The 227,828-nt window shown below is 69.8% G+C and carries 184 protein-coding genes, 2 pseudogenes and 1 riboswitch (2 of these 187 only partly in view); of the genes and pseudogenes, 91 read left to right on the plus strand and 95 right to left on the minus strand.

Features of this window, described 5'->3' with window-relative positions; genetic code table 11:
- A protein-coding gene (locus tag J5226_RS05140; RefSeq protein WP_215838787.1) for a catalase family peroxidase crosses the window boundary here: on the minus strand, positions 1 to 705 show its 5' portion. Its footprint begins 372 nt before the window's first position; only the first 705 of its 1,077 coding nucleotides appear in the window; it begins with the start codon at positions 703 to 705; its stop codon lies off the left edge, out of view.
- Between the two features lie 135 nt (positions 706 to 840).
- Between J5226_RS05140 and J5226_RS05145 the strand changes: the two genes are divergently transcribed.
- Complete coding sequence (locus J5226_RS05145) at positions 841 to 1,356, plus strand: sigma-70 family RNA polymerase sigma factor (protein WP_215838788.1); 516 nt, start codon at positions 841 to 843, stop codon at positions 1,354 to 1,356.
- 46 nt (positions 1,357 to 1,402) lie between these two features.
- Positions 1,403 to 2,170 (plus strand): anti-sigma factor, encoded by a 768-nt coding sequence (locus J5226_RS05150; protein ID WP_215838789.1) that lies wholly within the window; start codon positions 1,403 to 1,405, stop codon positions 2,168 to 2,170.
- Positions 2,171 to 2,300: 130 nt separating this feature from the next.
- Here J5226_RS05150 and J5226_RS05155 read toward each other — a convergent pair whose 3' ends face one another.
- Both J5226_RS05155 and J5226_RS05160 read right to left on the minus strand, forming a co-directional pair.
- A complete protein-coding gene (locus tag J5226_RS05155) occupies positions 2,301 to 2,537 on the minus strand; it encodes a hypothetical protein (protein ID WP_215838790.1) in 237 nt (78 codons plus the stop codon).
- A 153-nt stretch (positions 2,538 to 2,690) separates the two neighbouring features.
- Positions 2,691 to 6,383: an indolepyruvate ferredoxin oxidoreductase family protein gene (locus J5226_RS05160; protein ID WP_215838791.1), complete on the minus strand. Its 3,693-nt coding sequence runs from the start codon at positions 6,381 to 6,383 to the stop codon at positions 2,691 to 2,693.
- A gap of 273 nt (positions 6,384 to 6,656) precedes the next feature.
- Between J5226_RS05160 and J5226_RS05165 the strand changes: the two genes are divergently transcribed.
- Both J5226_RS05165 and J5226_RS05170 read left to right on the plus strand, forming a co-directional pair.
- Positions 6,657 to 7,319 (plus strand): hypothetical protein, encoded by a 663-nt coding sequence (locus J5226_RS05165; RefSeq protein ID WP_215838792.1) that lies wholly within the window; start codon positions 6,657 to 6,659, stop codon positions 7,317 to 7,319.
- Between the two features lie 167 nt (positions 7,320 to 7,486).
- On the plus strand, positions 7,487 to 7,918 hold the full coding sequence (locus J5226_RS05170; RefSeq protein WP_215838793.1) for a hypothetical protein: 432 nt from the start codon (positions 7,487 to 7,489) through the stop codon (positions 7,916 to 7,918).
- A 13-nt stretch (positions 7,919 to 7,931) separates the two neighbouring features.
- On the opposite strand, the gene nagA is transcribed toward J5226_RS05170, so the two are convergent.
- Genes nagA through J5226_RS05185 form a run of 3 tightly spaced genes read right to left on the minus strand, consistent with a single transcriptional unit; the run spans position 7,932 to position 10,869 of the window.
- Positions 7,932 to 9,065 carry an N-acetylglucosamine-6-phosphate deacetylase gene (gene nagA, locus J5226_RS05175; protein ID WP_215838794.1) on the minus strand — a complete coding sequence of 378 codons (1,134 nt, stop codon included), beginning with the start codon at positions 9,063 to 9,065 and terminating at the stop codon, positions 7,932 to 7,934.
- A gap of 5 nt (positions 9,066 to 9,070) precedes the next feature.
- On the minus strand, positions 9,071 to 10,081 hold the full coding sequence (locus J5226_RS05180; RefSeq protein ID WP_215840322.1) for an SIS domain-containing protein: 1,011 nt from the start codon (positions 10,079 to 10,081) through the stop codon (positions 9,071 to 9,073).
- A gap of 35 nt (positions 10,082 to 10,116) precedes the next feature.
- Positions 10,117 to 10,869 (minus strand): GntR family transcriptional regulator, encoded by a 753-nt coding sequence (locus J5226_RS05185; protein ID WP_057949624.1) that lies wholly within the window; start codon positions 10,867 to 10,869, stop codon positions 10,117 to 10,119.
- Between the two features lie 158 nt (positions 10,870 to 11,027).
- Between J5226_RS05185 and zwf the strand changes: the two genes are divergently transcribed.
- From zwf to eda, 5 genes are all read left to right on the plus strand, one after another.
- Positions 11,028 to 12,545, plus strand: coding sequence for a glucose-6-phosphate dehydrogenase (zwf, locus tag J5226_RS05190; protein WP_215838795.1), 1,518 nt, complete (start codon positions 11,028 to 11,030; stop codon positions 12,543 to 12,545).
- Complete coding sequence (pgl, locus tag J5226_RS05195; protein ID WP_255323000.1) at positions 12,529 to 13,284, plus strand: 6-phosphogluconolactonase; 756 nt, start codon at positions 12,529 to 12,531, stop codon at positions 13,282 to 13,284. The genes zwf and pgl overlap by 17 nt, the downstream gene beginning before the upstream one ends.
- Before the next feature lie 272 nt (positions 13,285 to 13,556).
- On the plus strand, positions 13,557 to 15,389 hold the full coding sequence (gene edd / locus J5226_RS05200; protein ID WP_215838796.1) for a phosphogluconate dehydratase: 1,833 nt from the start codon (positions 13,557 to 13,559) through the stop codon (positions 15,387 to 15,389).
- 183 nt (positions 15,390 to 15,572) lie between these two features.
- Positions 15,573 to 16,253 (plus strand): HAD family hydrolase, encoded by a 681-nt coding sequence (locus J5226_RS05205; RefSeq protein WP_215838797.1) that lies wholly within the window; start codon positions 15,573 to 15,575, stop codon positions 16,251 to 16,253.
- Between the two features lie 25 nt (positions 16,254 to 16,278).
- Entirely contained in the window at positions 16,279 to 16,923 is a 645-nt protein-coding gene (gene eda / locus J5226_RS05210; protein ID WP_215838798.1) for a bifunctional 4-hydroxy-2-oxoglutarate aldolase/2-dehydro-3-deoxy-phosphogluconate aldolase, read from the plus strand.
- Between the two features lie 548 nt (positions 16,924 to 17,471).
- Here eda and J5226_RS05215 read toward each other — a convergent pair.
- The 7 genes from J5226_RS05215 to J5226_RS05245 form a co-directional block, all read right to left on the minus strand.
- Positions 17,472 to 18,518 (minus strand): LacI family DNA-binding transcriptional regulator, encoded by a 1,047-nt coding sequence (locus J5226_RS05215; RefSeq protein ID WP_215838799.1) that lies wholly within the window; start codon positions 18,516 to 18,518, stop codon positions 17,472 to 17,474.
- A gap of 70 nt (positions 18,519 to 18,588) precedes the next feature.
- On the minus strand, positions 18,589 to 18,948 hold the full coding sequence (locus J5226_RS05220; RefSeq protein ID WP_255323084.1) for a hotdog fold thioesterase: 360 nt from the start codon (positions 18,946 to 18,948) through the stop codon (positions 18,589 to 18,591).
- A 339-nt stretch (positions 18,949 to 19,287) separates the two neighbouring features.
- On the minus strand, positions 19,288 to 19,476 hold the full coding sequence (locus J5226_RS05225) for a hypothetical protein (protein WP_215838801.1): 189 nt from the start codon (positions 19,474 to 19,476) through the stop codon (positions 19,288 to 19,290).
- A gap of 903 nt (positions 19,477 to 20,379) precedes the next feature.
- The gene (locus J5226_RS05230; protein ID WP_215838802.1) at positions 20,380 to 22,356 is read right to left on the minus strand and encodes a phospholipase D family protein; all 1,977 of its coding nucleotides are present in this window, start codon (positions 22,354 to 22,356) and stop codon (positions 20,380 to 20,382) included.
- A 45-nt stretch (positions 22,357 to 22,401) separates the two neighbouring features.
- Complete coding sequence (locus J5226_RS05235; RefSeq protein WP_215838803.1) at positions 22,402 to 23,145, minus strand: YceI family protein; 744 nt, start codon at positions 23,143 to 23,145, stop codon at positions 22,402 to 22,404.
- Complete coding sequence (locus tag J5226_RS05240) at positions 23,142 to 23,618, minus strand: histidine phosphatase family protein (protein ID WP_215838804.1); 477 nt, start codon at positions 23,616 to 23,618, stop codon at positions 23,142 to 23,144. The genes J5226_RS05235 and J5226_RS05240 overlap by 4 nt, the downstream gene beginning before the upstream one ends.
- A gap of 193 nt (positions 23,619 to 23,811) precedes the next feature.
- On the minus strand, positions 23,812 to 24,441 hold the full coding sequence (locus J5226_RS05245) for a ParA family protein (RefSeq protein ID WP_215838805.1): 630 nt from the start codon (positions 24,439 to 24,441) through the stop codon (positions 23,812 to 23,814).
- A gap of 279 nt (positions 24,442 to 24,720) precedes the next feature.
- Between J5226_RS05245 and J5226_RS05250 the strand changes: the two genes are divergently transcribed.
- Positions 24,721 to 26,637, plus strand: a complete 1,917-nt coding sequence (locus J5226_RS05250; RefSeq protein ID WP_215838806.1) for a Calx-beta domain-containing protein — start codon at positions 24,721 to 24,723, stop codon at positions 26,635 to 26,637.
- A 57-nt stretch (positions 26,638 to 26,694) separates the two neighbouring features.
- Here the strand turns inward: J5226_RS05250 and J5226_RS05255 are convergent, their stop codons facing one another.
- Positions 26,695 to 27,681, minus strand: coding sequence for a hypothetical protein (locus tag J5226_RS05255; RefSeq protein WP_215838807.1), 987 nt, complete (start codon positions 27,679 to 27,681; stop codon positions 26,695 to 26,697).
- A 263-nt stretch (positions 27,682 to 27,944) separates the two neighbouring features.
- On the minus strand, positions 27,945 to 28,853 hold the full coding sequence (locus J5226_RS05260; RefSeq protein WP_215840324.1) for an AEC family transporter: 909 nt from the start codon (positions 28,851 to 28,853) through the stop codon (positions 27,945 to 27,947).
- A gap of 303 nt (positions 28,854 to 29,156) precedes the next feature.
- On the opposite strand from J5226_RS05260, the gene J5226_RS05265 reads away from it, so the two are divergent.
- Positions 29,157 to 30,641 (plus strand): AAA family ATPase, encoded by a 1,485-nt coding sequence (locus J5226_RS05265; protein ID WP_215838808.1) that lies wholly within the window; start codon positions 29,157 to 29,159, stop codon positions 30,639 to 30,641.
- Positions 30,642 to 30,687: 46 nt separating this feature from the next.
- Here the strand turns inward: J5226_RS05265 and J5226_RS05270 are convergent, their stop codons facing one another.
- Together J5226_RS05270 and J5226_RS05275 are read right to left on the minus strand one after the other, a co-directional pair.
- Positions 30,688 to 31,047 carry an STY0301 family protein gene (locus tag J5226_RS05270; protein ID WP_215838809.1) on the minus strand — a complete coding sequence of 120 codons (360 nt, stop codon included), beginning with the start codon at positions 31,045 to 31,047 and terminating at the stop codon, positions 30,688 to 30,690.
- An 83-nt stretch (positions 31,048 to 31,130) separates the two neighbouring features.
- A complete protein-coding gene (locus J5226_RS05275) occupies positions 31,131 to 31,754 on the minus strand; it encodes a TetR/AcrR family transcriptional regulator C-terminal domain-containing protein (protein ID WP_215838810.1) in 624 nt (207 codons plus the stop codon).
- Positions 31,755 to 31,844: 90 nt separating this feature from the next.
- Between J5226_RS05275 and J5226_RS05280 the strand changes: the two genes are divergently transcribed.
- Positions 31,845 to 33,164: a TCR/Tet family MFS transporter gene (locus tag J5226_RS05280; RefSeq protein ID WP_215838811.1), complete on the plus strand. Its 1,320-nt coding sequence runs from the start codon at positions 31,845 to 31,847 to the stop codon at positions 33,162 to 33,164.
- Here the strand turns inward: J5226_RS05280 and J5226_RS05285 are convergent.
- The 3 genes from J5226_RS05285 to ggt all read right to left on the minus strand — a co-directional run bounded on the left by J5226_RS05285 (position 33,161) and on the right by ggt (position 36,779).
- Positions 33,161 to 33,508, minus strand: a complete 348-nt coding sequence (locus J5226_RS05285; protein WP_255323002.1) for a gamma-glutamylcyclotransferase family protein — start codon at positions 33,506 to 33,508, stop codon at positions 33,161 to 33,163. The genes J5226_RS05280 and J5226_RS05285 overlap by 4 nt on opposite strands.
- A 98-nt stretch (positions 33,509 to 33,606) precedes the next feature.
- Positions 33,607 to 34,560 carry a hypothetical protein gene (locus tag J5226_RS05290; RefSeq protein WP_255323003.1) on the minus strand — a complete coding sequence of 318 codons (954 nt, stop codon included), beginning with the start codon at positions 34,558 to 34,560 and terminating at the stop codon, positions 33,607 to 33,609.
- 15 nt (positions 34,561 to 34,575) lie between these two features.
- A riboswitch (S-adenosyl-L-homocysteine riboswitch) is annotated at positions 34,576 to 34,653 on the minus strand.
- Positions 34,654 to 35,036: 383 nt separating this feature from the next.
- The gene (gene ggt / locus J5226_RS05295; RefSeq protein WP_215838812.1) at positions 35,037 to 36,779 is read right to left on the minus strand and encodes a gamma-glutamyltransferase; all 1,743 of its coding nucleotides are present in this window, start codon (positions 36,777 to 36,779) and stop codon (positions 35,037 to 35,039) included.
- A 124-nt stretch (positions 36,780 to 36,903) separates the two neighbouring features.
- Here ggt and J5226_RS05300 point away from each other — a divergent pair, with 124 nt between their 5' ends.
- Positions 36,904 to 37,806: an ankyrin repeat domain-containing protein gene (locus J5226_RS05300; protein WP_215838813.1), complete on the plus strand. Its 903-nt coding sequence runs from the start codon at positions 36,904 to 36,906 to the stop codon at positions 37,804 to 37,806.
- 871 nt (positions 37,807 to 38,677) lie between these two features.
- Here J5226_RS05300 and J5226_RS05305 read toward each other — a convergent pair.
- From J5226_RS05305 to J5226_RS05330, 6 genes are all read right to left on the minus strand, one after another.
- Positions 38,678 to 41,539, minus strand: a complete 2,862-nt coding sequence (locus J5226_RS05305) for an ATP-binding protein (protein ID WP_215838814.1) — start codon at positions 41,537 to 41,539, stop codon at positions 38,678 to 38,680.
- A 7-nt stretch (positions 41,540 to 41,546) separates the two neighbouring features.
- A complete protein-coding gene (locus J5226_RS05310) occupies positions 41,547 to 42,773 on the minus strand; it encodes an EAL domain-containing response regulator (RefSeq protein ID WP_215838815.1) in 1,227 nt (408 codons plus the stop codon).
- A gap of 208 nt (positions 42,774 to 42,981) precedes the next feature.
- Positions 42,982 to 43,620 (minus strand): tetratricopeptide repeat protein, encoded by a 639-nt coding sequence (locus J5226_RS05315; RefSeq protein ID WP_215838816.1) that lies wholly within the window; start codon positions 43,618 to 43,620, stop codon positions 42,982 to 42,984.
- A 279-nt stretch (positions 43,621 to 43,899) separates the two neighbouring features.
- On the minus strand, positions 43,900 to 46,308 hold the full coding sequence (locus J5226_RS05320) for a family 20 glycosylhydrolase (protein ID WP_215838817.1): 2,409 nt from the start codon (positions 46,306 to 46,308) through the stop codon (positions 43,900 to 43,902).
- Positions 46,309 to 46,433: 125 nt separating this feature from the next.
- Positions 46,434 to 49,052 carry a TonB-dependent receptor gene (locus J5226_RS05325; protein ID WP_215838818.1) on the minus strand — a complete coding sequence of 873 codons (2,619 nt, stop codon included), beginning with the start codon at positions 49,050 to 49,052 and terminating at the stop codon, positions 46,434 to 46,436.
- A 282-nt stretch (positions 49,053 to 49,334) separates the two neighbouring features.
- A complete protein-coding gene (locus J5226_RS05330; protein ID WP_215838819.1) occupies positions 49,335 to 50,387 on the minus strand; it encodes a glucokinase in 1,053 nt (350 codons plus the stop codon).
- Between the two features lie 428 nt (positions 50,388 to 50,815).
- Here J5226_RS05330 and J5226_RS05335 point away from each other — a divergent pair, with 428 nt between their 5' ends.
- The 7 genes from J5226_RS05335 to J5226_RS05365 all read left to right on the plus strand — a co-directional run bounded on the left by J5226_RS05335 (position 50,816) and on the right by J5226_RS05365 (position 58,408).
- Positions 50,816 to 52,150, plus strand: a complete 1,335-nt coding sequence (locus tag J5226_RS05335) for a sugar MFS transporter (protein WP_215838820.1) — start codon at positions 50,816 to 50,818, stop codon at positions 52,148 to 52,150.
- A gap of 168 nt (positions 52,151 to 52,318) precedes the next feature.
- The gene (locus J5226_RS05340; RefSeq protein WP_215838821.1) at positions 52,319 to 53,125 is read left to right on the plus strand and encodes a lysophospholipid acyltransferase family protein; all 807 of its coding nucleotides are present in this window, start codon (positions 52,319 to 52,321) and stop codon (positions 53,123 to 53,125) included.
- Positions 53,126 to 53,135: 10 nt separating this feature from the next.
- Positions 53,136 to 54,125 (plus strand): alpha/beta fold hydrolase, encoded by a 990-nt coding sequence (locus tag J5226_RS05345; RefSeq protein WP_215840327.1) that lies wholly within the window; start codon positions 53,136 to 53,138, stop codon positions 54,123 to 54,125.
- A 112-nt stretch (positions 54,126 to 54,237) separates the two neighbouring features.
- Positions 54,238 to 56,310, plus strand: coding sequence for a tetratricopeptide repeat protein (locus tag J5226_RS05350; RefSeq protein WP_215838822.1), 2,073 nt, complete (start codon positions 54,238 to 54,240; stop codon positions 56,308 to 56,310).
- 138 nt (positions 56,311 to 56,448) lie between these two features.
- A complete protein-coding gene (locus J5226_RS05355) occupies positions 56,449 to 57,075 on the plus strand; it encodes a YbhB/YbcL family Raf kinase inhibitor-like protein (RefSeq protein WP_215838823.1) in 627 nt (208 codons plus the stop codon).
- Positions 57,072 to 57,845, plus strand: a complete 774-nt coding sequence (locus tag J5226_RS05360; RefSeq protein WP_215838824.1) for an SDR family oxidoreductase — start codon at positions 57,072 to 57,074, stop codon at positions 57,843 to 57,845. The genes J5226_RS05355 and J5226_RS05360 overlap by 4 nt, the downstream gene beginning before the upstream one ends.
- 59 nt (positions 57,846 to 57,904) lie before the next feature.
- Positions 57,905 to 58,408, plus strand: coding sequence for an RDD family protein (locus J5226_RS05365; RefSeq protein WP_215838825.1), 504 nt, complete (start codon positions 57,905 to 57,907; stop codon positions 58,406 to 58,408).
- A gap of 64 nt (positions 58,409 to 58,472) precedes the next feature.
- Here the strand turns inward: J5226_RS05365 and J5226_RS05370 are convergent, their stop codons facing one another.
- The 4 genes from J5226_RS05370 to J5226_RS05385 form a co-directional block, all read right to left on the minus strand.
- Positions 58,473 to 59,339, minus strand: a complete 867-nt coding sequence (locus tag J5226_RS05370; protein ID WP_215838826.1) for an META and DUF4377 domain-containing protein — start codon at positions 59,337 to 59,339, stop codon at positions 58,473 to 58,475.
- 94 nt (positions 59,340 to 59,433) lie between these two features.
- On the minus strand, positions 59,434 to 60,429 hold the full coding sequence (locus tag J5226_RS05375) for an META domain-containing protein (protein ID WP_215838827.1): 996 nt from the start codon (positions 60,427 to 60,429) through the stop codon (positions 59,434 to 59,436).
- Positions 60,430 to 60,561: 132 nt separating this feature from the next.
- Entirely contained in the window at positions 60,562 to 61,074 is a 513-nt protein-coding gene (locus tag J5226_RS05380; RefSeq protein ID WP_215838828.1) for a DUF2750 domain-containing protein, read from the minus strand.
- A 10-nt stretch (positions 61,075 to 61,084) separates the two neighbouring features.
- Entirely contained in the window at positions 61,085 to 61,891 is an 807-nt protein-coding gene (locus J5226_RS05385) for an undecaprenyl-diphosphate phosphatase (protein ID WP_215838829.1), read from the minus strand.
- Between the two features lie 279 nt (positions 61,892 to 62,170).
- Here J5226_RS05385 and glnA point away from each other — a divergent pair, with 279 nt between their 5' ends.
- From glnA to J5226_RS05420, 7 genes are all read left to right on the plus strand, one after another.
- Positions 62,171 to 63,580: a type I glutamate--ammonia ligase gene (gene glnA, locus J5226_RS05390; RefSeq protein WP_215838830.1), complete on the plus strand. Its 1,410-nt coding sequence runs from the start codon at positions 62,171 to 62,173 to the stop codon at positions 63,578 to 63,580.
- 132 nt (positions 63,581 to 63,712) lie between these two features.
- Positions 63,713 to 64,168, plus strand: a complete 456-nt coding sequence (locus J5226_RS05395; RefSeq protein ID WP_215838831.1) for a GNAT family N-acetyltransferase — start codon at positions 63,713 to 63,715, stop codon at positions 64,166 to 64,168.
- Between the two features lie 223 nt (positions 64,169 to 64,391).
- Positions 64,392 to 65,231, plus strand: a complete 840-nt coding sequence (locus tag J5226_RS05400; RefSeq protein WP_215838832.1) for a TorF family putative porin — start codon at positions 64,392 to 64,394, stop codon at positions 65,229 to 65,231.
- 36 nt (positions 65,232 to 65,267) lie between these two features.
- Entirely contained in the window at positions 65,268 to 65,606 is a 339-nt protein-coding gene (locus tag J5226_RS05405; protein ID WP_215838833.1) for a P-II family nitrogen regulator, read from the plus strand.
- A 76-nt stretch (positions 65,607 to 65,682) separates the two neighbouring features.
- The gene (locus tag J5226_RS05410) at positions 65,683 to 67,011 is read left to right on the plus strand and encodes an ammonium transporter (RefSeq protein ID WP_215840328.1); all 1,329 of its coding nucleotides are present in this window, start codon (positions 65,683 to 65,685) and stop codon (positions 67,009 to 67,011) included.
- Positions 67,012 to 67,596: 585 nt separating this feature from the next.
- Complete coding sequence (locus J5226_RS05415; RefSeq protein WP_215838834.1) at positions 67,597 to 70,269, plus strand: TonB-dependent receptor; 2,673 nt, start codon at positions 67,597 to 67,599, stop codon at positions 70,267 to 70,269.
- 289 nt (positions 70,270 to 70,558) lie between these two features.
- Positions 70,559 to 72,124: a sodium/solute symporter gene (locus J5226_RS05420; protein WP_215838835.1), complete on the plus strand. Its 1,566-nt coding sequence runs from the start codon at positions 70,559 to 70,561 to the stop codon at positions 72,122 to 72,124.
- Positions 72,125 to 72,171: 47 nt separating this feature from the next.
- On the opposite strand, the gene J5226_RS05425 is transcribed toward J5226_RS05420, so the two are convergent.
- Positions 72,172 to 73,260 carry a LacI family DNA-binding transcriptional regulator gene (locus tag J5226_RS05425; protein ID WP_345778197.1) on the minus strand — a complete coding sequence of 363 codons (1,089 nt, stop codon included), beginning with the start codon at positions 73,258 to 73,260 and terminating at the stop codon, positions 72,172 to 72,174.
- A 71-nt stretch (positions 73,261 to 73,331) separates the two neighbouring features.
- On the opposite strand from J5226_RS05425, the gene J5226_RS05430 reads away from it, so the two are divergent.
- Positions 73,332 to 75,923 carry a glycoside hydrolase family 3 protein gene (locus tag J5226_RS05430; RefSeq protein ID WP_215838836.1) on the plus strand — a complete coding sequence of 864 codons (2,592 nt, stop codon included), beginning with the start codon at positions 73,332 to 73,334 and terminating at the stop codon, positions 75,921 to 75,923.
- Between the two features lie 392 nt (positions 75,924 to 76,315).
- On the plus strand, positions 76,316 to 76,912 hold the full coding sequence (locus J5226_RS05435; RefSeq protein WP_215838837.1) for a response regulator transcription factor: 597 nt from the start codon (positions 76,316 to 76,318) through the stop codon (positions 76,910 to 76,912).
- Positions 76,913 to 77,106: 194 nt separating this feature from the next.
- On the opposite strand, the gene J5226_RS05440 is transcribed toward J5226_RS05435, so the two are convergent.
- The 4 genes from J5226_RS05440 to J5226_RS05455 form a co-directional block, all read right to left on the minus strand.
- The gene (locus J5226_RS05440; RefSeq protein ID WP_215838838.1) at positions 77,107 to 77,559 is read right to left on the minus strand and encodes a copper chaperone PCu(A)C; all 453 of its coding nucleotides are present in this window, start codon (positions 77,557 to 77,559) and stop codon (positions 77,107 to 77,109) included.
- Between the two features lie 8 nt (positions 77,560 to 77,567).
- The gene (locus J5226_RS05445) at positions 77,568 to 78,176 is read right to left on the minus strand and encodes an SCO family protein (RefSeq protein ID WP_215838839.1); all 609 of its coding nucleotides are present in this window, start codon (positions 78,174 to 78,176) and stop codon (positions 77,568 to 77,570) included.
- Positions 78,177 to 78,505: 329 nt separating this feature from the next.
- A complete protein-coding gene (locus J5226_RS05450) occupies positions 78,506 to 79,186 on the minus strand; it encodes a hypothetical protein (RefSeq protein ID WP_215838840.1) in 681 nt (226 codons plus the stop codon).
- 212 nt (positions 79,187 to 79,398) lie between these two features.
- Complete coding sequence (locus J5226_RS05455; RefSeq protein ID WP_215838841.1) at positions 79,399 to 79,716, minus strand: hypothetical protein; 318 nt, start codon at positions 79,714 to 79,716, stop codon at positions 79,399 to 79,401.
- 214 nt (positions 79,717 to 79,930) lie between these two features.
- On the opposite strand from J5226_RS05455, the gene sctU reads away from it, so the two are divergent.
- Positions 79,931 to 81,040 carry a type III secretion system export apparatus subunit SctU gene (gene sctU / locus J5226_RS05460; RefSeq protein ID WP_215838842.1) on the plus strand — a complete coding sequence of 370 codons (1,110 nt, stop codon included), beginning with the start codon at positions 79,931 to 79,933 and terminating at the stop codon, positions 81,038 to 81,040.
- A 217-nt stretch (positions 81,041 to 81,257) separates the two neighbouring features.
- Here the strand turns inward: sctU and sctT are convergent, their stop codons facing one another.
- From sctT to J5226_RS05495, 7 genes and pseudogenes are all read right to left on the minus strand, one after another.
- Positions 81,258 to 82,052: a type III secretion system export apparatus subunit SctT gene (gene sctT / locus J5226_RS05465; protein WP_215838843.1), complete on the minus strand. Its 795-nt coding sequence runs from the start codon at positions 82,050 to 82,052 to the stop codon at positions 81,258 to 81,260.
- 13 nt (positions 82,053 to 82,065) lie between these two features.
- Positions 82,066 to 82,332, minus strand: a complete 267-nt coding sequence (gene sctS, locus J5226_RS05470; protein WP_074871139.1) for a type III secretion system export apparatus subunit SctS — start codon at positions 82,330 to 82,332, stop codon at positions 82,066 to 82,068.
- A gap of 144 nt (positions 82,333 to 82,476) precedes the next feature.
- Positions 82,477 to 82,875 carry a hypothetical protein gene (locus J5226_RS05475; RefSeq protein WP_215840330.1) on the minus strand — a complete coding sequence of 133 codons (399 nt, stop codon included), beginning with the start codon at positions 82,873 to 82,875 and terminating at the stop codon, positions 82,477 to 82,479.
- A 270-nt stretch (positions 82,876 to 83,145) separates the two neighbouring features.
- Positions 83,146 to 83,409: pseudogene (locus J5226_RS05480) on the minus strand (hypothetical protein); the annotation flags it as partial.
- Between the two features lie 3 nt (positions 83,410 to 83,412).
- On the minus strand, positions 83,413 to 84,528 hold the full coding sequence (gene sctQ, locus J5226_RS05485; protein WP_215838844.1) for a type III secretion system cytoplasmic ring protein SctQ: 1,116 nt from the start codon (positions 84,526 to 84,528) through the stop codon (positions 83,413 to 83,415).
- Positions 84,521 to 85,126, minus strand: a complete 606-nt coding sequence (locus tag J5226_RS25330) for a response regulator (protein WP_255323004.1) — start codon at positions 85,124 to 85,126, stop codon at positions 84,521 to 84,523. The genes sctQ and J5226_RS25330 overlap by 8 nt, the downstream gene beginning before the upstream one ends.
- A 163-nt stretch (positions 85,127 to 85,289) precedes the next feature.
- On the minus strand, positions 85,290 to 86,360 hold the full coding sequence (locus J5226_RS05495) for an ATP-binding protein (RefSeq protein WP_215838845.1): 1,071 nt from the start codon (positions 86,358 to 86,360) through the stop codon (positions 85,290 to 85,292).
- A gap of 103 nt (positions 86,361 to 86,463) precedes the next feature.
- Here J5226_RS05495 and J5226_RS05500 point away from each other — a divergent pair, with 103 nt between their 5' ends.
- From J5226_RS05500 to J5226_RS05565, 14 genes are all read left to right on the plus strand, one after another.
- Positions 86,464 to 87,045 (plus strand): flagellar biosynthetic protein FliO, encoded by a 582-nt coding sequence (locus tag J5226_RS05500; RefSeq protein ID WP_215838846.1) that lies wholly within the window; start codon positions 86,464 to 86,466, stop codon positions 87,043 to 87,045.
- Between the two features lie 399 nt (positions 87,046 to 87,444).
- Positions 87,445 to 89,508: a type III secretion system export apparatus subunit SctV gene (sctV, locus tag J5226_RS05505; RefSeq protein WP_215838847.1), complete on the plus strand. Its 2,064-nt coding sequence runs from the start codon at positions 87,445 to 87,447 to the stop codon at positions 89,506 to 89,508.
- Between the two features lie 133 nt (positions 89,509 to 89,641).
- Positions 89,642 to 91,120, plus strand: coding sequence for an FHA domain-containing protein (locus J5226_RS05510; protein WP_215838848.1), 1,479 nt, complete (start codon positions 89,642 to 89,644; stop codon positions 91,118 to 91,120).
- 184 nt (positions 91,121 to 91,304) lie between these two features.
- Positions 91,305 to 91,703: a hypothetical protein gene (locus J5226_RS05515; protein ID WP_215838849.1), complete on the plus strand. Its 399-nt coding sequence runs from the start codon at positions 91,305 to 91,307 to the stop codon at positions 91,701 to 91,703.
- A gap of 158 nt (positions 91,704 to 91,861) precedes the next feature.
- The gene (locus J5226_RS05520; RefSeq protein WP_215838850.1) at positions 91,862 to 92,287 is read left to right on the plus strand and encodes a hypothetical protein; all 426 of its coding nucleotides are present in this window, start codon (positions 91,862 to 91,864) and stop codon (positions 92,285 to 92,287) included.
- Positions 92,288 to 92,317: 30 nt separating this feature from the next.
- Complete coding sequence (sctJ, locus tag J5226_RS05525) at positions 92,318 to 93,118, plus strand: type III secretion inner membrane ring lipoprotein SctJ (RefSeq protein ID WP_215838851.1); 801 nt, start codon at positions 92,318 to 92,320, stop codon at positions 93,116 to 93,118.
- Positions 93,115 to 93,762, plus strand: a complete 648-nt coding sequence (locus J5226_RS05530) for a hypothetical protein (protein WP_215838852.1) — start codon at positions 93,115 to 93,117, stop codon at positions 93,760 to 93,762. Before sctJ ends, J5226_RS05530 begins: the two co-directional genes overlap by 4 nt.
- Before the next feature lie 37 nt (positions 93,763 to 93,799).
- On the plus strand, positions 93,800 to 94,525 hold the full coding sequence (locus J5226_RS05535) for a FliH/SctL family protein (RefSeq protein ID WP_215838853.1): 726 nt from the start codon (positions 93,800 to 93,802) through the stop codon (positions 94,523 to 94,525).
- Positions 94,526 to 94,568: 43 nt separating this feature from the next.
- The gene (locus tag J5226_RS05540) at positions 94,569 to 95,921 is read left to right on the plus strand and encodes a FliI/YscN family ATPase (protein ID WP_215838854.1); all 1,353 of its coding nucleotides are present in this window, start codon (positions 94,569 to 94,571) and stop codon (positions 95,919 to 95,921) included.
- Positions 95,918 to 96,421, plus strand: a complete 504-nt coding sequence (locus J5226_RS05545) for a hypothetical protein (protein ID WP_215838855.1) — start codon at positions 95,918 to 95,920, stop codon at positions 96,419 to 96,421. The genes J5226_RS05540 and J5226_RS05545 overlap by 4 nt, the downstream gene beginning before the upstream one ends.
- A gap of 22 nt (positions 96,422 to 96,443) precedes the next feature.
- Positions 96,444 to 97,238, plus strand: a complete 795-nt coding sequence (locus J5226_RS05550) for a hypothetical protein (protein WP_215838856.1) — start codon at positions 96,444 to 96,446, stop codon at positions 97,236 to 97,238.
- A gap of 48 nt (positions 97,239 to 97,286) precedes the next feature.
- Positions 97,287 to 97,757 carry a hypothetical protein gene (locus tag J5226_RS05555; protein WP_215838857.1) on the plus strand — a complete coding sequence of 157 codons (471 nt, stop codon included), beginning with the start codon at positions 97,287 to 97,289 and terminating at the stop codon, positions 97,755 to 97,757.
- Positions 97,758 to 97,990: 233 nt separating this feature from the next.
- On the plus strand, positions 97,991 to 98,302 hold the full coding sequence (locus J5226_RS05560; protein ID WP_215838858.1) for an EscF/YscF/HrpA family type III secretion system needle major subunit: 312 nt from the start codon (positions 97,991 to 97,993) through the stop codon (positions 98,300 to 98,302).
- Positions 98,303 to 98,388: 86 nt separating this feature from the next.
- A complete protein-coding gene (locus tag J5226_RS05565; RefSeq protein ID WP_215838859.1) occupies positions 98,389 to 99,138 on the plus strand; it encodes a DUF6683 family protein in 750 nt (249 codons plus the stop codon).
- Positions 99,139 to 99,234: 96 nt separating this feature from the next.
- Here the strand turns inward: J5226_RS05565 and J5226_RS05570 are convergent, their stop codons facing one another.
- Positions 99,235 to 100,539 carry a hypothetical protein gene (locus J5226_RS05570; protein WP_215838860.1) on the minus strand — a complete coding sequence of 435 codons (1,305 nt, stop codon included), beginning with the start codon at positions 100,537 to 100,539 and terminating at the stop codon, positions 99,235 to 99,237.
- A 397-nt stretch (positions 100,540 to 100,936) separates the two neighbouring features.
- Between J5226_RS05570 and J5226_RS05575 the strand changes: the two genes are divergently transcribed.
- Complete coding sequence (locus J5226_RS05575) at positions 100,937 to 102,046, plus strand: acyltransferase (RefSeq protein WP_215838861.1); 1,110 nt, start codon at positions 100,937 to 100,939, stop codon at positions 102,044 to 102,046.
- Here the strand turns inward: J5226_RS05575 and J5226_RS05580 are convergent.
- Positions 102,043 to 103,287, minus strand: coding sequence for an MFS transporter (locus J5226_RS05580; protein ID WP_215838862.1), 1,245 nt, complete (start codon positions 103,285 to 103,287; stop codon positions 102,043 to 102,045). The two genes, J5226_RS05575 and J5226_RS05580, sit on opposite strands and share 4 nt — an antisense overlap.
- 405 nt (positions 103,288 to 103,692) lie before the next feature.
- Between J5226_RS05580 and J5226_RS05585 the strand changes: the two genes are divergently transcribed.
- Complete coding sequence (locus J5226_RS05585; protein ID WP_215838863.1) at positions 103,693 to 103,917, plus strand: hypothetical protein; 225 nt, start codon at positions 103,693 to 103,695, stop codon at positions 103,915 to 103,917.
- A gap of 7 nt (positions 103,918 to 103,924) precedes the next feature.
- Here J5226_RS05585 and J5226_RS05590 read toward each other — a convergent pair whose 3' ends face one another.
- The gene (locus tag J5226_RS05590) at positions 103,925 to 105,043 is read right to left on the minus strand and encodes a glycosyltransferase family 1 protein (protein ID WP_215838864.1); all 1,119 of its coding nucleotides are present in this window, start codon (positions 105,041 to 105,043) and stop codon (positions 103,925 to 103,927) included.
- A 359-nt stretch (positions 105,044 to 105,402) separates the two neighbouring features.
- Here J5226_RS05590 and J5226_RS05595 point away from each other — a divergent pair, with 359 nt between their 5' ends.
- The 4 genes from J5226_RS05595 to J5226_RS05610 all read left to right on the plus strand — a co-directional run bounded on the left by J5226_RS05595 (position 105,403) and on the right by J5226_RS05610 (position 110,808).
- On the plus strand, positions 105,403 to 105,759 hold the full coding sequence (locus J5226_RS05595) for a metalloregulator ArsR/SmtB family transcription factor (protein ID WP_215838865.1): 357 nt from the start codon (positions 105,403 to 105,405) through the stop codon (positions 105,757 to 105,759).
- 47 nt (positions 105,760 to 105,806) lie between these two features.
- Complete coding sequence (locus tag J5226_RS05600) at positions 105,807 to 106,025, plus strand: hypothetical protein (RefSeq protein WP_215838866.1); 219 nt, start codon at positions 105,807 to 105,809, stop codon at positions 106,023 to 106,025.
- Between the two features lie 1,056 nt (positions 106,026 to 107,081).
- Entirely contained in the window at positions 107,082 to 109,859 is a 2,778-nt protein-coding gene (locus tag J5226_RS05605) for a TonB-dependent receptor (RefSeq protein WP_215838867.1), read from the plus strand.
- A 280-nt stretch (positions 109,860 to 110,139) separates the two neighbouring features.
- Entirely contained in the window at positions 110,140 to 110,808 is a 669-nt protein-coding gene (locus J5226_RS05610) for a response regulator transcription factor (protein WP_207522243.1), read from the plus strand.
- Positions 110,809 to 110,913: 105 nt separating this feature from the next.
- Here J5226_RS05610 and J5226_RS05615 read toward each other — a convergent pair whose 3' ends face one another.
- From J5226_RS05615 to J5226_RS05625, 3 genes are read right to left on the minus strand one after another with little or no spacing between them, the layout of a single operon-like run.
- Positions 110,914 to 111,264 (minus strand): hypothetical protein, encoded by a 351-nt coding sequence (locus J5226_RS05615; protein ID WP_215838868.1) that lies wholly within the window; start codon positions 111,262 to 111,264, stop codon positions 110,914 to 110,916.
- Positions 111,261 to 111,965, minus strand: a complete 705-nt coding sequence (locus J5226_RS05620) for a hypothetical protein (RefSeq protein ID WP_215838869.1) — start codon at positions 111,963 to 111,965, stop codon at positions 111,261 to 111,263. The genes J5226_RS05615 and J5226_RS05620 overlap by 4 nt, the downstream gene beginning before the upstream one ends.
- The gene (locus tag J5226_RS05625) at positions 111,962 to 112,825 is read right to left on the minus strand and encodes a DUF2167 domain-containing protein (protein WP_215838870.1); all 864 of its coding nucleotides are present in this window, start codon (positions 112,823 to 112,825) and stop codon (positions 111,962 to 111,964) included. The genes J5226_RS05620 and J5226_RS05625 overlap by 4 nt, the downstream gene beginning before the upstream one ends.
- A gap of 474 nt (positions 112,826 to 113,299) precedes the next feature.
- Here J5226_RS05625 and J5226_RS05630 point away from each other — a divergent pair, with 474 nt between their 5' ends.
- Entirely contained in the window at positions 113,300 to 113,992 is a 693-nt protein-coding gene (locus J5226_RS05630; RefSeq protein ID WP_215838871.1) for a DUF1080 domain-containing protein, read from the plus strand.
- Positions 113,993 to 114,004: 12 nt separating this feature from the next.
- On the opposite strand, the gene J5226_RS05635 is transcribed toward J5226_RS05630, so the two are convergent.
- Entirely contained in the window at positions 114,005 to 117,481 is a 3,477-nt protein-coding gene (locus J5226_RS05635; protein ID WP_215838872.1) for a PAS domain-containing hybrid sensor histidine kinase/response regulator, read from the minus strand.
- A gap of 824 nt (positions 117,482 to 118,305) precedes the next feature.
- Between J5226_RS05635 and J5226_RS05640 the strand changes: the two genes are divergently transcribed.
- Positions 118,306 to 119,538, plus strand: a complete 1,233-nt coding sequence (locus J5226_RS05640; protein ID WP_215838873.1) for a serine protease — start codon at positions 118,306 to 118,308, stop codon at positions 119,536 to 119,538.
- A gap of 510 nt (positions 119,539 to 120,048) precedes the next feature.
- Here the strand turns inward: J5226_RS05640 and rpmG are convergent.
- Together rpmG and rpmB are read right to left on the minus strand one after the other, a co-directional pair.
- A complete protein-coding gene (gene rpmG, locus J5226_RS05645) occupies positions 120,049 to 120,213 on the minus strand; it encodes a 50S ribosomal protein L33 (protein ID WP_057945843.1) in 165 nt (54 codons plus the stop codon).
- 12 nt (positions 120,214 to 120,225) lie between these two features.
- Entirely contained in the window at positions 120,226 to 120,462 is a 237-nt protein-coding gene (gene rpmB, locus J5226_RS05650; protein WP_057945844.1) for a 50S ribosomal protein L28, read from the minus strand.
- 269 nt (positions 120,463 to 120,731) lie between these two features.
- Between rpmB and J5226_RS05655 the strand changes: the two genes are divergently transcribed.
- Positions 120,732 to 121,130, plus strand: a complete 399-nt coding sequence (locus J5226_RS05655; protein ID WP_215838874.1) for a GFA family protein — start codon at positions 120,732 to 120,734, stop codon at positions 121,128 to 121,130.
- Positions 121,131 to 121,143: 13 nt separating this feature from the next.
- Here J5226_RS05655 and J5226_RS05660 read toward each other — a convergent pair whose 3' ends face one another.
- The 9 genes from J5226_RS05660 to J5226_RS05700 form a co-directional block, all read right to left on the minus strand.
- The gene (locus J5226_RS05660; protein WP_215838875.1) at positions 121,144 to 121,479 is read right to left on the minus strand and encodes a lipid-A-disaccharide synthase N-terminal domain-containing protein; all 336 of its coding nucleotides are present in this window, start codon (positions 121,477 to 121,479) and stop codon (positions 121,144 to 121,146) included.
- Between the two features lie 8 nt (positions 121,480 to 121,487).
- Positions 121,488 to 122,213 (minus strand): glycosyltransferase family 2 protein, encoded by a 726-nt coding sequence (locus tag J5226_RS05665; protein WP_215838876.1) that lies wholly within the window; start codon positions 122,211 to 122,213, stop codon positions 121,488 to 121,490.
- 270 nt (positions 122,214 to 122,483) lie between these two features.
- Positions 122,484 to 123,449, minus strand: a complete 966-nt coding sequence (locus J5226_RS05670) for an NAD-dependent epimerase/dehydratase family protein (RefSeq protein ID WP_215838877.1) — start codon at positions 123,447 to 123,449, stop codon at positions 122,484 to 122,486.
- A gap of 105 nt (positions 123,450 to 123,554) precedes the next feature.
- Complete coding sequence (locus J5226_RS05675; RefSeq protein WP_215838878.1) at positions 123,555 to 123,980, minus strand: hypothetical protein; 426 nt, start codon at positions 123,978 to 123,980, stop codon at positions 123,555 to 123,557.
- 262 nt (positions 123,981 to 124,242) lie between these two features.
- Positions 124,243 to 124,692: a DUF4279 domain-containing protein gene (locus tag J5226_RS05680; protein WP_215838879.1), complete on the minus strand. Its 450-nt coding sequence runs from the start codon at positions 124,690 to 124,692 to the stop codon at positions 124,243 to 124,245.
- Positions 124,693 to 124,705: 13 nt separating this feature from the next.
- Positions 124,706 to 125,623: a ParB/RepB/Spo0J family partition protein gene (locus J5226_RS05685; protein ID WP_215838880.1), complete on the minus strand. Its 918-nt coding sequence runs from the start codon at positions 125,621 to 125,623 to the stop codon at positions 124,706 to 124,708.
- Complete coding sequence (locus tag J5226_RS05690) at positions 125,620 to 126,438, minus strand: AAA family ATPase (RefSeq protein WP_215838881.1); 819 nt, start codon at positions 126,436 to 126,438, stop codon at positions 125,620 to 125,622. Before J5226_RS05690 ends, J5226_RS05685 begins: the two co-directional genes overlap by 4 nt.
- 270 nt (positions 126,439 to 126,708) lie before the next feature.
- Complete coding sequence (rsmG, locus tag J5226_RS05695; RefSeq protein ID WP_215838882.1) at positions 126,709 to 127,374, minus strand: 16S rRNA (guanine(527)-N(7))-methyltransferase RsmG; 666 nt, start codon at positions 127,372 to 127,374, stop codon at positions 126,709 to 126,711.
- A gap of 137 nt (positions 127,375 to 127,511) precedes the next feature.
- Positions 127,512 to 128,096 (minus strand): 4'-phosphopantetheinyl transferase superfamily protein, encoded by a 585-nt coding sequence (locus tag J5226_RS05700; protein ID WP_215838883.1) that lies wholly within the window; start codon positions 128,094 to 128,096, stop codon positions 127,512 to 127,514.
- A 207-nt stretch (positions 128,097 to 128,303) separates the two neighbouring features.
- On the opposite strand from J5226_RS05700, the gene J5226_RS05705 reads away from it, so the two are divergent.
- Complete coding sequence (locus tag J5226_RS05705; RefSeq protein ID WP_215838884.1) at positions 128,304 to 129,692, plus strand: AMP-binding protein; 1,389 nt, start codon at positions 128,304 to 128,306, stop codon at positions 129,690 to 129,692.
- A 531-nt stretch (positions 129,693 to 130,223) separates the two neighbouring features.
- Complete coding sequence (locus J5226_RS05710; RefSeq protein WP_215838885.1) at positions 130,224 to 130,499, plus strand: GlsB/YeaQ/YmgE family stress response membrane protein; 276 nt, start codon at positions 130,224 to 130,226, stop codon at positions 130,497 to 130,499.
- Positions 130,500 to 130,568: 69 nt separating this feature from the next.
- Here J5226_RS05710 and xth read toward each other — a convergent pair whose 3' ends face one another.
- The 5 genes from xth to J5226_RS05735 all read right to left on the minus strand — a co-directional run bounded on the left by xth (position 130,569) and on the right by J5226_RS05735 (position 136,701).
- A complete protein-coding gene (gene xth, locus J5226_RS05715) occupies positions 130,569 to 131,336 on the minus strand; it encodes an exodeoxyribonuclease III (RefSeq protein ID WP_215838886.1) in 768 nt (255 codons plus the stop codon).
- A 52-nt stretch (positions 131,337 to 131,388) separates the two neighbouring features.
- Positions 131,389 to 132,744, minus strand: a complete 1,356-nt coding sequence (locus tag J5226_RS05720; protein WP_215838887.1) for a hypothetical protein — start codon at positions 132,742 to 132,744, stop codon at positions 131,389 to 131,391.
- 74 nt (positions 132,745 to 132,818) lie between these two features.
- Positions 132,819 to 134,111, minus strand: a complete 1,293-nt coding sequence (locus J5226_RS05725; protein WP_215838888.1) for a hypothetical protein — start codon at positions 134,109 to 134,111, stop codon at positions 132,819 to 132,821.
- 123 nt (positions 134,112 to 134,234) lie between these two features.
- Complete coding sequence (locus J5226_RS05730) at positions 134,235 to 135,662, minus strand: coniferyl aldehyde dehydrogenase (RefSeq protein ID WP_215838889.1); 1,428 nt, start codon at positions 135,660 to 135,662, stop codon at positions 134,235 to 134,237.
- Positions 135,663 to 135,756: 94 nt separating this feature from the next.
- Positions 135,757 to 136,701: a hypothetical protein gene (locus J5226_RS05735; protein WP_215838890.1), complete on the minus strand. Its 945-nt coding sequence runs from the start codon at positions 136,699 to 136,701 to the stop codon at positions 135,757 to 135,759.
- Between the two features lie 148 nt (positions 136,702 to 136,849).
- Here J5226_RS05735 and J5226_RS05740 point away from each other — a divergent pair, with 148 nt between their 5' ends.
- The 8 genes from J5226_RS05740 to J5226_RS05775 all read left to right on the plus strand — a co-directional run bounded on the left by J5226_RS05740 (position 136,850) and on the right by J5226_RS05775 (position 144,978).
- Entirely contained in the window at positions 136,850 to 137,392 is a 543-nt protein-coding gene (locus tag J5226_RS05740) for a gamma carbonic anhydrase family protein (protein WP_215838891.1), read from the plus strand.
- Positions 137,393 to 137,487: 95 nt separating this feature from the next.
- Positions 137,488 to 137,994 (plus strand): RDD family protein, encoded by a 507-nt coding sequence (locus J5226_RS05745; RefSeq protein ID WP_215838892.1) that lies wholly within the window; start codon positions 137,488 to 137,490, stop codon positions 137,992 to 137,994.
- Positions 137,994 to 138,677, plus strand: a complete 684-nt coding sequence (locus tag J5226_RS05750) for an RDD family protein (protein ID WP_215838893.1) — start codon at positions 137,994 to 137,996, stop codon at positions 138,675 to 138,677. Before J5226_RS05745 ends, J5226_RS05750 begins: the two co-directional genes overlap by 1 nt.
- A complete protein-coding gene (locus tag J5226_RS05755; protein WP_215838894.1) occupies positions 138,674 to 139,687 on the plus strand; it encodes a stage II sporulation protein M in 1,014 nt (337 codons plus the stop codon). Before J5226_RS05750 ends, J5226_RS05755 begins: the two co-directional genes overlap by 4 nt.
- On the plus strand, positions 139,684 to 141,396 hold the full coding sequence (locus tag J5226_RS05760; protein WP_215838895.1) for a DUF4129 domain-containing protein: 1,713 nt from the start codon (positions 139,684 to 139,686) through the stop codon (positions 141,394 to 141,396). The genes J5226_RS05755 and J5226_RS05760 overlap by 4 nt, the downstream gene beginning before the upstream one ends.
- Positions 141,393 to 142,610 carry a DUF4350 domain-containing protein gene (locus J5226_RS05765; protein WP_215838896.1) on the plus strand — a complete coding sequence of 406 codons (1,218 nt, stop codon included), beginning with the start codon at positions 141,393 to 141,395 and terminating at the stop codon, positions 142,608 to 142,610. Before J5226_RS05760 ends, J5226_RS05765 begins: the two co-directional genes overlap by 4 nt.
- Entirely contained in the window at positions 142,607 to 143,596 is a 990-nt protein-coding gene (locus J5226_RS05770; RefSeq protein WP_215838897.1) for a MoxR family ATPase, read from the plus strand. Before J5226_RS05765 ends, J5226_RS05770 begins: the two co-directional genes overlap by 4 nt.
- The gene (locus J5226_RS05775; RefSeq protein ID WP_215838898.1) at positions 143,593 to 144,978 is read left to right on the plus strand and encodes a DUF58 domain-containing protein; all 1,386 of its coding nucleotides are present in this window, start codon (positions 143,593 to 143,595) and stop codon (positions 144,976 to 144,978) included. The genes J5226_RS05770 and J5226_RS05775 overlap by 4 nt, the downstream gene beginning before the upstream one ends.
- Before the next feature lie 100 nt (positions 144,979 to 145,078).
- Here J5226_RS05775 and J5226_RS05780 read toward each other — a convergent pair whose 3' ends face one another.
- Positions 145,079 to 145,558: a tRNA (cytidine(34)-2'-O)-methyltransferase gene (locus tag J5226_RS05780; protein WP_215838899.1), complete on the minus strand. Its 480-nt coding sequence runs from the start codon at positions 145,556 to 145,558 to the stop codon at positions 145,079 to 145,081.
- 161 nt (positions 145,559 to 145,719) lie between these two features.
- On the opposite strand from J5226_RS05780, the gene J5226_RS05785 reads away from it, so the two are divergent.
- The 10 genes and pseudogenes from J5226_RS05785 to J5226_RS05830 all read left to right on the plus strand — a co-directional run bounded on the left by J5226_RS05785 (position 145,720) and on the right by J5226_RS05830 (position 161,535).
- Positions 145,720 to 148,593, plus strand: coding sequence for a pitrilysin family protein (locus J5226_RS05785; RefSeq protein WP_215840332.1), 2,874 nt, complete (start codon positions 145,720 to 145,722; stop codon positions 148,591 to 148,593).
- Between the two features lie 179 nt (positions 148,594 to 148,772).
- A pseudogene (locus J5226_RS05790) lies at positions 148,773 to 149,075 on the plus strand (DUF4156 domain-containing protein); the annotation flags it as partial.
- A 271-nt stretch (positions 149,076 to 149,346) separates the two neighbouring features.
- The gene (locus J5226_RS05795) at positions 149,347 to 150,369 is read left to right on the plus strand and encodes a 3-oxoacyl-ACP synthase III (protein WP_215838901.1); all 1,023 of its coding nucleotides are present in this window, start codon (positions 149,347 to 149,349) and stop codon (positions 150,367 to 150,369) included.
- Between the two features lie 354 nt (positions 150,370 to 150,723).
- Positions 150,724 to 150,969 (plus strand): hypothetical protein, encoded by a 246-nt coding sequence (locus tag J5226_RS05800; protein WP_215838902.1) that lies wholly within the window; start codon positions 150,724 to 150,726, stop codon positions 150,967 to 150,969.
- A gap of 187 nt (positions 150,970 to 151,156) precedes the next feature.
- Complete coding sequence (locus J5226_RS05805) at positions 151,157 to 151,780, plus strand: YjfI family protein (protein ID WP_215838903.1); 624 nt, start codon at positions 151,157 to 151,159, stop codon at positions 151,778 to 151,780.
- Positions 151,780 to 152,487 (plus strand): PspA/IM30 family protein, encoded by a 708-nt coding sequence (locus J5226_RS05810; RefSeq protein ID WP_215838904.1) that lies wholly within the window; start codon positions 151,780 to 151,782, stop codon positions 152,485 to 152,487. The genes J5226_RS05805 and J5226_RS05810 overlap by 1 nt, the downstream gene beginning before the upstream one ends.
- Before the next feature lie 89 nt (positions 152,488 to 152,576).
- Positions 152,577 to 153,260, plus strand: a complete 684-nt coding sequence (locus J5226_RS05815; RefSeq protein ID WP_215838905.1) for a hypothetical protein — start codon at positions 152,577 to 152,579, stop codon at positions 153,258 to 153,260.
- A 73-nt stretch (positions 153,261 to 153,333) separates the two neighbouring features.
- Positions 153,334 to 155,376: a flotillin family protein gene (locus tag J5226_RS05820; RefSeq protein ID WP_255323007.1), complete on the plus strand. Its 2,043-nt coding sequence runs from the start codon at positions 153,334 to 153,336 to the stop codon at positions 155,374 to 155,376.
- A gap of 100 nt (positions 155,377 to 155,476) precedes the next feature.
- Positions 155,477 to 160,837, plus strand: a complete 5,361-nt coding sequence (locus J5226_RS05825; RefSeq protein WP_215838907.1) for a DNA repair ATPase — start codon at positions 155,477 to 155,479, stop codon at positions 160,835 to 160,837.
- The gene (locus J5226_RS05830) at positions 160,834 to 161,535 is read left to right on the plus strand and encodes a phospholipase D-like domain-containing protein (RefSeq protein ID WP_215838908.1); all 702 of its coding nucleotides are present in this window, start codon (positions 160,834 to 160,836) and stop codon (positions 161,533 to 161,535) included. The genes J5226_RS05825 and J5226_RS05830 overlap by 4 nt, the downstream gene beginning before the upstream one ends.
- A 206-nt stretch (positions 161,536 to 161,741) precedes the next feature.
- Here the strand turns inward: J5226_RS05830 and J5226_RS05835 are convergent, their stop codons facing one another.
- From J5226_RS05835 to J5226_RS05875, 9 genes are all read right to left on the minus strand, one after another.
- The gene (locus J5226_RS05835; RefSeq protein WP_215838909.1) at positions 161,742 to 162,938 is read right to left on the minus strand and encodes a CoA transferase; all 1,197 of its coding nucleotides are present in this window, start codon (positions 162,936 to 162,938) and stop codon (positions 161,742 to 161,744) included.
- Positions 162,939 to 163,037: 99 nt separating this feature from the next.
- Entirely contained in the window at positions 163,038 to 164,942 is a 1,905-nt protein-coding gene (locus J5226_RS05840; RefSeq protein ID WP_255323008.1) for a beta-L-arabinofuranosidase domain-containing protein, read from the minus strand.
- 4 nt (positions 164,943 to 164,946) lie between these two features.
- Positions 164,947 to 167,139, minus strand: a complete 2,193-nt coding sequence (locus tag J5226_RS05845) for an SUMF1/EgtB/PvdO family nonheme iron enzyme (RefSeq protein WP_215838910.1) — start codon at positions 167,137 to 167,139, stop codon at positions 164,947 to 164,949.
- Positions 167,140 to 167,178: 39 nt separating this feature from the next.
- On the minus strand, positions 167,179 to 168,138 hold the full coding sequence (locus J5226_RS05850) for a ribokinase (protein ID WP_215838911.1): 960 nt from the start codon (positions 168,136 to 168,138) through the stop codon (positions 167,179 to 167,181).
- On the minus strand, positions 168,135 to 169,337 hold the full coding sequence (locus J5226_RS05855; RefSeq protein WP_215838912.1) for a serine hydrolase domain-containing protein: 1,203 nt from the start codon (positions 169,335 to 169,337) through the stop codon (positions 168,135 to 168,137). Before J5226_RS05855 ends, J5226_RS05850 begins: the two co-directional genes overlap by 4 nt.
- Positions 169,338 to 169,597: 260 nt before the next feature.
- The gene (locus tag J5226_RS05860) at positions 169,598 to 171,889 is read right to left on the minus strand and encodes a TonB-dependent receptor (RefSeq protein ID WP_215838913.1); all 2,292 of its coding nucleotides are present in this window, start codon (positions 171,887 to 171,889) and stop codon (positions 169,598 to 169,600) included.
- 372 nt (positions 171,890 to 172,261) lie between these two features.
- Positions 172,262 to 173,155: a LysR family transcriptional regulator gene (locus tag J5226_RS05865; protein ID WP_215838914.1), complete on the minus strand. Its 894-nt coding sequence runs from the start codon at positions 173,153 to 173,155 to the stop codon at positions 172,262 to 172,264.
- A gap of 185 nt (positions 173,156 to 173,340) precedes the next feature.
- Positions 173,341 to 175,872 (minus strand): sodium/solute symporter, encoded by a 2,532-nt coding sequence (locus J5226_RS05870; RefSeq protein ID WP_215838915.1) that lies wholly within the window; start codon positions 175,870 to 175,872, stop codon positions 173,341 to 173,343.
- Positions 175,873 to 175,943: 71 nt separating this feature from the next.
- Positions 175,944 to 176,798: a CoA ester lyase gene (locus J5226_RS05875; protein ID WP_215838916.1), complete on the minus strand. Its 855-nt coding sequence runs from the start codon at positions 176,796 to 176,798 to the stop codon at positions 175,944 to 175,946.
- A gap of 472 nt (positions 176,799 to 177,270) precedes the next feature.
- On the opposite strand from J5226_RS05875, the gene J5226_RS05880 reads away from it, so the two are divergent.
- The 5 genes from J5226_RS05880 to ubiB all read left to right on the plus strand — a co-directional run bounded on the left by J5226_RS05880 (position 177,271) and on the right by ubiB (position 184,051).
- Positions 177,271 to 178,173, plus strand: coding sequence for an alpha/beta fold hydrolase (locus J5226_RS05880; protein WP_215838917.1), 903 nt, complete (start codon positions 177,271 to 177,273; stop codon positions 178,171 to 178,173).
- A gap of 9 nt (positions 178,174 to 178,182) precedes the next feature.
- Entirely contained in the window at positions 178,183 to 179,847 is a 1,665-nt protein-coding gene (oleC, locus tag J5226_RS05885; RefSeq protein ID WP_215838918.1) for an olefin beta-lactone synthetase, read from the plus strand.
- 149 nt (positions 179,848 to 179,996) lie between these two features.
- Positions 179,997 to 180,995 (plus strand): 2-alkyl-3-oxoalkanoate reductase, encoded by a 999-nt coding sequence (oleD, locus tag J5226_RS05890; RefSeq protein ID WP_215840334.1) that lies wholly within the window; start codon positions 179,997 to 179,999, stop codon positions 180,993 to 180,995.
- A 705-nt stretch (positions 180,996 to 181,700) separates the two neighbouring features.
- Complete coding sequence (locus tag J5226_RS05895) at positions 181,701 to 182,360, plus strand: SCP2 sterol-binding domain-containing protein (protein WP_215838919.1); 660 nt, start codon at positions 181,701 to 181,703, stop codon at positions 182,358 to 182,360.
- Positions 182,357 to 184,051: a ubiquinone biosynthesis regulatory protein kinase UbiB gene (gene ubiB / locus J5226_RS05900; RefSeq protein ID WP_215838920.1), complete on the plus strand. Its 1,695-nt coding sequence runs from the start codon at positions 182,357 to 182,359 to the stop codon at positions 184,049 to 184,051. The genes J5226_RS05895 and ubiB overlap by 4 nt, the downstream gene beginning before the upstream one ends.
- A 528-nt stretch (positions 184,052 to 184,579) precedes the next feature.
- On the opposite strand, the gene J5226_RS05905 is transcribed toward ubiB, so the two are convergent.
- On the minus strand, positions 184,580 to 187,357 hold the full coding sequence (locus tag J5226_RS05905; RefSeq protein ID WP_215838921.1) for a pitrilysin family protein: 2,778 nt from the start codon (positions 187,355 to 187,357) through the stop codon (positions 184,580 to 184,582).
- A 103-nt stretch (positions 187,358 to 187,460) separates the two neighbouring features.
- Between J5226_RS05905 and J5226_RS05910 the strand changes: the two genes are divergently transcribed.
- Positions 187,461 to 188,198: a pseudouridine synthase gene (locus J5226_RS05910; RefSeq protein ID WP_255323009.1), complete on the plus strand. Its 738-nt coding sequence runs from the start codon at positions 187,461 to 187,463 to the stop codon at positions 188,196 to 188,198.
- Positions 188,199 to 188,313: 115 nt separating this feature from the next.
- On the opposite strand, the gene J5226_RS05915 is transcribed toward J5226_RS05910, so the two are convergent.
- Positions 188,314 to 189,078, minus strand: coding sequence for a hypothetical protein (locus J5226_RS05915; RefSeq protein WP_215838923.1), 765 nt, complete (start codon positions 189,076 to 189,078; stop codon positions 188,314 to 188,316).
- Between the two features lie 207 nt (positions 189,079 to 189,285).
- Between J5226_RS05915 and arfB the strand changes: the two genes are divergently transcribed.
- Together arfB and J5226_RS05925 are read left to right on the plus strand one after the other, a co-directional pair.
- Positions 189,286 to 189,690, plus strand: a complete 405-nt coding sequence (arfB, locus tag J5226_RS05920; protein WP_215838924.1) for an alternative ribosome rescue aminoacyl-tRNA hydrolase ArfB — start codon at positions 189,286 to 189,288, stop codon at positions 189,688 to 189,690.
- A 22-nt stretch (positions 189,691 to 189,712) separates the two neighbouring features.
- Positions 189,713 to 190,393: a 1-acyl-sn-glycerol-3-phosphate acyltransferase gene (locus tag J5226_RS05925; RefSeq protein ID WP_215838925.1), complete on the plus strand. Its 681-nt coding sequence runs from the start codon at positions 189,713 to 189,715 to the stop codon at positions 190,391 to 190,393.
- Positions 190,394 to 190,756: 363 nt separating this feature from the next.
- Here the strand turns inward: J5226_RS05925 and J5226_RS05930 are convergent, their stop codons facing one another.
- Positions 190,757 to 191,476, minus strand: a complete 720-nt coding sequence (locus J5226_RS05930; protein ID WP_215838926.1) for a GntR family transcriptional regulator — start codon at positions 191,474 to 191,476, stop codon at positions 190,757 to 190,759.
- A gap of 667 nt (positions 191,477 to 192,143) precedes the next feature.
- Here J5226_RS05930 and J5226_RS05935 point away from each other — a divergent pair.
- Positions 192,144 to 194,807 carry a collagenase gene (locus J5226_RS05935; RefSeq protein WP_215838927.1) on the plus strand — a complete coding sequence of 888 codons (2,664 nt, stop codon included), beginning with the start codon at positions 192,144 to 192,146 and terminating at the stop codon, positions 194,805 to 194,807.
- A gap of 207 nt (positions 194,808 to 195,014) precedes the next feature.
- Here J5226_RS05935 and J5226_RS05940 read toward each other — a convergent pair whose 3' ends face one another.
- The gene (locus J5226_RS05940) at positions 195,015 to 195,983 is read right to left on the minus strand and encodes a LysR family transcriptional regulator (protein WP_215838928.1); all 969 of its coding nucleotides are present in this window, start codon (positions 195,981 to 195,983) and stop codon (positions 195,015 to 195,017) included.
- 145 nt (positions 195,984 to 196,128) lie between these two features.
- Here J5226_RS05940 and aceB point away from each other — a divergent pair, with 145 nt between their 5' ends.
- Together aceB and aceA are read left to right on the plus strand one after the other, a co-directional pair.
- A complete protein-coding gene (aceB, locus tag J5226_RS05945) occupies positions 196,129 to 197,751 on the plus strand; it encodes a malate synthase A (protein WP_215840335.1) in 1,623 nt (540 codons plus the stop codon).
- A gap of 160 nt (positions 197,752 to 197,911) precedes the next feature.
- Positions 197,912 to 199,213 (plus strand): isocitrate lyase, encoded by a 1,302-nt coding sequence (gene aceA, locus J5226_RS05950; RefSeq protein ID WP_215838929.1) that lies wholly within the window; start codon positions 197,912 to 197,914, stop codon positions 199,211 to 199,213.
- Between the two features lie 53 nt (positions 199,214 to 199,266).
- Here aceA and J5226_RS05955 read toward each other — a convergent pair whose 3' ends face one another.
- On the minus strand, positions 199,267 to 200,313 hold the full coding sequence (locus J5226_RS05955; protein ID WP_215838930.1) for a PDDEXK nuclease domain-containing protein: 1,047 nt from the start codon (positions 200,311 to 200,313) through the stop codon (positions 199,267 to 199,269).
- Positions 200,314 to 200,423: 110 nt separating this feature from the next.
- Entirely contained in the window at positions 200,424 to 202,508 is a 2,085-nt protein-coding gene (locus J5226_RS05960) for a S9 family peptidase (protein WP_215838931.1), read from the minus strand.
- A 400-nt stretch (positions 202,509 to 202,908) separates the two neighbouring features.
- Here J5226_RS05960 and J5226_RS05965 point away from each other — a divergent pair, with 400 nt between their 5' ends.
- A complete protein-coding gene (locus J5226_RS05965; RefSeq protein WP_255323088.1) occupies positions 202,909 to 203,877 on the plus strand; it encodes a GGDEF domain-containing protein in 969 nt (322 codons plus the stop codon).
- Between the two features lie 23 nt (positions 203,878 to 203,900).
- Positions 203,901 to 206,519, plus strand: coding sequence for a putative peptide modification system cyclase (locus tag J5226_RS05970; RefSeq protein ID WP_215838933.1), 2,619 nt, complete (start codon positions 203,901 to 203,903; stop codon positions 206,517 to 206,519).
- On the opposite strand, the gene J5226_RS05975 is transcribed toward J5226_RS05970, so the two are convergent.
- The gene (locus tag J5226_RS05975; protein ID WP_215838934.1) at positions 206,471 to 206,788 is read right to left on the minus strand and encodes an NHLP-related RiPP peptide; all 318 of its coding nucleotides are present in this window, start codon (positions 206,786 to 206,788) and stop codon (positions 206,471 to 206,473) included. The two genes, J5226_RS05970 and J5226_RS05975, sit on opposite strands and share 49 nt — an antisense overlap.
- A 268-nt stretch (positions 206,789 to 207,056) precedes the next feature.
- On the opposite strand from J5226_RS05975, the gene J5226_RS05980 reads away from it, so the two are divergent.
- Together J5226_RS05980 and J5226_RS05985 are read left to right on the plus strand one after the other, a co-directional pair.
- Positions 207,057 to 208,226 (plus strand): putative peptide maturation dehydrogenase, encoded by a 1,170-nt coding sequence (locus J5226_RS05980; RefSeq protein WP_215838935.1) that lies wholly within the window; start codon positions 207,057 to 207,059, stop codon positions 208,224 to 208,226.
- 99 nt (positions 208,227 to 208,325) lie between these two features.
- Positions 208,326 to 209,408: a nitronate monooxygenase gene (locus J5226_RS05985; RefSeq protein ID WP_215838936.1), complete on the plus strand. Its 1,083-nt coding sequence runs from the start codon at positions 208,326 to 208,328 to the stop codon at positions 209,406 to 209,408.
- A 180-nt stretch (positions 209,409 to 209,588) separates the two neighbouring features.
- On the opposite strand, the gene J5226_RS05990 is transcribed toward J5226_RS05985, so the two are convergent.
- From J5226_RS05990 to J5226_RS06015, 6 genes are all read right to left on the minus strand, one after another.
- The gene (locus tag J5226_RS05990; RefSeq protein WP_215838937.1) at positions 209,589 to 210,602 is read right to left on the minus strand and encodes an alpha/beta hydrolase; all 1,014 of its coding nucleotides are present in this window, start codon (positions 210,600 to 210,602) and stop codon (positions 209,589 to 209,591) included.
- A 237-nt stretch (positions 210,603 to 210,839) separates the two neighbouring features.
- The gene (locus J5226_RS05995) at positions 210,840 to 210,995 is read right to left on the minus strand and encodes a hypothetical protein (RefSeq protein ID WP_215838938.1); all 156 of its coding nucleotides are present in this window, start codon (positions 210,993 to 210,995) and stop codon (positions 210,840 to 210,842) included.
- 303 nt (positions 210,996 to 211,298) lie between these two features.
- A complete protein-coding gene (locus J5226_RS06000) occupies positions 211,299 to 212,129 on the minus strand; it encodes an AraC family transcriptional regulator (protein ID WP_215838939.1) in 831 nt (276 codons plus the stop codon).
- 219 nt (positions 212,130 to 212,348) lie between these two features.
- A complete protein-coding gene (locus tag J5226_RS06005; RefSeq protein ID WP_215838940.1) occupies positions 212,349 to 212,723 on the minus strand; it encodes a hypothetical protein in 375 nt (124 codons plus the stop codon).
- A gap of 108 nt (positions 212,724 to 212,831) precedes the next feature.
- Complete coding sequence (locus tag J5226_RS06010) at positions 212,832 to 214,358, minus strand: YifB family Mg chelatase-like AAA ATPase (protein ID WP_215838941.1); 1,527 nt, start codon at positions 214,356 to 214,358, stop codon at positions 212,832 to 212,834.
- Positions 214,359 to 214,368: 10 nt separating this feature from the next.
- The gene (locus J5226_RS06015; protein ID WP_215838942.1) at positions 214,369 to 214,635 is read right to left on the minus strand and encodes an accessory factor UbiK family protein; all 267 of its coding nucleotides are present in this window, start codon (positions 214,633 to 214,635) and stop codon (positions 214,369 to 214,371) included.
- 352 nt (positions 214,636 to 214,987) lie between these two features.
- Here J5226_RS06015 and J5226_RS06020 point away from each other — a divergent pair, with 352 nt between their 5' ends.
- On the plus strand, positions 214,988 to 215,326 hold the full coding sequence (locus tag J5226_RS06020; RefSeq protein WP_031371341.1) for a P-II family nitrogen regulator: 339 nt from the start codon (positions 214,988 to 214,990) through the stop codon (positions 215,324 to 215,326).
- A gap of 47 nt (positions 215,327 to 215,373) precedes the next feature.
- Here the strand turns inward: J5226_RS06020 and J5226_RS06025 are convergent, their stop codons facing one another.
- From J5226_RS06025 to J5226_RS06055, 7 genes are all read right to left on the minus strand, one after another.
- Positions 215,374 to 216,624 (minus strand): ABC transporter permease, encoded by a 1,251-nt coding sequence (locus J5226_RS06025; RefSeq protein WP_215838943.1) that lies wholly within the window; start codon positions 216,622 to 216,624, stop codon positions 215,374 to 215,376.
- A 38-nt stretch (positions 216,625 to 216,662) separates the two neighbouring features.
- A complete protein-coding gene (locus J5226_RS06030) occupies positions 216,663 to 217,973 on the minus strand; it encodes an ABC transporter permease (protein WP_215838944.1) in 1,311 nt (436 codons plus the stop codon).
- A 10-nt stretch (positions 217,974 to 217,983) separates the two neighbouring features.
- Positions 217,984 to 218,739 (minus strand): ABC transporter ATP-binding protein, encoded by a 756-nt coding sequence (locus tag J5226_RS06035; protein ID WP_215838945.1) that lies wholly within the window; start codon positions 218,737 to 218,739, stop codon positions 217,984 to 217,986.
- 71 nt (positions 218,740 to 218,810) lie between these two features.
- On the minus strand, positions 218,811 to 220,100 hold the full coding sequence (locus tag J5226_RS06040) for an efflux RND transporter periplasmic adaptor subunit (RefSeq protein WP_215838946.1): 1,290 nt from the start codon (positions 220,098 to 220,100) through the stop codon (positions 218,811 to 218,813).
- A gap of 174 nt (positions 220,101 to 220,274) precedes the next feature.
- Positions 220,275 to 220,529, minus strand: a complete 255-nt coding sequence (locus tag J5226_RS06045) for a hypothetical protein (protein ID WP_215838947.1) — start codon at positions 220,527 to 220,529, stop codon at positions 220,275 to 220,277.
- A 381-nt stretch (positions 220,530 to 220,910) separates the two neighbouring features.
- Positions 220,911 to 223,700, minus strand: coding sequence for a protein kinase (locus J5226_RS06050; RefSeq protein ID WP_215838948.1), 2,790 nt, complete (start codon positions 223,698 to 223,700; stop codon positions 220,911 to 220,913).
- Positions 223,697 to 224,263 carry an ECF-type sigma factor gene (locus J5226_RS06055; protein ID WP_215838949.1) on the minus strand — a complete coding sequence of 189 codons (567 nt, stop codon included), beginning with the start codon at positions 224,261 to 224,263 and terminating at the stop codon, positions 223,697 to 223,699. The genes J5226_RS06050 and J5226_RS06055 overlap by 4 nt, the downstream gene beginning before the upstream one ends.
- A gap of 528 nt (positions 224,264 to 224,791) precedes the next feature.
- On the opposite strand from J5226_RS06055, the gene J5226_RS06060 reads away from it, so the two are divergent.
- Both J5226_RS06060 and lanKC read left to right on the plus strand, forming a co-directional pair.
- A complete protein-coding gene (locus tag J5226_RS06060) occupies positions 224,792 to 224,950 on the plus strand; it encodes a hypothetical protein (RefSeq protein WP_215838950.1) in 159 nt (52 codons plus the stop codon).
- Positions 224,951 to 225,161: 211 nt separating this feature from the next.
- On the plus strand, positions 225,162 to 227,828 hold the 5' portion of the coding sequence (lanKC, locus tag J5226_RS06065; protein WP_215838951.1) for a class III lanthionine synthetase LanKC. The gene runs 66 nt beyond the window's last position; 2,667 of the gene's 2,733 nt are visible here — the first part of the coding sequence; its start codon is at positions 225,162 to 225,164; the stop codon falls past the right edge of the window.

Below are 227,828 nucleotides of genomic sequence, written 5' to 3' on the forward strand. Positions count from 1 at the left end.
CGCGGCGGCCGCGCCGTTGTCGGGTTCGACCCGCCAGCGCACTGCGTGGCGCGCGCCGTCGGCGCCGACGAAATAGAACGCGTTGAGGCCGTAGTAACTGTCGGTCGCGTAACTGGCCGAGGGTTTGCGCTCCTTGGCCCAGGCGCGGAACGCGGCGGTTTCCGGGTGCGCGTCGAAAAACGCCTTCTGCTTGGCCGGATCGGGCTTGCCGGTGGCCGGGTCCGGCGCGGTGGCGCGCAATTGCTCGAAGAACGCCTGCGGCGTGGCGACCGGGAACACCGGCATGTTGTTCATGCCGGTGCGCCATTGCTGGCCGTCGGGTTGGGTCAGGCGCAGGGCGAAGCTGCGGATCGGCACGCCGCCGTCGGGCGCGTACGGATTGCCGCCGGGCAGGGCGAAGCGGCCGACCAGCGGCGTGCTCGCGCCCGCGGCGAACAAGCCCGCGCGCGAGTAGGGCGCGGCCGCGCCGTTGCTGTCGAAGCGGCCGATGACGCACACGCCCTTGGCGTGGTTGCGGCGATAGCCCGGGTGCAGGCCGCCGTTGGTTTGCAGCTGATCGACCAGCCGCGTCGGCGTCAGCCGCTGCGGATCCAGATAACCGGCGACATAAGCGAAGGCGCCGGCGAGGCCGCCGACCGCGAGCGCGATCAGCGCCCAGCGGGCGAGCGGGACAGGCGGGCGGGGCGGGGCGAGGGGCTCGTTCATGGCCTTGGGCGTGGTGGGATACGCTGGTACGACGCGCGGCGGCGCGGCTTATTCCCTGAACATCGCGTTGCGGCGGCGCGGGAATAAACTGCCCGCGGCGGCGTCCCACCGGACGAACCCCTGCGAACCGCGCCCATGTCCCCGCACGAACTCGATCAAGCGCTGCGCGAACAACTGCCCTCGCTGCGGCGTTTCGCCCGCTGGCTGGCGCGCGATCCGCACGCGGCCGACGATCTGGTCCAGAGCGCGCTCGAACGCGCCCTGGCCGGCTGGCACCAGCGCCGCGACGAGGCGGCGCTGCGGCCGTGGCTGTTTTCCATCGTCTACCGCCAGTTCCTCGACGGCCAGCGCCGCGCCCAGCGCTACGCCGGGCTGCTCGCGCGCATCGGCCTGGGCGCGCCGGACAGCGAGCCCTCGGCCGAGCGCGAGTTCATCGCGCGCTCGACGCTGGAAGCCTTGCAGCAGTTGCCGGTGGAGCAGCGCAGCCTGCTGCTGTGGGTATCGGTCGAAGGATTGAGCTATCAAGAAGTGGCCGAGATTCTCGAGATCCCCATCGGCACGGTGATGTCGCGGCTGTCGCGCGCGCGGCAGGCGCTGCGCCGGCTCAGCGAGGGCGAGACCGCGACCCCGCCGCTGAGGTTGCTCAAATGAGCGCCGCGTTCCGCCACCGTCCGCCGTTTTCGTTCGCGAGTGCCCCATGAATCAGCCGCCGATCCAACCGCCCGACGAACACGACCTGCACGCTTACATCGACGGCCGCCTGGACCCGTCGCGGCGCGCCGAAGTCGAGGCTTGGCTGGCGCGCCAGCCCGAGCGGCTGGCCGAATTGCAGGCGTGGCAGCGCGACGCCCAGCAACTGCGCGCCGCGCTCGCCGGCGCCGCGCCGGCGCCGGAGCCCGCGCTCGACCCCGCGCGACTGCGCGCCGGCCTGCGCCGCCGCCGCGACGCGCGCTACGCGGTCGCCGCCGCTGTGCTGCTGAGCCTCGGCCTGGGCGCGGTCGGCGGTTGGCAGGCGCGCGAATGGAGCCGCCCGTCCGCGCCGATGCTCGCCGGCATCGCGCCGATGGCCGACGCCATCGCCGCGCACCGCCTGTTCGCCGCGCGCCACGACCTGCGCAGCGACATCGCCGGCGGCGACGTGCAATCGTGGCTCGACGCGAATTTCCGCGCACCCATGCGCCTGCCCGACCTCAGCGGCGCGGGCTACCGCCCGGTCGGCGCGCGCGCGCTCGCCACCGACCAAGGCCCCGCGGCGCTGGTGATGTACCAGGACGCAGCCGGCGCGGCGATCAGCTTCTACATCCGCCCGCCGGGACCGCGCCATCACATGCTGCCGCGCGGCGACCGCCGCGACGGCGCCTTGCTGGCGCAGTACTGGTCGCGCGGGGACTACAACTACGCGATGGTGAGCGCGGGCGACGATGCCAGCGCGCAGGTGGTGCGGCGGGCGTTGTCGGCGATTTGAAGCGGCCCTGGCAGGAGCTTCATTCGCGGCGCTTTCGTCTCGCGCGATCGGACTCGGCTACCGGGCCGAACCGCCTCGGCGCCGAAGCCGCTGCAGCGAGAGCCGCTCCCGCAAGAATCGGCGCCATCGCTCAAAGCCGAATGCCGTAACGTTCGCGCAACCGCGCCATCGCCTCGGCGTAATCGAGCGACTTCAGTTCCCGCGCCGCCTCCAGATGCTCGGCGCAGAACCATTCGCACCCATGCGGATGCCCGGCCACGCCCGTCGGCAGCGGCCGGTAGTCGGCGAAGGCGACCAGATCGGCGCCTTCGGGCGCGCGTTCGCCGCGCATGTCGCGGCCGCACAAGTGGCACAGGGGCGGTTTCATCGCCGATAGCTCGCCGGGATCGAACCCGCAGTGTCCGCCCGCGCGGCGCATCGCGGCAAGCGCACAAAAACGAACGCCCCGCGGGTGCGGGGCGTTCGCTGCGGCGGCGGCGCCGCGATCTGAAACGGAAAACCTTTGCCCGAAGGCCCGGCCTTACGCTGCCTGCACGATCCGCAACGGATTGCGGAATTCCTTCAGCAGCTCCGCCTCGCGTTCCTTGGCCTTGTGCAGGTGGTCTTCCTTGACGTGGCCGTAGCCGCGGATGTGCTCGGGGATGCTGGCGATTTCCGCGGCCAGATCGACGTTGCCGCCGTCGAGCGCGTCGAGCAGGCCGCCGACGGTCTGCTCGTATTCGCCGATCAGGCGCCGCTCCATCTTGCGCTCCTCGGTGCGGCCGAAGATGTCGAAGGCGCCGCCGCGCAGCTTGCGCAGCTTGGCCATCCACTTGAACGCGGTGAACACCCAGGGGCCGAATTCCTGTTTGATCAGGCGGCCCTGCGCGTCCTTTTTCGCCAGCAGCGGCGGGGCGAGGTGGAACTTGAGCTTGTAGTCGCCGTCGAACTGCTGCTCCAGGCGGCGCTGGAATTCGCCGCTGGTATACAGGCGCGCGACTTCGTACTCGTCCTTATAGGCCATGAGCTTGAAGAAGTAGCGCGCCACCGCCTCGGCCAGATCGGTCGAGCCCGGCGCCTTCTTCTGCTCGGCCTCGCGCACCTTGGCGACGAAGTCGGAGTAGCGCTTGGCGTAGGCGGCGTCCTGGTAGTCGGTGAGGAAGGCGACGCGGCGCGCGATCAGTTCGTCGAGCGAACGCGACAGGCGCAGGTCGTCGAGCGGCAGGAAGGCGACGTTGTCGCCGTCGGCCTTGGCCGGCACATGGCGCAGTTCGTCTTCGTTGCGGGTCGCGCGCGGCGCCGAGGTCGCGCCCCATTCGGTACCTTCCCACTCGCCCGGCTTGAGGTGCGGCAGATCGCGCGGGGTCGCTTCGGCGGCGGTCGGCACCTTGCGGGTGACGCCGGCGGCTTCGGCCACGGCGCGCGGATCGATCGCGGCTAGACGGCCCCAGGCGAACGCGGTCTTGTTCATCTCGATCGCCGCGCCGTTGAGTTCGATCGCGCGCATCAGCGCGTCGAACGCGATCGGCACCAGCGCGCGCTGCCAGGCGTAGCCGAGGATGAACAAGTTGGCGGCGATGGCGTCGCCGAGCAGGGCGGTGGCGAGCTGGGTCGCATCGACCAGATGCGGGTCCTGGTCGCCGAGCGCGAGCTTGATCGCCGCGACGATGTCGGTGGCCGGGAACTGCATGTCCGGACGGGTGGTGAAGGTGCCCGGCATCGCTTCGTAGCTGTTGAGCACGACTTGGCTGCGGCCGGCGCGGATCTTCGACAGCGCCCAGTAGTCGTTGACCACGACCATGTCGCAGCCCAGCACCAGGTCGGCCTCGCCGGCGGCGATGCGCACGGCGTGGATGTCGTCCGGGGTCTTGGCGATGCGGATGTGGGTGGTGACCGCGCCGCCCTTCTGGGCGAGGCCGGTCTGGTCGAGCACGGTCGCGCCCTTGCCTTCCAGATGCCCGGCCATGCCGAGCAGCGCGCCGATGGTGACCACGCCGGTGCCGCCGACGCCGGTGATGAGGATGTTCCAGGGCTGATCGAGCGCCGGCAGCTGCGGCATCGGCAGATCGGCGAGGCGATCCTTGGCCGAGGAGCCCTTCTTCTTCTTCAAGCCGCCGCCTTCGACGGTGACGAAGCTCGGGCAGAAGCCGTTGACGCAGGAGTAGTCCTTGTTGCAGTTGGACTGATCGATCTCGCGCTTGCGCCCGAACTCGGTTTCCTTCGGCAGCACCGACACGCAGAACGACTTCTTGCCGCAGTCGCCGCAGCCTTCGCAGACCAGCGAATTGACCATCACGCGCTTTTGCGGATCGACCATCTTGCCGCGCTTGCGGCGGCGGCGCTTTTCGGTCGCGCAGGTCTGGTCGTAGATCAGCACGCTGACGCCCTTGACCGTGCGCAGGCGCTTTTGGATCGCGTCGAGTTCCTTGCGGTCGTGGAATTCGACGTCGCTCGGGAACAGCTCGCGGCGGTTCCACTTGGCGATGTCGTCCGACAGCAGAATGATCGTGTGCACGCCCTCGGAGCGCACCTGATGGGCGATCTGCGGCACCGACAACTGGCCGTCCACCGGCTGGCCGCCGGTCATCGCCACCGCGTCGTTGTAGAGGATCTTGTAGGTGATGTTGACGCCGGCCGCGACCGACTGGCGGATCGCCAGCGAACCGCTGTGGAAATAGGTGCCGTCGCCGAGGTTCTGGAACACGTGCTCGGTTTCGGTGAAACCGGCTTGGCCGCACCAGGTCACGCCTTCGCCGCCCATCTGGGTGAAGGTGTTGGTGTCGCGGTCCATCCAGGTGACCATGTAATGGCAACCGATGCCGCCGAGCGCGCGCGAGCCTTCCGGCACCACGGTCGAAGTGTTGTGCGGGCAGCCCGAGCAGTAGTGCGGCACGCGCGGGAACGCGGCGCGCGGCAGCGCGAGTTCGCTTTCCTTCTCTTCCATCCAGCGCAGCACGTTCTGCATCTGCTCGCTGTCGTGGAAGCGCTGGATGCGGCGCGCGATCACCCCGGCGATGCGCGCAGGCGTCAGCTCGCCGGTGGACGGCAGGATCCATTCGCCGTTCTCGTCGTACTTGCCGACGATCGACGGGCGGCGGCCGCCGTCCCAGTTGTACATCGATTCCTTCATCTGGCTTTCGATGAAGGCGTGCTTCTCCTCGACCACCAGGATGTCGTCCAGGCCGCGCGCGAACGCGCGCAGGCCGACCGGTTCCAGCGGCCAGGTCATGCCGACCTTGTACACGCGGATGCCCAGATCCGCGCAGGCGCGCGCGTCCAGGCCCAGGTATTCCAGCGCCTGCAGAACGTCGAGGTAGCTCTTGCCGGTGGTGATGATGCCCAAGCGCGCGTTCGGCGAATCGACCACGATGCGGTCGATCTTGTTGGCCCGCGCGAACGCCTGCGCGGCCTTGACCGCGTACTGGTGCAGGCGCATTTCCTGATCCATCGGCGGATCGGGCCAGCGGATGTTGAGCCCGCCGGCCGGCATGACGAAGTCGTCGGGCGCGACGATCTGCAGCGCCAGCGGATTGACGTCGACCGAGGCCGAGGACTCGACGGTTTCGGCGATGGTCTTGAAGCCGACCCAGCGGCCGGTGTAGCGCGACATCGCCCAGCCGATCAGGCCCATGTCGAGGATGTCCTGCACGCCGGCCGGGTTGAGGATCGGCATCATCGCGCTGGTGAACTCGCCTTCCGAGCCGTGCGGCAGGGTCGAGGAGCGGCAGGCGTGGTCGTCGGCGGCCAGCGCCAGCACGCCGCCGTGCTTGCTGGTGCCGGCGGCGTTGGCGTGCTTGAACACGTCGCCGGTGCGGTCCACGCCCGGACCCTTGCCGTACCACATGCCGTAGACGCCCTCGACCTTGGCGCCGGGGAACAGGTTGGTCTGCTGCGTGCCCCAGACCATGGTCGCGCCGAGGTCTTCGTTGAGGCCCGGGGTGAACTTCACCCCCGCGGCTTCCAGATGCTTGCGCGCGCGCCACAGCTCCAGATCGAACCCGCCCAGCGGCGAACCGCGGTAGCCGGAGATGAAGCCGGCGGTGTTCAAGCCCGCGGCCTGATCGCGCAGGCGCTGCATCAGCGGCAAGCGCACCAGCGCTTGCACGCCGGACAGATAGATGCGGCCTTCCTGGCGGGTGTACTTGTGCTCGAGGGTGTAGTCCGGATCGAGCACGGAGTTGGTGAGTTCCGTGTTCGCCGAGGACGGCGAGCTGAGTTCTGCGGTGCTGGTCATGGGCGGGCTCTCGCGGCGTTGCCGCGGATGGGCTGGCGGGGGCGTTGCGGCGGTCGTCCGTGCGGTCCGGTGTGGCGCGCCGGGAGCCGAGCAAAGACTCGGAATTATAGCCTGTGTGCGGAATCGGGCCGCCAGACGGGCTGGGCGTGCCATTCGTATACCGATATGCGGAGCGGGCGGTGCCTTGCGGGACGCGCAGAATGAACAGGGCGCGGCGAATGCGACCGCGGCCGCGGAATTCGGCATGGGCCGAGCCAGAACAAGGACGTAGACATGGCGGCGGACGAACTCAAGCGGAATCTCGCGGCCGAGCGGCGCAGGGCCGAGGCGCTCGCGCTGAGGAAGCGGGCCGAGCGGCTGGCGTCGCGCGATCCGCGCGCGGCGTGGGAGATCGCGCGCGCGATCGGCGAGCCGTGGTACCGGGTGCAGGCCTTGTGCGCGGTGGCCGAGCAGTGGCCCGATGCCGGCCGCCGCGCCGGTTTGCTCGATGAGGCGCTGCGGATCGCCGACGGATTGGACGAGATCAACCGTCGCGTCGTCTTGTCGGCGCGGCCGCTGCGCACGATGGCCCAGACCCAGCCGGATATCGCCGCCGCGCATATCGCGCGCTTGTTGAAGATCGCCGCCGCCGAGCCGCACCGATTGCGGCGCGCGCATGCGTTGAAAGCGCTGCTCGCGGCGACGAGCGCGCATGCCTCGTTGCGCGCGCCGGTGGCGGATGCGTTGATCGCGACCCTGCTCGAAGGACGCGGCGACCGCATCGATTGGTTGATCCGCTTGACCATGGCGACGATCGAGCGGGATCGGCCGGAGCGCGTCGCGGCGTTGTTGGCGCATCACGGCGAAGGGCGTCGCAAGCGCCGTTTTCTCGAGCGTCGGCGGCTCGACGACGAAGCCCGGAAGCCCGTCGTCGCCGACACGGCGCCGTCGCGATAACGCCGACATCGCTCGCGCGGCCACGCCGTGCGCGCGACGCCGCAACGCGCATCCGCGCAAGAACGATGAATCGCCATGAACCCGCCGCGCGCGCAGCCGCGCACGCCGCGCGAATGCCGCTACATTCGTGGAGCCGGCGACGATCCGGCGCAAAGAGAATCAGGACCATGCCCCGCTTTCCCATCGCCCTCGCGCTGACGCTCGCGTTGTCGGCGCCGGCCTTCGCGCAAGCGCCCGCGGCCAAGGCCGCGCCGAAACCCGCCGCGCCGGCCGCCTCCAAGATCGCGCCTGCGAACGCCGTGTCGCCGGCGCTGCAACCGCCGCCGCCGGAGCCCGCACATCCGCAAGACGCGCTCTACCGCCGCAGCCCCGCGGCCGCGCGCTTGGCCGAGTCGGGCGAATCGTCGTTCGAGCTGCAGCAACCGCAACCGCTGATGCGTTGGAGCGAACCCAACGAAACCGACCGCGGGATGCACGACAGCCGCCGCGACCGCTGCGCGCATTCGATCAAACAGATGCGCCAGGCGAACGCGAGCGACAGCGCGCAGCGCGAAGGCCAGGCGCGCCGCGATTGCCAGGGCGTGCGCCTGGGCGGTTGATGCGGCGGCGCGCTCAGCGCGCGCCGGCGATCCAGCTGTCGCGCACGAGCAAATCGTCGTCCAACGCGACCAGATCGGCGCGATAACCGGGCAGGATCTTGCCGAGCTCCTCGCCCAGGCCGAGGAACTGCGCGGGATACGTCGAGGCCATGCGGCAGGCTTCATCGAGCGGCAGTCCCAGGCGCCGCACGGTGTTGCGCACCGCGCCGGCCATGTCCAGCGCCGAGCCGGCGAGGGTGCCGCTGGCGGTGGTGCACTTGCCGTCGCGGCAGGTCATGGTTTCGCCGTACAGCACGAAATCTTCATTGACGCCGCCGACCGGCGGCATCGCGTCGGTGACCAGCAGGATCTTGCCGCGCGGCTTGGCCGCGATGGCGATGCGCAGGGACGCGTCGTGCACGTGTTCGCCGTCGACGATCACGCCGCACCACGAATCGGGATCGTCGAGGCAGGCGCCGACGCCGCCGGGTTCGCGGCTGCCGAGCGGGGTCATCGCGTTGAACAAGTGGGTGACGCCGCTGACGCCGTTGGCGAAGGCCGAACGCAGGCGCTCGTAGTCGGCGGCGGTGTGGCCGGCGCTGAGCAGCACGCCGCGCGCGGCCAGCGCGCGCAGGGTGGCGTCGTCGAAGCGCTCCGGCGCCAGGGTCAGGATGGTCTTGCCGTTGTCGAGCGAGGCGATGCGGTCGAGTTCGTCTTCGCCCGGGGTATGGAACTTGTCCGGGTTGTGCACGCCCTTGCGCGCCGGCGCCAGGTACGGGCCTTCCAGATGGATGCCGAGGATGCCGGGCACGCCCGCGGCGATGGCCTCGCGCACCGCCGCGATCGCGCGCAGCATCACCTCGACGTCGTCGCTGATCAACGTCGGCATCATCCCGGTGGTGCCGAACTTGCGGTGCGCCTGCGCGATGGTGCGCAGGCCGTCGACCGTGGGAACGTCGTTGAACAGCACGTCGCCGCCGCCGTTGACCTGGGTGTCGATGAAGCCGGGCGCGAGGTAGCGCCCTTGCAGATCGATCACCTGCGCGTTGGCCGGCGCGGGCCCCGGCAGCACGGCGACGATGTAGCCGTCCTCGACGATCACGCTGAGGTCGGACTCGAAGCCGCGCTCGCTGAGCACGCGGCCGTTGACGAAGGCGGTGGCGGTCATGGCGCTCAGACGGTCTCGGTGACTTTGTTGAGATGCGGCGGCACGTCGGGATTCAAGCCGCGCGCGGCCGACAGCGCGTTGGCCGCCTTGTAGAAGCTGGCCACGGTCAGCAGCGGGGTCATCGCCGGATGCAGCGAGCGCGCCAGCGGCAGCGCATCGCCGCCGTGGACGCCCGGCGCCGCCAGCCACACCGGCGCGCCGCGCTGGCGGAACTCGCGCGCCACCGCCACGGTGCCGTCGCCGGTGCCGTCGTCCTGGGCGAAGGCCAGCACCGGGAAGCCCGGGCCGACGATGGCCATCGGGCCGTGCTTCACTTCCGCGCTGCTGAAGGCCTCGGCGTGCAGGCCGCAGGTTTCCTTGAACTTCAGCGCCGCTTCCTGGGCCGCGCCGAGGCCGAGCCCGCGGCCGATCACGAACAGGTTGTGCGCCTCGCGCAGGCCGTCCACCAGCGGCGACCAATCCTGCGCGAACGCCTCGCGCAGCGCGCCGGGCAGCGCGTGCACGGCGTCGAAGAGTTTGGCGTCGCTGCTCCAGCGCGCGGTCAGCTGCAGCATCGCGGCGAGCGAACACAGATAGCTCTTGGTCGCGGCGACGCTCTTTTCCGGGCCGGCGTGCAGCAGCAGCACGGTGTCGGCGACCTGCGCCAGCGGCGAATCGGCGACGTTGACCAAGGCCAGCACGTGCGCGCCGGCTTGCTTGGCGATTTCGGCGTTGCGCACCAGGTCGGGGCTCTTGCCCGACTGCGACACCGCCACGAACAGCGAATCTTCCAGCTTGGGCTGGACCGCGTAGACCGAGCCCACCGACGGCGAGGCCGAAGCGGTGACCAAGCCCAGCTGCGTCTCGAACAGGTATTTGCCGTAGGTCGCGGCGTGGTCCGAACTGCCGCGCGCGCAGGTGACGATGAAGCGCGGCGGCTGCGCGCGCAGGCGTTCGGCCAGTTCGTCGACGATGTCGGCGTTGGCGGCGAACTGGCGGGCGACCGCGTCGCCGGCTTCCTGCGCTTCGGCGTACATGCGGGTGGTGGTCGGGTCGAGCAGGGTGTCGGCGCTCACGGGGTGGGTTCGCTCTGGAGTTCGGCGACGAAGTCGTAGGCGTCGCCGCGGTAGAAGGATCGGGTGAACTCGACGACGCGGCCGTCGTCGAGGAAGGTGCGGCGTTCGATGAACAATCCGGGCGCGCCTTCGGGCAGGTTCATCAGGCGCGCCTGCTCGGCGTCGAAGGCGATCGCGCGCAACCGCTGCAGCGCGCGGGTGGGGCGGATGCCGAGCTTGGCGAAGGCTTCGTAGAGCGAGTTTTCGACGAGATCCGGATCGCCGATGACGGCGGCCGGCACCACGGTGCGTTCCAGCGCCAGCGCCACGCCGTCGGCGGTGCGCAGGCGGTAGTAGCGGATCACCGCCGCGCCGGGCGAGAGGTTCAGCGCCATCGCTTCCTCCGGCGTGACCTCGCCGAGGCCGCGTTCGAGGAAGGTCGAGCGCGGATCGAGCCCGCGCGCGCGCAGGTCGTCGGTGAAGCTGGTCAGGCGCGAGAACGATTTGACGATGCGCTCGGCGACGAAGGTGCCGGCGCCCTGGCGCTGCACCAGCAGGCCGTCGCCGACCAGGCCGGCGATGGCCTTGCGCACGGTCACCCGCGACAGGTCCAGCAGCTTGCCCAGCTCGCGTTCGCCCGGCAGCGCCTGCCCGGCGGTGAGTTCGCCGTTCTCGATGGCGTGCTGGAGGGTGCGGCGCAGGTGTTGATAAGCCGGCGCGCGGCGCGCGTCGGACTGGCGGCGGAATTCGCTTTGCAGATAGTCCTGCATGAGGGAAAAGATACCAGTGGCAGACCATTGGCGGCAACAAAGGTCTGCTAAATATGTTTAAGCCATTGATTTATGGTTGTTTTGCGAAGGTGGTATCTTACTGGTATCTTTGCTGGTATGGTTTCACCGAGACCAGTCGAGACCCCGCCGGACCGTCCATGAGCGTCTATTCCGTGCCTTCCCCCTCGCAACCCCCGCATTTGGCGCCGCTGGCGCCGTTCGATCTGGTGATCTTCGGCGGCACCGGCGATCTGGCCCTGCGCAAGCTGCTGCCGGCGCTGTTCCACCGCTACGCCGATGGCCAGATCGTCGCCGGCGCGCGCATCGTCGGCATCGCCCGCGACGAGCGCAGCGACGAGGCCTACCGCGGCAAGGTGCGCGAGGCGCTGCTCGACTTCGCCGGCGAACAGGCCCGCCAGACCGACGTGCTCGACGGCTTCCTGGCGCTGCTGTCCTACCGCCGCCTGGACCTGAGTTCCGACAGCGGCTGGCCCGAATTCGCCGCCGAGTTCGACGACGCCGAGCGCGTGCGGGTGTTCTACCTCGCGGTCGGCCCCGACCTGTTCGGCGTGGTCGCCGACCGCCTGCAATCGCACGGGCTGGTCAATCCGAAGACCCGCGTGGTGGTGGAAAAGCCGCTGGGCAAGGACGGCGTCAGCGCCGATGCGATCAACGACGCGCTGGCGCGGGTGTTCAACGAAACCCAGATCTTCCGCATCGACCATTACCTCGGCAAGGAAACGGTGCAGAATCTGACCGCGCTGCGTTTCAGCAACGCGCTGTTCGAACCGCTGTGGAAGGCCGAGCACATCGATCACGTGCAGATCACCGTGGCCGAGACCGTCGGCGTGGAATCGCGCGCGCCGTACTACGACAAGTCCGGCGCGCTGCGCGACATGGTCCAGAACCATTTGCTGCAGCTGCTGTGTCTGGTGGCGATGGAGCCGCCGTCGTCGCTGGCCGCCGACGCGATCCGCGACGAGAAGCTCAAGGTGCTGCGCGCGCTGCGTCCGATCGAGAACGGCAACGCCGCCCAGTTCACCGTGCGCGGCCAGTACAAGGCCGGCGCCGTGGAAGGCCGCGCGGTGCCGGGCTACGCGCAGGAGCTGGGCGCGCAATCGCTGACCGAAACCTTCGTCGCGCTCAAGGCCGAAGTGAAGAACTGGCGCTGGGCCGGGGTGCCGTTCTACCTGCGCACCGGCAAGCGCCTGGCCGAGCGCGTGTCGGAGATCGTGGTGACCTTCCGCCAGGTGCCGCATTCGATCTTCGAAGGCCTGACCGAACAGGACCCGTCCAGCCGCCTGCAGCCGAACAAGCTGGTGCTGCGCCTGCAGCCCGACGAAGGCGTGAAGCTGTGGCTGATGAACAAGGTGCCCGGCCCCGGCGGCCTGCGCCTGCGCCACGTGCCGCTGGACATGAGTTTCGCCGCCGCGTTCGGCGGGCGTCAGGCCGACGCTTACGAGCGTTTGCTGATGGACGTGGTGCGCGGCAATCCGATGTTGTTCATGCGCCGCGACGAAGTCGACGCGGCATGGAAGTGGATCGACCCGATCCGCGCGGCCTGGGCCGCGAGCGCGGAAGCGCCGCGCCCGTACACCGCCGGCAGTTGGGGACCGAGCGCCGCGGTGGCGCTGATCGAACGCGATGGGAGGACGTGGCATGAAGATGCAGGCTGAGCGATTGACCGTGATCGAACCCTTGCCGCTGCCCTTGCACGAAAAACTGTTCGACGACAGCGAACAGCTGGCGTCGGCGCTGGCGCGTCAGGTCGCCGCCGATCTGCGCGCGGCCTTGGCGCGCCACGGCGAGGCGAGCCTCGCGCTGTCGGGCGGCAACACGCCCAAGCGTTTCTTCCAGCAACTCTCGCAACAGACCTTGGATTGGGCGCGGGTGACCGTGCTGCCGATCGACGAGCGCTGGGTGCCGGGCGATCATCCGCGCTCCAACGAACGCCTGCTGCGCGAGAACCTGTTCCAGCACAACGCCGCCGCCGCGCGCTTCCTGCCGCTGTACCGTCCGGTGGACACGCCGGAAATGGCGCTGATGCCGGTGCTGACCAAGATCGCCAACGAAGGCTTGCCGCTGGACGTGGCGGTGCTGGGCATGGGCGAGGACGGCCACACCGCGTCGCTGTTTCCCGACCTCGGCCACGACAACCCGGCGCTGCGCGAGATCGGCTTGCAGCCGCGCGGCCGCGCGCCGGTGATGTCGGTGCGCACCGCGGCGATGCCCGAGCCGCGCATGACCTTGACGCTCAGCGCGATCTTCACCGCGCCGGCGCTGTATCTGCACATCGAAGGCGAGAAGAAGCTCGCGCTGCTGCAAGCCGCGCAGCGCGACCCGCGTTCGACCTTGCCGATCCGCGCGGCGCTGGCCGGCGCGCCGAACGTGCCGACCTTGTATTGGAGTCCGTAACCCGCACTTTTTATTGGAGCCCGCTTTCTTTGGGTTCCGCAGACAGCCAAGCCCTGACTCCCTCCCCTCCCAGTTAAGGCTTTTGCTGTCGCCCCCTCTCGCAGGGGGCCGCGTCCGCACCGCGGGCGCGGGGGGATTTGCTTTTGCCGGTGCTTCTTAGGAAGGTGTAGGAAGAGCAAATCCCCCCTCTCTCCCTTTTTTCGCGAAGGGAGCCGCATTCCAGATTCACGGCCAGGCGCCGATGCCGGCGCCCCGCATCGACCAAGGTTCACGTGAAGACCCAACTGCATCCTGTCGTCGCGCAAGTCACCCAACGCATCGTCGAACGCAGCCGCGCGCGCCGCGCCGCTTACCTCGCCCGCATCGAGGCGGCGTGCGGCAGCGGTCCGCACCGCCGGCGTTTGTCGTGCGGCAATCTCGCCCACGGTTTCGCCGCCTGCAGCGTCGGCGACAAGCAAGCGCTGCGCAGCGGCGCGGCGCCGAACCTGGGCATCGTCACCTCGTTCAACGACATGCTTTCCGCGCATCAGCCGCTGGAGCGCTTTCCCGACCTGATCAAGGCCGCCGCGCGCGAGGCCGGCGCGACCGCGCAGGTCGCCGGCTGCGTGCCAGCGATGTGCGACGGCGTCACCCAGGGCCGCGAAGGCATGGAGTTGTCGCTGTTCTCGCGCGACGTGATCGCGATGTCGACCGCGGTGTCGCTGTCGCACGACATGTTCGACGCCGCGCTGTACCTGGGCGTGTGCGACAAGATCGTGCCGGGCCTGCTGATCGGCGCGCTGCACTTCGGCCACCTGCCGGGCATCTTCGTGCCGGCCGGGCCGATGACCTCGGGCCTGCCCAACGACGAAAAATCGCGCGTGCGCCAGCGCTACGCCACCGGCGAGGCGAGCCGCGACGAACTGCTCGAAGCCGAGGCGCGCAGCTACCACGGCCCGGGCACCTGCACTTTCTACGGCACCGCCAACTCCAATCAGATGTTGATGGAGATGATGGGCCTGCATTTGCCGGGTTCCAGCTTCGTCCACCCGAACACGCCGCTGCGCGACGCGCTGACCGCGCTGGCCGCGCGCCGCGCCGCGCAGATCACCGCGCTGGGCGAGGACTATCGGCCGATCGGCCGGATCGTCGACGAGCGCGCCATCGTCAACGGCGTGATCGGCCTGCACGTCACCGGCGGTTCGACCAATCACCTGCTGCATCTGGTGGCGATGGCCGCCGCCGCCGGTATCGAGCTGCGCCTGGAGGATTTCGATGCGCTGTCCGCGGCGGTGCCGCTGCTGGCGCGCGTGTATCCCAACGGCAGCGCCGACGTGAACCACTTCCACGCTGCCGGCGGGCTCGCGTTCCTGATCGGCGAATTGCTCGATCACGGCCTGCTGCACGGCGATGTCGAAACTGTCGCCGGCCACGGCCTGGATCGCTATCGCGTCGAAGCGCGGCTGGGCGAGGACGGCGAAGTGCAGTACGTGCCGGCCACGCGCGAGAGCTGCGACACCGCGGTGCTGCGCCCGGTGGCCGAGCCGTTCCGCGCCGACGGCGGCCTGCGCGTGCTCAACGGCAATCTCGGCATCGCCGCGATCAAGGTGTCGGCGGTGCCGGAGGATCGCTGGACGGTGGAGGCGCCGTGCCGCGTGTTCACCGAACAATACGAAGTGAAGCAGGCGTTCGAGCGCGGCGAACTGGATCGCGACGTGATCGTGGTCGTGCGCTTCCAAGGGCCGCGCGCGAACGGCATGCCCGAGTTGCACCAGCTCACGCCGACGCTGAGCGTGCTGCAAAAACGCGGACACCGCGTCGCGCTGGTCACCGACGGCCGCATGTCCGGCGCGTCCGGGCAGGTGCCGGCGGCGATCCACATCACCCCCGAGGCGATGGCCGGCGGGCCGCTGGCCAAGCTGCGCGACGGCGACGTGCTGCGGCTGGACGCGGTGGCCGGAACGCTGAGCGTGATCGAGCCGGCCGATTGGGCGGCGCGCGAGAACGCGACGGCCGATCTGTCTTCGCACCACGTCGGCTTCGGCCGCGAACTGTTCGCCGCGTTCCGCGACGCGGCCGCGCCGGCGGATCGGGGCGCGGGCGTGTTCGGGCCGGTGCCGTTGTGAGATCGGCGGCTCGGTCGCCGTCGTCCGCGTCCGGATCGACGCGGTTCGCGCGAAAGCGCGTACCCGAAGCGCCGCCGCGAACTCGCTGAAGCGTTCGTGCCCGCGGCCTCGCGCAACGGCGAGGCCGCACGCAAACCCGCCATTCCCCTCATTCCCCGTTCCCCTCATTCCCAGGAACGCCCCATGCCCGCCCCCATCCGCACCACCTTCCTGTTCGACCTCGACGGCACGCTGGTCGACAGCGTCTATCAGCACGTGCTGGCCTGGAAGCAAGCGCTCGACGCCGACGGCATCCCGCTGTCGGTGTGGCGCATCCATCGTAAGATCGGCATGAGCGGCGGGCTGTTCACCAACATCCTGTTGCGCGAGACCGGCATCGACATCACTCCCGAGCGCGTGGAGCGTCTGCACAAGCTGCACGCGCAGGCTTACGCCGCGCAGGCCACGCAGATCCGTCCGCTGCCGGGCGCGGTGGAACTGCTCGCGTACCTGACCGAGAACCAGATTCCCTGGGCCATCGCCACCAGCGGCCGCATGGAAACCGCGCGCCACAACCTCGTCGCGCTCGGCGTGGACCCCGAGCGCAACGTGGTGATCACCCGCGACATGGTGCGTTACGCCAAGCCCGATCCCGACCTGTTCCTCGCCGCCGCCGACAAGCTCGGCGCCGACATCGAGCATTCGGTGGTGGTCGGCGACAGCATCTGGGACCTGCTCGCCGCGCGCCGCGCCCGCGCGCTCGGCGTCGGCCTGCTGTCCGGCGGCTACGGCCAGGACGAACTCGAACGCGCCGGCGGTTTCCGCGTCTACGAAGACCCGGCCGACCTGCTCAAGCACATCGACGAAGTCGCCGCGCGCGCCTGACCCGCTTTCGACTAGGAACGAACCCATGACTGCGATGCAGGATCTGCAAAAGCGCGTCGGCGCGGTGCTGGCGCTGGCGCCGGTGGTGCCGGTGCTGGTGATCGACGATCTCGCCCACGCCGTGCCGTTGGCGCGCGCGCTGGTGGCCGGCGGCTTGCCGGCGATCGAGGTGACCTTGCGCACGCCCGTCGCGCTCGACGCGGTGCGCGCGATCGCCGCCGAAGTCGAAGGCGCCGCGGTCGGCGTCGGCAGCGTGCGCCGGCCGCAGGATTTCATCGACGCCTTGAAGGCCGGCGCGACTTTCGCGGTGTCGCCGGGCAGTTCGCCGGGCCTGATCGCCGCGGCGCGCGACATCGACCTGCCGTGGCTGCCGGGCGCGGCGACCGCGTCGGAAGCGATGGCGCTGCTGGAACAGGGCTACACCCAGCTCAAATTCTTCCCCGCCGAATCCATCGGCGGCGCGCCCGCGCTGAAATCGCTGGCCGGCCCGCTGCCGGAACTGCGCTTCTGCGCCACCGGCGGCATCGGCGCGAACAACGCGCGCGATTACCTGTCGCTGGCGAACGTGCCGTGCGTCGGCGGCTCGTGGGTGGCGCCGGCGGCGGCGGTGAAGGCGGGCGATTGGGCCCAGGTCGAAGCCTTGGCGCGCGCCGCGGCGGCGTTGACCTGAGCGGCCGTTCTGCGGCGGAAACTCAACCGAAGCCGCGGTAGGAGCTGCGTAAGCTGCGACCGCGACAGCTGGCCTGCAGCGAAAGTTTCGTCGCGAGCGGGATCGTCCGCGGTCGCGGCTCACGCCGCTCCTACAGCCGGAAGCGAAACGGCCGAAGCCTGTTGTAGGAGCGGCGCAAGCCGCGACCGCGCCAACGCAACTACGCCGAATGCTTCACCGCAGTCGCAGTTTCCCGGTCGCGACTCGCGTCGCTCCTACAGTCGGAAGCGAAACGGTCGAAGCCTCTTGTAGGAGCGGCGCAAGCCGCGATCGCGCCAACGCAACTACGTTGAATGCTTCACCGCAGTCGCGGTTTCCCGGTCGCGACTCGCGTCGCTCCTACAGTCGGAAGCGAAACGGTCGAAGCCCCTTGTAGGAGCGGCGCAAGCCGCGACCGCGTCAACGTAGCTGCGCCGGATGCGTCCCCGCAGTCGCGTTTTTCCATGTCGCGATTCGCACCGTTAACGCAGGCCGATCCCGCCCCGAGCGAACACCGACCGACGCTCGAATCAAGCGCCGCCCAGCGGCCGCGGCGGCGCCGTCGAGCCGCGCACCACCAAAATCGGACTGAACCCTTCGTTCGCCGGCGCCTCCACCGGCGTATCGCTCTCGCGCCGCAACTCGGCGATCAGGCGGTACGCGGCGTGCCGCGCGATTTCCTCGGTCGCTTGCCGCGCGGTGGTCAGCGTCGGCCAGGATTGCTTGGAGAACGGGCTGTCCTCGAACCCGGCGATCGACAGGTCGTAGGGCACGTGCATGCCCGAGGACTTCGCCGCCGCGAGCACGCCGGCGGCGATTTCGTCGTTGCTGCCGAAGATCGCGGTCGGGCGGTCGGGCAGGGCGAACAAGCGCCGCGCGCCGCGGAAGCCGTCGTCGAAGGAGTAGTCGCCAGGCAGCACGAGGTTCTCGTCCTCGCCGATGCCGTAGTCGTTCAGCGCCTGGGCGTAGCCCTTGTAGCGCTCCCAACTGGAACGGTGCGATTTGCCGCCCCACAGGAAGCCGATGCGCTGGTGGCCGAGCTGGATCAGGTGTTCGGTGATGTCGTAGGCGGCGTCGCGGTCGTCCACCCACACGCAGGGCGCGCCGTCTTGCGGGTCTTCGGCGGCGGAGACGATGCGCACCAGCTTGATGCCGTGGGCGAGCAGTTCGCTGACCAGTTCCATGCGCTCGGACATCGGCGGCGCCAGCACCAATCCGGCGAGGCGCGCGCCCTGGACCAGATCGATCAGGTCGGCGGCGAGCAGCGGCGAGGACGAATCGCAGGGATGGATCTGCAGGCCGTAGCCGGTCTCGCGGCAGGCGGCGAGCACGCCGTTCTGCACGCTGATGATGTAGTACGGGTTCGGGTTGTCGTAGACCACGCCCAGCGCATACGGCTGAGCGCTGCGCAGGCTGCGCGCGGACGGGTCGGGACGGTATTCGAGTTCGGCGATGGCTTCGTGCACCCGCGCGCGGGTGCGGGCGCGCACGCCGGACTCGTCGTTGATGACCCGCGAGACGGTCTTCAGCGAGACCTGGGCGAGTTCGGCGACATCTTTGATGGTGGGTCGGCGCACGGGACCTCGGCGGTGGGCGCGGTGCGGGCGCGAATTCCGCGCCACGCGAATCGCTAGCCTACTCGCCGGCTCAGACCTTGGGTACCACGGCCAGGGTCAAACGCGAGATGCAGGCCAAGCGGCCGGCCTCGTCCTCGATGCGGATCTCCCAGACCTGGGTGCTGGCGCCGACGTGGATCGGCCGGGCGGTGCCGGTGACGGTGCCGCTGCGCACGCCGCGCACGTGGTTGGCGTTGATCTCGATGCCGACGCAGACCTTGCCGTCCGGGCAGCACAGGTTGCCGGCGCTGCTGCCCAGGGTTTCGGCCAACAGCACCGAGGCGCCGCCGTGGAGCAGGCCGTAGGGCTGGTGGGTGCGCGCGTCGACCGGCATGGTGCCGCGCACGTAATCGGGGCCGATCTCGGTGAAGACGATGCCGAGCGGCTCCATCGCGGTGTTGCGCGAGAGCCGGTTGAGGTCGTCGACGGTGGTGGCGCCGCGGAAAAGCGGCTTGGCGGCGGGGGCCGCGGGGCTGGTCGGGTCGGATGCGCTCATCGGGAAACGATAGCGGCGGGACGGCGACCGGACCAGCCGGGACGTGTCGGCTTGCGCCGGGGACCACTCGGGTGCGGGTGCAGCGGCCTTGCCTGGAACCTGATGGCTGGGAGCGGGAAGTCCGGAAAAGAGGCCGGACCGGCGCGGGGCTCGAATTTGGGAAAAGGGAGCGTTAGCGCGCCGATCCGGACCAGGGAAGCGTGGACGACCGACCCATGGACGCGGCGTCCGCGATCAGGCGAAGCGGAAGCGCGGCTGGACCCAGTTGCTGGCGTAGCTGCGGTTGCTGGCGTAGCCGCTGGAGTTGCCGTAGCCGACGCCGAAGTCGCGCTGGCGGTGGACGTGGCGGACCGGGGCGTTGGCGGCCGGGGTCTTGGCGGTCGGGTGGGTGGTGGTGGCGGTGCGGACGGTGGAGGCGTTCATGGTCGGGTCCTTTCTGTCTGTCTTGGGGTGGTAGTGCTTCGGTGTGTTGGTAAAGTACAACACCTGGGCGGAAGTGGCTATGTGCTGGAAGTCATATGCCTCTTTGGTCATGCCCCGGCGGGTCTTTGGGGCTGGCCGGCGGGGCTGCATCGACCGGGTTCGTGGATAGAGATGAGCCGGGGGCCGTGGGGGTTGCCATGACTGATGACCTAGACGGCGTGGGCGGGGTGGGTGTGACCGGAGGCGCGGCGGCAGGTCGTGGTGCGGGGCTCGGGGTAGGAGCGGCGTGAGCCGCGATGGCGGGTTCCGGCGCGGTGAGGGTTTCGCGGTGGCGGTATTGGCGCGGTCGCAGCTTGCGCAGCTCCTACAGGGGCTTCGGCGGGTTTCGTATCCGGCTGTAGGAGCTGCGCGAGCTGCGACCGCGATAACGCAGCGACGACGAACCTCGCGGTTCGTCGCCGGCTCGCGGCTTTCGTGTGCGGACGCCGACGAATCGCAACGCGCGTGGCAGGTTGTGTTGCGGTTGCGGCCGCGCGGTCGCGGCTTACGCCGCTCCTACACGCGCGGCGAAACGAAGCGGTGGCTTCGTGAGCCGCGATGGCGGTTCGGGCGCGAAGGGCTTCGCCGTAGCGGTATTGGCGCGGTCGCAGCTTGCGCAGCTCCTACAGGGAGGGGCTGCGGCGGGTTTCGTATCCGGCTGTAGGAGCTGCGTAAGCTGCGACCGCGATAACGCAACGACGACGAACCTCGCGATTCGTCGCCGGCTCGCGGCTTTCGTCTGTGGACGCCGACGAATCGCAACGCCGCGCGGCGCGATGCCTCGCGGTTGCGACCCCGCGATCGCGGCTTACGCCGCGCCCACGCGCGCGGCCAACCGAAGCGGCGGCTCAGAGCATCGTGGGCTTAGAGAATCGGCGCCAACCCCGCGCCGAACGCGGTGAACATCCGCGTCGTCAGGCTCTTCACGCCCAGGTTCACTTCGGGGAAATCGCCGACGGGTTTGTAGCAGGCGCGAAAGCCCGGGTCGGTGCGGTACAGCGGCGAGGGACAATCCGGGCCGGGCACGAATTCGTAGCTGGTCGCGTAGCGCACCGGCCACAGGTCGAAGATCGGCAGGTGTTCGGAGATCTTGGCGATCGAGTATTCCAGCCCCGAGAAGATCGGCGGCTTGTCGCGGCGCGCGATCACCCACGAGTTCTCCGGCGCGATGTCGCGGCGGATGCTCGCGGCCAGCGCCTGGGCGAAGGCGGGGTCGTCGATCACCACCGCGCTCTCGGTGTTGTAGTGGTCGCCGCGCGGGTCGAAGTTGTGGGTGCCGATCACGCCGATGCGTTCGTCGATCACCATCGACTTGGCGTGCATGCCGATGCGCACGCCGGCGCGCTTGAGCGGCACCGGTTCGTTGGTGCGGCGACGCGCGTAGCGCATCGCCGCGTATTCTTGGGTCAGCGGCTGGCGGTAGCGCTGGCGGTACAGCACGCTGCTGCGGTCGGGCTCGTCGCGGCGGCGCCGCGATTCGGCCAATCCGGCGCCGTCGATCTCGCCGGGCTCGGCGCGGCCTTCGGGTTCGGCCAGACCGCGCAGGCCCAGGTCGGGCAGATCGGCGCCGGTGGCGGCGATGTCGATCGGCGCGTCGGCCGGGAACGGCTTGTACTCGTAGATGTTGAAGCCGAACTCGCGCAGGTAGCGGCGCTTGTACTTGTACGACAGCGCGTAGGCGATGAAGGCGTCGGTGGCGGCGAGGCTGTTGGTGGAGACGATCACCCGCGGCCGGTCGGGGCGCGCGTGCAAGGTGCGGAACAGGTCCTGCGCCGACTTGGACAGCACCAGATACGGCGTTTGCAGCATCACCTCGTCGCGCGCGTTGGCGATCAGGTTGCGCAGCGAGTCCGAGGCCAGGGCGTTGGTTTCCGCGTCCTCGCGGTGCTTGTCCGGGGTGTCGGAGATGTAGCGCACCGCGCCGACCGGGATCGCGTGGTCGACCAGCCGCTCGCGCACCTGCGCTTCGTCGTCGGCGGCCTCGCGCATGGCTTGCGCGCGTTGCGGACGCTCGAACCGGCTCGGCGGCAGCGCCGGCACGCCGTCGTCGATGATGCGCTGGCCGACGTCGGCCAAGCGCTCGACCGGGACGCTGCGGCGGTCGCTCCAGAACACCTGGAAATCGGTGCCCATCACCTGCGCGACCGGGCCGGCGACGATCACGTCGCGGTCGCGGAAGTTGTACTGGTCGTCCCAGTCGTAATAGTCGTCTTGGTAATTGCGCCCGCCGGAAATGCCGACCTGTCCGTCGGCGAGCAGCAGCTTGGTGTGCATGCGCTGGTTGAGCCGGCGCCAGCAGCAGGCCGCGGCCAGCGCGTACTGCGGGTAGGTGATGCGGGCGCGGTGCAGCACCGGGTTGTACAGCTTGATCTCGAAATCGACGTGGGCGCCGGCCAGCGCGGCGAGCGTGTCGATGTGGCGCATCGCCGCGAGCTGATCGATCAGCAGGCGCACGCGCACGCCGCGCCGCGCGGCGGCGAGCAATTCGTCCAGCACCAGCCGCGCGGCGTCGTCTTCCTCGAAGATGTAGGTCTGCAGGTCCAGGGTGTGGCGCGCGCTGCGGATCAGGTTGATCCGCGCCATCAGCGCGTCGGGGCCGCGGTCGAGGATGATCGCGTAGTGGCGCGGCTGCTCCGGCGCGGATTCGGCCAGCGCCTTGCGGCCCAGGTCGTACAGCGGCGAGGGCCGGGCGCAGGCGTGCTCGCCTTGGCAATCGATCTGGGTCGAGCGCGCGGCGGCGGCGATCGCGCTGGCGCGGTCGCGCTGGGCCGGGCTCAGCGACGCGCAAGCCGACAGGGACAGGGCGAGCAGGGCCGCGAGGCCGCGCAACACGGGGTTCAACGGTACAGCTCCTTGGCGTCGCGGCCGGGCGGCCGCGGCGGTGGGTCAGCGCTCCGGCCGGGCCGGAACCGTCTCGGGGGGCCGCGGCGGCGGAGTCCGCGGCGGGGGAGGCTTATTTTGCGTGGAAATCAGCCGTACTTGCATGGTGAAACGCACCCGATCGCCCAGCGCGAACTGCCATCCGTCCAGGGCGTAGTCGTCGCGGCTGACGCTGCCGTGGGCGATGGCGTCGCAGTCCTCGCCCGGGCGCGCGCACGCGGCCGGGCTCAGGACGAAGGTTTCCATGCGGCTGATCCCGTGCAGGGTCAGGCGCCCGCGCAGCGCGCCGCCGGTGCGGACCAGATCGGCCGGGTGCGGTTCGGACAGGAATTCGATGAAGGGGTAGCGCTCGGCGGCGAAGAACCGGTCGCCGCGGGCGAGCCGGGTGTAGCGCTCGGACTCGGCGACCGTCACCGCGCCGGTGGCCAGACGGATGCGGACCTGATGGCGGCCGTCGGCGAGCACGCTGACTTCGCCGTCGTAGCGCGGGAACTGGCCTTCGACCTTCTGGCCCCAACGGGTGCGCAGCTCGAAGCTGAAACGGGTGTGCAGCGGATCGAAAACGGTCTGGCTCACCACCCGCGGGCCCGGCGCGGGCGCGGGCGCGGCCGGCGGCGCGGGGAAGACGCCCAGCGCCGGAGCCAGCCCCGGCGCCGGCGGCAACTGCGCGCCGGCGCTGCCGGCCAGCAGCAGCCACGCCCAAGGCAGCGCCGTCGCCGCGCCGCGGCTGCGCCGCGGCGACGCAGTCACGGCCACCAAAACGCGCTGAGCTGGGCCGAGCCCGGTTCCAAAGCCGCGCCGGGGGCGAAGCTGAGCACGGCGATGCCCGCCGGCGGCATGCCGCGATAGTCGCCGGACTGGCCGCTGTGCAGCAGCGCGGCCAGCCGTTCCAGGCCCGGGTTGTGGCCGACCAGCATCAGCCGCTCCGCCTCCGGGTGGGTATCGGCCAGGGTGATCAGCGTGCCCGGGGTGGCCTCGTACACCGACGGCTCGATGCGCTGTTCGACATAGCCGATCGCGCCGAGCACGGCTTCCAGGGTTTCGCGCGTGCGCCGCGAGGGCGAACACAGCACGCAGTCGGGGACGAGTTTGTTTTGCGCCAGCCAGCGGCCGGCGGCTTCGGCTTCGGCCAGCCCCTCGGCGGAGAGCGGGCGGTCGAGGTCGGCCTGACCGTTGGCGGCGGGTTCGGCGTGGGCGTGACGGAGCAGGATCAGTTCGCGCATGAGGCCTTGACGGATCGTGTGGATGGGGGGAGTTGCTTGCGCGAACGCAGGGCGGGTCAGGGTAGCGGGTGCGGCGGCGGGTGTGGGTGAATGGGCTGGGAGATAGCGGACTAGGCGATGGCGGATAGGAGTGAGGAGATAGAGAAAGCGGCTTTCGCTATCTCCTAACTCCTATCCGCCATCTCCTGCTCCCTTATTTCTTCAGCCACTTCAACAACGGCGCCCAATCCGCCTGATGCTCGCGGATCTGTTGCGAGTGGTAGTCGAACAGGCTCTTGCCCAGCGCGGTCATGACCACGTAGGCCTGACTGTCGCGGATCTGGCCGACCACGGGGTAGGGCCATTCGCTGAGCAGGTCCAGCGCCTGCTGCGAGGCGTTGGTCCAGGGCTTGAGCTTGTTGCCGACCAGGCCCACGCGCAGCTGGCCGCGGCGCACCCGCGGGTGCTGGGCCAGGGTGTCGAGGAAGGGGACGGTGGCTTCGATGTCCAGGGTCGAGGGCTGGACCGGGACGATCACCGCGTCGGCGACGTCGAGGAAGGATTCCAGATCCTCGGCCATGGCCCCGGCCGGGGCGTCGACCACCGCGCGCTGGGCGTCCTCGGGCAGGTGCTTGCGCCAGGCCTTCTTGCGCGTGCCGTCCAGCGGCAGCACCGCGCTTTCCAGGACCGAGCGGCGTTGCGCCCAGCGGGTCGAGGAACCCTGCGGATCGGCGTCGATCAAGGCCGTGCGCAAGCCTTCCAGCGCCGACTGCGCGGCGAGGTGGGTCGCGATCGTGGTCTTGCCGACACCACCCTTGGAACTGGCCACCAGCACGGTCTTCATGCGAGCTCCCTCCGGATCGGAACCCCAGCGTACACCGGCCTCGTGCAGCGGGTCATCACGTGGCGGCGCGGCGTGCGCGGCGGGGGGCCGGACCCGGGCCGGGCGTGCGGTCCGCCGGCGGGCGATGGGCGGCCGTGTCTGTGCCGGGCATGTGTTACTTGGAGTTTCGGCACGTTTTTGCGTAAGCAGAAAAGCTAAAAAAACTCTCTTTATGTGTCTTGCATCCGGCTACCGCGGCGATGGGGTCCGGTAGGCCAGAGTTCCTTGGGGGGGCATCGCATGCAGTCCGATCACGATCCGGCGGCGGCCGGACCGGCGCGGCGGTACGCGCCGCCGCTGTTGGCCGCGGCGCTCGCCGCCGCCAGCTTCGCCGCGCCGGCGCAGGTCCAGCGCACCTTCGTCAACCTGGGGTTCGAAGCCCCGAACATGGTCACCGCGGCCTGCGTGGGCTTCTACGTCGGTCCGCAACAGGTCACCGGCTGGAACACCACCGAGACCAACCAGACCGCCGGCGGCTGCGGCGTCACCCCCAACCCGACTAGCGGCCCGGTGCTGGAGCTGTGGAACAACGGCGCCCTGGGCGTGCTCGCGCGCACCGGCAAGCAGCACGCCGAGCTCAATGCCTTCACCGCTTCGCGCGTGTTCCAGAACGTGTGCATGACCAACGGCGAGGTCATCAACTGGCGCCTGAGCCACCGCGGCCGCGACTCGGCCACGGTGCCGGACGTGATGGACTTCGGCATCAACGCCAGCGGCAGCACCAGCTCGGCGATCACCACCCCGGTCGCGCGCATCGGCACCACCAACAACGGCACCGACCGGATCAACGTCGGCGGCTCGCCGTCCTTCGCCAGCCTGGGCACGCTGACCATCGGCGGCACCGTCAACGGCTGGCGCGATTACAGCGGCACCTTCACCTATTCGGGCACCAGCGGCGTGCAGCAGCTCGGCTTCGCCGCGGTCAGCAGCGCGCTGGGCAACATCTCCTCGGGCAACTTCCTCGACGAGATCCAGGTCACCCTGACCCCGTACCTGGAATTCGATCCGACCACCTACACCGTGCGCGAAGGCACCCCCGGCACCTTGCCGCAGTTGCGCGTGATCGGCACCGTGCCGGCCGGCGGCATCACCGTGCCGATCCAGATCACCGGCGGCACCGCCACGGTCGGCAGCGACTACACCGTCGACAACGGCACTTCGACCCAGGTCAACGTGGTCATCCCGGCCGGCACCTACGACAACCAGACCTTCCCGATCCCGATCACGATCGTCGACGACAACGTCATCGAGGACAACGAGACGGTGACCTTCACCGTGCAGCCGGCCCCGGGTTCCTACACCCTGAGCTCGACCTCGACCTGCACCGCGGCGGCGCAGGTCAACGCGACCATGACCATCCTCGACAACGACGTCGATCTGGCCACGACCAAGACCGTCGGCAACGCGACCCCGACGCCGGGCGGCAACACCCAGTTCACCGTCGATTTCTTCAACAACACCTCGCGCCCGACGGTCGCCGACACCACCGCCCACGACGCTTCGGTGAACCTCGCCGACGCGGTGCCGACCGGGCTGACCTTCACGTCCTGGACCTGCGCCGCCAGCGGCGGCGCGACCTGCCCGGCGGGCAGCGGCAGCGGCGCCATCGGCGGCATCGCGACCCTGCCGGCCGGCGCCGCGGGCAGCGCGGGCGGACGGCTGACCTACACGATCACCGCGACCCTGGGCGCCGGCCAATGCGCGGCCATCGCCAACACCGCGACGATCTCGGCGCGCGCGCCGGTGGCCGAGGGCGCCTCGGCGCAGAGCGGCTTCAACACGCCGGCGCCCGGCGGCAACGCCAACAACAGCGCCAGCGCGTCGGTGGACGCGGTGTGCGCCGCCTTGTCGCTGCGCAAATCCGACAACGCGACCAGCTACACGCCCGGCACCTCGGGCACCTACGTGCTGACCGCGTGCAACGCCGGGCCCGACGCGGCCAACGGCGCGACCATCGCCGACACCTTGCCCAACGGCGTGCGCCTGTCGGGCGCGTGGTCGTGCGCCGGCAACGGCCCGGTGCCGGGCACCTGCCCGGCCGGCGGCGGCGCGATCGGCGACAGCAGCGTCAGCGTCGCCGGCGTGAACCTGCCGAACAACGCTTGCGTGGCGGTGAGCGTGCCGGTGACCTTCAGCGCGAATCCGGCGGATTACTGACGGCGGCGGTTCGGGCGGACGCTCGCGCGGGCGTTTCGCTGGCGACGCCCGGCGCGCTCAGGGCGTCGCGGCCGGCGGGTCGATGGTGAGGCGGGGCGGTCCGCTGGCGTCGGCGTCGTTCGGGCCGGTCGCCTCGTCCGGCCAACCCGGCGGCGGTCGGCCTTGGCCGCGCCGGTCCAGTTCGGCCTGCAGCACCGAGGCTTGGCCGCGTTCGCGGAAGGCCAGGATCAGCGCCGGCGAAGACAGCGCCGCGTTCGCGCGCAGCCACTGCCAGCGCCGCTGGCGTTCGTGCCAGCGCGCGGCGTCGGGGCCGCCGCGCGTGAGCAGCAGCATCAGCACCGTGCCGGTTTCGCGCGAGACCAGCGAATCGCTGTCGGCCATCCGGCTCAGCGCCGCGAGGCAGGGCGCGCGCGACGGCGCGTCCGGCGCCAGGGCGCGATCGGCCGAACACGCGGCGACGAGGGTATGGAACTGCGGCTTCTGCCGCGGGTCGGCGAGCAGCGCCAGCGACGCGTCGATCACCGTGGCGGCCGGCAGCGCGGCGTCCGCGCCTAGCATCCGGCGCAATCCGGCTTCGGCCGCCGGGTTCGGCGCGGGCAGGGACGCGGCGCGCAACGCGCGCAGCGTTTCGCGGCCGATGGCCTGCAAATGGTCGTCGTGGCGCGGCGCGTTCGCGGCCCGCGCCAGCAGCGCCTGCGTGTCGGCCGCCTCCGGCCGGGTGCGGCGGTCGGCGGGCCAGTCCATCGCCAGCAGCCAGACCGCCGCGTTGTCGGGTTCGAGCCGTTGCGCCCGCGCCAGCGGCGCTTGCGCGTCGCACAGGTAGGCCTCCAGGCAATCCAGCGCCTGCATCCACGCCACCAGCGCCTGCCGGCCGGGCAGATCGGCGGCGCTCACGAACGCGGCGCGGCGCGCGTTCGCGTCGGCGTCGACGCCGGCGTCGGGACGGTTGTCCGGCACCGGCCGCAGCAGCGGCAGCAGCAGGGCGAGGTCGAATCGATCGCTGGCGCCGCCGCGCGCGCTCAACGCATCGGTGTGGGCGCGCAACGCCCGGCGAACCTCTTTGTCCAGCCACTCGTTCGCGGCGGTTTGCGCGGCGGCGTCGGAAACGGGCGCCGGCGCGGAAGCGGGCGTGGCGGCGATGCGCGGCGGACTGGGCGCAGCAGACGCCGTCGATGCCGCGGGCGCGGCGGTTTGCCCGCAGCCGCTAAGCGCGGCCGCCAGCGTCAACATCCAGGTCAGGCGGACCGCGGCCGGGCGCGGCCGCAACGCAGCGGCGTGGGTCATCGGATCGGGCGAGGCGAAAGCGGTCAGGCTAACCCGACCGCCGCCCACAGCGGCAGCGTCGCCAGCGACAACAGCAAGCCGTAGCCCACCATCGCCGCCGCCAGCCGCGGCGCCAGCCCGTGGGCGATGGCCAGCGCGCCGGCGGTGACCATCGGCGGCATCGCCGATTCCAGCACCGTGGTGCGCGCCATTTCGCCGTGCAGGCCGAGCAGCGGCACCAGCGCCCAGGCCAGGGCCGGCATCAGCGCCAGCTTGAGGGTCAGGCCGGCGGCCAGCGGTTTGAGTTCCTCGCGCGGCAGCGCCAGCTTCACCGACAGGCCGATGGTCAGCATCGCCAGCGGCAGCAGCGCGTCGGACAGGCGTTGCAGGCCGCCGGCGATCCAGCTCGGCGGCTGCGCGGGCATGACCGTGAAGCCGACGATCAGCGCCCACAGCGGCGGAAATCGCAGCACCCGGCGCAGCATGTCGGCCGCGCTCGGGCGGGTGTCGCCGCCGTAGCGCGCCAGCACCCACAGGCCGAAGGTGGACAGGATCAGGAACGCGCCGAACTGGTCGTAGACCACGGCATAGGGCAGGGCGTGTTCGCCGATCAGCGCGCGGGTCAGCGGGTAGCCGAGGAAGCTGGTGTTGCCCAGGGCCACGGTCAGCAGCAACACCGCGTGCTCGTCGCGGCGCAGCGTCAGCGCGCGCGCCAGCAGGCCGACCAGCGCGACGGTCGCCGCCAGCAGCAGCCACGGCACCGCGGCTACGCCGAGCAGGGCCGGTTCCAGGTGCAGGCGCGGCGCATAGCGCAGCACCGCCGCGGGCAGGCAGACGTAGAGCACGACCAGGTTGAGCACCTGGGCGGCGTTGTCGGGCAGGGCGCGCAGGCGCTGGAACGCATAGCCCAGCACCAGCATCGCCAGGACCAGGGCGAAGGCGTCGAAGGCCATGGGGCGCGGCTCGGCGGCGGTGACGGCCATGGTCGCGGCTGGCGGCCGCGGGCTCAAGACGGCTTTCGGCTTAGGCGGCGGGGTGAGCCGCCGAGGGCGCGCTTTGCGTGTGGCGGGATCGAGACGGGAAACGAGCGAAGAGGAGTGAGTAGACGCCGCGGCCCTACCGCTTTTACTCGCTCCTCACGCCTCTGCGCTCGTTCCTGACTCTAGATCCGCGCTCCGAACACGGCCGCAGCGCTCAAGCCGAGCCCATCCGCCGCGCCCGCCGTATCATGCCCCTTCCACGGAAGACCCCGGCCCATGAGCGACCTGCAAGACCTCACCGCGCTGATCCGCGCCAACACCCCGTTGATCGTGATCGAGACCCGCGACGAAACCCGCGTGGTCGAGCTGTTCCGGCAGGCGCTGATGAACGTCTGGCGCGCGCTGTACCGCTGGTCGATCACCGAAGGCCTGCGCCGGATCGACTTGGATCGCGAGGACGAGGCCGACGTGCCCCCCGACATCTCCACCACGCTGCAGGCGATCCGCCACGCCGACCAGCGCGGCATCTATCTGCTGTTCGACGCCCATCCCTACCTCGGCTACGCCGGCACCCAGCGCCTGCTGCGCGAGATCGCCCAGCGCCGCGAGTGCGAGCCGCACGTGCTGGTGCTGATCGGCCACAAGCAGGAACTGCCGCCGGACCTGGACGCGCTGGCGGTGCGCTTCACCCCGCGCCTGCCCGACGCCAACGCCTTGCTGAAACTGGTGCGCGAGGAAGCGGAAAACTACGCGCGCGAAAACGGCGGCCGCCGGGTCGAGGCCGACGGCGAAGCGGTCAAGCAGATCGTGCGCAACCTGCAAGGCATCGACCCGGTCGACGCGCGCCGCATCGCGCGCCATTTGATCTTCCGCGACGGCGCGCTCAACGCCGACGACCTGCCCGAGCTGGCCAAGCTCAAGTTCGAGCTGCTCAACCGCTCCGGCCACCTGCATTACGAATACGACAGCGCGCGCATGACCGAGGTGGCCGGCGCGCGCCGGCTCAAGCGCTGGGTCGAACAGCGCCGCGCGGTGTTCACCGGCGCCGAACCGCCGCCCGGCCTCGATCCGCCCAAGGGCTTGCTGCTGCTGGGCGTGCAGGGCTGCGGCAAATCGATGATCGCCAAGGCGGTCGCCGCCGGTTTCGGCGTGCCGCTGGTGCGGCTGGACTTCGGCACCTTGTACGACAAGTTCCACGGCGAAACCGAAAAGAACCTGCGCGCCGCGCTGGCCTCGGCCGAGCAGCTGGCGCCGGCGGTGCTGTGGATCGACGAGATCGAAAAAGGCCTGGCCGACAGCGGCGACACCGACGGCGGCGTGTCGCGCCGCGTGCTCGGCTATCTGCTGACCTGGATGGCCGAGCGCCGCTCGAAACTGTTTCTGGTCGCCACCGCCAACCAGATCGACGCGCTGCCGCCGGAGCTGCTGCGCAAGGGCCGCTTCGACGAAATCTTCTTCGTCGATCTGCCGGCGGCGGACGTGCGCGAGGAATTGTTCGCGATCCACCTGCGCCGGCGTTCGCTCGATCCGGCCGGGTTCGACTTGCCCGCGCTCGCCGCGGCCAGCGACGGCTTTTCCGGCGCCGAGATCGAACAGGCCATCGTCGCGGCGATGTACGCCGCGCACGCCGCCGGCACCGCGCTCTCGGATTTCCAGGTGCGCGCCGAACTCAAGCAGACCCGGCCGCTGTCGGTGGTGATGGGCGAGCAGGTGACCCAGCTGCGCGAGTGGGCGCGCGGGCGGACGGTGTCGGCGGACTGAGCGCGGTGCGCGCGCGGCGCCGCGCGATGGTCGTTCGCGCCGCTGCTCAGTTCGAGCAATCGAACGAGGCGCCCGAACCGCGCGGAACGAACAGGCACGACTTCACCTTGCCGAGATGGCGCGCGAGCACGATCCCCGAATCCTGGTAGCGGCATTCGACCCAGACGTCGGCCTCGCCGGGGCGCCATTCGGTCCATTCCTGGCCACGCTTGATGCCGTCCACGATCTTCAGCTGCGCCGGCGGGCCGTCGTAGACCCAAACACGGGCCAGATGGCGCCGTCCCAGGCTGACCTCGACGCTCCACTGCGGCGGCACCGGCTTGGCCAGGCTCTGTTGATCCAGGATCGACGGCGGACAGCCGGCGAACTGCAGCGCGGTGGCGAGCACGGCGGCATAGACGGACATGCGTTGATCCCGGTCGTGGTGGCAATCCCCGCGCCCAATCTAGCGCAGTCGCCGGCGCGCGCGCCCGACCGGCCCGGCGCCGCTCAGCCGGCGCGCCGCGCCATCATCGCCTCGAACCCGGCGATCAACGCGCGCAAACCGTACTCGTAATCCGCGTCGACATCGTTCTGGCTCAGCACCGTCTGCGCCTGCGCCATCAGCGGATAACGCTGCGGGTCCGGCGCCAGCGGCGCTTGCCCCGGGCCGCGGCCGGCTTCGGTCGCGGCTTGTTCCTCCAGCAGCCAGCCGATCGTGTAGTAGCTCAGCGAAATCAGCGCGCGCAGGGCGTCGGCCGGGGTGAAGCCGGCGGCGACCAGATAGGCCATCTCGGTTTCGCCCTCGCCGAACTCGGCGGTCTGCGGGCGGGTGCCGATGTGCACGCGGGCGCCGTCGCGGTGCGCGCGCAGGCAGCGGCGGAAGGCGTGGGCCTGGGCGGCCATCCACTCGCGCCAGTCGGGGTAGTCGGCGTGATCGGCCGGCTGCTGCTCGGCCAGCATCGCCTCGGCCAGGGCGTCGAGCAGTTCGCGCTTGTTCTTGAAGTGCCAGTACAGGCTGGGCTGCTGCACGCCCAGTTCCTGGGCCAGACGGCGCGTGGTCAGGCCGTCCATGCCGACCTCGTCGAGCAGTTTCAGGGCGGCGGCGACCACGGTCTCGCGCTGCAATTTCATCGGGTCGGTCCTCCAGGCGGCCGGGGGCTTGTTCCCCTATCGGCGATAGATTAGCATTCGCGGCGAATCTATCACTGATAGGGAATTGCCATGCGCACCCCGACCTCCTCCTCCGCGCCGGCCGAATCCGCCGCCGCCCCGGCTCCCCCGCCGGCCGCGCCCCCGCTCCCGTCCGGCGCCCGCTTCGCCCTGATCCTGATCCTGGCCACGGTCGTGCTCGACGCCATCGGCATCGGCCTGATCGCCCCGGTCATGCCGCAGTTGCTCGACGCCTTCGGCCTGCAGAACAACCTCGCCCTGCACGCCGGCGCGCTGACCGCGCTGTACGCGCTGATGCAGTTCGTCTGCGCGCCCGCGCTGGGCGCGCTCAGCGACCGCTTCGGCCGCCGCCCGGTGCTGCTGTGCTCGCTGTTCGGCAGCTCGCTGGACTACCTGCTGATGGCCTGCGCGCCGTGGCTGTCGCTGCTGTACCTGGGCCGCGCCATCGCCGGCATCAGCGGCGCCAGCGGTTCGGTGGCCGGCGCCTACATCGCCGACATCTCCGACGAATCCCAGCGCGCGCGCCGTTACGGCTGGCTCGGCGCGGCGTTCGGCCTGGGCTTGGTCGCCGGCCCGGTGATCGGCGGCGTGCTCGGCGCGATGTGGCTGCGCGCGCCGTTCGTGGCCGCGGCCGCGCTGGCGCTGTTGAACTTCGCTTTGGCGTGGCTGGCGCTGCCCGAGCCGCCGCGCGCCCGCGACGCCGCCCCGGCGCGCGCGCCCTCGCTGCGCGAGCTGGCGCCGTGGCATTCGCTGCGCGAGCTGAGCCGCCTGCCGGATCTGGCGCCGCTGCTGTGGCTGTATCTGGCGATGCAGCTGGCCGGGCAGGTGCCGGGCACGCTGTGGGCGATCTACGGCCACGACCGTTTCGGCTGGAACCCGACCGCGGTCGGCCTGTCGCTGGCCGCGTTCGGCGTCATCCACTCGCTGTTCCAGGCCTTCGCCACCGGCCGCATCAGCGAACGTTTCGGCCCGGCCAAGACCTTGCTCGGCGGGGTGATTTCCGACGTGCTCGGCTATCTGGCCTTCGCCTTCGCCCGCAGCGTCGCCACGCTGGCGCCGGGCTTGTTGCTCGCCGCCGGCGGCGGCATCGGCGGGCCGGCCTTGCTGGCGATGTCGAGCGAACGCACCGACGAAGCCCGCCAAGGCGCGCTGCAAGGCGTGCTCGCCAGCCTCGCCAGTCTCGCCGCGGTGATCGGCCCGCTGCTGTTCGGCGCGGTCTACGTCGCCGGCGCCGGCCATTGGGACGGCTGGGTGTGGGTGATCGGCGCGGCGCTGTACCTGCCGTGCGTGCCGGCGCTGCGCGCCTTGCTGCGCGGCCCGCGCGCGGCGGCCGGCGGCGACGAATCCGCCGACGCGGCGGCGGCCGGTTAAGCCTTCACGTACACCCAGGCGCGGCCGCCCGAGGCCAGCATGGCCTCGACGCGGCGGTAGTCGTCGACTTCGTACGCGTCGGCGCGCGCCAGTTCCTCGGCGCTGATCGCGAACACCGTGCCGGCGACGCGGTCGGCGTCGTCGCCGCTGGGCTCGACGATGGGGTGATGGGTTTCGCCGCTGGTGGCGACGACCTGCGGGTCTTCGATCTTCACCATCGCGCGGCGGAAGCCGACCAAGGCGTCGGCTTCGCCGTGCAGCAAGCGGCCGAAGGTGGCCTGCTGCACGGCCGGCAATTGCAGGGTGCCGTAGGAAAACAAACGTTGATCGTGGGCGGCGCTCATGGCGATGTCGTCGTCGGTGCGTGAACCGGAACGCTAAGCGGCGCCGGCCGCGCGCGCAATCGCCGCGCGCGGCCGACGACGGTGCGGTGCGCGGCCGTTCAGGCCGCGGCGGTCTCGCGCAACGCCGACCAACGCTGCGCCAGCTGCGCGGCGAACAAGCGCGCGGCCGGCGGGTGCGCGGCCAGATGCAGGAACGGTTCGATGAACTCCAGCTCCATCAGCTGGAACTCGCCCTCGACCACCACGCCGTCCACGCGCACATACGCATGATCGCGATAGCCCAGCGCCGCCACCGCGTCGAGCGCGCGCCGCGCCGAGGCCAACAGCGGCGCGGGCGGCTCGGTGACCGCCGCCGTGCCGCCGTAGTAGGTCTGCACGCGGTAATCGTCCTGCGCCGGCTTCTTCAGCACGGCATGGCTGTAGAGGCCGCCGAAGAACAGCAGCGACCACTCGCCTTCCTCGACCACTTGCGGCACGAACGGCTGGATCAGGTAATCCAGCTCGCGCGGCAATCGCGCCACGGCTTGAGCGAAGGCCTCGTCGCCGATGCGCCCGCGCACCGTGTTCCAGGCGCCGCCGCTGACGCTGGGCTTGACCACCACCTCGCCCTGCAACGGCGCCAGCGCGGCGTCGAGCTCGCCGCCGCGCGCGTGCACGGTCGGAATGATCGCCACGCCTTGCGCGGCGAGTTCGAGCAAATAGCGCTTGTCGCTGTTCCACACCAGCAGCGGCAGCGGATTGGCGATCGGGCGACGCAGCGCCTCGATGCGCTGATACCACTGCAGGAACTCGGTGTAGCGTTCGAAGTAATCCCAGGTGCTGCGCACCAGCAGCGCATCGTGCGCGGCCCAATCCACCGCCGGATCGCTCCAGATGCGGGCGTGGACGTGGATGCCGTGCGCGCGCAACGCGGCGATCAGGCCGGCGTCGTCTTCGTGCGGTTCGGGTTGGACGTCGGAGACGACCAGGGCGAGCGAGAGCGGGGGATCGAAGCGCGCGAAGCCCGGCGCGTGCGGATCGGTGACGAACGAGTGCGGATCGGAAACAGGCATGACGCCTCCAGGATGATCGGGAGGGCGCCCTTGCTCGGCATCGCGGCCCGAGCGTGGCGGAGCGTCGGCCCCGTCGCAGCACCCCTCGGATCCGGACGCGCGGCGCCGTGTCGGCGTTCGCGCAGTGGATGCATCGCGTCGCGATGCCGGCGCAGTGTTCGCTGCGATGCGGCGGGCTGTCAACGCGGAATTCGCGCGTGGGGCGAAATAGCGAAACCTTCGCGGGGTCGGTTGGGGGCGCGCGAAAATTTTTCGCGGTGCGGTGCGGTGCGGTGCGGTGCGGTGCGGTGCGGTGCGGCGGTAGGCGGGGTTCGTCGTTGTTAGGAGTTCGCGGTCGCAGCTTGCGCAGCTCCTACAGGGGGCGAGTGTAGGAGCTGCGTGAGCTGCGACCGCGACATCGCGGCTACGACGCGACTTTCGTCGTAGCCGCGCCCCCGCGATCGCGGCTTACGCCGCTCCTACCTGCGAGGCGGCGCTCAATACCCCGCCGCCTGCCCGTCTTTGCGCGACTCGCTCGCGCCGATGTAGCCGCCGTTCGGATTGACCATGATCGCCTGATACCCGCCGTACGGCCCCAGCGCGAAGCGCACGCTGTGCCCGCGCCGCACCAGTTCGCGCACGGTCTCGTAGGAGAAGCCGGTTTCCAGATCGAGTTCGCCGCCGTCGCTCATCGCCACCATCTGCCCGGCCGGTTCGGTCGAGCCGTCGTGCTGGATGCGCGGCGCGTCGCCGGCTTCCTGCAGGTTCATGCCGAAGTCGATCAGATTCATGACGATCTGGGCGTGGCCCTGCGGCTGCATCGCGCCGCCCATCACCCCGAACGACAGCCACGGCTTGCCGTCCTTGGTCACGAACGCGGGAATGATGGTGTGGAACGGCCGCTTGCCGGGCGCGAACGAGTTCGGGTGGCCTTCCTTGAGCACGAACTGCTCGCCGCGGTCCTGGAAGATGAAGCCCAGCCCCGGCGGCGCCATGCCGCTGCCCATGCCGCGGTAGTTGGACTGGATCAGCGACACCATCATGCCGTCGGCATCGGCCACGGTCATGTAAATGGTGTCGCCCTGGTCGAGCTGCGCGGGCGTCGCCGGCTGCGCTTCCTTGAGCACCTTGTCCAGCGAGATCTGCTTGCGCCGTTGCGCGGCGTAGTCCTTGGAGATCAGCTTGGCGACCGGCGAGCGCTTTTCGAACGCCGGATCGGCGTACCAGCGCGCTCGGTCGGCGAAGGCGAGCTTCTTGGCCTCGGCGAACAGGTGCACGTGCTCGACGCTGCCGAAGCCGTACGACTTCAGGTCGTAGCCTTCGAGAATATTGAGGATCTGCAGCGCGGCGATGCCTTGCCCGTTCGGCGGCAGTTCCCAGACATCGTAGCCGCGGTAATTGCTGCTGACCGGCTCGACCCACTCGCCGTGGTGCGCGGCCATGTCCTCGTAGCTCAGATAGCCGCCGTTGGCCTTGAAGTAAGCGCCGACGGTGCGGGCGATGTCGCCCTTGTAGAACGCGTCGCGCCCGCCCTGGGCGATCTGTTCGAGGGTGTGGGCGAGGTTGGGGTTCTTCCACATCTCGCCGGTGCGCGGTGCGCGGCCGTCGATGGTGAACTGTTCCTTGAAGCCCGGCCACTTCGACAGGCGCGGCACCGAGGCGTTCCAGTAGTACGCGATCACCTCGTGCACCGGATGGCCTTCGCGCGCGTAGCGGATCGCCGGCGCGAGGTTCTCGGCCATCGGCTTGCGGCCGAAGCGCTCGTGCAGCGCGAACCAGCCGTCGACGGCGCCGGGCACGGTCACCGGCAGCGGGCCGTGCGGCGGGATTTCCTTGAGCCCGCGCTTTTGGAATTCGGCCAGGCTCAGCGACTGGGGCGAGCGGCCGGAGCCGTTGTAGCCGTAGAGCTTCTTGGTTTTCGGATCCCACACGATCGCGAACAGATCGCCGCCGACGCCGTTGCCGGTCGGCTCCATCAGCCCGAGCGCGGCGTTGGCGGCGATGGCCGCGTCGACCGCGCTGCCGCCGGCCTTCATCACGTCCAGCGCGATCTGCGTGGTCAGCGGATGCGAGGTCGCGGCCATCGCGTGCGGCGCGTACACCTCGCTGCGGGTGGCGAAGGTCTTGCCGCCGATGCGGTCGGCGGCGTGCGCGGCCGGCGCGAGGGCGAAGGCGCACGCCAGCGCCAGCGGCGCGAGCAGCGACGCCGCGCGGCGCCGGGCGGTGATCGAAGAAGGCATGACGGAACTCCCCAGGACAGCGTCCGACGATAGCGCAGGCCGGCGCGGAACTGAGTAGGCCGAAAGTCGAGCGCGGCCGTTCGCGGCCGGCTGAACGCGCGTATTTCGCAGGACGAGCGGCGCGATGCGGCTGCGCAACATGGAATCGCCCGAAGCGGCAACGGGGCGCGGCGGCGCGAACCCCGCCGCCGATACCGGCGCGGCGCCGCCGTCGCGGGTTAGGATCGGGCCTTCCCACCGCAGCGAGGCGGAGGCGCGCATGCACCACCACCACCGGCATAGCATCGCGGCGCGCGGCTTCGCCGCCGTCCTCGGCCTGTGGCTGTGCGCCGCGGCCGCGTTCGCCCAACCCGGAGTGCGAGCCATGCGCGCGAGCCAGGCGTTTTCCTCACCGGCCGCCGCAGGTTTGGCGCAGGCCGCGGCCGACGGCGACGCCGCGCGGGTGCGCGCGCTGGTGGCCGCCGGCGCGGACCCGAACGCGCGCGGCGAGCGCGGCATCACCGTGCTGCAATGGGCGCTGTATCAGCGCAGCGTGGACGGCCTGCGCGCGCTGCTCGCCGCCGGCGCCGATCCGGCGCGGGGCGCCGACGATGGCACGACGGTATTGCAGTTGGCGGCGATGGCCGACGATCCGAAGTATCTGCGCGCGTTGCTCGAGGCCAAGGTCGATCCGAATCTGCCCAACACCGTGACCGGCGCGAACGCGCTGGCGGCGGCGCTGACGGCCGAGCGGGCGGACCATTTCGCCGCCTTGCTCGCCGCCGGCGCCGATCCCGGGCATGCCGACCGCGTGGGGAATACGCCGTTGCACGTGGCGGCGAAGATCAACGAATTCGGGCATGCCCTGGCCTTGCTGCGGGCGGGGGCGGACCCGAAGGCGCGCAATGCGCAGGGGGCGACGTTTCAGCGCTACATGTTCATGAGTCCGGATCGGTTGCTCAATGCGAAGACGCGGGCGGAGCGGGGGGCGGTGGCGGATTGGTTGGGGGAGCGGGGGATTGGGTTGGAGAACGCGGCGGGGAAGTGAGGTTCTGCCGTTGCTGTTGCTGTTGTTCGCGCTCTGCTTTCTCTAGCTTTGCTCTGGTTTTTGACCGGACGCATCCCCACCCGAGGCCCACGTTCCGCAGCCCCGGAGGGCGCGCGCATGGATGCGCGCGCGCGCCATGGGTCAGGATGACCCTTATGGCGCGGCCCCGCGCCCGGTGCTGGACCTAGTGGCTCTTGATTCGAAAACAGGGAAAGCGCCTTTCTTTGGTTACTTTCTTTGGTAAGACAAAGAAAGTAACTCGGCCGCTTGCGGACGAAAGCTTTAAGCGTTTGATCTTCGCTTGTCGTCGTGCGCCTCTTACCAGAGAAAGCGAAAGCAACATCAAAATGGATTCCGGCTTTCGCCGGAATGACGGTGGGTGGGGTGCTCCGCCACGTGCGAGAAACGCAGCTCGCACTCCGTCATTCCGGCGAAAGCCGGAATCCATTTTGACTTTGCCGTTGGTTTTGCCTTCAACGCAGCAACGAGTGACGACAAGCCACAATCCAGAGCGTTCCGTCCGCAAGCGGCCGGGTCACTTTCTTTGTCTTGCCAAAGAAAGTAACCAAAGAAAGGCGCTTTCCCTGTTTTCGAATCAAGAGCCACTAGGGCTCGACGTTGCGCGGGGCTGCGCCATAAGGGGCATCCTGCCCCATGGCGCACGTGCGCATCCATGCGCGCGCCCTCCGGGGCTGCGGGACGTGGGCTTTGCTTGGGGATGCGTCAAAGCGAACTACAACGGCAACGGCAATAGCAACGGCAAAATGGATTCCTGCTTTCGCAGGAATGACGGGGAAGGGTTTGTAGGGGGAGGGTTTTGAGGGGAAGGTTGGGTTGGGGAGGATTGGGGAAAGGGTAAGGCGCGCCTCGATCAAGCACGCAACCTGCGCAACCGCTGCAACGCCGCCTCGGCATCCCCCAACAACGGCGCCGCCAACCCCCACTCCCGCGCCCGCGCCGCCCGCTCCAGCGCCTGCGCCGCTTCGCCCAATTCCTGCGCGCCGATCAACAAGGCCGCGCCCTTGAGCCGATGCGCGTGCCGCGACAACGCGACCGCGTCTTGCGCCTCGGCCGCCGCGCGCAAACCGTCGAAGTCTTCGTCGGCGGCGGCCAGGAACTCGGCCAGCACCGCGTCGGCATCGCCGCCGCCGCTGTCGGCCAGCAGCGAATGCAGCACGTCCAGGTCGAGCACGCGGCCCAGGTCGGTGCCGGGCGCCAGCGCCGAATCGGTGGCGCTTTCGCCGGACGCGGACGGCGGCAGCCAACGCCGCAGCGCGGCCGCGAGTTTCGCCGCGGCCACCGGTTTGACCAGACAATCGTCCATGCCCGCGGCGTACGACGCATCGGCTTCGTCTTTCAGCGCCGAGGCGGTCAGCGCCACGATCGGCGTGCGCCGCGCGTCGCCCTCGCCGATGCCGGCCTGCGCTTGTTCGGCGCGGATCGCCCGCGCCAGCGCGTAGCCGTCCACGCCGGGCATGCGCAGGTCGGTCAGCACCAACGCGTAGCGGCCGCTGCGCCAGCGCTGCAGGCCGGCTTCGCCGCCGTCGGCGGTTTCGCAGGCGTAGCCGGCCAAGGCCAATTGCCGCGCGATCACCAGGCGATTGGTGGGATGGTCGTCGACCAACAACACCAAGCGCCCTTCGCGCGCGGCGCGCTCCGGGTCCGGCGGCGCGGCGGCGAGCACGGCCGCGTCGGTGTCGGCGGCGGCGGGGGGCGCAGGCGCGCGCGGCAGGCTCACGCGCAGGCGCAAGGTAGTGCCGGCGCCGGGTTCGCTGCGCAGGTCGATCTCGCCGCCCATCAGTTCGGCCAAGCGCCGGCAGATCGCCAGACCCAGGCCGGTGCCGCCGTAGCGCCGCGCGGTGTCGGCGTCGGCTTGTTGGAACGGTTGGAACAGCAGGCGTTGCTGCTCGGCGTCGATGCCGATGCCGGTGTCGCTCACGCGCAGGCACAGGCGGTCGCGCGGCGCGTCCTCGCCCGCGAGCGGCGGTTCGCTGCCCTCGAATTCCAAGGCGGCTTCGATCGCGCCGCGCTCGGTGAACTTGACCGCGTTGGACAGGAAGTTGCCGAGGATCTGCCGCAGCCGCAGCGCATCGGCGCGATAGGCCGCGGCCACGCGCGCATCGACTTCGCAGTTCAGCGCCACCCCGCGCGCGCCGGCCGCGCCGAGGAAGCCCGCGCTGGTGGCGCGCACCAGCGCGGCCAGATCCACCGGCGCCGGCGCCAGTTCCAGCCGGCCGGCTTCGATCTTCGAGAAATCCAGGATGTCGCCGATGATCTGCAGCAGCGATTGCGAGGACTGCTGGATCACCTCCAGCGCCTGCCGCTGCTCGCCGTCCAGGCGCGAATGCGCGAGCACTTCGATCATGCCGGTGACGCCGATCATCGGCGTGCGGATCTCGTGGCTCATCGCCGCCAGGAACGAGGACTTGGCGCGGCTGGCGTCCTGCGCGCGCGCCTCGCTGGCGCGCAGTTCGCGTTCCAGGCGCTTGAGCGCGCTGAGGTCGGCGGCGATCACCAGCAAACCGGTCGCCTCGTCGTCGCCGCCGCCGGTGGCCGACACCGCGACCAGCGCCGGCACCCAGGTGCCGTTGCGATGGCGCAGCCGGGTTTCGCGCGGCGCGGCCTGGGCGCGCGCGAGTTCGCGCAGCGCGGTCCAGTCGGCCGGCACCGGGCGGCCCAGGCGCGTGCTCAGTTCGGTCGCCAGCGCTTGCAGGGCGCGGGTTTCGAACACCGCGTGCAAGCGCTCGCGGCCGACCGCGTCGGCTTCGCGCAGGCCGAGCAAGCGCTCGGCGAACGGGTTGATGAGGGTGAAGCGGCCGTCCGCGTCGACCGCCATCACCGCGGTCTGCGCCGAATCCAGCAGCGAGGCCTGGAAGCGCTCGCGCCGTTCCAGTTCGGCGCGGGTGCGTTCGTTGCGGATCAGCTGGCCGGTGAGTTCGGTCTCGAAGCCGAGCACGTCGCGGCGCATGTCCAGGAAGGTCTGCATGACCGCGCCGAGTTCGCCCTGAGGCAGTTCGCCCGGGTCGGCGGTGTAGTCGTGATCGCGCATGCGCCGCGCCAGCCAGGTGAGCTGGTCGACGCCGCGCGACGCGTTGCGCAGCACCCGCCGGCCGACCAGCGCGGCCAGCACCAGCGCCAGCAGCGACACCCCGATGCGCAGCGCGCTGACCCGTTCGCTGCGCACGATGTCGGCGCGCACCACCGCGTCGGCCTGGATCAGTTCCAGGTCGGAGAGTTTCTGCATGCGCTGGGTCAGCGGATCGATCGCCGGATACAAACGCGTGTCGGCGAAGCGGCCGAGCCCGCGCAGGTCGCGCCGGGTCAGGATCGCGCGCAGTTCCAGCGCGGCGGCGTCGGCGGTGCGGCGGGCCAATGCGGCGTCGTTGAGCTGTTGCTGTTCGCGCGGCGAATGCGGCAGCGCGTCGAGTTCGCGCCAGGCCGCGTCGATGCGCGCGCGGGCGCGGTCGACCCGGTCCACGCCCTCGTCCCAGCCGACCAAGTCGTTGCGCACGCGGAAGGTGGTGTCGACCACGTCCAGGCCGTAGGCGTCGGAGACGGTCTTGATCAGGCGCAGGCCGCGCAGCGAATCGTCCTGCAGCGACTGCAGCGCGCCGCGCGCGCGGTGCTGTTCGATCTCGTCGATCAGCAGCACGCTGGAGCCGGCGGCCAGGAACAGCGCGAACAGGCCCCAGAGCTGGCGGCGGACGCTGTAGCGGTCGAGCCAGGCGAACATCGGCGGCTCAGTGTTCGGGGCGGCGCCAGCGGCCGAGCGCGGCGCGCAGCTCGGCGCCGGGCACGGCCTCGCCGATCAGCCGGCCTTGCGCCACCGCGCAGCCCAGCTCGGCCAGCATCTGCCAGTCCTCGACCGTCTCCACGCCCTCGGCCACCGCGTCCAGGCCGAGCTTGCGCGCCAGGTCCAGGCTGGCCTCCACCACCGCGCGCTTGCGCGGCCGCTGGCTGGCGCCGGCGACGAATTCTTGATCGATCTTCAGTTCGGTGAACGGCACCTGCGAGAGTTGCGACAGCGACGACCAACCGGTGCCGAAGTCGTCGATGGACAGGCCGAAGCCCTTGAGCCGCAGCCGCGCCAACACCGCCAAGCCGCGTGCGGCGTCGGCCATCAGCGAGCTTTCGGTGAGCTCCAGCACCACTTCGCTGGCGGCTACGCCGGCCTCGCGCACGATGCGCTGGTAGCGGTCGGCGGCGCCGGCGTCGTCGAGGGTGGAGGCGGAGACGTTGACCGACAGCTTCAGGCGCAAACCTTCGCGATCCCAGCCGCGTTTGTAGCGGCAGGCCTGGGCGAGCATGCGTTCGGTGAGTTCGTCGAGCAGGTCCTGGTCTTCCAGCAGCGGCACGAAATGTTGCGGCAGGATCACCCGGCCGTCGTCGCGGCGCCAGCGGGCCAGCGCTTCCACGCCGATGGCGCGGCCGTTGCTTAGTTCCACTTGCAACTGAAACCACGGCTCGATGCGGCCGGTTTCCAGGGCGATGCGCGCGTCGTCGGGGGTGATTTGCAGCGCGGCTTGGGGTTCTTCGTCGGCCTTGGTTTGGCGCAGGGAAGTCAGGGCGTCGGCTAGTTTGGCTTTGGTCAGCGGTTTGGCCAGCGCCTCGAGCACGCGCAGGCCGCAGGCGCGGGCCATGGTTTGCACGGTGTGCAGCAAGGCCGGGTCGAGCGCGCTGACCACGAGCACGGCGCGGGCCAGACGCTGCCGGGCGAGGCGGTCGATGAATTCGATGCCGTCCATGCCAGGCATGTCCAGATCGACCAGGACCAGATCGACTTCGGCCGGATCGTCGGCATCGGGCGCCGACTCGAGCGCCAGACGGTTCAGCAGATCCAGGGCGCTGGCGCCGTCGGCGGCTTCGTGCAGATTGGCGACGCCCAGTTCGCCCAGCAGGCGCAGCGCCATGCGGCGCTGGAAGCCGTGGTCTTCGACCACCAGGACGCTGAGTGTCGACTTCGACATCCGATCCCCGGCTGCGTGCGCAGCGACAGACCGGTCCCGGGAGGCAGCAGACTCGGCCGCGAACGGCCGACTGTAGCCGTGTAGGGGAGTCAACGGGAAGCGTGGCGACGAACGGTCGCGGGCGCCTGCGACGCGCGTCGCGAGCGCTGAGTGATGCGGGTTGGCGCGGGCGCGCGAACGCAAGCGTCCGCGCGCCGGAGCTTGCGTTTTACGGCCAGGCCGGCGGATTGGCCGCCCAAGCCTTGTGCACTTCGGCCAGGGTGGCGCGGTCGGCGTCGCGCCAGGCCGGCAGCAGCTCGGCGTAACGCGAGGCGTCGCGCCATTGGTCGGGTTCGGTGCGCACCGCGGCGGCGTACCACTGCAGCGCCTCGTCCTTGCGGCCGAGCGACCACAGCAGCACCGCGTAGGTCGGCGGCATCCAGCCGGCGTTGACGCTGCGCGCGCTGTGCAGGGTGGCGAACACCTTCAGCGCTTCGTCGGTGGCGCCGGCGTGGTAGAGATCCCAACCGTAATTCCAGTTGATCGCGCGCCAGAAGCTGCTGCCGCTGTCGATCTCGCGCAGGGCGCGGGCGTAGAGCTGGCGGCCCAGGTCGTTGCGGCCGGCTTCCATCGCCAGATGCGCCAGCTGCGCGGCTTCGGTCGGCGCGTGCGCCTTGCGTTCCAGGATCTTGGCCAGACGGTCCATCGCCGCCTCGCCGGTTTCGCGCACGACGACGACCGGCTTGGCGGTCTGCGCGTCGGCGTCGAAGTAGAACTCGTTGGGCTTGGGCAGGCTTTGCGCAGCGGCCGAACCGGAAGCCAGCGCCGCGGCGAGCGCCGTGGCCAACAGCAAATTGCGGATGAGCATGTACGTGAATCCCCCCTTTGGGCCGCACATGCTACCGCCCAATGCGCGGATCCATGAACATCGGCACATATTTTTCTTTCCAAAACGTGGCGAAGAGCATGACTGCGTGCGTCGGGAATGCAGTAACGCCACGTCCGACACGTCCGTGTCACAGAGGTCTGCGCCGGCGGCGGCGTTCGGCCGCTCCCGGGCGCGAGCCCTGCGCGGCCGGGCCGGCGGCGCCCGGGGCGAGCCCCGGCGGGCCGGCCCGCCGCCGCGCGGAGCGGCCCGTCCGGCCGGTTATGGCGCCGGCTGCAGTCTGACCCGGTCCAGCGCCCACAGCGGATCGTGTGTGCCGCTGGCGAACACGAAACACAGATCGTGCGTGCCCGAGAGCTTAGGCAGCGGCGCCTCCAGCACGGTCAGTCCGTCGCGGCCCTGGGCCGGCCGCAGCGGCAGGCGCGCGATCGGCGCGCTCTTGCAGTCGTCCAGGCGCACTTCCAGCGCCGCATCGGGCTCGGCCTCGCGGGTCACGATCTTGTCCGTGTCGTGCCAGAGCTGGAAGTTGTACGGCACCTGCCCGACCGTCGCGATCAGCGCGGCCACGCCGTCGAGCTTGGCGCCGGTGTAGATCCAACACGGGTCGATCAGGTTCACGGTCAGCGCAGCGCGGGCGCCGTCGCGGCTTCCGTCGCGCGCGGCGTCGTCTTCCAGGCGCAGGTTGTAGCCCTCGCGGCAGGCCTTGAGCGCGGCGCTGCCGCGTTCGCTCAGATCGGCGGCGGCCTTCGCCTGCAAGCGCCGCGGCGCCGACAGCGCGCGGCCGTCGAAGAAGGTGGTGGCGACCACCTCGAGCGGGAACGCCGCCTGGAACGGTTGTGCGTACACCGGCGAGGACGCGTCGGGCGCGCCGCCGTCGGTGCGGTAGCGGATCTCGCCGAAGCCGGTTTGACTGGACAGCGCGACCCGCGCGCCGCCGGCGTCGGGTTCGGCCTGGATGTCCACGGCGTAGGCGACATCGCTGAAGCCGATCTTCTGGCCGCGGTAACGCGCCAGCTGCGGCGCCAGCCGGCGCTGGAAATCGTTCCAGTCGCGGCCCTGCGCCGGCGACCACACCACTTCGGCCAGCGCGTCCAGGCGCGGATGCAGCGCCTGCTGCACCAGCTCGAAGGTGCGCTTGTGCTCGACCCACAGATTGCCCTGCGCGCCGATCACATGCTGGGCCTGCGCCGCGTCCATGCCGGGCGGGGTCATCGGGAATTCGTAGAACGCGCGCAAGGTGCTGACCGGATAGCGGCCGCTGGGTTCGTCGTCGCGGTCGCTTTGCGCGTAGTCCAGATACAGCTTGCGGTCGGGCGCGAGGATCACGTCGTGGCCCTGACGCGCGGCTTGCAGCGCGCCTTCGTCGCCGCGCCAGGACATCACCGTCGCGCTCGGCGGCAACTTGCCGCCTTCCAGGATTTCGTCCCAGCCGACCAGCACCCGGCCGTGCGTCTGCAGGTGCTCGCCGATGCGGCCGACGAACCAGCTCTGCAGCGCCGCCTCGTCCTTCAGGCCCAGCGCCTTGAGCTTGGCCTGCACCTTCGGCGAGGCCTGCCACTGGTCCTTGGCCGCTTCGTCGCCGCCGATGTGGATGTACTTCGACGGGAACAGCTCGACCACTTCGTCGAGGACGCCGGTGAGGAAGACGAAGGTTTCGTCCTGCGGATTGAACAAATAAGTGTGCACGCCCCAATCCGGCGAGACCTTCGGCGCTTGCTTGAGCACGTCGCCGACGCCGAGCGCCGGATACGCGGCGATGGCCGCCTGCGCATGGCCGGGCATTTCGATTTCCGGCACGACATCGATATGGCGCGCGGCCGCGTAGGCGACCACGTCGCGGATCTGATCCTGGGTGTAGTAACCGCAATACTGTTCGGGCTGGCCCTGCGCGTCGCGGCCGTTGGCGCCGGCGCGGATGCGGCAGCCGCCGACTTCGGTCAGGCGCGGGTAGCGCTTGATCTCCACGCGCCAGCCCTGATCGTCGGTGAGATGCCAGTGGAAGGTGTTGAGCTTGAGCTGGGCCATCTGGTCGAGCACCGACTTGACCTCGTCGACGCTGCGGAAATGCCGCGCGACATCGAGCATCAAGCCGCGCCACGGATACGCCGGCGCGTCCTCGATGCGCTGCGCCGGAATGTTCGCCGCGCCTTGCCGGCCGTCGGCGGTGGCCAGCTGCCACAGGCTGACCGCGCCGTAGAACAGGCCGGCTTCGCCGCGCGCGCTGATCTTGGCGCCGTCGTTGCCGATGTCGAGCACGTAGGCTTCATCGCCGATCGGCAGCTTCGGGTCCAGCGCCAGCTCGACCGCGCCCTTCGTCGCGCCGTTCTTGTCCTGCACCTTCGGCGCGAATCCGCGTAGCGCCAGCACGCGCTGGGCGAAGAACTCGCCGACGCGGCGCGCGCCGGGCTGATCGGCGGCGACCACCACCGCGGTCTGCGGGCCGAACGCGAACGCGCCGGTGCCGGCGACGGTCTTGGCCGGACGCGGCAGCACCGCGCTGGCGTAGGCGGCGGCGGGCTGCGCGGCGCCGGCTTGGGTCGCGGGCGCGGCCGGCGCGCCCGGCGGCGCGGCGCGTTCGCACGCGCTCAGGGCCAGCGCCATCGCGCAGGCGAGGCCGGCGTGGACGAAGGCGGAACGGACGGGCGGGGCGATGCGGTGGCGAGTGTTCATCGCGGACGGACTCCAGGCAAGGCGGTCGGCCGCGCGCGCCTGTCGGCGCGGCGGCGCAAAAAAACAAACCCGGCATGCGAATGCCGGGTTTGTCGGGTGGAACGTTCGATCGCGGTGCGGGCCGATCAGAACTTGAAGCGGAACGAAGCCATGAAGCGGCGCCCGGTGTGGAAGCGCTGAGCGATCAGCTCTTCGCGGCCGAGGTACTGCTTGTACTCGGAGTCGAGCAGGTTCATGCCTTCCAGGGCCACGGTCAGGCGGTCGTCGAAGGTCCAGCTCACGCTCGCGCCGAGTTCGGCGTAGTCGTCCACGCTTGCCGGCGGCGCGCCGGCCACGTAGCCGCCGGCGAGGTAGTCGCTGCGCCAGTTGTAGCTGATGCGCGCCGACAGCGGGCCCTTCTCGTAGTACGGGCTGATCGCCACCGCATCGCGCGACTGGTACGGCAGATCGGTGCCGTTGGCGCCTTCGCCGTCGGCGTAGGTGTAGTTCGCGGTCAGACCGAAGCCGGTGTCGCCGAACGGCTGCTGGTAGCTGACGGTGAAGCCCTTGACCTTGCCCTTACCGGCGTTGACCGGACGCAGGATGCTGTAGTTGCAGAACCCGTCGGTGGTGCAGCCGTTGGTGCCGACGATGCGCGACTGGTAGAACGCCGGCGCGGTGGTCGCGTTGGAGTTGAACTGACGCTCGATCGCCGCTTCGCTGGTGATGTAGTTGTCGATGTCCTTGTAGAACACCGACGCCGCCAGCACCGATTGTTCGGCGAAGTACCACTCGGCCGACAGGCTGTAGTTGGTCGACTCGTAGGCGTCGAGGTTGGAGCTGCCGCCGCTGCCGGTGAAGGTGCTGTCGTTGAGGAAGGTGTTGCCGACCAGCTGGTTGTACGGCGCCCAGGCCACGACCTTGGCCGCGCCGAAGCGCAGCAGGACGTCGGCGCCGGTGTCGTAGACCACGTTCAACGACGGCAGCACGAAGTCTTCCTTCTTCGAGCTGCGCACGCGCTTGGAGTCCAGATCGGTCAGGGTCGGGGTGCCGCCGTAGGCGAAGCCCTCGCCGTCGGTCTTGGACTCGACGTAACGCACGCCGATGTTGCCGCGCCAGCCGCCGGTCGCGAAGTCCGCCTGGACGTACGCGGCGGTGTTGGTCTGCTCGATGTTGAAGGTGTTGTTGAGGAAGCTGGCCGGATCCGGCGTCAGCGCGCCGCGGTAGCGGTTGACGTAGTCGATGACGTTCTGGCGGCCGACCTGGACGTGGCGGCCCGAACCGGCGTTGAGATCGCGCAGACTGACCGGGTTGACCGTGCCGACCGTGGTCAGGTTGGCGACCGGCAGGCCGACGAACACGTTCTGGCGATAGTCTTCCTCATGCTTGCCGCGCCGCGCGCCGAAGCTGAGGTTGTTGAACACGCTGTCGAAGCGGACGTTGAAATCCACCTGACCGTAGGTGTCCTTGGTCTGGGTGTCGATGACGCCGTAGTTGCCCATGAAGCCGTCGCCCGCCCAGTTGGCCGGGTTGCCGGCCGCGGCCGGGTTGTCGAAGGTCAGGCCGCGCTTGAGATCCCAGCTGTAGCCGCCGGTGTAGACCGGTTCGATGAACCACTGCTCCAGCGAGTTTTCCGACTTGCTGTGGCCGATCTGGCCCGACACGCCCCACTTGTCGGTCTGGTACTTGCCGGTCAGGTCGATGCCCTTGGTCTCGGGCTCGGACACGCGCACGTTGTTGTCGTAGAACACCGGATTGGCGTTGCTGTGGCCGCTGGTGGCGACGCCGCCGCTGGTGTTGAGACGGTCCACCGCGCCCGGACGCTGGGTCAGGAAGTTGTAGAACGACTGGTTGTAGTTGTCGAAGCTCTCGCGGATGAACAAGCCGCTGAGGTTGAACTCCAGCTCGTGGGTCGGCTTGAACTGCAGGTTGAGGTTGGCGCTGTTGCGTTCGCGGGTCTGCTGGAACCACGCGGCGTTGACGAAGTTCGGCACGTCGATGCCGGCGGCCGCGCCGGTCTGGTTCGGGAAGGTGTTGGCCTTCACGTAGCCGAACACTTCCGTGCCCTGGCGGTCGACGGTTTCTTCGTAGTGCTGCGCGGCGAAGTTGACGCCGAAGGTTTCCTCGGCGTTCTTCCAGCTGTACATGAACGAGCCGCTGGGACGGGTGTCGCCGCCCTGGTCGTTGTAGTTGAAGCTCAGCGAGCCGGCGATGGAGTTGGCGTCCATGTCCAGCGGCTTGCGCGTGTGCATCAGCACGGTGCCGCCGAGGCTGCCTTCGGTCAGGCGCGCTTCGGAGGACTTGATGATCTCCAAGCGGCCGAGGATTTCCGGCGCCAGCAGGGTGTAGTCGAAGCCGCGGTTGGGCTGCTCGCCGTACAGCCAGATCGACTGCGCCACCGGGTGGCCGTCGAGGAAGCTGAGGTTGAGGCTGGGGTCGGTGCCGTCGATGCTGACGCGCTCGCCCTGGCCGAACCGGCGGTCGAGCACCACGCCGGGAATCTGCGACATGGCTTCGGCGACGTTGGTGTTGGCGAACTTGCCGATGTCCTCGGCGGTGATCGCCTCCGACACGGTCACGTTGGCCCGCTTGGTGTCGAGCGACTTCTCCAGGCTGGCGCGGATGCCGGTGACCACGACCGCGTCGAGGTCTTTGGCTTGCGCACCGGCCGCGGCCGGTGCCGCGTCCTGTGCCATCGCCGCGCCGGCAGCCATGCTGAGTGCCACGACGATACTGGCGGACAAAAGGGTCTTGCGCGCTTTCATTACTGTTCCTCCCTCGGGCGGTGATGGCTCGGCGATCGTCCGTTGCGGTTCGTCGCGGAGTCCGGTTGTGTTTTTTTTGATGCGGTGCCGCGGCGCGGCGGCCGCGATGCGGCCGTGCGCGGGTATTGCCGTTCCCAATGCCGCCCGCGCGAGCGCGGGCTTGCTTCGATACAGGTGTTGCCGACTTCGATGCGCGGCCGCGAGCGTGCTTCGGCCTTGCGCCTGACGCGGGTGCTGCCTGCGCCGCGCGGCGCCTGCGCGCCGCGCGACGGTGATCGCCGGTTACGGGGTGTTGCGGAGCGCGGCGTCGGCGTCGCGGCGCGGCTCCTGACGGCTGTGTTCCAGGTACCAACTGGCCGCGCCGATCACGCCCAGGCGCTCGTTTTCGATCAAGCGCACGGGCACGCCTTCGAGCACCGGACGCATCACGCCCTTGTCGAGCATGCGCGCGTGGAACGGGCTGTCGGGCACGAAGTCCTTGAGCTGCGGCAGGATGCCGCCGGCGATGAACACCGACTTGGCGCCGCTGATCACCACCAGATCGCCGATCACGCTGCCGAGCAGGGCGCAGAAGGTCAGCACCGCTTCGCGCGCGATCGCCTCGCCGCGGCGCGCGGCCTCGGTGATCGCGGCCGGCGCGCGCAGCGACGGTTCGGCGCCCGACAGCGTGCACAGCGAGTCGTACAGATTCACCAGCCCGGGGCCGGAGACGAAATGTTCGGTCTTGACGTGGGTGTGGCCGCGCTGCTGGACCAAACGCAGCATGTCCACTTCGCGCGCGTTGCCCGGCGCGAACGCGGTGTGGCCGGCTTCGGTCGGCAGCACCACGGTGCCGCGGCCGTTGGGAATGCGGATCGCCGCGCCCAAACCGGTGCCCGGGCCGATCACCAGGGTCGGGCCCGGCGCGGCGTCGCGCACGCCCGGGGTGAGCAGGGTCGAGTCGTCCGGCGCCATGCACTGGGCGGCGTTGGCGTTGGCCTGGAAATCGTTGATGAACAACACTTCGCGCAGGCCCAGCTCGCGGCGCAGTTCCGACAGCGAGATCGGCCAGGGCAGGTTGGAATTGACCACGCGGTCTTCCAGCACCACGCCGGCGCAGGCGATCACCACGCGCTCGACGCCGACGCCGTTGCCGGCGATGAATTCGGCCAGGATCGGCGCCAGGCTCGGGTAATCGGCGCACACGTACTTGCGGTGGGCGAGCACGGCGACGGTGTCGCCGCCCTGGCCCGGACGCACCAGCCCGACCCGGGTGTGGGTGCCGCCGACGTCGGCGGCGATGAAGGTACCGGCGTCGGCCGGCGCGGCCGTGTTCGGCCGCGGCGCCGCGCTCATGCGCGCACCCGCGTCCGCGGTCCGCGAGCGCTCATGCGGCGCGTGCGCCCGTGTTGCGGCGGCTGCGCCCGCGATTGCCCGGTTTCCTTCGACCCGTCCCACTGCATGCGCCCTCCACGGCTGCCTTTGAGCGTTCCCCTTGGCGGCGCCGAGACTGCACCCGCTTTGACAACGTTGTCAACAAGACTCCGCAAAACCGTCATCGCCGGGCGCAAACCGTGTCCCCGGGCGCGCTTTTCTTGATGCGGCGCAACATGCCGGCGCGCGCCGGAGATCACGTTCTGGCGCGGGTTTCGGCCGATTCGGGCGGTCCCGGTTGGCAGGACGCGCACACTTGTGACAACGTTGGGCCGACGCTTGTCGTGCCGGTCAACCGGGGCATGCGAACGCGGCGGGCGTCTCCCGCCTGCCCTGGGAGGGGATGTCTCATGTCCAGTTCTACCGTCAGCGCGCCCAATGCCAGCGCGCCGCCGCGCTATCTCATGTCGATCGGGATCATCGGCGCGCTGTTTTTCGTGTTCGGCTTCGTCACCTGGCTCAACGGCCCGCTGATCGGCTTCGCCCAGCTCGCCTTCGACCTCGACGAGGTCGGCGCCTTCCTGGTGCCGATGGCGTTCTATCTCTCGTACTTCTTCCTCGCCCTGCCGGCGTCCTCGATCCTGCGCTTCACCGGGATGAAGCGCGGCATGGCCCTGGGCCTGATGGTGATGGCCATCGGCGCGGCGGTGTTCGGCGAATTCACCACCCAGCGCTGGTACCCGGGCGCGCTCGGCGGCCTGTTCGTGATCGGCGCGGGCCTGGCGGTGCTGCAGACCGCGGTCAATCCCTACATCAGCATCCTCGGCCCGATCGACGGTGCGGCCCAGCGCATCGCGGTGATGGGCATCTGCAACAAGATCGCCGGCATCCTCGCGCCGATCGTGCTCGGCACCCTGGTGCTGCACGGCATGGGCGACCTCGCCGAGCAGGTCAAGGGCGCGGACGCGGCGACCAAGGAGCAACTGCTGAACCAGTTCGCGTCCAGCATCCACGGCCCGTATCTGCTGATGGCCGGCATCCTCGCCGTGCTCGCGGTGGGCGTGCTGTTCTCGCCGCTGCCGGAACTGCGCGGCGAAGAGGTCAACAAGAGCGGCGCCGAAAACGGCGGCGCCAGCCGCAGCCTGTTCGGCTATCCGCACCTGTGGCTCGGCGCGCTGTGCATCTTCGTCTACGTCGGCGTGGAAGTGATGGCGGGCGACGCCATCGGCACCTACGGCCACAGCTTCGGCCTGCCGCTGGACAAGACCAAGTTCTTCACCTCCTTCACCCTCGGCGGGATGTTGCTCGGCTACATCGTCGGCCTGATCGTGATTCCGCGCTTCATCTCGCAGGAGCGCTATCTGTCGTGGTCGGCGGTGCTGGGCGTGGCGCTGAGCATCGGCGCGTTCGCCACCCACGGTTTCGTCTCGGTGCTGTTCGTCGCCGCGCTCGGCTTCGCCAACGCGATGATGTGGCCGGCGATCTTCCCGCTCGGCATCCGCGGCCTGGGCCGCCACACCGAAACCGGCTCGGCGATCATGGTCATGGGCATCGCCGGCGGCGCGGTGGTGCCGCAGCTGTACGCGGTGCTCAAGCAGCACTTCGATTTCCAGGCGGTGTTCCTGGCGCTGATGGTGCCGTGCTACCTGTACATCCTGTTCTTCGCCAAGGTCGGGCATAAGGTCGGCCAGCGCGAGCGCAACGGCGCGGGCGCCGGTGCGGCGCCGGTGGCCGAGGCCAACTGAACCGCGGGCTTCGGCCTCGCCGGGAGGGCTCGCGGGCCCTCCCGGCGTTTCAAACGCTCCGCGCAGTCTCGGTCGAAAATTGACCGCCTCCGCCGCGCCGCCCGCCGGACGCGGCGTTCCGCGAAATGGCGCTGGCCGCTGCGGCGGCGCTTCGGTATCGTGCACGCAATGAATGCGCCGCCTCCCCACGCCGGCGCGGTCGCGCCCACCGGGGCGTCGGCCGCGCGTGCGCTGCGTTACCTGATCCGTACGCCCTTGCTGCTGTGGCATGTGTTCGTCCACCTGCCGCTGGTGCTGCTGCTGATCACCCTGCCCACCGCCCGCATCCCCTGGGGCGAGGAAACCCTGGAACACCGCGCGATCCGCGCCTGGTCGGCCGGATTGATGCGCGTGTTCGGCTTCCGCCTGCGCCGGATCGGCACGCCGCTGGCGGGCGCGACCTTGTTCGTCGCCAATCACGTCAGCTGGGTCGATATCGAGATCCTGCACAGCCAACGCATGATGGGCTTCGTCGCCAAGCGCGAAATCGCCGGTTGGCCGGTGGTCGGCTGGCTCGCCGCGCGCGGCCACACCATCTTCCATTCGCGCGGCAGCACCGAATCGCTCGGCGGCGTGCTGCACGAAATGCTTTCGCGCCTGCGCGCGGGCCGCTCGGTCGGCGTGTTCCCCGAAGGCGGCACCCGCGGCGGCCGCGAGATCGGCCCGTTCCACGCCCGCATCTTCACGGCCGCGGTCGAAGCCGGCGTGCCGGTGCAGCCGGTGGCGCTGCGCTACGGCGAGCGCGGCGACGCCCAGCGCGTGGTCGCCTTCCAGGACCGCGAGAGCTTCTTCGCCAATTTCCTGCGCCTGCTCGGCGAGCCCGGGCGGCTGGCCGAAGTGCATTTCCTCACCCCGATCGGCCCGGGCGAGGCCGACGGCCGCCGCCGCATCGCCGAATTGGCGCGGCAGCGCATCCTCGAGGCGATGGCGAGCTGAGGCGGCGATGCTGACCGCGTCCGACTACGCGCCGCCGCGCTGGCTGCGCAACGCCCATCTCCAGTCGGTGCTCGGTTCCAGCCCGCTGCGCCGGCGCACCGCCGAGCAGCGCTTGAACGCCGCCGGCGCGCGCACCGAAGTGCATCTGCTGGAAACCGCCAGCGGCGTGCGTCTGCAAGGCCTGCATAGCGCGGTTCCCGGCGCGCCCCCGCACGGACTGGTGCTGCTGCTGCACGGCTGGGAAGGCAGCGCCGAATCCAACTACATGCGGCTGACCGCGGCGCGCCTGCTCGCCCGCGGCTTCGACGTGTTCCGGCTCAATTTCCGCGACCACGGCGACACCCATCACCTCAACGAAGGCCTGTTCCACTCCAACCGGCTGGAGGAAGTGGTGCAGGCCGCGCAGGAAGTGGCGCGGCGTTTTCCGCTGCGGCCGCTGTCGGTGGCCGGCTATTCGCTCGGCGGCAACTTCGCCCTGCGGCTGGCGCTGCGCGCGTCGCAGGTCGGATTGCCGCTGGCGCACGCCGCGGCGGTGTGCCCGGTGCTGGACCCGGCGCGGACCATGGATGCGATGGAAAGCGGCCTGCCGATGTACCTGTGGTACTTCGAGCGCAAATGGCGCGATTCGCTGGCGCGCAAGCGCGAGCTGTTTCCGGCCGTGCACGATTTCGACGACCGCACGCTCGGCCTGCGCATGCGCCCGCTGACCCAGTGGATGGTCGAGCGGCACACCGACTTCGGCACCCTCGACCGCTATTTCGAGGGATATTCCATCGCCGGCGAGCGGCTGTCGCGGCTGCAGGTGCCGGTCAGCATCCTGATGGCCGCCGACGACCCGGTGATCCCGCTGGCCGGCTTCCGCGAGCTGCGCCTGCCGCCGCATTCGCGCCTGGAAGTGGCGCCCTGGGGCGGGCACTGCGGGTTCCTGGAAAACGCCAGCCTCGACGGCTTCGCCGAGCGCTGGATCGCCGACCGGATGGCCGCGCTGGCGGCCGGCTGAGGCGGGCGGGCGAGGGCCCGCGCCGCGCGCCGAACCGCCGGGATCGGCAAAAAGGCGCAAAACCGCGCGCGCCCCTACAATCCCCCCTCTTATCCAGCGCGAAGCACGTCACATGTACGAACCCACCCTCGACGCCCTGCGCCGCGGCGACACGGCTCAGGCGCTCGTCAGCGCCGAGCAGCTCGTCGGCGAGCAGCCCAACGACGCCAACGCGCACCGCCTGCACGCCGCCGCGCTGCGCCTGGACGGCCAGCGCGACGCCGCCGTGGCCGCGCTCGACCGCGCCATCGGTCTGGCGCCCGAGGACGCGCAACTGCACCTGGAACGCGCCGGCGCGTTGCTCGACGGCCGCCAGCTCGACGAGGCGCAGGCCGCGCTGGCCCAGGCGATCGGGCTGGATCCGAACCAGTTCCCCGCCTACATCATCAAGGCCCAGCTGGCGCTGCTGCACGGCGATCTCGACGAAGCCGAGCGGCTGGCCCGCACCGCCGCGCGCATCGCCCCCGACCATCCGCGCGTGGCCGCGGTGGTGGGCACGCTGGCGCTGCGCCGCGGCGACCCCGACCGCGCCCTGGCGGTGCTGAGCCAGGCCGGCGCGGTCGCCCCGGACGACCCGCAAGTGCTGCACGCGCTGGGCTTCGCCTATCTGGCCAAGGACCACATGGCCTTCGCCGAGCAGTGCTTCCAGCGCCTGTCCGAACTCAATCCCGAACAACCCACGCTGCAGCTGCTGCTGGCCGAACTGCAGCGCCGCCAGTCGCGCTTCGTCGAAGCCGCCGACCGCATCGCGCCGCTGGCCGAGCGCGAAGGCGCCGACTTCGGCGTGCGCCGCTGGGCCGGCGAGCTGGAACTCGACGCCGGCCGCAACGACCGCGCCCTGGGCTTCCTGCGCAGCGCCTTCGCCGAACACCCGGCCGACCTGCGCACGCTCGACGCGAGCATGGAAGCCTGGCGCCGCAACGACGCCTTCGACGAAGCCGTGCAGTCGCTGGAAACCGCGCTCGCCCGGCACCCGGACGCGCCGCAGCTGTGGCGCGCGCGCGTGGCGCTGGAGCCGTTCGCGTCCGAGTCGGCGCTGGCGGTGATCGCGCGCTGGCGCGAGGCCATGCCCGAGAGCCTGAGCGCGCTGGAAGCGCGCGCCGCCGTGCACGACCACCTCGGCGAATCCGAGCAGGCCGTGGCCCTGGCCGAGCGCATCGCCGAACTTAGCCCGGGCGACACCCAGGCCGAGATGCGCATCGTGCAGAGCCTGATCGAACGCGACCCCGACGCCGCCGCCGAGCGCATCGAGCGCCTGATCGGCATGGCCCAGGATCCGACGGTCAAGCGCGAACTGCGGCAGATGCTCGGCCGCACGCTCGACGTCGCCGGCCAGCCCGAAGCCGCCGCCGCGACCTGGGCCGAGCTGCACGCCGAAGTGATCGAGCAGCGCTTGCCGCTGAACCCGATCAGCCCGCGCACCGGCGGCGAGTGGCCGCCGCTGGCGCAGGCGCCGGAAGGCAGCCGCGGCATCCTGCTGCTGTGGGGCGCGCCGGGTTCGCAGATCGAACGCATCGGTCAGGTGCTGGGTTTGGCCGGCGCGCCGCTGCTGTTCGACCGCTTCGGTCCGCAGCCGCCGACCGATCCGATGCAGCGCTACGGCACGGTCGACGAATTGCTCAGCGGCAGCCTCGATCCCGCGTTCCTGGTCAAGCTCTACCGCGCCGCGCTGACCGCGCGCGGCGTCGGCGACGCGCCGGTGTACGACTGGCTGCTGTGGTGGGACAACGCGCTGCTGCGCGCGCTGCGTCCGTACCTGCCGGAAGCCTTCCTGCTGCTGTCGATCCGCGACCCGCGCGACATGCTGCTGGACTGGCTCGCCTTCGGCAGCCCGACCCCGTACCGCCTAAGCTCGCCGGAAGAGGGCGCGCGCTGGCTGGCGCGCAGCCTGGAGCAGGTCGCCGACCTGCACGAAGGCAATCTGTTCCCGCATCGCTTGGTCAAGCTGGACGAAGTCGGCGAACACCCGGCGGCGATCGCCCAAGTGCTGGCCGACACGCTGCGGATCAATCTGCAGCTGCCCAAGGACATCGACGTCAGCGACCGCTTGGCCGACGGCCGTTGGCGCGATTACCTCGGCCCGCTCGGCGAGGCCTTCGCCGTGCTCGGCCCGGTCGCGCGCCGGCTCGGTTATCCCGAGCGCTGAGGCGCGCGCACCGCGCCGCCGCCGCCGATGCGGCGGCGGTCGCGGTCGCGGTCATGCGCCGATGCGATCATGGGCGTTGGCGCGATGCCGCCGGCCGCGAGGCCGCACCGCGCACCCGATTCGAACCAGGAGCTCGCCATGCAGATCCGCAGCAACAGCTTCCAGCACCGCCAGCGCTTGCCGGCCGAATTCGCCGCCGGCCAGCCCACCGCCGACGGTTTCGGCTTCGCCGCCAACCGCAATCCGCATCTGGCCTGGGACGAGGTTCCCGCCGGCACGCGTTCGTTCGTGTTGATCTGCATCGACCCGGACGTGCCGACCGTGGCCGAGATGGTCGGCCGCGACGACGTGCAGATTCCCGAGCACCAAGTGCGCGGCGATTTCATCCACTGGGTCATGGCCGACATTCCCGCCGACGTGCGCGAGATCGCCGCCGGCAGCTGCAGCGACGGCGTGGTCGCGCACGGCAAGCGCGATCCGGCCGGCCCGCGCGGCGCGCGCCAGGGCTTGAACGATTACACCGGCTGGTTCGCTTCCGACCCGGACATGGCCGGCGACTGGTACGGCTACGACGGCGCGTTCCCGCCGCCGAACGATCTGCGCCTGCATCGCTATTTCTTCCGCATCTTCGCCCTCGACGTCGAACGTTTGCCGCTGGACGCGCGCTTCACCGCCGCCGATGCGCTCAACGCCATGCACGGGCATGTGTTGGGGCAGGCCTCGATCTACGCGACCTATTCGCTCAACCCGGCGGTGAAGGGGTGAGCAGCGCGGCCGGCGCGCGCGTCGCGCTGATCAGCGGCGCCAGCCGCGGCATCGGTGCGGCGATCGCGCGCGAGCTGTCGGCGGCCGGCTTGAGCGTGGCGTTGGTGGCGCGTTCGGGCGAGGCCTTGGACGCGCTCGCCGCGCAGCTGCCCGGCCCCGCGCTGGCGCTGCCGGCCGACTTGTCCGAACCCGACGCCGCCGCGCGCGCGGTGGCCGCGACGCGCGAGCGCTTCGGCCGTCTCGACGTGCTGGTCAACAACGCCGGCGCGACCCCGCGCGGCGATTTTCTCGGCTTTTCCGACGCCGATTGGGACGCCGGCTTCGCCCTGAAATTCTTCGGCGCGGTGCGGCTGTGCCGCGCGGCGTGGCCGCTGCTGGCCGACAACGCCGGCGCCATCGTCAACATCGCCGGCATCGGCGGGCGCACCGGCAGCGCCGAGTTCGCCATCGGCGGCGCGGTCAACGCCGCATTGTCGAACCTGACCAAAGCGCTGGCCGACCGCGGCGTGCGCGACGGCGTGCGGGTCAACGCGGTCAATCCCAGTTCCATCGCCACCGAACGCACCCAGGTCCGCATCGACGCGCTCGCGCGCGAGCGCGGGCTCGACCCGGCCGAGGCCGCGGCCGAACTCGCGCGCAAGCTCGGCGTGGCTCGTTTCGGCGCGCCGGAGGAAGTCGCGCGCGTGGTCGCGTTCCTCGTCTCCGACGCGGCCAGCTACATGCAAGGCGCCATCGTCGATGTCGACGGCGGCCAGACCCGCACGCTGTAGGCGCGCATCCGCCGCGCCCGCCGTTTCGCGGGCCCGGCGACCACTTACCGAACTTCGATATGAACGACCTCAACGATTCCCACGACCTGCCGCGGACCCAACACCGCGCCGAACGCATCGCCGCGCTGGTGCCCGCCAGCCGCGCGCAGCGGCTGGCCAACCTGCTGATCGACAGCGCGATCTGCGCCGCGGCCGTGCTCGGCGGCATCACCGTCTATGCGGCGGTCGATCCCGAGGTGCTCAAGGTGCTGCAGCCCGCCTCGCCGGACACGCCGTGGAATCCGCGCATGTCGCTGATCATGCTGCTGGTGCAGTTCGCCTACTACGTGCCGATGGAAGGCATCTTCGGCGTCACCCTCGGCAAGCTGGTCACCAGCACCCGCACGGTCGACGAAGAAGGCCGCCCGCCGAGCTGGACGCAAGTGCTCGCGCGCACCGCGCTGCGGCAGATTCCGTTCGAGCCGATCTCGATCCTGTTCGGCGATCCCGCGCGCGCGCGGGCTTGGCACGACCGTTTTTCCAAGACGCTGGTGGTGCGTACCGCATCGCCGATGAAGCGCTGAGCGCATAAAGCGACGGGCCCGGCCGCTTGCGCGACCGGGCCCGCTGCGAACCTCGCGGCGCGGCTTACTTGCCCTTCGGCTTCGACGCCTGCACCGATTCGCTCTCGACCACCATGTCGAGCACGTAGGCCACCGACGATGCGTCGGCCGGCGGGTTCTTGATGTCGAACTTCTTCACCCGCACCACGTTGCGGATGCCGGCTTCGTGGGTGTAGCCCTCGATGTCTTGATACAGGAACTGCCACTCGCCTTCCGGCTTCACCACCACGCCGTTGGCGTCGTACTTGCGTTCGCGCGCCCACAGGCACTGGTGGTTCGGCATCAGCGGGTGCGGGCAGTCGCGCAGCTGCGAATCCACTTCCAGGAACACGGTCGCGCCCGGACCGCCGTAGCGGGTTTCCGCGGTCGGCTCGCCGCTCAGCGCGAGCTTGGCGCCGCTGGCGGTGGTCAGCAGCAGGCGCGGCGCCGGCGCTTCGCCTTCGATGGCGAAGCCGGCGTTGCCCTTGAGCTGTTCGCTGATCGCGGTGTCCATCTGCATCAGGCGCTGGTCTTGGCAGGCCATCAGCGTGGTTTGGAATTCGCCGATCTCGATGCGGTCGCCGGCGAGCTTGAAGCCCGCGCCGATGTGGTTGCAGCCGCCGGACACGCCGAGCTTGTCGCCGTTGAAGCTCAGCTTCAGGCCGTACTTGCCTTCGCGCTGCAGCAGCGCGATGGGCTTGCCGGCGGCGTCGGTGGCGGTGTCGAGATTCCAGGTGTAGCCGCGCAGATCGACGCTGGCGGCCGGCGCCGGATCGGCCTTGACCGCGGCCGGCGCGGCGCCGTCGGCGGGTTTGGCGGCGGTGGCGTCGGGCGAGGTGGAGGGCGCGGCGCAGGCGGCGAGCAGGACGGTCGACAGCGCGGCGGCGAGAACGAGGTGGCGTTGGATTTTCATGGGGCGCAATGATCCGGGTTGAGTCGCGAAAACCAGATGAACGCGGCCCCGTGCGCAACGGGGTTTTGCGCGTTCAGCCGCGGGTCGGGCGCGCTCAGCGGTTTTCGTGCACCGCTTTCGCGGACGCGGTCTTGCCTGGATCCCGCGTATCCGGCGCATGCGCCGGCGCGCTCGGCGCGACCGCGCCGGCGAGGGGGATCGTGCGCTGCACGAGATAGGTACCGCGGCGCATCGGATGCGAGCCCGGCGGCGGCGCGTAGTAATCCAACACCAACGCCTCGTGCGTGCCGGGCCGATGGCGGTAATCGCGGATCGCGTCGGCGAAGCGGTACCAGTCCGAGACCGGGCGCAGTTGCGCGTCGGTGCTCAGACGGCGCACCCACAGGCAGCGCGGTTCGCCGAAAACGTCGTCGCAGTTGCGTTCGTCCGGCGCGATCTCCAACACCAGCGGCAGCGCCCGCGCGCCCCATACCGCGTCGGTGGTCTGCAGCACGAAGCGCGAGCCGTCGCTGCTGGTCAGGCGCAGGCGCTGGCGTACGCCCTCGCCGTCGAGGGCGAAGCGGAACGGCGGCGACAGGTGGACGCGCGCCGGAGTCGCGGCGCCGGAGGCGCGCGCGTCCAGACAGCCGACCGTCGTTTGCGCGGTGTCGGGCGCTTCGATCCGGTCGCCGTCGATGCGGTAGGCGCCGAACATATCGCCGCATTGGCCGGTGATGCTCAAGCGCTTGTTCGGGCCGAACTGCAAATAGATCTGCAGGTGTCGGTCGGGTTGCAGTTCCGGAATCGGCCGGTCGTCGGGGCCGGTCGCGGTCAGCACCTGCCAGCGATAGCCCTCCAGGCCCTGGTTGGCGGCCGGCGCGGCCGGCAGCGGCGGCGCCGGCGGCTGCAACGGTTTAGCCGGCATCGGCGGCGGTGGCGGCAGGGTCGCCGCGGCGGGCGGCGTCTCGCCGGGTTGCGCGGTCGCGGCCGATTGCGTGCCGCTTTCGGCCGCGGCGCAAGCGAGCAGGACGCTGCCGGCCGCGGCGCACGTCAGCGCGCGCAGCAGGGGGCGGCCGGAGCCGCGAGGGATACGGCGGACTAAGTCGAGCATGAGGGCCGGCGCAATAGGGACAGCGCACAGCGTGCAGCCATCCCGTCGCGCAGACATGCGTGCGATCACATTATCGAAGCTTCGTACAAGCGGCCGCGGTATCCGGCGTCCCGCCCGGAGCGCGGACGCCGCTCACTTCTCCGGCTTGGCGAACTTCTGCGCCAGCGCGCGCTGCGCCTGGGCGAGGTCGAGCTTCGCCGGCGCGCCGTCGTCGTCGTCGGACTCGCCCGGCAACGCCACGCCGCCGGCATCGTCGGCGATCACTGCATCGAGGTGCTCAAGCAACTGCGCCGGCGCCACCACCGCGCATTGCATGCCGGTGTCGGGAAACACGCCGACGCCGACGCCGTCCGCGCTCATCGCCGCGGCCGCGCGTTCGCGCCACGTAGCGAGTTCGCGCATCGCCGGCGCGTAGCCCGCGAGCTTGGGCGCCTGCGCCAGCGCGGCGCGCGCGGTCGCCGCCGACGGCCACGCCGGCAGCAATTCCTGGCCGTCCTCGTCGAACAAGGTCAGCAAGTAGTCGCCGGATTCGGCGACCCAGAAGCGGCCCTCGCGCGCCACCGCGGCCACGAAGGCGGCGTAGCGCTCCGGCGAGGACAGCGCTTGGTCGTCGAGCAGTTCCTGTTCCCAGTGCGGATCGGTCATGGCGGTGTCCTCAGGCGCCGCTCGGCATCAGCAGCAACAGCGCGGCGCCGAACGCGACGCGGTAGATCGCGAACGCGGTGAAGCGGTGGCTCTGGATGTAGCGCAGCAGCCATTTGACCGCGATGAAGGCGGTCACCGCCGAGGCGACGAAGGCCACGCCGAGCGCGCTCCAGTCCTCCTGCGCCGCGGCCGGGGTGCCGACCACGCCGAGCAGCTCGTAGGCGCTGGCGGCGAACATGGTCGGGATGCCGACCAGGAACGCGAACTCGGTCGCCGCCGCGCGCGAAGTGGTGCCGGCCAGCAAGGCGACGAAGATCGTCGCCGCCGAGCGCGAGGTGCCCGGAAACACGCCGGCCACGACCTGGGCGATGCCGACCAGGGCCGCGACCGTCCAGGTGATCTCGCTGCGTTCGCCGAGCGCGGCCGCGCGCTTGGCGGCGAAGTGTTCGGCCGCGACCATCCACACGCCGCCCAGCACCAGCGCCCAAGCGATCGGGGTGACGTGGTCGGGCAGGGTGAAGCCGGCCTTCTTGACCACGATCCCGAGCACCGCGGTGATGCCGAAGGCGAGGCCGAGCTTGAGCAGGTAATCCAGGTTGTCGCGCTGAGTGAAGCCCAGCGCCAGTCCCCACAAGCGCTTCCAGTAGATCGCCACCACCGCGAGGATCGCGCCGGCCTGGATCGAGATGTTGAACAAGTCCGAGCGCGCGCCGAGCCAGTGCTGGGCGATCAGCAAGTGGCCGGTGCTGGAGATCGGGAGGAATTCGGTGATGCCTTCGATGATGCCGAGGAGGAGGGCGGCTAGGAGGTCAGTCATGCTTGGGGGGTGAAGGGAATGAGGGGAATGAGGGGAGCGGGGAATGGATGGAGCGGGGCGGCGGGCAGGATAGCCGATGCGGCGTTGCACTAAATTGGTGCGTGGTAGCGGTTTTCTGATTCTTTTTGGTGCCTTGTGGGGCTGGGACGATCTGGGGTGACTGAATAATCAAGGGTTTAGGATCGGATTTGTGTTGGCACGCCCCTTGCTTTCTCTACAACGTCACCGCGTTCCCGCCATTCCCCGCTCCCCTCATTCCCTTCATTCCCGGATCCAACCATGTCCCTCGAACACGTCGAAAAGCTCATCAAGGACCACAAGGTCGAATTCGTCGATCTGCGCTTCACCGACATGCGTGGCGTGCAGCATCACGTGACCTTCCCCAAGTCGATCGTCGAGCCGAGCCTGTTCGAGGACGGCAAGATGTTCGACGGTTCCTCGATCAGCGGCTGGAAGGGCATCAACGAGTCGGACATGATCCTGCTGCCCGACGCCTCGACCGCGTTCCTGGATCCGTTCACCGCCGATCCGACCGTCGTGCTGACCTGCGACATCCTCGACCCGGCCACCATGCAGGCCTACTCGCGCGACCCGCGCGGCGTGGCCAAGCGCGCCGAGGCCTACCTCAAGTCCAGCGGCGTCGCCGATCAGGCCTTCTTCGGCCCTGAACCCGAGTTCTTCATCTTCGACTCGGTGCGTTACGCCAACGACATGGGCCACACCTTCTTCCACATCGATTCGGAAGAAGCCGCGTGGAACTCGGGCCGCGAATACGAAGGCGGCAACAGCGGCTACCGTCCGGGCGTGAAGGGCGGCTACTTCCCGGTCGCGCCGCTCGACTCGCTGCACGACATCCGCGCCGAGATGTGCAAGACGCTGGAACAGGTCGGCATCGAAGTCGAAGTGCACCACCACGAAGTCGCCAACGCCGGCCAGTGCGAGATCGGCACCAAGTTCAACTCGCTGGTCGCCAAGGCCGACGAGCTGTTGACGATGAAGTACATCATCAAGAACGTCGCCCACCGCAACGGCAAGACCGCGACCTTCATGCCCAAGCCGATCGTCGGCGACAACGGCAGCGGCATGCACGTGCACCAGTCCTTCGCCAAGGGCGGCGTCAACCTGTTCTCCGGCGACGGCTATGGCGGCCTGTCGCAGATGGCGCTGTGGTACATCGGCGGCGTGTTCAAGCACGCGCGCGCCATCAACGCCTTCACCAACTCGGGCACCAACAGCTACAAGCGCCTGGTGCCGGGCTTCGAGGCGCCGGTGATGCTGGCCTACTCGGCCCGCAACCGCTCGGCGAGCTGCCGCATTCCGTACGTCGCCAACCCGAAGGCGCGCCGCATCGAAATGCGCTTTCCCGACCCGATCCAGTCGGGCTACCTGACCTTCGCCGCGCTGATGATGGCCGGCCTGGACGGCATCAAGAACCAGATCGACCCGGGCGCGCCGAGCGACAAGGATCTCTACGACCTGCCGCCGGAAGAAGAGAAGGGCATCCCGACCGTGTGCCACTCGCTCGATCAGGCCCTGGAAGCGCTGGACAAGGACCGCGACTTCCTCAAGGCCGGCGGCGTGTTCACCGACGACTTCATCGACAGCTACATCGCGCTGAAGATGCAGGAAGTGACCAAGTTCCGCGCGGCGACGCATCCGCTGGAATATCAGATGTACTACGCCGTCTAACGCGGCGCCCGCAGCGCGGCCGAACCCGCGGCCGCGCTGCAATCGACAACGATCGTATCCCCAGGGCGGCGGCCTCGCGCCGGCGCCCGCGGGCCTTGCTTTGGGTTTTTCCACGAAGGAGCGCGGCGACCGATGCAGATCCGAGCCGGCCAACTCGACCGTCCCGAGGTGATCGCGTTGCTGCGCGAACACCTGCAAGGCATGGCCGAACTGTCGCCGCCGGAGAGCATCCACGCGCTCGACCTCGACCGCCTCAAGCATCCGGACATTAGCTTCTGGAGCGCGTGGGACGGCGACGACCTGCTCGGCTGCGGCGCGCTCAAGCGGCTCGACGCCGGCCACGGCGAAATCAAATCGATGCGCACCGCCGATGCGCATCGCCGCCGCGGCGTGGCCGCGGCGATGCTCGAACACCTGCTCGAAGAAGCCGCGCGGCGCGAGTACCGGCGATTGAGCCTGGAAACCGGCTCGATGGAAGGATTCGAGCCGGCGCGCAGGTTGTACGCGCGTTACGGCTTCGACTACTGCGGGCCATTCGCCGATTATCGCGACGACCCCAACAGCGTGTTCATGAGCAAGGCGTTGTAACCCGCACGGCCCGAAGCGAACGCTTCGGGCCGCGTTCGTTTTAGCGGTTCGCTTTTTCGATCACCACCAATCAGGAGGACGCGCACGACGGGCCCAACCCGCCGCAGGGCGGCTTGTTTCCGAAAAAAGCGCAGGGGCGACAACGAAGCGCCCCGCGACCGCGACACGTACCGAGCACGAACCAATGACCGGGGAGGGGCCACCGTTATGAGGAGCCTGCGTCATGTCGTCTCACACCAGCGAAACCACCACCGATGCCGTCGCCACCACGGCGTCCCGCGTCAGGACGACGCCCGCACACGCTCCGATCCACGTCCAAGCGCTGCGCCGCGCCGCGCTCGCCTGCGCGCTCGCCTGCGCGGCGTCGCCGGCCTTCGCCGGCACGTCGGGCTCGGTCGCGCTGACCACGGACTATCTGTTCCGCGGCGTGTCCCAGACCAACCAGAAACCGGCGCTGCAGGCCGGCATCGAGTACGCGCACGACAGCGGCTTCTACGTCGGCGCCTGGGGCAGCAACGTCAGTTGGCTGTCGGATACGGTCGTCGTCGGCGACGACATCTCCAACAGCCTGGAGCTCGACGGTTACGTGGGCTATCGCGGCAAGGCCGGGGAGCTCTTCTCCTACGACGTCGGCGCGCTGACCTACTACTACCCGGGCGACTATCCCTCGGGCTTCAACAGCCCCAACACGACGGAGATCTACCTCGGCGGCACGCTCGCGCCGAGCGAGACGGTGTCGATCGGGCTCAAGTACTCCTACGCCGTCACCGATCTGTTCGGCTACGCCGATTCCGACGGCTCGGGTTATCTCGACGCCAGCCTCAACTGGACCTTCCAGCCGGGCTGGACGCTGAACCTGCACGGCGGCAAGCAGTGGATCGAGAACAACAAAGCCTACGAGTACACCGACTGGAAGCTCGGCGTGACCAAGAGCTTCGACAACGGCTTTTCGGTCGCCGCCGCCTACAGCGACACCGATGCCGAGAAATCGCTCTACACCAACGCGCACGACAACTTCTTGGCCGATAGCGCCTTCACCCTGACCGTCAGCAAGTCGTTCTGACGCCGCGCCAGCACACTCACACTCAGGAGCCGCGAGATGAAACTGATCGTTGCGATCATCCGCCCGTTCAAGCTCGACGAAGTGCGCGAAGCGCTCACCGAAGTCGGCGTATCGGGAATCACCGTCACCGAAGTCAAAGGCTTCGGCCGACAAAAGGGCCACACCGAGTTGTATCGCGGCGCCGAGTACGTCGTGGATTTCCTGCCCAAGCTCAAGGTCGAATGCGCCGTCCCCGACGGCCTGCTCGACGCCGTCTTGGAGGCGATCCAGAACGCCGCGCGCACCGGCAAGGTGGGCGACGGAAAAATCATCGTCCTGCCGGTGGAGAACACGGTGCGCATCCGCACCGGCGAACTCGACGACGACGCCCTCTGACCCCGGCCTGCGAGAAATCCTCATGAAGTACGCGACGACGTTCGATTCCCGCTCGCGCGAGCGGATGTGCAAGACGATGTGGGCCGCGCTGCCGCTGGCGGCGCTGCTGGCCTTCGCTCCGGCCCACGCGCAAGACGCGGCGGCGGCCGCCGAGGCGGTAAAACCGGTGGTCGACAAGGGCGATGTGGCCTGGATGCTGACCTCGACCTTGCTGGTGTTGTTGATGACCGTGCCCGGCCTCGCGCTGTTCTACGGCGGGCTGGTGCGCTCGAAGAACGTGCTGTCGGTGCTGATGCAAGTGCTGGCGGTGTTCTCGCTGATCGTGCTGCTGTGGGTGACCTACGGCTATTCGCTGGCCTTCGCCGGCGGCAACGCCTTCATCGGCAGCTTCGACAAGCTGTTCCTCAAGGGCGTGAACAAGGAATCGCTGGCGGCCACCTTCAGCGCCGGCGTGTCCCTGCCCGAGTACGTGTTCGTGGCGTTCCAGTCGACCTTCGCCGGCATCACCGGCGCGCTGATCGTCGGCGCCTTCGCCGAACGCATCAAGTTCGCCGCGGTGCTGCTGTTCGCGGCGATCTGGTTCACCTTCGCGTACCTGCCGATCGCGCACATGGTCTGGTACGGGCCGGACGGTTTCTTGTTCGCCAAGGGCGCGATCGACTTCGCCGGCGGCACGGTGGTGCACATCAACGCCGGCATCGCCGGTCTGGTCGGCGCCTACTTCGTCGGCAAGCGCGTGGGCTACGGACGCGAAGCGCTGAAGCCGCACAACGTCACCTTCACCATGATCGGCGCGTCGCTGCTGTGGGTGGGCTGGTTCGGCTTCAACGCCGGTTCCAACCTGGAAGCCACGGCGGGCGCGGCGCTGGCCTTCCTCAACACCTTGCTCGCCACCGCGGCGGCGGCGTTGGCGTGGAGCCTGGTGGAGAAGATCGTCAAGGGCAAATCGTCGATGCTCGGCGGCGCTTCGGGCGTAGTCGCGGGTTTGGTCGCGATCACCCCGGCCTGCGGCACGGTCGGCCCGTTCGGCGCCATCGCCATCGGCGCGATCGCCGGCGCGGCCTGCGTGTGGGGCGTGCACGGGCTCAAGCGCCTGCTGCGCGCGGACGACGCGCTCGACGTGTTCGGCGTGCACGGCCTCGGCGGCATCATCGGCGCGCTGTTGACCGGCGTGTTCAGCGCGCCCGCGCTCGGCGGTTTCGGCCTCGGCGCGGGCAACGACAGCATCGCCGCGCAGGTCGGCGTGCAGGCGCTGAGCGTGGGCATCACCGTGGTCTGGTCGGGTGTGGTGTCGGTGGTCGCCTTCGTCATCGTCAAGGCCGTGGTCGGCCTGCGCGTGGCCGAGGAAGCCGAACGCGAAGGCCTGGACATCACCACGCACGGCGAATCGGCGTACGAAAGCTGAGTCGAACGCCCCTCTCCCGACTGGGAGAGGGGCCGGTATCCGCGTGTAGGAGCGGCGTGAGCCGCGACCACGACACCTCGCTTACGACGCAACCCGATAGAACGCGATCGCGGCTCGCGCCGCTCCTACAGTCGCTGCGACGGGACGATGCAGTTGTGTGCACACCATCGCAACGCGCGAGCGCAGAACCCGCGCCGCACCCGCGCAACCCGCGTGATGCGCTGCGCAATCCACGAACGTATACGTTTCAGCGCCGCCGCCCTTGCGCGCGCGCCGCAGGCACGACTTTGGTCTAAGCCCTCATCGCATCGCGTCGCGATGAAAACGCTTACCGTCCGCCAACGCGTGATCCGCATCACGCAAGCGCCGCACGCCTGTCCTGTCCCGCGCAGTCGACGATTTCCGCTGAAATCGTGCTGCATCGCCGCATACTGTCCGCTTTGTTGACAGCGCTGTCATGACCGGGCTAAAAGCTCCGCGCATCTTTCGGCCGGCTCCGTCGCAGGGGGCGTCCGCGCCGCGCTCGCCACAAAACACCACGACAACACGACCGGCTCGCGCCGGCCCCGGGGAGGGGATGTTCCGATGAACGTGCGTAACCGTTGTTCGCGTTTGAGCCTTGCGATCTTCGCCGCGCTGCTCGCCGGCCACGCCGCCGCGCAAGAGGCCGCGCCCGCCGCGGCGGACGATGCGCGCGCCGCCGCGTCGTCGAAACAAGCCACCGATTTGGATTCGGTGATCGTCACCGTCGAGCGCCGCGCGCAGAGCCTGCAGAAGTACGCCGGCACCGCGCAGGCGCTGTCGCAGGACGATCTGCGCGGGCTCGGCATCAACAACGAACTGCGCCAGATCCAGGTGGCCGTGCCCGGCTTGAGCATCGCCAATCAGGAAGGCGCCACCGAGGTCTTCATCCGCGGCGTCGGTTCGTCGAACAATACCGAACTCGGCGATCCCGGCGCGGCGCCGCACATCAACGGCGCCTACATCCCGCGTCCGCGCGGCCTGGGCGGCATGTTCTTCGATCTGGAACGGGTCGAGATCAACAAGGGCCCGCAAGGCACGCTGCGCGGCCGCAACGCGCTGGCCGGCACGCTCAACATCGTGACCAAGAAGCCCGAGCTGGGCGGAGCATTCAGCGGCTACGTGCAGGGCGAAGTCGGCAACCGCGATCAGAAGGGCTACGAGACCGCGCTGAACTTCCCGCTCGGCGAATACGCCGCGCTGCGCTTCTCGGGCTATCACGTCGAGAAGGAAGCCGGCTTCAAGAACGTCGGCCTGTGGCAGCACCTCAAGCCCGCCGGCATCCAGGACGACAGCGCCGGCCGCTTGTCGTTCCTGTACGAACCCGACGAGAAGCTGCAAGTGTTCGCGATGCTCGACGTCGGCCGCGAGCTCGGCACCGGCTATCCGGGTGCGGGCGTGTTCCGCGCCGCGCAGGCCGGGTTCAAGCCGGAGGACATCGACCTGCGCTCGGTGGTCTATCGCGGCGTACAGGGCAAGGTCGACAACAAGCTGTGGGGCTTCCAGGGCCAGGTGCGCTACGACTTCGGCAACGTCAATCTGGAGTACAGCGGCAGCTATCGCGACGTCGATTACTTCCAGATCAACGCCGCCGCCGACGGCAACAGCTGGCCGGGCCGCGACCTGCGCGCGCGTCCGGCCGGCGAGCCGGCGACCTGGGGCGGCGTGGACTACGACAACTTCGGCACCAACTACCTGCAAGCGCGTTCGCAATCGCAAACCCACGAACTGCGCTTGTCCTCCGACGACGACGCGCGCTTCCGCTGGACCACCGGCGGCTTCTACTTCCACGAAAAGCAACAGGTCGGTTTCTTCGCCCTAGCCGACAAGGGCGCGTTCTACTCGGGCACCGAATTCACCATGCCCGACGTCGACGGTCGCTCGTGGGCGGCCTACGGCGACGGCACCTTCGACGTCAACGAACGCTTCCGGGTCAAGGGCGGCCTGCGCTACACCGAGGAACGCAAGTCGCGCGACGGCATCGGCGGCAACTGGACCATTGGCCTGGGCGGCGACGGCGGCGTGTTCCAGACCCGCCTGGGCACCGAAGGCTTCATGCCGACCTTGCTCGACCGGCCGAGCTTCGACGTCACCGGCCTCACCAGCAACGCCGATCTCGCCCGCTTCCTCTTGCAAGGCATCCTGCGCGCCGGCGCGCGCGACACCATGCAGCAGCAACTGGCGGGCATCGTCGACGGCAGCCGTCCGAACGGCACCTGCGTCGACCGCCCCGACACCGGCGGCAACACCGTGAACTGCCCGGCCAACGGCCAGCACAGCTTCGTGGTGCTGGGCGTGCCGTCGCCCCAGCACGGCTCCAGCGCGTTCGAGTTCACCGACTGGCGCCTGGGCTTCGAGTACGACCTGTCGCCGCGCAACCTGCTCTACGCGACGGTCTCCACCGGCCACAAGGCCGGCGGCTTCAACGACAGCTTCGACGTCAACGTGATTCCGGAAACCTACAAGCCGGAGAAGCTGACCGCGTTCGAGATCGGCTCGAAGAATTCGTTCGAATTCCTCGGCCGCACCTCGACCTTCAACATCAGCGGTTTCTACTACGACTACGACGATCAGGTGTTCCAGGACCTGAGCGTGATCGCGTTCAATCCCGATGGCGAGGCCACCGGCTTCGCTTTGGTCAACCGCAACGTCGGCAAGTCCGAGCTGTACGGCGTGGAAGCCGAGGGCCGGTTCCGCTTCGGCGCGGGCTTCACCCTGGATCTCAACGCGCTGTACCTGCACACCAAGATCAAGCAGGGCGTCGTCGCCGACGTGCGCAGCCAGGACTTCGGCAACGGCGGCATCACCTCGCAGATCGATCTGTCCGGCAACGAGTTGCCGCTGTCGTCGAAGTACACCTTCAACGCGCGCTTGCAGCAGGCCTTCGACGTGCCGGGCGGTACCTTCGACTGGCAGATCCTCGCCGCGTACCGCTCTTCGTTCTTCCTGACCCAGTACAACGACCGGCCGGTGACGTTCCTGCGCGACACCGCCGGCACCGTGGATCGCGTCGAGGATTCGGCCACGGCCGGCTTCCCGGACCGTCAGGACGGCTTCACCCAGATCAACGCCGGCGCCGGCTACACCACATCGAACGGTGCGTGGCGCTTCGAGTTGTGGGGCGCGAACCTGACCAACAAGGACATCTCGCAGAAGGCCTTGGTGGGTTCGGGCGTGAACACGCGCTTCCTCAACGACGCGCGCAGCTACGGCGTGCGCGTGCGTTGGAATTTCTGATGGCGGAGGTCCGGCGGCCGCGGTCATCGCGATCCGCGGCGCTATCGGCCATGACTGTGCGGCGTCCCTGCCTCGCTGCTTCGTCCCGCGCGTGTCCCCACGGCGCGCGGGCGGAGCGGCGGGGTGTCGTCGGATCCGCCGATGCGGCGCCGCCGCATTTTTCCGGCCCCGCGCCCCTGCGCCACCCCATTGCAATCGAATTCTTGCGCGAAACCCGCACCGAACCGTGGCCAGTCCGATCCGCCGCGGGTAGAACGGACGCCACCGCGCTGCGCATCCACGGTCCCGCATGAAACTTTCCTTGCTCGACACCGCCATCGTCCTGGCCTATCTCGCCGGCGTGTTCGTCCTCGCCCAATGGGTCTCGCGCGAGAAGGGCGGGCACGAGAAAACCGCCAAGGATTACTTCCTCGCCAGCAAGGCGTTGCCGTGGTGGGCCATCGGCGCCTCGCTGATCGCCGCCAATATCTCCGCCGAACAGATCATCGGCATGTCCGGCTCCGGTTATGCGCTGGGTTTGGCCATCGCCTCCTACGAATGGATGGCGGCGGCGACGCTGCTGGTGGTCGGCAAGTTCTTCTTGCCGGTGTTCCTGCGCAACGGCATCCACACCATGCCGCAGTTCCTGGAGGAGCGTTACGGCAACCGCATCCGCACGCTGATGGCGGTGTTCTGGCTCGGCTTGTACGTGTTCGTCAATCTGACGTCGATCGTCTGGCTCGGCTCGATCGCGGTGGCGCAGGTGACCGGCATGGACCAGATGCTGGCGTTGACCTTGCTGGGCGCGTTCGCGCTGGCGTATCAGCTCTACGGTGGGCTCAAAGCGGTCGCGCTGACCGACATCGTGCAAGTCACCTTGCTGGTGCTCGGCGGCTTGTTGGTCGCGGGACTGACGCTGAGCAAGATCGGCGACGGCGCGGGCATCCTCGCCGGCTTCGACAAACTGATGGCCGCGCATCCCGAACATTTCCACATGATCCTGCCCAAGGACAGCCCGCACTACGACAAGTTGCCGGGCCTGGGCGTGCTGCTCGGCGGCCTGTGGATCGCGCATCTGAGCTACTGGGGCTTCAACCAGTACATCATCCAGCGCGCGCTCGCCGCCAAGGATCTCAACGAAGCGCAGAAGGGCATCGTGTTCGCCGCCGCGCTGAAGATCGTGCTGCCGGTGATCGTGGTGCTGCCGGGCATCGCCGCGGTGGTGCTGTCGCCGGGGCTGGAGCGCTCGGACGATGCGTATCCGGCGATGATGGCCCTGCTGCCGCCCGGCGTGCTCGGCCTGGTGTTCGCGGCGCTGGTCGCGGCGATCGTTGCGTCGTTGGCGTCGAAGATCAATTCGGTGGCGACGATCTTCACCCTGGATTTCTACGCCAAGCGCCGCACCGATGCGAGCGAGCGCCAGCTGGTGCGGGTCGGCCGCATCGCCGCGGCGGTGGCGATCTTCATCGCCATCCTGACCGCGCGGCCGTTGCTCGGCGGCTTCGATCAGGGCTTCCAGTACATCCAGGAATACACCGGCTTCTTCACCCCGGGGATCGTGGTGATCTTTCTGTTCGGCCTGTTCTGGAAGCGCGCCAACGAGGCCGGCGCGCTCGCCGCCGCGGGCGGCTCGATCGCGTTCTCGCTGCTGTTCAAGTACGCGGTGTGGACCGACATGTCCTTCGTCAACCGCATCGGCGTGACGTTCGTGCTGTCGGCGGCGCTGATGGCCGCGGTGTCGCTGGCGACTGCGCCGCCGGCCGCGCGCGACCGCATCCGCCACGACGGCGTCAGCTACGCCACCGCGCCGGCGTGGAACGTCGCGGCGCTGGCGGTGCTGGCGATCCTGATCGCGCTGTACGCCGCGTTCTGGTGACGGCGCCGGCGCGAGCGACGGTTCGTCCTCGCGCCGCCGCGCGCGCCTCAGCGCTTGCGCGCGCGCGGCTTGCCGACCGCGCCGGTCGACTTGCGCAGCTGCAGTTCGTACGGCGCCAGAATCAGTTGGCCGGCGTCGGGCGCCTTGATCCGCTTGAACAGCTCGTGCGTGGCCAGCCGGCCCATCTCACGGGTGGGTTGGCGCACCGTGGTCAGCGGCGGATAGATCTGGCGCGACAGCGGCGTGTCGTCGAAGCCGCACACCGATACGTCGCCGGGAATCGACAAGCCCATTTCGCTGGCGGTGCGGATGGTACCGGCGGCCATGTCGTCGTTGGCGGCGAAGATCGCGGTCGGCGGATCGTCCATCAACAGCAGCCGCTGCGCGCAGATCGCGCCGGTGTCGTAGTGGAAATCGCCTTCGGCCACCAACCGCGGATCGAACTCGATGCCGGCCGCTTTGAGCCCGTCGCGATAGCCGTTCATGCGCCACTGGCTCGCGCCGTGTTCGGCATGGCCGGTGATGTGGGCGATGCGGCGGTGGCCGAGCGAGACCAGATGCGCCATCAACTCGCGCACCGCGCGTTCTTCGTCCAACACCACGCCGATGCGCTCGCCGCGCAGCTTGGGCGAGATGTTGGCGTAGGGGATGCGCAGCTGGCCGAGCCGCTTCATCAGGCCGGGATGATCGGTCAGCGGCGGCGTCAGCACCAAACCGTCGGCGCGCGAGCGCTGCACGATTTCGTCGACGTGCGCCACCAGCTTCTTGTCGGTGAAGTTCACCGGCGCCAGCATCAGGTTGTAGTGCTGGCTGTTGCAGGCGTCGAGCATGCCGGCCTGCACTTCCATCAGATAATTGCTGGACGGATTGTCGTACAGCAGCGCGACCAGGAACGAACGCTGCCCCGCGAGGCTGCGCGCCGACGGATTCGGCCGGTACTGCAGCTTGCGCGCGGCGGCCTCCACGCGCTTGCGCGTGTCTTCGCTGACGTTGGGTTCTTGGTTGAGCACGCGCGAAACGGTCTTCATCGACACGCCCGCCGCCTCCGCCACATCTTCGATGCGCACCCGCATGACCGGTCTGTTTCCTTGCTGCGTGTAGGCCGCATTCTGCCAGAACGCGCGGGCGGAACTCATCTGTTTTCGCGGCGTTTCGGCCGAACCGGCCGATGCGGCGCCCTTATCTTCCTCGCCTCCAGGAGCGACCCATGAACGCCGCCTCCCACCCGCCCCGGCGCGCCGCCGCTGTCTCGATCCAAATCGCCGCGCCGCGACCGCGGCGCTTGGCCTGGGCCTTGTTGCTGGCCTTGGCGCCGGCGTGGCCGGTCATCGCGCAGGCGCCGGACGCGAGCGTGCATCCGGCGCAATGGCCCGCGCTGAAACCGCCGATCCCGCGCGACGCGAAGCTTGAGGCGCGCATCCAGGCGCTGCTGGCGAAGATGAGCGTGGAGGAGAAGGTCGGCCAGATCGTGCAGGCCGACATCAACAGCGCCACGCCCGAGGACGTGCGCAAGTACCACATCGGCTCGGTGCTGGCCGGCGGCAACTCCGAGCCCGGCGGCGTGTCCGAACCGGGCGGCAACTACGCCGCGCCGCCGAAGGAATGGCTGGAGATCGCCGACAAGTTCTATGCCGCCTCGATGGACGGCGGCGACGGCAAGGTCGCGATTCCGATCATGTTCGGCATCGACGCGGTGCACGGCCACAACAATCTGATCGGCGCGACCTTGTTCCCGCACAACATCGGCTTGGGCGCGATGCGCAATCCCGCGCTGATCCGCCGCATCGGCGCGGCCACCGCGGCCGAGGTGCGCAGCACCGGCATGGAGTGGACGTTCGCGCCGACTTTGACCGTGCCGCGCGACGACCGTTGGGGTCGCACCTACGAAGGCTACTCGGAAGATCCCAGGTTGGTAGCGAGCTACGCCGCGGCGGCGATCGAAGGCCTGCAGGGCAAGCTCGGCAGCAAGGAATTTCTCGACGGGTCGCACGTGATCGCTTCGGCCAAGCATTTCCTCGCCGACGGCGGCACTTTCGAAGGGCGCGATCAAGGCGACGCCAAGATCGGCGAGCGGGAATTGCGCGAGATCCACGGGGCCGGCTATCCGCCCGCGTTGAAGGCCGGCGCGCAAACGGTGATGGCTTCGTTCTCGAGTTGGAACGGCGCCAAGATGCACGGCAACCACGCATTGTTGACCGACGTGCTCAAGGGGCGCATGGGCTTCGACGGTTTCGTCGTCGGCGATTGGAACGCGCACGGGCAGTTGCCCGGTTGCGCCAACGACAACTGCGCGGCAGCGTTCAACGCCGGCGTGGACATGCTGATGGCGCCGGACAGTTGGCGCGGCTATTACGACAACGCGCTCAAGCAAGTCAAAAGCGGCGAGATCGCCATGGCCCGGCTCGACGATGCGGTGACGCGGATCTTGCGGGTGAAGCTGCGCCTGGGTTTGTTCGAGGCGGGTTTGCCGTCGAAGCGGCCGCTCGGCGGCAAGTTCGAGCTGCTCGGCAGCCCCGAGCATCGCGCCATCGCGCGGCAGGCGGTGCGCGAGTCGCTGGTGCTGTTGAAGAACGACAGCGGCGTGCTGCCGATCGCGCCGAAGTCGCGGGTGCTGGTGTTCGGCGACGGCGCCGACAACGTCGCCAAGCAATCCGGCGGCTGGACTTTGAACTGGCAGGGCACCGGGCTCAAACCCTCGGATTTCCCGCATGCGCAATCGATCTGGGCCGGCCTGCGCGAGCAGATCGAAGCCGCGGGCGGGCGCGCCGAGTTGTCGGTGGACGGCAAGTACGCGGACAAGCCCGACGTGGCGATCTTCGTCTATGGCGAAGATCCTTACGCCGAGTTCCAGGGCGATCTGCGCATCGCCACCTTCCGCGGCACGCGCAATCCGGAATTGGAGACGATCAAGCGGCTCAAGGCCGAAGGCGTGCCGGTGGTGAGCGTGTTCCTGTCGGGCCGGCCGCTGTGGGCCAATCGCGAGATCAACGCGTCGGACGCGTTCGTCGCCGCGTGGCTGCCGGGGTCGGAAGGCGGCGGCATCGCCGACGTGCTGCTGCGCAAGGCCGATGGCGCGGTGCAGAACGACTTCAAGGGCAAGCTGTCGTACTCGTGGCCGCGCAGCGCGGTACAGGTGGTCAACGTCGGCGATAAGGCGTACTCGCCGCAGTTCGCGTTCGGCTACGGGTTGAGCTATGCCAAGGGCGGCAAGGTCGGGGCGCTGTCGGAAGATCCGGGCACGCCGGATCTCGATCAGCGTTCGATGAGTTTCCTCGCCCGCGGCGCGTTGCCGCGCGGCTGGCGGCTGCGCGTGGACTCGCAAGGCAAGCGCAGCGACGCGGCCAAGCCGCCGTTGGCGAGCGCCGACGGCGCGCTGGCGGTGACGGCGGTGGATTACAAGGCGCAGGAAGACGCGTGGCGGGCCGAGTGGAAGGGCGAGGCGCGGCTGGATCTGGTCGCCGACGCGCCGGTGGAGTTGGTGCGCGAGACCAACGGCGACGTGCAGTTGCTGATCGCGCTCAAGGCCGACGCGGTCGGCGCGGGCGAGGCTTATCTGACCGCGCAGTGCGGGCCGAAGTGCGAGGCGAAGCTGCCGTTCGGCGGGATTCTGCGCGGCTTGCCGCGCGGGCAGTGGCAGCGCATCGGCGTGCCGCTCAAGTGCGTGCGCGCGGCGGGGGGCGATATGGGCAAGCTGGAATCGCCGTTCGGTTTGCTGGCGCCGAAGGGAACCGTGGTGACGCTGCATGAGGTCGCGTACGGGACCGATGCGGAGCGAGTGGTGGAGTGCAAGCGGCAGTGAGCCGGAGGGGACGCTCTCGTTGCTATCGTGGCGAGGCGTAGCTCGCCGCGCTGAGCGCTGCTGGATTCCCGCGCCGCGTTCGCGGGCATCCAGGGCTTCGCCGAACGTCCGTTGCCGTCGTTCCAGCGAGCGCTGGAATCCATTTTGCTTTCGGCTTCTGGGAGCGGTACGCGGAGCAAAGGCAAAGTCAAAATGGATTCCGGCGCTCGCCGGAATGACGGGATGGATTCCGACTTTCGCCGGAATGACGGGGTGGGCAGGATCGCCGCGGAACCTCGCGGTCTTGCTTCGCCATCGCCCGTCGGCAACCTTCCAACCACAGGCATGGACACTTTGTCCTGTGGCAGTTTGCCGCACTCCCGCCGCGCGGGGCCGGGCGTAGGATGCCGCGCATGAACGCAACCACGCCCCCTCGTGCCGTTGTGAACGGCCTCCCCGGCCCGGGTCTGATCGTCGACGACGACGGCACCTACGCCGCCACTTTGCAACGCAGCCTCGCCCGTCGCGGCATCGAGGCCCGCACCGCCGGCAGCGTGGGCGAGGCCTTGGATCAGGCCTTGCTGCAGGTGCCCGCATTCGCCTTGGTCGATCTCAAGCTCGGCGCCGATTCGGGGCTGCAGTTGATCCGGCCGCTGCGCGAGTTGCGCGCCGACATGCGCATCGTCTTGGTTACCGGCTACGCCAGCGTCGCCACCGCGGTCGATGCGATCAAGCGCGGCGCCGACGATTACCTGCCCAAGCCGGCCAGCATCGGCGCGATCCTCGCGGCGCTCGGCATCGATTCGCCCGATACCGCGCCGCTGCCGGCGTCGACGCCGGATACGATGATGCCGCTGCGGCGCTTGGAGTGGGAGCATATCCAGCAGGCGCTCAACGACACCGGCGGCAATATTTCGGCGACGGCGCGCTTGCTTGGGATGCACCGGCGTTCGTTGCAGCGCAAGCTTGGCAAGCGGCCGGGGCCGGAGCGCAGCGTCGTCGGCTTGTAGCGATTGCGGCCGAAGCCCCTGTAGGAGCGGCGTGAGCCGCGACCAACCGAAGCGGCCGAATACCACGCCGATTGCCGAAGCTCGTCCGAATCGGCGCTGGCTTTAGAGCTGTTGCCTGAACAGACGGGCTTTGGTTGGCGCGCTTTCGTTCATCGCTTCGGTTGATCGCGGCTCACGCCGCTCCTACAGGTAGATCACGAGGCCGGCGTCGCGAGCGGGCGGATTTCGGCTTGCACCTCTTGCTCACTGCGCTTGCCGCCGGCGTCTTCGAACACCAAGGTCAGCGCGACCGTCGCGCCGACCCGCAGCGGCTGCTTCAAGCCGATCAGCATCAAGTGATAGCCGCCCGGCGCCAGCGCGACGGCGCGGCCTTTCGGCAAGTCCAGCGCGGCGACTTGGCGCATGCGCATGGTCTGCCCTTGCATCGCCATCTCGTGCACTTCGACGTGTTCGGCCGCGGGCGAACGCGCGCCGATCAGGCGCAGGTCGCGCGCGGCGGTCAAGCGCATGAACGCGCCGGTCGCCGGCTGCTGCGCCACGGTCGCGCGCACCCACGGCGCGTCCACGGCCACTTGCGCCCAGGCGGCGGGCGCCGCGCACAGCAGCACGGCGGCGAACAAAGCGGAGCGGAAACGGTGCGTGCGCATGCGCGGCCTCACAGGATTTGGCGGATGTCGTCGACGCACTCGGCCGCGCTTTGCTCGTGGCGCAGCGCCATGCGCAGGCGGCCGTGGGCATCGTAGACGTAGCTCAGCGCGGAGTGGTCGATGGTGTAGGTCGAGCCGGTCGGCACTTTCGCGTAGACGACGCGGAAGGCCTTGGCGGTGTCGGCGATGCGTTGTTCGCTGCCGCTCAGGCCGATGAAGCTCGGGTCGAAGGCTTGGGTGTAGGCCCGCAGCACTGGCGGCGTGTCGCGTGCGGGGTCGAGGGTGACGAACAAGACCTGCAAGCGCGCGCCGTCGGCACCGAGTAGTTTGCGGATCTGCACCGCGCGGGTCAGCGCGGTCGGGCAGACGTCGGGGCACAGGGTGAAGCCGAAGAACAGCAGCACGATCTTGCCGTAGAAATCCGAGAGCGAGCGCTCGCGGCCCTGCGGATCGAGCAGGCGGAAGTCGCCGCCGAAACCCGGGCGCAGGCTGAGATCGATGCCGTGCAATCGCAGTTTCGGTTCGTCGCGGCCGCAGGCGCTCAGCAGCGCGGCGGCGCCGGCCGCGGCGAGCAGGCGGCGACGGGAAGGCGAGGGAAGAGGGGTGAGGTCGCGCATGCGAAATCGCTTCGGTGCGGGGAGGCTGGCATTGCAGCACCGGCGTTGCGCGGATGGATGTGGCTCAGTGTCGCAGCGGCGTTTTTGCATGCGGCCGTCGGTTCGACGATTTCATGCGGCAGAGCGATGAGCGTGGTCGAGGCCGAAGAGCCTCGCGGCGAAAATCAAAATGGATTCCGGCTTTCGCCGGAATGACGGACTTGGGAGTGCGACGTCGCTTCCAGCATCGTCATTCCGGCGAAAGCCGGAATCCATTTTGACTTTGCGTCTGCATGGCGGCGGCCCGCGACCGCGCTCCAAAACCGCAACGCGGCCCTCGCGACTACCGCTCAAAGATCGCGAACCACCCACCCGCTGGGCAACGGCGCGTCCGCCACATCCAACACCGCTTGCGCCACTTCCTCCGGCGAACGCCCCGCGCGCCACGCATCGGCGAGCGCGCGCAGGCGCTCGCGGGTGGCGCGGGTGTAAGCGCCTTCCATCTCGTTCTGCGCGTCGGCCGCGAGTTTTTGCGGATACAGCGTGCGCGCGTCCTCGCTGCGGTTGAGCAACGCGATCAGCCGCGCCAGCGCGGTGCGGAAGGTGTCCGCGCCCAACGCGGTGCGCTGGGTGCGTTGCAGATGCCACACGGTCAGATACTCGACCGGCCCGAGCAAACGCCGCGGCGTCGCGCCGAAGAAATGCCCGGACAAGGCGCTGACCGCGACCGGCCCGCTCGATTCGGGCAGGCGGGTCGCGCCCCACGAGCTCAGCGCGCCGCCGGGCAGGTCCATGCGCCGCAGCGCGGTGCCGAAGGTGTCGGCGAGCAGGCGCTGGGCGCGCGCGTCGTCGCTCTCGGCGACCACGCCGAGCAGGCGGATGAACAAGGGATAGCGCTCCTCGCCCAGGCGCCGGACCACCCGCTTGAGCACGCTGAGCCGGTACTCCGGATCGCTGTGCGCGGCCAGCGCGGACACCAGCCGGTCGGCGGCGGCGCGCAGGGCTTCGGGCGAGGGGGCGGGTTCGGTCACGGCGGGCGGGGCGGCGGAAGACGCCATTAGCCTAAGCGAAGGAACGAGAGATGAGGAACGAGGAACGAGCGAACCCCGCGGCTCTCACTGGTTCCTGGAATCCGGCTTCAGCACGACGCGACTTGCCCTGCATGTGGAACGCAAACGCGCGCATCGCCGAGCGGGCCAGGGAAGGTGGGATCGGAACGAAGCGGGCGGCGAGCCGCCGCGGGTCAGGCGCTCAGCGAGTCCAGCACCGCCTCGGCGCCGCGGTCGGCGGCGGCGGACAGGTCGAGCTGGCCCAGCTCGTGCTCCAGGCGGGTGTCGCCCGGCAGGTGGCGGTCGCCGGCCGCGACTCCGCGCCAGGCGTCGGCGTTGAGGGTCTCTTCGCCCGGATCGACCGCGGGCGGGGCATACGCGGGAACCGCCTCGGCGACCGCGGCCGGCGCCTGCGCGCCCTGCGCCGCCGGCTCGCGAACGCGCAAGGCTTCCAGCGTCTGGCTGTCGAGGCCAGCGCGGTCGATGCGCGAGTCGGGGCCGATGGTGCTCATGCGGGCGGTGGGAGCGGTCGCGGTGTGGGGGATGGACGCAATGTAGCCCCGGGGCGCGGAAACGGCCAACTCGGGGCGACCCTAGGTGCGCCCAGGGTGCCCGGCGCGCATTCAGGCGTGGCGTCGCACGGCCCTGGGCGATTGCTGACACCCGCCACTTTCGCGCTGTGGCGCGCGTGCTAGCCTCGGTGCCCTTCCCGCAGCAGGGCCGCGCATGGCGAAGGACCAGGGCGCCGACAAGACCGAGCCGCCGACCCAGAAAAAGATCCGCGACGCGCGCAAGGAAGGCAACGTCGCCAAGAGCAAGGAGCTGACCAGCACCGTCTTGGTGCTGGGCTGGGTGGTGTGCGGCTGGCTGATGATGGACTTCATGCGGCTCAAGCTGATCCGCCTGTTCGAGACCAGCCTCAAGGCGGTCAACCAGCCCTTCGGCGACGCCCTGCGCGAGGTCGGCGGTTCGGCCTTCGAGACCTTGCTGTGGCTGACCCTGCCGCTGCTGGCGATGGCGGTGTTCCTCGGCGCGGTCGTCGAATTCCTCCAGGTCGGCCCGATCCTGGCGCTGGGCAAGCTCAAGCCGGCGATGGACAAGATGAACCCGGCCGAGGGCGTCAAGAAGATGTTCTCGCTCGACAATCTGGTCGAGCTGCTCAAGTCGGTGATCAAGAGCGCGGCGCTGATCGGCATCGGCGTGTTCGTGATCTACAAGATGCTGGGCCAGCTGATGTTGCTGCCGTACGCGCCGCCCGAGGCGATGGGCTCGGGCATCTGGTACGGGTTGGTGCGGATCGTGGTGTGGACGATCTTCGTGTTCTTCTTCGTCTCCGCCATCGACGTGTGGTACCAGAAGTTCTCCTACCTCAAGCAGTTGCGCATGAGCCGGCGCGACATCCAGCAGGAGGTCAAGGAGAACGAAGGCGACCCGCATGTGAAGAGCCGGCGCCGGCAGTTGCATCAGGAATGGTCGCAGCAGAACATGCTCAACGCCGTCCGCCAATCCAACGTCGTCGTGACCAATCCCACCCACATCGCCATCGCCCTGCAGTACGAACACGGCGTCACCGACTTGCCGGTGGTGGTGGCCAAGGGCGAGGGCTACCTGGCCGAGGCGATCAAGCGCGCCGCGGTCGAGGCCGGCGTGCCGATCCTGCAGAACGTGGAACTCGCGCGCGGGCTCAACGAGCGCGCGGAGCTCGACGAATACATCGGCAACGAATTCTTCGAGGCGGTGGCCGAGGTGCTGCACTGGGCCGAAAGCGTGCGCCGCCTGCGCGACGGCGACGACAGCGCGCCGGAATTGCCGCCGCCGTTGGACGATCAGCGCTGACGGTTGCGCGCGATCCGGTTCGCCTTGTAGGAGCGGCGTGAGCCGCGACCAACCGAAGCGATTCAATACCACGCAGTGTCCGAAGCCCCCTCTGCTCAGACGCTCGCTCTTATAAAGCAGCTGCCGAACGTCCGGTGCTTCGGCGGCTGCGCTTGCGTGAGTCGCTTCGGTTGATCGCGGCTCACGCCGCTCCTACACAAAAGCGGCCGTCCCGCCGTTACGCCCCGCCGAACACCTTGTTCAAGGCCTCGATCAACCCGCGATTGCCGGAGATCCGCTCCAGCACGATCTCCACATACACTCCCAGCATCAGCAACACGATCCACGTCGCCAGCCAGGCCTTGATCGGCATGGTGATGGTGAACACGTTGAGCTGCGGGGCGAAGCGGTTGACCAGGCCGAAGGAGATGTCGATCAGCATCAGCACCACCATCGCCGGCGCGGCCAGCACCAGCAGCGCGGTCATCAGATAGCTGAATTGCCCGACGAACAGCTCCATCCCGGCCGCGTGCAAGGTCGGGAAGAACGACACCACCGGCCACATCGCGTAGCTGGCCATCAGCAGGTCGAGGAACACCAGGAACGCGCCGCTGGCCATGAACAGCCAGGTCGCGAACTGCGAGAGGAAGCTGCCGTGCAGCGAGGCCTGATGGCCCTGGATCGGGTCGAACACCTGCGCGAGCGTCATGCCGACTTGGGTGTCGATGACGTTGCCGGCGGCGCTGATCGCCCAGAACACCATGCCGAACACGAAGCCGATCGACACGCCGATGAACAGCTCCTTGAGCACGATCGGCGCGAACTGCAGCGCGTTGAGCTGGCTCAGCGGCACGCCGTTCATCGCCACCGGGATCGCGATCAGCGCCAGCGAGACCATGAAGCTGTTGCGCACCAGCGGCGGCATGTTCTCGTTCGTAATCAGCGGCAGCATCATGAACGCGCCGAGCACGCGCGGCAGCACCAGCCCCAGCGCGAGCAGCAGGTTGCCGCCGTTTTCGACGTCGAGAATCATCGGGCCGCGCGCATCAGTGCCGGATCATGCCGGGGAAGTCGAGGAAGATGCGGTCGGCGAAGGTGTAGAGGGTGCCGCCGATCATCGACGCGGTGACGAACAAGGTCACCACGATCACGGTGAACTTGATCGCGTAGGCGAAGGTTTGTTCCTGCAACTGCGTGGCGGCCTGGATGAAGGCCACCACCAGCCCGACCACGGCCGCGGCCACCACCGGCGGACCCGACAACAGCAGGGTCAGCCACAGGGCCTGTTTGGTCATTTCGAGCATGTCGCCCATGGGGGGGATCCGTTGCGGCGGGAGGTCGTGCGGGCCGGGGAATAAGGGGAAAGAGGGGAACTAGGGGAATGCAGGTCGCGCAGGGAATCGAAGATCGGCGTCGCCACCATTCCCCAATCCCTTTATTCCCTTCATTCCCCCGCTTCACCCGCCATACGTCAACACCAACCCATGCACCAGCTTCGCCCAGCCGCCGATCAGCACGAACAGCAGCAGCTTGAACGGCAGCGAGACCGTGGTCGGCGAGAGCATCATCATGCCCAGCGACAACAGGATGTTGGACACCACCAGGTCGATGATCAGGAACGGCAGGAAGATCAGGAAGCCGATCTGGAACGCGGCGGTGAGTTCGCTGACGGTGAAGGCGGGGATCACCACGATGAAGTCGTTGACGGTGATGTCGCCGCGCGCGTTCGGCGGCAGCAGGCGCTGGGCGCTGCGCAGGAAGAACGCGCGCTCGGCGTCGCTGGAGTGCTTGATCAGGAACTTGCGCAGCGGCTCCTTGCCGGCGTCCATCAGCTGCAGCAGGCGCGCGGCGTCCATCTTGCCGCCGAGCACGGCCGAGGGCGTCGGCGTCGGGCGTTTGGCGTTCGCGGCGGCACTGGCGGTGGGGGCGGCCGCAGCGGCGGTCGCGGTCGCCGGAGCGGCGGCAGCGGCCGGAGCAGCGGCGGCCGCAGCGGCAGCGGCCGGCGCCGCCACGTTCGCCGCGACCGGCGCAGCGCCCGTCGTGGCGGCCGGCGCGCCCGTCGTCGCGGCGGCCGCAGTCGCCGCGGCCGGACCGGTCCCCGGCGGCTGCCCCTGCGTCGCCGTCGCCGCGGTGCCGCCGCCGGCGCTGGCGTTGACCGCGTCGTGGGTCTCCAGGATCACCGGATACATCACATAGATCGACAGCACGATCGCCAGACCGTTGATGACCACGTTCGGCGGCACCTGCTGCAGCCCCAGCGCGTTGCGCAGCAGGCTCAGCACCACGACGATCTTGGTGAAGGAGGTCACCATCACCGCCACGAACGGCGCCAGCGCGAGGCTGACCACGGTCAGCAGCACCAGCGCCGGCGAGAACGAACTGAAATCCATGACTCAGCTCCAGGAGAGCAGGCGCACGCCCAAGGTGTCGCCGACCGCGACGATCTCGCCGCGGCCCGCATCGCGCCCGTTGGCGCGGATCACCACGTTGGCGCCTTCCAGGCGCGAGGGCAGCGCGAACACGTAGCCGGGCTGGAAACCCTTGAGGTCTTCGTAGCGGCATTCCAGCCGGCCCAGGTCGAAGTCCAGGCGGACCGGTACGTCCGGGCCGGTGGCTTCGGGCGCCTGCGCGTCGGATTCGGGATCGCTCATCGAAGATGTCTCCTGGTGCGTGGAAAGGAATTGGGGCGGGCCGTCGATGCGCCAGCCTTCGGCGCCCGGCGCCAGCGGCCAGGCGCAGCCCGGCGCGCGCGCGCGCATCTGCGGCAGGCGCTGGAAATTGCCGATCACCAGCACGTCGCCGACGCGCAGCTGGCGCCATTGCGCGTAGCGCAGGGTCGGGCCGTCCCAGGCCAGCGCCAGCGGCACCGGCAGCTGCGACCAGTCGCGGTACTGCGCGCCGTCCTCGTCGCCGCGCGGCGCGCGTTCGAACAGTTCCGAACGCTGCAGCAGGCGATCGACCCAGCCCGGCGGAATGCGCAGATGGCCGCGCGCGCGCACTTGCGCGGCGGGGTCGAGAATGCGGAAGCCCAGCCACAGGCCGTCGTCGTCGCCGTTGCGCGCCTGCAGGCTCTGCAGCGAGGCGGCGCCGTCGTCGACCACCGGGATCAGCGCCACGTCGAGCGCCTGACTGAGCTTCATCAGCTGCGATTCGTGGGCCAGGCTCCAGGCCAGCACGCGCGAACGGCCGCGGTAGCCGGTCCAGTGCAGGCCGGTGTCGGTGTCCAGCGCCAAGCCGCTGTCGAGCTGCAGCCGCACCCGCGTGCCGTCGCCTTCCAGCGTCACCGTCTCGCCGTCGACCGGGCCGGCGGCGAAGAACTCCAGCCAGCCGCCGCCGTCGCGCAGCGGCCAGCGCTGGGCCGCGCCGAAGAAGCCGCACAGCGCCTGCGCCTGCCACAGCGGCACCGACGCCACCCGCCCGCGCAGCGGGCGCGCGCGCTCGGCGTGGTCTTCGCCGAACGCGTTCGGCGCGGCGTCGGGCGCGGTTTGGATCGCGTCGGCGTCAACCATGGCCCAGCGCCACCTTCATCAATTCGGGCAGCGAGCGTACCCCGAGTTTGTTCATCATGTTCGATCGATGCAGTTCCACGGTCTTGACGCTGATGCCGAGCACGTCGGCGATGATCTTGTTGGGTTTGCTCGCCACCACCAGATCCATGACCTGACGCTCGCGCGGGCTGAGCTTGGCCAGCCGGTCGTCGCCGGCTTCGCCGCCGCCGGCGTGATTGCGCGCGTTGGCGACGGCGGCGCGGATCGCTTCGATCAGGCCTTCGTCGCTGAACGGTTTTTCCAGGAAGTTGGACGCGCCCTTGCGCATCGCCTCGACCGCCAGCGGCACGTCGCCGTGCGCGGTGACGAACACCAGCGGCAGGCCGATCCCGCGCCGGCGCAGTTCTTCCTGCAATTGCAGCCCGCTCATCAGCGGCATGCGGATGTCCGAGACCAGACACTGCGCGCCGCTGCCGTGGCGTTCGCTGCCGTAGGCCTCCAGGAAAGCCGGCCCGCTGGCGTGGGCCTGCACCTCGAAGCCGGCGGTTTCCAGCAGCCACGCGGTGGATTCGCGGAAACCGTCGTTGTCGTCGACCAGATAGATGCGCGCTTCGCTCATGCGGGTGTCCTCGGACGTGCTTCCCTGGTGCCGGCGTTCGCCCGTTCGAAGCGCGCGCCCGTGGCCGACGGCGCGGCCGAGCCTCGCCCGGCCGCGCGCCAGCGCGACGGTATAACCCGAAGCGGCGGGGCGGCGGTGCTGAGGTTTGTCACCTGCGCGCCTTTCAAGCGCGCGCCTCGTAACGCGGCAGGGTGAAGCCGAACACGCTGCCGCCGCCTTCGCGCGGCTCGAAGAACAGCCGGCCCTCGTGGTATTCGATGATCGAGCGGCAGATCGCCAGGCCGATGCCCAGGCCGTCGGTCTTGGTGGTGAAGAACGGCGAGAACAGTTGGTCCTGCTCGGCCGGACTGAGGCCGGCGCCGCGGTCGGACACGCGCACTTCGACCTGCTCGTCGAGGTTCAGCCGCGCGTCGATGCGCAGCTCGCGCCGCTCCGGGGCGATCTCGCGCATGGCTTCGATCGCGTTCTTGACCAGATTCAGCAGCACCTGTTCGACCATCACCCGGTCGGCGAACACCGGCGGCAGCGGCTCGGGCAGGCGCAGTTCGATGCGCAGATCGAGCCGCTCGGCCTCCAGCCGCAGCAGCTCCAGCACGGTTTCGGCGATGCGCGACAGGGCGTGGGCGTCGCGCCGCGGCTCGCGCGCGCGGACGAACTCGCGCACTCGCGAAATCACCGCGCTGGCGTGCTCGGCCTGGGTGCGCGCGGCTTGCAGCGCGCGTTCGACCTGGACCGGTCCACCCGCCTGCTCGACCAGACGCAGGCTGCCGTTTACGTAGTTCATGATCGCCGCGAGCGGCTGGTTCAGCTCGTGCGCGAGGGTCGCGGCCATCTCGCCGACCGACATCATGCGCGAGGTGAACAGCAGTTTTTCCTGGCGGCTCTTGTGCGAGGCCAGGGTTTCGATGCGCTCGCTGATGTCGACCGCGGTCAGCACGTCGGCCGGCGCGCCGGCGTGCTCGGCGCGGCCCCAGTGCAGCGCGTACCAGCGGCCGCTGTGCGGGGCGCGGACCTCGCGCGGACGCGCGCCGTCGCCGGCTTGGGCGTGCAGGCGCGCGAGCAGGGCGTCGCGGCGTTCGTGTTCGGGCAGTTCGCCGAAGTCCTCGCGGTAGCGCGCGTTGGCCGCGCGCAGCGCGCCGTCGGCGGCGAACACCGCGCAGGCGAACGGCACCGCGGCGAGCAGGCCGGCGTCGTCGCCGGCGGCTTCGGTGGCGGCGGAGCGGGCGCGGGCCATGCCTCAGCCTCCCGCGTTGGCCGGCCGCGCGGCGCACGACCGCGACGGGCTGCTACGGTATGTCGCCGCGCGCCGGCGCCGGTGCGCCGCGCTCGGGGCGCCGATGCCGCTGTTGCCGATCCTTCTATTTCCGAATCTGGTTGCGCACTCAATCGCCATGCCGACACTGCCCTTGCTGCGTTCCGTCGTCCGTTGCGGCCTCGCCCGCGCCTGCCTCGCCTTCGCGTGCTGCGCGCCGTGGGCCGCGTTCGCCGCGGCGCCGGCGGCGTCCGCCGCCGCCGTTCCCGCCGCCGAGGCCGCCGCTGCGCAGCCGCCGTCGATCTTGTTCGAGTTCGCCGCGATCCTGCTGCCGGTGGCGGTGGTGCTCGGCGGCCTGGTCGCGGTGCTCTACGTGCTGCGCAAACGCCACGGCCTGACCGCGCGCGACGCGCCGCTGTCGGTGCTGCAGATCCTGCCGATCGGCCCGCGCGAGCGGATCGTGGTGCTGCGCACCCGCAGCGGGCGGGCGCTCGCGATCGGCGTGAGCGGGCAATCGCTGAACCTCATCGCCGAACTCGACCCGGCCGACATCGCTCCCGCGACGGCCGCATCGGAGGCGACGGTTGCATCGGCAACCGTTTCCGCGAGCGCTGCTCCCACACCGTCCGCAGCGGACCCCAGTGTCTCCGCGGAGCGCGAATCGTGAGCGTTTTGCAGGTACGTTAGACGAATACGTCGATGCAATTGCGCACGAGTTCACAAAAACAGCGACGAATGCGCGCGAATTTAGCCGCATGCAATGAAGAGCGCGTGAGTTTGTGCACGCCTTGCGCGGAACCGGGTTGTTCACACAACAGGTGACAAATTGCACTTAGTATCGGCCGTCCGGACCGGCATCGTGTCGAGGACAGCGCCATGCGAGGTGGCTCAGAAAAACGCGGCAACGCAGCGATGGTCTGCGCCGCCGCGTACTGTGCGGCTCATCACACGAACGCAGCCCGCGGACCCGCTCCGTGGGACGGCTCGACCGCCGCAGCGAATCCGCGCGGCGCCGTGCCGGCACCCGCGGGGAGCGGGGTTTCCTAAGGATTTTCGGGACTGACGAATGCGTGGACTGCTGACTTCCTGGATCGCTACCGCGTCCGGCGCGCAGGGGCGTCGCCGCGCGGGCTACAGCGACGTGGTCCTGGCGTTCGCCGCGGTGACCATCATCGGCGTGATGATCCTGCCGCTGCCGCTGGCGATCATCGACACGCTGGTGGCGGTCAACATCGCGATCGGTTTCGGCCTGCTGCTGATCGCGCTGTACATCCCCACGCCGGTGGCGTTCTCCAGCTTTCCCAGCGTGCTGCTGCTGACCACGCTGTTCCGCTTGTCGCTGTCGATCGCGATCACCCGCTCGATCCTGCTCGAAGCCAACGGCGGTCATATCGTTGAAACATTCGGCAGCCTCGTCGCCGGCGGCAACCTCGTGGTCGGCTTCGTGGTGTTCCTGATCATCACCGTGGTCCAGTTCATCGTCATCGCCAAGGGCGCCGAGCGCGTGGCCGAAGTCGCCGCGCGCTTCACCCTGGACGCGATGCCCGGCAAGCAGCTGTCGATCGACTCGGACCTGCGCGCCGGCCTGATCGACAAGGACGAAGCCAAGCGCAAGCGCCGCCTGCTGGAAGTGGAAAGCCAGCTGCACGGCAGCCTCGACGGCGCGATGAAGTTCGTGAAGGGCGACGCCATCGCCGGCATCGTCATCATCATCATCAACCTGCTCGGCGGCTTGGCCATCGGCGTGCTGCAGAAGGGCATGCCGCTCACCGACGCGACCCACACTTATTCGATCCTGACCATCGGCGACGGGCTGGTCTCGCAGATTCCGGCCATCCTGGCGACCATCGCCGCCGGCCTGGTGGTGACCCGCACCGCCGGCGACGAAGACGACCGCCATCTGGGCGAGTCGATCACCCGCCAGGTCTCCGGCCAGCCGCGCGTGCTGCTGATCACCGGCTGCCTCGCGTTCCTGATGATCTTCGTGCCGGGCTTCCCCAAGCCGGTATTCCTGATGCTGTCGCTGGTGCTGCTCGGCTTCGCCGGCTGGCGCTACCGCCATCACCACCCGCTGCTGCGCCGCGTCTTCAGCGTGCCCGAGGGCGAGCGCGCGGACGAGGACAAGCCGGCCAACGAGGACGAAGTGGCGCCGCCCGCGCCGCTGCAGCTGGAGATTTCGCCGTCGCTGGCGGCCGCGTTCGGCGAGTACGCCGCGCGCGAGCGCATGGTCGAAGTCGCGCGCCGCCTGCGCGACGAATACGGCGTGCCGCTGCCGGTGCCGGTGGTGAAGATCGCCGCCGACCTCGACGGCGGCGACGGCCTCGGCGGTTACCGTTTGACCGCGTTCGGCGCGCGCATCGCCTTCGGCCGCTTGTCGCCGAACGCGCAGTTCCGCGCCGCGCGCGCCGGCGACGCCAACGCGCCCAAGCTGCCGGGCTTCTTCCCGCCGCTGTCGGGCGAATGGACCGGACAGGCCGGCGCCGGCATTCGCGACGCGCTGAGCACGGTGATGGAGCATTGCCGGCATGCGCTGGAACGGCGCCTGGGCAGCTTCATCGGCATCCAGGAGGCCTCCAACCTGTTCGGGCGCATGCAGCGCGATTACCCGGATCTGGTCAAGGAAATGCTGCGCGTGGTCGCGCCGCAGCGCGTCGCCGACGTGTTGCGCCGCTTGGTTGAAGAGGGCGTGCCGATCCGCAATCTGCGCGACGCGTTCGAGGCCATCACCGACGTCGGCGGCCGCGAGAAGGACGTGGTGCTGCTGACCGAGTACGTGCGCGTCGCGCTCAAGCGCGAAATCGCCGATCGTTACGCCGACGGCGAACGCACCATGCAAGTGCTGCTGATCCATCCGGAACTGGAAGACCGCCTGCGCCAATCGGTGCGCGTGGCGGGCGGCGCGACCCAATTGGCGATCTCGCCGGAACTGGCCGGCCGCCTCGGCGCGGAGGTGCGTTCGCATCTGTCGCGACAAGGCGAAGGCATAAAGCCGGTGTTGCTGTGTTCACTGGATGTTCGCCGTCACCTGCGCAAGCTGTTGGAGATCGACTTCTTCGAGCTGCCGGTGTTGTCCTACCAGGAACTCGCGCCCGATCTGCGCATCGTGCAGGCAGGCCAGGTCAACGCCTGAGGAGAACGAAGCCATGCGCATCGCTGCCCGCACGCATTCCCCCATTCATCGGCCGAACGGCCCGCGCGTATCGCGCGTCCCGGCCGCGCGTCCCGCCTTCGGCGGCGACGTCTGAACAGGAGTTACCGCGATGATGTCCACCGACCAACATCCCACGCCCGACGACGCGCCCGAGCCGCGCGCCGCCGATGCCGCGATCGAGCCGGCGCCGGCCGCGCCGGCTGAACAGCGCGCGGAGCCGCGCGCGGCCGAAGCGCGCGCCGAGATCCGCGTCGCCTCGCCGGCGATCGGCGTGCTGCGCATCGTCTCCGGCCTGCACACCGGCGGCAGCCGGCCGCTGTCGGCGCAGGAAACCGTGCTGATCGGCAGCAGCGGCGATTGCGACATCGTGCTGTCCGATCCCAACGTCGCGCCGCGCCACGCGTTCCTGACCCGCATGGGCGGCACGGTCTCGCTGCGCGCGCTCGACGCGCCGCTGTTCGTCGACGGCCAGACCTTGAACCCGGGCGATCCGGCCGAACTCGGCGCGATGCAGCGCGTCGACATCGGCGGCGCCTCGTTCGCGGTCGGCGCCGCGGAAGATCCGGGTTGGGCGACGATGCTGCCCAACCTCGCCGACGCCGCGCGGCCGGCCAAGACGCCGATGCGCCATCTGCCGCTGATCGCGGGCCTCGCCGCGCTGTCGCTGGTGTCGGTGGCGATCGCCGCGGCGGTGATGCCGGGCTTCGAGAAGAAGCCGACGCCGACCGAACTGGTGCAGCCGCTGATCAAGGAATTCTCCATCGCCGGCGGACGCTTGGCCGAGAACGAAGACGGCAGCTTGGTGCTGTCGGGCACGGTCAAGGACGCGACCACGCGCGAGATGATCCGCAAGCGCCTGATCACCGATGAGGTCGATGCGCGGCTGGAGCTGCGCACCGGCGACGACATCGCCGCCGACGTGCGCGAAGTGCTGCGCAGCCAGGGCCTGACCACGCAGACGCGCTATCTGGGCAACGGCGACGTCGAAGTCAGCGGCCGCTTCGCCGACGAAGACCAGTTCAAGCGCGCGGTGGCTTCGCGCGCGATGCAGGACGTCAACGGCGTGCGCCGGGTGATTCCGCGCAACCTCGACGAAACCCACGTCGCCGCCGGCCCCGCGGTGGCCGCGCCGGAAGCGCCGAAGAAGGCGACGCCGGCCGAACCGACCCGGATCGTCAAGATCGTGCGCGGCGACAGCCCGCACGTGATCGACCTCGACGGCGCCGAGTACGCGGTCGGCGACACCTTGCCCGACGGCCGCGATCTGATCGCCATCGGCGACAAGGCCTGGGCGCTGAACAAGCTGACCGGGGTGACCGAGCAGATCAAGGCGCAGCCGCTGACCGCGCAGGAACTGGCCATCGCCAACGGCACCGCGCCGGCCGCCGATGCCGCCACCGCCGCGACGCCGGCGGCCGCGGCCAGCGCGACGCCCGCGCCGAACGCCGCGACGCCGGCCGCGCCCGCCGCCAATGCCGCACCGACGGCCGCCAGCGGCGCCAAGGCGCCCGCCGCTGCGCCCGCGAGCAGCGGCGCGCCCGCGCGCCCGGCCGTGGCCGAGGCGCCCGCGCGGCCGGGAAACCGACAATGAACGCGGCGACCCAGGGTCAGCACTAGGTGGTTTCACCCGCGCGGCGCCGATCTAATCCAACCTCGGCACCTTGCACCTGTCGTCCGCTGAAGCGTCAAGAATCGCAACACACGTCAAGTTTTCGGTGCCATTCGTTGTTCCACGCCATTGCGCGGCCTTGCCGCAAACGAGCAGGAGAGACGTCATGAGCAACAACGCAGTCAACGGCGCCGGCGGCAATGCCGGCCTGGTCACCAGCTTCATCGCCGACGTCAACAAGAACGACGCCATCGGCAACGGTAAGAGTTCGCGCGGCGCCGGCAGCAGCAGCGGCGCGGGCGGCGGCGTGTCGGCCGGCGGTGGCGGCGGCGGCGGTCAGGCGAGCTGGTACGAGTCGATGGCCCGCGCCTGGGGCCAGACCATGGACGCGCAGGCCTCGCGCATCACCGAGCTCTCCGGCTCGATCGGCGGCGGCAACGACCAGCCCTCGTCGATGATCGCGCTGACCTCGCAGAGCCTGCGCATGCAGTTCATCTCCAACAGCGCTTCGACCTCGATCAACTCGGTCGCCCAGGGCATCGAGAAGCTCGCTTCGAAGAACTGACCGGCGCGCGGCCCGACGTCTGCCGCCTGCCGTCGCGGCGCCCGGATCCCCGTGTCCGGGCGCCCGCGGGGCTTGCGGAGAAGTCGGGTGCATCGCCACCGTCGTCGTTTACATTCGGTCCCATCGTTGTCGAACCTACCGTTGCAGGAGACAGGTTCATGATCGAAGCCATCCAAGTCGCGGCCGAAGCCGCGCAGCCGGCCGCCGCTTCGCCGGCGCAGTCGCCGCAGGCCTCGGCCTACGACATCCGCGAGTTCGCGGCCGCGTTCGATCGCGGCGCCGCTCCGGGCGGCGCGGGCGGCGTGCACGCCGGCGGCGCTCAGCAGGTCGCTCAGGCCGGCGCGGCCGAGCCCTCGCAGGGCACCCGCGCGGTATTGAGCGCGCTGGACAACCTCAACGGCGGCGCCGAGAGCATCGGCCAGGCCAGCCAGAGCCTGTCGGCCAACGCGGCCGAACTGACGCCGGGCGAGATGATCCAGATGACCATGAAGTGCCATCAATTCATGTTCACCTCGCAGCTGACCTCGAACGTCGCCAACCGCACGTCCGACGGCATCCAGCAGCTGTTCCGCCAGCAGTCGTAACACGCAAGGCAACCACAACACGGGGGATGCATGGGTAGGGCGTCGGGCTTCAAAGCGGTAAGGATTCTGGCGGCCCTGCTGGCCTGCCTGCTGATCGTGGGATGTACGCGCACGCCGCTGTACAGCCAACTCGACGAGCAGCAGGCCAACGAACTGATGGCGGCGCTGCTCGACGCGGGCATCCCCGCCGAGAAAGACCCCTCGCCGAGCAAGACCGGCTGGGAAGTCATGGTCAATCGCGGCGACATCCCCTATGCGATGCAGGTGCTCAACTCGCGCGGCCTGCCGCGCGCGCAGTACCGCTCGCTGGGCGACGTGTTCAAGAAGGAAGGCTTCGCGTCCTCGGCGCTGGAAGAGAAGGCGCGCTACCTCTACGGCCTGTCGCAGGAACTCTCGCGCACGCTGACCCGCATCGACGGCGTGGTCGAGGCGCGCGTGCACATCGCGCTGCCCGACCGCGATCCGCTCGGCGGCAACGTCCAGGACTCCTCGGCCTCGGTGCTGATCTTCGAGCGCCCGGGCCAGAGCCTGCGCGACCGCGAGACCGACATCAAAGTGTTCGTGAAGGACAGCGTCGAAGGCCTGGACGACGTTAACAAGGTCACGGTCAAGTTCTTCACCGTGCAATCGCCGCCGAAGGTCAGTCAGGCCGGCGGCCCGCTCAATGCGGTGCTCGGCTCGATCGACCTGAGCGCGGTCATCATCGGCGCCGGCGTGTTGGTGCTGCTGGCGATCGTCGCGTTCTTCTTCGGCCGCATGCGTTCGCGCCTGTTCCCGGCCGCGCCGCAACCGCCGCCGAGCAACGCCCGCGGCGGAGTGTGGAACGGATGAGCGTCGCGGCGCTGCGCGCGGTTCTGGCCGAGACCGATGCCAGCTGGCACGGTCGCGGCGAGGACGAGCGCATCGCTCCGGAACTGCTGGCGGCCGCGCGCGACAGCGCGATCGGCCGCCGTTTGCTCGGCGGCTGGCTCGCCGCCGAAGCCGCGCCGGCGCTGCTGGCGCCGCAACCGGGCGCGGGCTTCGCCGCCGCCGCGTTGCGCTGGCCGCGTGCGCGCGTGGAGCGCCTCGTGCGCGATCTGGGCGCGCTCGCTTACGCCCCGGCGATCCGCGCCGAAGTGCGGCGCGAGCCGGTGCGCCGGCTCAAGCAAGCGCTCGACAATTCCTACTTGCTCGCGCTCGACAGCCAGGTCTGGGACGGCAAGGTGCAGAACCAACTGGCCCTGCAGCTGGGCGACAACCTCGACCGCGCGCTGCGCATGGACGACGACGCGCCGCTGTATTTCCTGCTCGACCTGCGCGGTCGCGCCGAACTGCGGCTGTGGGCCGAGCGCCGCGATCCCGGCCTCGCCGATTGGGTGCGCCTGTTGTTGCCGCGCGAACTGCACGAGAGCGCGCCGGCGCTGGTCGCGCACCTGCCGCCTGACGTGGTCGAGCGCCTGCACACCCATCACGGCGCGCGCCCGCTGACGGCCTGAGCCGCTACGCCCTTCGCTTCAGCCACACGGAACCGCCATGCCCGCCGATTCGCTCCGCCACGATGTCCCGTCCGCCGCCGGCGCGAGCAACGTCGCCGATCTGTCGGCGCGGCGCGATCTCGGCCGCGGCGGCGGCGCGGTCGCGGTGTTCGAGCGCAAGCAGTTCGAGCGCGCGCTGGCCGGCACCGTGGTGCCGGCGCAGCAATGGAATCAGGTCGCCGAGATCGACCAACTGCTGGCCCGGGTCAACACCCTGTACGAACAGGCCGGCGAAGAGATCAAGCAAGCGCGCGAGGCCGGCTACGCCGCCGGTTTCGCCGAAGGTCTGGCGCGCGCGCAGCAGCAGATGGCGCAGCAGCTGGCCGACCTCAACGAGCGCCGCGCGCGCGTGCTGGCCGACGCCGGCAGCCGCGTGACCGAGCTGGCCTGCGCGATCGTCGCGCGGATCTCGCCCGAGTTCGACGCGCGCGCGGTGGTCCCGCCGCTGGTCATGCAGGCGGTGGAAGCCGCGCAGGCCGAACAGTTCCTGCTGATCCGCGTGCACCCCAGCGTGCGCGAGGAAGTCGCCAAGGGTCTGGGATTGGTGCGGCAAGCGCATCCGGTGGTCGGCGTGATCGAACTGGTCGACGACGAGAGCCTGGACAAGCTGAGCTGCGTGGTGGTGTCGGAAGTCGGCGAAGTGCGCGCCGGCGTCGCCCAGCAGATCGAGGCGATCCGGATCGCGCTGTCGGGCGCCGAATACGGCGCGGAGCACAGCGAATGACCGCGCGCGCGCCCGCCGTTCGCACTGCTACGCGAGGCGCGCGATGAGCAGCCTGCCGCGCACGGTATTGCAGCCGGCGCCCGCGCCGGTGCAGATCGACCCGCTGATCGCCGCGCTCGCGCGCGTGCCCAGCGTGGTGCGCGTGGGCAAGGTCGCCGAGGCCTACGGCACCATGATCCGCGCCACCGGACTGAAGGCGATGATCGGCGAGCTGTGCGAACTGCGCAGCCCGCGCGACCGCAATTTCCGCCTTACCGCCGAAGTGGTCGGCGTCTCGCGCCAATACACCTTGCTGACGCCGCTGGGGCCGCTCGACGGCGTCGCCCACGACACCGAGGTCGTCGCCACCGGGCGGCAAGCGTCGGTGCGCTGCGGCGAAGGTTTGCTCGGTCGCATCCTCGACGCCAACGGCGACGCCATCGACGGCCGCGGCAGTTTCGGCCCGACCGTGCAGATGCCGATCTACGCCGCCTCGCCCAATCCGTTGGCGCGGCAGTTGATCGAAGAACCCTTCGCCACCGGCGTGCGCGCGATCGACACGGTGATCACCGCCGGCGTCGGCCAGCGCCTGGGCATCTTCGCCGTCGCCGGCGGCGGCAAGAGCACCTTGCTCGGCATGCTCGCGCGCGGCGGCGACGCCGACGTCAACGTGATCGCCCTGGTCGGCGAGCGCGGCCGCGAGGTCAACGAATTCATCCACGACAACCTCGGCGAAGCCGGGCTCAAGAAGTCGATCATCGTGGTCGCCACCTCCGACCGCCCGGCGCTGGAACGCAGCCGCGCGGCCTGGGTCGCCACCGCCATCGCCGAATACTTCCGCGACCGCGGCCAGCGGGTGATGCTGCTGGTGGACTCGGTGACGCGCTTCGCCCGCGCGCTGCGCGACGTCGGCCTCGCCATCGGCGAGCCGCCGGCGCGGCGCGGTTTCCCGCCGTCGGTGTTCAGCCAGATGCCGCGCTTGTTCGAGCGCGCCGGCAACAACGACAAGGGCTCGATCACCGCGTTCTACACCGTGCTGATGGAAGGCGAGGACGGCGACGACCCGGTCGCCGAGGAAGTGCGCTCGATCCTCGACGGCCACATCGTGCTCTCGCGCAAACTCGCCGCCGCGTACCACTATCCGGCCATCGACGTGCTGGTGAGCCTGAGCCGGACCATGCCGCGCGTGGCCGACGACGCGCACCAGCGCGCCGCCGGGCAGTTGCGCAAGTATCTGGCCAAGCACCAGGACATCGAACTGCTGCTGCAGCTGGGCGAGTACAAGCGCGGCAGCGACGCCGACGCCGACATCGCGATCGAGAAGATCGAACCGATCCGCAAGCTGCTCAAGCAATCGGCCGCCGATCTGGCCGACTACAAGCAATCCGTCGACGCGCTGCGCAGGTTGTTCGGATGAAGCAGCGCTTTCCCCTGGCCACCTTGCTGCAACTGCGCGAACACCGCGTGGAGACGGCGCGCGCGGTGGTCATGGAGCGCCAAGGCCAGGTGCAGGCGCGGCGCGAGGCCTGCGTGGCGATCGAGGGCGAGATCCAATCGCTCAACCAGGAACGCGCCGACCAGCGCCTGCGCCTGCTCGATCCGCCGCCGGCGGGCGTGCCGTGGCCGATGGCGATGTCGCAGCGCGAAGCGCATATCGATCATCTGGCCGAACTGGCCGGCGCCGCGCGCCAGCGGCTCGCCGACGCGCAGGGCAAGCTGCGCGAAGCCGAAGCCGCGCTGGACGAGGCGCGCAAGGCCTTCTTCCGCGCCAAGGCGCGGCTGGAGGCGTTGGAGAAGCGCCGCGACGTGTGGCGCAAGGAACAAAACGCGATCGCCCAGCGCCGCGAAGAGGCGCTGTCGGCCGATCTGTTGCTGTCCGCGCGCCAACGCTCCTCGCACGACAACACTCCTTTCTGAGCGAATCCTTTCCGAGGTCGCCATGAGCACGATCCGCCACAACTCCGCGAACGAAGACGCCAAGCGCGCGCAACAGGCCGCGCAAGACGCGCAGTTGGCCGAACGCCGGCACGCCGCGCACGAACCCGCGCCGCCCGAGTCGGTCGATCAGTTCCGCAACCTGATGCAGCAGCGTCAGGCGCTGGGGCAAAAGGGCGAGCAGACCACCGGCGCCCAGCCCGAGGACGGCCAGTACGCCGCCGGCGATCAGGCCGCGCAAAGCCAAACCTTGCGCGACCGCCAGCAGAACGCGCTCGAGCGCGGCCGCAATCAATACGCCCAGGACCAGAGCGCGCAGAGCCACGCCGCGCAGGGGCAGGCGCGGCAGCAGACGGTCGAGCAGAAATCGCGCGACGAGCAGCGCTATTCGGTCGGCTTCGATCGCGGCGATGCTGGCCAGCCGTCGTCCGAGCAATCGGGGCTGTGGCTGGCGCAGCAAGCCATGCGCGCCGAACAGGCCGCGCCGATGCAGGCGCCCGCGCCGACCTCCAACGCCGCCGCGTTCGCCGAGCTGATCGAGCGCCACGTGCGCCAGCTCGCGGTCAGCAGCGGCGGCGCCGACGGCGAGAACGGGCAGGTGCTGCTGCGCTTGTCCGATCAGACCCTGCCGGGCACCGACCTGTTGCTGAGCAAGACCGCCGACGGCTGGCAGCTGCGCGCCGATTCGCGCTCACGTTCGAGCTACGACGCGATCCGCGAAGCCGGCCCCGAGCTGATGCGCCGCTTCGCCGCGCGCAACCTCGGCCAGCTCAGCATCGATCCGCATTTTCACGACTGACCGCCGCGCCGCGCGGTCCCCGCTCACTCAACCGATGGAACGCCACCGATGACCACCCAGAACGCCGCCGACGACCAGCGCCGCCAGCTGCGGGCCTCGTTCGAGAACCTGCTGCAGGATCAGGCCGATCTCAACGCCGACGACCGCAGCTTCCTGATGAAGCATTTCGACGACGCGCTGGAGCAGCAGGATTTCGATACCCCGGTCGAACTGGACCCGGAGGCGATGCGCCGCGACTGGGCCGTCGCGGTCGATGCGCTGGTGCCCGACGCGACCGCCAGCGAGCGCGACGTGCACCTGCGCCGTTTCGACGAAACCCTCGAACCGCTGCGCCGCGACACGGTCAAGGACGCCTACGAGTATTCGCGCCGCCGCCGCGAGCAGGGCGACGAGGCCGCGACGCAGTGGCTGAACGAGCGCAACGCCTCGCGCAAGACCGCGAGCGCCGCCGCCGCCGCGACCGCGCCGGCGCAGCCGGCCGCGCGCAAGGCGACGCCGCGCAATCCGTGGGGCGGCTGAGGCGGCTTGGGGGATAAGGAACGGGTGGAGGGGAGCGAGTGAAGAGTGAAAGCGGGTCTCCGTTCTCGTTTCTCGTTCCTCTTCACTGAGTTCCTGGCCCCGCCCCCTAGGGTACGCCATAGCTTGTTGCCCCCCGGGCCCGCGCGGAAGATGGCATCAACCAACCAGGGGCGGGTCTCGACGACCAGGCTGAACCGCTCTGTCTCGCACAACGCATCGCATTGGAGAAGATCATGAGCAACGACGTGAATGCCCTGTTCGCCAATTCCCTGGCCAATCAGGAAGTGCAGAACAAGACCAACGAAGCCAAGAGCGGCGGCAAGGACGGCTGGCTGATGGCGCTGGCGACCATGGCCGGCAAGCTGGCCGACAAGAAGGCCGACCAGATGACCAAGGCGATCGAAGGCCTGCCGGCCGACGCCAAGCCGAGCGACATGCTCAAGACCCAGGCTCTGGTCTCGGAATTCCAGCTGATGATGAACACCTTCACCAACGTGGTGAAGACCATCGGCGACACCAACGCCAACACCGCCCGCAAGGGTTGATGTCGGCCTCGCGCCCACGGCGCGAGCGAAGGGGAGCGAAGCCGCGAGGCTTCGCTCCTTTCGCGTTTTTGCGGCAGGGATTTTTCATGGCGACGACGAAGACTCTCGCGGCGGCGATCGCGCTGCTCGGCGCGTGCGCGCCGGCCGGGGCGCAGGACTATCAGCCGTACATGGACTCGTTCAATTCGACCATGACCTCGATGCAGAACACCGCCGGCACCGCCGCGGTCAACGCGGCGATCAACCGCTCGTTGAGCCAGCGCGGCAAGAGTGCCGCGCCCGCGGCCAAGCCGGCGGCGAAAGCGGCGGCGACGGCGGATCTGTCGTTCCGCCGCGATCCGGCCACCACCGAACGCGTGCGCGCGGCGCTGATCGCGGCGATGGGCAAGCAAAGCCGCGGCGTCGCCGACGACTTCGCGCGCCGCTCCGGCGGCGCCGATTACCGCCGCCGTTTCGCCGCCACGCTGCCGGCGCGCGGCCTGTCCAACGACAACCTCGCCGATGTCGCCGCGTATCACGTCGCGGTCAATTGGGCGCTGGTGCATCAGGCGGCGTTGCCGTCGGCGGCGTCGCTGCGCGCGTTGCGCGAGCAGATGCGCGGCTCGTTCGCCGACAACGGCGTGCTGGCGCAGCTCGCGCCGGCGCAGCGGCAGTGGGTCGCGGACGATTTCCTGTTCCGCTCGTTGAACCTGGACGAGAAGGTCGAGCAGTTCGCGCGCGCGCCGGATCCGCAGACCCAGGCCGCGTTCGCGCGCGCGGCGCGCGAGGACATCCGCCGGACCTTGGGGCTGGACTTGCAGGACTATCGATTCACGGCGGCCGGCTTGGTGCGCTGAGGCGCATCGCGGACCGGAAACGAACGCATCGGGTCTGCAGGCGCTCCCTCGCTCTGCGAGCGCCTGCAGACCCGATGTTTTCGTTTGGGCCGACGCTCAGCGCGAGCGGTCGTTGATCCTGCGCCCCAACCACCACGCGCCCGCCGCCACCGCCACGCCGAGGAACAGCGCGAAGCCGCTGCCGCCCGGGCTGGCGCGTTCGCTGATCAGGCTGCCGCTGGGCAGCATCAGCACCACCGCCATCGCCAGGCAGACGTAGGCGACCACGGTCAGGATCCAGAACAGCCACTGCAGCGCGCGCACCGCTTCGAGTTCGGGTTCTGCGTCGCGGCTGGGGCGGTGGACGCCGCCGCGGCCGAAGCGCCACAGCCAGTGGGTCAGGGTGGCGTCGTCGACCTTGCCGCCGCGCCGGTGCGCGCGCCGGGTCGCGCCGTCGCCGGTGTAGACGAGAGTGTTGGGCGCGTCGCCGCCGCGTTGCTGGGCGGCGCGGTCGTTGCCGGCCAGCGGCAGCGAGCGCGGATCGTTGTTGGCCGCGTTGGTGCCGACCGCGGGCAGCGTGGCCGAGGTCTCCGACGGCGGCGGCGCGGCGTTGGCGGCGGTGTTGCCGGCGGCCGGCGCGTGCTGGCCGCTCATGCGCGCGAGCAGGCTTTGCTGCGCGGCCAGCGCGTCTTGCGACATCGCCGCGGCCATCGGCGGGGCCGGCACGGCGTTGGCCGTGGCGGTGTTGACCAAGGTCAGGGTCGGCGTGGCCGCGTTGCCCGCGCCGGGCGCGGCAGCGGCGGTACCGGCGGCGGCCGCGCCGTTGCCGACGCTCGGCGGCAACGCGCCCGAAGCGGTCTGCGGCAGGCCTTGGCCCTGCACCACCGCGCCCTGGGCGTTGCCGGCGGCCGGCATCACGCCGTAGTTCACCGCGACGCGGTCGCCGCCGTAGGCGAGCTGCGGCGCGTTGGCGAGCGCGCGCTCGGACAGGGTCGGCGCCGGGTATTGGGTCGGCGCGTTGGCGTTGAACGGATTGTTGTAGGCGTTGTTGCCGTTGGCCGCGTTCGGCGACTGGCCCTGCAGCAAGCGGCTGGCCGGGTTGTCGGGATTGAGCAGCGGCGCGTTGGGCTGGGTCACCGCGTCCGGCGTGGCCGGAGCGCCGGGACCGGTCGCGCCGGGCTGGGGCGAATACGGATCGCCGCCGGGCAGGCCGTTGTTGCCGCCCGGGTTGGGCAGGCCGTCGTGGCCCGGCGGCAGGCCGCCGTTCTGGCCGGGGGGCAGGCCGCCGTGGCCGGGCGGCGCGTCGATGCCGCCGGGCAGGTTCAGACCGGGCGGCAGCGGGCCGCCGGGCAGGCCGGGCTTGGAGCCGCCCAGACCCGGCAGCAGACCGCCCAAGGGATTGCCGAAGTTGATGCCCGACATGGCTGCACCGCCCAACCTATCGTCTGCCGACCTCCGGCGCTGGCTTCGACGGTAATGCGCGGCGCGCGGCGCGGCATCCTCGGGCTGGCCCTAGGTCGGCGCTGAACGCGCGCGTCGTCGCCGCGCGCGCGGGTCGCGTTCGCCGACCGAAATTCGCGCGTGGCGATGCTTGCCACAAACGTTTTTTGTGGGCGATGAAAACAACGATTGGAGCTCGTCGCGAACGCGCGCACTACGCTGCGCAAACGTGGCAAAACGAGCGCGTCGCGCGCGCACATCGCCTTGTTGCGCGCGCGACGCGAGCGCACACTGTGTTCGCGTTCGCCGCGCACGATGCAACGTCGTGCAACGAACGCGGCACCGACTTCCGCAACGCTCCCCCACCACAGGAATCAAGATGAGCCGACTGCCCGGCCTCGATCTGCTGCGCGCGATCGCGATCGTTTGGGTGATGTTCTTCCATGCCCAAGGCGCCGGCCTCGGGTCGCCATGGTCGCCGATGTCGCAATTCGGCTGGATGGGCGTGGACTTGTTCTTCGCCCTCAGCGGTTATCTGATCGGCTGGCAGCTGCTGCGTCCGCTGAGCCAAGGCCGCCTGCCCGATTTCAAGGATTTCTACTTGCGCCGCGCGCTGCGCGTGCTGCCGGCGTTTTGGGCGGTGCTGGCGCTGTACCTGCTGTGGCCGGCGTTCCGCGAGCGGCCGGGGTTGGAGCAAGGCTGGCAGTTCTTCACCTTCACCTTGAACCTGCTGATCGATTACGAACACAACAAGGCGTTCTCGCACGCGTGGTCACTGTGCGTGGAGGAACACTTCTATCTGTTGTTCCCGTTGCTGGCGATCGCGCTGACGCGGCGGCCGGCCTTGTGGAAGGGCGCGGGCGCGACGCTCGCGCTGGTGCTGGCCGGCATCGCGCTGCGCGCGTGGGTGTGGAACGACTTGGACGACAACGCCAACCATTGGGTCGAACGCATCTATTACCCGACTTGGATGCGCCTGGACGGCTTGCTGTTCGGCGTCGCGCTCGCGGCGTTGCGCGCGTACCGGCCGCGAGGATGGGACGCGATGATGCGGCGCTCGGGCTGGCTCGCGTTGGCCGGCGTGGCGGTGTTGGCGTTGGCGATCTTCTTGTCGCAGCAGCGCTTGGGCTTCGTCGCCTCGGTGTTCGGATTCCCGGTGGTGTCGCTGGCGATGGCGCTGCTGGTCGCGGCGGGCGCGTCGGAGCAGCGCTGGACCGGACACCTGCGCGTACCCGGCGCGGCCTGGCTGGCGGCGGCGTCCTTCAGCCTGTATCTGATCCACAAGGGCGCGTTCGCGCTGATGGCCGGCGCGTACGGCGAGGTGCTGGAAACGCGGCCGCTGCTGGCGTTCTTCGCCTATGCCGGCGCCGCCTTGGCCGGCGGCGCGGCGCTGCACTATCTGATCGAGCGGCCGTTCCTGCGCTGGCGCGAGCGGTTGATCCGCCGCCGCGCGCAGGCGCCGGCCGCGAGCGAGGCCGCGGCGGCTTAGGCGCGCGCGGCTTCGGCGGCGAAGCTGCTGCGCAGCGCCACCGCCGCGGCGACCGCGCCGAGCGCCGCCAGCGCCACCGGCCACGCCGCCGCCGGCCAACCGGCGGCCTGGACCACGCTGCCGAACAGCGACGGGCCGATCACCTGGCCGAGGTAGCTGCCCTGCATCAACAGGCCGACCGCGATCGCGATCCGGCCCGGGTCGCGTTCCAACTCGGCCGCGCCGCCGATGGCGCTGGCCGGCAACAGCCCGCCGGCCAGCGCGAACAGCACGCACAGCGCATACGCGGCCAGGGCCGGCAGCGGCAACGCGAACGCGCCGGCCGCCGCCGCGCCCATCACCGCGCTGGCGATCGCGATCAAGCGCCACCGCTTCGCGCCGCGGCGCAGCAGCGCGCCGGCGGCGAGATTGCCGAGCACGTTGGCGCCGATCGCCAAGCCGCTGAGCGTGCCGGCGGTGGCCGCATCCACTTGCAGCCGCTGCATCAACAAGGTCGGCAGGAAGCTCAGCAGCGCATAGAACTGCAAGGCGTACAGCGCGAACGCCAGCGCCAGCAGCAACGGGCCGCGCGCGCCGGCCACCGCCAGCGCCTCGGCGGCGATTTGCCGCCACGGCCGTTGCGCGGCGGCGCGCGCCGCCTGCGCCGACGGCGCGCGCACCGTCAGCCGCAGCGCCAGCGCGGCCGCGGTGCACAGCAGCGCGTTGAGTTCCCAGTAACCGCGCCAGCCCGCCAGCGCGGTGCCGTCGAGCGCCGCGCCGGTGGCCAGCGCGAGCGCCATGCCGGCGGGCATGTAGCAACTCCAGATCGCGAACACCACGGCGCGGTCGCGCGCCAGCGACAAGCGCTGCAGCACGCTCGCGCCGGCCACGGCGAACAGCAGGAAGCCGGCGCCTTCGAGCACGCGCGTGGCCATCAGCGCGCTCAGGCTGTGGACCTGACTGCCGAGCGCGCTGCCCAGCGCCATCGCCGCCAAACCGATCACTTGCAGGCGGCGGTCGCCCAAGCGCGCCACCAGCGCCCCGGCCGGCACGCTGGCGAACAGGCCGAGCACGCCGAACACCGCCATCAGCCAGCCGCCGGCGCGCAGGTCCAGGCCGAGGTCGGCGCGCAGCGCGGGCAGGGCGATGGCGGTCTTGCCGACTTGCAGGGCGGCGATCAGGCCGGCGCCGAACACGGCGGCGACCGCCTGCCAATCGGTGCGCTCGGCCTGGGGCAGGGCGGCGGGGGAGGACAGGGGCATGGGCTTCACGGGGCGGACCGGGTCGGACGATGGCCGCTACCTTGCGACCTCAGGCAAGGTTGAGGTCAATGCGGCGCGAGTGGAACGCTGCGTATGGAAGCGAGAAGTGAGCGGAGAGGAGTGAGCAACAGCCGAGCAAACGGCGTGTCCTGCGTTTGCTCGCTCCTCTCCACTCGCTTCTCGCCCCACCCCCAAACCCGGTCTTGCTGCACATGCAGCGTGACTGAGGTCACCTTTTGAATATATTTTTGGTGATTAAAGGTGGGGCTGGCGTCCCAGAGTGCGTTCGTACATAGACAGGCCGTCCCGCATCCCCCGGTGGCGACGGCGATCCGAGAGCGGCCTCGGCCGCGCAGGCATCAACGATGGGCGGGCCGGTCCCGCTGTGGTCAGGGGAGTGAAGCGATGCACCGAACCCGCCTGGAGCTCGACGGCGACCTGTGCCAGCTCAGCGCAGCGCTGCCGCTGTGGCGCCGCCACTGGCGCGACGACGAGGTGTTCTGGCCGCGCGTGGACAGCCTGATCGAACGCCTGCTCACGGTTACCCCGCGCACCGAGCGCTGCCACGTGGTCGCGCACATCAACCGCATCATCGCCGCGCAGGGTTTGCAGCACGCGCCTTACGAATGAGCGGGGGTCACTTTTTCCGGGTCTTGAGCAGTTCGTCGAGCAAGGCGCCGACCCGCGCCGCGTAAGCGTTGGGCGCGAAGCGCTGGGCGAAGGCGCGGCGCTGTTCGGCGTTGCCGACCACCGATTCGCGGCTGAGCCGGATCATCAGTTCGGCCAATTGCGGGCGGTCGTGCGGATCGAAGCGCGGCATGTCGCCGGGCGCGACTTCCTCCAGCGCGCCGCCTTCGGCCACCGCCACCGGCGTGCCGGCGGCCAGCGCTTCCAGCACCGGAAGGCCGAAGCCTTCGGCGTAGGAGGGCTGCCACAGGCGTTCGGCGTCGAGGTACAGGCGCGCCAGTTCCTCGTCGCCGACCTGCTCGAACCAGTGCACGCCGTTGAGCCGCTGCAGCTCGGCCGGCACGTCGGCGGGCGAGCCGACCACGACCAGGTCGGGGGTGTCGTAATGCTGGCGGCGCGCGTCCAGCCAGGCGCGCAGGAACAGGTCGGCGTTCTTGCGCGGTTCGCGCGTGCCGACCAGCAGCCAGTAGCGCGGCGGCAGCGGCCGGCTCAGGCGGCTGCGTTCGGCCGCGGCCGGCAACGGCGCCAGCGCGTCGGGCAGGACGTAGAGCTTGTGCGCGTGGGCCGGATAGAGCCGGCCGCACTCGGCGGTGGTGTAGCGCGACGGCGTCCAGATCGCGTCGGCGCTGGCGATGGAATGGCCGATCGCGGCCTCGTCGATCAGGCGCGAGGCCAGCGCGCGCCACGGCGAGGAGCGCGGGCGGCGCAGGGTCAGCCGGAACAGATCGTGCAGCAGCAACACCTGCCGCACCGCGGCCGGCTTGCGCCACACCGGCAGGCCGCCCTCGGCGGTGGCGATGTAGACGTCGACCTGCTGCGCGCGCAGCGCCGACGGCAGGAACCCGGCCTCGAACCGCCAACGCCGGCGCAGGCCGGGGGCGGGCGGGGCGGCGGGCAGGTCGGCGGCGACCGCGATGGCGCGGTGCGGGTGGTCGAGCGGGGCTTCGGTGAACAGCACCGTCTCGGTGTCGGGGCGGCGGCGCAGGGCGCGTTCCAGCGCCAGCACCTGCCGCGCCGGGCCGCTGCCGGGCGCCGCGGTCGCGGCGCGGTAGTCCAGGCCTATGCGCATGCGGCCTCCGCCGGCGCACGGACGGCCGCGCGCGGGGGCCGCGCGGCTGCGAGGATCGCGTTGGAGTGGAGAGGCTTCATCGGTGACGCAGGTCCTGGCCGGTTACGACTAAACGGGAACATGCTGCCGAGTCAGCGCTCCTCCATTAGTGCGAACATCGTCACAAATATTATGTGACGAAGTGAGGTTCCGTGAGTCAGCGTTCGGAGCGCCTGTTCATGAATCGGCTGAACGAAACCGGGCCGGACAGGCGGCCGCCGGCGCCGCCGCAGACTGACGGAACCGTCACAGCCGGCTTGACACCCTGCGCGCGCCGGGCGCCCACTACCCTCGTTAGTTAACCTCTTGGTTCAGTTGCTATGCCCGCCGATTCGCTCAGCACCACCTTCGCCGCCCTCGCCGACCCGACCCGGCGCGCGATCCTGGCCCGCCTCGCCAGCGGCGAAGCCGGCGTGACCGAACTGGCCGAACCGTTTCAGATGAGCCTTCCGGCGATCTCCAAGCACATCAAGGTGCTCGAGCGCGCCGGTCTGATCGCGCGCGGCCGCGCCGCGCAGTGGCGGCCGTGCCGGTTGGAGACCGCGCGTCTGCAAGAACTGTCGGGCTGGCTCGACGAATACCGCCAGCTGTGGGACGAACGCCTGCAGCGCCTGGACGATTACCTGACCCAACTGCAGGCCGCCCCCGAGGCCGCGCATGACGACACGCCCGACTGATCTGTCCGTTTCCTCCGCACCGCCCGCCGTACCCGCGGAGCGCGGCCATGGCTGACGCCGGCCGCCCGCCGCGCCGCCGCGCCGCGCCGGCGCACGCCTGCGCGGACTCCGCGCCCGCGCGTCCTGCGTGTTGTTGTCTGCCGAGCCCGTTGGCGGGCGCGATCCGCACCACGGTGGCGCTGTCGGCGCCGGCGCGCGCGCGCGAATCGGTCGCGCCGCCGATGCCGGCGCCGGAGCGCGACGACGAGGGCGGGGCGATCGTTTAGCGGTTCGGATGCGCGCTCGCGCGACGGCGCGGGGCGAGTTTCGTTTCCCGCGCGATGTCGTCCTCGCGAAGACGGCGACCCAGAGACTTGGGGCCGCGTCGCGATGAAGCCCTGGGTTCCCGCGTTCGCGGGAACGACGGTTGTGGGGTTTTGCTCCTTCGCCTGACGACAGGCGAGTTACGGCAGGCGAGAGTGGCTCCGCTGCTTGCAGCCGTCATGCCCACGCGCGAAGACGGCGATCCGAAGACTTCGGGTCGTGTCGCGATGAAGCCCTGGGTTCCCGCTTTCGCGGGAACGACGGTTGTTGGGTTTTGCTCCTTCGTCTGACGAAGGCGAGTAACGACAGGCGAGAGTTGTTTCGCCGCTTACAAACCGTCATCCCCGCGAAGGCGGGGATCCAAAGACTTCAGCGCGTAGCCGCCACGCAGCCGACCACCGCGCGCAGTCGCCAAAACGAAAGTGAGCCCATCGCGCCGCCTTCGTGCAACGCGCCCGCGACGCAAGCGCGAGCCGCTGAGCGCATGCGCGAACCCGCACCGCGCCGCGCGCACTCGCGCGACAGCACTTTGCCGATTCGGTAACGGCCGATGACGCATCCGCACAATCGCGCGGCGCAACCACAGCACGCACGCGGCACGCCGCGTGTGCATCGCATTAGCAAACCTTGCGCGACCCTCGTCACCGCGCGCGCCGCGGCGCCGCATCGTTCGCCACACTCCGCAAAGTTGGACGCACGCTAAACGGAACTGCGTCGAAGTACCGGTGCGACGACGCGCGCTAACGTCGATCCCTGCGCGCGCCGCGTTCCATCGCGCCGCGTCGCGCCGCCGTTCGCAGTACGCAATCGAGCCACGCATCCGCACACCGGGGGAGTCGCCGCCGCAAACCACAGCGCTGCCGCGCCGCGCGATCGCGCAAGCGCGGGGCATCGATCGCGATGTCCGCGCGCATCCCGCTCGCGCGATTCGCACAACGGTGCGCGCTGAGGTTTTCGACACTGCTTACGCCCGGCCGCCGTCCCACAGGGAATCCATCCAGCTCAGGAGCCAGTCGCCCATGCCGCACGCCACTCTCAGCCACGCGATCCGACGCGCGTTGATCGCCGCCGCCGTCGCGAGTCTCGCGCCGGTCGCCGCGCACGCGCAGGACACCGCCGCCGCGCCGGCGACCACGCTCGATCGCGTCGAAGTCACCGGCTCCAACATCAGCCGCGGCGACATGGAAACCGCATCGCCCGTGCAAGTGGTGACGCGCCAGGAGATCGACCGCAGCGGCAAGGCGACGCTGGCCGAGTATTTGCAGACGCTCACCGTCGACGGCGCCGGTTCGGTGCCGCGCACCTACGGCACCGGCTTCGCCGCCGGCGGCACCGGCGTATCGCTGCGCGGCCTCGGCGCGGGTTCGACCTTGGTGCTGCTCAACGGCCGGCGCATGGCGCCTTACGGTTTGGCCGACGACGGCCAGAAGGTGTTCACCGATCTCAGCGTCATTCCGATGGACGCGGTCGAGCGCGTGGAAGTGCTCAAGGACGGCGCCTCGGCGATCTACGGGTCCGACGCCATCGCCGGCGTGGTCAACATCATCCTGCGCAAGCAGTTCAAGGGCGTGTCGGTGCGCAGCAGCTACGGCGCGTCGGGCAAAGGCGACGGCCAGCAAGCCAAGGCCTCGGCGACGTTCGGCTTCGGCGATCTGAGCGAAGACCGCTACAACGTCTACTTCAACATCGAAGGCGGGCAGACCGACGAAATCCGCGTCGCCGACCGCCGCGACCGCAAGTGGATCGGCACCGGCGACGCGCGTCGCTGGGGCTACAGCCAGACCAAGCGCTTCATGGCCGGCTACATCCTCGGCGACGACGCCAGCGGCTCGCCCGCGGGCAACGTCAAGAATCCGACCACGGGCCAGTACATGTCGCTGCCCGGTTGCGCGCAACTCTCGCCGGTGACGCCGCAAGATCCGGCCGGCGGCTGTCTGTGGCAGTCGGGCCAGTTCAACAGCCTCGCGCCGGAAGAGAAGTACGTGAACCTGTTCGGTCGCGGCACCTTCGCGCTGTCGGACAACTTCGAGGCTTACGTCGAAGCCGGTTACTCGCGCAAGAAGAGCACCTTCCACAACACGCCGTCGCAAGTGTCCGGCGCCTGGGGTTATCCCGGCGGCCCGGTCAACGCCGATTCCGGCGACGGCGCGGTGGTGCTCGGGCCGAACCATCCCGACAATCCGTTCCCGGGGCAGGCGGCGAACCTGCGCTACGCCGCGTTCGACGTCGGCCCGCGCATCATCCGCAGCGACAGCGAATTCAGCCGCATCCTGGTCGGCGTCAAGGGCACGCTCGGCAGCTGGGACGTGGACACCGCCTATCTGCATTCGCAAAACGACCTGACCAACAGCCGCGACGGCTTCCTGCGCTACAGCGCGGTGCGCGACGCGCTCACCAACGGCACCGGCCCCGGCGGCTGGTGGCGGATCGGCCAGAACGCGGGGCTCAACACCAAGGCGCTGTACGACTACATCTCGCCGACCATCCACGCCGACGGCAAGACCACGCTCGATTTGTTCGACGCCAAGGCCTCGCGCTCGCTGGCCGAACTCAAGGGCGGCTCGCTCGGCATCGCGTTCGGCGCGGAATGGCGCCGGCAGAAGGCCGAACTGACCCCGCAGACCTACACCGACGCCGGCGACATCATCGGCCTGGGCTACTCGGCGTACCGCGGCACCCAGGAAGTCGCCGCCGCCTACGCCGAATTGGTCGCGCCGGTGCTGGAAAGCTTGGAGCTGTCGGGCGCGGTGCGTTACGACAAGTACAAGGGCGGCGACGACGCGACCACGCCGAAGGTCGGCATCAAGTGGAAGCCGTTCCAGCAGCTGGCGTTGCGCGCGACCTACGCCGAAGGCTTCCGCGCGCCGAACCCGGCCGAGTCGGGCAAGGGCGGCCTCGCCGCGTTCACCGCCGCCGCCGATCCGGTGCGTTGCCCCGGCGGGAATCCGGCGCCGGGCGCGAGCGTGCGCGACTGCGACATCCAGATCGCGCTGATCACCAGCCCGAATCCCGACCTCAAGCCCGAGGAATCCAAGAGCTACACCCTGGGCCTGGTGTTCGAGCCGACCGCCAACACCACGATCACGCTCGACGGTTGGGAGATCAAGCGCACCAACGAGATCAACGTCGAAGCCACCGCCTCGGCGATCGCCGCCGGCCGCACCGTGCGCAGCGACAACAACCTGCCGGGCGTGGCGAATTCGGGCACCTTGCTCGCCGCGCAGGCCGCGTACATCAACTCGGCCTCGACCACGGTGCGCGGCATCGACCTGGACGCGCGCCAGAGCTTCGACCTGGGTTCCAGCGGCAAGCTCAACCTCGATCTGCAGTGGAGCCACATCAGCACGTTCGAGCGCGAGGAAGAGGACGGCACCACGTTCGAGTACGCCGGCACCCACGGCAACTGCGACGTCACCAACTGCATCGGCACGCCCAAGGACAAGATCAACCTCGGCGCGACCTGGGAGTACGGCAATCTCTCGCTCAGCGGCGTGGTGAACTACATCTCCAGCTTCAAGAACGTCACCGCCGAGGGCAACAACTGCGCCAGCCGCTACGCCGACGGTTCGCCGGCGCCGGGCGGCGGCTGCCGGATCCCGTCGTTCACCACCTTCGACCTGTCCGGTCGCTGGCGCGCGGTGGACGGCATCGAGGTGTTCGGCTCGATCCAGAACCTGACCGACAAGATCGCCCCGCTCGATCCGCTGACCTACGGCGCGATCAACTACAACCCGATGCACTCCAGCGGCGCGATCGGCCGCTACTTCACCGTGGGGGTCAAGTACGACTTCCACTGACGCAGGCCGCGCCTCGCCGTCACCCCTCCGGCCCACCCTCCAGTAAGCCGCTCTCCAGCCGTTAGGGCTGTTTACGGCCCGTCCCGCGCCCGCGGGGCGGGCCTTTTCTTGTCCGCGCCGGGCGCGAACGGGTTTCTGCGACGGCGTTCATGCCGCCGCCCACCCCCGCTTCACCCACCTTCACCCATCGTCCAATAGCCGGCGGCTCGGGGTGCGGACGTAAGATCGTTCCCATCCCGTCGTCCGCGGCGCCACCCTGCGATACCCACAGGCCGCCCCCATGCCTACCTTGCTGATCGCCGACGATCACCCGCTGTTCCGCGAAGCCTTGCGCGGCGCGGTCGCGCGGGTGCTGCCCGATGCGGCGCTGCGCGAAGCCGACAGCGTCGACGCGCTGTACGCCCTGGTCGAAGCCGAATCCGACGCCGACCTGCTGCTGCTCGACCTCAACATGCCCGGCGCGCAGGGCTTCAGCGCGCTGGTGCACCTGCGCGCGCTGCACCCGCAGCTGCCGATCGTGGTGGTGTCCGCGCGCGAGGAGCCGGCGACGATGCGCCGCGCGCTCGACCACGGCGCGGTCGGCTTCATTCCCAAATCCGCCGACGCCGCGACCCTGGGCGAGGCGATCACCACCGTGCTCGACGGCGACCGCTGGGCGCCGCCGGCGGCGATCGCCGCGCCGGCCGCCAACGCCGACGAACACGAGGCCGCGCAGCGCCTGCGCGACCTCACCCCGCAACAGTTCCGGGTGCTGCAGATGCTCGGTGCGGGCTTGCTCAACAAGCAGATCGGTTACGAACTGGGCGTGTCGGAAGCGACGGTCAAGGCGCACGTGACCGCGATCTTGCGCAAGCTCGGCGCCAACAACCGCACCCAGGCGGTGTTGATCGCGGGGCGCTTGGCCTTGGACCCCAGCGCGATCGTGCCGCCGCCTGAAGAAGCGGAATGAAGAGGCGGAATAAAGCGGCTTAGCGCGGAACGCGATTCGGTCCCGATCTGTCTCGCCCGGGCGCGGCGATCTGCGCCGACCGTCGCGACCGTCGCCGCGACGCGCTCAATCGCCGCCGCCGCGCCCCAAGCCCAACTCGCGCATCGCCGCCGCGTACGCGCGATCGATCTGCATCAAGCGCCATTGCGCCTGCTGCCGCGCCCGCGCGCCGAGGTGGGCGACGCGTTCGGGCAGATGCTCCTCGCGCTTGGCCTGATGCGCGGCGTCGATCCGCGCGCGCTCGGCGTCGGCGGGCACGCCCAGCACCTCGTGCCACGGCGGGTCGGGCGAGAACGGCGATTCGCCGGGCGCGGGTTCGCGGTCGCCGCGGTCGCGCAGCAGCGGCCAGGCCACGGCGATCAGCCAATAGCCCAGCGCCGCGCCGCCGATGGCGACGATCAGTTCGGTGGAAGTCATCGCAATCGCTCCAGGCGGCGGCGCGCGTCGAGCAGGCTCGGGTCGTCGCCGCGGAAATCCAGGGCCAAATCCAGTCGTTCGCCGATCTCGCCGGCCAGCGCCGCGGTGTGGCCGGCGCCGAGCAGGCGGCGCGCGGCGGCCATCGCCTCGCCGCGCAGGCCGCGCCGCTCGCACAGCCGGCGCACGGTATTGATCGCGTGCGGCGGGCAGCACAGCAGCTCGAACGCCAAGCCCAGCGCTTGCCGACCGCTCAGTTCCAGCACCCGCCGCAGCCGCCACAGGCGCAGGCCGATCCACAGCACGCTGGCGTAGATCGCGCCGGCCAGCGCCAGCATCGCCGTGGGATGCGCGGTGCGCCACAGCATCAGCGGCAACGCCACCAGCAGCAGCCACCACAGCAGCCGGCACGGCGCGGCGAAGCGGCTCAGCGCAATCAGGTAATGATCGAAGCCGGCCCAGTGTTCGGCCGGCTTGCCGGTGTCCAGCCAGCCGCCGCGGAACAGCGGCGCGGCCGGCCGCAGCGGGTCGGGCAGATACAGATAGCGCCCGCCCAGCCGCGTCTGCGAACCGGCGCTGGCGAACCAGCGCCGGCCGCGCCGGGTCAGCACGATTTCGTCGTAATGCAGCAGCAGCGCCGAATCGTGCAGGTAGAACGCGAACACGCCGAGCACCAGCAGCAGCTGGAGCGTCTGCGGGCTCATTGCTCGGAGGAATCCTTCTTGCCGCGTCCGAACAGCTTGCCGATCGCGCCGCCGATGGCCGCCAGGCCGACCAGCACCAGCTTCCAGGCCTTGACCAGGAACAGGCCGATGGCCGCGAACACGCCCTTCTTGCTCGCCACCGCGGCGGCGCCGCCGGTGATCAGCGCGGCCAGGCCGATCTCGGCCACGTGGTCGCCCGGACGGAACTCGGTGTACTTCTCGCCGTCGTTGAAGGCATAGCCCGGCACCACCTGCTTGAACTCGCCGATCGCCTGGGTGAGCCCGGACTGATCCGACACCAGCACCACTTCGGTCACGCCGTGGCGGCCGAGCAGGCGGGTGTTGTAGTTGACGACCTTCTCGGCGCTGCCCTCGGCCGAGGCCAGGATCGCCCACTCGAGGTTGTTGAGGGTCTTGTCGTACTGCGGCTTGAAGCTCCAGCCCTCGACGTGCATGGTTTCCCAGCCGCGGCGGCGGCGCTCCTCGTTGGATTGCTCGGTGCCTTCGCGCACCGATTCGAGGATGGCGTCGGGGTCGAGCTTCTCGTTGTCCTTCACATAGCCGATGTCGCTGTAGTGGAAGAACGAGAACCAATGCAGGTCCTTCGGCGCGAGGGTGAACTCGTCGTCGCCGGACGGCGGGTTGTGCAGCAGTTCGTTGAGCTTGCGGGTCTCGGCGGCGCCGAGGAAGACGTAGCCGTCCGGCACTTTCACCGTCGCCTTGCCGGCGATGGCGCCCTGGGTCGGACCGACCTGCCAGGCGAGCTTGGCCAGCGCGTCGGCCGGGTCTTGAGCGGCGGCGGTCGCGGAGGCGGCGGCCAGCGCGAGCGCGGTGAGAACGCAAAGCAGGCGCTTGCGCATGGTGTGGAATCCCCTGATCGATGACGGTTCGTCGATGAACGTCTGTGTTGAGACGCTGGCGGACGTACCCCTACGTCCGGCCCGCGATCGCGTCCTTGGATCGGTGCGGGCGGCGACAGCTTATGTGCACGGTGTCACATCGGCAATGCCGGCCGGCTTAAACGAACGGCGCGGCGCACAGGCGCCACGCCGTCGTCGTCGTTCGGGCTGCGCGAACCGCAGCGGGGGGAGTGGACGCCGGCGCTTGAGGTCCCTGCGGTCGGTTCGTCGCGATCCGTCGCAACGCGAAATGGCCAGGCATCCGGGGCTAATGGTGTCGGCGCGCGGCGTCGATCTCAAGCCGGCGGGGGCGATCCGGCCCGCCTCGTTCAGCGGGAAAAGTTAACGATTCAGGCTCGGCGCCCGCGAGCCCGGCTTGAGCGGTTCGCGCGCGGCGGCGAGGATGCGCTTTGGTCCTTCGCGTTCATCCAGGCCATGCCCACGATCTCCCGCTCGCTGCCGTTTTGCGCGGCCTTGCTGCCCGTCGTCCTCGCCTGCGGGCCCGCCGCCGCCGCCGGACGCGACGGGTTCGTCGCCCTGTTCGACGGCCGCAGCACGCAAGGCTGGCATCTCTACGGCAAGCGCGGCGAAGCGGTGACCGGCTGGCGCGCGGCGCACGGCGCATTGGAGCGCGTCGGCGCCGGCGGCGACTTGGTCAGCGACGCCGGCTACGGCGATTTCGAGCTGCGTCTGGAATGGAAGATCGCCCGCGGCGGCAACAGCGGCGTGTTCTATCGGGTCGAGGAAACCGCCGAACCGGTCTACTACAGCGCATTGGAATATCAGGTGCTCGACGACCGCCGCCATGCCGACGCGCGCAACGGCGCCAACCGGCTCAGCGGCGCGCTCTACGATCTGTACCCGCCGCTGCGCAACGCGGTCAAACCCGCGGGGCAGTGGAACGCCGCGCGCATCGTCGCGCGCGGCCCGCGCATCGAGCATTGGTTGAACGGCGTGCGCGTGGCCGCGTTCGAGATCGGTTCGGCGGATTGGAGCGAGAAGCTCGCGCGCAGCAAGTTCAAGGACTGGCCGAACTTTGCCGCCGCGCGTCGCGGGCCCGTCGCCTTGCAGGATCACGGCGACGCCGTGGCCTATCGCAAGATCGAGATCCGCGCGCTCGATCCCTGATCGAGCCGCCGCTCACGCCGCCGGTCGCTGCGCCGCCAGGAACGCGCGCAGCGACGCCGGCTTGATCGGCTTGGTCAGCACCCGGCAACCGCGGTCGCGCGCGGCGTGCTTGAGCGCGTCGCTGCCGTCGCCGGTCAGCAGCGCCGCGGGCAATTCGCGGCCGAGGCGTTCGCGCACCGCGTCGATGGTGGCGAGGCCGTCGAGGCGGTCGTGCAGGTGGTAATCGACCAAGGCCACGTCGGGGCGCTCGTCCAGCAGCGCCAGCGCGTCGTCCACGGTGGCGGCGAGCAAGGCGCTGGCGCCCCAGCGGTCGAGCAGGGCGCGCATGCCGTCGAGGATCTCGCGGTCGTTGTCGATGCACAGCACGCGCAGGCCGGCCAGCGAATCGGCCAAGCCCGCTTGCGCCGCGTCGGGCGCCACCGCTTCGCGCGGCACTTGCCCGCACGGCACGCTGATCGAGAACACGCTGCCGCGATTGATGTGCGAACGCACGCGCAGCGGATGATCGAGGGTGCGGGCGATGCGCTGGCAGATCGACAGGCCCAGGCCGAGCCCGCGCTCGCCGCCGCTGCCGGGTTGGTCGAAGCGGCGGAACTCGTCGAAGATCTGTTCGAGGTGATGCTCTGGAATGCCCGGGCCGGTGTCCCACACTTGCAGTTCGATCCGGTTGAGCCCGGGACGCGGGCGCGCGGCCATCAGCACGCCGCCCTCGCGGGTGTAGCGCAGCGCGTTGGCGAGGAAGTTCTGCAGCGCGCGGCGCAGCAGGCGGCGGTCGCTGCGCACCGGCATCGCGCCCAGCGGCGCGCGCACGCGCAGCGACAGGCCGCGGCCGGCGGCGCTGGGCGCGTACTGCGCGGCGAGTTCGCGCAGCAGTTCGCCGGCGTCGAAATCGCTGGGCTCCGGACGCAGCGCGCCGGCGTCCAGGCGCGAGATGTCGAGCAAGCCGTCGAGCAGATCCTCGGCCGCGCGCAGCGAGGCGTCCACGCGCTCGGCCAATCGCCGTTGCTCGTCGGGGCTGTCGCTCTCGCGCAGCGCCGCGGTGAACAGGCGCGCGGCGTTGAGCGGCTGCAGCACGTCGTGGCTCACCGCGGCGAGGAAGCGGGTCTTGGATTGCTGCGCCGATTCGGCTTCCTGGGTGCGCTGCTCCACGCGCTGCTCCAGGTTCTCGTTGGCCTCGCGCAGCGCCTGTTCGACCCGCTTGTAGTCGGTGACGTCGCTGTAGCTGGTGACGTAGCCGCCGCCGATCAGCGGCCGGCCGACCATTTCGATCACTTGCCCGTTCGGGCGCACGCGCTCGAACACGTGCGGCGCGCCCGCGCGCAAGTGGGCGAGGCGGCGGCGCACCAGCTCGTCGATGCTGGCCTCGTCGAGCCGGCCCGGGCCCATCTCGCCGCGCTCGGCGTTCCAGCGCAGCAGGTCGGCGACCGGGCGGCCGACGTAGAGCATGCCGTCGGGATAGTCGAACAGTTCCTGATAGCGCCGGTTCCACGCCACCAGCCGCATCTGCGGATCGACCACGCTGACGCCCTGGCTGATGTTCTCCATCGTGGTCGACAGCACTTGCCGGTTGAAGCGCAGTTCCTGATTGGCTTCGTCGAGCAGCGCGACCACTTCGCCCAACTCCATGCCCGAGCCGCGCAGCGCGCTGGTCAGGGTCAAGCGCGCCGAGGCCGCGCCGATGGCCGCGGCCAGCAAGCGTTCGGTGAATTGCGCCAGCGCGCGGTCGGCGGGCAATTCGGGTTGCCATTCGCGGCCTTGCTGGCGCGCGTAGTCCTCGAACGCGCGGCGCGCGTGGCGCTCGCCGACGATGCGTTCGGCCAGCGCCAGCAGTTCGCCGCCGCGCACGCTGCCGGCCCAGCCGCCGGGGCCGAGCGCGGGGCGGCGCACGTACGGGTCGAGGAACGGCGCGGCCAGCAGTTGTTCTTGCAGGCGCGGGCGTTGGCGCGCGGACACGAACAAGAACGCGCCGACGTTGAACAGCAGCGACCAGAACGTGCCGTGGGTCAGCGGATCCCAGCCCAGCAATCCGAACAACTGTTCCGGACGCAGCCAAGCGATGTCGAGCGGGCCGGTATCGAGCCAGCGCTGGTCGATCCAGCCGATCCGGCTCAGCGCCGGCAGCAGCAAGGTGTAGACCCACACCACGGTGCCGGCGAACAAGCCGGCCAGCGCGCCGGCGCGGCTGGCGCCGCGCCAGTACAGGCCGCCGATCAGGGCCGGCGCGAACTGCGCGACCGCGGCGAACGCGAGCAGGCCGTGCTGGGCCAATCCGTTCGCGCCGAGCGAAGCGCGGTGATAGCCGTAGGCCATCAAGGCCAACAGCACGATGGTGACGCGGCGCACCCACAGCACTTGCCGGTCGATGCCCGGGCTTTGATGCGGCGCGCCTTCGTGCAGCACGCCGCTGCGCAGCAGCAGCGGCATGACCAGATCGTTGCTGACCATGGTCGACAGCGCCACCGACGACACGATCACCATGCCGGTGGCGGCGGAGAAGCCGCCGATGTAGACCATCAGGGCGAGCGCTTGTCGGTCCAGCTGCAGCGGCAGCGCCAGCACGTAGGTGTCCGGCGATACGCCGGTGCCGCCGAGCACGGCTTGGCCGGCGAGGGTGATCGGCACCACCAGCAGGCTGATCAGCGCCAGATAGCCGCCGAACAACCAGCGCGCCGAACGCAGGTCGTTGGGGTCCTGGCATTCGACCACGGCGACGTGGAACTGGCGCGGCAGGCAGACGATGGCGGTGAAGGCGAGCAGCGTTTGAGTGATGAAGCCGTCGGGCAGCCCCGGCTGCAGCACGATGCGCGCGGCCTGCTGCATGCGTTCGCCGTAATTGCCCAGGCCCGGCAGATGCACCAGCGCGAACACGCCGATGGCGACGAAGGCGATCAGCTTGACCAGCGATTCCAGCGCCACCGCCAACACCATGCCGTGGTGGTGCTCGGTGGCGTCGACGCGGCGGGTGCCGAACAGGATCGCGAACACCGCCAGCATCATCGCCACGTAGAACGCCGGATCGGCGAGCAGCCCGCCGTCGCCGGTGACGCCGGCGAGCACTTGCACGCTCATCGCCACCGCTTTGAACTGCAGCGCGACGTAGGGCACCGCCGCGGTCAGCGCGACCGCGGCGACCAGCGCGGCCAGCCCCGGCGCGCGGCCGTAGCGCGAGGACAGGAAGTCGGCGATGGAGACGATGCGGTGCTCGCCGGAGATCAGCACCAACCGTTCGAGGATGCGCCAGCCGAACGCCAGCATCAGCAGCGGGCCGAGGTAGATCGGCAGAAAGCCCAGCCCCGTGCGCGCGGCGGTGCCGACCGCGCCGTAGAACGTCCACGACGAGCAGTACACCGCCAGCGCCAGCGAATAGACGGCGGTGCGCAGCCAGCGCGCGCGCGGCGAGCGCTCGCGCTGGTCGCCGTAGTAGGCGACCGCGAACAGCAGGCCGACGTAGCCGGCCGAGACCAGCAGCAGGATCCAGCCGGGGATCAAGGGCGCGGGTGCCGGGGTGGTTGGAGTCGGTCGAGTGTACGGGTTTGGCGCTGGGGGCGGGCCGCGGGCGGGGTGCGACTTTGGGCGCAGCTGCGCGGTGTGTTCGTCGGACGTGGATTGCCGCTCGGGACTGGGGCGATCCGAACCGGAATCCGTGGGCTCTATCGGCCGTCATCCCCGCGAAGACGCGGATCCAGGGCTTCACCGAGGCAGGGCTCTGAAGTCTCTGGATCCCCGCCTTCGCGGGGATGACGGTAGGAGCGTTTCGCCGTGTCTGGGTGGTGGCCGTCGATGATGCGCCGCACAGCCGCACAGCCGCACAGCCGCACAGCCGCTGCCGCAGTCGCAGTCGCAGTCGCAGTCGCAGCTGCGCCCGCACCCGTCCCTGCACAGCCTTGCTCTCAGCGACGCAAACGGCCGCGGCTTCGCTCGCCGAAACCGCACGGCCGTACGCCCTCAGCGCATCGCCACCGACTCGCGCATTGCTGTCCTGCCGCAACGCGCCAGCCTTCACGCGCAACGCCCTGAACGCGCTCCACCCGCGCCACAGTCGGGCTGAGCGGCCTATCAAGGTTCCGCCACGCATCCGCGCATACCCGCCATGGACTCCACCGCGATCACGGTTTGCCCGGACGGCATTTGCCAAGGTCGCCCGCGCACGGCCGGACCGGCCGCGCGTCAGCCCACCATCGACCCGGCGCAGCCATCGCCACGCCGCCCGCCGTTCGCGTTCCGCGCGGCGCGGCGGCGTTCGCCCGCATCGTGCACGTCGTCTTCGCGTTGCTGCGTCTTCGCCCATCAGCACGTTCCAGGAGGATTCGCGAATGAACCACGGACTGCCGAAACTGCTCGTTCCCGCGCTGCTCGCCAGCGCTTTGTCGTTGCCCGTCGCCGCGCAAACCGCGCCCGGCGCGCCGGCGCCGATCAAGGTCGCCGACGTGCGCGCCGCCGATCTGCAATTGGGCGCGCAGCCCGGCCGCGTCGGCCGCGCCGGCGTCGACGCCGGCACGAAGGCGCTGGAAATCCGCACGCCGGACGCGTCCTTCATCAAGGTCAACTTCGAACACTTCTCGCTGCCGGCCGGCGTGACGCTGGAAGTGGCCAGCGCCGACGGCCGCGAGGTCTATCGCTACAGCGCCGAGCATCGCGACGGCTTCACCGTCGCCCGCGATCTGGGCGAAGACGGCAAGACCCGCTTCTCGGCGATGTCGATCTCCGGCCCGGCGGTGACGCTGCGTCTGGTCGGCACCGCGCGCGAACCGTGGCGCAAGGATCACGGCGTGAAGGTTTCGCGCTATCTGGAAGGCTATCCCGAAGCGCTGCTGCCGGAACTGCAGAACGCCGGCCTGCTGAGCACCGACGTCGGCGGCAAGTCGATCTGCGGCACCGACAACAAGCAGGCCGCGGCCTGCTATTCCACCAGCGACACCCAGGCCTTCAACGCCTCCAAGCCGGTGGCGCGCGCGCTGATGAGCGGCGGCAGCATGTGCACGGCGTGGCGGGTGAGCACGAGCAACCGCATGTTCACCAACAACCATTGCTTCAGCACCGCCGCCGGCGTGTCGGGCACCGAGTTGTGGTTCAACTATCAGCGCAGCACCTGCACCGGCGCGCAGGCGACGGTGACCAAGGTGACCGGCGATCAGCTGCTCAAGACCGACGCCACGCTGGACTACACGCTGTTCACGGTGAAGAACTTCGCCACCATCTCCGGCTTCGGCTCGCTCGGGCTGGATCCGCGCGCGGCGACCGCCAACGAAGGCCTGTTCATCGCCGGCCATCCGGGCGGGCGGATGAAGGAATTGAGCGTCGCCGACACCCAGAACAGCACCGGCAAGTGCCGCGTCGACGCGCCCAGCGTCACCGGCAACGCCGCCAACAGCGACGTGGGCTATTACTGCGACACCGAAGGCGGCAGCTCGGGCTCGCCGGTGATCGCGCGCTCCAGCGGCAAGGTGCTGGCGCTGCATCATTTCGGCGGCTGCTTCAATTCGGGCGCGAAGATGTCGCTGATCTGGCCGCAGGTGTCGACGTATTTCGGCGGCGTGATTCCGTAAGCCGCGCAGTTCGACGCCAGCTCGCGGGAGGGGCTTCAGTCCCGGTGCTTTCGGTCCGATCGCGATGCCGTGGGGGCGACGGCGGTCGGGGCGGAGGCATCGGGGTTGAGGTCCCTCTCGCGGTTTTTGCTTGCGTCGTCGGTGCGGCGGCGCGGTCGCGGCTTGCGCCGCTCCTACAGGGAATGCCCCATCTCCGCGTGGGTCGGGCCGCCCCCTGTAGGAGCGGCGCGAGCCGCGACCGCGGGGTGGCGGATCGCGGCGAAAGCCGTGGCATGGCGCTAAAACCCAGACGAAAAAAAACCGCCACGTGGGCGGGTTCTTTTCCGAAGGTTTCGGGTCTTTGTTTTCGCGGCGAGGACGTTGGTAAAGCCGTTCGCACGAGCGCGAAAATCCTGACAAAAGAAAACCCGCCGTGTAGGCGGGTTCCCTTCTGAAGGCGTTGGATCCCCGCTTTCGCGGGGACGACGCAATGGCAAAGGCGTTCGCGCCAAGCGCGAACGCGCCATTGCGTCACTTGATCTTGCCTTCCTTATAGATCACGTGCTTACGGACGACGGGATCGTACTTCTTGATCTCCATCTTGCCCGGGGTGTTCTTCTTGTTCTTGTCGGTCGTGTAGAAGTGACCGGTGTTCGCCGTCGAGATCAGGCGGATCTTGTCGCGCTTGGAAGCCATGGTCGATCCTCCTTAGATCTTTTCGCCGCGGGCGCGCAGCTCGGCGAGGACGGCGTCGATGCCGTTCTTGTCGATGGTGCGCAGGGCGTGGGCGGAAACGCGCAGCTTCACCCAACGGTTCTCACTGGCGACCCAGAAGCGGCGCTCGTGCAGGTTGGGGAGGAAACGGCGGCGGGTTTTGTTCATGGCATGCGAGACGTTGTTGCCGGTCGTCGTTCGCTTGCCCGTAACTTGGCATACGCGGGACATTGCGCACCTCAGTAGTTGATGCTTCCCTTGGCCAGGGAGGCGGCGGCCCCGGTGCGTAAGGCACCGCGCGATGCGGGTGGAAAATCACGCTGCACCATGGCGGCCGGAATCGCGCTTCCGGGACCGCCCGGACCGTTGCTAAGAACGTGCCGGACACAGCGAGCCGCGCATTATGCCGGCAAATGCAAGCCGGAACAAGCACTTGGTGCCCGGGCCGGGGCGGGGCGCCATACTCGGGGCCCCGGCTGCCGCGTCCGAGAAGGAATGCCATGACCCGTCGCACAGCTTCCTGCGCCTGCGGCCAGCTCAGCGTGGCCTGCGAGGGCGAGCCGCTGCGGATTTCGATCTGCCACTGCCTGAACTGCCAGCGCCGTACCGGCAGCGCGTTCAGCTACCAGGTGCGCTACCCGGAGGCCGCGGTCGCGGTGAGCGGGCAGGCCCGCGAGTTCGTCAAGGCCGGCGACAGCGGCAATCTCGCCCGGTTCGGGTTCTGCCCGCAGTGCGGCTCGACCGTGTTCTGGCGGCCCGACGCGCTGCCCGGCATCGTCCTGGTCGCGGCCGGCGCGTTCGCCGATCCGGCGTTCCCGCCGCCGCCGCAGGTGTCGGTCTACGGCGATCGCCGGCACGCCTGGGTCGCGGTGCCGGCCGGGTGCGAGGAGCTGGAATAGCGCGGCCGGCGGCTCAGTGGCTGGCCTTGTCCCGGTGCCAGCCGCGGTGCTTGATGTCCAGGTACAGGCTGTAGGCCGCGGTGAACGCCGGGAACAGGTTCTGGATCACGCCGACCGAGTCCTGCTTCTGCGAGAACAGGAAGTAGCTCAGGGTCATCGCGCTGCCGATCAGGCTCATGTACCAGAACACCCGCGGGATCACCGGCTTGCCCATGCGCTTGCTGGCGACGAACTGGACCAGCCAGCGGCCGCCGAACATCAGCGCGCCGATCAGGCCGATCAGCTTCCACGGCGACATGTGCAGGCCGGTCCAGGCCAGCCATTCGATCGGGGAATTCATGACGTCCATGGCGGGGCTCAGCGCTCGACAATTTGGGTCAGCTTGCCGCGGCGGATCAGCCACGCGACCCCGCGCAGGTCGCTGATGCCGACCAGGGCGCGGTTGAGGTTGTTGTACTTGGACACGCCGGCGCCACGCGGACGGTGGTTCACCGGCACGCTCACCGTCTTGTAGCCGGCGCGCTGCATCAACGCCGGCAGGTAGCGGTGCATGTGGTCGAAGTACGGCAGTTCCAGGAACGCGGCGCGCTCGAACAGCTTGATGCCGCAGCCGGTGTCGGGGGTGTCGTCGCGCAGCATGCGGCTGCGGATCGCGTTGGCCCACTTCGAGGCCCAGCGCTTGCTGCCCGAGTCCTGGCGGTTGACCCGCCAGCCGGCGAACAGCTTGAACTCGCTCGCCGATTCGGCGCGCTTGGCCAGCAGCTTGGGGATGTCGGCCGGGTCGTTCTGGCCGTCGCCGTCGAGGGTGGCGATCCAGGCGCCGCGCGCGGCCTTGACCCCGCTGCGCACCGCGGTGCTCTGCCCGCTCTGGGTGACGTGGTGCAGGACGCGCAGCTCGGGCACGCCGACTTTCAGCGCTTCCAGCGCCGCCAGGGTGCCGTCGCGCGAGTGATCGTCCACATAAACGATCTCGAAGTCGGCCACCCCGCGCAGCGCGGCGGTGATCTCCTGGACCAGGGGCGCGACGTTGTCCTGTTCGTTGAACACCGGGACGACGACCGACAGCTGTGGGGATTGGGTCATGGATGCAGCTCAAGGAATGCGGGGGAGATCCGGACGGTCCGTCGGCGAGCCGGGCGGGACGTGCCGGGCGCGCAGTAGACCGCGTCGGGTTTAACGATTCATTGTCCGCGGCCCGGCCGCGGGCGCAAACCGCGGAGCTTAGCGGCGAGGTTGTTCAGATTCAGTCGGAGCCGTTGCGGCCGCTGCGGTCGGCGCCGCTTCGACCGGAACCTTCGCCGGCTGCGCCGGGGCGGTCAAACTTTGACCAACTGCCCCGAATGCGAGCCAACGTCAGGCATTGTCGCCGAAATAGTCGCGGCACCACGCGACCACGCCGGGCAGGCCGGTCTCGATCGAGGTCGCCGGCTCGAAGCCGAAGGCGGCGTGGGCGCGGGCGGTGTCGGCCATGGTCTCGACCATGTCGCCGGGCTGCATCGGTTTGTAGACCTTCTGCGCCGGGCGGCCGGCGGCGTCCTCGATCACCTGGATGAAGCGCTCCAGCTCGACCGGGGTGTGGTTGCCGAGGTTGAACACGCGGTGCGGCGGCGTCTCTTGCGGCGGGTGATCCAGCGCGCCGAGCACGCCGGCGACGATGTCGTCGATGTAGGTGAAGTCGCGGCGCATCTTGCCGTGGTTGAACACGTCGATCGGGCGCCCGGCCAGGACCGCGCGCGAGAACAGCAGCGGCGCCATGTCCGGCCGGCCCCACGGGCCGTAGACGGTGAAGAAGCGCAGGCCGGTGGCGCGCAGGCCGTAGAGCTGGGCGTAGGTGTAGGCCATCAGCTCGTTGGCGGCCTTGGTCGCCGCGTACAGCGAGCGCGGCTTGTCGATGCGCTGGTCCTCGGAGAACGGCGGCGTGGCCGAATCGCCGTACACCGACGAGGACGAGGCGTAAGCCAGATGCTGCACGCCGCGGTGGCGGCACAGTTCCAGCAGATTGACGAAGCCGACCAGATTGCTGTCGACGTAGGCGTGCGGGTTGCTCAGCGAGTAGCGCACGCCGGCCTGCGCGGCCAGATGGATCACCCGCTCGATGCCGGCTTCGTCGAACAGCGCGGCGAGGCCGTCGCGGTCGGTCAGGTCGAGCGCGCGGATGTCCACGTCCGGGCACAGCGCGGCGACGCGGTCGCGCTTGATCTGCGGATCGTAGTAATCGTTGTAGTTGTCCAGGCCGACGACGGCGCGGCCCTGGGCGCGCAGCGCGCGGCAGACGTTGGCGCCGATGAAGCCGGCGGCGCCGGTGACGAGGATGGTCATGCGGGAGACGGCCGACGGTCGGGACGGGCGGCCATTATCCGCCTTGCCCGCGACGCGCGCATTGCACGCGCGTCGCGGTCGCCGGAGCGGCCGGGCCGCGGGGCTTCAGTTCACCGCCAACTGCTTGGCGATGGCGTACGCCTGATTGAGCTGCTCGGCGGTGGTCGCGTCGATCCAGGTGTAGACCTTGAGCTTGCTCTTGGGCTTGTCGCCGGGGATCACGATCATCGCTTCGCGCGAGTAGGGGCGCGCGTTGCCGGGGGTGGCCTTGGTGTACCACTGCACCTGCTGGGCGCCGACGCTGCCCTTCTCGGCCTTGGCCTTCTTGTCCGGCTTGAACGTGCGGTGGCCCACATAGACGCCGAAACCGTTGCTGAGGCTGCCGGGCAGCTCGACGTAGCACAGCGTGTAGTTGTCGCCCTGGCGCTGGTTCCACTTCAGTTCCGGGTTCTTGAACTCGGGGCAGGTGCCGGTCTGCGCCCAGGCCAGGACCGGGGTCAGCATCAGCGCTGCGGCGGCCATCCATTTCATCGTTGCGTCTCCTTGCTCGGTGGATTTTTAGTGCCAGATTCAGCCCGTACCGGCGACGCCCAGCGCCCGGCCGGACGGAATCCGGCAGGGCAGGCGGCGGGGGACGGAAGCATCAGTTTAGTGGATTACCCCTCGCGATCCGGCGTCGGTGTCACAAGAAAACGCGGATGCGGCCGCTAGGACGGCGCGATCAGGCTAAGGGGGAAACGACCGAGCCGGTACTCGGTTCAGCGAAGGCCGGGGGCGGCTCTCCAGCGGGCGCTCAAACCGGATCGCGGTCGGGGCGGTCGGGCGGATAGAGATCCAGCGCCAGCGCGATGCCGAGCTCGCCGGCCCGCGCCAGCAAGGCGGGGTCCAGGGTCATGCCGCTGTTGGCGTCGAGGAACACGCCGATGAAGCACTCCGCCGAGCCGCCGGCGTCGCGCAGTTCGCGCAAGGCATCGGCCTGGGCCGACCAGGCGCGCAGCCGCTCGGCGAGAAAGTCTTCGAGGCGCTGTTCGCCGGAATCGCGCGCTGCCGGGCCGGGCGTGAGGTCGGCGGCCAAGGTCGATTCGCGATACGTGCCGGGCAGCGGATGGCCCTTGGGCGTGAGCCGCGGTTCGCCCGCAATTCGAGTGGAGAAGCAGCCGAGCCCCAGCGTCTGGCCGAAGCGGCTCAAATCGGCATCGGGGTGGCGCAAGCGCAAGCTGACCCGATAGCGATAGGGGTTCAAGCGGCGGCGGGCCTTACGCCTCGACCTTGCCGCGCAGCTTTTCCAACACGCCTTCCAGCGAATCCAGGTCGGTGTAGTGGATCACCAGCCGGCCCTTGCCGCCGCGGCCGTGCAGCACGTTGACCTTGGTGTTGAGCGATTCCGACAGCTCGCGTTCCAGCGTGACGATGTCGGCCTGCGGCTTGGCCTTGGCCGGCTTGGGCTTGCCGGACGTCGGGATCTTGCCGGCGGCGAGCTGCTGCACGCGGTGTTCGACATCGCGCACCGACCAGCCGAGCTCGGCGGCCTGACGGGCCAGCGCGATCGCGGCTTGCGGCGCCAAGGTCAGCAGGGCGCGGGCATGGCCCATTTCCAGCGAACGGGTCTCCACCAGTATCCGGATCTCGCCCGGCAGCTCGAGCAGGCGCAGCAGGTTGGACACCGCCGCGCGCGAGCGGCCCACGGCCTCGGCGGCCTGGGCGTGGGTGAGGTCGAATTCGTCGATCAGGCGGGTCAGCGCCTGCGCTTCTTCCAGCGGGTTGAGGTCTTCGCGCTGGATGTTCTCGATCAGCGCCATCGCGACCACGGTGCGGTCGTCGACTTCGCGGATGACCACCGGGATCTCGGCCAGCCCGGCCAGGCGCGAGGCGCGCCAGCGGCGTTCGCCGGCGATGATTTCGTAGGTCTTGCCGCCGCGCTCGCCGATCTCGCGCACGACGATGGGCTGGATCACGCCCTGGGCTTTGATCGACTCGGCCAGCTCGGCCAGCTTCTCTTCGTCCCAGTGCTTGCGCGGCTGGTACTTGCCGGCGCTCAGCGAATCGACCGGCAGGTGGCGCAGCAGGTCGCCGGGCTGCGCTTCGACCAGGGTTGGGGCTTCGGCGGCGGCCTTGGGGCCGAGCAAAGCTTCCAGGCCGCGGCCGAGGCCGCGCTTCTTGGCGGGATTGCTCATGCCGGGGTCTCCGCGGTGGCGGTGCGCGCGCTCTTGGCGGCGGCCTGATCGCGCTCGCGCTGGCGGCGCAGCACTTCGCCGGCCAGGCCCAAATAAGCGATGCCGCCGCGGCTGGCCTTGTCGTAGCCGACGATGCTCTGGCCGAAGCTCGGCGCCTCGGCCAGACGCACGTTGCGCGGCACGATGGTGCGGAAGACCCGGTCGCCGAAGTGCGTGGTCAGGTCGGCGGAGACGGCGTTGGCGAGGTTGTTGCGCACGTCGAACATGGTGCGCAACACGCCTTCGATTTCGAGTGAAGGGTTCAGCTGGGCCTTGAGCGCGTCGATGGTCTCGATCAGCGCGCTGAGGCCTTCCAGGGCGTAGTACTCGCACTGCATCGGCACGATCACCGAATCGGCCGCGGTCAGCGCGTTCAAGGTCAGCAGCGACAGCGCCGGCGGGCAGTCGACGATGATGAAGTCGTAATTGGCGCGCAGCGGTTCGAGCGCGCGCTTGAGCCGCTGTTCGCGCGCATCTTCGCTCATCAGGCGGATTTCGGCCGCGGTGAGGTCGATATTGCCCGGCAACAGGTCGAAGCTCTCCGGCGCCTGCACGATCGTGGCGGCGGCGTCGGCCTCGCCCAGCAGCACGTCGCAGACCGAGTCCTCGAGCTGGCGCTTGTCCACGCCGCTGCCCATCGTGGCGTTGCCTTGCGGGTCCAGATCGACCAGCAGCACGCGCTTGGGCGCGCCGGCCAGCGCGGCGGCGAGATTGACCGCGGTGGTGGTCTTGCCGACCCCGCCTTTCTGATTGGCGACGGCGATGATGCGGGCCATGCGGCTCGTCCCCTGCTGTTCCGGAGTGAGAGAAGAAAAGTAACGATGCGGACGGCGCCTGGCGCCGACCGGACAGGGGATTATGCCCGCCCCGGCCGCCGCGCGCTTGAAGCGGCCTGGGCCGGGCCGGCGACCCTCGGGCAACGGACGGTCCGGCCGGGCGCCGTATGGTAGCCGCCCGCGTGGGTTCCGAAGCCCCTTGTAGGAGCGGCGCAAGCCGCGACCGCGCCGCTTCCCGCCGCTGCGCCGGCTACGAAAAGCGCGCCGAAACTAGCCTTCGCCGCGCCGCCCGATCACCACCATATGCCGCTCCGCGGCCAGCCCCGGCACCGCCATGGGCTCGACCGCGCGCACTTCCCACCCCGCGGGCAGCGCCGCGATTTCCTCGTCCGGGCGCACGCCCTTCATCGCCAGCAACACCCCGCCGGGCTTGAGCAGGTGGCCGCCGAGTTCGAGGATCAGCGGCAGCGTGGCCAGGGCGCGGGCGGTGATCGCATCAAACGCGCCCGGCTCGGCGAAGGCCTCGATCCGCGACTCGGCCACCCGCGCGTCCTTGAGCCCAAGCTGGCGCAGCGCCTCGCGCATGAAGCGGGCCTTCTTGCCGTTGCTCTCGACCAGGGTCACGCGCAGGCCCGGCTTGACGATGGACAGCGGAATCCCCGGCAGCCCCGGGCCGGTGCCCAGATCCGCCAGGGCGCCGCCGCGCGCCGCCAGGGCGTCGACATAGCCGTGCATGGCCAGCGAATCGAGCAGGTGCTTGCCGACCATCTCGTGCGGATCGCGCACGGCGGTGAGGTTGTAGGTGCGGTTCCAGCGCGCCAGCAGGGCCAGATAGTCCAGCAGCGGCGCGGCCAGCGCCGGGTCGAGCGCGAGCGCGGACAGGCCGGCCTCGAGCTCGCCGCGCAGGCCGGGCGGTAGGGAAGTGGGGGCGTTCATCGCGGGGATTATCGCCGAATGCGGCGGAGTGGCCGAAGCCCCGTGTAGGAGCGGCGTGAGCCGCGACTGCGGGGTTGCCCGCTCGCGGCGCGAGGTTCGGCGTGGTTGCGTCGTCGCAGTCGCGGCTCACGCCGCTCCTACAGCGGCTTCGGCCGCCACGCGATCGCGCCGAGATAGCCCGGCCCGGGCACGATCTCTTCCAGCCGCCACTGCTCCGGCGTCCCCAGTTCGGCGTCGCACTCGGCCAGCCGCATCTCGCCGGCCGAGGGCTCGAACCGCAGCCGGTGCAGCCCGAACGACAGCCCGTGTCCGTGCGCCTTGAGCACGGCCTCTTTGGCGCACCACAGGCGCAAAAAAGCTAGATCGCGGTCGTCCTGCGCGGCCAGCCAGTTCGCCTCGGCGTCGGTGAAATAGCGCTTGGCCACTTCCAGCGCGCGCGGCCGCCGGTGCAGCCGCTCCAGGTCCACGCCGACCCGCGCCCCGCGCGCCAGCGCCACCAGCAGGCGCTCGCCGCTGTGGCTCCAGTTGCAGTCCCAGGCCTCGTGCGGCGGCAACAAATGCGGGCGCTGGCGGCCGTCGCGGGCGACTTGCAGGTCCGGATCGCCCAGTTCGGCCGCCAGCCACGCCCGCGCCGGCGGCTGCGCCGGTTCGCCGTGCGGGTGCGGCAGCCAGGTCCAGACAGGCGCGGCGGCGGGCGGGATTGAACCGGCGGACAGGGACATGAACAGGCGCGGGCTTGGCGTGCGGTGGGCCGGTCAGCGTAAGCTAAACGCCAGGGGATCGGGTTCCGGCTACGGCGGCCGCGCGGGGGCGCGGCGCGTTCGCGCGGGATCGCCACGCGCGGCCACGGCGGCGCGGCGGCGGTTCGTCAGCCTGCGATCAGGCGGCGCCCGGCAAGTTTCAGGCAATACAGCGGAAAACCACACCGAATGTCAGCGGTCATCGATCCGAGCCAGGGCGTCCAGGCTTCCCAGCGCATTTGCGAACTCGCGCCGCCGCAGCGGGAACTGCTCGCCGGCGCGGCGCAGCGCGCGCTCGTCTTCGGCCCGGACGGACGTGTGGCGCGCGAGCGTTTCGAGCGCGAAGTGCGCGCGCTGGCCGCGCGCCTGCCGCAGGGGCGCTACGCGGTGAACCTGTGCGAGAACCGCTACCGCTTCCTGGTCGCGCTGTGCGCGGTCGCGGTGCGCGGCCAGATCAATCTGCTGCCGCCCTCGCGCGCGCCGGCGATCGTCGACGACGTGCTCGGCCGCTATCCCGACAGCTATTGCATCGGCGATCTCGCGCTGGATCCGCTGCCGCCGCGCTATCTGCGCCTGGATGCGCAGCTCGAACAACTCGACGGCGAGCCGCTGCGGGTCGACGACGAAGCGCTGCTGGCGATCGGCTTCACCTCCGGCAGCACCGGCCAGCCCAAGCCCAACCTCAAGACCTGGGGCGCGTTCCGCACCAGCACCGCGCAGAATCTGGCCGCGCTCGGCGGCTTGCTGCGCGAGGACGGCGCGACCGAACTCGTCGCCACGGTGCCGCCGCAGCACATGTACGGCATGGAGATGTCGGTGCTGCTGCCGCTGCTCGGCCCGCTCTCGGTGCATGCGCAACGGCCGTTTTTCCCGGGCGACGTGGCGCGCGCGCTGGCCGACGCGGCGACCCCGCCGTTGCTGGTGACCACGCCCGTGCACCTGCGCGCGCTGGTCGAATCGCAAATCGAACTGCCGGCGCTGGCCGGCATCGTGTCCGCCACCGCGCCGCTGCCGCGGGAATTGGCGCAGACCGCGGAAGAACGCTACGGCTGCGAAGTGCGCGAAGTGTTCGGCTCCACCGAAACCTGCGTATTCGCCCGCCGCCGCACCGCCCGCGAGCAGGCGTGGACGCCGCTGCCCGGCGTGCGCGTGTGCCCGCAGCCCGACGGCACCGCGATCCACGCGCCGCATCTGCCCGACGCGGTGGTGCTGGCCGATCTGATGGAAGTCGAACCCGACGGCCGCTTCCACGTGCGCGGCCGCGCCGCGGACCTGCTCGAGATCGCCGGCAAGCGCGCCTCGCTCGGCGATCTGACCCGCAAGCTGCTGGCGATCGACGGCGTCGACGACGGCGCGGTGTTCCAACTCGACGATGCCGACGCGTTCGGCGTGCGCCGCATCGCCGCGCTGGCGGTGGCGCCGTCGCTGAGCGAAGCGCAGATCCTCGCGGCCTTGCGGCGCAGCGTGGACCCGGTGTTCCTGCCGCGCCCGCTCAAGCGCGTGGCGGCGTTGCCGCGCAACGAGACCGGCAAACTGCCGCGGCACGCGTTGGAAGCGCTGCTGCGCGCGCAAGCCTGAGCGAAAGCTGCGGAAGCTCCCTGTAGGAGCGGCGCAAGCCGCGACCAACCGAAGCAACGAAGCCCCGCCGCCCCACCCCGAAGCCACCGCGCCCCCAACCGTCGTTCCGGCGAAAGCCGGAACCCATGTTGCCGTTGCATGTGCCGCTTTCAGTTCCAGCCGCGAAGCAAAATCAAAATGGATTCCGGCTTTCGCCGGAATGACGGGAGTGAGAAGCCGCAGACCCCGAGCACGCCTCCGCGAAATTCGTCGCCTCGATCGAATCGCAACTCACACCGCGCCCACAAAAATTAAGCAACGCATCCGCCGCGCGCACAATCGCGCGGAATTTCACCCGAAACCGCACATCCGCATTCACGCGCTTCCGCTTCGCGCGCTTCTTCACACAGCGACGATGCGCAATTCGACGTTGCCGTCACGCCGCGGGTAACAGACTGGCCGCATCCCCGTTCAGGGAACGGCGCTCGCGAAACGTATCAGGCACGCCGCCGCGCCGCTCGCATCACCTGTGCAACCTCAGGAGAAAAAGCAATGTTCGGCATCATCGTTTGGTTGGTGGTAGGCGGCATCATCGGTTGGATCGCCAGCATGATCATGCGCACCGATGGCCAGCAAGGCGTTTTCCTCAACATCATCGTCGGCATCGTCGGTGCGTTCCTCGGCGGTTGGCTCGGCGGCGTGCTCGGCATCGGCGCGGGCACGATCAACAGCGGCGCGTTCAATGTCGCCGGACTCGCCTTGTCGCTGGTCGGCGCGATCGTGCTGCTCGGCATCGTCAATCTGTTCCGGCGCGGCCGCGTGCGCTGAGCGCGCGGATCGCAGGCAACAAAAAAGCCCGGCGTTCGCCGGGCTTTTTTTTGCGGCATCGCGAACGGCCTAGGCCAGTTCGACCCACGCCGGCGCGTGATCGCTGGGACGGTCCCAGGTGCGCGGTTCGCGGTCGATGCCCGCGGCCACGCAGCGCGCGCGCAGCGATTCGGAGATCAGGGTCAGATCGATGCGCAGGCCGAGGTTGCGGCGGAAGCCGGCCTGGCGGTAATCCCACCACGAGAACTGGTCGGCTTCCTGCGGGAACAGGCGGAACGCGTCGTGCAGGCCCAGCGCCAGCAAGCGCTGCAGCGCGTCGCGCTCGGCGGTGGAGGTGAGGATGTGGCTGTCGTTCCACACCGCCGGGTCGTGGGTGTCGCGCGCTTCTGGGGCGATGTTGAAATCGCCGAGCACGATCAGGTCCGGGTGGCGCTGGATTTCGTCCTGCACCCACGCGTGCACCGCATCGAGCCAGCGCAGCTTGTAGGCGTACTTGTCGGTGCCCACGTCCTGGCCGTTGACCACGTACAAGTCGATGATGCGCAGCCCGCCGACGGTGGCGGCGATGACGCGCTGCTGCTCGTCGTCGAAACCGGGAATGCCGATCTGCACGTCCTGCGCGGCGTCGCGCGAGAGGATCGCCACGCCGTTGTAGGTCTTCTGCCCGGCGAACACGCTGCGGTAGCCGGCCTCGGCCAGCGCGGTGTCGGGGAAGCGCGCGTCCTCGAGCTTGGTTTCCTGCAGCGCGACGATGTCCGGCGCGAACCCGGCCAGCCACTGCTGCAGGTGCGGCAGGCGCACGTTGAGGGAATTGACGTTCCAGCTGACGATTTTCATGCGCGCAGTGTAGCCGCGTTTGCCGGCGCGGCGTTGGCCCGGCCGTGTCGTTTCAGGGCGTCGGCGCGGGGCGTTCGGGCGCGGCGCGGGCCGCGTCCACCGCCTCCTGCGCGGCCGCCCGCGCGGCCGCCTCGAGCCGGTTTTCGTGCGCGCTGGTGGACGAGGAGGTCGGCGCCGGCGGCTGGCCTTGCGGGCACAGGGCCAGATGGATGCGCCGCGCCGCTGCCTCGCGCGCCGAGGCCGGCGCGGCGTTGCGGATGTTCGCCTGCTTGCGCTCGCCTTCGACGAAGGTGTCGCACAAGGTCTCGCCGTAGGTGGTGCGGCCCAGCTCGGCGCCGGCGCGCAGATAGGCGTCGATCAGATCGGCCAGGGCCGCGGGGTCGCCGCTGTCGTCCAGGCGCTGCGGCAGGTGGGAAACCAGCCGGAACATGACGTCGTCGCCGTAGCCGGTGCGTCGCAGCGCGGCGCCCAGGTCGAAACCGGCGGCGGTGAGGGCATCCAACCCGGCCTTGCCGCGCAAGCCGTCGAGCGCGACGGAGCCTTGTTCCGGAGCGAAGCCGTAGCCGGCGGCGATCCAGGCGCGCAGGCCGTCGTCGTGCCAGGTGTCGGCGACGATGCGGGCCAGATCGACGTTGCCCTCGGGCAGGTAGCAATCGCCCGAGGCCTGGTCGTCGCGCGGCTGCGCGAACGTCAGCTGGCGCGCGGCCGGATCGGTGCCGCGCCACAGGCGCAGCCAGCCGGGCAGGTAGCTCAGCGACTCGTCGCGTTCGCTCAAGCGCACCAGCAGCGAAGCCAGCACGACTTGTTGCTGCGCGCGCGGGCGGCCTTGGATCAAGGCTTCGGCCGCATCGAACAGCCGCGCGGTGGACACGCGCTGGGCGCCGGCCTCGGGTTCGGACAACAGCCAGTCGTCGCTGCCTTCGCCGTCGCTGCCGCCGCGGAGGTGTTCGTTGCGGCCGCGGCCGCCGACGAAGCACAGCGCGCGCCCCGGGCCGTACTCGGCGGACAGCTTCGCCATCGCCGCGCGCACCGCGTCGGCGTCGCCGCGCGCGGCGGCGTCGGCGAGCGCGGCCGCGCGCTGGCGTTCCTTGTCGGTTTGGTGGTCGCTGTACGCGCGATCGGCTTCGAGCACGCCCGCGAACACCAGCAGCGCAGGCGCGATGCCGAGCAGGCAACCGCCCACGGCCGCGCCGATCGCGCGTGCGCGGGCGCCGTCGATCAAGGCCAGCACCGGGATCGCCAGCGCCGCGCCGATGGCGACGACGATCAGCAGCAGGAACTCGCCCATGTCGGTGCGGGCCTGGGTGGCGGCGAAGTAGACCGTGAACGCCAGCGTGGCGAGGGGATAGGCGAACAGCCAGCGGCGGAACGCGCGGCGGCGGGCGGTTGTATCGGGCGTGCCGTCCAAGGCGTTGGCTCGGATCCAAGAGAAGGCGTCGTTGTACCGCGCGGCCGCGGCGGGCGCCAGCGGCCGGCGGCGGCTTATTTCGTCGTCTTCTTGGCGGCGGCGCGCTTCGGCGCCTTCGCCTCGGCCGGACACAACACCGCGCGGACCCGCTGCGCCGCGGCTTGCCGTTGCGGCGTGTCGCGCGCGAGGTCGCGGCGCTGTTCGCCGCGGTCGAACAGTTCGCAGGCGGTGACCGGGCCGATGATCCGCGGCCGCGCGCCGGCCGCCTGCAGCGCTTCGATCAGCGCGACCGCTTGCGCCGGATCGGGCGCGGCGTCCAGCGTCGCGCTCAGCGAATCGGCCTGCGCCGACAGCGCGTCTTCGCCGGCGTCGCGGTCGTCGCGCAGCATCGCGGCGATGCGCGGATCGGCGGCGAGCAGGGCGCGCAAGGTGTCGGCGCGGCGCAAGGCGCGCAGCGCGGCGATGGGTTGGGCGCGATCGGGCTCGAAACCGACACCCGCGTCCAGCCAGGCGCGCACGCCGTCGTCCTGCCATTGGCTCAACGCGCGCCCGGCCGGATCGCCGAGCGTGCAGTCGCCGGTTTCTTCCGCGAGCGCGGACAGCCGCATCGGGCGCGGCGCCGGCTGCGGCAGCGTGCGCCGCCACAGCGCGGCCCAGGCGGCGAAATGGCGGGGTTCGTCGCGGTCGATCAGCGCGCGCAAGACGGTGCGCAGCGCGGCTTGCTTCACCTCGGTCGGAGCCGGGCCGTCGACCACGGCCGCGGCGGCGCTCAGCAGCGGCTCGCTTTCCAGATTCGGGCCGTAGCCTTGTTCGTTGAACCACAGCCAGTGCACCAAGCGATAACTGTCGCGGCCTTGCAGCATGCACAGCGCGCGCGCCGGGCCGGGGCGGTCGGGCAGGGCGTCGATGGCGGCGCGGATGCGCGCGGCGTCGCCGCGGCGGGCGGTGTCGGCGAGCAGGCGCACTTGTTCCTGCCGCTGTTCGAAATCCTTGCGCCGCGCCGACAGCACCGCGCCCGCGCCGAACCACAGCAGCAGCGGCGACAGCAGCAGGCCGGCGAACAGGCCGATCAAGGCGCGGCCGATCACGCCGCGCAGGCCGGCCCAGATCAGCACGCCGATCGCGATCAAGCCGGTCAGGCCGGCGCCGCCGAAGCCGTAGACGACGAGTTCGTAGGCCCGGTCGCCGTGCGATTCGGCATAGCCGAGCGCGAGCGCGGCCCAGGCGAGCCACAGCGCGCAGGCCAGCGGCGGCAGCGCGAAGGCGATCCACGCCGGCGCGTTGGAGCGCGGCGCGGCGGAGGCGGGCGTTGCAGGGGCGGGCTTTGTAGGATCGGGCCTCGTAGGCTCGGGCGGAGCGGCGTCCATGCGTAATGCGATTCCTGAGCGCGGCCTCGCGCCGCGCCCGCATCATCGCATCGCCCGGCCCCGCGTTGCGCCATCGCGCCGCGCGGCCCGCGCCGCGTCGGAATCAGCGCGCGGCGCGGCGGCTCACTTCGCCAGCCAGCGGATCATCGCGTCGATCTTGCCCTGGTACGGCGGCTTGAGCAGATCGCTGCCGGCCCACGCGCGCTGATAGAACACCGGCAGCAGTTTGCTGAAGGTGTCGAAGCCGTTGCGGCCGTGGATCGCGCCGATGCCGCTGGGGCCGATGCCGCCGAACGGCAGGTCGTGGGCGCCGAAGTGCAGCAAGGTGTCGTTGACGGTGACGCCGCCGGCGAGGGTCTGGGCGAGGATCGTGTCGATCTGCGCCGAGTCGCGGCTGAAGGGATACAGCGCCAGCGGGCGGTCGAGCTTGTTGATGCGGGCGATGGCTTCGTCGAGCGTGCGGTAGGACAGCACCGGCAGGATCGGCCCGAAGATTTCGTGCTGCATCACCTGCGCGTCGTCGCCGGGTTCGATCACCAGGGTCGGCGGGAACAGGCGCTGCGCCGCGTTGGCTTCGCGGGTGCTGCCGTCTTCGAACGGTTCGATCACCCGCACGCCGCGCGCGCGGGCGTCGTCGAGGTAGGACGCCAGCCGCGCGTACTGGCTGGCGTTGATGATGCGGGTGTAGTCCTGCGGCGCGCGCAGGTCGCCGTAACGGGCTTTCAGCTGCGCCAGCAGCGCCTCGACCAAGGCGTCGCGGCGCGCGGCGTCGACCAGCACGTAGTCCACGCCGATGCAGGTCTGTCCGGCGTTGAACCACTTGCCGGTGGCGATGCGCGCGGCGGCTTGTTCCAGCGGATAGTCGGCGCACACCAGCGCCGGCGCCTTGCCGCCGAGTTCCAGCGTGACCGGGGTGAGGTTGGGCGCGGCCGCGGCCATGACCTTGCGGCCGACCGCGGTGGAGCCGGTGAACAGCAGATGGTCGAAGCTCAGCGCCGAGAACGCCGCGCCGACGTCCGGCCCGCCCAGCGCGACCGCGACGCGGTCTTCGGGAAACACGTCGGCCAACAGCTCGCGCAGGAATTGCGAGGTACGCGGGGTGTGTTCGGACGGCTTGAGGTAGACGTGGTTGCCGGCGGCGATGGCCGAGACCAGCGGCACCAGGGCCAGATTCACCGGGTAGTTCCACGGCGACAGGATGCCGACCACGCCGACCGGCTCGGGCCGGATCTGCGCGCGCGCCGGCCAGAAGCGCCAACCGACCGCGGCCCGGCGCGGGCGCGTCCAGGCGCGCAGGTGCGACAGCGCGTGGTCGATCTCGGCCAGGGTGATCATCGCCTCCGAGAGCAGGTTCTCGTGGCTGGAGCGGTGGCCGAAATCGGCGCGGATCGCCGCGTCCATCTGCGGGATATGCGCACGGAAGGCGTCGCGCAGGCGGATCAGGTCGGCGCGGCGCTGGGCGTAATCGGGTTTGCGCGCTTGCCAGGCGGCGCGCAGGCGTTCGCGGGTGGCGGCGAGGTCGGCGATGGGCGTGTCGGCGAGGATGTCCATACGCCGCAGTCTAGTACGCCGGGGCGGACGAAAACGCGACCGCGGTGGGGCGACAGAGGACAGGCGTGGGGGGCGCGGCGGTCGAGTTGGGCGGTCAGGGCTGCCGCGTCTCGCCCGACCCTCGCGCCGGCGCGAACATCGGTGCGGGATTCGCCGCATCCGACGCCTGCCGCTGTTGCTCCGCGGTGAGGCGGAACCCGGCTTCGCGCAGCGGCGGGAGCGCCGCGGTCCCCCAGTTGCGGAACAGGTCCAGCCGCAGGCTGCCGCCGCTCTTGGCCGCGCATCGCCACGCGTCGTAGCCCTGCGCGCTCTCTTCGCCGGCGGACAACGGCGCGAACCCGATCCGGGTGGCGGCCGGATCGGCCAGGGTCTTGCGCCAGGCGCGCAGCCAGGTCGGCAGCTGTTGCGCGCCGCCGCGATCCTGCAGCGCGTTCAGCACCATCGTCAGGCCGACCTGACGCTGCAGCGGCGGCGTATCGCCGGCGGCGAACACGTCGGCGGCGAGCATCAACTCCGGCAGCGGCGTTTCGAATCCGCCGCTGCTGTATTCGGCGCGCCGGCGGAAGCCGGCGCGGGTCTGCTGACGGGCCAGATCGCACAGGGCCATGACCGGCGTGGATTCGCGCAGGCTGGCGAAGGTGCGGGCGATCGCGGCGCGGTCGCCGCTTCTCGCCGCGGCGGCCAGCGCGTGGTATTCGGCCTTGGCGGCGTCGCGCGCACGGGTCGCGGCGGCTTCGCGCATGGACACGGCGGCGACGCCGATCGCCAACCCGAGCGGGAGCGCGACGAGGACGCCAAGCAGGCAAGCCCCCAGCGTTCGTTTCCAGTGGCCGCTGGCCAGCGCATCGAACAGCGCGAGCAGCGGCGTCGCCAGGATCAGTACGCTCTGCAGCAGGGTCCAGCGCAGTTCGGCGAACGGCTGGGTATAGCCGGAGTGGACGAGGTAGGTCAGCGCCCCGAACACGACGGCCATGCCGACCGGAAGGCCGAACCAGATGGCGAAGCGGCGATCTGACGGGGGCGGGCCGGCGACGTTCATGCGGTTCCGAAGCCTGGGCAGTCCGGGCGGCGTCGCCGCGATGGCGGCGCCCAGGCGGGCGCTTGCATTACACGCCCGCCGGCGGCGCGGCACAAACGGACAAATTGTCCCAGGGAGCGGGCTGGCGGGCTGGGCCTACAATGCCGGCATGAGCCTTCGACCCTACCTCGACACCTTCCCCTCCCTCGGCGAGCGCGTCTACGTCGACCCCGCCGCGACCGTGATCGGCGCGGTCACCCTCGGCGACGACGTTTCGATCTGGCCCGGCTGCGTGGTCCGCGGCGACGTCAATTCCATCGCCATCGGCGCGCGCACCAACGTCCAGGACGGCACCATCGTCCACGTCACCCACGAGGGGCCGTTCACCCGTCCCGGCGGTCTGCCGACGGTGATCGCCAACGATGTGACCATCGGCCACGGCGCCATCGTCCACGCCTGCACCATCGACGAGTTCGCCCTGATCGGCATGGGCGCCAAGATCCTCGACGGCGCCCGCGTCAGCCGTTTCGGCTTCGTCGGCGCCGGCGCGGTGATCGCGCCGGGCAAGGTGGTCGGCGAGGGCGAGCTGTGGCTGGGCAACCCGGCGCGCATGGTCCGGCGCCTGAGCGAGCGCGAGATCGAGCAACTGCAATACAGCGCGCAGCACTATGTGCGGCTCAAGGACCGTTACCTGGGCATGCGCTCGGCCTGAGCGCCGCCGGGCGGCGCCGCGCCGGCTAGTCAGGCCCGCCCGCCGCGTTTACAGTCGCGGCAGGGGAAAAAGCACGACTAAGGAGTCATCGCTACATGGAAGATTCGCAGAATCCGTACGCGGCGCCGTCCGCGCCTCCGCCGCTGCCCGGCGAACTCGTCGACGACCAGATCAAGGCCGACCGCGGCATGCGCCTGGTGGCGCGGCTGATCGACGGCGGCCTGATGATGGTGTGCTTCGTGCCGCTGTTCGTGGCCTTGGCGATCGAGCCCAACAGCAAGGAGCCCTCGACGCTGCAGATGGCGACGGGCGCGCTGGGCCTGCTCGCCGCGCTGGGCCTGTTCGTCTACCAACTGGTGCTGCTGCATCAGTCCTCGCAGACGCTGGGCAAGCGCTGGCTGGGGATGAAGATCGTGCGCAACGACGGCTCGCCGTGTTCGTTCGGCCGCATCGTCGGCCTGCGCATGTTCGTGATCTCGCTGATCGAACAAGTGCCGTGCCTGGGCGGCATCTTCGCCCTGGTCAACGCGCTGTGGATCTTCGGCGAGGAAAGCCGCTGCCTGCACGACCTGATCTGCGACACGAAGGTCGTCAAGGTCTGATGCTCGACACTTACCGCCAGGTGGTGACCCCCGAAGGCGTGGCATTGCATTTGCGCGCCGCCGGGCCGGTGCCGCGGGCGTTGGCGTATCTGGTGGACCTGCTCGCGCGCGCGGCGATCTACGTCGCCCTGGTGCAGTTGCTGGCGCTTCCGTTCGGCAAGGCCGGCGGCGCGCTGGTGATGCTGGCCAGCTTCGCGCTGACCTGGTTCTACCCGGTGCTGTTCGAGGCGCTGATGCAGGGCCGCACGCCCGGCAAGTGGGCGCTGGGCCTGCGCGTGGTCGCCGCCGACGGCGCGCCGGTGGGCTGGATGGCGGCGTTCGCGCGCAATCTGCTGCGGGTGGTGGACGCGCTGCCGCTGTTCTACGCGGTCGGTTTGACCGCGTGCCTGATCGATCCCTGGGGCCGGCGCCTGGGCGACATGGTCGCGCGCACCCTGGTCGTGCACGCGCCGCGTCAGGCGATCCTGCACGAAGCCGCGGTGGCGCCGGCGGTGGCGCCGGATCGTCTGCTGCTGGCGCACGAACAAGCCGCCGTGGTCGCCTTCGCCGAACGCGGCCCGGGTCTGACCGCGGCGCGTCAGGCCGAACTGGCCGATCTGGCCGAACCCTTGGTGCACGCGCGCGGCGCCGCCGCGGTCGCGCGCCTGTACGGCATCGCCAACTGGCTGTTGGGGCGGCGATGAAGCAAGAGCGATTCGTCGAACGCCATCAGGCCGAGTGGCGCGAATTCGAGACGTGGTTGGAGCGCCGCGGCGACAGCGCGCGCAACGCCCGCTCGACCCGGCGCGAGTGGCGCGGCATCCGCGACGACGAGATGCCCGCGCGCCACCGCCGCCTGTGCCAGCAACTGGCGCTGGCGCGCCGGCGCGGCTACAGCGCGGTGGTCACCGACCGCCTGCAACAGCTCATGCAGCGCGGCCACAGCGTGCTGTACCGGACCAAGCCGGCGCATCCGCGCCGCGCGGTCGAATTCCTGCTCGCCGGTTTTCCGCGTCTGGTCCGCGCCGAGTGGCGCTGCATGCTGGCCGCCGCGCTGCTGTTCGTGATTCCGCTGGTGACGATCTTCGTCGCGATCCAGGTCAAGCCGGATCTGGCCTCGGGCCTGTTCCCGCCGCAGATGCTGGCGCAGTTCGAGGAGATGTACGACCCGACCGGCAAGCGCGACCTGGGCCGCACCAACGAAGACGACCTGGAGATGTTCGCGCACTACATCGGCAACAACGTCGGCATCGGTTTCCAGACCTTCGCCACCGGCTTGGTCGCGGGGCTGGGTACGGTGTTCGTGCTGATCTTCAACGGCATCATGATCGGCGGCGTCGCCGGGCACCTGCAGGCGGTCGGCCACGGCGATCCGTTCTGGCGCTTCGTCGCCGGGCATTCGGCGCCGGAGCTGACCGCGATCGTCATCGCCGGCGGCGCCGGCCTGCGCATGGGCCTGAGCCTGATCGCGCCGGGCCAGCGCCGGCGCGTGGATTCGCTGATCCACGGCGGCCGCCGCGGCGCCAAGATCTGCATCGGCGTGTTCGCGATGCTGGTGTTCGCCGCCTTCGTCGAAGCGTTCTGGTCGTCGATCGGCTGGATGCCGGCCTCGATCAAATTCGCGGTCGGCGCGTTGCTGTGGTCGCTGACCGCGCTGTGGCTGCTGCGCGGCGGCCGCAACGCGGCGTATCAGGACGACGAAGACGCCGCATGAAGCTCGAAGCGCTCACCGTCGCCCTGCGTCCGCGCACCTCGTGGGAAGCCTGCGAACTGGGCATGGCCTTGGTCCGCCGCCATGCCGGCGCGATCTGGAAGCCGTGGCTGGCGGTGACCTTGCCGCTGCTGATCCTGCTCAACGCCGCCGGCTGGGCGCTGGACCTGCTGTGGCTGTCGGGCCTGCTGATGTGGTGGCTCAAGCCCTGGTTCGACCGCATTCCGCTGTTCGTGATTTCGCGCGCGGTGTTCGGCGAAACCCCGACCCCGCGCCAAACCTTGCGCGCCGCGCTGCGTTGGGGCGGGCGCTGGTGGCTGCCGTACCTGACCTGGCGCCGGCTCGGCCCGGCGCGCTCGCTGTACTTGCCGGTCGACCTGCTCGAAGGCGGCGACGGCGGCGAAGCGCGCCAGCGCCGCGCCGCGCTCGGCGCGCCGGTCTACGGCGTGTGCGCGGTGCTGACCTTGATCTGCGCCAATTTCGAGCTGGTGCTGATGCTCGGGCTGGTGTTCGCCGGCGCCATGTTCATTCCCTTCGATTACCTGCCCGACACGCTCAAAGCGCTGTGGGAGGCCTTCGTCGAACAGCCCGGCTGGATGGTCGCGCTGCTCAACGGCCTGCTGTGGGTGGCGATGAGCGTGATCGAACCGTTCTACGTCGGCGCCGGTTTCGGTCTGTACCTCAATCGCCGCACCGAGATCGAGGGCTGGGACATCGAGATCGTGTTCCGCCGCTTGCGCGCGCGCCTGAGCGCGGCGGCCGCGCCGTCGCTGCTGGCGCTGTGCCTCGGCCTGGGCCTGGGCGCGTGGTTGCCGCAGGCGATGGCGCAGGACGCGGCCGGCGACCGTTCGGCGCAGTTCGAAAGCGGCGATGCGGCGGCGTCGGCCGACGCACCGGCCGCGACCGAAACGCCGGCGACCGACGAGCACGGCGACGACGAATCCTACGAGGACGAGGAGGCGGAAGAAGAAGCGCCCTCCTATCCGACGGTGCCGATCCGCGATTACGGCGAAAAAGCCGGCGCCGAGCCTTCGACCCTCGATGCGCTTTACGGCGCCGCGCGCAGCGACGACAGTTCGTTGCGCCGCGCAGTCGATCAGTCGATGAAAGACCCCACCGTCGCGCCCAAGCAAAAGCAGACCACGTGGAAGCCGCGCGCCAAGGCCGACGAGCCCAAGCCGGACAAGCCCCTGCGCGGGCCCAGCCGCAACGGCTTCAACGGCATCAGCAACGGCCTGGCTACCGGCATGGAAGTGGTGCTGTGGGCGGTGGTGGCGCTGATCGTGGGCCTGTTGCTGTTCAGTCTGAGCCGCTGGTTGGGCTGGTTCCGCGGCGGCGCGGGCGATGAAGCGCAGGCGCCGGGCGACGTGCGCAACGCCGCGCTGGCCGAACCCGAACCGTTGCCCGACGACATTCCCACCGCGATCCGCCGCTTGTGGCAGAGCGGCCGCCACCGCGACGCGCTGGCGCTGATGTACCGCGCCGCGGTCGAATCGATGGCGCAGCGCGCGCAGGTCGCGCTGGTGCCCGGCGCGACCGAGGCGCAGTGCCTGCGCGCCTCGCGCAAGCTGCCGCTGGCCGAGGACCGCGACGCGTTCGCGCGCGCGGTGCGGGTGTGGCAGTACGCGGCCTACGCCGAAACCTTGCCGGCGGCCGACGATTTCGACGATCTGGTCGGCGTGCTGAGCCGGCGCTTCGGGTGGGCGGCATGAACCGGCAGGGCATGTACGCCGTCGCCATCGTGCTGGTGCTGGGCCTGCTCGGTTTCGCCGGCTATCAGCTGTGGCGCCAGGACTTCGTGCGCAGCGAAGAAACCGTGGACATGCCGCGCACCGGCGAGGCCGCGAGCAACCCGCTGTACGTGCTCAAGCTGGCTTTGCAGAAGGACGGGGTCAAGGTCGACGCGCGCCAGCGTTTGCTGCTGTCCACGCACACGCTCGGCGCGCGCGACACCGTGTTGATCTACCGCGACCCGCGCACGCTCGCCGCCGGCGACGCCAAGGCGCTGCTGGAATGGGTCGCGCGCGGCGGCCACCTGATCGTGCGCACGCCGCCGTGGCGCGAGCGCGTCGGCGAGGCGCGGGTTCCGGTGCTCGACGAGGTCGGCGTGACCTTGCTCGATGCGTCCGACAACGGCGAACACGCGCAGCGCAACGGCTGCGCGCAGTTGTTCGAACGCGGGCGCGAAGCGCGCTCGGTGTTCTGCGGCGCGCGCCGGTTCTATTTCTACAACGCCGACGCCGAGCCCGAAGCGGCCTGGGGCGACGAGGACACCGCCTACGTCTACGCCCGCCTGCCGTACGGCGAAGGCAAGGTCGACGTGCTCGCGGACCTGGATTTCCTGTCCAACCAGGGCGGCTCGGGCCTGTCGATGTTCGCCGGCCCGCGCGCGGGCGGCGACGAGATCGCCTACGCGTCCAACGCCGCGTTCGCGCGGCAAGTGCTGGCGCCGAACTACAAGGCCGGCACTGTGCATCTGATCTACGCGGCCGAAGTCCCGTCGCTGTGGCACACCCTGATCGTCAACAGCTGGATGGCGTGGCTGCCGCTGCTGCTGTGGCTGCTGGCGTGGCTGTGGCAGCGCATGCAGCGCTTCGGCCCGCTCAAGCCGGCGCCGGCGATGGAGCGGCGTTCGCTGCTCGAACACATCGTCGCCAGCGGCGAGCACATCTACCGCTACGGCTACGGCCCGAGCCTGTACGCCTCGGTGCGCGCCGCGTTCCTGCTGCGGCTGCGCCGGCGCGATCCCTACGCCGCCTCGATCGAAGGCGAGCCGCAGATCGAGCTGCTGGCCAAGCGCTACCAGAACGAACCCGGGCTGGGGCCGGCGCAGATCCGCGAGGCCCTGTCCCATCCGGTGGCGCGCGACCACGCCGCCTTCCGCACCCGCATCGCCACTTTGATCCGCATGAGAAACCGTCTATGAGCCTCGATGCCGCTCCGCTCGTCCCGATCACCGGCGCCGCGCTGGCCGAACGCGCCGCCGCCGTGCGCGATGAAGTCGGCAAGGCCTTCATCGGTCAGGCCGACGTGCTCGACCAGATCCTGATCGCGCTGCTCGCCGGCGGCCACGCCCTGCTCGAAGGCGTACCCGGCCTGGGCAAGACCCTGGTGGTGCGCGCGCTGTCCAAGGCCTTGGACTGCGGCTACGCGCGCGTGCAGTTCACTCCCGACCTGATGCCCAGCGACATCAGCGGCCACGCGGTGTACGACCCGAAGACCGAGAGCTTCAACATCCGCCGCGGCCCGGTGTTCACCAACCTGCTGCTGGCCGACGAAATCAACCGCGCTCCGGCCAAGACCCAGTCGGCGCTGCTGGAAGCGATGCAGGAACTGCAGGTCACCATCGAAGGCCACAGCTTCGAGCTGCCGCCGCCGTTCCTGACCTTGGCCACGCAGAACCCGGTCGAGCAGGAAGGCACCTATCCGCTGCCGGAAGCGCAGCTCGACCGCTTCTTGCTCAAGATCCTGATCGACTACCCGACCCTGGCCGACGAAAAGCGCATGGTCAGCGCGGTCAGCCTGGGCCGCAGCGCGTCGGACTTCGATCTTTCGCAAGTGCGGCGCGTGCTCGGCCCCGAGGAAATCGTGGCGATGCAGCAGGGCACCGCGCTGGTGCGCGTGGACGAGGCGGTGATCGACTACGCCGTGCGCATCGTCGCCAAGACCCGCGACTGGGCCGGCATCGCGCTCGGCGCGGGCCCGCGCGGCAGCCTCGGCCTGGTGCGCGCGGCGCGCGCGCAGGCGGTGCTGTCGGGCCGCGATTTCGTCACCCCCGACGACGTGCGCGAAATCGCCAAGCCGGTGCTGCGCCACCGCATCGCGCTGGCGCCGGAGCTGCAGATCGAAGGCCAGTCGCCCGACGACGTGCTGCACGCGCTGCTCGCCACGGTGGAAGCGCCGCGGCAATGAGTTCGGCGCCGCCGCCGCTGCCAGCCGCCGTCGGCGCCGCGTCCGCGGTGCCGCGCGAGCGCGCGCTGGCGCGTCAGGCGTGGGCGCGCCCGTCGCTGCGGCTGGGCTGGCTGGCGCTGCCGTGCGCGGTCTTGGGCTTGGCGGCGAGCGCCGGTTGGCTGAGCCCGCAGTGGTGGAAGTTGGCGGTGCTGGTCGCGCTGGCGCTGCTGGCGCTGGATCTATGGCGGGTGGCACGCGCGCCGACCCCGCGCGTGCAGCGGCGCATGCACGACACCTGGGCGATCGGCGTGGAACGGCCGGTGACGCTGGAGATCGACAGCGAAAAACGCCAGCGCGTGGACGTGTTCGATTTGCACCCCGGCGGCTGGGCGGTGCGCGACCTGCCGCGCCGGCTCGATTTGCGCGCCGCCGAATCGGCGGGCTTCGAGTATTTCCTGCGCGCCAACAGCCGCGGCGATTTCCAGTTCGACGGCACCCAACTGCGGCTGCATTCGCCGTGGGGCTTTTGGTGGCAGTCGCGCGTGGCCGGCGCGCCGCAGCGCGTGCGCGTGTTCCCGAATTTCGCGCCGCTGGCCAAGTTCGCGATGTTCAGCGCCGAACAGGCCTCGCGTCTGGTCGGCGCGCACGTCAAGCGCCGCCGCGGCGAAGGCACCGATTTCCATCAGATGCGCGAATACCGCGTCGGCGACAGCCTGCGCCAGATCGACTGGAAGGCCACGGCGCGCGCGCGCCGCTTGATTTCGCGCGAATACCAGGACGAGCGCAACCAGCAACTGGTGCTGATGCTCGACACCGGCCGCCGCCTGATGGCGCGCGACGGCGAGCTCTCGCACTTCGACCATGTGCTCGACGCGGCGCTGGTGGTGTCCTACCTTGCCTTGCGCCAGGGCGACGGCGTCGGCCTGCTCGCCAGCGGCGGCCAAAGCCGCTGGGTGCCGCCGCAGCGCGGCGTCGGCGCGATCGACAACCTGCTGCGCGCCAGCTACGCGCTGCAACCGCAGCCGGTCGCCACCGACTTCCTCGCCGCCGCCACCGAACTGTCGCTGCGGCAGCGCCGCCGCTCGCTGGTGATGCTGGTGACCAACCTGCGCGACGAAGACATGGACGACCTGCTCGCCGCCGTGCGCATGCTGCGCGCCCGCCATCTGGTGTGTGTGGCGAGCCTGCGCGAAGGCTCGCTGGACGCCGCGCTGGACGAGGACGTCGACGACCTGTCCGGCGCGATCCGCGCCGGCGCCACCGCGCAATACCTGGAACACCGCACCCAGGCGCACGAAGCGCTGCGCAGTCAGGGGGTGATGGTGTTGGACGTGGCCTGCGAGCAGTTGGCGGCGTCGTTGGTGGAGAAGTATTTGGCGGTGAAGCGCGATCGGTTGCTTTGAGCGGCGTTCGCCCTAACCGATAGGCCGGTTCGACTGCGGCGCAAGCGGCGACAGTCGCTCCGATGATGGATTGGAGCGACAGTCACTGCCGCTGCCGGCATCACTCTCCGCCTGTATACCCAAACTGCCGCCACGCCTCGAACACCACCACCGCCACCGTGTTCGACAGATTCAAGCTGCGGTTGTCCGGCCGCATCGGCAGCCGCAACCGTTGTTCCGGCGGTAGCGTGTCCAACACTTCTTGCGGCAAACCGCGGGTTTCCGGGCCGAACAGGAAGGCGTCGCCGGCGGCGTAGCGCGGGGCGTCGAAGCGTTCGCGGCCGCGCGTGCTCAGCGCGAACAGGCGCGGCGCGGCGCCCTGGGCGGCGGCGATGGCGGTCAGCGCGGCGTCGAGGCTGTCGTGCACTTGCAGGCTGGCGTACTCGTGATAGTCCAGGCCGGCGCGCTTGAGCTGCTTGTCTTCCAGGGTGAAGCCGAGCGGCGCGATCAGGTGCAGGGCGGCGCCGGTGTTCGCGCACAGGCGGATGACGTTGCCGGTGTTGGGCGGAATTTCCGGCTGGAACAGGATGACGTTGAACATCGCGCCATTATGCGGCCGCGGGCGGCCGGCGCGCCGGCGAACGCAATCGGGCGCGCGCTCCCCACGTGACCCCCGACCCATGCCCCTCGCGCCGCATCCGCCTAAGATGGCCGGCGGTCCGCCCACGGACGCCCATCACGACCGGAGCCGTCATGTCCCAGATTTCCTCGTCCTCACGCCCGCGCGCCGCCGCGCTGGCCCTGGCGCTCGCCGCCGCGCTGGCCGCGCCCGCCGCCGTGTCGGCCGCGCCCGCGCAGGCCGCCGCCGCCGCCCGGCCCGCCGCCGCGGTCGGCATCCCGTACGAGGAATTCACCCTGCCCAACGGCTTGCGGGTGATCGTGCACACCGACCGCAAGGCGCCGATCGTCGCGGTCAACGTCTGGTACCACGTCGGCAGCAAGAACGAACAGCCCGGCCGCACCGGCTTCGCCCACCTGTTCGAGCACCTGATGTTCCAGGGCTCGGAGAACCACCGCGACGAATTCTTCGGCCCGTTCGAACTGGTCGGCGCCACCGACCAGAACGGCACCACCAATGTCGACCGCACCAACTATTTCCAGAACGTGCCGACCACCGCGCTGGACATGGCGCTGTGGATGGAATCCGACCGCATGGGCCACCTGCTCGGCGCGATCGACCAAAAGACCCTGGACGAGCAGCGCGGCGTGGTCCAGAACGAAAAGCGCCAGGGCGAGAACCAGCCCTACGGCCGCCGCATCAGCGGCAAGCTCTACGAAGCGCTGTATCCGGCCGACCATCCCTACAGCTGGCCGACCATCGGCTCGATGGCCGATCTCGACGCGGCCTCGCTCGACGACGTGAAGACCTGGTTCCGCAGCTGGTACGGCCCCAACAACGCGGTGCTGGTGCTGGCCGGCGACATCGACGCGGCCACCGCCAAGCAAAAAGCGCTGCGCTATTTCGGCGACATTCCCGCCAGCGCCACGCTCAAGGACATGGCCACGCGCATTCCCAAGCGCGAGCGCGACACCGAGGAAACCGTGTCCGACCGCGTGCCGCAGGCGCGCGTCTACCGCGCCTGGCCGGTCGCTCAGTTCGGCGCCGCCGACGGCACCGATCTCGCCCTGTTCGCGCAGGTGCTCGGCGGCAGCGCCGCTTCGCGCCTGGACGAGCGGCTGGTGCACCGCGACCGCATCGCCGACAGCGCCAGCGTCTCGGTCAACGACGCCGAGATCAGCGGCACCTTGGTCGTGGTCGCGAACGTCAAGCAAGGCGTGGACCCGGCGAAAGTGCGCGCGGCCATCGACGAGGAAATCCAGCGCCTGATCGCGCAAGGCCCGAGCGCGGACGAACTCGAGCGCGCCAAGACCGCCAGCCGCGCCGAATTCGTGCGCGGCATCGAGCGCATCGGCGGCTTCGGCGGCAAGTCCGACGTGCTGGCGCGCTGCGCGGTGTTCCTCGGCAAGCCCGATTGCTACCGCGACGAACTCGCCGAGCTCGACAAGGTCAGCCTCGCCAGCGTGCAGGCGGCCGGGCGCAAGTGGCTGGGCAAGGGCTCGCACACCATCGTCGTGGTGCCCGGCGACAAGCCGGCGTCGTCGCTGCCGGAAACCGCGCGCGCCGCGCCGGCCAGCCAGCCCGCGCCGCTGCCGGCGGCGGATCCGCGCTTCAAGACGGTGAAGTCCGACCTGGACCGCGGCCTCGGCGTGCCCAAGACCGCGAGCTTCCCGGCGCTGAAGTTCCCGCGGCGCCAGACTGCGACGCTCGGCAACGGCATGCAGGTGGTGCTGATCGAGCGCCACGAAACCCCGATCGTGCAGGTGCAGATGGAATTCCCCGGCGGCTACAGCGCCGATCTGGGCCGCAAGAACGGCACCGCCAGTTTCGCCATGGCGATGCTCGACGAAGGCGCGGGCGACTACGGTTCGCTGCAGTTGTCGGCGCGCAAGGAAGTGCTCGGCGCCGAACTCAGCAGCGGCGCGAGCCTGGACAGCGCCAGCGTCGCGTTGTCGGCGCTGAGCGACAAGCTCGAGCCCTCGCTGGACCTGCTCGCCGACACCGTGCGCCGCCCGCGCTTCGAGGACGGCGAGATCGAGCGCGTGCGCGCGCAGTGGCTGGCCGGCATCAAGCAAGAAAAGGCGCGTCCGCAGACCGCCGCGCTGCGCGTGCTGCCGCCGCTGCTGTACGGCGAAGGCCACGCCTACGCGATTCCGTTCACCGGCAGCGGCACCGAGGCCTCGATCGGTTCGATCCAGCGCGCGGATCTGGTCCGCTTCCACCACGATTGGCTGCAGCCGCAACGCGCCCGCGTCATCGTGGTCGGCGACACCACGCTCGCGCAGATCGTGCCGCAGCTGGAGCAGCGCTTCGGCGATTGGAAGGGCGCCGCCGACGCGCCGGCGCTGCCCGCGCTGACCGCGGTCGCGCGGCCGAAGGCGCCGCGGGTATTCCTGGTCGATCAGCCCGGCGCGATCCAATCCAATCTTTACGTCGGCGAGCTGATCGCGCCGACCGGCGACAAGAACACCATCGATTTCGACTTCGCCAACGGCGTGCTCGGCGGCGAGTTCAGCTCGCGCCTCAACATGAATCTGCGCGAGGACAAGCACTGGGCCTACGGTTCCTACAGCGGCTCGGGCAACGCGCTCGGCCAGCGGCCGTGGATCGCGCAGGCGGCGGTACAGTCGGACAAGACGGTCGAATCGCTGGCCGAACTCAAGCGCGAGATCGAGGCCTTCAGCAGCGGCAGCAAGCCGATCGGCGAGGCCGAGGTGGCCAAGGTCCGCGCCGCCAACACGCTGAGCCTGCCGGGCGCGTACGAAACCGGCGACGCCGTGCTCGGCCAGGTCGGCGCCGATCTGCGTTACGGCCGTCCGGCCGATTACATCTTGCAGTACAAGGCGCGCAACGACGCGATGACCCCGGCGCTGGCGCAGGCCGCGGCCAAGACGCTGGATCCGGCCGCGCTGACCTGGGTCGTGGTCGGCGATCTGTCCAAGATCGAGCAGCCGGTGCGTGCGCTCGGCCTGGGCGAGGTCAAGGTGATCGACAGCGACGGCAAGCCCGTGCGCTGAGGCCGCCGACACGGGCCGCCCTCAAGGGCGGCCCGTTCGCAACGACTCGGCGCCGCCCCAGTCCCCGCAGCTGTCCCCGCTTCGCTCGCTCCTATTTCTCGCTCCTCTCATTCCCCCCACGCTCAGCCGATTCCGGCGACAATGCCGCCCGGTTCCACCCGCACTCACCGAGGTTCCGCATGCGCGCAACGGCAATCGTGTTTCTGGCTCTGAGCGTTTCGGCCTGCACCTGGGTCAACATGGCCCCGGGCGCGCAGGCGGTGCGCGTGCTGTCCGCGGGCGCGGCGCCCGCGTGCGAGAAGCGCGGCGAAGTGCAGGTCGCAGTCAAGCACAACATCGCCTTCTACGAGCGCAACGAACTGCGCGTGCGCGAGGAACTGGAAACCCTGGCGCGCAACGAAGCGCCGAGCCTGCAGGGCGACAGCATCCAGCCGCTGGCGGCCCCGGCCGAGGGCGCGCAGCGCTTCGCGGTCTACCGCTGCGGGGCCAACGCCCCCCGCGCCGCCGCGCCGGCCGCGCAAAACCCGGCTTCGGGCGGCGCCCAGACCTACCCGATCGGCGGTTGAGCGCAAATCCAGACGCCGCCGTACGGGTTTTTTGCGTCGCAAAAACCGCCGCAAACGTCTGAATTACAAGAGGAATATCGCTTCCGGCCGGGTTCAGCCTAGGGCCGGAGCGTGACTTTTGCTGGTGCATAGGGGGCGCGAAGGCGCTAACCTGTCGCACTTTTCTGCCTGCCAAGGGTTCGCGCCCATGCTGTTCCAACACGTAGCCATCGCCGGCCTCGCTCATGTCGACGCGCCGCGAACGCTGACCACCGAGGAAATCAACGCCCGGCTCAAGCCGACGCTGGATCGTCTCGGCATCAAGGTGGACGTGCTGCAGAACATCGCCGGCGTGCGCGAGCGCCGCCTGTGGGACGGCGAGGTCAAGCCGTCGGAAGCCGCCACCCTGGCCGGCGTCAAGGCGCTGGCCGACGCCGGCGTCGACGCCGATCGCATCGGCCTGCTGGTCAACACCTCGGTCAGCCGCGACTACCTGGAGCCGTCCACCGCCTCCATCGTCGCCGGCAACCTGCGCCTGGGCGAGAACTGCCAGAACTTCGACGTCGCCAATGCGTGTCTGGCTTTCATCAACGGCATGGACATCGCCGGCCGCATGATCGAGCGCGGCGAGATCGACTACGCCCTGGTCGTCGACGGCGAGACTGCGAATAAAGCGTACGAGAAGACCCTCGAGCGCCTCAGCGGCAGCGACGTCACCGAAGCGCAGCTGCGCGACGAAATGGCCACGCTGACCCTGGGTTCGGGCGCCGCCGCGATGGTGCTGGCCCGCGCCGAACTGGCGCCGGGCGCGCCGCGCTACCGCGGCGGCGTGACCCGCTCGGCGACCGAGTGGAACCACCTGTGCGTGGGCGACCTGCACCACGACCGCATGGTCGCCGACGGCCGCATGCTGATGATCGAAGGCCTCAAGCTCGGCCAGAAGACCTTCACCGCCGCGCGCGCCGCGCTGGGTTGGGCGGTGGAAGAGCTCGACGAATTCGTCATCCACCAGGTCAGCCGCGCCCACACCCAGGCCTTCCTCAAGGCCTTCGGCATCGACCCGAGCAAGGTCATGACCATCTTCGGCGAGCACGGCAACATCGGCCCGGCCTCGGTGCCGATCGTGCTGAGCAAGCTGCGCGAGATGGGCCGCTTGAAGAAGGGCAACCGCGTCGCGCTGCTCGGCATCGGTTCGGGCTTGAACTGCTCGATGGCCGAAGTGGTTTGGTGATCGCGGCTTGAGTCGGGCGCCTCGCGGCGCCGGCTTGGAAACGAACGGGTTCGATGCGCGAGCATCGGGCCCGTTTTGCTTTTGCGGTCGCGAACGGCGCGGGCGTTTCGTTGCGTTCGTCGTAAGCGGATTTTCGCGGTCGCAGCTTGCGCAGCTCCTACAGTCGGATACGAAACTTGCCGAAGCGCCTGTAGGAGCTGCGCAAGCTGCGACCGCGACAACGCAACCACGACGCCCCCTCGCGACCACCGCGAACGAACCCGCCAGCTAGCTTGCTATAGTCGATGGCATCACGCGCCGGCCGCGATGGCCGCCGCACTCAGGACTTCCCCGACCCGCAACGGAGTTGCCAGCATGGCCCAGCCCAAGAGCCACCTCGTGATCGCGCTCGCCTCGATCCCGGTGTTCACCAACGACGGCACCCTCGACGTCGCCGAACTGCAGAACCTGCTCGATATCGCCCTGCGCGATCAGACCGTCGACGAAGACGAGAAGCGGGTGCTCGGCAACATCTTCAAGCAGGCCGAACTCGGCCCGCTCGACCCCGAAGTCCAGCGCCGCATCGCCGAAGCCCGCCAGCAGCACGGCATCCCGGCCTGACGCGCCCCCTGTAGGAGCGGCGTAAGCCGCGACCGCCCCAGCCCGTCTCGGCGCGCCTCACTACGCCTCGCGCAACCCATTGATTCAAAACGACCGGCGGCCCCCACAGCCGCCGTCCCTCGCCGCTCGTCGGCTCTCACATGTGACATCTTGCCAATGTCACATGTAATCCTCTAACTTGGTCCGCATGGAACGCCGATCCTCCGCCTACTACCAGCGCCGCCACCGCGAACGCCTGCGCGAGAAAGGCTTGGTGAAGAAAGAGCTGTGGGTGCTGCCCGAGTTCGGCGACGAACTGCTGGCGGTGGAAAAGCGGATGCGGCAGCCGCGCGGCGCGGCCTCGGGACGGGGACAAGTGGAGAGGGACATGAACGACGGCAAGGTCTGGACCGCGAAGGGGCTGTTCGACGCTCTCTCGCAGACCGAGGAATTCGTCTACGGCGACTCGCAGATCGAACTGATCGACGGCGCCGAGCCGAGCCTGCATCTGGTCATGGCCGAATACGGCGACCTGCCGCTGTTCCTGGCGGTGGTCGGCGAGCAGATCGTGGTCGAGGCGCTGCTGTGGCCGGTCGCGCACGTGCGCGACGCCAACGCGTTCAACGAAGAAGTGCTGCGCACCCACAAGGTGTTTCCGCTCTCGACCATCGGCATCGAGACCCTCGCCGACGGCGAAGCGGTCTACATGATGTTCGGCGCGCTCAGCGCGTCCTCGTCGCTGTCGAACGTGCTTTACGAAATCGAAACCCTCGCCGACAACGTCATCAAGGCCACCGAGGCCTACGAGACGCAGTTGCTGGAGGCCGCGTGATGAGCAACAAGCACGGCGGCATCTGGAGCAAGCTGCTGACCTCGGTGCGCGCCGGCGCGCAGGAACTCGGCGAGGCCTGGGCCGACAGTCAGGCGCTGCGCATCCTCGATCAGGAAATCCGCGACTGCGACATCGACTTGCGCCAGTCGCGCGAATCGTTGGCGCACCTGCTGGCGCGCCACACCCTGGCCGAGCGCGCCTGGAACGAGGGCGCGGACAAGATCGCCGAATACGAAGGCTATGCGATCAAGGCGCTGGAGTCGGGCGAGAACGCGCTGGCGCGCGAAGTCGCCGACAAGATCGCCGCGCTGGAAACCGCGCGCGCCGACGATCAGGCGCATCTGCGCCAGCTCGCCGCCAGCGTCGCCGAACTGCGCAAGGCGGTGGCGATGGCCGAAGGCAACATCCGCCGGCTCAAGCAGCAGCTCGACACGGTCAAGGCGACCGAGAGCATGCAGCGCGCGCAAGCGGCGGTGGCGCAGCGTTACGCCGGGCCGCAGAACCGCTTGCAGACCGCGGTCGATTCGCTGGCGCGGATCAAGCAGAAGCAAGCCGAGCGCGGCGCGCGCATGGAAGCGGCGGCGGAACTGGCGCGCCACGACAGCGGCGACGCGTTGGAAAAGAAATTGCGCGACGCCGGGATCATGCCCGACGACGCCGGCGCCGAAGCGGTGCTGGCGCGGCTGCGGCAGAAATTGCCCGGCTGAGCGAAGCGAAAAGCAAGGCCGGCCGGCATAGGGTCGTCCGGTTCCATGGAGGCGCCGCCGGGATCGCGGCACGCGGGGAGGGAGACGAAATGGGCGATTTTCTAAGCACGATTCTGACGTTGCCGACGGCGTTCTACACCGTCCTGCTCGGCGTGGTGGTGGGCTATTGGCTGCTGTCGGCGCTGGGCTTGGCCGGCGGCGAGATGATCGACGGCTGGATCGGCGGCGACGGCCATGGCCACGGCGCGCACGGCTTCGGCGATCACACCCTGGCCGACGGCGCGCACCATCCGCAGCACGGCATCTTCGACCCGCTGATGCGCCTGGGTTTGGGCGGCATCCCGATCACCGTGGTCGTCAGCGTGATCGTGCTGGTCGGCTGGATCCTGACCTATTACGCCGACATCTACTTGCTGCGGCTGGTGCCCGGCACGCCGCTGCGCATCGCCGCCGGCGCGGCGATCATCTTCGTCAATTTCTGCATCTCGCTGCCGGTCGCCGCGCTGGCGCTGCGTCCGGTGCGCAAACTGCTGCGCAAGATGCAGCCGGGCCCGCCGCGGCCGATCCTCGGTCAGGTCGCGACCATCCGCAGCCCGGTCAACCGCGCCACCGGCACCGCCAGCGTCGAAGACGGCGGCGCCGGCTTGATCCTGCAGATCCGCGACGACGATCCGCAGCGCTTCCAGCGCGGCGACCGCGTCGTCTTGATCGAATACCTCGAAGACCAGAACGCCTACCGCGCGGTCAGCGAGGACGAATTCCGCGGCGCCTGAGCGCGGCCGCTCGCCACCGAACCGTCGCCGCCTCGTCGGCCGCGACATGCAGTCGTGTCATAGGGAGATGCAAATGGGCAACTTGATGATCGTCGGCGCCGCCATCGTCGTCGTCGTACTGATGATTTTCGTCATGCTGTTGATGTTCAAGGCCTTCTACATCAAGGTGCCGCAGGGCACGGCCTTGATCGTCAACGACATGTCCGCGACGCCGAAGGTGCACTTCACCGGCGCGCTGGTCTATCCGGTGATCTACAAGAAGGAGTTCATGAAGATCTCCTTGATCACCCTGGAAGTCGACCGCCGCGCCAAGGACGGTCTGATCTGCCGCGACAACATGCGCGCGGACATCACCGTCGCCTTCTACCTGCGCGTCAACGAGACCCAGCAGGACGTGCTCAAGGTCGCCAAGGCCATCGGCGTGGACCGCGCCTCCGACCGCACCGCGGTCAACGAGCTGTTCAACGCCAAGTTCTCCGAGGCGCTCAAGACCGTCGGCAAGCAGATCGAGTTCGTCAAGCTGTTCGAGAACCGCCAGGAATTCCGCGACCGCATCATCGAGGTGATCGGCAACGATTTGAACGGCTACGTGCTCGAAGACGTGGCGATCGATTACCTGGAGCAGACGCCGAAGGCCTCGCTGGATCCGACCAACATCCTCGACGCCGAGGGCATCCGCAAGATCACCGAGCTGACCGCGGCGCAGAACGTCATCACCAACGAGCTCGAGCGCAACGAGCAGCTGGCGATCACCAAGAAGAACGTCGAGACCCGCGAGGCGATGCTGGCGCTGGAACGCCAGCAGGCCGACGCCGAGGCGCGGCAGAAGCGCGAGATCCAGACCATCCAGGCGCGCGAGCAGGCCGAGACCGCCAAGGTCCAGGAAGAAGAGCGGCTCAAGGCCGAGCAGGCGCGCATCGCCGCGCAGGAGCAGATCGACATCCGCGAGCAGAACCGCCAGCGCGAAGTCGAAGTGGCGCAGCAGAACCGCCAGCGCGCGGTAGTGATCGAGGTCGAGAAGGTCACCCGCGCCAAGGATCTGGAAGTGGTCTCGCGCGAGCGCGAGGTCGAGCTCAACCGGATCGAGAAGGAGCGCGCGCTGGAAGAACAGCGCAAGGAAATCGCCAACGTCATCCGCGAGCGCATCGCGGTCGAGAAGACCGTGGCGCAGGAAGAAGAGCGGATCAAGGAAGTGCGTCAGGTGTCCGAGGCCGACCGCGCCAAGCAGGTCGCCGTGCTCGCCGCGCAGGCGCTGGCCGAGGAAGAACTGGTGCGTCAGGTCAAGCAGGCCGAGGCCGACGAGACCGCGTCCAAGCACAAGGCGGTGGAGATGACCACGCTGGCGCAGGCCGAGTTCGAGGCCGCCGGCAAGACCGCCGAGGCCAAGAAGAAGTTGGCCGAAGGCATCGAGGCCGAGCGCGCCGCGCCCGGTCTGGCCGATGCGCGCGTGCGCGAAGTCACCGCCGCCGCGGCCGAGAAGGAAGGCCTGGCCAAGGCGCGCGTGATCGCCGAAACCCTGGGCGCGGAAGCCAAGGGCGAGCAGGAGAAGGGTCTGGCGCAGGCGCGGGTGATCGAGGCGCAGGCCGAGGCCAAGCAGAAGCAGGGCCTGTCCGACGCCAAGGTGCTGGAAGAGAACCTGTTCGCGCAGGCGCGCGGCGAAGAGCAACTGGGCTCGGCTAAGGCCAAGGCGACTCAGGCGTTGGGCTTGTCGGAAGCCGAGGTGCTGCTGCAGAAGTTCAAGTCCGAAGCCGAGGGCTTGGCGCAGAAGTTCGGCGCGCTCGACTCGCTCAGCGATCAGGCGCGCGCGCACGAAGAGTTCCGCATGCAGCTGGAAAAGAGCTTCGAGCAGGCCATCGCCGGGATCGAGGCGAACAAGGAAATCGCCAAGGAGCAGTCCGAGGTGCTGTCGGCCGCGCTCAGCAAGGCCAACATCGACATCGTCGGCGGCGAGGGCGCGTTCTTCGATTCCTTCGCCAAGGCGCTATCGGTGGGCAAGGCGATCGAAGGCGTGGCCGGCAAGAGCCCGATCGTGCAGGACGTGCTGCAGCGCATCCTGGCCAAGGCCGAACCCAAGCCGGCCGACAAGGCCGACGGCGCCGCCGCGCTGGATTCCTGAGCGCGCGCATAGCCAAGGAATGCGCCGCCGCGACGGCGGCGCATCGATGTGACGCCGGCGGCGCGCGTTCGCGCCGCCGGCCCGATCGGTAGGACGGAACATGGCGGACACCAAGCCCGCCGCGGCTGCGGCCGCGGGCGCACCCCTCGCTGGCGACACCAGCGCAGTCGATCAGGCCGTCGCCCAAGGCGGCGCCTACGAGGTGCTGAGCAAGCGCCTGAGCGAGCAAGGCCAAAAGCTGCGCGCGCTGGCCGATGGGCTCAACCAGCAGCGGCTGAGCGAATTCGGCAGCAGCCAGATGGACGTGGTCGGGCGCTTCCGCATCCGCACCGAGAACAACTGCGTGGCCCGCGACATCGTCCAGGTCGGCGAGTTTCTCGTGTTCGGCTACAACGTGTTCATGGGGCTCAAGAAAGAAACCGTCGTCGCCGACGTGTTCTCGTTGTACAAGCTGGTGCAAGGGCCGGAGGGTTACGACGTCACCCCGGTCGAGCTCAAGGGCAGCTTCCTCGGCATCGACAGCTTCGCCAACGATTTCCGCGAGCTCTACGCGTACTACAAGCACACCCGGCTGATCCAGCTGATCGTGCGCGACGGCAAGCTGCTGGCCGCGTTCCAGATCGGCGAGCGCATCAGCGATCTGCGCGTGTTCCGCTGGTCGGTCTCGCCCGACGGCGAGGTGCGCTACATCGACAACCGCGGCGAGCGCGACATCGCGCTGCCGGCGCCGTACGACTTCGAGTGGACCCGCGCCGGGCGCGACATGGTCGTCAACGGCCGCCATCCGCACCTCAACATCCTCGACAGCGTGTTCGTGGAAACCGTCAACGGCGATCTGACTGTCAAGATCGAGAACAACACCGAGGACGGACAAGGCATCTACCGCGAGCCGGTGCAGGACAAGACGCAGTCGCTGGACGACGCGCAGGTCGACTTCGCCAAGGTCGGCAGCCTGATCCTGCTCAAGATCCTGCCGTACCGCGAGGAGCAGTGGCGCTACCTCGTGTTCAACACGCTCACCCGCAAGGTGGCGCGCCTGGACGAGATCGGGCTGGCCTGCATCCAGTTGCCGGAAGACCACGGCATCATCTTCCCCGGCGGCTACTACCTGCAGAACGGCGAGCACAAGCGCTTCGACCAGTCGATGGAGGGCATGCGCTACAAGCGCAACATCCGCTCGCCCAACGGCGAAGACGTGATGTACCTGTTCTACGAGCCCGAACAGGGCCGCACCGCGATGTTCACCTACAACCTGATCGAACGGCGCCTGCAGACGCCGATCTTCGGTCACGGCTACGCGCGCCTGGAGGACGGGCGCATGGTGATCTTCGCCACCGAAAGCGACGAGCCGACCCGCGTGCATCCGATGCAGGTGTGGCAGACGCCGTACGCCAGCGAGGAGTACGCGGCGCGGCAGCCGGCCGGCAACAGCTTCATGGGCAAGATCGGCAACGCCGAGCTGGTGCGCGGCATGTCCGAGTTGATCAGCCTGAGCCGCGAGATCGAGGCCACCGAGGTCTCGGCGCAGCGCTACGGCTTGCTCGCGCAGAACACCCGGCGCCTGTTCGACGCCCACCATTGGCTCAGCGACCCGCATTGCGGCGAAGTGGCGCCATTGCTGCGCGAGATCGCCGCGACCGCCGAATCGGTGCTGGACGAATACGAAAAAGTCGAAGGCATCCGCAGCCAGTCCGAGCGCGCGATGCGCGAGGCGCAGAGCAAGCAGAAGGCGCTGTTCGACACGCTGCAGCCCGAGAACTGGGAGGAAGTGCAGCCCTTCGTCGACGCGCTCAACGGCCTGACCGCGCAGCGCGGGCACCTGCTGACCATCCGCGACTACCGCTACATCGACGTAGCCAAGATCGATGAAATGGAGCAGGCGCTGATCGCCGCCCACGAGCGCATCGGCGCGGCCACCGGCGCGTTCCTGGCCGGCGACAAGGCGCTGGCGCCGTTGGGCGAGACGCTCAAAACGTTGGACGCGCAGGCCCAGGCCGCGAGCACGGTGACCCAGCTGGCCGAGCCGCTGACTCGGATGCAGGCGATGTCCGGCGACCTGGACATGCTGTCGGGGCTGATGGCGACGCTGAAGGTCGACGACGCCACCCAGCGCACGCGCGTGGTCGAGGCGATCTCGGAGATCTACGCCAAGCTCAATCAAGCCAAGGCGCGCGCCGATCAACGCCGCAAACAGCTGGGTTCGGCCGAATCGGTGGCGCAGTTCGGCGCCCAGTTCACCCTGTTCGGCCAGAGCATCGCCAGCGCGCTGGCGCTCGCGCAGGATCCGGAAAAGGCCGACGAACAACTCTCGCGCCTGCTGGTGCAGTTGGAGGAACTGGAAAGCCAGTTCGGCGAACACGAAGCCTTCCTCGGCGACATCCTGGCCAAGCGCGAGGAGCTGCTGGAGACCTTCGAGGCGCACAAGCAGACCTTGCTGGACGAACGCCAGCGCAAGGCGCAGGCGGTGATGGACGCCGCTACCCGCATTCTCGAAGGCCTCGGCCGCCGCACCGCGCGCTTCGCCGGCAGCGACGAGCTCAACGCCTTCTTCGCCGGCGACGCGCTGATCCTCAAGTTGCGCGAACTGGCCGAGCGTCTGCGCGCGCTCAAGGACAACGTCAAGGCCGACGACGTCGAGGCGCGGCTCAAGGGCGCGCGCGATCAGGCCGTGCGCGCGCTGCGGGACCGCACCGAGCTGTTCGAGGACGGCGGCGGCGTGATCAAGCTCGGCCCGCGCCATCGCTTCAGCGTCAACACTCAGGAGCTCGACCTGACCTTGATGCCGCGCGGCGACGCGCTCAACCTGCATCTGACCGGCACGGATTTCTTCGAGCCGATCAACGAAGCGGGCTTGGATGCGGCGCGCGATTACTGGGGCGTGTCGATGGATTCCGAATCGCCGCAGCTGTACCGCGGCGAGTATCTGGCGGGGCTGGCGATCGAAGCCGCCGAAGCCGGGCGCGAGAATCTGAGCCTGGATTTGCTGCGCGGGCAGCTGGCGCAGCCCGAAACGCTGGCGCGCACGATCCGCGACTTCGCCGCGCCGCGTTATCGCGAGGGTTACGAGAAGGGCATCCACGACCACGATGCCGCGCTGATCCTGCAAGCGCTGCTGCCGCTGCGCGACAGCGCCGGCAGCTTGAGTTACGAGCCGGCCGCGCGCGCGTTGGCGGCCTATTTCTGGTCGTTGCAGGGCGGACAGGGCGATGCCGCCGGCTGGCCGGAACGGGCGCGGACCGCAGCGGACATCCAGCGATTGTTCGGCAGCGGCGACGGCCTCGCCGCGTTGCGCGCGGAAGTCGCGGCGGCGCTGGCCGAGTGGGCGCAGGTGCAGACGATGCCGGTCGATCCGGCGCTGACGCCGCGCGCGGCCGAGTATCTGGTGCTGGAACTGTCGGCGCCGCAGCCGAAGTTCGCGTTCAGCCGCTACGCCGGACAGTTGCTCGCGGCGCTGCGCGAGAAACTGTCGGCGGCGCGGATGTGGGACGGTTTCGCCGCCACCCTCGAATCGCTGCGCGAACGCCCGGCCGCGCGCTGGGCGTTGGCGATGAACTGGATCGACGCGCTGGCGCGCACGCCGGAACTCGCCGCGCAGGCGGCGTATGCGGCGGAGGCCGCGGCGCTGTTGCTGCTCGACGATGGGTTCGCGAAAACCACCAGCGAGACCGAGTTGGGCGCCGACCTGCGAGGCCTGCTCGGCGAACACCCGCGCATCCGCGAAGGCCGCATGCGACTGGCCGTGGACGATTGGTCGGCGCGGCTGCGCCAGCACCGCGAGCGCTTCGTGCCGGGCTTCCAGAAGTATCAGGCGCTGCGTCAGGAGATCGTCGCGCGCGAGCGCGCGGCGCTGCGCCTGGACGAGTTCAAGCCGCGGCCGCTGAGCTCGTTCGTGCGCAACAAGCTCATCAACGACGTTTATCTGGGCGTGATTGGCGACAACCTCGCCAAGCAGATGGGCACGGTCGGCGAGAGCAAGCGCTCGGACCTGATGGGTCTGCTGATGATGATTTCGCCGCCGGGCTACGGCAAAACCACGCTGATGGAATACGTGGCGCACCGGCTCGGGCTGATCTTCATGAAGATCAACGGCCCCGCGCTCGGCCACGAGGTGCGCTCGCTCGACCCGGCGCAGGCGCCGGACGCGACCTCGCGCCAGGAACTGGAGAAGCTCAATCTCGCGCTGGAGATGGGCAACAACGTGATGCTGTACGTCGACGACATCCAGCACACCCATCCCGAGTTCCTGCAGAAGTTCATCTCGCTGTGCGACGGCACCCGCCGCATCGAGGGCGTGTGGAAGGGCCGCACCCGCACCTACGACATGCGCGGCAAGAAGTTCTGCGTGGTCATGGCCGGCAACCCGTACACCGAGTCAGGCGAGGTGTTCAAGATCCCGGACATGCTCGCCAACCGCGCCGACATCTACAACCTCGGCGACGTGCTCGGCGGCATGGAGCACGCGTTCCTGCTGAGTTACATCGAGAACAGCCTGACCTCCAATCCGGTGCTGGCGCCGCTGGCGACGCGCGAGATGGGCGATCTGTACAAGCTGATCGACAAGGCGCAGGGCAAGTCGTTCTCGGCCAACGAGCTGAGCCACGCCTACAGCGGCGCTGAGATCAACGAGATCGTCGCGACCCTGGAGCGTTTGGTGCAGGTGCGCGACGTGGTTTACCGGGTCAATCAGCAGTACATCGCCAGCGCCGCGCAGGCCGAGACCTACCGCACCGAGCCGCCGTTCAAGCTGCAAGGCAGCTATCGCAACATGAACAAGCTGGCGGAGAAGATTTCGCCGGTGATGAACGCGGCCGAGTTGCAGCAGTTGATCGGCGATCACTACCTCGGCGAAGCGCAGCTGCTGACGTCCGGCGCCGAGGAGAACCTGCTCAAGCTCGGCGAACTGCGCGGCGTGCACAACGAAGAGCAGGCCGCGCGCTGGACGCAGATCAAGCGCGATTTCCTGCGCAACAAGGCGATGGGCGCGGGCGAGGCGGACGTCGGCGGGCGCGTGGTGGCGCAGCTCAACGATCTGGTCGAGAGCGTGCGCGCACTGGATTCGGCCGCGGGCCGCGCGAGCGCGGCGCAGGCCAAGGCGGCCGAAGCCAAGCCGGCCGATCCTGCGCCGTGGCCGCAGTTGCTGGCGGCGCTGGAGCGCATCGCCGCGGCGCAAAGCGAGCCCGAGACCGCACCGCCCGCCGATGCCAGCGCGGCGCTGAGCTCTGCCTTGAGCGGGCTCGGCCCGCAGCTGCAACAGGCGTTCGCGCCGCTGGCCGAACGCTTTCAGGACAACGACGAACGTCAACAGCGGGTCAATGCGGCGATGGTGGAACTGTTCAAGCGACTCGGCGAGCGCGACGTCCAAGACGCGCCGACCCGCGCGGAAATGACCGAGCAGCAGCGCGAACTGCAGCGCGCGCTCAACGAATTCGCCGACCGGCTCAACGGCCGGATCCAACGATGAGGACGGGCGCGATGGATTTCGCCGAACTCGACCGTACCTTGCGCGAAAGCGTCGCCGATCTGCTCCTGGACAACGAGGAGAAGTTCGAGCTGCGCGAGCTGGGCGCGCGATTGCCGGCCGACCGCGTGCGCTACCTGCGCAACCGCGCCTTCGACATGGCCCGCGAGCTGATGCTGGCGCAGCCGCCGAGCACCTTGGATTCGCTGCGCTGGCTGGAGCAGGTGGTCAAGACGCTGGACGCGGTGGCCGAGCCGCCGACGCTGGTGTCGAGCGCGTTCTTCGCCCCGGGCGACGCTTGTTTGCGCAAGCTGCGCGAGCTGTGCCGATCGGCCAAGCGCAGCGTGGAGGTGTGCGTTTATACGATCTCCGACGACCGGCTCAGCGATGAGATTCTGGCTTGCCACAAGCGTGGGCTGAACGTGCGGGTGATCAGCGACAACGACAAGCGTTACGACGAAGGCAGCGATGTGAGCCGGCTGATCGAGTTGGGCGTGCCGCTGCGGATCGACGACAGCCCGTACCATATGCACCACAAGTTCGCGCTGTTCGACGGGCGGGTGCTGGCGAACGGCAGCTTCAACTGGACGCGCAGCGCGACCACCAGCAACGAGGAGAATTTGGTGGTGACCGACGATGCGAATCTGGTGCGCAGCTTCTCGGGGCATTTCGAGGCGCTGTGGGAGAAGTACGCGGGGTGAGCTCTGCGGTCGGATAGGGCGATTGCGTCGTATGCGCGGTGGCGCGGTCGCGGCTTGCGCCGCTCCTACAGGTAGCCCTGGCGCGATCCGAAGCCCCTGTAGGAGCAGCGCAAGCCGCGACCGCGACAATCCGATGACTGCGTAAGTCGCGCCGCAACCTTGCAATCCCATGGTCGCGGCTCACGCCGCTCCTACCTAAGCAGGGATCAGCGGCGCCTCGGCGCCACGTGGCCGCTCTCGTCCAACTCGCGCTTGACCGCCCCGGTGTCCTGCCCCAACTCCGGCGCGGCGAACGGCGCCGGCCCGGGCGTGCGGCCGAACTTGATCGACTGCGCCACGCCGCGATAGCGGCCGACGCCGGGATGCTCGATCGGCGAGACGATGCCTTCGGCCAGCACTTGCGGATGCTCGAACATGTCCTCGATCCGCCGCGCCGCCGCGCACGGCACCGCGTCGCCGAACAGCGTTTCCCACTCCATCGCGGTGTGCGCGGCCAGCGCCGCATGCAACTGCGGAACGATCTCCGCGGCGGCTTGAGCGCGCTTGCGCACGCTGTCGTAGCGCGGATCGGCGGCCAGCGCGGTCAGTCCGGTCTTCTCGCACAACGCTTGCCAGAAGCGCGGGGTGTTGGCCGAGATGTAGATGTGCCCGTCGCGGGTCGGATGGATGCCGGTGACGCCGCCCGAACGCATATCGCGGCCGATGTCCAAGCCTTCGCCCTCGGCCCAGATCAGCCGCGCCGATTGCATGGTCAGCGCGCTGCGCAGCAGCGACACGCCGACGAACTGGCCCAGGCCGCTGCGCTCGCGCTCGTACAGCGCCGAGGCCACGCCGCCGGCGAGCAGCGCGGCGGCGTAGTAGTCCACCACCGAGCCGTAGATGATTTCCGGCGGCCCGCCGCGCTTGCCTTGCAGCGCGCACATGCCGGTCATGGTTTGCAGCACCTGGTCGTAGCCGGCCTTGTCCTTCATCGGCCCGTCTTCGCCGTAGCCGGTGACGGCGCAATAGATCAAGCGCGGGTTGATGAGTTGCAGGCGCTCGAAGTCGATGCCCAGGCGCGCCGGCACGCTGGGGCGGAAGTTGTGCACCAGCACGTCGGCGTCGCGGACCAGGCGCAGCAGCACCGCGTGGTCCTCGGCGCGCTTGAGGTCGAGCACGATGCCGCGCTTGCTGCGGTTGACGCCGAGGAAGGCGCGGCTCTCGCTGACCAGCGTGGACGGGTACTGGCGCAGATTGTCGCCGTCGGGCGGCTCGATCTTGACCACGTCGGCGCCTTGATCGGCGAGCAGCGCGCATCCGTAGGGGCCGGCGATGTAGGCGCTCAGGTCGAGCACGCGCACGCCGGCCAGCGGGCCGGCGCCGTGGCGCTGCGAGTCGGACGGAAGAGGAGAGCGGGAATCCATGCGTGACGTGGCGGAGCCTGAGCGGTTCGACGGTGCGGGGCGGTTCCACTGTGCGCCTGCCTGCGCCGCGCGAACAGGCAGGCGGCATATGTTCTGGCGTTACGAATTCTTGCTTGGGCCGTGTGCATCGTGCGCGAAGTCGCGGTTCGCGCCGTCGCCGGGCGCCAGCGACAGCCAGGTCAGCCGCCACGCGCCGTCGCTGCGGCCGCCGGCGCGGTAATACGGCTCGAAGGTCAGCGGTGCGCGATAGCCCAGACGCAGCTCCAGCCGCGGTGGCGCGTCGCCGGCCGGCGGCGACCAGCGCAGCCAGTCGGATTCGGGCGCGTCGGGCAGGCGCACGGTCTCTTCGGTCTTGAAGCCGTCGATGAGGCCGGTGGCGTAGACCAGCGGCCCGCAGGTGAAGCCGAGATAGGCGTGGCGCAGCACTTCCTGCGCGACCGGACTGCCGTCGGGCGCGCGCGACTCCTGCACGTTGCGATTGAGCGCGACATGGGCGCGCGGACGCATCGGCAGGCGGAGGATCAGTTCGTCGCCTTCGCGCCATTCGCGTTCGACGGCGAAGTAGTCGCCCGCCGCGGGTTCGCCCTCGACCGGCGAGCCGTTCACGGCGACGCCGGCCTCCTGCGCCCACGACGGAATGCGCAAGCGCAACGCGAAGCGCGCCGCGCGCTGCGGCGAAACCCGCAAGCGGATCTCGCCGTCGAACGGATACGCGGTGTCCTGCGCGAGCGTCAGCGCGCCCGCGAGCGGATGCGCGATGCGCGCCGACCCCGCGCCGTAGAGATTGACCGTGACAGCGCCGTCGTCGCCCAACGCGTACGCCACGCCCGGCAGTTCTTCCACCGCCATCGCGCCGCTGGACTTGCAGCAACGCCAATACGTGGTGTGCACGCGCCGCCCGTTCGGGAACACGTAGTAGCACCAGTCCTCGCCGTCCGGCGCCTGCGCGGCGAGCAGATCGTTGTAGGCCGAGCGTTCGATCTCCTCGGCATAGCGCGCCTCGCCGGTGATCGCCAGCAACTCGCGGTTGAGCTGGATCCAGGCCAGCGTCGAACAGGTTTCTACATACGCCTGCGGGCTGAACGAGCCCGGCGCGTTGAACACTTCGCGCGAACGATGGGCGACACCGCCCCACGGCCCGCCGCCGAGCGTGAGATGGCGTTCGCGGATGCTGCGCCACAGCGACTCGACCGCGCGCAGATAATCGGCGTGGCCGCTGGCGCGATGCAGCTTGGCCAGCCCGACCAGATTCCAGGCGAGTTGATACGCCTTGCCGGTCGCGATCTCGGCCGCGTCGGCGCCGGCCAGCGCGCGGGTCAACAGCGCCAGCGGCGGATGCGCGTCGGCCTGCCCGAGCACGGTCAAGGCGAGGTCGAGGAAGACGCGGTCGCCGGTGGCGAAATACAGTTCGACCGCCGGATCGAGCAGCACCGTCGCCGACAGGCCGAAGTGGTTGCCCAGGTCGGTGATGTCGATGTCGCCGCCGCTGAGCGTGCGCAGGCACAGCTCGCCGATGCGGCGCGCGGCGTCGAGGTAGCGCGGTTCGGGGAAGTGCTTATGCGTTTCCAGCAGGCCGAGGATCAGATACGCGTGGGTCCAGATGTCCCAGGTGCGAACGCTCGGCGCGCCGTCCCAGCTCACCGGTTTCGGCGGCTGTTTGCGCATGAAGCGTCGTTCGGGCGCGTAGGTGCCCAGATACCCGTCGGGTTCCTGCGTCGACACCAGAAAATCGGCGACGCGGCGCAGGTTGGCGAGCAAGCGCGCATCGCCGCTGCGCGCGGCGGCTTTGGCCGCGGCGCTGAGCCACTTGCCGGCGTGTTCGCCGTACCAATCGCCCTCGGTGTTGTGGCGACGGCGTTCCGGCGCGAACAGCGCGATCGCCGGGCTGGTCTCGTCGACGATGAAATGCGACAAGCGGCCGCCGAGGTTGGCGTCGAGGGCGTCGCCGAGCGGGCCGCGCAGGACGATGCCGGCCGGGTCGAGCGCGGGGGCGTAATCGCGCATGCGCTTACTCCGCGCCCTGCGTGCTGTCCATGGCACAGCGGAAGCCGATGCAGGCCGAACGGTCCTTGCTCGGCGCCATCAGCAGCAGCTTGCCGTGCTGGTCGAGGCGATACGCCTGAGGGAAATACCAATGCGAGGTCTGCGGCTGGTACGAACTGCCGCCGCGCAGGATCGCCGCGCGGGTGTGGTCGTCGTGGTACTCGTCGGTCCATTGCCAGACGTTGCCGACCAGATCGAGCACGCCGAACGGGCTGGCGCCGGCCGGGTGCGCGTCGACCGGATCCGGCGCGCGCACGCGACGGTTGCGGTTCGGCGCGGGCGCGGCGTCGTCGCGCCAATCGTCGCCCCACGGGTAACGCCGGCCGTCGCCGCCTTGCGCGGCGTACTGCCATTCCCACTCGCGCGGCAGGCGCTTGCCGGCCCATTGCGCGTAGGCGCGGGCGTCTTCGAGCGCGACCCAGGTGACCGGGCGATTTTCCCAGCCGGCGCGCGGCGCGCCGTCGACCCAGTCGCGCAGGTAGTTGTGCGCATCGCGCGGCGCGTAGCCGCTGGCGCGAACGAAGTCGAGGTATTGCGCGTTGGTGACCGGAGTGCGGTCGATGAAGTAGCGCGGCAGGCTCAGGCGGCGGCGGTGGTTGCGGCGCGCGCTGTTCTCCCACGGGTATTGCACGTCCACGCCCTCCCAGGTCTGGCCTTCGATCTCGACGCCGCCGACGACGAAATCGAACTCGCCAGCGGGGATTTCGATCATCCCCTCCGGCGCCGCGGTCGCCGGCGCGGTCGGCGCGATCTCGACCAAGCGCTGCGGCAGCGACTTCCACTGCGCGCTGTACTCGCGCAGCGGCTTGGCCGACATCGCGCGCATCTTGCTCAGGAACGCATCGAGCCCGTCGCGCGTGGCGCCGGCGGGTAGAGCCAGCAACGCGCCGAAGCCGCGGCCTTCCAACGCGAACGCCAGCGTCGCGCGCTCGCCGTGCACGCGCGGCGTCAGTTCGGCGCCGTTCCACAGGTCGAAATAGCGCTGGCCGTCGATATGCGCCACTGAGATCAGCTCGCCGTCGACATCGAATTCGTTTCGATTCACCACGGTCCACACCGCCGCGCCTTCGTGCGCGAAGCGGCTGGCGAACACGCCGTGCTGCAGGGTGCGCGCATACGGCCGCCAATCGAGATCGACGAAGTGCGGCGCGAACTCGCGCTCGATGCCGGCGATGCGGCGCAAGGTCTCCGCGTCGCGGTCGGTGAGCTGGTTCCACACGCCCCAGATGTTCTCCCAAGCGTTGTAGCCGACGCCGTTGAAGAAGATGTATTGCAGGTCGTGGTTGCGGTCGCGGCCCCAGCGGTTTTCGTAGTTGATCATGTGCCGCGGTTCCAGCCACTTGAACTTGGCCACCGGCGGCACCGGTTCGTTCGGCGCCTTCTTGCCCCAGCTCTGCACGTTCCAGATCAGCGCTTCCTCGGCGCTGATGGTCGATTCGGGCTGCAGCACCACCGGATTTCCGGCGGCGTCGCAGGCGTCGAAGAACGCGCGCGGCACGCCGTTGTAGGTGTCGCCGTTGATGCCGTCGGCGCCGACCGCCTTGGCCAGTTCGGCCACCGAGTCCCAATCGCGCTGGCCGCTGTCGCGGGTGCCTTGATCCCAGGGCATCGTCGGCAGGAACACGCGCACGCCGCGGCGGTGAAAATCGGCGACCGCGCCGCGCAGCCCGTCGAGGCCGCCCGGCAAGTCGCGGGCGAGATCGAACTGATTGCGGTCGTCCACGCCGATGTTCGGATACACCGGCCAGATCAGCACGCTGTCGATGCCGCCGTAGCGGCGCTCCAGATCGTCCAGATAGCGGTCGACCGTGTAGCGGCCTGCGACCGGATCGTAGAAGTAGCGGTCCTCGACCATCATCTGCGCGTGCACGAAATTGCGCTGCGCCCATTGCAGTTCGGGACGGCGGTAGTGCGCGTCGTCGTAGCCGATGCGGATCAGGTGCTCGCGGCGCCAGTCCTTGAGCTCTTCGATCCAGTCGTCGAGGGTGCCGTCCACGTCGGTCTTCCAATGGCCGATCTCGGCGAACGGCCAACCCGGCGCCTTGCCCGGCAGCGGCAGATAGCGCTGGGTGGTGACGTGGGAGAACTTGTACTCGCTGCGCACGCGCGCACGCTCGGCTTCGGGGGCGGCGTCGGCGGCGGAATCGTAGTCGGACATGGGGGGCATCGTGGGTCGTGAGGCGGTAAGGGGGGCGTTTCAGGTCCGCGCGACCGGATCGGAAGGGATCCGAATCGGAGTTCCCGCCGCGAGATCCGGCCTCGCCGCAGTGTGCAGCAGCCGCTCGACCTCGGCATGACTGGGCACGCTGGTTTGCGCGCCCGGTCGCGTGCAGGCCAGCGCCGAGGCCGCGCAGGCGCGGCGCAGCGCGGCCTGGAAGTCGCTGCCGCCGGCCAGCGTGGCGACCAGCGCGCCGCAAAAGGTGTCGCCGGCCGCGGTGGTGTCGACGGCCGCGACCGCGAACGCGTCCTGGCGCAGCGACTCGCCGTCGTCGCGGGCGATGCAGCCGCGCGCGCCGAGCGTCACCACGACGCGCGGCACGCGCAGGGCGGCGAGCGCGGCATCGGGATCGTTCAAGCCGGTCAGCGCGGCGAGTTCGCCTTCGTTGACGATCAGCAGATCGACGTCGTCCAGCAGCGCGGCGGGCAATGTCTGCGCGGGCGCGGCGTTGAGCGCAACGGCAACGCCGGCTTCGCGCGCGCGCCGCGCCCACGCGGCGACCGCGTCGAGCGGCGATTCGAGTTGCAGCAACAGCCACGCCACGCCGTCGAGCGACGGCAAGTCGTCGCCGCGCAGCGCGGCGTTGGCGCCCGGCGCGACGACGATGGAGTTTTCGCCGTCGTCGGCCACGCAGACGAAAGCGGTGCCGGTGGCGCGGTCTTCGATCCGGCGCACGAGCAGTTCGACGCCGCCCTCGCGCAGCGAACGCTCGATCGGCGCGGCGTGCGCGTCCGCGCCGAGCGCGAGCAGCATGCGCGTGGGCGCGCCGCCGGCGCGGGCGCAGGCCAGGGCCTGATTGGCGCCCTTGCCGCCGGGATAGGTCGCCAGTTCGCGGCCGAGCACGGTTTCGCCGGGCGCGGGCGCATGCGCGGCGCGGACGACGAAATCGAGGTTGGCCGAGCCGGCGACGAGTACGGTGCGGGGCGGAAGCGGATTCATGGCGGGGTCGGGGTCGCGTCGATGCCGGCATAGGCCAGACGGTAGAAGTCCTTGCTCAGGCGCGGCGGATCGCCGGCGATGCCGGTGCGCGGCACGTGCTGCAGCAGCGCGATCGCCACGGTTTTGCGGATCGGATCGATGGCGTAGGTGGTCGAGGCCGCGCCGGGCCAGCCGAATTGCCCGGGCGAGGCCGGCGCGGCGCGCTTGGCCGGATCGATCACCACCGCGCCGCCGAAGCCGAAGCCTTCGCCGGGATCGAACTGATGCACCGGCGGATCGAGCATGGTCAGCTGGTTGCGCAGCATCGCCGCGACGGTGTCGGCGCGCAGCACGCGCGGGCCGGGCCCGGCGTCGCGTTCGCCGCAGTCTGCGAGGCCGGAGCGCTCGGCGATGCGTCCGCCGTCGAGCAGCATCTGGGCGAAGCGGGCGTAATCGCAGGCGGTGGAGTACAAACCGCCGGCGCCGCTGGCGTAGGCATTGAGCGGTGCGCCCGGTCGGCGTTGCGAAGGACCGTCGTCCAGGCGCAGACGGCCGTCGTCGCCGGTGGTGGTGAGGTCGGCGATGCGGCCGCGCGCGCCGCGCGCAACCTCGAAGCCGGTGTCGCGCATCCGCAGCGGCGCGAACAGGCGCTCGCGCAGATACGCGTCGAAGGATTGCTGGGAGACGACTTCGACCAGCCGCGCCAAGGTTTCGGTCGCCGCGCCGTCGTATCCGAAGCGCGTGCCCGGGTCGGCGGCCAGCGGCGCCTGCGCGAGGCGCGCGACGAAGCCGGCGAGATCGCTCGCGCCGTGCGGATCGTGAAGGCGGGTGGCGGCGGCGGCGAGTTCGTCGCCCGGCAGGCCGGCGGCGAAACCGGCGGTGTGGGTGAGCAGATGGCGCACCGTGATCGAGCCGCGCGCGGGACGCAGCCGCGGCGCATCGGCGCTGTCGCCGACGGCGACTTGGCGGTCGGCGAGTTCGGGCAGATAGCGTTCGACCGGCGCTTCCACGTCGATCAAGCCGCGTTCGGCCAATTGCATGACCGCGGCCGAAGTCACGGTCTTGCTCATCGAATAAATGCGGAAGATCGTGTCGCGCCGCATCGCGTCGCGGCGGGCGATGTCGCGCTGGCCATAGGCGCGGAAATCGACGATGCGGCCGTCGCGCACGATCAGCGCGACCGCGCCTAGGTAACCGCCTGGGCGGGTAGCCGCGCGCATGAACGCGTGCAAAGGCGCGAACGCGCGATCGTGGCCGGCTGGTACCGCGGCAGGAGCCTCAGACCCGATGCTTTCCGGCTCGCGCGCGGCGGCGTGAGCGCAAAGCATCGGGACTGAAGCCCCTGCCACGAGCGCGCACAAAGCCCAGGCGCGGCGAGGAGGGCGGGAGCGAGCGGACAAGGCGGTTCCTGTGTCGGCGAAAAAGCCGCCGCGGCAGTCCCTGCCGCGGCGGAGCGAAGAACGATCCGAGCGCTGCGCGATCAGAACTTGAAGGTGTGGGTGAGCGAGATCGTGCGTCCGCGGCCGGCCCAGTAGTTCTGGAACCCGCCCGGCGGCTGCGACCAGCTCAGGATGTATTGCTTGTCGAACAGGTTCTCGATGCCGAGCGAGAACTTGCCGTAGCGCTCGGTCTCGTAGTTGAAGCCCAGATCGAACAGGGTGTAGCCCTTGGTGCTTTCGCGGAAGCTGAAGGCGCGGTTGTCGAAGGCGCGCACGTCGCCGCCGGACAGCGTGCGCGAGAACAGCGTGGTCGCGCCGAGGCTCACGTCGGCTTTGGGCAGGAAGTTCCAGGTCAGCGTCCAGGCGAACTTGTCGGGATTGATGTCGAGCACGCCCATCGGCCTGTTGAGTCCGCCCGCGCCGTAGCGGCCGGACGCGTCGGCCGACCAGAACGAGGTCTTGCCGCGGGTGTGCGAGTACACCGCGCTGATCCGCCAGTCCTCGTTGAAGCGCCAGTCGGCGGACAACTCGTAACCCTTGATCCGCACCGGCGCGCGCAGCAGCACCAGATCGTTGGTGACCGGATCGATCGCCAGCGACTGGCCGTAGTCGGACTTGGAATCGTAGTGCGAGGCGCTCAGCGAGCCGCGTTCGCCGCGCCAGTTGAAGCCGAACTCGGTGTTCTTGACCACGATGGCGTTGAGGTCGAGCAGATCGCCGACGCTGATCGGCGGATCGTTCGGGCAACCGTTGGTCTGCACGCTGCCGGCATCGCCCGAGCACTGCACGTTGCGCAGCGGGATGCCGACGTTGGCCAGAGTGAAGCCTTCGCCGTAGGAGCCGAACACCGACCACTGCTCGTCGACGCGCCAGACCGCGCCGAAGTTGGTCAGGTTCTCTTGATAGTCCAAAGTGCCGCCGCCGACGTTGCGGCGGTCGCGGTACCAGGTGGTGGTGTAGCTGTCCACGTGCAGTTCGCCGTCCTCGCGGCGGATGCCGCCGGACAGCGTCACCGGGCCGATGTCCCACGACAGCTGCATCCACGGCGCGCGGCTCGTGTACTCCATCGGCGGCACCCACAGCCGGTCGGTCAGCGCCAGACGCTGCTGCGCGGTGTCTTTCACCAGATCCAGGCCCAGGCGCAGTTCCAGGCCTTCGACCGAGAACAGCGACGGCCGCGCCCACGAGGTGCGCAGGCCCTTCTTGTTGGTGACGATCTCCGATTGGTCCCAGACCGAGCCGATCGGCCCCAGCTGCGGGTCCTGGCGGTCGATGGTGTTCTCCGGCAGGTAGCGCATTTCCTGATCGGCCTTGTAGCCGTTCACGGTCAGCGTGCCGCCGAAGAAATCGCTGTGGGTGTAGGTGAGCTGGTATTGCTTGAAGTCGTTGATCGCGGCCTTGGAGCCGAAGATCTTGCCGCGCTCGGAGGTGTTGGTGCGGGTGTCGCCGCACAGCGCGCGCTCGTCGGGGCGGCAGCCCAGCACCTGGATGTAGTTGGCCTTGCCTTCGATGTTGAAGTGGCTGACCGAGCCTTCGATGCGCTGGGTGCCGTCCTCGCCGAAGTCGTAGCCGGCCTTGAGGAACAGGTTGCGCGATTCGGTGTCGGCCAGCGAGCCGCTGGTGTTCATGCCGATGCGGCGGCCGTTGCCGTCGTAGGTGATGCCGCGGTCCAGGAACGAGGCGCTGGCGAGCATGTCGAAATTGCCGGCCTTGCGGGCGAAGTTGAAGCCGAGCTTCCAACCCGCGCTGTCGTCCTTGAACTGGGTGGTGTAGCGGCTGATGACGGTGAACTCGTTGCCTTCCTTGGTCGGCGCGGCGGAGAGGTAGTTGATGATGCCGCCGGCGGCGCCGATGCCTTCGGACGCAGACGGGCCGTTGATGACTTCGATGCGGCCGACGATGCCCATGTCGGTGAAGGTGCCGTTGCGGGTGCCTTCGCGCAGCGGCGAGCCCTGCGGCACGCCGTCGAACAGACGCAGAGCGACGCGGCCACGCAGGTTCTCGCCGGTGTTGCTCATCGCCTGCGAGGATTCGGCGTAGCCCGGCACCGAGCGCGCCAGCACCGCGGTCGCGTCTTCGGTCAGCACCAGGCTGCGCGCGAGTTCGGCCTTCGACACCAGGGTGATCGCGCCGGGAATCTTGTCCACCGCCTTGGGGCTGCGGGTGCCGGTGACCACGACGTTGTCGAGGTTGACCGCGGCGCGCGAGGACTCGTCCTTCTGCGCTTGCGTCGGTTCGGCCGGCGCCGGCGCGGCGTCCTGGGCGAGGGCGGTGCCGGCGGCGAAGGAGAGCAGCAAGGCGCTGCCGATCGCGGCGGAAAGTGGCTTGAGCATGTTCGGTTCCGTCGTGGTGGTGCGAAGGCCGGCGCGCGCCGCGTGCGGCGTCGCGCATGGGTCCGGCGTTGGCCCGACGGCAGCGTGGCCGCGTCCTTGTGGCGACGTCCCCGACATCGCGCGATCCCCGGATGTTGGCGAGACTATGCGTTCGCCCGGCGGCGTAGAACCGTTGCGCGCTATGTTCAGAGGCTAGGTTTTGTTGGGTGAGGCGTTAGGGATTCTTGTTGCGTTGCAACGTAAATGCGAGGAAATAGCGGGTAGGAGAGCGGTGGGGTTTCGTTTCAGGCTGTAGGAGCTGCGCGAGCTGCGACCGCGGGCTTGCACGGTCGCGCCGTATGCGCGGTGTCGCGGTCGCGGCTCACGCCGCTCCTACAGGGGCTTGGGGCCGTTGCGTTGCTGCATGGCTTTTTTGCTTTCCTGCAGCAGCACGGTGACCAGGCGCACGCGTACGCTCGAACGCGACCAGACGATGCCGATGCAGCGCTTGGCCGAAGCGTCGGGCAGCGGGATGCGCGCGAGTTTCAGGCCTTCGGGCCACGGTTGCGCCCAGTCGGGCACCAGCGAGACGCCGAGGCCGCGGTCGACCATCACCGCGATGGCGTTGAGCGCGTTCAACTCGAAGCGCTCGCGCGGGGCGATGCGCTGCGCGCGCAGGTATTCGTCGGCCTGACGGCCGCCCCATTGGTGGCGGTCGTAGCGGATCAACGGCTGGGTGGCGAGCAGTTCGTGCGGGTCGCGGTCGCCCAGGTGCGCGGGCGCGAGCACGATCAGCGGTTCCTCGCGCAGCAGCTGCCATTCGCAGGTCTTGGGCAGCGGGAACGGCGCCTGCAGCACGATGGCCGCGTCGAGGTCGCCCTGATCGACCGCGTGATAGAGATCGGCCGAATAGCCCGGTTTGATGAACACGTTGATCTGCGGAAACGTCTCGACCATGCGCGCGAGCACGTCGGGCAGGATGCCGGCCAGCGCGGTCGGGCAGGCGCCCAGACGCAGTTCGCCGGCGACTTCGCTTTCGGTGGCGACGCTGCGCAGGTCGGCGACGTTGCGCAGCAGTTCGCGCGTGCGCGGCAGGATCCGCGCGCCTTCCTCGGTGACGCTGACGGTGCGGCCGACGCGCGCGATCAGCGGCGCGCCGATCTCGCGTTCGAGCGTGCGGATCTGTTGCGCGACCGCGGCCGGAGTGATGCCGAGCACGCGCGCGGCGGCGGCCATCGAGCCTTGGTCGACGATGGTGACGAAGGTGTTGAGGAACTGGGTTTCCACGGCGGCTCGCGTTCGTTGTCGGGCAACGCTACCTCAGGCGGGTGGGTGGGGCTACTTCCATTGGTCACCTTTTCAGCAGGTGGGCCGTCCTCGCCGCAACTGCGTCCCGACGCGAACGCAGGGCGTTCGGGCGGTCGATGCCGCGCTAGCGCGCCTTCTCGCCCCGTTCCGAGGGCGAAGGATTTTCAAGCGTTTTCGTTGCCAACGGTTTCCTCTCCCGCTTGGTCGATCCGGCGCTCCGACGCGGCGGATGAAGGTTTGCTGCGGAAAATCGTCAACCCTTCCAAGGACTGCGACGGCGCCGGGAAGAACAGGCTCGCCAGATAGCCGATCACGATGCACAGCGCGATCGAGATCGCCAGATAGTAGTAAGGATGCACCGCGCGCAAGGTCCAGATGCCCAAGGTCAGCACGATGCTCGCGCCGATCCCGATCGCCACGCCCTGCCAGTTGGCGCGGCGGGTGAACATGCCCAAGGTGTACGCGCCGGCGAAACCGCCGCCGAGCAGGCCGGCCAGTTCGATGGAGACGTCGAACAGCGAATGGATGTCGAACTTCGACAGCAGCAGCGCCGCGCCGATGCCGATCAACCCGACCACCACGGTCATCAGCTCAGCGAAGCGCACGCTCTGCTGCGGGGTGTGGCCCTTGTGCAGCTTCTCGTAGAAATCCACCGAGATCAGCGTCGCCACCGAGTTCATGATTCCCGACAGCGTCGCCATCGCCGCGGCGAAGATGCCGGCGATGATGAGCCCGGTCACGCCCACCGGCAGTTCGGCGGCGATGAACATCGGGAAGGTCGCGTCGATCGGCAGCAGCGGATTCATGCGCTCGGGGTGTTCGCGGTAGTACACGAACATCGCGGTGCCGATGGTGTAGAAGACGATGCCGCCGGGAATCATGATCGCGGCGAACGCCCAGATCGAACGGCCGGCTTCGCGCGCCGAACTGGTCGACAAAGTGCGCTGCATCAGCACCTGATCCTTGGGGAAGGTCAGCACCACCTCGAACAGCACCAGGAACAAAAAGCCCCAGATGGTGGCCTTGGTGAGGTCGAAGCTGAAATCGAAGGTGTGCATCTTGCCTTCGGCCATCGCCGTGGACCAGAACTGGCCGAAGCCGCCGCGCAGGCCCCAGATCATGAAGCCGATGGCGAAGATCGCGCCGCCCATCTTGACGATGACTTGCACGAAGTCGGTCCAGATCACCGCCTTCATTCCGCCCATCGCGGTGTAGACGATGGTGAAGCCGCCCATCAGCAGCACGCTCCAGAACACGCTGATGCCGGTGATGGTGGCGATCGCCAGCGCCGGCAGGAACAGGATCACGCTCATGCGGCTGCCGATCTGCACGAACACGCACAAGGCGCTGGCGAGCATGCGGATGGACGGGTGGAAGCGGGTTTCCAGGTACGAGAACACCGACATCAGGTCGAGCCGGCGCAGCAGCGGCACCACCCAGATCGCCACGAAGATCAATCCGCCGACGGCGATGATGTTGTTCGCCATGTACTGCCAGTTGGTCTCGAAGGCCTTGGCGGGAATGGCGATGAAGCTGATCGAGCTGGTGTTGGCCGCGTACAGGCTGATGCCGGCGGCCCAGAACGGGATGCTGCGGCCGCCGACGAAGAAGCTGGCGGTGTTGCCGCGCTTCTCGCGCAGATAGAAGTACAGGCCGATGCCGATCATGCCGGCGAGGTAGACGACGATGACCACCCAGTCGAGCCAGTGCAGGCGCAGTTTGTTGGATTGGATCTGGGCGGTGGCGAACTGGGTGCGCGCGCCGTCGCTGCGCGCCCACATCAGGCCGTCGGGCCAGACCGCGGTGGCGACGGCGTCGCTGGGCACCTGCGCGCCGGGCAGCTCGGCCCAGGCGCCGGTGATGGTTTGATAGGTTTTGAGCCGCGCCGGCGCGTGCGCGACGGGTTGCACGGGAATCAGCAGATGCGCCTGACCGGTGGCGCGGCCGGCGCCGGGCACGACTTGGCCGGGCACGCGGCCGGCGTCGGTCCAGGCGGCGGGGCCGGGCGTCCAGCGCAGCAGGCGGTCGGCGCCGCCGGCCGGATCGGCGAGCGCGACGAACAAGGATTTGGTCTGGAACAGCAGGCTGCGCGGCGCGCCGGGCGCGGTCCAGCGTTTCGCCGCGGTCCACGCGGCGTCGTCGTCGCCGAGCGGGCGCTGGTAGAAGCGCGCGGCGCCGTCGGGGCCGAGGCCGGCGAGGTAGAGCGTGTCGGCGGACCAGGCCGCGACCGCGTCGCGCAAGGGTTCCGGCGCGGCCGGCAAGGCGCGCGCGCGCAGCGTCGTCGCGTCGGCTTGCAGGCGCGCCAGCACGTCGCCGGCCGCGAACACATAGGCCTGGGCGCCGTCGCCGACGACCGCGCGCGCCGCGCCGAGGGCCGCCGCATCCCAGTGCAAGGCGCGCCATTGGCTCGCGCCGGCGTCCAATCGCCACGCGCCGTTGCCGGCGAGCGCGATGGTGGCGCCGTCGAGTTGGGCGACGCCGATCAGCGGCGCCGCGGTCTGCAACGGCGGCAACGCGCCGGCGCGCAGCGGCGTCAGCGGTTCGGCGCGCAGCGGCGCGGTCAGCGTCAGCAGCAGCGCCAGGACGCAAGCGGCGAACGCGCGCGCCCAGAACCGGCGAACGCTCGAGCCCGCGAGCGCAGGAGGCGCGCGGAACGCGCGATGGCCGAACCTTACCGACTGCGACTGCTGCGACATCCGCTCCCGTCCCCTCAAGCTTGCGCGGCGCCGTTCGCGCCGCGCTGCCGCGGCGCGCCGGCCGCGGCCGTTCACGGCCGTTCCGCGGTGGCGAGCAAAGCCTGCGCGCGCTTGAGGAACGGCCGGTCGATCATGCGCCCATCGACCACGAACACGCCGCGGCCGCCGTCGGCGGCGTGGCCGGCGGCGGCGACGATGCGCCGCGCCCGCTCCAGTTCCTCGGCGCCGGCGGCGAACGCGCGGTTGGCGAGCCCGACCTGACGCGGGTGCAGGCAGGTCTTGCCAAGGAAGCCCAGGCGCTTGGCCACCAGCGCTTCGTCGAAATAACCGGCTTCGTCGTGCAGGTCGGCGTAGGCGCCGTCGAGCGCGAACACCCCGGCCTGGGCCGCGGCCATGCGCACCGCGAACAGCGCGGCGTGGACGTTGGCGCGGTCGTCGCGGGCGATGCCCTGCGCTTCGAACAAATCCGCCAGACCCAGTTGCAGGCCGGCCACGCGCGGGTGCGCGCCGGCGATGTCGGCCGCGGCGAGCAATGCGCGCGGGGTTTCGATATTGACCAGCAGGCCGATCGGGCGGGCCACGCCGTTGCGCGCTTCGGCGCGTTCCAGCGCGGCGACGGCGTCGTGCAGGGCCGCGGCCGATTCGATCTTGGGCAGGTTGATGAGGTCGGTGCCTTCGCGCGCGACCGCGGCCAGATCGGCGGCGAAGTGCTCGCTGCCGGGCGCGTTGACCCGCACGATCATCAGCTTGGACGAAGCCGCGACGGCGCCGGAGGCGAGGAACCCGGCGACGGCGACGCGCGCGGCGGCTTTGCGCTCGGGCGCGACCGCGTCCTCCAGATCGAAGGACAGCGCATCGGCGGCGCCGGCCAAAGCCTTGTCGAACAGCTCCGGCCGCGCGCCCGGGACGAACAGCTTGCTACGCATGGCGGGGCGGGGCGGCGGCATTCATGGTCCGGCGAGTGTGCGGCAAGCGCCCGCGGGCATTGGCACAGGGGCGGCATGTTCAAACGATAGGTTTTGTTTGGATCGGCGCGGCGATTGCGTGGGTTTGTTTGCGGGGATGGTGTGGGCGAGGCTTCGGGCTCGCGCCGCTCCTACAGGTAGCCCATGCGGCGCCCGAAACCTTGGTAGGAGCGGCGTAAGCCGCGACCCACCGCAGCAACGAACGAAAGCGCCCCGCCCCGAAGCCCGGACAATCGGTCTGGCCCCACCTTCCGCGCCGCTCACCCCACCCCCTGTAGGAGCGGCGCAAGCCGCGACCGCGAACCTTCAACCTCCGGCGCCCCCCGCCCCAGGCGCTCGCCGCCCCCGCAAAAATTCCCCATCCGGCCCCAGCACCCGATAATGGCCGCCTGTCCGCCAGGCCCGCCCCGCGCGCGCCGCCACCGAGTCCCCGATGACGTCCAGCCTCCGCTTCCCCGACTACCCGTTCCAGCCGCAGCGTTTCGAGGTCCGCCCGGGGATCGGGCTGAGCTACCTCGACCAAGGCCCGCGCGACGGCGAAGTGGTGGTGATGCTGCACGGCAACCCCTCGTGGAGCTACTACTGGCGCAAGCTGACCCTGGGCCTGCACGACCGCTACCGCTGCATCGTCCCCGACCACGTCGGCATGGGCCTGTCCGACAAGCCCGACGACGCGGGCTACGACTACACCCTGCAATCGCGCGTCGACGACGTCGAGAAACTGCTCCAGCACCTCGGCATCGCCGGCCCGATGACCCTGGCCGTGCACGACTGGGGCGGCGGCATCGGCTTCGGCTGGGGCCTCAAGCATTCCGATCAGATCAAGCGGCTGGTCATCACCAACACCGGCGCGTTCCCGCTGCCGGCGGCCAAGCCGCTGCCCAAGCGCCTGCGCCTGGGCCGCGATTCGTCGATCGGCACCGGCCTGATCCGCGGCTTCAACGCCTTCGCCGGCGGTGCCGCGCGCCTGGGCGTGGCCAAGCCGATGCCGGCCGAGGTGCGCCGCGCCTACGTCGCGCCGTACGACTCGTGGGCCAACCGCATCGCCACCTCGCGCTTCGTCCAGGACATCCCGCTGGGCGAGGGCGACAAGGCCTGGGCGCTGGTGCAAGCGATGGGCCGCAAGCTGCCCGAATACGCCGACCGCCCGGCCTTCATCGGCTGGGGCCTGGGCGATTTCGTGTTCGACCACCACTTCCTCAAGGGCTTCACCGACGCGCTGCCGCAGGCCGAGGTGCACGCGTTCAAGGACGCCGGCCACTACGTGCTGGAAGACAAGGCCGACGAACTGGTGCCGGCGATCCGCGCCTTCCTCGACCGCAACCCGCTGAGCTGAGCCGCGCGCATGGACGCTTCGAACGCAACGGTCTGCAACATCGCCGCCTCGCTGCCGCGGCTGGCGGCGCAATCGCCGCAACGCGTGGCGATGCGCTGCCCCGGCACGCGCGGGCCCGACGGGTTGGCGCGCTACGACGTCGAACTCACCTACGCCGAACTCGACCGCCGCAGCGACGCCATCGCCGCCGGTCTGGCCCAGCGCGGGATCGTGCGCGGCACCCGCACCGCGGTGATGGTGCGGCCCTCGCCCGAGTTCTTCCTGCTGATGTTCGCCTTGTTCAAGGCCGGCGCGGTGCCGGTATTGATCGACCCGGGCATCGACAAGCGCGCGCTGCGCCAATGCCTGGACGAAGCCGCGCCGGAAGCCTTCATCGGCATTCCGCTGGCGCACGTCGCGCGCGTGGTGCTGGGCTGGGCGAAGTCGGCGCGCATCCGCATCACCACCGGCGCGCGCGCGTTCCTCGCCGACGACACGCTCGCGCGCGTGGAGCGCGCGGGCGAGGGCGCGGGTTCGCAGTTGGCCGATACGCAGGCCGACGAAGTCGCCGCCATCGTGTTCACCAGCGGCTCGACCGGGGTCCCTAAGGGCGTGGTGTTCCGCCATCGCCATTTCGTCGCCCAGATCGAAATGATGGGCGAGGCCTTCGGCATCGCGCCGGGCGGCGTCGATTTGCCGACCTTCCCGCCGTTCGCGCTGTTCGATCCCGCGCTGGGCCTGACCTCGGTGATTCCCGACATGGACCCGACCCGGCCGGCGCAGGCCGATCCGGCGAAATTGCACGATGCGTTGCGCCGCTTCGGCTGCGATCAGCTGTTCGGTTCGCCCGCGCTGATGGCGGTGCTGGCGAACTACGGCCAGCCGCTGCCGACGCTGCGCCGGGTCACTTCGGCCGGCGCGCCGGTGCCGCCGGACACGGTAGCCAAGCTGCGCGAGCTGATGCACGAGGACGCCCAGTTCTGGACGCCGTACGGCGCCACCGAATGCTTGCCGGTGGCGGTGATCGAGGGCCGCGAACTGCAGTCCACGCGCGCGGCCACCGAGGCCGGCGCGGGCACCTGCGTGGGCCGCGCGGTGGCGCGCAACGAGGTGCGCATCATCCGCGTCAGCGACGAAGCCATCGAGCAGTGGTCGGACGACGGACTGGTTCCCGCCGGCACCGTCGGCGAGATCACCGTGGCGGGGCCGACCGCGACCGACGCGTACTTCAACCGCGACCACATGACCAAGCTCGCCAAGATCCGCGAGCGCCACGGCGCGGGCGAGCGCATCGTCCATCGCATGGGCGATGTGGGTTATCTCGACGAGCAAGGGCGGCTGTGGTTCTGCGGCCGCAAGAGCCATCGCGTGGAAACCGCGAACGGCCCGCTCTATACCGAGCAGGTCGAGCCGGTGTTCAACACCCATGCCAAGGTGCGCCGCACCGCGCTGGTCGGCACCGGCGAGAAGGGTTCGCAGCGGCCGCTGCTGTGGGTGGAACTGCACCAGCCGCGCATCGGCAACCGCGAGCGCGAGCGCATCGTCGAGGAACTGCGCGAGATCGGCGCGAAGCACGCGCATACCGCCGGCATCGAGCGGTTCCGGTTCCATCCGGGGTTTCCGGTGGACATCCGCCACAACGCCAAGATCGGGCGCGAGAAGCTCGCGCTGCAGGCGCGCGCGATCGGCGATTGATCCGTCGCGCGGCGTCGGCGCGGCGTATGCGCCGACGCCGCGAGCCGCGCATCGCGTCCGACCGCGGTCTCCAGCTGTCGGCCAGCCGACACTCCCGGCCGGCCGCAGCGCCTATCATTTCCCCACGCACATTCATGGACCCCAACGCGATGAAGATCTTGGTGACCGGCGGCGGCGGCTTCCTCGGACAAGCGCTGTGCCGCGGCCTGATCGCGCGCGGCCATGACGTGGTCAGCTTCAATCGCGGCCATTACCCGGCGCTGGATCCGCTCGGCGTGACCCAGATCCAGGGCGACCTCGCCGACCGCGACGCCGTGGTCGCCGCCGCGCAGGGCTGCGGCGCGATCTTCCACAACGCCGCCAAGGCCGGCGCCTGGGGCAGCTACGAGAGCTACCACCAGGCCAACGTGGTCGGGACCGAGAACGTGCTCGCCGCCTGCCGCGCGCACGGCATCGGCAAGCTCGTCTACACCTCCACGCCCAGCGTCACCCACCGCGCGACCCATCCGGTCGAAGGCGGCAGCGCTGAGACCGTGCCCTACGGCGAAGGCTTCAAAGCCCACTACGCCACGACCAAGACCCTCGCCGAAAAAGCCGTGCTCGCGGCCAACTCGCCGCAGCTGGCGACCGTCGCGCTGCGTCCGCGGCTGATCTGGGGCGTGGGCGACAACCAACTGCTGCCGCGCTTGGTCCAGCGCGCCAACGCCGGCCGCCTGCGCTTCGTCGGCACCGGCGAAAACCGCATCGACACCACCTACATCGACAACGCCGCGCAGGCCCACTTCGATGCCTTCGAGCATCTCGCGCCGGGCGCGGCCTGCGCCGGCAAGGCCTATTTCGTCAGCAACGGCGATCCGCGCACCGTGCGCGACACCCTCAACGGCCTGCTCGGCGCGGTCGGCGCGCCGCAAGTGAGCAAGACCTTGCCGTTCCGCGCGGCGTACGTCATCGGCGCGATCTGCGAAGGCCTGTGGACGCTGCTGCCGCTCAAGGGCGAACCGCCGATGACGCGGTTCCTGGCCGAACAGCTTTCGACCACGCACTGGTACGACATGGGCCCGGCCCGGCGCGACTTCGGCTACGTGCCGCAAGTGAGCTTCGACGAAGGGCTGGCGCGGGTGAAGGCCGCACAAGCCAGCACGCGCTGATCGCCTCCCGCCCGCAGCCCCTGTAGGAGCGGCGCAAGCCGCGACCGCGGGGCCACAAGCTCGCGCCGGACGCTGGGATTCGGCGTCGCAACTCGCACCGACCACGGACTTCGAGCCTTCGCCGACCGCCGGGATTCGCGGTCGCGGCTCGCGCTGCTCCTACAGGTCGCCCATGCAGCTTCCGAAGCCCCCTGTAGGAGCGGCGCAAGCCGCGACCACGGGGCCACAAGCCCGCGCCGAACGCTGGGATTCGGCGTCGCAACTCGCACCGACCACGGACTTCGAGCCGTCGCCGACCGCCGGGATTCGCGGTCGCGGCTCACGCCGCTCCTACAGGTCGCCCATGCAGCCTCCGAAGCCCCTTGTAGGAGCGGCGTAAGCCGCGACCGCGGGGCCACAAGCTCGCGTCGGCAGCCAGGATTCGGCGTCGTAACTCGCACCGACCACGGACTTCGAGCCGTCGCCGGCTGCCGGGATTCGCGGTCGCGGCTTACGCCGCTCCTACAGGTCGCCCATGCCGCTTCCGAAGCCCCTGTAGGAGCGGCGCAAGCCGCGACGCGGCCCTCGCCCGCGGCGAAGGATTCCCAACCGCCCGCATTCCCCCGACCCGCATCGAACCCCTCCAGCCAAGCCGCGTCCCTAAACCGCACCGCCCTTGCACAAAGCGCTAACAGCCCCGTGCGCGGCCGCGGATAGAATGGACGCATGAACGATTCCGCCTCGCCCCTGGATGCGCTCAAGCCGCTCGCCGGCCGCGCCCTGGAAGCCGCGCTCAACCGCGCGCTCGCGCTCGATCCCGACACCCGCGCCGGCCTGTCCGCGCTCGACGGCCGCAGCATCGCCTTGCATCTGGCCGAGCCGCCGCTGGCCGCGCGCATCCTGGTCGCCGGCGAACGCCTGGAGGTCGGGCCGGTGCGCAGCAGCGACGAGCCGGACCTGTCGGTGCGCAGCACCCTCGGCGCGATCTTCGCCCAGCTGCCGGCGCTGCTCGGCGCGGCGCGCAACGAGCAGGCCGCGCCGGTCGGCAAGCTGCGCATCGAAGGCGACGCCGATCTGGCCCGGCGCCTGCAACGGCTGGCCGAACGTTTCGATCCCGACTGGCAGCAGCCTTTCACCGCGGTGTTCGGCGACCTCGTCGGCGTGCAGATCGCCAACGCCGTGGCCGGCGCGCTGCGCCACGCGCGCGACGCCGGCGCCGCCTTCGCCAGCAACGCCGCCGACTACCTGACCGAAGAAAGCCGCGACCTGGTGCCGCGCGCCGAGCTCGACGCCTTCCACGACGACGTCGACGCGCTGCGCGACGACGTCGAGCGCGCGGCCGCGCGGGTGGCGCGCTTGCGCGTCCGCGCGGGAAGCGGCGCATGAGGTCCGCGACCCGCGCCTGGCGCATCGGCCGCGTGCTGCTGCGCTACCGCCTCGACGCGCTGCTCGACGACACCCCGGCCGAGCGTTGGCTCAAGCTGGCGCGGCCGTTCGTGCCGCGCGCCTCGGCCGAAGTCGCGGCGATGTCGCGCGGTGCGCGCCTGCGTCTGGCGCTGCAGGAACTGGGCCCGATCTTCGTCAAGTTCGGGCAGATCCTGTCGACCCGCCGCGACCTGGTGCCGCCGGACATCGCCGCCGAACTGACCTTGCTGCAGGACCGGGTCAAACCCTTCGACGGCGAGACCGCGCGGCGCATCGTCGAGGGCGCGCTGGAGCGCGCGATCGACGAAGCCTTCGACCGCTTCGACATCGAACCCTTGGCCTCGGCGTCCATCGCCCAGGTCCACGCCGCGCGCCTGCCCGCGCAAGGCGACCGGCCCGCACGCGAAGTCGTGGTCAAGGTGTTGCGCCCGGACATCGAGGGCAAGATCGCCGGCGACATCGCGCTGCTCAAGGCGCTGGCGGCGCTGGTCGACCGCGCCCATCCCAACGCCGACAAAATCCGTCCGCGCGCGATCGTCGCCGAGATCGAAAGCACGCTCGCCGCCGAACTCGACTTGCAGCGCGAAGGCGCCAACGCCAGCGTGCTGCGCCGGTTCTGGGCCGACAGCGACGACATGTACGTGCCCGAGGTGATCTGGACCCACACCTCCGAGCGCGCGCTGACCTTGGAACGCGTGTACGGCATCCCCTCCGACGACATCGCCGCGCTCGACGCCGCCGGCATCGACCGCCGCGCGCTCGCCGCCAAGGGCGTGCGGGTGTTCTACACCCAGGTGTTCCGCGACAACTTCTTCCACGCCGACGCGCACGCCGGCAACATCTGGGTCGACAGCGACCCGGCGCGCCGCCACAACCCGCGCTTCATCGCCCTGGATTTCGGCATCATGGGCCAGTTGTCGGACGAGGATCAGTACTACCTCGCCGAGAACTTCATGGCGATCTTCAATCGCGATTACCGCCGCATCGCCGAACTGCACGTGCAGGCCGGCTGGATGCCGGCGCACATCCGCATCGACGAACTGGAAGCGGCCACGCGCGCGGTGTGCGAGCCGTACTTCACCCGCCCGCTCAGCGAGATTTCGCTGGCCGAGGTGTTGGTCAAGCTGTTCCGCACCGCGCAGCGCTACGAGCTGACCTTGCAGCCGCAGCTGATCCTGCTGCAGAAGACCTTGCTCAACATCGAAGGCGTGGGCCGCTTGCTCGACCCCAAGCTCGACATCTGGGCGGTGGCGCGGCCGGTGCTGCAGCGCATCCTGCTCGACCGCTACAGCCCGCAGCGGCTGGCGGGCGAGTTCCGCAAGCGCTTGCCGGAGTTGGTGACGCGCGCGCCGGAAATGCCGCGCTTGCTGCATGCGTGGTTGAGCCAGCAGGTGGCGGGGCAGCACGAGTTGAAGATGCGCTCGGGCGATATCGTCGAGCTCAACCGCACGATCAAGGACGCGGTGCGGCGGACGGTGTCGGCGATTTTGGGGACCGGGCTGCTGATCGTGTCGGCGGTGCTGTACGGGCTGGAATCGGGCGGTCCGCGGTTTTGGTCGATCCCGGCGTCGTCGTGGATCGCGGGATTGGGCGGTATTTGGGCGTTGTTGGCGGCTTGGCCGCGGCGGCGTCGGCGGCGGTGGTTCAAGTAAATCGGGCGTGCTGTGCGGGTGTCTTGCCGATGGGCGGGCGGTGATCGTTTCGCCGTGGGCGGGGTTTCGCGGTCGCAGCTCGCGCAGCTCCTACCGTCGGATACGAAACTCGCCGGAGCCTCTGTAGGAGCGGCGCAAGCCGCGACCGCACTGCCGCGATAACGACGCCCCTACCTACCCGTCATTCCGGCGAAAGCCGGAATCCATTTTGACTTTGCCGTTGGTTTTGCCTTCAACGCAGCAACGAGTGACGACGAGCTCCGATCAAGAGCGTTCCGTCCGCAAGCGGCCGGGTCACTTTCTTTGTCTTGCCAAAGAAAGTAACCAAAGAAAGGCGCTTTCCTTGTTTTCGAATCAAGAGCCACTAGGTCCAGCACCGGGCGCGGGGCTGCGCCGTAAGGGGCATCCATGCCCCTACGGCGCACGCGCGCATCCATGCGCGCGCCCTCCGGGGCTTTGGGACGTGTGCTTCGGGTGGGGTTGCGTCAAAGCTAACGGCAACGGCAACGGCAACGGCAACGCGAAGACTTACTTGCTCGCCCCGCTCTTGGCCGCCGCGAAATCGCCCGCCAAATACACGCTGAAATCCTGCGGCTTCAAATGCCGCTTGATCGCCGCGTTCACCGATTCCACCGTCAAGCCCTTGAGCTTCGCGTCCAAGTCCGCGTTGTATTGCATGGTGCGGTCGAAGAACAGGTTGCGGCTCAGCGCCGTCGCCACCGTCGCGTCGGAGGCGCGCGCTTGTTCGCGCTGGGTCAGCAGGCCGGAGACCGCGTCGCGCAGTTCGTCGGCGGCGACGCCGCCGTCGGCCAGTCGGGTCAGTTCCTCGCGCATCGCGCGCTCGACCTTGTCGAGGTTCTGCGGCGCGGCGATGGCCTGTATGCCCCAGCTGCCGGCGTCGTCGCGGCCGTCGCGGCTGTCGTCGGCGGTCAGGCCGCTGCTGACGCCGTAGCTCAGGCCGTCCTTTTGCCGGATGCGGTCGCCCAGGCGCGACTTCATGCCGCCGCCGAGGATGTAGTTGGCCACCGCGAGCGCCGGATAGTCGGGGTCGGTTTCCTTCAAGGCCAGATTGGCCTGCGCCAGCAGCACGCCGTTGGCCTTGTCCGGCGTTTCCAGCCGGCGCTGCTCGGGCGCCACCGCGGTGTAGCGCGTGGCGATGGGCGCGAAGGCGTGGCCGGGCTTCCACGTGGCGAACAGGGTTTGTAGCTGCTGCTTGAGCGCGACGGGATCGAAATCGCCGACCACGGCGATCTCGCCCTCGGCGCTGCCGTAGAACTCGCGGTGGAACGCGCGCAGTTCCTCGAGCTTGGCCGCCTTGATCTGCGCCGCGGTCTCGTCGAGGCTGCGCGCGCTCAGCGGATGCCCGGCCGGCCACGGGTCGAAGTGCTTGGCCATCGCTTGTCCGGCCAATGCTTCGGGTTCCTGGCGCTGGGCCTCCAGGCTGGTGATCGCCTGGCGGCGGTACTGCTCGAATTCGGATTCGGCGAAGGACGGTTCGCGCAGCAGCTTGGCCGCCAGCGCCACCGCTTCGGCGAGCTGATCGCGGCGCGAGTGCAGGCCGATGGAGGCCGATTGCAGGCCGCCGCCGACGCGCGCGGTGGTCTTGAGCGCCTGGAAGCGCGCGTCGATCTGCTCGCGGCTCAGGCCGGCGCCGCCGCGCATCAGCATCGAACCGGTCAAGGCCCCGGCGACTTCGCGCCCGCGCAGCGAATCGACGTCGCCGAAGCGGAAGTTGGCCGAGAAGGTCACGGTGTTGCCGCGGGTCTTCTTCGGCAGCAGCGCGAGCTTGAGGCCGCGGCCGACGCCGGTGTCGAGGACGATGGTCTGGGTGCGCGCCTGAATGTTCGCGGGCGTGGGATCGAATTGTTCGCCGGCTTCGACCGCGGCCTTGCCGACATAGCCCTTGAGCGCGGCGGCCGCGTCGGGCGCTTGCGGGATGTCGACGCGGTCGGGCTTGTCGGTCGGCTCGAACCGGCCCAGGGTGCGGTTGCTCGCGCGCAGGTAAGCGCGCGCGACCCGGTTGACGGCGTCGGCGTCGACCTTTTCCAGCGCGTCGCGGAACTGGAAGTACAAGCGCCAGTCGCCCGCGGCGATCGGGTCGGACAGGCCCATCGCCACGCCGGAGACGTTGGTGTAGGCCTGCTCGTAGGCGTTGCGCATGCGCTGCTTGGCGGCGTCGACTTCGGCCGCGGTCACCGGACGTTCGCCGATGCCTTCCATCTGCGCCAGCAAGGCTTGCTGCGCCTTGGCGACGTCGCCGGTCTTGGACAGCGCGACCTGCGCGCCGAACAGGCCCGGATCGCGCAAGCCGTCGTTGCTGGAGCCGACGCTTTCGGCCAACCCGGATTCCACCAGCGCCTTGTGCAGGCGGCCGCCGGGCACGTGGCCGAGCACTTCGTCGAGCACCGCCAGCGGCGCGGCGTCGGCATGGGTGACGGCGGGGGTGTGGTAGACCGCCATCAGCGCGCGCACGTCGCCGCTGCGGCGCACGGTGACGTCGCGTTCGCCGTCCTGGGCCGGTTCGCGGGTGTAGAACGTCGGCAGCGGCTGCGCCGGTTTGGCGACGCCGGCGAAATGGCGCGCGACCGCGGCGAGGGTGCGCTGCGGATCGATGCGGCCGGCGATCACCAAGGTCGCGTTGTCGGGGCGGTACCAGCCGCGGTAGTAAGCGCGCAGCCGTTCGATCGGCACGTTCTCGACATCGCTGCGCGCGCCGATGGTGCTCTGGCCGTAGTGGTGCCACAGATAGGCGGTGGAGCGCACGCGTTCGTACAGCGCGTTGAACGGGCTGTTTTCGCCGCCCTCCATTTCGTTGCGCACCACGGTCATCTCGCTGTCGAGATCGGCCTTGGCGATGTTGGAGTGGACCATGCGGTCGGCCTCCAGCGCGAGCAGCCAGTCCAGCGCGGCGTCGTCGGCGGGGAAGGAGGCGTAGTAGTCGGTGTGGTCGAGCGTGGTGGTGGCGTTGTAGTCGATGCCGCGCTTCTTCATCTGCGCGGGGATGTCGCGGTGCGTCGGCGTGCCCTTGAACAGCATGTGTTCGAGCAGGTGCGCCATGCCGGTTTCGCCGTAGTTCTCCTGCGCCGAGCCGACCGCGTAGACCAGATTGAGCGTCACTGTCGGCCGGCTGGCGTCGGGGAACAGCAGCACGCGCAGGCCGTTGCTCAGGCGGTATTCGCAAATGCCTTCCACGCACGGGCCGGCGCTGACGCCTTGCGGCGGGCGCGCGGGTTCGGCGCGGGCGCCGGCGAGGACGAGGCTCAAGGCCAGGGCGAGCGGGACGGCGAGGCGGTGCGGTGCGGACATGGAATCTCCGGTAGTGGAATCGTGAGCGGGGCTGCGCCGCCCTCAGCCATAGACGACAATGAGAACAGACCACCCCAGCCGGCGTCCGGCGCGCATGCATCCGATGTTCAGTTCAGACAGTACCCAAACCGATCTCACCGGGAGCGCCGGCGGCCTGCCGGTGCTGTACGCCGATCAGGCCCTGGCCATCATCGACAAGCCGGCGGGGCTGATGGTTCACGACAGCGCGCTGGCGCGCGGCGAGACCGACTTCGCCGCCGACCGCCTGCGCGAGCAGTTCGGCCGGCCGATCTTCCTGGTCCACCGGCTCGACCGCGCCACCAGCGGCTGCCTGCTGCTGGCGTTCGACCGCGACACCGCCTCGGCGCTGGGCAAGGTGCTGATGTCGCGCGAAGTGGAGAAGGATTATCTGGCGGTGTGCCGCGGTTGGCCGGCCGAGGACGCGTTCGAGGTCGATCACGATCTCGACGGCGGGCCGGGCAAGCCGCTCAAGAAGCCGGCGCAGACGCGTTTCGCGGTATTGGCGCGGACCGAGCTGGCGGTGCCCTCGTCGGGCTTCGAGACCTCGCGCTACGCGCTGCTGCGCGCGCAGCCGCTGACCGGGCGCTTCCGCCAGATCCGCCGGCATCTCAAGCATCTTTCGCATCATCTGATCGGCGACACCAGCCACGGCGACGGCCGCCACAACCGCACCTTCCGCATGCTCGGCATCCATCGCATGCTGCTGCACGCGCAGCGGCTGGCGTTCGTGCATCCGCACAGCGGCGAACGGATCGAGGCGACGGCGCCGGCGGATGCGGAACTGGCCAAGGCCTTGGCCTTGTTCGAACGCGAAGCCTAGGCCGCGGCCGCGCCGGGCCGAAAAACCTCGGGCCCGAATGCTTCCCGCGACTTCACGGGAAGGCCTTCAGGCCCGATGCGTTTGGAGCCGTTCGCGGCGAGTCCGCCCGCCGCGCTCAGGGTTTGCGGGGCGGCTGCTGGTAGTAGTAGGTGTTGCCCTGGACCTGCACGCGCGGCCCGATCGAACGCTGGATCGCGGCGTTGGTGATGTCCTGCAGCAGCGCGCCGCCGAGCGAGCGGCCGACCGAGGACTGCGGCGGCGCGTAACCGCCCTGGGCGCCGTAGGCCTGCTGCGGATAGCCGCTTTGGTACTGCGGCGGCGGGGTTTGCGCGGGCGCTTGGCCGTAAGCCTGCTGGTAGAGCCGGTCGTACTCGCTCTGCGGCGCGCGCGGCGCTTGCTGATATTGCTGCTGGTACTGCGGCTGCGCCTGAGACGCGCCGGCGGCGCGCGCGCGGTTCTGCTCGGCGGCCAGTTGCTCCAGCACGTAGCGGCCTTCCGGCGATTGCTGCAATTGCTGGATCGAGCGCGCATCGAGCTGCGGCTGCGCGTTGCCGTAGGCCGCGCCCGCGCCCTGGCTGGGCATGCGGTCCATGGCGTTCTGCATCTGGTGCAGGGCCTGGGTCTGGAGCTGATTGAACTGGCCGAGGATGCGCTGATCGGTGGCGTTGGCCGGGCGGCCGACCAGATTCTCGGCGATGGCCTGGGCCGAGCGGGTCATTTGCCGCTGGAACACCGGGTTGTCGATGCGGTTGTTGACGTTGGCCGGGTCGTAGCGCTGATCGACGACCTGGGCGCCGGCGGCGGGCGACGCCGCGCATGCCGCCGCCAGGGCCAGGACGGCCGGCCAGCGCGGCGCGGACGGACGGGACGGGCGTTTCATGCGGGTTCCTCCTTGGATCGCGCGGAGTCGGGCCGCGCTCGCGGACGGCCATGGTCCCCCCGCGGCGCCGGCCGCGTCAACGATGCGGGCACGACATGGCGCCATCGCGCCGGCAACGTCGCCCAATCCGCACGCTGCGCGACGGCCGTAGAACCGCCGTCATGGACGAACGCCCGGCGCCGACTACAATCGCCGGCGGAGGAGAGCATGACCATCACCATTCCCGAGGCGGAATTGGTCGAACGCTTCGTGCGGTCGACCGGCCCCGGCGGGCAGAACGTCAACAAAGTCGCCACCGCGGTGGAATTGCGCTTCGACGTCGCCCAGTCGCCGTCGTTGCCCGAGGCCGTGCGCGAGCGCTTGCTGGCCAAGCGCGACCGGCGCGTGACCAACGACGGCGTGCTGGTCATCAGCGCCCAACGTTTCCGCACCCAGGAACGCAACCGCGAGGACGCGCGCGAGCGTCTGGCCGCGTTCGTCGACAGCGGCCTGCGCGCGCCCAAGCCGCGCGTGGCCACCAAACCCAGCCGCGCCGCCAAGGAACGCCGTCTCGGCGCCAAGCGCGAGCGCGGCCAGACCAAACGCGGACGCTCGCAACGCGAGTGGGACTGACCCGCGAGACCACGGAGACTGCATGTCAGCCGAACCCGACGCTCCTCACGACAGCACGCCGCACGGCTCGCCCCACGCCAAGCTCCAGCATCCGCCGGGCGCGCCCGACGGTTCGATCGTGCTGCCGTTGCCGCCCAACGTGCCGCGGGTCAAGCGCAGCCGGCTGGCCCAGTGGATCGGCCGCACCATCCTGCGGCTGGGCGGTTGGCGCATGGTCGGCCAGTTTCCCGACATCCCGCGCGCGGTGCTGATCGGCCTTCCGCATTCGTCCAACTGGGACGGCGTGTGGGCGTTCGCGGCCAAGGCGGCGATGGGCTTGAACGTCAACATCATCGCCAAGGAATCGCTGTTCAAGGTGCCGGTGGTGGGCTTCATGCTGCGCCGCTTCGGGGTGATCCCGATCAACCGCAGCGCCGCGCACGGGGTGATCGATCAGGCCGTGGCGATGATCAAGGGCGCGGAGAAGTTCTGGCTCGGCATCGCGCCGGAAGGCACGCGCAAGCGGGTGGAGAAGTGGAAGGCGGGTTTTTGGAAGATCGCCAAGAGCGCCGATGTGCCGGTGGTGCTGGCGTATTTCCATTATCCCGACAAGGTGATCGGGATCGGGCCGGCGTTCCAGTTGGGCGAGGATATGGACGCGGATATGCGGCGGATTCGGGAGTATTGCCGGCCGTTTATTGGGAAGAATCGCGGGACGACGTAGGGCGGCGCGATGCGGTCGGGGTGGGGTGCGGCGGAGACGCTGTTTGAGGGATGTGTTTGGGGGCGCTGAAGTGCCGGGCCGGAGTGGCGGGGCTTTGGGGTGGTTCGGCGGGGCTGCGTTGCTTCGGTTGGTTTCCGTCGTCGTCTCGGCGCGCGGCGGAGGCGCCGCTTAAGTCAGGTTTCGGCGGGCGCTGAGGTGTCGGGCCGTGGGGGCGTGGCTTCGGGTGGTTGCGGCGGGGCTGCGTTGCTTCGGTTGGTTCCCGTCGTCGCCTCGGCGCGCGGCGGATGCGCCGCTTAAGTAAGGTTTCGGTGGGCGCTGAGGTTTCGGGCCGTGGGGGCGTTGCTTCGGGTGGTTTCGGCGGAGCTACGTAGCTTCGGTTGGTTCCCTCCGCCGCCTAGGCGCACGACGGAAATCCGGCAGCAGCGGCCCGGTGTCGGGAATCTGTTCGAGCTGCACGCGCAGGTCGTGCAGGGTGGTGAGGATGTGGGTCGACAGCAATTGATCGACCACCGCCGCGTCGCGCTGCAGCCACGCGTCGAGGATGGCCTGATGCTCGTGCGCCGCGCGCGCCTCGCGTCCGGCCGGTTCCAGGTGCTTGCGCACGTAGCGCTCGGCCAGCACCTGCAGGCGTTCGACCAGCTGCGCGGTGATCTGGCGCCCGCCCGGGCCGACCAGGGCCAAGTGGAAGGCGCGGTTGTAGCGCACCCCGGCGTGCGGATCGTCGTGGCCGGCCTGCTCCAGCGCGCGCAGCGCGGCGCGGGCGGTTTCCTGGTCGGACTCGGTGGCGGCCAGGCAGGCCTGGGCGGCGGCTTCCGGTTCGATCTTCAGGCGCAGCGCGAACACTTCCTCGGCCTCGGTCGAGGTCAGCGGCGGCACGAAAAAGCCGCGGTTCGGGTGCGAGGACAGCAGGCCTTGTTCCTCCAGCCGGCTCAGCGCCTCGCGCAGCGGGATCTTGCTGATGCCCAGTTCCTCGGCCAGCAATTCCTGGCGGATCGGCGCCAGCGGCGGGATCTGGGTCGAGAGAATGCGCTCGCGCACCACTTCGAAGGCTTGGTCGGACAGCGAACGCGGCAGGATGCTCATGCGGCCAGTCTATCCAAGGCTTGCGCCGGAATTGTGGCGGCGTTCGCGTCTGCGCCGCGAGCGAGCGTGAGCGGCTTAGTACTTTAGTGGGATGGGCTTCGCAAAAGCGCGCCGAACGCACTTTGAGCGTGCCGGATGGCTCGCCGATGAGCGGCAAGCAGGCGGTTCAGAGCTACCACCGCAGTCACGGAATCGGCAGAGATTCCGCACATATCGTATACGGTATACCGATTAGCAGCCTTTGATGTAGCGCCGATGACAGCCCGTCTGACAGCGCTCGGGGCCGCGGCCGATCGGTAGCCCGCGGCCGTCAGGGGCGGCCGTCGTCGACGCAGCGCATGCCGGGTTCGGCCTTGGGCCGGCCGAGCCGGCGCGCGCGCGCGCGGCGCGGCCGGGCGGCGCGCAGCTCATGAGCGCAGACGGGACGGACGCGGCGACGCGGCCGCACGGGACTGCGCGTCCCGCGCGCAGCCGCCCGCGCCCGTTGCCGACCCATTGCCGCCCAGCGCATCGCCGTTCCGCACTTGGAAACCCGGGCCGTGTCGTACCGAGCGGCCGGCCCCGTCACGCCACCGTCGTCCGATTCGTCCCGGCCGCTTCCGGTTCTCCGGGCGTCGCCGCGCACCGCGCGGCCGCCGCGGCCGTCCTTCCTTCAAGGAGATTCGCGATGTCTTTCGTTTTCCGTCCGGGCCCGTTGCGGGCCCTCATCGCCGGCACGCTCGCCGGCACCGCCGCGCTCGCGGTGTTCGCCAGCGTCGCCCTGCCGTCCGCGTTCGACGCGGCGCCGTCCGCCGCGCCGGTGGCTGCCGCGACCGCACCGTCGACGTTGTCGGCCGCCGCGCCGTCGCTGGGTTACCGCGCCGCCGCCGCGCCGTTCGCCGCTTCGCGCGCCGCCGCCGTCGGCGACGCGCGCAAGCAGCCGGCGACCGAACGCCAGTTGTTCGGCGATCACCGCCAGCCGCATTCGCTCGCACCGACCCAACGCGCGCCGCAACAGCCCGCGCTGCCCGACCGCGCCGACAGCGCCTACGACGGCGCCGAACTGCGCCGCGATCCGCTCAAGCGTCCGTCGCTGGTCTCGTTCGCGCGCACGGCGAAAGCCGCCGCGGCCTGCGATCCCAACAGCTTCGGCTCGCTCAGCGGCAACGCGCTGGCTTCGGCGGTGCGCGCCGCCGCGCCGGATTGCATCAACCAGTTGTTCGGCTTGAGCGGCAGCCAGGCCTATGCGACGTTCCGCGAAGCGCAGATGGTCAGCGTCGCCGACGCGCTGACCGCGTCGGCGCGCGCCTACGACGGCAGCAACGCCGGCGGCACGCTGCAGCTGGTGCTGTTCCTGCGCGCCGGCTACTACGTGCAGTTCTACGACAGCGCGGTCGGCAGCTACGGCGCCGCGTTGCGCGACGCGGTGCGTCCGGCGCTGGACGCGTTCGCGGCCAACGCGAACTTCGGCCGCATCGACGACACCCACGGCGAGATCCTGGCCGAGTACGTGACCCTGATCGACAGCGCCACCGAGAACGCGCGCTATCTGTACGTGGTCAAGCGCCTGCTCGACAGTTACGACAGCCGCTTCGACGCGTTCTATTGGATGAAGGTTGCGGTCAACAACGCCTACACGGTGACCTTCCGCGGGCATCAGGACACCGCGTTCCGCACCCTGGTGCAGTCCGACACCTCCATCGTCGACACGCTGTACAACTTCGCCAACCGCAACTTCGCTCTTCTGGGAACCGACCGCGCGTATCTGGTCTCCAACGCCGGCCGCGAAATGGCGCGCTTCCTGCAATACGACGGCGCGCTCAAGACCCTGGCGCGTTCGCGCTCGAAGGCCTTGCTCGACCGCAGCTCGATCACCGGCGCCACCGCGCGGCTGTGGGTCGGCATCGGCGACATGGCGCAGTATTACGACGCTGGCAACTGCGCCTACTACGGCCTGTGCGATTTCGTGCCGCGCCTGGAAGCCGCCGCGCTGCCGATCCGCCACACCTGCAGCGCCACCCTGACCTTGCGCGCGCAGCAGATGAGCGCCGCGGAACTGGCCAGCGCCTGCGCCACCGTGGCCGGGCAGGAAGCCTACTTCCACCGCGAGCTCGCCACCGGCGGCGTGCCGGTCGCCGGCGACAACAACGCCAGCCTGGAAATGGCGGTGTTCGACAGCAGCGACGATTACGGCATCTACGCCGGCGCGATCTTCGGCATCGACACCAACAACGGCGGCATGTACCTGGAAGGCAATCCCTCGGCGCCGGGCAATCAGGCGCGTTTCATCGCCTATGAAGCCGAGTGGGTGCGTCCGACCTTCGAGATCTGGAACCTCACCCACGAGTACGTGCACTACCTCGACGGCCGCTTCGACATGTGGGGCGACTTCAAGGCGGCGATGAAGCAAAAGACCGTGTGGTGGGTCGAAGGCTTCGCCGAGTATCTGTCGTACCAGTATCGACAGGTCGCCAACGACGGCGCCATCGCCGAAGCCGCGCGCGGCACGTATGCGCTCAGCACGATCTACGCCAACGACTACGACAGCGGCACCAACCGGGTCTATCGCTGGGGTTATCTGGCGGTGCGCTTCATGTTCGAGCAGCGGCGCGATCAGGTGAACGCGATCCTGGCGCGCTTCCGTCCGGGCGATTACACCGGCTACGCGACCTACATGGCCGGCATCGGCCAGAGCAACGACGCCGCGTTCAAGGCCTGGCTGCCGTGCGTGGCCGATCCGGCCGGCAGCGGCTGCGGCGGCACGCCGAACCAGCCGCCGGCGGCGAACTTCAGCGCGACCGCGAGCGGCTTGAGCGTGAGCTTCACCGACACCTCCAGCGACAGCGACGGCCGCATCGTTTCGCGCAGCTGGAACTTCGGCGACGGCACTGCCTCGACCGCGGCCAACCCGAGCAAGACCTACGCGGCGGCGGGCAGTTACACGGTGACGCTGACGGTGACCGACGATCGCGGCGCCACCGCGACGGCGACGCGCGCGGTGAGCGTCAGCGATCCGGGCCTGCCGACCTGCGGCGGCAGCGACGCGCGCATGCTCGACCGCAACTGCTCGCGCAGCAACGTCTCGGCCACGGCGGGCAACTATGCGTACTTCTATCTGTACCTGCCGGCGGGCGTGAGCCAGTTGCGCATCGATACCGCGGGCGGCAGCGGCAACGCCGACCTGTACGTCAGCGCCGGCAACTGGCCGTCGCGCGAGTCGCACCAGTACCGCTCGACCAACGCCGGCAACGGCGAGTCGGTGACCTTCGCCAATCCGCCGGCGGGCTACGTGTACGTGGCGGTGCATGCGGCGAGCGCGTTCTCCGGCGTGAAGGTGAGCGCGCGCTACTGATCGCGATTCGTTGAGGTTTTTCCGGGCGGTCTGCCCTCACCCCAACCCCTCTCCCGCTTGCGGGAGAGGGGCTTTTTGTCGGCGGCAGCGTTGTAGCGATCGCCGCCTGTAGGAGCGGCGTGAGCCGCGACCGCGACACCGCGTTTACGACGCAAGCGTGCGGCCCCGCAGTCGCGGCTCACGCCGCTCCTACAGGCAGCAAACCGATCAGCGATCCGATTGGCCGGTCGCGTAGTAATCCCCGCGCTCGAACAGCGCCGGCTGGATCAACTCGGTGAACGCCCGCGCCTGCGGCGACAAATACTTGCCCTTGCGTACCACCACGCCATAGCTGCGTGACGGGAAATACTCCGCCAGCGAGCGCGCCGACAGCCTCGCGCGATCGGCCTCGGTCAGGCAGATCGCGGTGACGATGCTGATCCCCAAGCCCATCGCCACGTATTGCTTGATCACCTCCCAACCGCCGACTTCCAACGCCACGGTGTAGGGCACGCGGTTCTGCTGGAACACCAGATCGACCATGCGGTAGGTGGTCAGGCGCTGCGGCGGCAGGATCAGGCCGTACGGGCTCAAGTCCTGCAGGGTCAGCGTGTCGAGCTTGGCCAGCGGGTGGTCGCGCGGCGCGATCAGCATCGGCTCGAAGCGGTAGACCGGGGCGTAGCTGAGGTCGCCGGGCACGTCGAGCATCGAGCCCACGGCCAGATCGACGCCGTCGGAGCGCAGCAGGTCGAGCCCGCCGGCGCCGGTGACGTTGTGCAGGGTCAGCCGCACCTCGGGGTGGGCGGCGCGGAAGGCTTCGACGATCTTCGGCAGCAGATAAAGGATGGTCGAGCTGCCGGCGGCGACGTTGAGCTCGCCCGCGTCCAGGCCGCGGATGCGTTCGCGGAACACGCCTTCCAGCCCGTCCAGGCCTTCGACCAGGGGGCGGGCCAGCTCGTACAGCGCCTCGCCCTCGCGGGTGAGGCTCAGCCGGCGGCCGCTGCGCTCGAGCAGGCGCACGCCCATTTCCCGTTCCAGCGCCTGCAACTGCAGCGTCACCGCCGGCTGACTGAGGTAAAGAGCCTCAGCCGCACGTGAGACCGAACCCAGGCGCGCGGTTTGGCAGAACGCCCGCAGCGGCTTGAGCTTGTCGCTTTTGTATGCAAATCGCGGACTTAGCGAGCGCGTCGAAGTCACATGAATTCAATATATAAGCTTAGCAAATGATATGCATTGAAAAAACTTGATTGTCAAATACAAGACGCAGCCGCATGGTCTGACTCCAGGGACACGCTCGCTGGGAGCGGTCCTCCCCCACAGGAGTCGCAACATGTCGGCAGTCATGACGCAGTGGCAGGACCCCCGCCCCGGGCAACGCGGGCCGGGCGAAGGCATCGAGCTCAGCGGCCGCGCCGCCGGCCAGGAGCAGGTGCTGACCCCGGCCGCCCTGGAATTCCTGGCCGAGCTGCACCGCCGTTTCGAACCCGCCCGCCAAGCCCGGCTGGCCGCGCGCCGCGAGCGCCAGGCCTTCTTCGACGCCGGCGGCCGGCCCGATTTCCGCGCCGACACCGCCGCGATCCGCGCCGGCAAGTGGCGCGTCGCCCCGCTGCCGGCGGCGCTGCTCGACCGCCGGGTCGAGATCACCGGCCCGGTCGACCCGAAGATGGTCATCAACGCGCTGAACTCCGGCGCCAAGGTGTACATGGCCGACTTCGAGGACAGCACCTCGCCGACCTGGGCCAATCTCATCGCCGGCCAGCGCGCGCTCGCCGCCGCGGTCGCCGGCACCCTCGAATTCGCCGCGCCCGACACCGGCAAGCGCTACGCGCTCAAGCCGTTCGAGCAGCAGGCCGTGCTGATGGTGCGCCCGCGTGGCTGGCACCTGGACGAAAAGCATCTGCGCGTCGACGGCGCGCCGGTCTCCGGCGGCCTGTTCGACCTGGGCCTGTTCGCGTTCCACAACGCCGCCGCGCTCGCCGCCAAGGACCGCGGCCCGTACTTCTACCTGCCCAAGCTGCAGTCGATGGAAGAAGCGCAGCTGTGGAACGACGCGCTCGACCACATCGAGCGCGAGCTGGAACTCGAGCCGGGTTCGATCAAGGTCACCGTGCTGATCGAAACGCTGCCGGCCGTGTTCGAGATGGACGAAATCCTGCACGCGCTGCGCACCCGCATCGCCGGCTTGAACTGCGGCCGCTGGGACTACGTGTTCTCCTACCTCAAGACCTTCCGCGCGCACCGCGACAAGCTGCTGCCCGAGCGCGGTCAGGTCACCATGACCCAGCCGTTCCTGCGCGCCTACTCCGAACTGCTGATCCAGACCTGCCACAAGCGCGGCGCGCACGCGATGGGCGGCATGGCCGCGCAAATTCCGATCAACGGCGACGAAGCCGCCAACGAGGCCGCGCTGGCCAAGGTGCGCGCGGACAAGCTGCGCGAAGTCACCGCCGGCCACGACGGAACCTGGGTCGCGCATCCGGCGCTGATCCCGCTGGCGATGCGCATCTTCGACGAGCGCATGCCGACCCCGCACCAGCAGCACGTGCTGCGCGAGGACGTGCTGATCATCGCCGAAGACCTGATCAAGCCCTCGTTCGGCACGATCACCCGCGCCGGGTTCGAGGGCAACGTCGAAGTCTGCGTGCGCTATCTGGCCGCGTGGCTCGACGGCAGCGGCTGCGTGCCGATCCATTGGCTGATGGAAGACGCCGCCACCGCCGAAATCGCCCGCACCCAGTTGTGGCAGTGGCTGCATGCGCCCTCGCTGTTCCTCGACGACGGCACGCCGGTCGATTTCGCCCTGCTCGAACGCGCGCTGATCGGCCTGCCGAGCAAGTTCGCCGACCGCGCCGCGCTGCCGGGCGGGGCCAAGCTCGACGAGGCCATCGCGATGCTCGACGAACTCACTCACGCCACGACGCTGGCCGAGTTCCTGACCCTGCCGGCCTACGAACGCATCGATTGATCCCTGTAGGAGCGGCGCGAGCCGCGACCGCGAAACGTCGCTGGCGACGCGAGCTTGAAATCCCGCGGTCGCGACTCGCGTCGCTCCTACAGACGGACCCCGAACACCCGCCTCACCTCATCCCCACGTCGTTACGACCCACACGCAAGGAATCGATGTCATGAGCCACCCGCTGCCGACCGCCGACCAACTGCGCCACGAATGGGCCACCGACCCGCGCTGGAACGGCATCACCCGCCCGTACTCCGCCGAGGACGTGGTGCGCCTGCGCGGCACCGTGCCGGTCGAACATTCCATCGCCAAGCTCGGCGCCAACAAGCTGTGGACGTCGCTGCACACCGAGGACTTCGTCAACGCGCTCGGCGCGCTGACCGGCAATCAGGCCATGCAGCAGGTCAAGGCCGGCTTGAAGGCGATCTATCTGTCGGGCTGGCAGGTCGCCGCCGACGCCAACATCGCCGGCGAGATGTACCCCGACCAGTCGCTGTATCCGGCCAACTCGGTGCCGCAGGTCGTGCGCCGGATCAACAACACGCTGCTGCGCGCCGATCAGATCCAGTGCGCCGAAGGCACCGGCGACATCGACTTCCTGCAGCCCATCGTCGCCGACGCCGAGGCCGGTTTCGGCGGCGTGCTCAACGCGTTCGAGCTGATGAAGGGCATGATCGAGGCCGGCGCCTCGGGCGTGCACTTCGAGGATCAGCTGGCTTCGGTGAAGAAGTGCGGCCACATGGGCGGCAAGGTGCTGGTGCCGACCCGCGAGGCGGTGGAAAAGCTCGTCGCCGCGCGTCTGGCCGCCGACGTCATGGGCGTGCCGACCTTGATCGTCGCGCGCACCGACGCCGAAGCCGCCGACCTGCTGACCAGCGACGTCGACCCGAACGACCAGCCCTTCGCCACCGGCGAGCGCACCGTCGAAGGTTTCTACAAGACCCGCAACGGCCTCGACCAAGCGATCAGCCGCGGCCTCGCCTACGCGCCTTACGCCGATCTGGTGTGGTGCGAAACCGGCAAGCCCGACCTGGAATTCGCGCGCAAGTTCGCCGAAGCCATCCATGCCAAGTTCCCGGGCAAGCTGCTGGCCTACAACTGCTCGCCGAGCTTCAACTGGAAGAAGAACCTGGACGACGCGACCATCGCCAAGTTCCAGAAGGAAATCGCGTCCTACGGTTACAAGTTCCAGTTCATCACCCTGGCCGGTTTCCACAGCCTCAACTACGGCATGTTCAACCTCGCCCACGGCTACGCGCGCCGCCAGATGAGCGCGTTCGTGGAGTTGCAGGAAGCCGAGTTCGCCGCCGCCGAAAAGGGCTTCACCGCGGTCAAGCACCAGCGCGAAGTCGGCACCGGCTACTTCGACGCGGTGACCCAGACGATCCAGGGCGGGCAGTCCTCGACCGTGGCGTTGAAGGGGTCGACCGAGGAGGAACAGTTCCACGAGTCGAAGAAGGTCGCGGCCTGAAGCGCGCGGCGTAAGGTTCGACACGAAGGGCCCCGCGGGGCCCTTCGTCGTTTTCAGGCGTTGTCGCGCAGCCGCTTGAGGTCGGCCGCGGTCGGCAAGGCCTTGCGCAGTCGCGCCGGCAGGGCAGCGGAGAGTTTGTACTCGGCCACACCCACGGGCTTGAGCGAGTCGCGCAGCGCGTATTCGACCACGATGCGGTTGCGGCTCTTGCACAGCACGATGCCGATGGTCGGCTGGTCGTCGGCATGCCGAAGCGTGTCGTCGATGGCGGAAAGGTAGAAGTTCATCTTGCCGGCGAACTCGGGCTTGAACTCCTCCATCTTCAGCTCGAAGACCACGAAGCAGCGTAGGTGCAGGTGATAGAACAGCAGGTCGAGGAAGTAATCCTGGCCGCCGATGTCCAGGGGGTATTGATTGCCGACGAAGGCGAAACCCTTGCCCAGTTCCATGATCAGCGAACGCAGGTGGTCGATCAGTCCGCGTTCGAGATCGCGCTCTTGGGCTTGGGGGCCGAGCGAGAGGAAATCGAAACTGTAAGGGTCTTTGACGATCTGCTGCGCGAGTTCGGACTGCCGCGTCGGCAGCGTGCGCGAAAAATTGGTCAGCGCCTTGCCTTGGCGGGCATACAAACCGCTATCGATCTGGTGCAGCAAGACGGTACGGCCCCAGCCGTGCTCGATCGCCTGGCGCGCGTACCATTCGCGCTCTTCGGCGGATTTGACCGCTTCGATCAGACGCAGATTGTTGCCCCAGGGCAATTGTGCAACAACCTGTTGCACAATTGCCGCGTCCGGCCAGGCCTCGGCGAAACTGCGCATATATTTGAGGTTTCGCGCCGAAAAGCCGGTCATTTCGGGGAACGCGCGGCTCAGGTCGGCGGCGAGCCGGTCGATGGTCTTGGCGCCCCAGCCCTCGCGCTCCTGCCGGGCGAGGATGTCGCGCCCTATGCTCCAGTACAGCACGATCAACTCGCGGTTGACCGACAGCGAGGCCCTGAGCCGGGCCTGGCCGACGCGTTGTTTGATCTCGTCCAGCAACGTGGCGTAACCGCGTGGGGCGCGGATCGTGGGGGTGGTGGAAGCGGTTTGTTTGCGCGGCATGACGAACCGCATCGGATCGTGGCGCCGATAGCGGACGCGGCGCCTTGCGTGCCCGCCGACGCCGGCGCCGTAGGCCGCCGCCCAGGAGGGCGACGGCGCGCGCGGCTCGCTTACTTCTTCACTTCCTGCGTGTGCGTCTTCAACGCCGCCTCCAACCCCTGCACCCCTTCGGCGCCCGCCGGCACGGTGATGCTGGAACCCTTGAAGTCCGCACCGATCGGCTGCGCGCGTCCGCCCAGGCACTGGGCGAGGAAACCCTCGGCCACCGCGGTGAACGCCATCGAGTTCTCCGGGCGGGCGAAGCCGTGGCCTTCGTCGGGGAACAGCACGTAGGTGACCGGGATGTTCTTCTTGCGCATCGCCTCGACGATCTGGTCGCTCTCGGCTTGATTGACGCGCGGGTCGTTGGCGCCCTGGCCGATCAGCAGCGGTTTGTCGATCTGGTCGACCCGGGTGATCGGCGAGCGTTCGGCCAGTTGCTTGCGGCCGGCTTCGGTGCGCGGGTCGCCCATGCGCCGGGCGAACTGTTCGAAGATGCTGGCCCAGTAGGGCGGGATGGTCTTGAGCAGGGTTTCCAGGTTGGACGGGCCGACGATATCGACGCCGCACTTGAACGCGTCGGGGGTGAAGGTCAGGCCGACCAGCGTGGCGTAGCCGCCGTAGCTGCCGCCCATGATCGCGACGTTCTCCTTCGTACTCACGCCCTGTTTCACCGCCCACTGCGCGGCGTCGATCAGGTCGTCGTGCATCTTGCCGGCCCATTCGCCGTCGCCGGCGTTGATGAAGTTCTTGCCGAAGCCGGTGGAGCCGCGGTAATTCACCCGCAGCGAGGCGTAGCCGCGGTTGGCCAGCCACTGCGCGTAGGCGTGGTAGCCGTAGTAGTCGCGCGCCCACGGGCCGCCGTGGACGAACAGCACCAGCGGCACCGGGCGGTCGGGGTTGCCGTCGCGGTCGGCGTCGGCGTTCTTGGGCAGGCTGAGGTAGCTGACCAAGGTCTTGCCGTCGCGCGAGGGGATCTCGACCGGCCACATCGGCACCAAGGGCTGGCCGTCCAGCGCCGGGCGGGTGGAGAACAAGCGGGTCAGCGTCGGCTCGGCGCCGCCACGGCGATACACGTAGGTGGTGCCCGGCGCTTCGGCGGCGCCGTAGGAGACCACCCAGGTCTTGTCGTCGAGGCTGCGCGAATCCACCGACACGTCGCCGTCGCCGAGCTTTCGCTGCAGCCATTGCAGGTCCTTGCCGATCGCCGGATCCAAGGCTTTCCACTGTTGCCGCAGGTAATAGACCGACGCGGCCTGGATGCGGTCGCTGGACGGATCGGCGAGCGAACGGCCGACATCGGCGCGCGCGTCTTCCAGCAACAAGGTCTTCTTGCCGTCGGCGTCGAGCGCGTACAGCGCCGCGGTGTCGCGGCCGCGCGAGTCGGTCATGTACAAGGTGCGGCCGTCGTCGGTGTAGCCGTCGTACTCGGTGGTCTGGCTGTCCTCGAAGGGAATCGTGTCGACCACCTTCCAGCCGCCCTGGCCGTCGGCGGCGAGCAATTCGCCGCCGCCGTCCTCGCGCGCGCGGGTGGCGCGGCCGACCTTCAGATCGCCGTCGGCGAGATAGCCGGAGAAGCGCTCGCTGTTGCGCAAGACCAACTTGCGCTGGCCGCTGGCGAGGTCGACTTCGTACAAGTCGTGCCACTTCGCGTCGCGGTCGTTCATGCCGACCAGGATGCGGTCGGGGTGGCGGTGGGCGAGGCGGACCAGATTGGCGCGGGTCTTGGGATAGGCGGTGAGGTCGCGCGCCGCGCCGGGCTTGGCCACGTCGACCGCGTAGAGATGGAAGTTCTCGTCGCCGCCGCTGTCGCGCGTATACAGCAGCGTCCCGCTGCGGTAGCTCCAGGTGTAGTTGCGGATGCCGCGCGCGGCGTCGTCGGTGACCGCGCGCGCCTGGGCCGGGTCGTCCACCGGCGCCACCCACACGTTCATGACGCCCTTCACCGGCGCCAGCCAGCTCAGGTAGCGGCCGTCGGGGCTGAGCGCGGCGGCGCTGCGTTCGGGGTTGCCGAACAGGGCCGAGCGCGGGATCAGCGCGGTGTCGGCCGACGCCGCGTCGGCGGCGAGCGCCGGGGCGGCGGGCAGGGCGGCGAGCAGGGCCAGAGCGAGCGCCGCGGGCGACAGGCGCGGGCGGCGGTGCGGACGTGCGGGCATGGGCGGTTCTCCGTTTCCGTGACAGGTCGGGGTCGAGTATGAACAGCATCGGGCCCGGGCCGAGCAGTGCCGAAGGCCATGCCGGGGCCGATATGAATGCGACCGGGTCTGCGTCGCGCACCTGTTGCGCCGCTGCAACGCCGCCGTCGCGCCCCGGCGCGAACAGCGGGATTACACTCGCGGCCGAACAGGGGGAGATGTGCGATAGGGCGCGGCTGAGCGTGGCCGTTCCTGCCCCCTGGCGGCGTTAGTTGCTCAGACTCAGGTGCTATCCTGCCGTCAAAGTTCCACAGGGGAAGTGGGGCGCGGGGAGATCGGGATGAATCGCGATATGGCGGCGCCTTCGGTGGGCCGCGACACCGACAATTCGACAGCGACCGCGGCGCCGACGGACGTGGCGATGGCGGTGCTGACGCCCGGCGAATTCGAACTGTTCGCCGAGATCGGCCGCCCGCGTCGGGTCGAGGCCGGACAGGTGCTGTTCCGCCGCGGCGAACTGGGCACCACCATGTTCGTGATCGCGCGCGGCGCGATCGTGCTCGACTTCGGCGACGACCTGGTCACCAAGCGCCTGGGCGTGCGCGAATTCTTCGGCGAACTCGGCCTGCTGATCGGCGACCACGCCCGCAGCGCCGACGCCATCGCCGCCACCGATGGTTTGCTGGTGGAACTGCGCCATGAAGAATTCCAGCGCTTGGTCGATCGCGACCCGTCCTTGGTTTCGTATTTCTTGCGCCGCGCGATCATGCGCGTGGTGCTCAACGAACAAAGCCTGATCCGCCGCCTGCGCCGCCGCAACCAGGATCTGGAAGCCGCGCTCGACAGCCTCTACGCCACCACCCACCAGCTCAATCAGACCGAAGAGCTGGTGCGCACCGACGACCTCACCGGCCTCTACAACCGCCGCGGCCTGACCTTGCATCTGCAGGAAGCGCGCGCCGCCGGGCTGGCCGAGACCTTGGGGCTGGTGCTGATCGATTGCGACCGCTTCAAGCAAGTCAACGACGAACACGGCCATCTGGCCGGCGACCGCGTGCTGCAGAGCGTGGCCAACATCCTGCGCTCGGTGGCCGGCACCGAGGACATCGCCTGCCGCCTCGGCGGCGACGAGTTCTGTTTGTTGGTGGCCGCGCGCACCCGTCAGGACGTGATGCGCTTCGCCGACTTCATCGTCCACACCGTGCACGGGCTGCTGCTGATTCCGCAGTCGCCGCCGACGATTTGTCCGGTCAGCGTCGGCGCCTGTTTGGTCAGCTCGAAACGCGATTGGAACGACTGGTACGCGCAAGCCGACGCCGCGCTCTATCAAGCCAAGCGCTTGGGCGGCAACCGCGTGCATTGGCAGGATGCCGAACTGAGCGCCGTTTGATCGGCGTGGACAAGGATGCCGCGATGAACGACGCCCACCGCCCCGATGCCGACGGCCCGCAGCTGCGAACGCTGCTGCTGACCGACCTGTGCGATTCCACGACCTTGGTCGAGCGCATCGGCGACGGCCCGGCGGCGGAGCTGTTCCGCGAACACGACCGTCTGGTGCTGGCGCTGCAGCAGCGCTGGCGCGGGCGCTTGATCGACCGCTCCGACGGCTTGCTGCTGTTGTTCGAGCGGCCCATCGACGGCCTCGGTTTCGCTCTGGATTACGCCCGCGGCCTGCGCGAGATCGGCGCGGCGCGCAAGTTCGAGCTCAAGGCGCGCGCCGGCTTGCATGTCGGCGAAGTGCTGACCTGGCGCAACAGCGACGAGGCCGTGCGCGTCGGCGCCAAGCCGGTGGAAGTCGAAGGGCTCGCCAAGCCGATGGCCGGCCGCCTGATGGCGACCGCGCGCCCCGGCCAGATCCTGCTGTCGGCGGTGGCCGAGCCGCTGGCGCACCGCGCCGCGCGCGAGCTCGGCGAACGCGGCCAACAGCTGCTGTGGAAATCGCACGGGCGCTGGCGTTTCAAGGGCGTGCCCGAGCCGCAGGAAATCTACGAAGTCGGCGAGCCCGGCATCGCTCCGCTGCGCGCGCCGCCGAACGGGCCCAAGGCTTGGCGCGACATCCCGCTGTGGCGGCGGCCGGCGGCGTTGGTGGCCGAAGTCGCGCTGCTGGCGATGGTCGGCGGCGGCGTCTGGTTCGCGACCCGGCCGCAGCCGGCGATCGCCTTCGGCCAGCGCGATTGGGTGGTGATCGGCGACCTGCGCAACCTTACCGGCCAGAGCGTGCTCGACGATTCGCTGGAACAGGCTTTCCGCATCAGCCTGGAGCAGTCGCGCTACGTCAACGTGCTCAGCGACCTCAAGGCGCGCGACACGCTCGAACGCATGCAGCGCAAGAACGACACCGTGCTCGACCGCGCCATCGCCTCGGAAATCGCCCTGCGCGACGGCGCCCGCGCGGTGATCCTGCCGACCGTGGCCGAAGTCGGCGGCCGCGTGCGGGTCAGCGCCGAGGTCATCGATCCGCATACCCAGACCACGGTCTACGCCGAGTCGGCCGACGGCGCCGGCAAGGAATCCACGCTCGCCTCCATCGACAACGTCACCGCGGCGCTGCGCGAAAAGCTCGGCGAGGCGATGAAGTCGATCGAGCGCGATTCCGAGCCGCTGCCGAAAGTCGCCACCTCCAACCTCGATGCGCTGCGCGCCTACGCCCTGGGCCAGAAGGCCTTCGGCGCCGGGCGCTACGAGGACGCGGCCAACTTCTATCAGCGCGCCACCGCCCTGGACCCGAACTTCGCCCTGGCCTACCTCGGCGGCGTGCGCACCGCGGTGGCGCGGGTCGACGCCACCCACGCCAAGCCGTTCCTGGCCCAGGCGCAGGAACACCGCGACCGCTTGCCGCCGCGCGACGCGCTGTACCTGGACGCGTGGGCGGCCGAATTCGCCGGCGGCCAGCAGGCCGCGGGCAAGTGGAAGCTGTTGGCCGACCTGTACCCGGACTATTTCGCCGGCGCCGCCAACTACGCCTTCGCGCTGATGCAGGAAAGCCGCTTCGGCGAGGCCAAGGTCTACGCCCAGCGCATTACCGTGCCGCAGAACCCGCTGCGCGGCCACGGCTACGACCATCTCGGCCGCAGCGAACTGGGCCAGGAACATTACGGCGCCGCGCGGGCCGCGTTCGATCAGGCGCTCAAGCTCGACATCGCCGACGCCACGCGCCGGCGCGCCAACGTCTCCGCCGCGCAGGGCGCGCTCGACGACGCCTCGCGCCGGCTCGACGGCGGCGGCGCGCGCAAGGGCTATGCCTCGGTACGCGATCTGGACAAGACCGCATTGCTGCTCGATCAAGGCCGCTGGCGCGAAGCGCAGCGCTACATCGAGGCGGCGGCCAAGCGGCCGGTGGAAGGCAACGACCTGCTCAAGAACGTGCTGGCGGTGACCGAGGCCAGCGTGGTCGCGCTCAACGGCGAGCGCGCGCGCGCGCGCGAACTGCTCGGCGCCACCGCGCGCAATGCGCTGGCGGCCTCGAACGGCGCGGGTTACGACGAATCCGATTACGTCTATCTGGCCTTGGCCAGCGCCTATCTGGCCCAGCGCCAGGACGATGCGACGCTGGCGCGCAGCGTGCTCGACACGCTGAAGGACCGTCAGGGCCTATGGGCGACATCGAAGCTGGCGGAGATGCGCGAGATCGTGCTGGCCGGACAGGAGCGGCTGGACGGCAAGCCCGAGGCGGCGGCGCGCCGGCTCAGCGCCTTGCTCAACGGCCACGAACTGTTCCAGACCCGCGCCGCGCTGATGCAGGCCTACGAGGCCGCCGGCGATGCCGACAAAGCGCTGGAGCAGGCGCGCTGGCTGGCCGCTCACCGCGGCTTGGCCTATATCGAACTGGCCGGCGGCCAGTCGCTGCAAGCCTTGAACGTCGCCGACACCCGGGTGGCGCGGCTGCGCGCGGCGCAGGCGCTCAAGGCGCTGGGCCGCACGGCCGAAGCGGACAAGGAAGCCCAGGCGTACGTCGCCGCCTGGGCCGCCAATGCGCCGCCGGCTTACTTGTCGTCGACGGCCGGGCCGGTCTGGCCGGCTTCGAAGCAGTGAGGATTGTTGTAAGCGGCCGCCGAAGTCAGGAATTCCTTGATCGTCTCGCGCGCGGCGGCGATCTCTTCCTTGCTCGCCATCATCGTGGTGTCCATGCACGAGAGCTGCACGCCCTCGGGCACGGCGTGGCCGAGCGATTCCACCGCCGTGGTCGGGTCTTTCTCGAAGCGCGCGCGGAAATCGTTATCGGTGCTCAACAGCTCCAACAGCTTGTCGGCGACCTTCGGATCCAAAGGCGTATGTCCGCCGCCCGGTTTTTTCGTAGCCATAGGTAGTTCCCCAGTTCCCCCGTGAGTGCCCTTGCGGGCGTAAAGCGGCGTCGAACGCGGCCGCCCCGGTCCAGCTGAGACAACGCGACAACCCGCGGCTACAGGTCACACGCGTCGTTCAGCAAAGTCGGGTCGGCCCGACGCCGGGACCCCGCGCGGCCTGTGCGAGCCGGCGCGGCATCCATCGCCTATTCTAGCCGCGGCCGCCGCGCCGGCCGGTTGCGGTCGGCCGCGCCATCGCTCCCGCCGTCCGAGGCCCGCCGCCGCCATGCGCATCCGCCGCTGCTCCATCGTATTCGTCGAACCTCGCGAAACCCTGTCGTTCGACCTGAACTCGCTGCTGCAAGGCGGCAACGGCCTGCACAGCGAGCGCCAGTGGCTGGCGCTGGCGCCGCACCTGGACGCCGAGGTGGAGATCGACGCCGACCAGCGCGAACTGCTCGGCGCGATCGGCGCGCACGAATGGCGGCCGGCCGAGACGGCCAGCGAACCGGCGCCGCAGGCCTTCGCCGCGCTGCTGCACGCCGGCCTGCTGATCGGCGACGACGAGGCCCACGCCGGCCACCGCGAACGCGACGAAGCCGTGCGCGCCGCGCACTGGTGGCCGCCGGCCGCGCTCGCCCACCGGCTGGCGCGCTGGCAGGGCATGGACAGCGCCGCGGCGATGGACGAGAACGAGCTGACCACGGCCGCCGAGATCCGCCGCCGCCTCGGCGCGCCGCCGCCGCACGCGATCGAGCGCGCGCCGGCCGACGCGCGCCTGCCGCTGCCGCGGCTGCCGGACGGCGAGTTCGAAGCGCTGCTCGCGCGCCGCGCCACCTGCCGCAACTTCGACGCCGGCCGCGCGCTGCCTTACGCATCGTTCGCGCGCATGCTGCAGCGCGTGTTCGCCGCGCAGTCGCAGGTGCGGATCAGCGACGACACCGTGTTCCTCAAGAAGCACACGCCCTCCGGCGGCGGCCTGCATGCGACCGAGGCCTATCTGATCGTGCAGAACGTGGAAGGCGTGGCGCCCGGGCTGTATCACTACCATCCGGTCGAACACGCGCTGGAGCCGCTGCCCGCGCCGGCGACGCCGCTGGCCGAATTCGCCGCGCAGGCGGTGGCCGGACAGCATTGGTTCGCCGACGCGCACGCGATGGCGGTGCTGACGCCGCGCTACGAGCGCAGCTTCTGGAAATACCGCCGCCACGCCAAGGCCTATCGCGCGTTGTTGCTCGACAGCGGGCACTTGTCGCAGACGCTGTACCTCAGCGCCACCGAACTCGGCCTCGGCGCGTTCGTGACCTCGGCTATCAACGAGATCGACATCGAACGCGGCTTCGGCCTCGACCCGCTCGCCGAAGGCCCGCTCGCGGTGTGCGGCTTCGGCTGGCGCGGCGAGCGCATGCGCACCTCCGAATTCGACCCCGCCGGCGCGGTCTGGCCGCGGGACTGAGCGCGCGCGCACGCTCGCGGCGTGGCGCCGCCACAACCGGGCAACACGCCGCGCGCGGCCGGTGGCATGCTGCGCGCATCCTCCACGGAGCGCGCACGCATGTGGCCCGACCGCCGTATCCAGGACTTGTTCGGCATCGCCTTGCCGATCGTGCAGGCGCCGATGGCCGGCGCGCAGAAGGCCGAACTGGCCATCGCCGCCGCGCGCGCCGGCGCGCTGGGCTCGCTGCCGTGCGCGATGCTCGCGCCGCAGCAAGCGCGCGAGCAAGTGGCGCAGTTCCGCGCCGCGGTCGATGCGCCGGTCAATCTCAATTTCTTTTGCCATCGCCCGGCCGCGGCCGATCCGGCGCGCGAGGCGGCGTGGCGCGAGCGCTTGCGGCCGTATTACCTGGAGTTCGGCCTCGATCCCGACGCGGCCGTCGCCGCCGCGTCGCGCGCGCCGTTCGACGAGGCGTGGTGCGCCTTGGTCGAAGAACTGCGCCCGCAGGCAGTGAGTTTCCATTTCGGCTTGCCCGAGCCGGCCTTGCTCGACCGCGTGCGCGCCAGCGGCGCGCGCGCGATCGCCTCGGCCACCACCGTCGCCGAAGCGCGTTGGCTGGAGCAGCGCGGCTGCGATGCGATCGTCGCCCAGGGCAACGAAGCCGGCGGCCATCGCGGCGTGTTTCTCGACGGCGAGGACGTGTCGCGCCAAGCCGGCCTGTTCGCGTTGCTGCCGCGCATCGCCGACGCGGTGACGCTGCCGGTGATCGCGGCGGGCGGCATCTTCGACGGCCGCGGCGTCGCCGCGGCGTTCGCGCTCGGCGCGGCGGCGGTGCAGGTCGGCACCGCGTATCTGTTCTGCCCCGAGGCGACGATCTCGCCGCTGCACCGGCGCGCGCTGGAAGCGGGCGAGGGCGACGACACCGCGCTGACCAATCTCTTCAGCGGCCGGCCCGCGCGCGGCGTGGTCAACCGGGTCATGCGCGAAGTCGGGCCGTTGTCGCCGCTGGCGCCGGCGTTTCCGGGCGCGGGCGCCGCGTTGGCGCCGTTGCGCGGTAAGGCCGAAGCCGCCGGCGACGACGGCTTCATGTCGCTGTGGTCGGGGCAGGCGCGGCGCGCGCACGCGTTGGGCGCGTTCGAGTTGACCCGCGAATTGGCGCGGCAGGCCTTGGATCTGCTCGATCGCGGCAACGAGCGCGACTGATCGCGGCGCATCGCGCGCCCACCGCATGGCGGACGGGCGCGCGACCGGATTTCGATCCGCGCATTCTTCGGCTCGCGCGTTCCAACCGCGTTGCGTGCAACGCAATCGAGCTCGACGCCACCGAACAACGCGCCTATTCCGGTGCGTCCGTTTCAGCGTGCGCCTCTCGACGCGCCGGCTTCAACGCACCCGCTGCGGCGTCCACGCCGCCCACAGCCGCTGCGCTTCCTCGGCGATCACGTCCGGCCGCTCTTCCGGCCAGAACAGCTTGAGCCCGTCGAGCTTGCGCAGCCCGCGCGACTGACCGAAGGCGTCGGCCAGCGGCTGCGCCTGCTTGCTGTCGAAGATGTCGTCGGCCATGCCCCACAGCACCCGCGCCGGCGCGCGGCTCGCGCCGAGCTGGGCGCCGATGCCTTCGAGCACGTTGCGTTCCAGGCCCATCGCATAGGCGTGGGTCAGCGCCTTGCGCTTGTCGGTCGAGATCAACGGGCCGAAGTACATGTCGATGGCGTCGTCGTCCGGGTGCGAGGGATCGGCGTAGCACATGCCGCCGAATCCCTGCGGCGAACGCGCCAGCGACTTGTCCTGCCACCACGGCAGCAACCATTCGTCGACGAAGCGGCCTTTCTTGGACAGCTCGATCACCGGCACCAGCTTCGGCGGCGGGTTGTCGAATTCGGTGTCGCAGTTGGTCAGCAGCACGGTGCGCACGCGTTCGGGATGGCGGGTCAGCAGCAGCTGCGCGATCGCGCCGCCGCTGTCGTTGGCGACCAGATCGGCGCTGTCGATGCCGAGCTGATCCATCAACGCCAGGATCATGCCGACCTGCGCGTCCGGGTCCACCGCTTGGCCTTCGGCGACCTTGGTGTAGCCCAGGCCCAGCCAATCCGGCGCGATGCAGCGGCGGTACGGCGCCAGCCGCGGCAACGCGCCGCGCCACTGATAGTTGTTGAGCGGGAAGCCGTGCAGGAACAGCGCCGCCGGGCCTTCGCCGCGTTCGACGTACGCGATGTCGCCGAACGCGGTGCGCGCGAACTTGCGGCTGGCGTGGAACTCGGCGGCGCCGATGTCGAGGTTCGCGCCGACGACCGCACCGTCCGCGCCGGAGGTGCGCGCGGCGGCGTGAACGATGGCGCCCAGGCTGCCGGCCGCGATCAGGCCGGCGCCGCCCAACAAGAAACTTCTGCGATTCATGTGGAACTCCGTAAAAGTGCGCAGCGCCGTCGCGGGCGTGCAGAAGCCCGCGACGGCGCGTGAGCGCCGCCTGAGGCGTGCGTTGTCGGTGTACGGCGCGAACGCCGCGGTTCGTATCGTGTCGCCGGCCCGCGCCTCCACCGGATGCGGCGGCGCGCGGTCTTGTTTCCCACACCGGCGACTTAGGCGCGGCTCGTCGCGTTTTCCAGGCGGCGCTGCATGCGTTTCGCGGAACGGTCAGTTGCGGTCGGGCGACTGCGCCGAGACGTAGGCCGCGTCGAGCTTCTGCGCGCACTCCTCGCAGCACACCTCGACGGTCTTGCCGCCGATCTTCACCTGGAAGGCGTTTTCGTCGAGCGGATAGTCGCAAGCCGCACAGGTCTTCTCGCTCATGGGAATTCTCCGAAAGGCGCCCGGGATCGGGCAGGCACAGTAGGCCACCGGGGGCGGGGCGGGCGCTGTCAGAAAATTTAGCGATCTCGCTCCCGAGCGCCCGGGGCCTCGCCCGGGCTGCCTGTAGGAGCGGCGTTCGCGAGCGAATGGGACCGGAGCGCGGCCCTGCGGACCCTGGCTCGTGGCCTCATGAACCTAAGGAACGGCCGCGATAGAACGAGCTCCGGAAGCGTGCGCGGCCGTTCGCCGCTTCGGGCCATCGCGGCTTACGCCGCTCCTACGCCCGGCGGCCCATGGCGGCGTCTAGCGATGCAGCGCCGACTGCCGGAACTCCGACGGCGAACGCCCGTAGGTCTGCTGGAACGCCGCGCTGAAATGGCTGTGGCTGGAGAACCCGAGGTCCTGGCTCAGCGCGCTCAGATCCTCGTATTCGCCGAGCAGATCCAAGGCCCGCGCCAGCCGCAGCCGCAATTGATAGCGGTACAGCGGCAGCCCTTCGACGCGCTGGAACACTTGGGTGAGGTAGACCGGCGAGACCCCGACTTCGGCGGCGATCTCGGCCAAGGTCCAACGCCGCGACAGGTCGCTGACCAAGACCAGCTTGGCCCGCTCGACCAGCCGCTGCTGTCCGACGCTGGCGCCGGCCGCGTGCGCGGTGCGCGGGCCGAGCGCGCGCTGGACCAAGGTCAGCGCCAGACTCTCGGCTTCCAAAGGTTCGGCGATGCCCTGGCGCAGACTGTGGCGCAGCAGCATCGCCAGCGACTGCGCGCGCGGATCGATGCGCAGGCGCGGTTGCCGGAACGACAGCTCCTCGCCTTCGCGCAGCAGCGTCTTGGGCGCCATCTCGCGCAGCATCGGCTCGGCCACCGACACCGACAGGCTGGCGTCGCCGCCTTCGATCGGATGGCTGACCCGGTAGCCTTCGCCGGCATTGAAGAACAGCACCTGGCTGGCCTCGGCCACGGTCGCCTGCTCGCCGACATGGCGCACGTAGACGCCGCGGTACGGGAACACCAGATGGGTCGCGGCGGCGCATTCCTCGGCGCTGCGGTGCTTGCACTCGCCGCGGCAATAGACGTCGCGGACCGTCACGGTCGGCGTCTTGAGCAGGCTATGGACGGTGAACTCGGACATGCCGCGGGTCTCGGTGGCGCCGCGCGTTCGCGGCCGGCGGGCCGTCGCCTGCCGTGGCCGGGTCCGCGGGGCGACTATAGCCCACGGCGGCGGGCGTCGCCGGCCGAAATCGCCCGTTCGTCGTCCCGACGCGGGCGAGCCGAAAAACGCTCTGTTCCGCGGTTGGCGACCAGTGATTCTTGTCATTTTCGGCGCAGGGGCGCGTCGCTGCGCCGGACGCTAATCGGCCGCTCGCTGAGCGCTCAGCCAAGCGAGGTTTCCCTTGCTGTTGCGGCCCACGACAATCAGAAACGTTTCGCCGGCCGTGTCCGGAGAGGAAAAATCGATGGCGCCGTCCTTGGCCGTGTATCGCCGTTCGACGTCGCGCGCCGGCCGATAGGCGGAAAGGCGATAGAGCTGTCCGTCGTCGAGGCGCGTGAAGTAACAGACCAGATGCCCGGCCGCGGTCCTGTCGGACCATATCTTGAAGTCCAGCCGCGCCCGCCAGAGGCCCTCGGGAACGCTCTTCCAGTCGTAACGTTCGGGCGCCAATCCCGCGTCGAGCGCGGCCTTGTAGCTGTATGCGCGCAAGGGCGCGGCGTCGGAGTCGTTCATCGCCGAATTCCAAACGGTGGTGCGGAGCGTTCTAGCACGTCCTCATCGGGCGTTCCGAGCCGGTCCGCGCCGTTCTTCGTTCGTTTCGCCGCGCTCGCGAACGCACCGTCACGCCGCCCGCGTCGCGCTGTCGCGGTCCGCGCGCCGGTAACCGATGGCTTCGCTCAGATGCGCGGTGGCGATGGCTTCGCTGCCCGCGAGGTCGGCGATGGTGCGCGCCACGCGCAGGATCCGGTGCATCGACCGCGCCGACAATTGCAGCCCTTCGACCGCGCGTTCGAGCAAGGCCTGATCGCGTTCGCCGAGCCGGCAGTGCTGCGCGGTCTCGGCCTGATCCAGGCGCGCGTTGGTCTTGCCGCTGCGCGCGTGCTGGCGCTGGCGCGCTGCGGCGACGCGCGCGCGGATCGCCGCGCTGGATTCGCCTTCGGGCTGATCGGGCCGCAGCGCCGAGGGCGGCAGGCGCGGCACTTCGATGTGCAGGTCGATGCGGTCGAGCAAGGGGCCGGAGATGCGCGCGCGATAGCGGCGGACGATGTCCTGGGTGCAGCGGCAACGCGCGCTGCTGTCGCCGGCCCAGCCGCAGGGGCATGGATTCATCGCCGCGACCAACTGGAAGCGCGCCGGAAACTCCGCGCTGCGCGCCGCGCGCGAGACCGTGACGACGCCGGATTCCAAGGGTTCGCGCAGCACTTCCAGCGCGCGCCGTTCCCATTCGGGCAACTCGTCGAGAAACAGCACGCCGTGATGCGCGAGCGAGATCTCGCCCGGACGCGGATCGGCGCCGCCGCCGACCAGGGCGACCGCGCTGGCGGTGTGGTGCGGCGCGCGGAACGGCCGTTGGCGCCAGCGCGCGGGATCCAAGGCGCGGCCGTGGCCGCCGCCGCCGACCGAGGCGATGGCGGCGGTTTCCAGCGCTTCGTCTTCGCTGGCTTCGGGCAACAGGCCGGGCAGGCGCGAGGCGAGCAAGGTCTTGCCGCAGCCGGGCGGGCCGATCAGCAGCAGGTGATGACCGCCGGCCGCGGCGATCTCCAGCGCGCGCCGCGCCTGGGTCTGGCCGCGCACGTCGCGCATGTCCAGCTCGGGCGCGCGCGCCAGCGGCGGAGCCACCGCGCGCGGCAGCGACGCGCGTTCGCACAGCATCGCGCAGACTTCCGACAGCGTGCGCGCGGTGCGCGCCTCGACCCGGCTCGCCAGCGCCGCTTCGGCGCCGTTGCCGGCCGGCACGATCAGGCGGCGTCCGGCCTCGGCCGCGGCCAGCGCCGCCGGCAGCACGCCGTCGATCGCGCGCAACTCGCCGGTAAGGCCGAGTTCGCCGAGGAATTCGCAATCGGCGAAGGCTTGCAGCGGCAGCTGCCCGCTGGCGGCGAGGATGCCGAGCGCGATGGCCAGATCGTAGCGGCCGCCGTCCTTGGGCAGATCGGCGGGCGCGAGGTTGACGGTGATGCGCCGCTGCGGGAATTCGTATTGCGCCGACTGGATCGCCGCGCGCACCCGGTCCTTGGCTTCGCGCACCGCGGCTTCGGGCAGGCCGACGAGGTTCATGCACGGCAGGCCGCCGCCCAAATGCACCTCGACCCGTACCGCCGGCGCGCGCACCCCCGTTCGCGCACGGCTGTGCACGAGCGCCAGGTTCATGGCGGGGGACTCAGTGCTGGGGAGCGGAGGCGTCGTCGAGCCGGGATTCGAGCTCGGCCACGGTGCGCTGCAGTTCTTCGAGCTTTTCGCGGGTGCGCAGCAGCACCGCGCGCTGCACCTCGAATTCCTCGCGGGTGACCAGGTCGAGCTTGGACAAGCCGGTCTGCAGCACGGACTTGAAGTTCTGCTGCATTTCCTCGCGGCCTTCGCGCACGCCGGACGGAACCAGGGTGCTGAGGCGGCGGGCGAGGTCGTCGATGTAGTTCAGGTCGATCATGTAGGTGAAACTCCTCCGGTATTGGGGTCAGCTTGACCGCCGGACCGGTGCGACGCCGTCGGCCGGGGCCGGGGCGCGCTGTCGGAAAAGTCCGAAGTGGATGACGCGGTCACTACATCACGGCGCCGACGCGCGCGGCAAGCGTCCGGTCGGGCGATTCGCCGCGCGCTTCATGCGCCGTTGCCATCCTCCGACGCTCGCCGCGCAGGCGATGTGAACGCCGCCCGACCGACGGCGCGACCGCCGTCGCGCTGCGCGCGGCTAGGTCGCGGCGCGCCGGCGCGTTATCCTGCGCGCCAATCGCAACGCGCCGGTCGCCGCCGGCGCCGCGCCACCGGCGGGAGACAGGCGAATGAAGATGGTCATGGCGGTGATCAAGCCGTTCAAGCTCGACGACGTGCGCGAAGCGCTGGCCGAAGCCGGCGTGGCCGGCATCACCGCGACCGAGGTCAAGGGCTTCGGCCGCCAGAAGGGCCACACCGAGCTGTATCGCGGCGCCGAGTACGTGGTCGACTTCCTGCCCAAGATCAAGCTGGAAGTGGCGGTGACCGACGATCAGGTCGATACCGTGGTCGAGGCGATCATGAAGGCCGCCGGCACCGGCAAGATCGGCGACGGCAAGATCTTCGTCTGGGATCTGGAACGCGCGGTGCGCATCCGCACCGGCGAGATGGACGGCGACGCGCTCTAAGCGCTCCCCCGTGGGCGCCGCGCGCGCCGCCGTCCTGGAAGCGCCGCTCAGGCCGCGCGCGTGGCCAAGGCCGGCGGCACGCTGGCCGCGCGCCGCGCCGGCCACAGCACCGCGGCCTGACCCAGCGACCACAGGCACAGCGCGCCGAACGGCAGATACGCCAGCGGCAGCCGCGGCAGTTCGTAGGCGCTCATCAGTCCGAGGTTGAGCGCGTAGGCCAGCAGCATGCCCAGGCCGATGCCGGCGCTGGTGAGCAGGAAATTCTCGGTCTGGAAGTAGCGCAGGATCTGCCGCCGGGTCGCGCCGAGCGCGCGGCGCACGCCGATCTGGCGGGTGCGTTGCTGCACCCAGAAGCTGGCCAAGCCGACGATGCCCAGCGCGGTCACCACCAGCAGCCCCGCGCACACCGCGCCGAGCAGCAGCGACATGGCGCGGTCTTGCTGGTAGTAGTCCTCGCGCAGCTGCTGCAGCGTCTTGCTGTTCTCCTCGATCACCACCCGGCTGGGATCGATCCGCAGCAGCGCGGCCGCGGCGGCGTCGATGGCGCGCTGGCGCTGCGAGGGATCGTCGACCTTGAGCACGTACTTGGCGATGCCGGTGTAGGCGAGCTTGGCCGGCAGCAGCATCGCGTAGTCGTAGGCGGCCGGATCGTTGTTGTCGCGGCTGCGCGCCAGCCGTTCGACCACGCCGACCACGCGCAGCGGGGTCTTGTCGAGCGCGTAGACGGTCTTGCCGACCGCTTCGCCGTCCGGGAACAAGCGCTGCGCGACCGCGCGGGTCAGGATCGCGGCCGGGATCGCCGCGGGCTGCGCGTCTTGCTTCGAGGCGCTTTGGCCGGACGGGTCCCAATCGACGAACTCCTCGGGCAGGAAGCGCCGGCCGGCGACCAGCTTGAGGCCGAGCGCGTCGAACAACTGCTCGCCGCCCATGTAGGTCGAAGCGCTGAGGTTGGGCTGCGGCTGATCGGCGCTGAGGCTGAGGCCGTTGTTCCAGGCGCCGTTGCCGAACGGCACCAGCGTGGTCGCGGCGGCCGCGCTCACGCCCGGCACCTCGCGCAGCGCGGCTTCGTCGCTGCGGCCGATCGCGGCCGCGTCGCTGCCCGGTGCGCCGCCGGCGATCTGCACGGTCACGATGCGCGACTCGTCCACGCCGCTGGGGCGCTGCATGCGCTCCAGCCGTTGGCCGATCAGGAACAGCACGTTGCACACGATCGCGCAGCACAGCGCGATCTGCAGCACGATCAGCGCGGTCGTGGTCTTGTGGCGGAACAAGGTGGAAACGATGGGACGCATGTCCATGACGGGAGTCCTGTAGCCGGTGGGAGCGGCGCGCGCGGTCATTGGGTCTTGAGCTGGATGGCCGGAGCGACCTGCATCGCCCGCCACGCCGGCAACACCCCGGCCAGCAGGCTCGCGATCAGCGCCAGCGCGAAGGTCGCCGCGAGCATGCCGACGTCGAGTTCGGCCAACTGGGCGTAACGCTCGGGTTGCTGGCGCACCAGCCACAGGCCGAGCAGGGTCAGCAGCAAGCCGAGCGCGCCGCCGGCCAGACCGATCACGCCGACTTCGGCCAGGCAGTGCAGGAAGATCTGCCGGCGCGAGGCGCCGAGCGCGCGGCGCAGGCCGATCTCGCCGCCGCGGCGCAGGAACTTGGCCAGCAGCAAGCCGACGGTGTTGACCAGACAGGCCAGCAGGAAGCCCAGCGCCAGCCACGCTTGCAGGCGCACGTCGCTCGGCACGACCTGGTTGAACTGCAGCCATTCGTTGACGTCGCGCAGGCGCACGTTGCCGGGGCGCGGGAAACGGCCGGCGGCGTGCTGCTGAGCGGAATAATCGTCGAGGTAGCGCTGGTACGCCTGCGCGCGCTCGGGCGTGTCGAGTTGCGCCCAGTACTGCAGATACACGCACGGCGCGTTGAGCGCGGCGCGGCCTTCCGGGTCGCCGCCGGTATCGCCCCAGCACACCGAGTTGCCGTTGAGCGCCAGCGACAGGTCGCGCGAGGTCGAGAACGGCAGCAGCACCTGCTCGGGTTCGCCGAACTGGTCGCCGCTGAGGTCGTAGAACTTCGGCACCGGCCGCCACGGCGCCAGCACGCCGACGATGCGGAAGCTGTGGCCGTCGAGGATCAGCCCGCGGCCGACGCTGTCGGCGCCGCCGAACAGCTTGTCGTTGAGTTGGGCCGAGATCACCGCCACCCGCGCGCGCTGCGCGTCCTCGCCGGCGCTCCAGGCGCGGCCGTAGCGCAGCGGCGCGTCGAACATCGGGAAGAAGTCGGCGCTGGCGTAGCGGGCGTTGCTGAGGAAGCTGTGCAGGCCGGACCGCTCGGGCTGGATGCTGACGCGGCCGGCGGTCATCAGCGCTTGTCGGTCGGCGCGCGCTTCGCGCAGCAGGGCTTGCGCGTCGTAGCGGGTCAGCATCGTCTGCGGCTCGCGCCCGGGCGCGTAGCCGTCGAGCGAGCCGGCGTCGAGCTGGACGTAGTAGAGATTCTGGCTGCGGCCGGGCAGCGGATCGCCGGACAGGATGCGGAACACGGTCAGCGTGGTCATGCAGGCGCCGATGCCGAGCGCCAGCGCCAGCACCATCAGCGCGGTCAGCGCTCGGTTGCGCTTGAGGCTGTGCACGGCCATGCGCAGGGAATAGGCGAACATGGCGGTCTCCTCAGGCGCCGGCGACGATGCGCAGCGGGGCCGGCGCGCGCGGCGGCGCTTCGGCGCGCGGCGCGGCGTCGGTGTCGGCATCGACCTCGGCCGAACCGTCCGACACGCGGCCGTCGACGATGCGCACGGTGCGGTGCGCGCGCGCCGACATCGCCGGATCGTGGGTGACCATGACGATGGTGGTGCCTTGGGCGTTGATCTCTTCGAGCAGATCCATCACCCCGCGCGCCATCTGCGTATCCAGATTGCCGGTGGGTTCGTCGGCGAGCAGCAGGCGCGGGCGGCCGGCGATGGCGCGGGCGATGGCCACGCGCTGTTGCTGGCCGCCGGAGAGCTGCGCCGGGAAGTGGCGCAGGCGCGAGCCCAGGCCGACCGCGCCCAGCGCTTCTTCGATGCGTTGCTTGCGTTCGGCGGCGGGCAAACGGCGATAGCGCAGCGGCACGTCGCAGTTGTCGAACAGGTTGAGGTCGGGAATCAGATTGAAGCTCTGGAACACGAAGCCGATCTTCTGATTGCGCAGGCGCGAGCGGGCGTCGTCGCCGAGCCCGCGCACGTCCTCGCCGTCGAGTTCGTAGCGGCCGTCGCTGAAGCTTTCCAGCAGGCCGGCGATGTTGAGGAAGGTGGTCTTGCCCGAACCCGAGGGGCCGGTCACGGCGACGAATTCGCCTTCGGCCACGTGCAGGTCGAACGCGCGCAGGGCGTGGGTCTCGACCAGTTCGGTGCGGAAGGCCTTGGAGACGGCGTGCATGTGCAACATGGGTGAACCTCCGGTGCGGGGGCGCTCGCCGCTGGCGGCGACGCGCGCGGATGGGGATGGGAGCGCGGCGTTCATTGGCCGGCGATGCGGACGCTGTCGGCGCCGGCGAACAGATCGGTGCCGGAGACGACCACGCGCTCGCCGGGCTGGAGGCCGGAGCGCACTTCGACCGCGCCCAGGCTGCTGGCGCCCAGCGCGATCGGCCGGCGCAGCGCGCGGTCGCCGTCGACCACGTAGGCGTAGCGGCCGCCGTCCTGTTCGACGAACGGGCCGCGTTCCAGGGTCAGCACGTCGCGACGGGTATCGAGCACGATGCGCGCGCTCAGGCGCTGGTTTTGGCGCAGGCTCGGCGGCTGCTTGCCCGGGGCGAAGCGCAGGCGCGCGACCACTTCGCCGTTGACCACTTCCGGCGACACCGCGGCGACTTCGGCCGGGTAGTTCTGCCCGGCGCTGGCGATCTGCGCCGGCATGCCCAGGCCGAGATCGCGGGCGAAGCTTTCCGGCACCTTGATCTCGACCTCGAACTTGCTCAGATCGACCACGCCCAGCACCGGCCCGTTGGCGGCGACGCTGGTGCCTTGTGCGACCTGCACCTGACCGACTTGACCGTCGAACGGCGCGCGCAAGGTCAGCGCATCGACCTGCCGCTGCAGCTCGGCCACGGTGGTGCGCTGGCGTTCGGCCAGCAGGCGCTTGTTGCGCGCGTCGAGCTCGGCGCCGGCGCCTTGCAGCGACAGGTCTTCGCGCGCGGCGGCCAGACCGATCTCGGCTTTCTTGAGTTCGTCGCGGGCCTTGGACAATTCGTTCTGCGACACCGCGCCGCCGTCGAACGCGCGCTGGTAGCGTTCCAGATCGCGCTGCGCAGCGGTGCGGTCGATCTGCGCCTGATCCAGCGACTTGCGCGCGGTCGAACGGGCGAGCCGGCTGTCGAGTTCGGCGCGGCTGGCTTCGGCTTCGACCACCGCCTGGGTGGAGCGCTCTTGCGAGAGCTTGCTCAGCAGCTCGGGGCTGTCGACGACGGCGAGGATCTGGCCTTGGGCGACGCGGTCGCCGGCGACGACCTTGAGGCTCACCGTGCCGGCGGCGATCGCGTACAGCGTCGGGCTGTTGGCGGCGATGACGCGGCCGTCGGCGGAAAGGTCGCGGACCAGATCGCCGCGCCGCACTTCGGCGATGCGCAGGCGCGAGGCGTCGAAGGAACGGCCGCCGGCGGCCCAGCCGGTGATGACCCAGCCGGCGCCGACGACGAGCGCGGCGAGCGCGCCGCCCATGGCCAGCCAAGAACGGCGGCGCGCGGCGACGGGCGCGGCGAGGGTGTGGTCTTGCGCGGAGGTGTCGCGGATGCGGGAGCGGGTGTCCATGGCCGAACTCGGGCGGGGCGCCCGGCTCGGCGCGCGCAAGTCAGGGCCAGGCCCGGACTTGCGCGGTCCGGATTCCGATGCGCGGTGGCGAGGAAGAAACGGTGCGCGGGACGCGCGGTGCGTCCCGCGGCGGCGGCGCCGCGGCCCGGCGAACCGGGCCGCTCGCGCTCGCGGTCAGCGCTGCGGAACCGCGCTGAACTTGGAACCGGAGGTGCCGATCGGGAGCGGAATCCACGGCGTGGTCGAACCGGTCGTGGTGGTCGTGCTGCCGCTGATGCCGGTGTCCGGCGGCGAGCAGAACGGGGGGCCGTCGAACGGCGGGGCGCAGACTTGCGCGTCGCCCGGCTTGATGGTCGCGGCCAGGGCGGCGTTGAACGAAGCGGCGGCGGAAATCGCCAGGAACAGGATCAGTGCGGTTTTGGTACGCATGGTTGAGCTCCAGGGGCTGTGGCGAGCGGTGCGAAGTAGCGCGGGTGGGCGCGCTGGTGGGTGGAGCCCGGCGTCGGCGGCGGTGGGAGGTGCCGTTCGAATCGCCAGGACACTTAAGAGTTCGCAGCGGGCCGGCCGAACCCGTCATCGATTCGCGAATTTTTTTTGCGCCCGCGCGAACCCCTGCGGGACTTAGGCGCGGGCGGCGTGACACGGCGGTAGACGCGCGCGAAAACCGGTTCATGCAGGTGACCGGTTCAGCTCGTTAGTGCGAACTCGTGCGCATTTGCGCTGAATGCGCGGCGCAAGCGGGTCGCGAAGGCGGAGACGCGCGCACGCATCGCCGCGCCGCGTGCGCGGCGTGCGGCGTGGCGATGCGGATCAGCGGCGCAGCGTTTGCTGCGCGTTGCCGGCGTAGCCGCCGGCGAGGCTGCGTTCGAGCTTGCTCAGCTCGTTCAATTCGGGCGCGCGTTCGGTCAGCTCTTGCTGCAGCACCGGCGTGGCGCGTTCGAGCAGCGCGCGCGCTTGCGCGGTGTCGCCGCGCGCGGCGGCGGCTTGGGCCGCGGCCAGTTCGGCCTTGGCGATCGGCAAGGTGCCGGCGAGATAGTGCTTCTGCGCCATCGCCAGCGCGCGATCGAGGTATTGGCCGGCGCCGGGCAGATCGCCGCGCTGCAGCGCGACCGCGCCGCGCAGGCTTTGCAGCGCCAGCAGCGCCTTCGGGTCGAGATCGCGATAGCGCTCCACCGGCGCGGCTTCGGGCAGGATCGCCTGCGCTTCCTCGTAGCGGCCGGCTTCGATCAGCGCTTGCGCGTGGCGCAGCTGGACGAAGGCCGGGCCGACGAACACTTCGCCCTGATAGCCGCGCGACAGTTCCAGCGCCTTGTCGAAATCCGCGCGCCCCTGCGCGTAGCGGCCGAGCGCGGCCAGCGACACGCCGCGGGTGTAGTGCGCCTTGATCAGCCAGGGCATGTACGCCGGTTGCCGCGGCATGCGCGGCAGCGCGGCGTCGATCAGGGCGACGGTGCGGGCGTGGTCGGAGACGTTGGCGTAGGCCATCGCCAGACGCACGTCGTCGCGCGCCTGGATCGCGTCGTCGAGTTCGAGCGCGCGGGCGATTTCCTGCGAACGCTGGTAATGCGGCACCGCCGCGCGCGAGCGGCCGACGTCGTCGAGCAGCATCGCCAGATACAGCTCCATGTCGGCGGTGAGCCGGCTGTTCATGCCGTACACGCGGTAGGCCAAACGCGAGGCCTGTTCGGCGTGCGAGAGCGCGTCCTCGTAGCGGTGCTGGGCGTGGCGCACCAGCACCGCGATGCGGTGCAGCTGGTACGACAGCAGGCCGTCGCGCGCGCCGAGCTCGCGTCCGGCGGTTTCGGCGCGGGTGAGTTCGCGCGCGGCGCTGTCGATGTCGTTCTGGTAGTACAGGCTGCGCGCCAGCCCGAGCAGGATCTCGGTGCGCAGCGCGGCGTCGCTTTCGCCGCTGGCGTCGAGCAGCTGCAGGGCGTGGCGCTGCTGGCGCTCGGCGTTCTTGAAGTCGGCGCCGTGCAGCATCGCGGTGCCGTAGTCGCTGTAGGCGCGGGCCATCACCAGCGGCTTGGCGTCCTGCGCTTGGCGGATCGCGATGACCCGGCGCATCGCCTCGCGCGCTTCGCCGGCGCGTTCGAGCTGGATCAGCGCGGCGCTGCGCGCGTGCAGGATGCGCGCTTCGAGTTCGCGGTCGGCGCCGCCGGCGGCGACCGCGGATCGATCGGCGCGTTCGGCCGCGTCGAGCGCGGGTCGCGGGTCGTTGATGTCGGCGTAGACCTCGCCGATGGTCAGCCACGCCACCGCGCGGGTGCGCGGGTCCTGGGTGCGGTCGGCTTCGAGCTTCTCGGCCGCGTTGGCGAGCAGGGTGGAGATGGTGATGGGTTGGCCGCGCACCGCCTCGGGCGAGGTTTCGGCCAGCACCGAGGCGAGGAAGTCGCGCGAGGCCTTGGCGTTGATCGCTTCGTGCTCGGACAGTTTCTCCGCCGTCAGCGCGCGCTGGCGCTCGGCGTTGAGCTGCCACACCGCCAGACCCGCGGCGACCGCGATCAACGTGCCGGCGGCGACCGCGGTGCGGTGGCGGCGTACCCATTTGTCCAGGCGGTAGAGCATCCGGTCCGGCGCGGCCGAGATCGGCAGGCCTTGCAGATGGCGCTGCACGTCGTCGATGAGTTCGGCGACGGTGCCGTAACGGTGGTCGGGTTCGGGCTGGGTGGCCTTGGCCACGATCCGGTCGAGATCGCCGCGCAGCAGGCGCCGCCGCGCCGGATCGGCGGCGATGCGGCTGGGCGCGGGCACCGGCGCTTCGTTCTTGCAGTGCTCCGACAGGCGCTGGTCGGTGAGCAGGTCGAACAGCAGCGCGCCCAGGCCGAACACGTCGGTGACCGTGGTTTCGGACTCGCCGCGGCATTGCTCGGGCGCGCTGTAGCCCGGCGTGAACGCGCGAGTGATGGTGTGGCTGGGCTGCTCGCCTTCTTCCAGCAAGGTGCCGACGCCGAAGTCGATCAGCACCGGGGTGCCGTCGTCGCGCACGATCACGTTGGACGGCTTGATGTCGCGGTGCAGGACCAGCCGCTGATGGGCGTGACGGACCGCGTCGCACAAGCGCAGGTACAGCTTCAGGCGTTCGTTGACCGAGGGCTTCTGCGTCGACAGGAATTCCGGCAGCGGCCGGCTCTCGACGTAGTCCATGACCAGATACGGCTGGCCGTCGGCGCTCTCGCCGCCGTCGATGTGGCGGGCGATGTTGGGATGGTTGAGCCCGGCCAGCATCGCCCGCTCGCGCGCCATGCGCTTGCGGCTGGCTTGGGTGGGAAAGCCGCGCAGCAGCTTCAGCGCGACTTGCTGGGCGCGGCCTTCGACGTCGCGTTCGGCCAGGAACACCGTGCCCATGCCGCCGGTGCCGAGTTCGCGCAGCAACCGGTACGGACCGATGCTGCGCGAGGGCGCGGCGCGCGCGACCCGGACCAGGCGCTCGCCGACCGGATCGCCGAGGGTCTCGTCCGAATCGCTGGCCAGCAGCCGGCGGGTGGCGGCGAGTATTTCCGGGTCGGATTCGGATTCCAGCAAGAACCGTTCGCGGTCTTCGCTCGAGCGGTTGAGGGCTTCGTGGAACAGGTGCTCGATGCGCTGGAACTTGGGGTTCATGCGGTCAGGTGTTCGCGCAACCACGCCTTCGCGAAGCGCAGATCGCGTTCCACCGTGGTCAGCGAGATGCCGAGCGCGTCGGCGATCTCTTGCTGGTTGAGCCCCATCAGGAAGGTGAGCTCGACGATGCGGGCCTTGCGCGGGTCCTGGGTTTCCAGCACGCGCAGGGCTTCTTCCACTTCCAGCCATTGATCGCCGGCGGCGGAAACCTGATCGGCGCCGGACAGCGTCACGTCGATCACGCCGCCGCCGCGCTTGTCGGCTTGCTGACGGCGGATGGTGTCGACCAGCACGAAGCGGATCGCGGTCGCGGCGATGCTGAAGAAGTGCTGGCGGTTCTGCGCGTCGAGCTTGGTGCCCAGCAGGCGCAGCATCGCTTCGTTGACCAGCTCGGTCGGATCCAGCACCGGCACGCCCAGCCGCGCGAGGCGCCGGCCGGCGATGCCTTTGAGTTCGCGGTAGACCAGATTGAGCAGGGCGTCGGGTGCCGAGTCGTCGCCTTCGCGCCAGGCTCCCAGCAAGCGGGTCACATCGCCCGCGATCTCGGACTCGCCGACTTCCATGCCTCGTTCCCCCTGATCCGTTGAGTGCTGTGCAAGCGCTTAGAGCATAACGATTGGAGCGCTTACTGGAGCATACAACGCGTCGCAAACGGGCCGCCTGAATTCGATGAAGCTCTCGTTTTCGCCAACGCGCGCGTCGCGCGCGGGCGACGCGGGGCCGCGCGCGCGAGCTTTGAATGGGCGGAGCGGGGGGAGGGCGCGGCGACGGCGAGGCGAAAAAAATTTCGCCGAACGATGACGGGTTCCGCCGCGCCGCTGCGAACTATCAAGTAACCAACACGATGTCGAAGCGGCGACGCCAAGACGGATCGGTTGGGTCGCAAGGAACGGCCGGCACGGCGTTCCGGCGACGGGGATTCCGCAGCCCTGGACGTCCTGCGGATCGGTCAAGCGCTTCAACGCTTGGGCGGTAAGCGCCGGCCCTGGTTGCCGCCAGGACCGGCGTGCCCGGGAACTCCCAAGGATTGGGGATTCCCGGGCTTTGCAAACCAACCTACGAAACAAACCAACCTAACCTGAGGATATACCATGTCTCGCATTCTGGAACTGCAGCGCCTGCCGACCTCCTCGACCTCGCCGATCGACAGCGACCTGGACGGCAACAGCACCTCGAGCGGCAACGGCTGCGCGTGCTCGACCAAGAGCGCCGGCCTTTGCTACATGGACGACGGCTTCGTCGCGGTCTGAGTCCTGCTCGACTGCAAGGCTTGGAAGCGCGATCGCTTCCAAGCCTTGCCTCCGCGGCCGCGGCCGCGACGCTGCTCGCGCAGCGATCCCTCCGATCCCCGTCGGGCCCGATATGCAGGACTCCGGATTCCTCCCTCCGTGACGCCGCAGCGACGCGAGCCCGATGGCGCGTCCACGGGCCCGCCTCGACACCGCTCAAGCGAGGCAGGACATGCAAGACCTCATCATCCCGGACAAGATGGACTACCTGCTGGCCGACAGGGAGTTCTACGAACCGCTGTCGCGCTACCCGGCCCAATTGCGCGATCTGCACGAACCGCTGCGGCGGATCCTGCCGCCGGACTGGACCCTGCAGCAACGCAATCTGTGGTCGGACGTCAGCCCGCCGGATCTGCGCTTGCCCGAGCAGGGCTGGAAAATCCATCTGTCCGCCACGCCCGCGCATGCGCCGGCGATCCTGATGACGGTCGCGCGCATCCTGTTCGCCAAGGGCGTGTCGTTCAAATTCATTTCCGACCGCACCCTGCTGTCGATCGTCAACGGCAAGCGCTGGGGACGCGGCGGCGCCGGAAAATTCATCACCGTCTATCCCAACGACCAGGAACAATGCGGCGAGCTGCTCGAAGCGCTGCACGCCGCCACCTTGGGCTATTGGGGCCCGTACATCCTGTCGGACCGGCGCTATAAGGACAGCCGCATCGTCCATTACCGCTACGGCGGCATCCAGCCGATCAAGCGCGCCGGCGTCAACGGCAAGGCGGTGCTGGTCATCCGCGACGGCGACGGCGAATTCGTCGACGACGAGCGCACGCCGTACTTCAATCTGCCCAAGGGCGTGACCGATCCGTTCCAGCCGCCGGAAGCGCCGCCGGAAGAAGGCGAGTCCGGCGCGCTCAAGAGCGGCCGCTACAAGATCGAGTCGGTGCTGGCCTTCAGCAACTCCGGCGGCGTGTATCTGGCCCAGGACCGCGACCAGGGCGACCGCCAGGTGCTGATCAAGGAAGCCCGGCCGTACACCAACATCTCCACTCGCGGTCTCGACGCGGTGCAGCTGCTGAAAAAGGAACACCGCCTGCTCGGCGTGGTCGCCGATCTGCAGTGCGCGCCGCAGCCCTACGACTTCTTCATGGATTGGGAGCACGCTTATCTGGTCGAGGAGTTCCTCGAAGGCTACAGCGAGCTGCGCTCTTACCTGGGGCGGATTTCGCTGTCGCTGCGCACCCGGCCCGACGCGCAGGCCAGCGCCGAGTTCTACCGCAAGTACCGCCTGCTGTTCGCCGAACTGGCGGGCATCGTCGGCCGGCTGCACGAGCGCCGGATCATCTTCAGCGACCTGTCCTTCGCCAACGTCATGGCCCGCGACGCCGAGGACGGCAGCGTGGACATCAAGCTGATCGACTTCGAGGGCGGTTACGAGGAAGGCGTGGACGTGCCCACGCATCTGTTCACCCCCGGCTTCTCGCCGGAAGAGTTCGAGGCCCGCGGCAGCGCGCGCTACGAGGACGATTACTACGCGCTGGGCTGCCTGATGATGGCCGGGCTGTTCCCGATGAATTCGCTGATGGTGCTCAACCGCGAAGCGCATCTGAACTACATCGAGGCGTTCCAGCAGGATTTCGGCCTGCCCGAGCCGATCGCCGCGCTGATCCGCCGGCTGCTGGACCGCGACCCGGCCCAGCGCCCGCGTCCGCAGGAGATGATCGACGTGCTCGCCGAGGACTTCGAGCCGGGCGTGCCCGACATCGGCGCCGGCGCGTTGGAGCGGCTCGATTTGGCCGCCACCACCGGCGGGATTCTCGACTACATCGATTCGGTCGCCAGCTTCGACCGCGAAGACCGGCTGTATCCCGCCGATCCGGCGGTGTTCGAGAGCACCCCGCTGAGCCTCGCCAACGGCGCCTGCGGCGTCGCCTATGTGATGCACAAGCTGCGCGGCGAAGTCGATCCCAAAGTCATGGACTGGATCCGCGCCCGCAAGACGCCGCGCGAAGCGCTGTCGCCGGGCTTGTTCACCGGCCTGTCGGGCATCGCCTGGACGCTGCTGGACATGGGCCACGGCGAGGAAGCGCGGGCGATGTTGGCCAAGACCCGCGACCACCACTTGCTGTGGCGCTCGCCGGACGTGTTCAACGGCGCCGCGGGCTGGGGCCTGACCCAACTGCGCTTCTACGCCGAAACCGGCGAGGCCAGCTATCTCGACCAAGCCCTGCTCGCCGGCCGCTACTTGCTGGAGAGCCGCGAGTTCGAGGACGACGACCGCAGCCGCTGCTTCTGGACCGCGCCGGAAGGCGTCTCGGCCAGCTTCGGCCACGGCGCCGCGGGTATCGCCACCTTCCTGCTGTATCTGGCCCAGGCCAGCGGACAGAAGCTGTTCCTGGAGATCGGCCGGCAAGCGCTGGAATGGGTGCTGAGCAAGGGCATCGACAATCCCGACGGCGGCTTGAGCTGGTGCGCGCGCGAAAGCACCCGCTCGTACACGCCGTACTGGCGCTGGGGCAGTTCCGGCGTCGGCCGCGCGCTGCTGCGCTACTGGCACGTGACCGGCGAGGAGCGCTACGCGCAGGCCTTGGACCGGATCCTGATCGATTGCGACCGCAAGTACACGATCTATCCCGGCTACTTCTTCGGCATCGCCGGCATCGCCGAACTGTGCCTGGACATGGCCCGGTTCCCGCGCTGGGAAGCGCAGGCGCTGGCCAGCACGCGGCGCGTGCTCGCCGGTTGCATGCTGTTCCCGTTCGAGCGCAACGGCGGCCTCGCCTTCCCCGGCGAATCGCTGAGCCGGATCAGCTGCGACTTCGGCACCGGCAGCGCCGGCATCGCCTTGGTGATGCATCGTTACCTGACCCGCGGCGGCGCCTCGTTCATGGTCGACGAG

The sequence above is a fragment of the Lysobacter sp. K5869 genome, assembly GCF_018847975.1.
Taxonomy (GTDB): Bacteria; Pseudomonadota; Gammaproteobacteria; order Xanthomonadales; family Xanthomonadaceae; genus Lysobacter.

What these genes read in the sequence shown, in the direction of transcription:
- J5226_RS05145 (WP_215838788.1), top strand. Translation starts at nt 841, where the DNA reads ATGTCCCCGCACGAACTCGATCAAGCGCTGCGCGAACAACTGCCCTCG.
- J5226_RS05150 (WP_215838789.1), top strand. Translation starts at nt 1,403, where the DNA reads ATGAATCAGCCGCCGATCCAACCGCCCGACGAACACGACCTGCACGCT.
- J5226_RS05155 (WP_215838790.1), bottom strand. Translation starts at nt 2,537, where the DNA reads ATGAAACCGCCCCTGTGCCACTTGTGCGGCCGCGACATGCGCGGCGAA.
- J5226_RS05160 (WP_215838791.1), bottom strand. Translation starts at nt 6,383, where the DNA reads ATGACCAGCACCGCAGAACTCAGCTCGCCGTCCTCGGCGAACACGGAA.
- J5226_RS05165 (WP_215838792.1), top strand. Translation starts at nt 6,657, where the DNA reads ATGGCGGCGGACGAACTCAAGCGGAATCTCGCGGCCGAGCGGCGCAGG.
- J5226_RS05170 (WP_215838793.1), top strand. Translation starts at nt 7,487, where the DNA reads ATGCCCCGCTTTCCCATCGCCCTCGCGCTGACGCTCGCGTTGTCGGCG.
- nagA (WP_215838794.1), bottom strand. Translation starts at nt 9,065, where the DNA reads ATGACCGCCACCGCCTTCGTCAACGGCCGCGTGCTCAGCGAGCGCGGC.
- J5226_RS05180 (WP_215840322.1), bottom strand. Translation starts at nt 10,081, where the DNA reads ATGTACGCCGAAGCGCAGGAAGCCGGCGACGCGGTCGCCCGCCAGTTC.
- J5226_RS05185 (WP_057949624.1), bottom strand. Translation starts at nt 10,869, where the DNA reads ATGCAGGACTATCTGCAAAGCGAATTCCGCCGCCAGTCCGACGCGCGC.
- zwf (WP_215838795.1), top strand. Translation starts at nt 11,028, where the DNA reads ATGAGCGTCTATTCCGTGCCTTCCCCCTCGCAACCCCCGCATTTGGCG.
- pgl (WP_255323000.1), top strand. Translation starts at nt 12,529, where the DNA reads ATGAAGATGCAGGCTGAGCGATTGACCGTGATCGAACCCTTGCCGCTG.
- J5226_RS05205 (WP_215838797.1), top strand. Translation starts at nt 15,573, where the DNA reads ATGCCCGCCCCCATCCGCACCACCTTCCTGTTCGACCTCGACGGCACG.
- eda (WP_215838798.1), top strand. Translation starts at nt 16,279, where the DNA reads ATGACTGCGATGCAGGATCTGCAAAAGCGCGTCGGCGCGGTGCTGGCG.
- J5226_RS05220 (WP_255323084.1), bottom strand. Translation starts at nt 18,948, where the DNA reads ATGGAGCCGCTCGGCATCGTCTTCACCGAGATCGGCCCCGATTACGTG.
- J5226_RS05225 (WP_215838801.1), bottom strand. Translation starts at nt 19,476, where the DNA reads ATGAACGCCTCCACCGTCCGCACCGCCACCACCACCCACCCGACCGCC.
- J5226_RS05240 (WP_215838804.1), bottom strand. Translation starts at nt 23,618, where the DNA reads ATGCGCGAACTGATCCTGCTCCGTCACGCCCACGCCGAACCCGCCGCC.
- J5226_RS05245 (WP_215838805.1), bottom strand. Translation starts at nt 24,441, where the DNA reads ATGAAGACCGTGCTGGTGGCCAGTTCCAAGGGTGGTGTCGGCAAGACC.
- J5226_RS05250 (WP_215838806.1), top strand. Translation starts at nt 24,721, where the DNA reads ATGCAGTCCGATCACGATCCGGCGGCGGCCGGACCGGCGCGGCGGTAC.
- J5226_RS05260 (WP_215840324.1), bottom strand. Translation starts at nt 28,853, where the DNA reads ATGGCCTTCGACGCCTTCGCCCTGGTCCTGGCGATGCTGGTGCTGGGC.
- J5226_RS05265 (WP_215838808.1), top strand. Translation starts at nt 29,157, where the DNA reads ATGAGCGACCTGCAAGACCTCACCGCGCTGATCCGCGCCAACACCCCG.
- J5226_RS05270 (WP_215838809.1), bottom strand. Translation starts at nt 31,047, where the DNA reads ATGTCCGTCTATGCCGCCGTGCTCGCCACCGCGCTGCAGTTCGCCGGC.
- J5226_RS05275 (WP_215838810.1), bottom strand. Translation starts at nt 31,754, where the DNA reads ATGAAATTGCAGCGCGAGACCGTGGTCGCCGCCGCCCTGAAACTGCTC.
- J5226_RS05280 (WP_215838811.1), top strand. Translation starts at nt 31,845, where the DNA reads ATGCGCACCCCGACCTCCTCCTCCGCGCCGGCCGAATCCGCCGCCGCC.
- J5226_RS05285 (WP_255323002.1), bottom strand. Translation starts at nt 33,508, where the DNA reads ATGAGCGCCGCCCACGATCAACGTTTGTTTTCCTACGGCACCCTGCAA.
- J5226_RS05290 (WP_255323003.1), bottom strand. Translation starts at nt 34,560, where the DNA reads ATGCCTGTTTCCGATCCGCACTCGTTCGTCACCGATCCGCACGCGCCG.
- ggt (WP_215838812.1), bottom strand. Translation starts at nt 36,779, where the DNA reads ATGCCTTCTTCGATCACCGCCCGGCGCCGCGCGGCGTCGCTGCTCGCG.
- J5226_RS05300 (WP_215838813.1), top strand. Translation starts at nt 36,904, where the DNA reads ATGCGGCTGCGCAACATGGAATCGCCCGAAGCGGCAACGGGGCGCGGC.
- J5226_RS05305 (WP_215838814.1), bottom strand. Translation starts at nt 41,539, where the DNA reads ATGTTCGCCTGGCTCGACCGCTACAGCGTCCGCCGCCAGCTCTGGGGC.
- J5226_RS05310 (WP_215838815.1), bottom strand. Translation starts at nt 42,773, where the DNA reads ATGTCGAAGTCGACACTCAGCGTCCTGGTGGTCGAAGACCACGGCTTC.
- J5226_RS05315 (WP_215838816.1), bottom strand. Translation starts at nt 43,620, where the DNA reads ATGCTCATCCGCAATTTGCTGTTGGCCACGGCGCTCGCCGCGGCGCTG.
- J5226_RS05320 (WP_215838817.1), bottom strand. Translation starts at nt 46,308, where the DNA reads ATGAACACTCGCCACCGCATCGCCCCGCCCGTCCGTTCCGCCTTCGTC.
- J5226_RS05325 (WP_215838818.1), bottom strand. Translation starts at nt 49,052, where the DNA reads ATGAAAGCGCGCAAGACCCTTTTGTCCGCCAGTATCGTCGTGGCACTC.
- J5226_RS05330 (WP_215838819.1), bottom strand. Translation starts at nt 50,387, where the DNA reads ATGAGCGCGGCGCCGCGGCCGAACACGGCCGCGCCGGCCGACGCCGGT.
- J5226_RS05335 (WP_215838820.1), top strand. Translation starts at nt 50,816, where the DNA reads ATGTCCAGTTCTACCGTCAGCGCGCCCAATGCCAGCGCGCCGCCGCGC.
- J5226_RS05340 (WP_215838821.1), top strand. Translation starts at nt 52,319, where the DNA reads ATGAATGCGCCGCCTCCCCACGCCGGCGCGGTCGCGCCCACCGGGGCG.
- J5226_RS05350 (WP_215838822.1), top strand. Translation starts at nt 54,238, where the DNA reads ATGTACGAACCCACCCTCGACGCCCTGCGCCGCGGCGACACGGCTCAG.
- J5226_RS05355 (WP_215838823.1), top strand. Translation starts at nt 56,449, where the DNA reads ATGCAGATCCGCAGCAACAGCTTCCAGCACCGCCAGCGCTTGCCGGCC.
- J5226_RS05365 (WP_215838825.1), top strand. Translation starts at nt 57,905, where the DNA reads ATGAACGACCTCAACGATTCCCACGACCTGCCGCGGACCCAACACCGC.
- J5226_RS05370 (WP_215838826.1), bottom strand. Translation starts at nt 59,339, where the DNA reads ATGAAAATCCAACGCCACCTCGTTCTCGCCGCCGCGCTGTCGACCGTC.
- J5226_RS05375 (WP_215838827.1), bottom strand. Translation starts at nt 60,429, where the DNA reads ATGCTCGACTTAGTCCGCCGTATCCCTCGCGGCTCCGGCCGCCCCCTG.
- J5226_RS05380 (WP_215838828.1), bottom strand. Translation starts at nt 61,074, where the DNA reads ATGACCGATCCGCACTGGGAACAGGAACTGCTCGACGACCAAGCGCTG.
- J5226_RS05385 (WP_215838829.1), bottom strand. Translation starts at nt 61,891, where the DNA reads ATGACTGACCTCCTAGCCGCCCTCCTCCTCGGCATCATCGAAGGCATC.
- glnA (WP_215838830.1), top strand. Translation starts at nt 62,171, where the DNA reads ATGTCCCTCGAACACGTCGAAAAGCTCATCAAGGACCACAAGGTCGAA.
- J5226_RS05395 (WP_215838831.1), top strand. Translation starts at nt 63,713, where the DNA reads ATGCAGATCCGAGCCGGCCAACTCGACCGTCCCGAGGTGATCGCGTTG.
- J5226_RS05400 (WP_215838832.1), top strand. Translation starts at nt 64,392, where the DNA reads ATGTCGTCTCACACCAGCGAAACCACCACCGATGCCGTCGCCACCACG.
- J5226_RS05405 (WP_215838833.1), top strand. Translation starts at nt 65,268, where the DNA reads ATGAAACTGATCGTTGCGATCATCCGCCCGTTCAAGCTCGACGAAGTG.
- J5226_RS05410 (WP_215840328.1), top strand. Translation starts at nt 65,683, where the DNA reads ATGTGGGCCGCGCTGCCGCTGGCGGCGCTGCTGGCCTTCGCTCCGGCC.
- J5226_RS05415 (WP_215838834.1), top strand. Translation starts at nt 67,597, where the DNA reads ATGAACGTGCGTAACCGTTGTTCGCGTTTGAGCCTTGCGATCTTCGCC.
- J5226_RS05420 (WP_215838835.1), top strand. Translation starts at nt 70,559, where the DNA reads ATGAAACTTTCCTTGCTCGACACCGCCATCGTCCTGGCCTATCTCGCC.
- J5226_RS05425 (WP_345778197.1), bottom strand. Translation starts at nt 73,260, where the DNA reads ATGAGTTCCGCCCGCGCGTTCTGGCAGAATGCGGCCTACACGCAGCAA.
- J5226_RS05430 (WP_215838836.1), top strand. Translation starts at nt 73,332, where the DNA reads ATGAACGCCGCCTCCCACCCGCCCCGGCGCGCCGCCGCTGTCTCGATC.
- J5226_RS05435 (WP_215838837.1), top strand. Translation starts at nt 76,316, where the DNA reads ATGAACGCAACCACGCCCCCTCGTGCCGTTGTGAACGGCCTCCCCGGC.
- J5226_RS05440 (WP_215838838.1), bottom strand. Translation starts at nt 77,559, where the DNA reads ATGCGCACGCACCGTTTCCGCTCCGCTTTGTTCGCCGCCGTGCTGCTG.
- J5226_RS05445 (WP_215838839.1), bottom strand. Translation starts at nt 78,176, where the DNA reads ATGCGCGACCTCACCCCTCTTCCCTCGCCTTCCCGTCGCCGCCTGCTC.
- J5226_RS05455 (WP_215838841.1), bottom strand. Translation starts at nt 79,716, where the DNA reads ATGAGCACCATCGGCCCCGACTCGCGCATCGACCGCGCTGGCCTCGAC.
- sctU (WP_215838842.1), top strand. Translation starts at nt 79,931, where the DNA reads ATGGCGAAGGACCAGGGCGCCGACAAGACCGAGCCGCCGACCCAGAAA.
- sctT (WP_215838843.1), bottom strand. Translation starts at nt 82,052, where the DNA reads ATGATTCTCGACGTCGAAAACGGCGGCAACCTGCTGCTCGCGCTGGGG.
- sctS (WP_074871139.1), bottom strand. Translation starts at nt 82,332, where the DNA reads ATGGGCGACATGCTCGAAATGACCAAACAGGCCCTGTGGCTGACCCTG.
- J5226_RS05475 (WP_215840330.1), bottom strand. Translation starts at nt 82,875, where the DNA reads ATGGACGCCGCGCGCCTGCTGCAGCTGATGGACGCCGGCAAGGAGCCG.
- sctQ (WP_215838844.1), bottom strand. Translation starts at nt 84,528, where the DNA reads ATGGTTGACGCCGACGCGATCCAAACCGCGCCCGACGCCGCGCCGAAC.
- J5226_RS25330 (WP_255323004.1), bottom strand. Translation starts at nt 85,126, where the DNA reads ATGAGCGAAGCGCGCATCTATCTGGTCGACGACAACGACGGTTTCCGC.
- J5226_RS05495 (WP_215838845.1), bottom strand. Translation starts at nt 86,360, where the DNA reads ATGGCCCGCGCCCGCTCCGCCGCCACCGAAGCCGCCGGCGACGACGCC.
- J5226_RS05500 (WP_215838846.1), top strand. Translation starts at nt 86,464, where the DNA reads ATGCCGCTGTTGCCGATCCTTCTATTTCCGAATCTGGTTGCGCACTCA.
- sctV (WP_215838847.1), top strand. Translation starts at nt 87,445, where the DNA reads ATGCGTGGACTGCTGACTTCCTGGATCGCTACCGCGTCCGGCGCGCAG.
- J5226_RS05510 (WP_215838848.1), top strand. Translation starts at nt 89,642, where the DNA reads ATGTCCACCGACCAACATCCCACGCCCGACGACGCGCCCGAGCCGCGC.
- J5226_RS05515 (WP_215838849.1), top strand. Translation starts at nt 91,305, where the DNA reads ATGAGCAACAACGCAGTCAACGGCGCCGGCGGCAATGCCGGCCTGGTC.
- J5226_RS05520 (WP_215838850.1), top strand. Translation starts at nt 91,862, where the DNA reads ATGATCGAAGCCATCCAAGTCGCGGCCGAAGCCGCGCAGCCGGCCGCC.
- sctJ (WP_215838851.1), top strand. Translation starts at nt 92,318, where the DNA reads ATGGGTAGGGCGTCGGGCTTCAAAGCGGTAAGGATTCTGGCGGCCCTG.
- J5226_RS05530 (WP_215838852.1), top strand. Translation starts at nt 93,115, where the DNA reads ATGAGCGTCGCGGCGCTGCGCGCGGTTCTGGCCGAGACCGATGCCAGC.
- J5226_RS05535 (WP_215838853.1), top strand. Translation starts at nt 93,800, where the DNA reads ATGCCCGCCGATTCGCTCCGCCACGATGTCCCGTCCGCCGCCGGCGCG.
- J5226_RS05540 (WP_215838854.1), top strand. Translation starts at nt 94,569, where the DNA reads ATGAGCAGCCTGCCGCGCACGGTATTGCAGCCGGCGCCCGCGCCGGTG.
- J5226_RS05545 (WP_215838855.1), top strand. Translation starts at nt 95,918, where the DNA reads ATGAAGCAGCGCTTTCCCCTGGCCACCTTGCTGCAACTGCGCGAACAC.
- J5226_RS05550 (WP_215838856.1), top strand. Translation starts at nt 96,444, where the DNA reads ATGAGCACGATCCGCCACAACTCCGCGAACGAAGACGCCAAGCGCGCG.
- J5226_RS05555 (WP_215838857.1), top strand. Translation starts at nt 97,287, where the DNA reads ATGACCACCCAGAACGCCGCCGACGACCAGCGCCGCCAGCTGCGGGCC.
- J5226_RS05560 (WP_215838858.1), top strand. Translation starts at nt 97,991, where the DNA reads ATGAGCAACGACGTGAATGCCCTGTTCGCCAATTCCCTGGCCAATCAG.
- J5226_RS05565 (WP_215838859.1), top strand. Translation starts at nt 98,389, where the DNA reads ATGGCGACGACGAAGACTCTCGCGGCGGCGATCGCGCTGCTCGGCGCG.
- J5226_RS05570 (WP_215838860.1), bottom strand. Translation starts at nt 100,539, where the DNA reads ATGTCGGGCATCAACTTCGGCAATCCCTTGGGCGGTCTGCTGCCGGGT.
- J5226_RS05575 (WP_215838861.1), top strand. Translation starts at nt 100,937, where the DNA reads ATGAGCCGACTGCCCGGCCTCGATCTGCTGCGCGCGATCGCGATCGTT.
- J5226_RS05580 (WP_215838862.1), bottom strand. Translation starts at nt 103,287, where the DNA reads ATGCCCCTGTCCTCCCCCGCCGCCCTGCCCCAGGCCGAGCGCACCGAT.
- J5226_RS05585 (WP_215838863.1), top strand. Translation starts at nt 103,693, where the DNA reads ATGCACCGAACCCGCCTGGAGCTCGACGGCGACCTGTGCCAGCTCAGC.
- J5226_RS05590 (WP_215838864.1), bottom strand. Translation starts at nt 105,043, where the DNA reads ATGCGCATAGGCCTGGACTACCGCGCCGCGACCGCGGCGCCCGGCAGC.
- J5226_RS05595 (WP_215838865.1), top strand. Translation starts at nt 105,403, where the DNA reads ATGCCCGCCGATTCGCTCAGCACCACCTTCGCCGCCCTCGCCGACCCG.
- J5226_RS05600 (WP_215838866.1), top strand. Translation starts at nt 105,807, where the DNA reads ATGGCTGACGCCGGCCGCCCGCCGCGCCGCCGCGCCGCGCCGGCGCAC.
- J5226_RS05605 (WP_215838867.1), top strand. Translation starts at nt 107,082, where the DNA reads ATGCCGCACGCCACTCTCAGCCACGCGATCCGACGCGCGTTGATCGCC.
- J5226_RS05610 (WP_207522243.1), top strand. Translation starts at nt 110,140, where the DNA reads ATGCCTACCTTGCTGATCGCCGACGATCACCCGCTGTTCCGCGAAGCC.
- J5226_RS05615 (WP_215838868.1), bottom strand. Translation starts at nt 111,264, where the DNA reads ATGACTTCCACCGAACTGATCGTCGCCATCGGCGGCGCGGCGCTGGGC.
- J5226_RS05620 (WP_215838869.1), bottom strand. Translation starts at nt 111,965, where the DNA reads ATGAGCCCGCAGACGCTCCAGCTGCTGCTGGTGCTCGGCGTGTTCGCG.
- J5226_RS05625 (WP_215838870.1), bottom strand. Translation starts at nt 112,825, where the DNA reads ATGCGCAAGCGCCTGCTTTGCGTTCTCACCGCGCTCGCGCTGGCCGCC.
- J5226_RS05630 (WP_215838871.1), top strand. Translation starts at nt 113,300, where the DNA reads ATGCCCACGATCTCCCGCTCGCTGCCGTTTTGCGCGGCCTTGCTGCCC.
- J5226_RS05640 (WP_215838873.1), top strand. Translation starts at nt 118,306, where the DNA reads ATGAACCACGGACTGCCGAAACTGCTCGTTCCCGCGCTGCTCGCCAGC.
- rpmG (WP_057945843.1), bottom strand. Translation starts at nt 120,213, where the DNA reads ATGGCTTCCAAGCGCGACAAGATCCGCCTGATCTCGACGGCGAACACC.
- rpmB (WP_057945844.1), bottom strand. Translation starts at nt 120,462, where the DNA reads ATGTCCCGCGTATGCCAAGTTACGGGCAAGCGAACGACGACCGGCAAC.
- J5226_RS05655 (WP_215838874.1), top strand. Translation starts at nt 120,732, where the DNA reads ATGACCCGTCGCACAGCTTCCTGCGCCTGCGGCCAGCTCAGCGTGGCC.
- J5226_RS05660 (WP_215838875.1), bottom strand. Translation starts at nt 121,479, where the DNA reads ATGGACGTCATGAATTCCCCGATCGAATGGCTGGCCTGGACCGGCCTG.
- J5226_RS05665 (WP_215838876.1), bottom strand. Translation starts at nt 122,213, where the DNA reads ATGACCCAATCCCCACAGCTGTCGGTCGTCGTCCCGGTGTTCAACGAA.
- J5226_RS05670 (WP_215838877.1), bottom strand. Translation starts at nt 123,449, where the DNA reads ATGACCATCCTCGTCACCGGCGCCGCCGGCTTCATCGGCGCCAACGTC.
- J5226_RS05675 (WP_215838878.1), bottom strand. Translation starts at nt 123,980, where the DNA reads ATGAAATGGATGGCCGCCGCAGCGCTGATGCTGACCCCGGTCCTGGCC.
- J5226_RS05685 (WP_215838880.1), bottom strand. Translation starts at nt 125,623, where the DNA reads ATGAGCAATCCCGCCAAGAAGCGCGGCCTCGGCCGCGGCCTGGAAGCT.
- J5226_RS05690 (WP_215838881.1), bottom strand. Translation starts at nt 126,438, where the DNA reads ATGGCCCGCATCATCGCCGTCGCCAATCAGAAAGGCGGGGTCGGCAAG.
- rsmG (WP_215838882.1), bottom strand. Translation starts at nt 127,374, where the DNA reads ATGAACGCCCCCACTTCCCTACCGCCCGGCCTGCGCGGCGAGCTCGAG.
- J5226_RS05700 (WP_215838883.1), bottom strand. Translation starts at nt 128,096, where the DNA reads ATGTCCCTGTCCGCCGGTTCAATCCCGCCCGCCGCCGCGCCTGTCTGG.
- J5226_RS05705 (WP_215838884.1), top strand. Translation starts at nt 128,304, where the DNA reads ATGTCAGCGGTCATCGATCCGAGCCAGGGCGTCCAGGCTTCCCAGCGC.
- J5226_RS05710 (WP_215838885.1), top strand. Translation starts at nt 130,224, where the DNA reads ATGTTCGGCATCATCGTTTGGTTGGTGGTAGGCGGCATCATCGGTTGG.
- xth (WP_215838886.1), bottom strand. Translation starts at nt 131,336, where the DNA reads ATGAAAATCGTCAGCTGGAACGTCAATTCCCTCAACGTGCGCCTGCCG.
- J5226_RS05725 (WP_215838888.1), bottom strand. Translation starts at nt 134,111, where the DNA reads ATGGACGCCGCTCCGCCCGAGCCTACGAGGCCCGATCCTACAAAGCCC.
- J5226_RS05730 (WP_215838889.1), bottom strand. Translation starts at nt 135,662, where the DNA reads ATGGACATCCTCGCCGACACGCCCATCGCCGACCTCGCCGCCACCCGC.
- J5226_RS05735 (WP_215838890.1), bottom strand. Translation starts at nt 136,701, where the DNA reads ATGAACGTCGCCGGCCCGCCCCCGTCAGATCGCCGCTTCGCCATCTGG.
- J5226_RS05740 (WP_215838891.1), top strand. Translation starts at nt 136,850, where the DNA reads ATGAGCCTTCGACCCTACCTCGACACCTTCCCCTCCCTCGGCGAGCGC.
- J5226_RS05745 (WP_215838892.1), top strand. Translation starts at nt 137,488, where the DNA reads ATGGAAGATTCGCAGAATCCGTACGCGGCGCCGTCCGCGCCTCCGCCG.
- J5226_RS05750 (WP_215838893.1), top strand. Translation starts at nt 137,994, where the DNA reads ATGCTCGACACTTACCGCCAGGTGGTGACCCCCGAAGGCGTGGCATTG.
- J5226_RS05755 (WP_215838894.1), top strand. Translation starts at nt 138,674, where the DNA reads ATGAAGCAAGAGCGATTCGTCGAACGCCATCAGGCCGAGTGGCGCGAA.
- J5226_RS05760 (WP_215838895.1), top strand. Translation starts at nt 139,684, where the DNA reads ATGAAGCTCGAAGCGCTCACCGTCGCCCTGCGTCCGCGCACCTCGTGG.
- J5226_RS05765 (WP_215838896.1), top strand. Translation starts at nt 141,393, where the DNA reads ATGAACCGGCAGGGCATGTACGCCGTCGCCATCGTGCTGGTGCTGGGC.
- J5226_RS05770 (WP_215838897.1), top strand. Translation starts at nt 142,607, where the DNA reads ATGAGCCTCGATGCCGCTCCGCTCGTCCCGATCACCGGCGCCGCGCTG.
- J5226_RS05775 (WP_215838898.1), top strand. Translation starts at nt 143,593, where the DNA reads ATGAGTTCGGCGCCGCCGCCGCTGCCAGCCGCCGTCGGCGCCGCGTCC.
- J5226_RS05780 (WP_215838899.1), bottom strand. Translation starts at nt 145,558, where the DNA reads ATGTTCAACGTCATCCTGTTCCAGCCGGAAATTCCGCCCAACACCGGC.
- J5226_RS05795 (WP_215838901.1), top strand. Translation starts at nt 149,347, where the DNA reads ATGCTGTTCCAACACGTAGCCATCGCCGGCCTCGCTCATGTCGACGCG.
- J5226_RS05800 (WP_215838902.1), top strand. Translation starts at nt 150,724, where the DNA reads ATGGCCCAGCCCAAGAGCCACCTCGTGATCGCGCTCGCCTCGATCCCG.
- J5226_RS05805 (WP_215838903.1), top strand. Translation starts at nt 151,157, where the DNA reads ATGGAACGCCGATCCTCCGCCTACTACCAGCGCCGCCACCGCGAACGC.
- J5226_RS05810 (WP_215838904.1), top strand. Translation starts at nt 151,780, where the DNA reads ATGAGCAACAAGCACGGCGGCATCTGGAGCAAGCTGCTGACCTCGGTG.
- J5226_RS05815 (WP_215838905.1), top strand. Translation starts at nt 152,577, where the DNA reads ATGGGCGATTTTCTAAGCACGATTCTGACGTTGCCGACGGCGTTCTAC.
- J5226_RS05820 (WP_255323007.1), top strand. Translation starts at nt 153,334, where the DNA reads ATGGGCAACTTGATGATCGTCGGCGCCGCCATCGTCGTCGTCGTACTG.
- J5226_RS05825 (WP_215838907.1), top strand. Translation starts at nt 155,477, where the DNA reads ATGGCGGACACCAAGCCCGCCGCGGCTGCGGCCGCGGGCGCACCCCTC.
- J5226_RS05830 (WP_215838908.1), top strand. Translation starts at nt 160,834, where the DNA reads ATGAGGACGGGCGCGATGGATTTCGCCGAACTCGACCGTACCTTGCGC.
- J5226_RS05835 (WP_215838909.1), bottom strand. Translation starts at nt 162,938, where the DNA reads ATGGATTCCCGCTCTCCTCTTCCGTCCGACTCGCAGCGCCACGGCGCC.
- J5226_RS05840 (WP_255323008.1), bottom strand. Translation starts at nt 164,942, where the DNA reads ATGCGCGATTACGCCCCCGCGCTCGACCCGGCCGGCATCGTCCTGCGC.
- J5226_RS05845 (WP_215838910.1), bottom strand. Translation starts at nt 167,139, where the DNA reads ATGTCCGACTACGATTCCGCCGCCGACGCCGCCCCCGAAGCCGAGCGT.
- J5226_RS05850 (WP_215838911.1), bottom strand. Translation starts at nt 168,138, where the DNA reads ATGAATCCGCTTCCGCCCCGCACCGTACTCGTCGCCGGCTCGGCCAAC.
- J5226_RS05855 (WP_215838912.1), bottom strand. Translation starts at nt 169,337, where the DNA reads ATGCGCGCGGCTACCCGCCCAGGCGGTTACCTAGGCGCGGTCGCGCTG.
- J5226_RS05860 (WP_215838913.1), bottom strand. Translation starts at nt 171,889, where the DNA reads ATGCTCAAGCCACTTTCCGCCGCGATCGGCAGCGCCTTGCTGCTCTCC.
- J5226_RS05870 (WP_215838915.1), bottom strand. Translation starts at nt 175,872, where the DNA reads ATGTCGCAGCAGTCGCAGTCGGTAAGGTTCGGCCATCGCGCGTTCCGC.
- J5226_RS05875 (WP_215838916.1), bottom strand. Translation starts at nt 176,798, where the DNA reads ATGCGTAGCAAGCTGTTCGTCCCGGGCGCGCGGCCGGAGCTGTTCGAC.
- J5226_RS05880 (WP_215838917.1), top strand. Translation starts at nt 177,271, where the DNA reads ATGACGTCCAGCCTCCGCTTCCCCGACTACCCGTTCCAGCCGCAGCGT.
- oleC (WP_215838918.1), top strand. Translation starts at nt 178,183, where the DNA reads ATGGACGCTTCGAACGCAACGGTCTGCAACATCGCCGCCTCGCTGCCG.
- oleD (WP_215840334.1), top strand. Translation starts at nt 179,997, where the DNA reads ATGAAGATCTTGGTGACCGGCGGCGGCGGCTTCCTCGGACAAGCGCTG.
- J5226_RS05895 (WP_215838919.1), top strand. Translation starts at nt 181,701, where the DNA reads ATGAACGATTCCGCCTCGCCCCTGGATGCGCTCAAGCCGCTCGCCGGC.
- ubiB (WP_215838920.1), top strand. Translation starts at nt 182,357, where the DNA reads ATGAGGTCCGCGACCCGCGCCTGGCGCATCGGCCGCGTGCTGCTGCGC.
- J5226_RS05905 (WP_215838921.1), bottom strand. Translation starts at nt 187,357, where the DNA reads ATGTCCGCACCGCACCGCCTCGCCGTCCCGCTCGCCCTGGCCTTGAGC.
- J5226_RS05910 (WP_255323009.1), top strand. Translation starts at nt 187,461, where the DNA reads ATGTTCAGTTCAGACAGTACCCAAACCGATCTCACCGGGAGCGCCGGC.
- J5226_RS05915 (WP_215838923.1), bottom strand. Translation starts at nt 189,078, where the DNA reads ATGAAACGCCCGTCCCGTCCGTCCGCGCCGCGCTGGCCGGCCGTCCTG.
- arfB (WP_215838924.1), top strand. Translation starts at nt 189,286, where the DNA reads ATGACCATCACCATTCCCGAGGCGGAATTGGTCGAACGCTTCGTGCGG.
- J5226_RS05925 (WP_215838925.1), top strand. Translation starts at nt 189,713, where the DNA reads ATGTCAGCCGAACCCGACGCTCCTCACGACAGCACGCCGCACGGCTCG.
- J5226_RS05930 (WP_215838926.1), bottom strand. Translation starts at nt 191,476, where the DNA reads ATGAGCATCCTGCCGCGTTCGCTGTCCGACCAAGCCTTCGAAGTGGTG.
- J5226_RS05935 (WP_215838927.1), top strand. Translation starts at nt 192,144, where the DNA reads ATGTCTTTCGTTTTCCGTCCGGGCCCGTTGCGGGCCCTCATCGCCGGC.
- aceB (WP_215840335.1), top strand. Translation starts at nt 196,129, where the DNA reads ATGACGCAGTGGCAGGACCCCCGCCCCGGGCAACGCGGGCCGGGCGAA.
- aceA (WP_215838929.1), top strand. Translation starts at nt 197,912, where the DNA reads ATGAGCCACCCGCTGCCGACCGCCGACCAACTGCGCCACGAATGGGCC.
- J5226_RS05955 (WP_215838930.1), bottom strand. Translation starts at nt 200,313, where the DNA reads ATGCCGCGCAAACAAACCGCTTCCACCACCCCCACGATCCGCGCCCCA.
- J5226_RS05960 (WP_215838931.1), bottom strand. Translation starts at nt 202,508, where the DNA reads ATGCCCGCACGTCCGCACCGCCGCCCGCGCCTGTCGCCCGCGGCGCTC.
- J5226_RS05965 (WP_255323088.1), top strand. Translation starts at nt 202,909, where the DNA reads ATGGCGGTGCTGACGCCCGGCGAATTCGAACTGTTCGCCGAGATCGGC.
- J5226_RS05970 (WP_215838933.1), top strand. Translation starts at nt 203,901, where the DNA reads ATGAACGACGCCCACCGCCCCGATGCCGACGGCCCGCAGCTGCGAACG.
- J5226_RS05975 (WP_215838934.1), bottom strand. Translation starts at nt 206,788, where the DNA reads ATGGCTACGAAAAAACCGGGCGGCGGACATACGCCTTTGGATCCGAAG.
- J5226_RS05980 (WP_215838935.1), top strand. Translation starts at nt 207,057, where the DNA reads ATGCGCATCCGCCGCTGCTCCATCGTATTCGTCGAACCTCGCGAAACC.
- J5226_RS05985 (WP_215838936.1), top strand. Translation starts at nt 208,326, where the DNA reads ATGTGGCCCGACCGCCGTATCCAGGACTTGTTCGGCATCGCCTTGCCG.
- J5226_RS05990 (WP_215838937.1), bottom strand. Translation starts at nt 210,602, where the DNA reads ATGAATCGCAGAAGTTTCTTGTTGGGCGGCGCCGGCCTGATCGCGGCC.
- J5226_RS05995 (WP_215838938.1), bottom strand. Translation starts at nt 210,995, where the DNA reads ATGAGCGAGAAGACCTGTGCGGCTTGCGACTATCCGCTCGACGAAAAC.
- J5226_RS06000 (WP_215838939.1), bottom strand. Translation starts at nt 212,129, where the DNA reads ATGTCCGAGTTCACCGTCCATAGCCTGCTCAAGACGCCGACCGTGACG.
- J5226_RS06005 (WP_215838940.1), bottom strand. Translation starts at nt 212,723, where the DNA reads ATGAACGACTCCGACGCCGCGCCCTTGCGCGCATACAGCTACAAGGCC.
- J5226_RS06010 (WP_215838941.1), bottom strand. Translation starts at nt 214,358, where the DNA reads ATGAACCTGGCGCTCGTGCACAGCCGTGCGCGAACGGGGGTGCGCGCG.
- J5226_RS06015 (WP_215838942.1), bottom strand. Translation starts at nt 214,635, where the DNA reads ATGATCGACCTGAACTACATCGACGACCTCGCCCGCCGCCTCAGCACC.
- J5226_RS06020 (WP_031371341.1), top strand. Translation starts at nt 214,988, where the DNA reads ATGAAGATGGTCATGGCGGTGATCAAGCCGTTCAAGCTCGACGACGTG.
- J5226_RS06025 (WP_215838943.1), bottom strand. Translation starts at nt 216,624, where the DNA reads ATGGACATGCGTCCCATCGTTTCCACCTTGTTCCGCCACAAGACCACG.
- J5226_RS06030 (WP_215838944.1), bottom strand. Translation starts at nt 217,973, where the DNA reads ATGTTCGCCTATTCCCTGCGCATGGCCGTGCACAGCCTCAAGCGCAAC.
- J5226_RS06035 (WP_215838945.1), bottom strand. Translation starts at nt 218,739, where the DNA reads ATGTTGCACATGCACGCCGTCTCCAAGGCCTTCCGCACCGAACTGGTC.
- J5226_RS06040 (WP_215838946.1), bottom strand. Translation starts at nt 220,100, where the DNA reads ATGGACACCCGCTCCCGCATCCGCGACACCTCCGCGCAAGACCACACC.
- J5226_RS06045 (WP_215838947.1), bottom strand. Translation starts at nt 220,529, where the DNA reads ATGCGTACCAAAACCGCACTGATCCTGTTCCTGGCGATTTCCGCCGCC.
- J5226_RS06050 (WP_215838948.1), bottom strand. Translation starts at nt 223,700, where the DNA reads ATGAACCCCAAGTTCCAGCGCATCGAGCACCTGTTCCACGAAGCCCTC.
- J5226_RS06055 (WP_215838949.1), bottom strand. Translation starts at nt 224,263, where the DNA reads ATGGAAGTCGGCGAGTCCGAGATCGCGGGCGATGTGACCCGCTTGCTG.
- J5226_RS06060 (WP_215838950.1), top strand. Translation starts at nt 224,792, where the DNA reads ATGTCTCGCATTCTGGAACTGCAGCGCCTGCCGACCTCCTCGACCTCG.